This is a genomic window from Mucilaginibacter sp. MD40 (assembly GCF_002288635.1).
Classification (GTDB): Bacteria; Bacteroidota; Bacteroidia; order Sphingobacteriales; family Sphingobacteriaceae; genus Mucilaginibacter.
Genome location: NZ_NRSW01000001.1, coordinates 2907880 through 3138565 on the forward strand (window position 1 = coordinate 2907880; position 230686 = coordinate 3138565).

Sequence of the window (230686 nt, forward strand, 5' to 3'; positions counted from 1 at the left end):
ACCCAGTTGCCATAATGTTCGGCCATTGCTTTATTTACCCTGAACATAGGTACTCCATCATATTTAAACAGTAGGCTTTGAGGGGTCCACTCAACCGAATAAACATGCCAGTGCGTAACATCATTCTCCCGGCTAAAATACATTCGGTTCACAAATGGCGTTTCGCCACTGTAATGCGGTCCGTGAACGGCAGCGCTTGCCCAGTCAGCTTCGCCAACAAACTCCATAATATCTGTTTCGCCGCAATCGGGCCAGTTACCATACCCTAACATCCACCATGCCGGCCATAAGCCATCGCCAGCTGTCATTTTAATACGCGCTGACGCAGTACCATAGGTAAAATCAAACTTATCTTTAGTATTAATACGGCCCGATATGAAATCAAACTGCTGGCCATCGAATGTTTTAAATCCAGGCGAGTACACAGGGCTCAATACCAGGGCTCCGTTGGTAGCCCCCTCTGCATTACCTTTAGTGAAAGATATCACCTTGCCCGAATCTACGTAAGCCTGTAACTCATCGTTAACGTGCATGCCTGTTACAACAGGTGTCCATTTACTACGGTCAAGCTTACCTTTTGCGAAGTCATCAAAGAAAATTGTTCTGCTGGCCAAAACAGGAGTCCTTTTGCTTTTTACCTGCGTATAACCAACGCTTGTATAGACGGTGAAGATTAAAACAAGCAAATATTTACAATACATAATCATATTTTCTTACCAACTAATGTACAACTAATTACGGGGCATGCGCATAATTATTTGTTACAGGTGTAGCATACTGTTTGATAAATTCGTAACTAAAATTAAACCATATCATGAAAAAGACGATAGCACTTCTGGTAGTAATGTTTGTTGTTACTATTGCCTGCAAAAAGATCAACAAACTATGTGGCTGCGAACCACCTATAAGAGTTCCCGATGTTAATTTTGCCGTAATAAATGCCGACGGGACAGACCTGCTTGACGATAAAAAAAATGGTGCTTTTACACCATCGAAAATACAATTTTACACTAAGGACGCTTCTGGTCAGGCCACACCACTCCAGTTTTCACTCAAGCCACCAATGATCTATGGCGAAAAAGCATTTCAGTATTATTCGCTCTATTTACCAGTAAATTTTTTGGTTAACTCGGTTGATAAAGTATTCTATCTGAAGCTTAATAAAGAATACAAATTGAAAGCAGTAATGAATACCAGCAAATATAATATAGATGAGCTGCTGATAGATGATAAGCCGTTAACAAAAGACGATAGTGAACTTAAAAGATACGCTAATATGTATTACATCTCTCTTTAAGCGCCTGCTTCTGCAGCTGTATACTGATGTTCATGAGCAGCCTTTTTATACTCTTTCTGTAAAACCCTTGCAGTTTGTGTGCTTCCATCGTGGCTCCAGCCAGGTGGGTTAAACAAGTATTTAACCTTATTACCAAATCCGGGGGCTTTTCGCACATCGGCAATAAGCGCCTTCCACTCGTGGAAAATCACGTTAACCGGCCCCATATCCTCAGGCTGATGCGTAAGGCCGTACTTTACAGGTTCATCAGCATCTTCGTCATGAAAAGTTCCGAAAAGCCTGTCCCAGATGATGAATACCATCCCCATGTTTTTATCAAGGTAACGAATATTTGAAGCGTGATGAACCCGGTGATGTGCCGGCGTTACAAATATCCACCCATACCATTTAGGCAGAGGCACTTTATATTGGGTATGCACCATGTTACCGTATAATTGAGTAACCAGGTAAGCGTATAAAATATCCACAGCGTTAAAGCCCATCAATGCCAATGGCAAATAGAAAAATGTACGGTACAACGGCTCAAAAACCGTTGAGCGGAAACCCGTGGTAAAATTAAAATGCTCTGATGAATGATGGGTTACGTGCATGGCCCAAAACAGCCTGCAATAATGGCCGGTGTAGTGCAAAACCCAGTATAGAAAATCCTGCGCTATTACCAGTACAAACCAGTACCAAAAGGTGTTATGTATCTCAAACAGGCGAAATTGCCATGCAAAATGCAACAAGAAAAACGTACTGCCATTAACAGCCAGGTTAAGGATAAAGGCAAGGGATGTTAGATAAATATTCGTCAGCGTATCGCGCTTTTCGTAGTATTTGCGGTTTTCGCGATAGCTAAACCACATCTCTGTTAGCGTAAGCAGGATAAGTAAACTTACCAATACGATAACGGCTTCTGAACGTGAATCTATAGACGACATTTATAATGCTGCGTAATACCTTAAGCTGTCGCAAATTTCGGCAGGTGTGCATACATTGTCAATACTATATTGTCCTATACGTGTCAATAAAGTAAAGTTAATATTGCCGTTCTCGTTCTTTTTATCGTTTTGCATGTGCTGCAAAAGGGTATCAAAAGTATCTTCCTGTAGATCATACTTTGGATAAAGCTTCATCAACACGTTGGTGATCTCCGCAAGCTCATCATCCGGTAAACCTATCTTTTTATTAGAAAGCCATGCTTCGCATATCATGCCGATAGCGATCGCTTCGCCATGAGTAAGGTGGCTATCATCATTCATTAACGACCATGTTTCTACCGCGTGGCCAATGGTATGCCCCAAATTTAAAGCCTTTCGGAAGCCTTTTTCATGGGGGTCTTCTATCACCACTTCATTCTTGATCTCAACTGAACGATGCACCAGTTCTACAGATGGCAAGCTAAGGTCGCTTGTTTTCAGAGCGTCCCAGTAAGCTCTGTCAACTATCAAACCATGTTTCAGCATCTCGGCAAGGCCCGATAAGATCTGACGCGGGGGCATAGTCTGTAAAAAATTCACATTGATAAAAACCGCTTTCGGCTGTGTAAATGTGCCAATGATATTTTTTACACCATCCAGGTCTACGCCGGTTTTGCCGCCAACAGATGCATCTACCTGGGCAAGCAGTGATGTAGGTACCTGCACAAAATCTATCCCGCGTTTATAGGTCGATGCAACAAAGCCGCCCATATCGGTAATTACACCGCCGCCAACGTTGATCATCAAAGCCTTACGGTCGGCACCAAAATCAATAAGCATTTTCCAGATACCGGCACAAAAATCAATATTCTTGCTTTCTTCACCGGCGTTAACTTCTATGATGTCCGTTTTATCAAGATGGGCAAGAGCTGTTTGTATGGCAGGTAAACAGTACTCTCCCGTGTTTTCGTCGGTAAGGATAAACAAGCGCGAATAATTGCCGCGCTCCACAAAATTTACAAGTTCCTGTACGGTATTCTCAAAAAATATAGGGTAGCTGTCGCTTTGAATGGTTGGCATGGGCAAATCTTAAATCACTTTTATTTGCTGGCCACGAAATTCAACTACGTCGCCGGCTTTTACTTTAAGGCGTTTGCGATAATCAACCTGACCGTTGTATTTTACTTCACCTTCGGCAACAAATATCTGTGCTTCCCCGCCGGTTTGCACCAGGTTAACCGCTTTAAGCAGCTGTATCATTGAGATATAATCGCCCTCTACCTTAAATTCAATCATGGTTGGCAAAATTAAACTATTCGTACAATAATGAGTTATCATTTTATAATTTTGCAATCGGTTAGGAGTTTATAATAGTAGCCTACACTTAGTGAAAAATTCACCAGGTTTGTTGGGCTAACTTATTCCGCCCCGAACGCCGTACAATACATGAACGAAAAACTGTCCTTCGAAAATACCGAGATCGCTTTCCGCCACTCAACAGATGCTGATCTTAACCGCGCTTACTGGCTATTTAAGGTTATTAACGTTAACTTTTTGGTAAAAATAGGCCCACCAATTACCAACTTCGCCATGAATATTGGGTTGCCTATAAAAGGGCTTATCAAAGCAACCATATTTAAACATTTCTGCGGTGGTGAAACTATCGAAGAATGTTCAAAAACCACGGCTAACCTGGCTGCAGGAGGCGTAGGGACTATTTTAGATTACTCGGTAGAGGGTGAAGATAGCGAACAGGTTTTTGACAGCACGCGTGACGAGATCATCCGTACCATACTTACTGCTGCAAAAAGCAAAAGCATACCGCTTACCGTTTTTAAGGTTACCGGTGTTGCACGTTTTGCGCTTTTGGAAAAACTTGATGCAGGTTTAAAACTAAGCGTAGACGAGCAACTTGAATGGCAAACCGCGCAAGACAGGGTATTGGCCATTTGCGAGATGGCCCATTCTGAGGGCGTGCCGGTAATGATAGATGCGGAAGAGAGCTGGATACAAAAAACAATAGACCACCTGGCTTTAAACATGATGCGTTTCTTTAACAAGGAAACGAACATTGTTTACAACACCTATCAATTATATCGCCATGATAAGCTGGCTTCGCTGATTGCCGACCATGCTGTTGCCGAAACAGAAGGCTTTATACTTGGTGCTAAAATTGTGCGCGGTGCTTATATGGAAAAAGAGCGTAAACGTGCCGAAGAAAAAGGTTATCCCTCACCTATCCAGCCCAACAAAGAAGCTACCGACCGCGATTACAACGACGCCATAATCTATTGCGCAGATAACGTGAACAACATTGCCTTCGTTGCCGGAACCCATAACGAAGAAAGCTGCCGCTTACTAGCCGACTTGCTAAACGAGAAAAAGATAGAGCATAAAAACCCTCACGTGTACTTCTCACAGCTATTAGGCATGAGTGATAACTTAAGCTTTAACCTTGCTAACGCTAACTACAATGTAGCCAAATACGTGCCCTATGGCCCTGTTAAAGCGGTACTGCCTTATTTGTTCCGCCGTGCGCAGGAAAATACTGCTATTGCCGGGCAAATGAGTAGAGAGTTAAGCTTGATAAGTAAAGAGCGCAAGCGCAGAGCAGCAAAAGCTTAATTTACACTTTAATCTAAAAGGTGTTCGCGCCCGGCAAACTGCTGTATGGTATCAGGCGCGGTCATTAAAAAGGTTTGTATACCTAAGGTTTTGGCTGCGTCCAAATGTTGCGGAGAATCGTCAATAAATAATGTTTCTTCTGCTTTGAGGTCATTCTCTTCCAGTACCTGCTTAAAAATGGCTATTTCGGGCTTACGTTTACCGATAAGGTGCGAGTAATAAGTTTTATCGAACAAGTGCTCGTTATCGTTAAAACCAAAGTCGGTTTTAAGATAGTTCATGATGTAATTATAGTGGATATCGTTAATGTTGCTCAACAAAAACGTACGGTACTTTTCTTTTAGCTTTAATAACAAATCGTGGTTGCCAGGGGCTATACCTATGAGCAAACTATTCCAGGCATCAGTGATCTGTTGATCTGTTACATTGGCATTACCTATCTTTTGCTTAACGTAAGAACGAAACTCGCTGGCGCTTACCTCGCCCCTGTCAAACTTATCAAATATCTGATCTTGTTGCCTGTGACCAAAAAACTCTTCGGGATTTGCAATCCCCAACTGCCTGAAAGCTTCCTGACTGCGTTTAAAATCAATTGAAAAAATTACGTTTCCGTAATCAAATATGATGTTTTTGATATTGTGCATACTTGCTTATTTGCTATTGCAATAATATTGCTTTCTAATTGTATGTTTTGCTGCTGTACGATAATTTTTGGCACGATGGTAGTATGTAAGTAGCATTCCACACTTAATTGCGTATATATGGGTTTACATGTCATCTATGTAACCATATTGCAATACTACAAATGTTGATTTTATTTTATGTATAAACTACTTGCCGCTGCGTTTCTATGTTTGCTTACTGCCACCACCTACGGACAAAATGCAACCACAATAGTACCCGGTAACAATACGGTTAGAGATACAGCTAACCAAACAGATGTGATAGACATCTACAGATCGATATTTAAACCCAAAACAAGAAAACCTCGCTTTTCTGAAGATAAAACCGTTTATTTCTCCATATTGCCCTTCGGTGGGCAAGTACCGGGCGGTACCGGTAAGGCACTAATAACCAGCACAACAGCGGGTATTTACCTTGGCCCAAGGCAAACCACTAACATCTCAAGCGCCACATTCACACCCTATCTCAACTTCAGAGGTAGGTTTGGTTTACCACTACGTACCAGCATATGGTTACCCAATAATAAATGGACCGTACAAGGTGATACGCGTTTTTTAGTATACCCGCAATATACATGGGGATTGGGTAATAAAAACGGCTATCTTGATCGCACTCTGGTTGATTACAAATACATCCGTTTTTATCAAAGTGTTTTAAAACGCCTTAAGCCGTATCTATTTGCCGGTATAGGTTATGATCTCGATTACAGGATAGATGTAAGGAGCGATGAGCCCAATATTGACCTGAAAGAGTTTACCGGCTACAATTACGGTGTTAATGGTAACTCATTCTCCTCGGGTGTTACCCTAAACCTTTTGTATGATACCCGCAATAATTCCATTAACCCATTACCGGGTGCGTACGCCAATGTTATCTACCGCGTTAACCCCAAGTTTTTGGGAAGCCAGGAGAACTGGACTTCGCTATATGTAGATGTGCGTAAGTACATTTCTATGAATCCCGGAAAACCGAATCAACAAAACACCCTTGCTTTTTGGTCATATTTATGGAAGGCATTCTCGAACAAAACCCCATATCTGGATTTACCAAGTACAGGTTGGGACCCCTATAATCGCTCCGCACGAGGTATAGATCAAAACCGATATCGCGGTAGAACGCTTTTATATTTTGAGACAGAGTATCGCAGAGATATTACTAATGACGGGCTGCTTGGTTTTGTTGTGTTTACTAACGTTAACACGGTAAGCGGTTCAAAAAGCCTGTTCACGTCATGGCATCCTGCAGCGGGCACAGGTTTACGTATTAAATTTAACAAAGGTGCAAACACCAATATTGGTGTCGATTATGGCTTTAGCCAGGGTTACCGTGCTATTATGCTGAACTTAGGCGAAGCATTTTAAGATTTGATATTGAGTCAGTTACTAATAGCCGAATATATTGCCCTAAAAACTTTAAAAAAAATTAGCCTACACTTTGGCAAAGTGACCCTAATTGCGTAATATTGCGCCTCGAAAATATCGAATATTTTCAGCGCCTATAGCTCAGTCGGTTAGAGTAGAAGACTCATAATCTTTTGGTCCCTGGTTCGAGCCCAGGTGGGCGCACTGAGTAGACAGTAACTACACGTAAACACCCTCTAAATAAATATTTAGAGGGTTTTTTATTATCTACTCTTAGCCAAACAAAGCCAAGTCTTTTTCCCTTGCGATTTATGCTGGGCTTAAAGATAGTTACTTTGCGGTTCTAACGGCGATCACTTATATTCGATCACAAACTCTTCAACCGGGTTGCGTACTTTTTTCATTGACGCAAGCCAATCGTTCTCGTCGCGGTAGCCTAAATATAACAAGGTTACGCTTTTGAGTCCTTTCTGCTTAAGGTTCAGCAATTCATCAACAAGCGCATTGTTGAAACCTTCCGCGGGAGTGCTGTCTACCTTAAGTTCTGCAGCTTGTGCAATAGCCATTGCGAAGGCGATGTATGATTGCCTTGCGGTGTGCACAAAGTTTTCCTCTGCAGTTTCATTCAGGTAAAGGTTTTTAATCTTATCCGTGTAGCTGCTAAATCTTCCGCGTGGCAAATCTCTTTCGTCGGTAATGCGGTCATAAATAGTATCTATCCGTTCTGCGGTATATCTGTCCCAAGCTGCAAATACAAGCACGTGCGAGCAATCAACCATTACTTCGGGATTAAGCGAACTTGGTGCAAGCTTTTCTTTAATATCCTGATTGGATACCACAAGCACCCGAAACTGCTGCAAACCTGAAGAGGTTGGCGCCAACCGGGCGGCTTCTATAATTTTATCAACATCTTTCTGACTCACTTTTTTAGTCGGGTCATATTTTTTAGTGGCATATCGCCACTTTAAATCATCTATTAATGACATTTTTATAAATTTTAGAAACAGCTGACTTGAATAATTTCAAGCCAGCTGTCGAAATTTTATTGATTAGTAACTGCTAATTTAACATCCACGTTACCACGTGTAGCGTTAGAGTATGGGCACACCTGGTGTGCTTTAGCTACCAGTTCGTTAGCCTTATCCAAATCAATTTCTTTGATGTTTACATCAAGCTCTACTGACAGTCCAAAACCACCGGCGTCGTTTTGTCCGATACTTATTTTCGCGGTTACTGTGGTATCACCAGTAGTAACTTTTTCCTGTTTGATCACTAAGTTTAGTGCACTATCAAAACAGGCGGCATAACCTGCCGCGAACAATTGCTCGGGGTTGGTATAGTTGTCATTAGCACCGCCAAGCGCTTTAGGCATCCTGACCTCCAGATTTAACACACCGTTACTACTTTGTACATGGCCATTACGGCCTCCGGTCGCGGTTGCATCCGCCGTATATAATGTTTTCATTTTTCTGTTTTTATATAAAGCAACTATTATTTTAAACGGTTGATCATTTTTTCAGCAACACTTTCTGAAGATGCCGGATTTTGGCCGGTGATCAGTAACCCGTCTTCAACCACATGTACACCCCAGTCATCTACTTTGCTATAGTTTCCACCCAGGTTTTTCAGTTCATTTTCAACTAAGAAAGGCACCACATCGGTAAGTTTAACGGCCGCTTCTTCTGTATTAGAAAAACCGGTAACATTTTTACCTTTTACAAACGGCTCTCCGTTTTCAAACTTCACATTCTTGAAAGCCCCGGGTGCATGGCAAACCGCCCCTACTAATTTGCCGCTGTTATAAAAATCGAGTATCAACTGAGCCGATTTTGTATCATTGGCCAAATCCCAAAGCGGACCATGACCACCCGGATAAAAGATAGCATCAAAATCTGACGCATTCATTTCATTAAGCTTATGGGTATGAGTAATAACATCCTGCACTTTAGCATCATTATAATAGCGTTTGGTAGCCTCAGTTTGTGCAGATGGCGCTTCGCTGTTAGGATCAATAGGTGCCTGCCCACCTTTAGGGGTGGCTACTGTAACCTCGTAACCAGCATCAGTAAATTTGTAATAAGGTGCAGCGAATTCTTCTACCCAAAAACCTGTTTTGTGGCCGGTATCGCCAAGTTTGTCATGTGAAGTAACTACAAATAAAATTTTCATTGGTGGATCTTTTTAATGATATAATTATTGATTTTTCTTGGTGAGCGCATTGGTACTCCATAGCGCCCATAGGATAAGGATCGGCTGAAAAAAGAGTCTTATAAACCTTGCCTTGTCGGTGTTAAGGCCGAAGGTATCAACTTTATTAACGTACTGCGATATATTGCCAGGGAAGATCAATATAAAGAAAACGGCCGCGGTGATGCCTACCCACTTTTTATACCGAACCGCGAAAATGAGTGTTAAACCCAAACTGATCTCTACTATTCCGGATAGGATAACCGTCAAATCCGGATCAACAGGGAGCCACCCGGGCACCTGTGCTAAAAACTCTGACCGGTTAAAGGTAAGGTGACTTACACCGGCGAAAGTCAAAAAGGCACCCAGAATAATGCGGGCAATATTTTGTGTTACTGCACGCATTTATTTTCCTAAAGCTTTATTTAACAGTACCTTAAGTTGACTCAATTCATCTAAGGATATATTAGAACACCTAATCAATTCCATTGGGATGTGCTTTGCGCTTTCTTTCAATTTAATTCCTGAGGCTGTCAAAGAGATCATAACGATCCGCTCATCTTGTTTGCTACGGGTCCTGTTTACAAGGCCTTTTTGTTCTAATCTTTTTAATAACGGCGTAAGCGTGCCGGTGTCCAGATATAGTTTCTCGCCTAATTGATTTACCGTTTGCTCTCTGTGCTCCCAAAGAACCATTAATACCAGATATTGTGGATAGGTAATATCCAGTTGAGCCAGCAACGGCCTGTAAAGATTGGTCAGGTTCCTGGAGAATGCGTATGCCGGGAAACATATCTGATCTTCAAGCTTTAACAAATTTTCCATATACATTTAACGTTGTATATCAAAAAATGTTTTGCACAATATAATTTTTCACAACATTAATTAGGTTAATTGATAGCTGGCAGGATATATTTATTTTTCCTTAGCTATTATTGGTAAAAAGTGTTAAAAATATATTTGCTTTTGAAAACGAATTATCTTTATAGCTTTAAGCACTCACATTAGCTTAAACATCAAGAATATGTCTGCAAATAAGATACAAAAAATAGAAGATCATTTCATATACAGAATTGGCTGGTTACGCGCGGGGGTGTTGGGTGCAAATGATGGAATATTATCAACTACAAGTTTGGTGATTGGTGTTGCGGCGGCCACATCAGACAGAGGCACTATTGCTTTAACCGCATTATCAGGTTTAATTGCAGGTGCTATGTCTATGGCGGCAGGTGAGTATGTTTCTGTAAGCTCACAGGAAGAAACCGAAAAAGCGGACATTGCCCGTGAAAAGGCTGAACTTCGGGATATGCCTGAGCAAGAACTACAGGAAATTATTGAGATTTATAAAGGTAGAGGTTTAAATGCTGCTCTCGCTGAAGAAGTTGCTGTTGCACTTACCAAACATAATGCTTTAGAGACTCACCTGCGCGACGAACTCGGCATGACAGAGATTTCAGCGGCAAATCCATTACAAGCCGCTCTGGCTTCTTTTGTTTCCTTTATTATAGGGGCAATATTGCCTTTGCTTGTAGCCTTTCTGGCGCCATTGAAAGCCATGGTTTTGTGGCAATACGTTTGTTCTATCCTATTTCTAATGGTATTAGGTGGTATTTCTGCAAAGACAGGCGGAGCACCTGTTGCCAGGGGCGTGATTAAGGTATGTCTATGGGGAACTATAGCAATGGCTACAACGGCGCTAATAGGCCATCTTTTTGGAACGCATATCGTTTAGATAAGTAATTGCTTATTGAGTATGCATAGCTTTGACAATGTTTCTTGTAAGCCGTTGCAGCAAGGTAGCATCCTCGGTAACAATGTCAGCATCCGCCACCATTCCCTGTTTAAGCCTGATATTCTTTTTTATGTCAGATCGGCGGGCATCTAAGGTAACCCTTGATGTAAAAATGCTATCCCTGTATGGAACATCGGCAATATAAGTTATGCGGCCTTTCAGCATACCAAATTCCTCAAAACGATAGCCTTTAAGTTTAATCAAAACCTCCTGCCCTTGTTTTACCTTTCCCATGTTATCCTGCGGAATATTCATTTCGCCAAAGAACTTATCATTACCAGCATTAATATAAAATATGTCTGTTGATGGTGATACGAGTTGATTCTCCTGTATATTCCCTGCAAATGTTATCCTCCCGCTTTCCGGAGCAGCCAGCACGTATTTATTTTTCCAATCCTCGGCCTGGCTTATTAAACTATTAAGTGCCTGTGAAAACTTCTCTTTTTCTTCGCTTATTTGGTTATCCAGTTCTAATATTTCCTTTTGTTTGGCAAGTAAATTAGTGCGGGCACTTATTAAGGCGGCCTGGGTTTGTATCAACGGGGCTTTTCGCGCGATATACTTGCTCTCCTGTTGCCTCAATTCCGAAGGCGTTTCTACTTTTTGATCAGCAAGCTTGCGGTGCATTTTAAATTCTTCTTCGGCCAAACCGGCGTCACGCTGTTGCAGGTCGCGTTCGCTGTTTAACTGTGTTATTTGCTGAGCAAGGCTTTGTATGTCTTTGTTTAAATAATCGCGCTTTTTTAATAAAAATCCACTTTGTACAGTTGTGGTATAACTTAATAACGACTGATTAAAGGTTTGAAATGCTGATTGTAATTCGCCAAGTTGATTATAGCTTTCCTGGGTAGAAAAATAGCTTTTAACAACAACTTTACCCATACCAAATAGCTGCTGTAATTGCTTCAAAGCAGACAAAAGCTGTAACACTTGCGGGTGACTGGCCGTGCTCTCGACATATGCCAAAGGTTGCCCGGCAGTTACTTGAGCATTGTTAGCAATAAGTAACTTCTCTAACCTCCCGGTTACTTTAGGAACTATAGGCTTGGCCGCATTGGGCGAAGTTATTTTAAGACTGGCTTTTACAATGTCCGGGTATTTTATTAGAGCTGATAAACTTAATATGAGCAACAAAATACTAAAAAAACACCTATTCCCCATCGTAATATCCATCCGGGTGGCGCGGTTATAATATCTTGCATATCGTCACTGTGCCTGCTTTCTGCAGTAACTTCTTTTATTAGTGGCATAATAAATATCAGGTTCCTAATTCAAGTTGATTTTTTACCAATTCATAGTACTTGCCCCGTAAATCGGTAAGCTGTGTATGTGTACCCTGCTCAATTATTGTCCCTTTTTCTAATAAAACAATATTATCAGCATTGCTTACTGTACTTAACCGATGTGCTACTATGACAACTGTACGGCCACTAAAAAATTGCTGCATGTTGTTCATAATTACACGTTCATTATTGGCATCAAGCGAGTTGGTGGCCTCATCAAAAAATATATACTCAGGGTTTTTATAAACTGCACGGGCTATCAACAGCCGCTGGCGCTGCCCCTGACTGATGCCATTTCCCTCTGCCCCTATTTTGGTTTTTAATCCCAATGGCAACCCATCTATGAGATCTTGTATGTTGGCTACTTCAATAGCATGCCGCAGCTTGTCTTTATCGGGGTGGTCATCTCCTACGGCGATATTCCTTTCTATACTGTCAGAAAAAATAAACCCATCCTGCATAACTACGCCGCATGAACTTCGCCAGCGTTTAAAGCCAATATGACTTAATAGTTGCCCACCTACCTTTATTTCGCCCTTGTTAGGTTCATAAAAACGGAGTAACAGTTTTAAAATGGTTGTTTTACCGCTTCCGCTCATACCAACTATGGCAGTAGTTTTTCCCTGAGGTATCTCCAAGTTGATGTCCTGCAAAACTGATTCATTACCCGCGCCGGGGTACTTAAAAGTAAGGTTATTAAGACTTATAGTAAGGCTTGCAGGCAGTGTGTGGTTAAATTCCTTTTCCGCAGGTTCTTCATCATCCATATCATGTATCTCATTCAAACGTTCCAGACTAATTTTCGCATCCTGGAAATTTTGTATGAAAGCTAAAAACTGCTGTACAGGCGCGTTTAACTGGCCAATGATGTATTGTACGGCCATCATGGCACCAAGTGTTAATTGCCCGTCAATTACCGCTTTAGCGCTTAAAAAAGTAATGAGCAGGTTGGTAGTTTCGTTTATAAGCGTTGAGCCGCCCTGCTGATACTGGCTTAAAGCTAAACTTTTAACGTTAAACTTAAATAAGCGCGCCTGCAGATGTTCCCACTCCCAGCGTTTTTGCTGTTCGCAGTTATTGAGCTTTATCTCCTGCATGCCATTCACGAGCTGAACAATACTGCTTTGGTTTTTTGCGGATATTTCAAAGCTCTTGTAATTAATATCGCGCCGGCGTTTAAGGAAGGCAACTATCCAGCCAGTGTACAATATGCTGCTAACCACATACACAAAGAAAATGGCAATATTGTAATAGGCCAATACCACTGAAAAAATCAGCAAGTTGAACATTGAGAACAGTGTACTCAGTGTCGATCCTGTAAGGAAGCTCTCTATGCGGCGCTGATCGTTCATACGCTGCATGATATCACCTGTCATTTTAGTATCAAAGAAACTAATGGGCAGCTTCATCAGCTTGATCAGGAAATCCGTAAGGATGGAGATATTTACACGGGTACTGATGTGTAGTAGTATCCATGAACGTATAAACTCCACACTAACACGGCCTACAATGAGCATGGCTTGCGCAATGATAACGATGTATACGAAATTTAGGTTACGGGTATTTATGCCAATATCTACAACGGATTGTGTAAGGAAAGGAGTTATTAGCTGAAGTAGGCTGCCTATGCCCAGTCCGAATAACAACTGCATCACCAATCGCCTGTAAGTAACCAGGTAACGCAAAATTATTCCCCAGCTAACGGCACCGCTTTTCTCATTCTCCTGTTCATAAAAGTATGGAGTTGGCGATAATAGCAAAACTATACCTTCTTGTTTTTCTGTATCTGAAGCCCAATTTTTCAAGAATTCTGCTTCGATCAATGTTACCAGGCCACTTCCAGGATCGGCAATATAATAACGCCCTTTTTTGATTTTATAAAGCACCACAAAATGGTTTTGCCGCCAATGCAATATGCAGGGCAACTCTGCTTCGTTAAGGTCCTGTAAATTAATTTTTGCGCCAAGTGATCTGAAACCAATTTTTTCGGCGGCATCACTTATGCCTAAAAGCGACACCCCTTCCCTATTGATCTCACAAAGCTGTCTGAGCGTTTGTATCTTAAAATTACGGCCGTGATATTTTGCCACCATCCTTAAACAGGTGGGACCGCAGTCCATTTGATCAGGTTGTTTGTAGAAGGGGAAAGGCATCGGTTAAGGTAATAAAGCTTAAATACAAGTGAAAGTTTAATTTGAAGTTAATCAAAATAAAGAGCATTTGATGGAGTAATTGCAATTATTTGATAAGAGTGTTACGAGCAACAAATAATTATTAATGGTGGACAATAATTAGCGATGACTTTTAACTAATAATTTCAATTCTCAGTCTTTCATCATCGCTAATATTCTTATCTACAATCTACATCTGTGCAACAATCATTATCAGAACAATAAGTATCTGCAGCAGTTTGACAATCTGTAACGGATCCTCCACAAGATGTAGTTGAAGGAACATTAGCGCAACCTGATGAAGAATCCCAAGCCCATGTGCAAATAACAGGTGCCGCTTTTCCACCTAAAACATTTTTCATCTCGAATCGTGAGAGCTTTAGAAATTTAGACATAATACAAGTATTTAAATTATTCATTTGCCATATCCACGCCTTGGCAATTTCGGCTGTATGCAGGAAAAAGTACATACTCCTTTACTTTCGCGAGAAGTTTCTATAAATTATCAAAGAATCGAAGAGTAACGTATTTCTGTTTTAATTTAAACAAAAACGTTATAATATCTTGTAAAATTTGCCGATAATTAGAAAGCATATCATGGAATATTAGAGTGATGATTAGATTTTTGTAATATGCTTATATTTTGTTCCCCTGTAACGTTAATTATCTCAAACAATAATCCAAAATCATGCTTCTAATTTACTTTCCTCAAAACATCAACAAACCCAGCGTCCGAAGGTCTTAAATCATTAGTTTCAATTCGTTTACCAGTCTTATCGTAAAGGAAATAATTGGGCAATGAGTTAATTTTATAGAACCTCGCAAAATCAGATAAAAAATTACCCGACACTATATAATTATTGTCCTCAAGTTTAAGTGCTGCGGATTTGTTTTTCCATGCCACTTTATCCTTATCAAAGGACAAGTAAATAAAATCAACCTTTCCCTTAAACTCCTGTTGAAGTTTCTTCTCAAAAGGCATTTCCTTAATACAGGGTACACACCAGCTTGCCCAGCAGATGATAAGTACAGGCTTTTTATTAAAAAAATTACTGATATTTTTATACTGATCATTTACATCGGCAACGCCGGATTTCATAGCGTCTTTTAATCCGTATGTTTTTGCCGCCAAGCTTTTCCTTAAATTATAAGCCGAGTCCAGGTAATCACGATAAGGCTTGTTGTGGCAAAAAGATTTGTAATCGGTTAGCAAAGAATCAAATGCCGGGTATATCAATTCAGGATTTCCTAAAAAAGTTGATAAATGATGCGTTAGTAAATGATTTTTAATGGTATCAGCATAATTCTTTTTGATAGCATTATAAATACTGATAAGATCCTCGTTACTAAATGGCTGGTTACCTGTTTGCAAACGGTTAATTGCACATGTATAAGCATAGGCGGCTAAATTATACGCACTGGTGTTAAAATATAATTCTGGATCATTAAAATTAGCATCCAACAATGCAGTGCGGCAGTATTTTGGATATTGGTCGAGATTTAACCCCCTTGCTAATGGCTTAAGAAGGTTAGTTATATATGAGGCATATACTTCTGATTTCGCAAGCTTTCTGTAGTAATTATCTATTTGGTGTTCTTTACCGTATTTAAAAATGAACTGACATTCGGCCGCGTATTTATCGGTTGCCGTGTTACAATAACGGTTTAAAGTATCTGTCTTCCTGAACGGCAGCGCTTCGCTCCAGCCTAAAGCACCAAACCTGTTAGCAAGCGAATCAAAAAGCGCGTAGATAAATTTGTTTTTGCCCTCAATAACAATCGTATTAAACCATGGCCTTGGGTATTTTCCATTGAGTTTAATCTTCGGTTGCGTACCACTATTAATATTAACCACCATCTTATCGCCAGGTATAATAAATGTTTTATAACCAAACCCCGAACCTAAAAAACCACAGCTTATTTGTGATACAGGATACTGACAAGTGCTTTCAATAATACCACCATCCAGGTGTTTTACAGAAATGAGCTTATCCGGGTAGTATGGACTCTCGCCGTAGGCTTGCAGACCCAAAGGCTTTACAAGAAAAAAATAAAAGGAATCTTTTTTCAAACTATCTGCCTTATACCTGTAAGTAATGGTAATTACTTTTTGGGATGATGCCTTTAATACAAAGAACATTAGTACTGAAAAGAATAAGGCTTTTTTCATAAATCTGAGGTAAGAATATTATTACATAATAAATCAGCGATGGTAAGCCAATTAATTATCAAATTACTTACCATCGCTATTAGTGATATTATCTGCAGTCTACATCCTCGCAGCAATCATTGTTGGAACAATTGTTGTCTGCACCAGTTTGGCAATCTGCAGCGCTTCCTGCGCATGATGTTGTTGTCGTACCAGAAGCACAATCAGAGCCAGCAGCCCAAGTCCATGTACAGGTAACACCAGCCGCTTTTCCACCTAACACATTTTTCATCTCTCCTCTTGAGAGCTTCAAAAATTTTGACATAAAATAAAAGATTAATTATTACTTATCTTTGCCGTAACCACGCCCCGGCAATTCTGGCGGCATGCAGGTAAAAGTGCAATGCTCCTTTACTTTCGCGAGAAGTTTCTTTTATTGCTGTACCAGCAGGTATTTAATATCTTGTATACGGTAAGCATCCGGCAAACGGTAGCCGTTTACCAGGATGGTGGGCGTGGCTTTTACCTCAGCTAAATTGCACCAATCATGCTGCTCTTTTAATTTATTAAACTTGCCTTCATCTAAGTTTACAGGATAGGTTTTGGCCCATTCCTGATAGTTTTTCTGTTTCTGTTCGTACCAATCGTGTAAGGCCTTTTTCACAGTGCTTTTATCGCTGTTATCATTAAGGGCCATTAAATGCCTGGTTACGGGTGTTTTTATATCATCCTCATGGTTGGATGCCGTAAAAACCAGCCTCAGTTGTATATCCAGGTTATGTTTAAGCCATTCATCAAATATCTGATGCGTTTTGGCACAGGGCGGGCAGTAAGGATTACTTACCATGGTGATAACGTTTTCAGCTGCTGTATTGCCTAAAACGATGCTCCAGTCGGGGCTTGGGCTGCTGTATTTAGGTTGATCTTGCAGCAACTTATTAAACAGATCGGCGTTGTATTTAAAGCCGCGCAACTGGTGCTGCAGACTTTCGGCTTTTTGCGCTTTTTGTATTACCGGTTTAATCAACAGCCATAATACCGCTGGGGTAACCAAGCAAAGTATAATTCTGGCCAAAGCCTGCACGGATGGCGACTCAAATGGTTGTGTTAATAAAGTAACAAAAGGTATAAACTCCAGCCATAACAGCACTTGTACTGTGCAACACAGCACACACCATTGTTTGGCCACTTTTGCCTGGTAATAAATAGAATATATAGTATAAGGTAAACTTACAATGTTTAATATGGCCAATAATTGTAGTGTGCCCATGTTGCCACCGGCAAACAAAACCGTAATCCAAGTGCCGGCAAAATAAAAGAATCCCATATCGCTCCAGGTTAGCCCTTTTACTACATTAGCGACCTTTGACGTTAATATCGCATTACAGTTGGTTTTTCCCCCACCCCCACATAAGGTTTGTACCAAAGGGTTATTCTTGTCTATGCTCTGTAGCAATAATAACGCTGAAACCGCCAATCCCGCCGTTTTAAAAACAAGTACCAGCAAGCTTTGCCATGTAGTTAAATAGTTGTTGATTAATAAGGCGCCTGCTATCACGATTATTATAGTTAAAACAAGCGTAACGCTGTAGCGGACATCATCAAAATTAAATGGCCTGCTTGCATGGGTGTCTTTTTCAATTTTGGTATTCTCGGGTACAAGTACTACGCCATCAAATAACTGCTTAAAATCATCTAAAGACATTGTAGTAGTGCCGTTACCCGTTCCTGTTACCTGTACAGATGTTAAGGAAATGCTTTTAACCATCATATATTCGGCACCGGGCTTTTTAGTATGCGCAATAAACGGGCAGGGTACATCTGTAAGATCTTCCGGATTGATGCGATAAGCAGCCGCATCCGCGCCATAATAATTCAGCGCATCGTTTACAGCAAGCAAGTTGGGGTAATCGGGGTGTGTATAAAGTTCTTCGGTTACTTCAGTATCTGTAATTTGAGCACCAATAGCTTTCAGTAGTTCTACAGTTACGTACTCGGGGTTGTTGGGTTTGTTATTAAACAACATGTAAGGTTTAGTATTTACAAGCAAGTTAACCAATCTATTTTTAACGTTCAAGAAAAAATAGATTAGAAAAGAATTAGAAGGTTAACCATAACACTAATAGCATGTTGCTTCAAAACCAATTTCCGGGACGCCTGTTCTCTTTTATCACAAAGTGTACATATGAAATATAAGATCCTTTTTGCCGGCATCGCGGGGATAGCCGTTGCAGCTTTTTGTTTGAGTATGTCATCCTGCGTATCTATACCAAAAGGCGCCCGGGCTGTTCGCCCGTTTAAAAAGTACAAGTATTTAGGCACAAGGTATGAGATTGCCCGCATGGATTTTAAGTTTGAGCGCGACCTGGAAAAAGTAACTGCCAATTACTCCTTAAAAGACGATGACGTGATCAAGGTGGTGAACCGTGGATATAATCCTAAAAAAGGCGAGTGGAAAGAAAGTATAGGAAAAGCTAAATTAGTTGGAGATAGCACAGAAGCCCGGCTAAAAGTTTCTTTCTTTGGCCCCTTTTATGCCGGTTATAACGTTATCGCTATTGACCCGGACTATCAATACGCTCTCGTTGCCGGAAACAACCTCAAATACTTATGGCTGTTATCCAGAGATAAAACAATGCCAAAACCGGTTATTGATCAATACCTTAAAAAAGCGGCTGCTTTAGGATATAATGTGCAAGACCTGGTTTGGACCCGCCAGTAAACCAGGTTCAAAGCTGCAATAAAAATATAATACCAATATTTTTGCCTAAAAATACTATGCATGCATAGTATTTTTCCTATCTTTACACCACTCATGGTAACCAATGGAAAACTTACTAAAGGAACTTTCGGAAAGGCTTAGCCAGGTAAAGCTTGGCGGCGGAGCCACAAAAATGGCTGCGCATAAAGCTAAAGGTAAAATGACGGCCAGGGAACGTATTGACTACCTGGTTGATGACGCGTCTGAACAATTGGAGGTCGGTGCTTTTGCAGGCGATAACCTATATACCGAAGATGGCGGATGCCCGGGTGGTGGTGTAGTTACAGTAATGAGCTATGTAAAAGGCCGCCTTTGTATCATAGTATCTAACGACGCAACTGTAAAGGCAGGTGCCTGGTTTCCAATAACCTCTAAGAAAATTCTGCGAGCGCAGGAAATAGCCATGGAAAACCGCCTACCGATCATTTACCTGGTTGATAGCGCCGGCGTTTACCTGCCCATGCAGGATGAGGTTTTTCCTGATAAGGAACACTTCGGGCGCATTTTCAGGAACAATGCCCGCATGTCGTCAACGGGTGTGATACAAGTATCAGCCATTATGGGTAGCTGTGTTGCCGGTGGAGCCTATTTACCCATCATGTCAGACTATGCCTTTATAGTTGAAGGTACCGGCTCTGTTTTCCTGGCCGGCTCCTACCTGGTTAAATCGGCCATTGGCGAAACAGTAGATAACGAAACACTTGGTGGCGCCAGCACCCATTCGGAGATTTCGGGGGTTACAGATAATAAATATCCTGACGACGCATCGTGCCTCGACGCCATCAAAAAGGTGTTCGACAAAATAGGCCATAATGATAAAGCTGGTTTCGACCGCGTTGAACCCATCCTACCAAAAAAGAAACCGACCGAAATATACAGTATTCTTCCGCTTGATCGCACCAAACCATATGATATGCTGGATATCATCGAGCGGCTTGTAGACAATTCTGAGTTTGAACAATACAAAGAACTGTATGGCAAAACCATTATCTGCGGTTTAGGACGCATAAACGGCTGGGCAGTTGGTATAGTAGCCAACCAACGCAAAATGGTTAAATCCAAACAAGGCGAAATGCAAATGGGCGGCGTCATCTATTCCGATTCGGCCGATAAAGCGGCCAGATTTATCATGAACTGTAATCAGCAAAAAATACCTCTGGTTTTTCTGCAGGATGTGAGCGGCTTTATGGTGGGCAGCCGGTCTGAGCATGGGGGCATTATCAAAGATGGCGCTAAAATGGTATCTGCAATGGCTAATTCGGTTGTGCCCAAATTCACCTTTATTATAGGCAATTCATACGGTGCCGGAAATTATGCCATGTGTGGTAAAGCGTATGATCCGCGTTTGATATACTCCTGGGTAACCGGGCAAATGGCTGTAATGAGCGGTGCATCAGCGGCTAAAACGTTATTGCAGATACAGGAAGCAGCCTTAAAAAGCAAAGGCATAGAAGTTGACCCGCAGAAAGAGCAGGAACTCCTGGGCGACATTACCCGTAAATATAATAACGAATTGAGCCCCTACTACGCCGCCGCCCGCTTGTGGACGGATGGTGTGATCGATCCGCTTGAAACCCGCAAGATCATATCCATGGGTATCGAAGCAGCTAACCACGCTCCTATTACCGAACGCTACAATGTAGGTGTGATACAAACCTGATTTTACTGACCAACCAATTATATAACCAATGATGAATTTTGATACAACAGCCGGCGAACAGCTGGCCATGATAAAACAAAGTGCTAAAGAGTTTGCTGAGCAATACATACGCCCGCATATAATGGATTGGGACGAACGCCAGTACTTCCCTGCCGACTTGTTTCACCAGCTTGGAGAATACGGATTTATGGGCATACTGGTACCCGAGCAGTATGGCGGCAGTGGCCTGGACTACCAAACCTACGTTACCGTTATTGACGAGATTTCGCAGGTATGCGGCTCTATCGGTCTTTCTTTAGCCGCGCATAACTCGCTCTGCACAAACCATATCCTAATGTTTGGCAATGAGGAGCAAAAACATAAATACCTGCCTAAACTGGCCAGCGGACAATGGATCGGCGCCTGGGGCTTAACAGAAACAGGCACCGGCTCTGATGCCGGCGGCATGAGCACAACCGCGGTAAAAGAAGGCGACCATTGGGTACTTAACGGTTCTAAAAATTTTATCACTCATGCCATCAGCGGTGATGTTGCCGTAGTAATTGTACGTACCGGCGAAAAGGGCGACTCGCACGGCATGACCGCCTTTGTTGTTGAAAAAGGAACGCCGGGTTTTACCGCAGGGAAAAAAGAAAATAAAATGGGGATGCGCGCTTCTGAAACCGCATGCCTTTTCTTTGATAATTGCCGGGTACCCGCAGCCAATGTTTTAGGTGAAGTGGGCGATGGCTTTATCCAATCCTTAAAAGTGCTGGATGGCGGCCGCATCTCAATCGCCGCGTTATCATTGGGCATTGCCAAAGGCGCCTACAAAGCAGCCATTGCTTATGCTAAGGAACGCGAACAGTTTGGTAAGCCTATTGCCCAATTCCAGGCCATAGCATTTAAACTGGCAGATATGGCTACTAAAATTGAAGCAGCCGAACTATTGATACGCAAGGCCGGAAACCTGAAAGACAGCGGACAAAAATCTACCAAGTTATCGGCTATGGCTAAATATTATGCATCAGAAATTTGTGTAGAGGTAGCTAACGAAGGCGTGCAGATACATGGTGGTTATGGCTATACCAAAGACTACCCCGCCGAAAAATATTACCGCGATGCCAAGCTCTGCACCATAGGCGAAGGCACTTCGGAGATACAAAAAGTGGTTATCTCCAGGTTATTGATGGAAGAATAATTACGCCGTATTATAAGAAGAAAAAAGCCGCATCCCGACGCAAGTTGGGAGCGGCTTTTTTGTATTAAAGCACCTTATAAACCTGCCCGGTTTGCCCTCCAAGGACACTTTTCACGTAAGCCTGTGCCACGCGATGCATAGTTACAGGGATATGGCCCTTAAAGTATGGGAAATAGGCCGGAGATTCTTCTACCACACCCGGCGCTACCGTGTTAATGCGGACACCGTTCTCCAGTTCTATGGCAGCGCCCCTGGCAAATGAATCTAACGCGCCGTTTGCTGTAGCTGCGGCGGCGGCCATTGGCACAGGGTCATCGGCTAAGCTGCCGGAGGTTAGGGTGAATGAGCCTTTTGGGTTAATGTAATGCTGACCGATGAGTACCAGGTTCACCTGCCCCATCAGCTTGCTATCGATACCTACGCGCATGTTGGCTTCGGTCATGTCTTTTAAGGGACCGAAGTAGGCATCGCCGGTGGTGCTCACCAGCGCATCGAACGGACCAACCTGCTCAAACAGGTTTTTGATGGAAGCCGCATCTGCAATGTTTACCTGGTAATCGCCGGATTTAGAGCCTACCCTGATGATCTCGTTACCATCTGCCAGTACGTTTACTACGTATTTACCAATGGTGCCCGATGCACCTATCACTATAATTTTCATATGATTATTTCTTTTGTTTTTTGACAAATGTATCCCAATGCTATACTTTTGTCAAGTAGTTACCTTTTTGTCTACTAATAACCATTTGGTAGTAATTGTTTGTACGTAAAGCTATGGCCGAAAATAATTTACAAAAATATCACGGAGCCGAAGATTGCCCCATTACCGCTACCATAGATGTGATAGGCGGCAAGTGGAAACCGCCCATTTTGTGGCTGCTGATGAAAGGCCCTTTACGTTTTGGCGAACTGCACAAGATAATCCCCGGCATGGCGCTTAAGGTACTCTCGCGCACGCTGAAAGAGCTGGAGGCCGACGACATCATTATCCGCAAGGCCTACCCCGAGGTACCGCCACGGGTGGAGTACTCGCTAAGCCCAAAGGGCGTGACACTGCGCCCTATCCTCACCCAACTATCCAACTGGAGCCGCCAACATATCATGAACCTGCCGGTGGTAGAGGAAAATTGAGGTGTTCGCGTTCACGCGATGAACGCTGACAGGATTTTGGCAGTGGTTACTTGCGCAAGTAAAACTTAGAATAATGTCTCTATAATATAATCTTCTTTTCAAATGATTTTCCTATTTTTATATAATAAATGACTGATAACGAAGTAAAAGAAGCACTTTCTGAAGGATTTATAAGAATTATTTTAGCTCAAAATAAGTTTAAGGTTTATGATCCAAAATATGATCACGGCGTTGATTTAAGCGTCGGACCTGTCGACAAAATCGAGCTTGCTGATGGTAAGATTATGTACGAAGATTCAGATAGAAGGCTTGATATACAACTAAAGTGCACTACGGTACAAAGAGCTGAAGAAAACGGTGATTTTATCGAATATTATTTGAGAAACAAGAACTACTTCACCTTAAAAAGAAAAGTTGATTCCCCTTATATCAAAATGATATTAGTGTTGCTAGTCCTACCTGAAGATTCGGACACTTGGTTATCTGTAATTGAGGACGAGATGCTATTTAAAAAAAAATGTTATTGGTTTATCCCTTCCGACAGCACTATTCCCCCAGATGTATTGGTAAAAGATAAAGATTCTTCAACAAAAATTTATATACCTAAAAACAATCACTTTTTGAAAGATTTTAATGCAATCTTTAATAACATTTATGGCTTATGAGTATCTATAGAAATGTGGAGATTTTACAAAGACATATTAACCGCTACGGTTGGGTTTCTGTCAGCGAAGATGAAGCATTTAAGTATTATCTGAACAATAGTGGTATTAAATTAAGCTTTCCGATTATTCAAAATGATTTAGAGTTTGGAAACATGTTAAAGATCTGTTTGTCTAAGCTTTTGAAACATTGCCCGGAGATAGCTAAATTTAGCACTTTCAAACTATTAATGAGTCAGTGTCAAAATCTTGACAATAAATATAAGCCAGACAAAAAAGATTGGATTCTCTTTGAACCTGATAGCCGATATTCTCTTGGTGAAATTCCTGATATTTATGTTCCTAAAAAGTTTATATTTGAGCTTTAGGAATTTGATTCACATTAGCTCAAGCAGCTTCGGTTGCGGATTAGCGAGTCGTTAATCTGAGGAGAACATTGTTTCGAGCGTTTGATATTGTTGAGTTTCGCGGAGCTCTTAGGTGTATAGCGCCTCGAGCCGGCTGGGCTCACCTCGCCGGTGGGGCGTTTTTTAATCCACTCGCTATCACTCGCTCCTCAAAAAACTTTGCTTTCTTTTTTTTTGCTTTTTTGCTGCCCCCTTTTTTGTTAATTTAGGATGGCTATACTTATCACTTTGTAATGCAAGAATCAATTTTCTCTAAAAATGAATATTTATTCAAATTAGAAAAAAAAGCTCAAGAACTTGGTCTCCCAAATCAATCTGTTCTTGGGCTTTTGTCTTACGCAAAAACTTTGCAGGAAAAAAATTTACCAGTCATTTTTGACATAAAACATTTGTCTTATTTGACGGGCTTTAAAGTTGACTACATTTTAAGAGCAATTAAATCTCCAGATAAATTCTACAGAACATTTTTTATCCGCAAAAAAAATGGACGATCAAGACAAATTAAAGAACCCTTGCCTGGCTTGAAATCTATTCAATACTGGATTTTAAATAATATCATTAAAAAAGTACCGACAAGCCGATTTAATAACGCCTACAGCATTGGCAAATCAACCGTATCAAATGCAAAATTTCATACCAAACAACAATTTGTGTTAAATCTGGATATCGAAGCATTCTTCGATAATATCACAGCATCGATGGTCTCACTTTTTTTTTCAAATCTTGGTTACAACTCTGATGTTGTTTCAGTGCTTAGTTCTCTATGCACACTTAACGGTTCTATACCGCAAGGTAGTCCATCGAGCCCTTATTTATCATCAATCCTCACAATTGATATTGATGAGAACTTATACAAATATTGTAGAGAACGAAATCTACGTTATTCTCGGTACGCCGATGACATCACAATATCCGGAAGTTTTCACGCGGGAGTAGTAATTGCCGGGGTTAGAAAGCTTCTTAATTCATTAAATTTTTCAATCAACGATTCAAAAACTAGAGTTAAAAGCCAACATCAGAGACAATTAGTTACAGGTTTAGTTGTCAATAAGAAAATTGCAGTTAAACGCTCGGACCTTAAAGAATTTAGGCAAGAAATGTATTACATCATGAAATTCGGTATAGAATCGCATGTAATCAAACAGAACGTAACGAAAAATAATTACATCGATCACCTATTGGGAAAAGCCAACTTCTACCTATTTGTGAGAAAAAAAGATTCTGATTTATTTAAATATAAAACATATCTCATTGACGTCCTTAAAGGAAAGAAATGATAATGAGTTACTTGATTAAAGACTTTAATCTTCATTCAATAGTTTCCCGCTGGCGCACGCATACCAACTTTGCCCCACACCTACCCCTTAAACCCCACCTCTCCCTAAACCAAAAAGCTAACTTCACCAGGCCTATTAACGCGGGCACTTCTACCAGCGGACCAACTACGCCTGTAAAGGCCTCGCCGGAATTGATGCCGAATACGCCTATGGCTACGGCTATCGCCAGTTCAAAGTTATTGCCGGTTGCGGTAAAGGCTATCGCTGCCGAGCGCGAGTAATCGGCCCCAAACCATTTGCCGATAAAAAAGCTGCACACAAACATCACCGCAAAGTAGATCACCAGCGGTATGCTTATCCGCAACACATCCAGCGGAATTTTCAAGATCAGTTCGCCCTTCAACGTAAACATCAGCACGATGGTGAACAACAAGGCGATCAATGTAACCGGCGATACCAAAGGCACAAAGCTGTTTACAAACCAGTCTTTACCTTTGGCTTTAATTAAAATGAACCGGCTTGCTACCGCGGCTAAAAACGGTATGCCCAGGTAAATGCCAACGCTTTTGGCTATATCTTTTATGGTAACGTTGATATTGAATCCCTTAAGCCCGAACATGGGCGGCAGCACGGTGATAAACAGGTAAGCCAGTACGCTGTAAAGCAATATCTGGAAGATACTGTTCAAGGTGATGAGTCCGGCGGCGTATTCACGGTTTCCTTCGGCCAATTCGTTCCATACTACCACCATGGCAATGCACCGGGCCAAACCAATTAAAATAAGCCCCACCATATAGTGCGGATGATCGCGCAAAAAAACGATGGCCAGCAAGAACATCAGCACCGGGCCAACTATCCAGTTTAAAACCAGGGATACGCTTAACACCTTCAGGTCTTTGAAAACCTCCCCTATTTTGGTGTAATCAACCTTTACCAGCGGCGGGTACATCATCAGTATCAAACCAATGGCTAAAGGTATGTTGGTTGTTCCGTTTGAGAACGAACCTACAAAACCTGACGAGGACGGTACAAAATATCCTATAGCCAGGCCAATTACCATGGCGCTAAAGATCCAAACGGTTAAATACCTGTCAAGAAAGCTTAATTTTTTGCGCTCTGCAACCGGCGCACAGTGGTTTGGCATTAGCTTAAATATTTATCGGTAAACTCCCTGCAATAATCCTTAATCATCTCCCGCACTCTGCGAAACTCCGCCATTACTTGCTCCTCTGTCCCTTGCGCTTTAGCGGGATCGGGAAAGTTGTGGTGCAGTTTAACGGCATTGGTTGGAAAGTATGGGCAATTCTCTTTGGCGTTATCGCAAACGGTGATCACGTAATCAAAAGGCACATCGGCATACTCATCTACATTATTTGAAGTATGGGCAGAGATATCGATACCTGCCTCTTTCATGGTAGCAATGGCCCGCGGATTTACGCCGTGCGTTTCAATACCCGCGCTGTAAATATTGGCTTTCCCTTCGGAAAAATGGCGCAGATAGCCCTCGGCTATCTGGCTGCGGCAACTGTTGCCGGTGCAAAGCACTAATATATTCTTCATTTAAATAATTTTGATATTAACAGCATCCCGGCGGACAACAGGCAGCCACAGGTTTCTCTGCATAAACGGTAACGCTGAAAATGCCTGTGCTACCGGCTTTAAAGCTTTCCAGTTCGGCAGTGCCCAGGTACTTGTTCAGGATATCATCGGGCACCACAATAACTTTCTCTTTTTGTACGGTGATGTTGGTAAAGCCATTGCTTTTTATCAGGCCCAGGTAAATATCCTTTTGGATAGCGCCGGCCACACAGCCCGCGTACATTTCGGCATCCTTGCGCAAAGCATCAGGCAGGTCGCCAACTAACACCACATCAGATATACTGAAGTGCCCGCCGGGTTTAAGCACCCTGTAAATTTCCTTGATAACGGCATCTTTATCGGACACCAGGTTAAGTACGCAGTTGCTTACAATAACATCGGCAATGTTGGCGGTTACCGGCATGTGCTCAATATCACCCTGCCTGAATTCCACATTGTTAAAGCCCAGCTTTTCGGCGTTAGCCCGCGCCTTATCTATCATAGCCGGAGTAAAATCAATACCGATCACCTTGCCGGTCTCGCCGGTTTCGGCACGGGCTATAAAGCAGTCGTTACCGGCACCGCTGCCCAGGTCTATCACCACATCGCCCTTTTTAATTTTGGCAAATTGGGTAGGCAAGCCGCATCCCAGGCCGAGGTCGGCATCGGCGTTATAGCCTTCCATCTGGGTGTAATCGTCACTCATGATGTTATAGATCTCGGTTGAGCATCCCGTTGCCCCACAGCATGATGATGCGTTAACATCCTTATCCTGCAAGGCTATCTCGCTGTACTTTTGCCTTACAATTTCCTTTAGTTGTTCGTTGGTTTCCATCGTAATATTGCGATTAATTGTTCCAATTTTTTTTAGCAGCAGCTATTAATATCTTTATAAGAAGCGAAAAGCTGGTTCAGTTCGGCTTGCAGGCTTTTCCATGCTTTGGGTTCAATACAATAACAAACACTAACGCCCTCTATGGTGCCTTGTATCAAACCGGCATTCTTAAGTTCTTTTAAGTGCTGGGAGATGGTTGCCTGCGCCAGGCCGAGTTCGGTAACGAGGTCGCCGCAGATGCAGGCATTAGCTTTGATGAGTTCCTGCAGAATGGCAATGCGAGCCGGATGCGCAATAGCCTTTAACTGCATAGCCAGTTTGTTCTGCTCTTCGGTATAGATCTCTGATTTAGTAACGCCCATATCAATCGCAATATTACGATTAACATGAGAATCAAAAAATTTTGATTACATTTTTTTACTTCAATGATATTTAAATAAGAATTGGTGATAATACTACCTTTGTCAATCAACACTATGGAATACCATTACACCATCAAACATTTTAACGAGCTAACCACGCATGAACTTTACGCCCTGCTGCGTTTGCGTTCCGAGGTTTTTGTAGTGGAACAAAACTGCCCCTACCTTGACCCGGACAATAAAGACCAGCAAAGCCATCACCTGCTATACTATGTCGGCGAACAGCTTGCGGCCTACACGCGTTTACTGCCTGCCGGATTATCTTTTGATGAAGTGTCTATCGGCAGGGTGATCACCTCTCCTGCCTACCGCGGAACCGGGCTGGGTAAGAAATTGATAGAAGCTTCTATTGAGGGTTGTTACAAGCTATTTGGCCGCCAGCCTATACGTATTGGAGCACAACTCTATCTATTAAAGTTTTACCAGTCGTTTGGGTTTGTTGAGCAGGGTGATGTTTACGACGAGGACGGCATTCCGCATGTGGAGATGGTGAAGGGGGTCTGAACTCGAGCTTTCTTGCTTTAGATAACAAACCCCTAACCCCTCTCGAGAGGGGAATGAATGCGCCGACTGCAAACTTAAAACTGCAAACTAACACCCTATCGCTTAAAATGCCCGATATGCCACAGCACTCCCGATGGATCGTGCACGAAGCATTCATCGCCCCATGTATCAACACGTACAGGCGATACCCGCGAGCCGGGATATTTTGATGGTAGGTCAAGCGCCTGCAGTTCTTCATAATAACGCTGGGCATTGTCTACCTCCATAAAAACCATGGTATTATCCACCCAGTCTTTATTGTAATACTTTTGCAGATAAAACGCAGTATCGCCCAATTTAAAAACCGACATATCGGGCGAGATCACGAACTCCTCAAAACCCCATTCGCGGTAAAACGCCCGTGACAGATCAAAATCCTTTGCTCCTATAAACGGCCTGATGCCTTTTGCGTTGTGCTGCATAATGTTTATCAATTGGTAATAAGTAAAGCTACATAAATATCATGATTGTTTAATGAGCCTTCCCTTAAAAGCAAAGAGCCTGTTGATAAACAACAGGCTCTTATGCTATAATTAGAATTCGACTTATTTATTGTTATTGCAGCACGGCATTAATACCGTCCACTACGCCGGTGCCCCCTTTAAGGTCGTATAATATTACCTGGGCACTTTTACCCGCCGCGTTGGTGATCTGCAGCTTTTTATCAGCGGTTACAGAAAGGGTTAGCGTTTGTCCGTCCAATGTGGTAACTGTGGCTTTACCTTTACCGGCGCTAAGCGCCTTAATTAAACCGGCCTTATCGTACGTACCATTCACCACGTGGCCTTTTAACACTGTAGCCAGTTTTGCAGGATCGCTTTTTAAAGCATCAAGTGTTCCTGCTGGCAGAGCGCTAAACGCGTTGTTGCTTGGTGCAAAAATAGTATAAGGGCCACCTATTGTTAAAGCCGAATCAAGCTTGGCCGCTTTCACCAGCTCAAAAGCGGTTGAATAATCTGAGTTGCTTTGCAAGGCCTGTACAACATTTGCTGCGTCAGCAGGTGCGGGTGTTGTGGTGGAAGTTGTAGTTTTTTTGGCGGTATCGGGGGTAGTTTGTGCAGATGCTGAATTAGCAGCAACACCTATAAATAAAACCGCACCCAAAGCTAAAATTGATCTTTTCGCGTAATTCATAAACTAATCTAATGTTTGGTTAATGCGTATTTTTTTTCTTCTATAGGCTTCGATTATTACTGAATAAACAACTGTTTAAACGTAAAAAATGTTTGTAAGATTGCCCTGCAGCAGACCTTCAAATCAAAAGAAAAGGTTTATAGACTGGTTTACAGCTATTTAAAAATGGATATTTTTAGTCTTTTAAGTGTTTTTTATAACTTTCAAAAATGAAAAACCACTCTATCCTTATTATATTATTTATTATTGGCCTGGTTGTATCAGCCGTTTATCCGCACGACTACTTTACCTGGTTGCTTGAGGTTTTTCCGGCGATAATCGGGTTTATTATATTGGTGGCCACCTACCAGAAATTCAGGTTTACCAACCTTACTTACTGGTTTATCCTTTTGCATTGCTACATCCTGTTTATTGGCGGGCATTATACTTACGCTGAAGTACCTGCTTTTAACTGGCTGCGCGATGTTTTGCATCAATCGCGCAATAACTATGATAAGGTTGGGCATTTTGCGCAAGGTTTTGTACCTGCAATGATCGTTCGGGAATTGTTTATGCGCAAACAGGTTATCAATAAAAAAGGATGGCTGGCATTTTTAACGGTATGCGTTTGTATGAGTATCAGCGTAACTTATGAATTTATAGAATGGTTAGTGTCGGTACTTTCAGGTTCGTCGGGAGATTCCTTTTTGGGTACACAGGGCTATGTTTGGGATACACAGTCAGACATGCTTTTTGCAACAATTGGCGCTATTTGCATGGTTATTTTGATGAGTGGCATACAAGATAAAGCCATCAAAGGGCTTCAAACTAAATAAAAAAATTGCATATCCTCACTTCGCCTCGCGCGGAGCTTTGTGGATATGCAATTTCAAACAATAAACTAAGCACTCACTACACCTATCCTTTTTAACAATTTGCGGTTTTCGCGACGGTGTATCAAGCGATATACCATTGCGTATATCACCGGCAATATTAATAGGGTAAGTATAGTAGAAGTCACCAAACCACCTATCACCACAATGGCAAGGGGTTTTTGGGTTTCGCTGCCAATACCGGTTGATATTGCAGCAGGCATTAAACCAATGGCGGCCATCAGGGCGGTCATTACCACCGGGCGCACGCGTGATATCACACCTTCAAGAATGGCCTCATTCAGTGGCATACGTTCCTCCAGATTCTTTTTAAATACAGATATCAGGATCACACCATTTTGGATACATACGCCAAACAGCGCTATAAAACCAATACCTGCCGATATACTAAAATTGATCTGTGTGATGTGCAGGGCCAAAATACCACCAATTAGCGCAAATGGTACATTCAGAATAACCAGTATAGCATCTTTAGCATTACCAAATGTTATATACAGGATAAGGAATATCACCAGTAAACATATAGGCACCACCCGGGCCAGCGTATTAGATGCACGTATCTGATTCTCAAACTCACCATTCCAGGTAAAGGTATAACCTTTGTCAAGCTTAACCGCTTTACCTACTTTTTGCTGTGCTTCGGCAATGGTACTACCCAAATCACGACCACGAACCGAGAACTTAACGGCTATATAACGGGTGTTATTATCCCTGTAAATAAAAGCCGGGCCGGTAAGCTGCTTTATGGTAGATATTTCTTTAATGGATATTTTTGAGCCGTTCAAAGTAGGAACCATCAAGTTCTCTATTTTCTCCTGAGTATCACGATATTGCTTTTGGTAACGAATCCGGATATCAAATTTACGCTCACCCTCATAAAGCTGTGTGGCAGCCTTACCGCCGATAGCCATTTCTATCACAGAGTTTGCATCAGCCGTAGCTACGCCGTAACGCGCCATTTTTTGCTGGTCAAGCTCAATCCTGAACTCTGGCTGGCCAAGGTTACGCAACACGCCAAGGTCCTCAACACCTTTTATTTGTTTAAGGGTAGCCATTACTTCATTTGCTTTTTTATCAAGCGTTGTAAAGTCGGGGCCAAATATTTTTACAGCCATTGATGCAGGTACACCCGCCACGGCTTCGGCAACGTTGTCAATTATTGGCTGTGAGTAATTAAACACAATGCCGGGGAATTGGCTTAACTTCTTATCCATTTCGGATATAAGCTCCTCCTGCGTTATGTGGCGTTTCCATTCTTTTTTCGGCAACAGGTCAACCTGTATTTGCACATTAAAGAAACCTTTTGGATCGGTACCGTCATTGGTACGGCCCACTTGCGACATAGTTTGCCTTACCTCGGGAAACGAACCCAGGATCTGCCTCATTTTATTGGTTACATTAACAGATGCATCAAGTGATGTACTCATCGGTAATTGTGCGGTTACCCAAAGGGCACCCTCATTAAGTTGAGGGAGGAACTCTGTACCCAAAAACTTGGCCGATACAAATGTTAAGGCCATAAAGGCAGTTGCGCAAATGAGGCTTAACTTTTGGTTTTTATACGTAAAATTGAACATTTTACGTATACCATTCTCAAAGAACAATACCACAACATTATGCTTCTCCTTAACGTTCTTTTTTAGCAGGATGCTTGAAAGCGCAGGTACTAATGTTAGCGTAAATATCAATGCGCCCAATAATGCGAAGGCCAGCGTGTAAGCTAAAGGCGAAAACATCTTACCCTCAACCTTTTGGAAAGCGAAGATCGGGATCAAACAGGTGATAATAATGAGTTTGGAAAAGAAGATCGCCTTACCCATCTCTGCTCCCACGTTTTTAAACAGTCCCAGCTTGGCTATCTTATTAAATTTCTCCATGCCCAGCTCTTTGGCACGATGGTCCAAGGCAACAAATATCCCCTCCACCATTACCACAGCACCATCTATGATGATACCAAAGTCTACCGCGCCCATTGATAGCAGGTTGGCTGTCATGCCTTTGATACGCATACACATAAAAGCAAACAACAGCGCCAACGGTATAATGATAGCTACAGTAAGCGTAGTACGCCAGTCGGCCATAAACAGGAAAACGATAACGGTAACTAATACAATACCTTCCAACAGGTTGTGGATAACTGTTTCCGTACAGAAGTCCATCAAGGTGGTACGGTCATAGAAGGTATCTATCTTAACACCTTTTGGCAAAATGTTATCATTAAGCTCGGTAACTTTTGCGCGAATGCGGGTTAGCACATCGGCAGGGTTCTCTCCTTTACGCATTACCACAATACCTTCAAGTACATCGTTATCCTTATCGCGACCAACCTGACCAAGGCGAGGCAAGCCACTTTCTTTTATATCCGCAACGTTCTTAACCAGTATAGGTACATTATTAACGTTTTTAACGATAATGTTCTCTATCTCGCCAATATTATTGATCAAACCTATACCACGCACCACAAATGCCTGGTTATTCTTTTCTATCACATCACCACCCACATTGATGTTACTGCGGTTAACCGCGTTATAAACATCAAGCGATGTAAGCTCATATTTGCGCAGCAAAGCAGGGTTTACGCTAACCTCATATGTTTTTTCCTCGCCACCAAAGCTGTTTACATCTGCAACACCCGGGATGGCTTTAAACTGGCGGTCCAGTATCCAATCCTGTATGGCGGTAAGTTCGTGCAGGGAGGCTGTTTTACTTTTCAGCGTATAGCGATAGATCTCTCCGGTTGGGCCATAAGGTGGTTCAATTTCTGGTTTTACACCATCAGGAAGCTCCACGTTCATGATACGGCTCATTACCTGCTGGCGCGCGAAGGCATCGTCTACATCATCATCAAAAATGATACGCACGTATGATAAACCGAATGATGAGGTTGTACGCAGATTGGCCTTTTTTTGCACAGAGTTTAGAACGGTCTCCATGGGTATGGTTACCATTTTTTCTATTTCCTCGGCACTGCGGCCCGGCCATTGCGCTATAATAATGATCTGCGTATTGGTAACATCCGGAAACGTTTCAATTGGGGTATTCATGTAACTCCATACGCCTATAACGGCCAGTACAGCGGTCATGAAAAATACCATCGCCCGGTGCCGTAGCGAAAAGTATATGATATTTTTAATTAGCTTGTTCATTGTTGAGAGAGTCAGGAATCAGGAAGTCAAGAGTCAGGACATCGGCCCTTTTCTATCTTGTCTTTCCAATCCTCATTTCTAATATTCTTTTAATTCGTTCTTTCCTGGATCTTGATTCTTAGCATCTTGCTTCTATTATTCCTGTGTTAAAGCATTGTACAGCAATAGCTGACTTTTAGAAACCACCTTATCGCCAGGCTTTAAGCCAGATGCTATATAGGTTACATTATCAACCGTCTTGATCACATTAACCTCTCTCACCTGCAAATCGCATTTGCTGTTATACAGCACCACAAAATTTTTGCTATTGTCAAATATCACCGCCGATGCGGGAACCGATACAGATGTGGCAGCTTCTTTATTGGTTACTATCACATTGGTGAACATTTCAGGTTTCAATAACATTTCGCTATTATTGAGCGCGATACGCACTTTCATCACCTTGTTATCAGGATCCAGCACAGAGCTTACCTCATCTATTTTGCCATTAAATACCTTATCGGGGTACGCAAGGGTAGTAATCTTGGCATCATATCCTTTTTTAACCTTGGCAATATCTGTTTCAAAAACGTTGGCCCATATCCACACATCTTTCATATCTGATATGGTGAAAAGGCTGTTATTATTATCGGGGCGTATAAAGTTGCCTGCCGAAACATTTTTTTCTACGATAAACCCATTACCCGGCGATTTAATTACAAGGGTTCCGCTGGCGCTGGTATTACCACCGCCGTTAATAGCTATCTGCTGCTTAATTTTCCTGTTGGCAGCAGTGGCTTTATTATAATTCTCCTTAGCCTCAGTATAATCGCGCTCGCTTGATATACCATTCTTAAACAGGTATTCGGCCTGGTCTAATTGCCTTTTGGCTATACTGAGGTCTGAGCGGGTAGCATCCAGGTCGGTATAATTACCGGCTACATCGGCGCTGCGCAGTACAGCAAGCGTTTGGCCCTTTACAACTTTATCACCCAATGATACCTTTACCTCCAATACCTGGCCACTGGTTGTAGGAAATATTTTCACCACTTTATTTTCATCAAATGAAACTTCTCCCGAAAGAGTAAGTTCATCCTGCATTGGGGTACTTTTAGCCGTATCTATCTCCACCATCTTGGCCAGTGAATCACTTATACAAACCTGTTTGGTTTCCATTGTACCGGTTTTCTTTTCGTGGCAGGCGGTTAGGCCTAACATAACCAGGCCCATATATATGATTTGCTTTTTCATTTATCTTTAGAAAGTGTATTTGTGTGTTTGGTACTTTATTGGTTGATTATAGTGGAGTTATTACTGTTGCGCCTACAGCCAGGTTAAGATCGGCTATAGCCTTTTGCAGGTTTAGCTGTTGCTGTAAGATTTTAAGCTTGGTTTCGCGATAAGAGTCAAAAAAATCGATAAACTCCTGGAGGCTTATCTGTTTTATCTGGTAAGCTTTGGCCATCCCGCGATAAATCTGGTCGTATTTATCATAGAAATCCGTTTCCTGCCTGCCTAACATTTGCTGGCTCAGTTTATATTGCTGCACGGCGGTATACACGTCGTTATTGAGCTGTATCTCGCTATTTTTAAGAATATATTCCTGACTTTGAGCCGCCAAACGTGCATTCTTTATATTTCCTTGGTTGCGGTTTAATAAGGGAAGCGGCAGGCTTATCTCTAAACCAACATAGTTACGCGCGTAGCTGCTGTTTTGGTCATACGTGCTTCCTATGGTAATATCCGGCACGGCCATGGCTTTTTGCAGTGCAAGGTTATGATTGCTCTGATCTAACAGGTAACGGTTGGCCAGATAATCGCCACGGTTAGCTTTAGCCTGTGCAATAAGGTCTGTAGTATTTATAACCGTGTCTCTCACACTAAAGGTGATCTGCGGGGACAGGAACTTTGATTGGTCGGTTACCAAAAGGGTTTTCAGCTCGCTTTGCAGATCGTTTATTTGCCTGTCAATCTCAACCAGGTCGTTTTGCAGGCCAAATAACAGAGCCTTTAAACGCACCAGATCCTTTAATGAATTATTACCGTTCTGGTATGATTTATCAATGGCCTTAACCATGTTAGTGGCTGATGCTATCTCCACCTCATAAACCTTACGCTGATCAACCAGATTAGCTATCTGAGAAAGATCAAGTAGCAGGTTGTAACGAAGGTTGCGCATCAGGTCATTAAACTGGGCCTGCTGTATCTGCACACCATCCTGCGCTACCTGCACCTCTTTCCCACGTTTGCCGGCAATTTTAAAAACCTGGCTCAATTGCACCATTATCTGCCCTGTGCCATTGCTATGGTTAAAAAACTTTTTATTAGCATCAGTAATATTCTGATCGGTACTTAGTGTGGGGTTATCCCAGAGTTTTGCCTGCTTCACTAAGGCTTGGGCAGCATCAACATTATACTTTTGAGCAATAAGTTGTAAGTTATTGGTGAGGAATAGCTTTTCGGCTTCCTGTGTACTGATTTTTAATGTATCTGTTTGGGCTGATGCGGCATGACCTGTAATAAGGCCCAACACCAGCAAAGCGGATACCTTGTAGTATTTAGTTAACATTAGTGCTTTTGTTTGATACTACCAAAACTATCGCACATATATTAGAGCCACATTAAAGTGGCATTAAAAAAGGATTAGAATTATTAACATACTTTTAATGTTGCGAATTATGGCTGAATTCCACTAAAAATGTGCTGCCTGATACACCGTCAGATAAGACGTTGATTGTCCCTTTAAAAAGTTCTATTATTTTGCTGGTGATGTACAGGCCTATTCCACTGCCACACACTGAGCTATCTTTATTTACCCTTACGAAAGGTTCAAATATACGCTCAATATTTTCTGCGCTGATGCCGGGGCCACTATCAGAAACAGCTATACGAATGGATTTTTCAGTGGCTTCAAAAGCCATACTTACTGGCTGAGAGTTGGAATATTTGAACGCGTTATCAATAATATTATTAAGCGCTATATAAAGCATTTGTTTATTAGCCGGTATGGTTAGCCATTCTTCATTTTCGGGCAGGTCTGCTAAGCGTATTCGTAGGTTACCCTGCCCTTTGCGCATTGCCCATTGCTCCTCCAACTCCCATATAAGCTCATCTACCCTAACCGGCGATAATTTAGCACGGGTGTAATTGAGGTCGACCTGGGCAAGCTCCATTAAGCTACTAATGGTTTCCTGTAACCTTGCCCCATCACTCGCTATGGATGATAATATGCGTTGATACTCCTGTGGATCGCGCGCTTTTTCAAGCGCAACGTCTACTTCGCCCATTATACTCGTTAATGGCGTTCTTAATTCATGCGAAGCATTGGCAACAAAGGTTTGTTGCAGTTCAAAGGCATTCTGCAAATGCTCTAATAACCTGTTAAAATTATCAATGAGTTCGGCAATTTCATCTTTATTTTTTACTTGTTTAACACGCAAGTGCAGGTTGCTTGATCGTATACGCCGTATTTGCGTAATAATATTATCTACCGGGGAAAGGGCCCTTTGCGCAAACCAACGCCCGGCAAAGAATAAAATAATCCCCGAAACTACAAACAACACGCCAGCAATTTTCCCTAATACCGCCATGCGCCTGGGAGTATTCTCATCAATGGCTGCTGCAAGTATTACAAAATCGCCCTGGTTATCGTGGTAAAACTTACCTACTACCTGCCGCTTGCCTTCCTGGTACTGGATAAATCCATCGCGCCGAACCTGCTCTATAATATTTTTGGTCCAGTAAATATTGTGGTTTACTTTAAATGCCGACAGGTTATTTTTATCATAAACCCTTATGGCCTCATCGGGTAATTTTTCCAGATATTGCTCCTGCACCTGCACCATTGAGTCGGCATCAAGCTCATCTGCTTTTAAATATAATTGAGAAGCCAGATTAGTACGGTCGGTAAGCCTGCTATAGAAATCGGCCACGAAGAAAGAATACACCGCAATATATAAAGCCACCAACACCAGCAGCAAAGCGCCCGAACTGATGAGTGTAAAAATTAGTGATAAGCGGGTCTTTATTTTCAATTTCAAATAAATTAAGAAGTTCTCTCCCCGGTGTTTAATCCTTCAGGATATACCCCATCCCTATTACCGTATGTATCAGCTTTTTATCAAAGCCTTTTTGTATCTTATTACGAAGATAGTTTACATAAACATCTACCATGTTGGTGCCGGTATCGAAGTTAATTCCCCACACCCTTTCCATGATATACTCGCGTGAAAGCAACTTGTTCGGATTTTTAATAAACAACTCCAGCAGACTATACTCTTTGGCGGTAAGGTTAATTTGTTTACCATCCCGCTCAGCTGTTTTATCCCATGTATTCAGCCTCAGGTCGGCGAAACTTAATACATGGTTATCAGCATCAGCCATTTTACGGCGGCGAAGTAAGGCTTCAATACGCGCTAAAAGTTCGCTGAAATGAAAAGGTTTCACCAGGTAATCGTCGGCACCGGAATGCAAGCCACCCACTTTATCATCAATAGTACCTAAGGCACTAAGCATTAATACAGGGATCTGAGGTTCATCCATACGCAACTGCCGGCACAATTCAATACCTGTCATATCAGGCAGCATCACGTCCAGTATCAGCAAGTCGTACTCGTTATTATCAAATAAATGAAATGCGGCCTCACCTGTAGCGGCAATGTCTACTTCATAATTATGCTCGGCGAGCCCCTTTTTTATAAAGGCAGATACCTTTTCCTCGTCTTCAACAACGCAGATCCTGGCCATGTAAATGTGCTTTTGTCAGTTTATTTTAACAAATATACGTGTTGACAACATATAAGTAGACCTTGTTTTGATGGCATTATACATTTGTTTAGGTTTGCCGCCATAATGGTAAACACAAACACCACTGAAAATCAAAAAATAAACTCCCTTGTAATTGCTGTTATGGCTGTGGCTGCCGGTGTTACAGTCGCCAATATTTACTATAACCAGCCTATTTTAAAAGAAATAGGAAGTTCTGTACACGCTTCCGGGGCAGAGATAGGTAAAGTTTCCATGTTTGCACAGCTTGGTTACGGCTTAGGAATGTTTTTTCTTATACCACTTGGTGATAAAGTTAACCGCAAAAAACTCATCCTGCTGCTAAGCACTATGCTGATGATAGCGCTGGCAGGTTTTAGTTTTGCCACTAAAATATACCAGGTATATGCCTTAAGCCTGCTGGTAGGTTTGTTAGCCACCTCGGCCCAGATACTGATGCCTATGGCCGCTACTTTAGATAGTGTTAACCGCGGAAAAACGGTAGGCAAGGTATTCAGCGGCATACTGGTTGGCATACTCGGCGCACGTGTTATTAGCGGGTTAATTGCCGGGTGGCTGGGATGGCGCTGGGTGTATGGAATATCTGCAATAATGATTTTGGTGATCATTATCCTGTTAAAAATATTTTTGCCTGATGTTCCGCCAAAATTTAAGGGCAACTATGCAGGTTTACTTAAATCGGCCCTTTCACTCATCCCTGAGTTTAAAGTTTTAAGGCAGGCGGCCCTGTTGGGCTTTTTCACCTTTGGCATATTTTGTTCTTTCTGGACCACACTTACTTTTCATCTCAGCAATGCACCGCTTAATTACTCACCGGGCACTATTGGCCTTTTTGGTTTAATCGCTATAGGCGGGGCTCTTGTTGCTCCATGGTTTGGTAAGCTGGCTGATAAAGGCAATAGTTATCGATCACTGATATTCACAGTGGGTATGATCATTGCAAGTATTATATTGATCAAAGTACTCCCTTATTCCATCGTAGCACTTGTGGTGGCTATCTTTTTCCTGGACATAGGTGTGCAGGCTACACAAATTACCAATTTTGCCCGCATATACAGCCTTGATGAGCATGCGCACAGCCGTTTAAATACCATATACATGACCACCTATTTTATTGGCGGATCCATCGGTACTTATTTTGGACTACTATCATGGAAAATGGGCGGCTGGGAAATGAGTACCTGGCAAATGCTACTTTGGGGTATGCTGGCACTCATTATCGTACTGCTTAGTAAAGCCGAAACCTCATCAAAGTAAATAAGTGATTATCCTGCTGATTAAACCTTTAAAAACGCTTTTTTCCTGTATAGGAAATAAAGCATAGCCCACTTGACCATTACAAAACAAATAGCCATTACTACTATATTCCAAGGGTCGCCCACTAACTGGCCCAGCCAGCCAAAAAAGCCCGCTGTAGCATAATTCCAGTTAATAAACTTACTGGAGATGTAAATTAGGATGGAATTCATGCCAATTACCTTGAAATAAAAGGCCCAGCTCTTGTATCCTAAAACGTCAATGATATAATAAAATAGTGCAAGCAAAAGCAGGCTTAAGCCACCTACCTGCATCACAAATGAACTTGTCCACAAGTTTTTATTAACAGGGAAATCAAGGTTCCATATTTGCGCTATTACAATAAATATTACACCTGCAGCCGCTAAGATAAACGCTTTGCGTCCTTTATGCTGATGCCCCGTTTTCAGCAAACTGCCCGCAAGTATACCGAGCAAGCCCGTGCTTATAGCGGGTATAGTAGAAAAAAGCCCTTCCGGATCATGAATTTTCAGATAAAGCCGACCGGGCAGTAATAACCTATCTACATAGGAGGCGAAATTACCCTGCATAGTTAAATCGCCAGGAGCAAAACCGGGAGCTGCCGCAAATTTCAAAATAAGCCAATAACCAATTATAAAGATCCAAAACCAGGCAAATTGCCATTTACGGTTGGCAAACAAGTAAATAAAGTTAGCAAACATATAAGCCAACCCTATCCGGCCTAATACTGACGCAAAACGTATTTCGGAAATTGGTTTTAATTCTTTCAGGCTGTTATTTACCAGTAACCCCAGCAATATAAGTATAATGGCACGTTTAACTACCCGCCAAACCAGTTGACCCTTAGTTGCGCCCTTTTCTAACTCGCGACCTACGGAGTATGGCGTTGCCACACCGGCAAGAAAAAGAAAAAGAGGAAATATGAGATCATAAGCGTGAAACCCGTTCCAATCCGGATGAGTGAACTGTACAGAAAGCGCTTTCCAGAACGGCGAGCCTGTTACCTTTGCAAGTGTGTGGAATATTTCTTCGCCGCCAATTATCCAGAACATATCAAACCCACGCAGCGCATCTAAAGAATACAACCTTTCATAGGTAAATGGTGAGGTATTGACATCTGAAGATGCAGGTATATCTGTATGGTTGGCCATAGCTGTATATTGGGTTTGTTAACGTTATCGCTATGAAGATAATCAGATCATATCTTAAATTCAAAATATCGCCTGGCATTATGGTAACAAATATCGGCGATGATCTTACCTGTCCATTCAATGTCATTAGGTAATTCTCCCTTCTCTATATCATCGCCAAACAGATTGCAAAGTAATCGGCGGAAATACTCATGGCGGGGGAACGACAGGAAACTACGCGAATCTGTAAGCATGCCTACAAACCGGCTCAGTAAGCCCATGTTCGAAAGCGCATTGATTTGCTTGATCATACCATCTTTCTGATCCAGGAACCACCAAGCAGAACCAAACTGCACCTTACCGGCAACAGAACCATCGTTAAAATTACCTGTCATGGCAGCCATCACCTCATTATCGGCTGGGTTTAGGTTATAAATAATAGTTTTAGCCAAACGATCGTCCTTATCCAAACGGTTAAGAAAACGCGACAACGCCCTTGCCTGGCTAAAATCACCTATCGAATCAAATCCCGTATCAGGCCCGAGTTTAGATAGCAATCGTGAATTGTTGTTTCGTAAAGCGCCGAGGTGGTATTGTTGTACCCAACCCTTTTCATGGTGCCATAAAGCCAGGTTATACAACATAGCCGACTTAAACTTTACCTTTTCGGCATTAGTTACCGGCTTTTCGCTTCGCACCTTCTCAAAAATTAAACGTATTTCCTCATCTGCATAATCCTCCGCGTAAATGTGCTCCAGGCCATGGTCGGCCAATACACACCCGTTTGCGGCAAAATAATGATGGCGGTTTTTAAGCGCGTACAGGTAATCGTCAAAGTTTACTATGGGCGTATTAGCTACTTCTTCCAGCCGTGTAATATAGGCGTTAAGCGCGGGTACATCTTCAATATACATGGCTTTATCCGGCCTGAAGGTTGGGAACATTTTTACTGTTCCCCCTTCTTTTTTTAACTGCTCATGATGTAAAAGATCATCCAGCGGATCATCAGTAGTACATACCACTTCTACATTCATCTTCTCGAGCAATTGCTGTACAGCATAATCGGGCTGCTTTAATTTCTCAGACGCGTCGTCATAAATAAAGTCGGCCGTACCGGGCAATAACCGGGAGTCAATATTAAAATAACGCCTCAGTTCAAGATGCGTCCAATGGTATAATGGATTGCGGAGGGTGTATGGTACGGTTTCCGCCCACTTTTCAAACTTCTCAAAATCAGCCTTCCCACCTGTGATGTATTCTTCACTTATGCCATTAGCGCGCATGGCACGCCACTTATAATGGTCGCCATAAAGCCATGCCTGGGTAAGGTTATTAAAATTGATATTACCGGCAATTTGCTCCGGCGATAAATGGCAGTGATAATCTATGATAGGTAGATCTCTGGCATAATCATGATACAACCTGCGGGCGGTATCAGAGTGCAGCAGAAAGTCATCATCTAAAAAATTTCTCATACAAGCTCAATGTAAAGGCAATGTATTAAAATTTTTAACAAGCCGTTACTCCGGTTGATAATGAATGAGAATATCCTGTGAATTTAACTTGCGCTTTACACACCGAGGTTAGCAAATATTTCCCTTATAGAGAAATTTGCACCGCAAACATGCTCATCAGCCGCACCATAATAAACGGTAAGTGTATCACCATCTTCCTGCAAGACATGCCCATTGGTAAATACCACATGCCCGAAGAAGCCCGTCATTTCGTAAGAGGCGATAGGCTCCATAATGGGCTCGGTAGAACGCGCTAACACAACAGATGGATCATTAAGATCAAGCAATGCGGCACCCAGGCAATAACGATGTTCGCGAGTAGCACCGTGGTATATCTCCAGCCATCCCTTTTCTGTTTTTATTGGCGAGGCACCTGCACCCACCCTTCCGCTATCCCACATCCCTTCACGTGTTTTTAATATGCACTTGTGGTTTCCCCAGTGTACAGCGTCGGGTGATTCGGCCAGCCAGATATAATTTCCGCCAATGTCAACACTGCTGGGGCGATGCAGGGCGTAATATTTCCCGTTTATTTTTTCCTCAAATATGGCTACATCCTTGTTGTGTGGCGGCAATATCATGCCGTAGCTGGTGAAAGATTTCCAATCGGTAGTTGTGCGCATACCTACTCCAACACCACTATCGCTAACAGCTGTAAATGTTAAATAAAACTTCTCTTCAAGTGCAGTAACCCTGCAATCTTCAATACCAAATGTTTGTAAAGGTCCTGTTCCGAAAAGTTTGGGATATCCTTCGGGTTCATAGAAACGCTTACCGTCATTACTGCATAATAAACGTAAATGCGAGAGAGTGGTAAGATAATCGACACCCTTATAACGCACCACCCTGGCATCAGTCGCAATCAGATCAGCATCATCAAGGGCTATTTCCATTATCTTTGTTTCTCCTGTTTCAGTAAGTACAGGGAATGAGATGTGTACTTCGTTTTGCTTGGGTCTTTCGGCAACCCTTACTAATAGCCAGGTTTTTCCCTCGTATTTAAACACACCTGGATTTAACAAACAGGCTATTAACAGCCCCTCCGCGCTTGGTGCAAGATCATCAGGTGAAAGCAGAGGATTTTCGGGGAAACGTTTAGCGATATCAGCCATAAATGTTTTAGTTGTAGCTTTATAACATTTACGCTTTGCAATGGTTCATACAGATACTATATTTGTTGCATACTCGCCGTTACTTCTCTTAAATTTTGCCGACATTGTTTATCATGCTGGGAAATCATGAGCATTCAAATAGTAAGTTACTAAGTCTAAAAAATGCCATCAACTATCAGTAACATATCACTAACTTACCAGGTACCGGAACATTTACCGATAGCGATATATCAGTGCGATACGGCAGGAAACATTACCTCTTATAACCAGGCGGCTACCAAATTATGGGGGCGAGTACCTGATAAAAGTAACCGGTATACCGGCGCATATGCTATTTACAATGCCGCCGGACAAGCGCTTGCTTTAGAAGAGCACCCTGTAGCCCGTACCCTGCGCAGCGGTGTGAATGTTGACGGAGAAGAATTGATCATTGAACGGCCCGATGGAAGTACAGCTAATGTGATGGCCTATTGTGTACCTGTTTTAAATGATGTACAGATCATTACCGGCGCGGTAAACACATTGATTGATATTACCGAGCAACGTACCGGGGAACGTAAACATAATATACTTGCTGCTATTATTGAAAATTCTGATGATGCTATTGTCAGTAAAACGCTTGACGGCATTATTACCAGCTGGAATAATGGCGCACAAGAGCTGTTTGGCTACGCGGCAGACGAAATAGTAGGCAAATCCATCACTACAATTATACCGGTTAATAGACTGAACGAGGAAACAGATATTATCAGCAAAATAAAACTTGGCCAAAAGGTTGATCATTTTTCTACCTACAGATTACATAAAAACGGCCATGAAATACCTGTTTCGTTAGCGATATCTCCCATAAAAGATGTTCAGGGCAATATCATTGGCGCATCCAAAATAGCAAGAAATATTACCCGGCAACTTGAGGCCGAGAACAAACTGCAGCGTTATGCGGAAAACTTGGAAATTTTCAATTATGTAGGTAAAGTTGTTTCAGAAAACCTGGATGTGCAGGAGATATTGCAGAAGGTAACCGATGCTACTACCCTTTTAACCGGGGCCGCTTATGGGGCATTCTTTTATAATAACATTGATGAAAACGGAGAATTTTATACACTTTATACCTTATCAGGCGCACCGAGGGAAGCTTTTGAGCATTTAGGCGTTCCGCGTAAAACCAAGTTATTTAGCCCAACTTTTAGCGGAATAGGTATTGTGCGTGTTGATGATATCACTAAAGACCCACGATATGGCCAAAACAGCCCGCATTACGGTATGCCATTAGGTCATTTATCTGTAGTGAGCTATTTGGCTGCACCTGTGCTATCTAAAAACGGCGACGTAATAGGGGCACTTTTCCTGGGCCATCCGGAGTCTGCTATGTTCAATGAAGAACATGAGAACCTTGTAGCAGGTGTGGCCTCACAGGCCAGCATAGCGCTTGACAATGCCAAACTATACGAAGAAGTACAAAGGCTAAATTCCAAAAAAGATGAGTTTATTGGCTTAGCAAGCCACGAACTAAAAACGCCGGTAACCAGTCTTAACGGTTATCTGCAAATTATTGACCGCAATTTATTTGATGGCGACAGAAATAAAACCTTTGTTAAAAAAGCGATAGCGCAGATCGGTAAACTTTCTGACCTGATTTCTGACTTACTGGATGTATCAAAGATCGAATCGGGCCAGTTGCCTTTGAATTATACCCAATTTGACATCGCCCAGTTAGTTGATGATATTACTGAAATAATGCAGTATTCAACCAAATCACACAGGATAATTATCTGTTCAGAGGCCGGAGATATCAATGTAAACGCTGATAAGCAACGCATTGAGCAGGTGATCATTAATCTGTTATCAAACGCTATTAAATATTCGCCAGAATCAGGCCATGTTAATATCACCGTTTCAAAAAATGAGAATGCGGTAAGCGTTGAGGTGCAAGACTTTGGTATAGGTATTAGTAAAGAACAACAGCAACGTATTTTTTCGCGATTCTACAGGGTAGATGATATAGCTTCGCATATCTCCGGCCTGGGTATAGGCCTATACATCAGTAATGAAATTATTAAACGCCATAAAGGCAGCCTTTCAGTTACAAGCAACGCCGGCAAAGGATCTGTATTCAAATTTGAAATACCGGCCATTCAGGCCTAACCGCATTATTTTTTGTGTAAAACAAAGGCCCGGTTTCCCGGGCCATTTGCTATATAATAGAATTAATGATTTACATACCGGTGCGCGGTACTGTTGGTGCGCCAACAGGTGTAGTTGAAGGCGCTGTAGGTGATGTTGACGGCATTGGTGTTGGAGTAGCCGGTGTAGTTCCTGGTGTTGTGCTTGGTACGCCCGGGCTGGTTGGTGCCGGCATAGTTGGCGTGGCGGGCACAGGAGCCGGTGTAGTTGGACTTCCGGGATTTGTTGGCGTTGTTGGATACGAGGAGTTAGTAGGGTTTGTTGGTGTGTTAGGAGTAGTAGGTGTACCAGGCATTGTTGGGTTACCCGGAGTGTTTGGCACTATTGGCCTGGTTGGTGTACCCGGTGTTGTGGTACGGCCCTTAGTTCTTTTAGGAACTGTATCCTGATTCGTGGTCAGCTCATTTCCAAAGGCGGCCTTGTTAATATTATTGTTGGTGTGGTTATGGGCCACAGCATAATTTAATCCAAACGCGGCTACTGCCGTCGCTATTATCACACTCATCTTTTTCATAGCGTATGTTATTAATGGTTTATATAATTAACTATAGAATAACATACACCATGCCAAAAGAGAAAAAATTTCAATTTTTATTATTTAAAAATTACTTCATAAATACCTTGGTAGCACCATAACCAAACTTTTCCTTCTGCGCATCCATAAAAGTTTTCACCTTTTGATTTTTGGCTAATAACTTATGCAACTCATGCCGTAATATGCCATTACCGGTACCATGTATAAAGGTGATCTCATGCACTTGGTGTACTATTGCCGCCTCAAGCGTTTTATTGAAGTGGCCAATTTGTATAGCGAGTATTTCGCTACTACCCAGGAAATGGTAATCCTCTCGTAATTGCTCTATATGCAGGTCTATTTCGGTGGCCGGTTTTTGTATTTCCTGCTTTTCCTGCGCCGGCTTAAAAAAGCTTTCCTTTAATTGCACAGGGTCTATAATTACTTCCGGTTCATCCAGTTGTATCATCCAACCCTGCTGTTTTATATAGGGTACTGTCTTTTTTGCGCCCGCAAAATCTTTTGCTTTAAACTGCTCACTATATTGCAGCGGTTCTTTAACAGGTTGGGCCTGTTTAGTATAAAACACTATTTGAAAAACAAATGAAGGCCACAACTGCAGGTCAGATAATTTGGCTGAGTATATTTTAGCAACGGCTTGTGGTTCAATAATTCCCGCATATTCTCCTTTTTGCTGCTTTTGCTGTTTAGTTTGTAAAGCAGTGAGTAACTGGTATGATGTTTCGTTCACCAGGTAAAAATGTACCAGGCTGTTAGCATTAACATCTGGTATTACGGCAATGTGTACACCCGTTGTCTTAAATTCGCCTTCAGGTATTTTTATCTGCGGTGCTTCCTCGTCATGGCTCTCCTCTCCTCTGCCATGCACAAAGGTTACTTTATTAGCCAGCACAGGTATTTCAAAATCATCGTCGCCGGTAACACCAATCATCTGGTCGTCTATAATTCGTGTTACGTAACCTTCCATCTTTTCGTCAACAAACCGTACAAAATCGCCTAACTTATATTTCATAATGCAAGTATAAGCAGCAATTGTGCCTGTTTAATGTTATTATTTTAAAGATGCATTTGGGTTGACCAGTTATGCTACTATTTAATAAATTTGTTGTACATAATTTCAGATACCTATTCAATGACTTTTACCCCTGATAAAGATGTTAATTTCCTTAAAAGGATATTTATGCATCATCTTAACCGCATCTATAATGGTAAATGCTTTTTACGCGACCATGCGCAACACCTTGAAGAATCAGCCTCGTTCAAAGGGCTGCAATTAGCGCTTGATGAATTTACAACTGATGTAAAAAAGCAAATACAGCGCATGGAAGAAATTTACGCTCTTGTTAAAGAAAAGCCTGCCCCGGAAAGCTGTAACCCTATACGCAATATTGTTAAAGACGAGTTTTGCATTGATACAAACCAGGACCTGCCAGTATTAAACGATCTGGATATTATGCTTTACGTACAAATACTCGAGCATATTAACCTTACCTCCTACCGTATGCTAATTATGCTGTCTAAACTTTTACAGTATAACGATGTAACCCAATTGCTGACTGAAAACCTTGACGAATCTACAGATAATGACCAGTTATTTGTACTGATTGCTAAAGAATATATAACAAAAGATCAGGAGATATTAAAAAAACAAAGCCGGACATAAAGTACCGGCTTTGTATAGTTATTTAATACCCCTACTAAAATAACTTATCACAAAGGAAAAGAATTGCAACGCAACTTACAAGTAAGTTATGTAACAATTTGTTTACTTAAACTATAAAGCAATCATTCTGTATATTTTTAATTTATCTCAGTTGTACTTATCAAATCACCCATAAAATGTTTAAAAAATTAATTGTTGCTGCAATTTTAAGCGCAACGCTCTCACAGTTGCAGGCGCAAACCCTGTATATGCCACGCGATATAAAAAGGGCTTATGCCAACGGCACACGGAGTATGGATGGTAAGCCCGGCCCTAAATACTGGCAAAACCATTCAAGGTATGATATCTCTATCACAACAGCCCCTCCGGAGTCACTGGTAAAAGGGGTTGAAACCATTACCTATTACAATAACAGCCCTGATACCTTAAAAAGGCTGAATATGAAACTTATCCTTAATGTGCACCGCCCAGGTGCTGCAAGGATGGGTGCAACCAGCCCTGACTACCTTACAAAGGGTGTGCAGATTGATGATTTTAAAATTTCCGGGCAAACTCGTCAGTGGAATAATGCCACCATGGGCTCAACCAACCAAATGGTATCACTACCCAAGCCCTTAATGCCGCATGATTCTGTGCAGCTTAACATCACCTGGCATTTTGATGTTTCTAAACAAAGCGGCCGCGAAGGTATGATTGATTCTACCAGTTTCTACCTGGCTTATTTTTACCCTCGTGTTTCGGTGTATGATGATTACAATGGCTGGGACAGGATTGAATTTATAGACGCGCAAGAGTTTTACAACGATTTTAATGATTACACTCTGAATGTGACTGTCCCTAAAAACTATGTGGTTTGGGCTACCGGTACTTTACAAAACGCTCCAAAGGTATTACAGAAAGAGATTAACGATCGATTACAGAAATCATTCTCAAGTGACAGTACCATCCATGTGGCTACTGCCGATGAAATGGCAGCGGGAAAAGTGACCGCACAAAATGCCACCAACACCTGGAAGTGGACAGCCAGTAACATCAGCGATGTAGCTGTTGGCATCAGCAACCATTACATTTGGGATGCAGGCAGTGTGGTGGTTGATAGAAATACAGGCAGAAGGGCAAGCATGCAGGCAGCATACTCTGTACAGGGTACAGATTTTAAGCAATCGGTACAATTTGGCCGCAACGCCTTAAGTTGGTTTAGTACCAACTGGCCGGGAGTGCCTTACCCCTTCCCCAAAATGACCGCATTCCAGGGGTTTGCAGACATGGAATATCCTATGATGGTAAATGATAGCCAAATGGGCGACCCTGGTTTTGCACAACTGGTACAAGACCATGAAATAGCACATACCTGGTTCCCGTTTTACATGGGTATAAATGAAACCCGTTATGCCTTTATGGACGAAGGTTGGGCAACCACGCTTGAATATTTGATAGGTACTGCCGAAAAGGGTAAAGAAAAAGCCGATGCTTTTTATAAACAATTCCGTATTAACGGCTGGATCAATAACCGGTCAAGCAATCAGGATATTCCTACCATTACGCAAACCAGCGAACTTACCACCGGCTATGGTAACAACGCTTATGGAAAGCCATCATTAAGCTACTTAGCGCTTAAAGATATGTTGGGTGACGAACTATTTAAAAAAGCTTTACATGGTTACATGGACCGCTGGCACGGCAAACATCCTATCCCGTGGGATTATTTTAACTCCATGAGCAATGTATCAGGCAAAAACCTTACGTGGTTCTTTAATAACTGGTTCTTTACTAATGGTTATGATGATCTGGCTATAAAAAATGTAGTGACAGGTAAAGATGGCTATACCCTAACTATTGCCAATATGGGTGGTTTTGCCATTCCGTTTGATGTGGTTGCTGAATATACCGACGGTACTAAAAAAACTATACATCAAACACCATCCATCTGGGAAAAAAATCAGAAAGAAGCCTTAGTAACATTTGTAAACGTCAGAGGCAAAAGCCTTAAGTCCATCACCTTAGATAATGGTATATTTATGGATGCTACACCTGGAGACAACACCTGGCTGGTAAAAAAATAAATATTTACTAAACAAAAAAAACCAGCCTGCAGGCTGGTTTTTTTGTTTTAATCAATTATATTTTCAACTGTTCTGGATAGAATTATTCCAGTCATTAGCTGTGCTTTTCACTCGTGATTTAGCTTCATTTGCGCCATTTTCAGCATAATCTTTAGCTTTATCTTTTGCATCATCGTAAGCATCACGTGCGTGGTCTACAGCGCCATTGATTTTTGATTTTACAGAATCAACAACATTGCTGCTGTAATCTTTTACGTTCTCAACTGTGTTTTGAGCTTTGTCCTTAGCTTTATTTACAAGGTCATTTACATAATCAGCAATATCGCCGCGTAAATCCTCGCCTTTTTCAGGGGCCAATAATAAACCTAAAGCGGCACCCGCTGCAGCACCTATTAAAAGCGCTGCTATAACTTTTGCTTGATCTTTCATATTTGTTACTTTTTGTAGATGAATATGTCCTTGTCTTACAAATACCATACCGTACTATTTATCTTTTTGTTAATTAGCAGGCGTATCACAACTCTTGCTTGTAAATGTGCCCACACAAAAAAATAGCCGCCTTGTTAACTAAACAATGACGTGGACCAATGTATTAAATTTGATGCAGGACATACATTTCAGGAAGATGTTTTTCCTGATGGTGTTTATAACAGCAGCTTTTTTAATTTTTTTAAAATATAAACTGCTTCCTTATTTTAACAGATGGGAAAGCCCGGGTTACCGCTTATTGAGATGGGTGCTCGACGCGCTGATCCTGATCACTTTCGCTATTATAGCCATAGCGGCGGTAGCGTTTTGGATGAGCGGTAACAGATAGGTATAAAAACAGAACATCCACCTTTTGGGGTGGATGTCCATACAATTTGTAATCTTAGTTATATAGATATATTAAACTACTTTTACGTTTACTGCATTTAAGCCTTTTCTTCCGTTCTCAACTTCGTATTCAACTTTGTCGTTCTCACGGATTTCGTCAATAAGGCCTGTTGAATGAACAAATATGTCCTGGCTACCATCAGCTGGTACGATGAAACCAAAACCTTTTGTTTCATTGAAAAATTTAACTGTTCCTTGTTTTTGCATTATAATATTTATTAAAGTGCGCAAGGTATGTATAATAATCGGCATTGCTGTCATATTAATATAAAAACAGCGCAGGCAGCTTAAGCAACAACTGCCAAATGCCTATTATCAAGCGTATCTTCAGAATCTTTTACTATACTCCGTATCTTTTCATCAAGTTCGTTAACAGTGGTTTCCATGATATCGAAATAATTAAAATGTACATTTTCCATTTTAATAAGATCCATGATACCTAAAAGAGAAGCCACCGGGCGGCGCAGCTCATGTGATTGTATCAAGGCTATGCGGCGCAGGGCCTCATTCTGGGCATTAATGTATGCTTCCTGGCGTTTATGCCTGGTAATATCTGTTGAGCTTAAAGCTACACCCATAATATCACCACCGCTATTCTTCACCGGTATAAAAGTGGTTAGTTTCCAGCAAGCATTAGGTGTGCCACTCATCAACATCCACTCCCGTTTTATACTCCTTCCAGCAAGGGCCAATTTAAAACACTTTTTAAATTGACTGAGTATTCCAGGGTCTGTGTATAGTAATATATCATCCTGACAGGTAAGCTCATGCTTGTAATTGTCTTTGATAAACACCGCCGCAGATCTGTTAAAAGCAATTACATTATAACTGCTGTTCACCAGGAAATGCATATCGGTTGAACTATCAAAGATGGCCTTTAATTTAAGTTCCGACTCAATAATGGCAAGGCTTTGCTCCTGCTCAATATGATGTTTTTCCTCCAAAGTTTTCAAGCTCCAGTTCAATTCCATTATATGAACTACTTGTTTGGCCATTATGAGTAAACTTTTTTTCTGATGCTCGGAGAGTTCGCGCGGCCTTTTATCAATCACGCAAAGGCTGCCTATGGCGTACCCTTCCTTACTGATGAGCGTAGCCCCGGCGTAAAAGCGCACATGTGGGTCGTCCGTAACTAAAGCATTATTTTTATAAACCTCATCCTGTAGCGTATCGGGTACAATATAAAGGCTATCCTGGAGAATGGTTTTTTTACAAAAGGAGACTTCTTTAGTCGTACAGTTAAGTTCGGTTCCAACTGATGCTTTAAACCATTGCATCTTGTCGTCAACCAGGGTAACCAATGCTATCGGAGTATCACAAATTTCGGCTACAAGTGCAGTAAGATCGTTAAGATCGGCGGTTGTACCTGCGTCAAGCTGTTTAAACCTGTTCACTATTGTGAGCCGTTGCTGCTCATTTTGATTCATTTGGCGTAGGTACTGGGGATTATTGCAAATATTTTTTCAATAATACACCACAATTCACCTTTTGTTTCAAAATGATGTTTAAACATTCTTAAAGGTTTTCAGAATGTAAATAAATTGTTGCTGGCAGGCTAAATACTGCTATCAGCGTAAACGCTCTGAACTTTATCGCGAAGGTTATAGTTTGAAGCCATTACCTCACCGTATGCCCCTGCAGTACGTATAGCAATTAAATCGCCTCGGAAAGATTGAGGCAGTTCAACATCTTTGCGGAAACAGTCGGTACTTTCACATATAGGGCCCACTACATCATATTTTACCAGTGAATGGTTAGGGTTGGGTTGTGAATGCTTTTCAGACCTTTGACTTAAATTTTCAATAGCATGATAAGCCTGGTACAACATGGGCCGCATTAGTTCCGTCATACCCGCGTCCAGTATCAAGAAGTTTTTCTTTTGGCCATTCTTCACATACAGCACTCTCGCGATAAGCGAAGCCGATTGTGCAACCAATGCCCTTCCAAGCTCAAAATGTACTTCCTGTCCTGGTTTTACGTTTAAAAACTGGCTAAATACTTTGAAATAGCTTTCAAAATCAGGCACATTGGTATCAGGGTGATAATAATCGACACCTAAGCCTCCGCCCGCATTTAAAATTTTAACATTAAAGCCCCTGCCTTCGAACCAGTCCTGTATTTCATTAATGCGGTTGCAAAGGTTCCGGAAAACTTCCATATCGGTTATTTGAGAACCTACATGGAAATGAATACCTAAAAAATTAATATGGCTTAACTTGCGTAAGGTATCCGCTACATCATTAAGCTGCCAGGTATTTATGCCAAATTTATTTTCATCAAGCCCGGTAGTAATAAAGTGATGAGTATGCGCATCAACATTAGGATTGATGCGGATGGCTACCCCTGCTACCTTACCCTTAGCGGCGGCCAGTTCATTAATAATTTCCAGTTCCTGTACCGATTCTACGTTAAAGCAAAAAATATCAGCGTCCAGTGCTTCATTTATTTCCTTGTCAGACTTACCTACACCTGCAAATACCACCTTGTTTTTACTAAAGCCATGGTTAATAGCGGCCTTCACCTCATTGCCACTTACACAATCGGCACCAAAACCGTAGGATTGCACCATATCAATAACCTTGGGGTTAAAGTTGGCCTTCATAGCGTAATGCACATGAAACCCGTATTTTGATGAGGCATCGCGACAGGCATCAAGCGTATTTTTCAATACGCTAAGGTCATAGTAGTAAAAAGGGGTTTCAACGTTGGCGAAACCTTGTATGGTATTGTTAGTGAACATGTTTGTAAGTCAAAATTAAAAAGTCAAAGTTAAAAACCGACCTTTTCTATCACGTCAATGCTTCGTCCCTCGCAATAACGCCCTAATATTATGTGCTATAATAAAGTTTAAAACAACCTGCTATGCAAGCTTCTCAGAACTTCCGTTTTTTCCTCGGTTTTTACAAGCAGGGAAAGGTTATGATCGCTGCCTCCGTAAGATATCATGCGTACAGGTACATGTTTTATAGCATCCAGCACCCTGGCTGCATAACCATTTTTCTCAGCGGCAAAGTCACCTACAACACATATAATGGTATGGTTAACATCTACCTCAACTGTACCAAACGCCGCAAGCTCTTTAGTGATCTCGCCCAGATAAGTAGTATCATCAATGGTAAGCGATACAGCTACCTCCGAAGTGGTGATCATATCTATAGACGTGCGGTATCTTTCAAACACCTCAAATACCCTGCGTAAAAACCCGTGTGCAAGCAACATACGGCTGCTATGTATTTTAATAGCGGTAATATCGTCTTTAGCAGCAATAGATTTAATTTTATCCTTTTCGCTGGTATTGGTAATTAATGTACCGGCTGCCTGCGGATCCATGGTATTCAGTAACCGAACCGGGATCTTATATTTCTGTGCCGGGAACACACTTTGTGGGTGTAATATTTTTGCGCCGAAATAAGCCAGTTCTGCCGCCTCATCGAAAGAAAGCTGGGCAATTGGTTTGGTATTGCTAACAATACGCGGGTCGTTATTGTGCATACCGTCTATATCGGTCCATATCTGCACTTCTTCGCTGCGGATGCCTGCGCCTATCAGTGAGGCTGTGTAGTCGCTGCCGCCACGGCGCAGGTTATCAATCTCGCCAAAGGAGTTACGGCAGATAAAGCCTTGTGTAATAAACAGGTTAACCTCCGGATGCTTATCAAGCCTTGGCGTTAAGTGCGAGGTGATATAATCTACAACAGGCTCGCTATCCTCATCAGTCTTCATAAAATCAAGTGCCGGTAATAAAACCGAAGGCACTCCGATTTCTTTCAGATATATATGATATAAAGTGGTTGATAGCAATTCGCCCTGCGCCAGGATGATTTTATCTTCAATGGTTGTAAAAAGATCATTCGCCAGGCTGCTTAAAAGCCCGAAATGATGATCTATTACCCCTTTGGCCTGCTCATAAAATTCATCTTTACTGTAAAGTTCCTTTATAATCCCTTCGTACTTTTCTTTAAGAATCTGAATTAGGTTGGCGGCTTTTGCTTTATCGCCGGCAAGGTATGCCTGTCCAATTTCAACCAAATTATTGGTAGTGCCTGACATTGCCGAAAGCACTACGATCTGCCGCTCCTGAGGGTTAATGATATCCAGCAGCTTTTTCATACGGGCGGGACTGCCGACCGATGTTCCGCCAAATTTTAAAACTTTCATTCTTTATTTCCGTTTACCACAAATGATTGATATTCTTGTATCAATATTTTAGGCGCTAAAAATAGGATTTTAAACCACTTATCTTCTTAAAATGATTAAAATAAAATTCGGAACGGATGGCTGGAGAGCTATCATTGCTGATGACTTGACCCTTGAAAACGTTAAACGTGTAGCTTACGCTACCGCACTGTGGCTTAAAGACAATTTTGAAAACCCATCCGCGCTGGTAGGCTGCGACCCACGTTTTGCCGGGCCGATGTTTGCTGATGCTACTACCTGCGTGCTGGCATCACAAGGCATAAAAGTTCACCGTGCCGAGAACTTATTTGTTTCTACACCCATGATCTCATTGGGAACTGTGCGTACCCAATCATCAGCAGGTATTATTATTACGGCAAGCCATAACCCGCCTGCTTACAATGGCTACAAAATTAAGGCTTATTATGGCGGCCCTGCTACTCCTGATGATATTGAAAAGGTTGAAAAACAAATACCCGATACCTTAGACCTGCAGTTGAAAACTGTAGCTGATTATGTTACTGAGGGTTTGGTTGAGTACATCAACCTGGAAGATATGTATGTAGAACATGCTGAAAAAAGCTTTGACATACCTGCCATACGCGATAGTGGTTTACAATGGGCTTACGATGCCATGTATGGCGCGGGCCAGAACGTAATGCGCCGACTGTTCCCGGATATTACTTTCCTGCATGCCGATTATAACCCCGGTTTTGACGGACAGGCTCCTGAGCCTATCCAGCGTAACCTGCAGGAGTTTGAGCAACTGATCAAACTTTCTGAAGGCGAGATCGCATCGGGCTTGGTTACCGATGGTGATGCCGATCGTATTGGTTTGTATGATGCTGACGGCAACTTTGTTGATTCGCACCATATTCTTTTACTGCTTATCCATTACATGTATAAGGTAAAAGGCGAGCGTGGCGAAGTTTATTCAACTTTCTCCTGCACCAGCAAAATACAGAAACTTTGCGATGCTTATGGCTTAAACAATACCGTTACCAAAATTGGCTTTAAATATATTTGCGACCTTATTGTTAACTCCGGCAAACCATTTATGGTAGGCGGCGAAGAATCAGGCGGTATAGCGGTTAACGGGCATATACCTGAGCGCGACGGTGTTTGGATAGGTTTGATGATTTGGGAGTTTATGGCAAAAAGCGGCCGCACCCTTAAAGAACTGGTACAGGAGATATATGATGTGGTTGGCCAGTTCGCGGTTGAGCGTTATGACCTGCATGTTACCGAAGAAAAGAAACAAGCCATTATCAGCGCTTGTAAAGGCGGCCAATATACTTCGTTTGGCAATCTTAAAGTGGAGCGTACAGAAGACCTTGATGGATTTAAATTCTTCTTTGGCGATGATAGCTGGGTAATGGTACGCCCATCAGGTACAGAGCCTGTATTGCGCGTTTACGCAGAAGCACCTACAACAGCCGAGTCGTTTAAAATATTAGATACCGTAAAAGCTGAATTACTTAAGTAATACTTTATTTAGATACGAATATCTTATATCAAAAGGCTTGCTTCGGCAGGTCTTTTGGCATTTAAGCGGGGCACATTTAAAAAAAATAATTATTTTGGGAGCTTATCATCGCTCCCACTCATGAAAAAACCGTTAGCTACTATATTACTTTTTATTGCGGCATTTACCATGGCGCAGGCACAGAATAACACTCATCTCGCGGAATTACAACAAAAATTTGTAGACCTAAAGTTCGGTATGTTTATCCATTTTAACATGCCTACTTACATGAATGCCGACTGGCCCGACCCTAACGCACCGGCAATCGCCTTTAACCCTAAAAAACTTAACGCAGACCAATGGGCGAAAGCAGCTAAAAGCGCCAATATGGTATATGGTTGCCTCACTACCAAACACCATAGCGGCTTTTGCATATGGGATACCAAAACTACCGATTACAACGTAATGAATAGCCCGCTTAAGCGCGATGTGGTAAAGGAGTATGTAGAAGCTTTCAGGAAAAACGGACTCAAAGTGATGTTATATTACTCCATATTGGACACGCATCATCAGCTTAGGCCCAACAGCATTACGCCCAAACATTTTGAAATGGTAAAGGCCCAGCTAACGGAACTTCTTACGCATTATGGTAAAATTGAGGCTTTAATTATTGATGGCTGGGATGCGCCATGGTCGCGCATTAGCTATGACGATATCCCTTTTGAAGATGTTTACCGCCTGGTAAAATCATTACAGCCTGATTGTGTTCTGATGGATCTCAACGGTGCCAAATACCCGGCTGAGGGATTGTTTTATACCGATATTAAAACTTATGAAATGGGAGCCGGGCAGCGCCTTGCCAAAGAAACCAACGTAATGCCGTCTCTTGCGTGCCTGCCCCTACAACAAAGCTGGTTCTGGAAAACAGATTTTCCAACAACGCCGGTAAAAGACGCGGCCAAAATGGTTAACGAACTAACTACCCTTAACAAAGCCGGCTGTAATTTTATTTTAAATGTTGCCCCTAACCGCGATGGTTTGTTTGACGACAATGCGCTTGCCGCGCTCAAAGAAATCGGCAAACAATGGAAAAATGATTACCCGGCCGTAAATTTTGCGCCTACCGGCAAACCCATCATATCAACTAACCTGGCTAAACGCAAACCAACAAACAGCAGTTGGAGCGACGATATGAATATCATGGATTTTGCTAATGATGATGATTTTACTACGTCATGGACATCAAACGCCGAGGTAAAAACACCCTGGTGGGAAGTAGATTTTGGACGCGATACTGAATTTAATACCATTGCCATCACTGAGCCTAAAGCCAATATTACCGCCTATCATGTAGAATATTTACAGAACGGAACCTGGAAAACACTGTTAAAAGGCAATACTGCTAAACGCGTAAAAATTCACCGTTTTGCAACAACCTTGGGCAATAAGGTGCGCGTGGTTATTGACGAGGCTAACGCCCCGGCATCCCTTACGGAAGTAGGTATTTATAATGAGAAGGGTAAATGATAGTACTTTAAAGCATTTTAATATACCCGTTTGCCTCAACCTCTTTTAAGGTGTACGGCTTTAAGAAAAGATTTGGTAACTGGCTGCTAAAACCTGCAGTTGGAACACCGTTGATGGAATTATTTAAATTGTAATAAACGCTATTTGCGTAAGCAGGAGCATCGGCACTGGTTTGTGCGAATGATAAACGCACTTTACCCAGGTCAACACCATCCATTTTATGCAACTCAGAGAATAAGAAACTACCTGAAACAGAAGGTGAGAATATACCGGGACCTACCGATTTAGCAATGCTACTGTAATAATCATAACGACCAGTTGTACTAATTACTAAATAGTCTTTAATAGAAAAGTCTGCGGAATAGTAAGCTGAATTAACTTGCTTACTAGTAATTATATCAGTATTTGGGCCTGAGTTACGTGAACCGAAGTTTGTAAGGCTATAGAAGTAAGGTATGATGAAACCACCCTGCCCTTCAATAAATGTTCCGTCAGCGTTTGATTTACGGATGTTACCACCAAGGCTGAAATCAACATTTAACAGGTCTTTAACCAGGCTATGTTTGGCATTTAACAAAACGTCAGTGTTAAACTCTGTTATTTGTGCATTGGCCTGTCTCATGGTTCCATTATCCCCGCGGTAACCTGTACCTGTAGGTTCAATATCTACCCTTTTGTCATTGCTAACGTCGTAACCTACACGGCCTTGTAAATAAAGCCAATTTGTGAAGTCATATTTAGCTGACAATGCAGATATTAACCTATTTCTTTGCGTATTTTTTTGAAAATTATATGCAGCAAAGTATGGGTTGGTTACATAGCTGTCATCGGTAAAGGTTAATTCTTTACCATCCGGAGTTACGCCTGGAGCCAAAGTAGCCTGATCCTGGTTAGGCGCTAAAAACTGAACGTTATTAGGGTTGCCCGGACCATCACTTAAGCCAGCTCTGTTTTTAGAATTTTCTAAAACGTAGTTGGCTACAACGTTAACATTTAATTTTGGAGTTACCTGTTGGCTTCCGTTAAAGTTAAACGTTTTCCTGTCCAGATAGCTGTTAGGTACCATAGAATTGGCACGAAGATCTGACAAAGATAACCTGAATGCACTTTCTTTACCGCCACCTGAGAAAATAGCAGTGTTTGTAAAAGAAGGAGCTGTACGGTAAAAATCGATATAATTGCTAACGGGAGAATAAGGGTGGTCTTTACCGTCTATTTGCGGTACCATACTACCATCCATTTTTGTACCCCATGCTAAGCTGCCTGAATTACGTGCTTCATTAAGTGAAGTTGGCTTTGCAGCTACACCGGCGGCATTTAATATACCCTGGCCATATACTTGTTGAAAATCGGTATTATCTACAGGTTTGTCAAATTGAATATTGGTGTTGAATTCCACACCAAAAGCCGAATTCTTTTTACCGGATTTTGTGGTAATCAAAATTACACCGTTCGCAGCACGGGTACCGTACAACGCAGATGCAGATTGCCCCTTCAATACAGTCATTGATTCGATATCATCAGGGTTGATGTTTGAGATACCATCACCGTAATCAGCACCACCCCACTCACCTGAAGCACCTCTTTGCGTATTATCCATAGGTACTCCATTTATTACGTATAAAGGGCCACCGGCTGTAAAGCTGGTTAAACCGCGTAACAAAACGCGTGCAGAAGAACCAGGGCCACCATTTGATGCACCAACACTTAAACCCGCTACACGGCCTTGTAATGATAATACAACATTAGTTTCTTTTGCTTTATTAAGTGCATCACCATTTACGGTTGATACTGAGTAACCCAATTTTTTCTGCTCCTTAGTAATACCAAGCGCTGTTACTACAACCTCATTTAAACCTTTTGCTGCTGGCAGCATTTTGATGTTAATAGTTGTCCTGCCGGCAACAGCTACTTCCTGAGTTTGGTAGCCTATAAATGAAAATACAAGTGTTGCATTATCAGGAGCATTTACTGAGAAGTTACCACTTGCATCGGTAACCGTACCGCCAGAGGTACCTTTAACGCTTACAGAAACGCCTGGCAGCGGTGCACCATTCTCGTCTAATACTTTACCTTTAATTGCGGCAAAGTTTACCAGTTTGTTAATATCAACGGTTGCTTTTGTAAGCGGGAATGCACTCGCTACTGATTGCAGCGTTACAGGCACGGTTAAAGCAAGTGTCAAATTCATTACCAATACCGACTTTCTGGTTGAAAGCCCGTATTTGTTTACTACACCCTTTGGGTGTTTAATAAATTTCATACTGTGAGTTATTTTAATTGATTAATTTATTGCAATACATGTTCACCAATAGCAGTATCTGCTAAAATAAATTGGTGTAAACTAATTGTTATTGGCTATTAGCGATTCGAGATTGATCGCAACCGGGATATTGTAAGGGTATATTACATAGGCAATTAATTTAGGTTACGAAATGTTATTATTGGTTAAGCTCTTTAAACAATATATAAATATAAGGTATAACTAATATTAAAAATAGAATTATCTAAATTATACATTGCGCTATCCTTATTATTACGTGTAATTTGCAATAGATTAATTTTTTTTTGCAAAACCGGCTATACCTCTTATTCAGCTTAAAAAACACTTTAAACTTTATAAAAATTCAGTTTTAAGGATATATGAAATTCGCATGGACAATTATACCATAGTGTAACGAGACTACCAAAAGCCGGCCCGTATTTAACATTTGAGCCCCATCCCGGATATGATATTTGCGTTTGAGTAAATTAAGTTAACGATGCACTACAAAATCAGTTGTTTCATATGTTTAATAGCAAATTACCCCCCGATATCTATCGGTAGCGTTAATGAACAGATGCGCCGATCTTTATTGTGCCTGCTCTATATGTATTATTACGCTGCTTCGCCTTGCATCAACATTGGGGTTAATGCCTATTTTCATTAAGAAATCTCCTGTGTATACAGTTTCAGCATTTACGTTGCTTTTAGCGCCCGGGTAAAGGTTGATCTCTTTTATCGTATACTTCCTGGTAGCATCAAGCCCTTTTAGCAATATGGGCCCCTTACTTCCGGAATCAAAACGATTATTAACTAAATAATTAAACATCACGGCGCTTTTTTTCAAGGTGTCAACATACATCACTGAGGCCACGTTATCTGTTTGTGGGTCCGAAAGCCGGTACTGATCTCCATGCCATATGATTGATTTAATGGCATTATATGTATTTACCGCGTCTTTGCAAAACCGCAAATCATGTGGGTTAAGTTTACTGGTAACAATATCAAAGCCTAATTTTCCCATCATGGCTACATCAACCCTATACTTCAATGGCTGCCGCCCCCAATCTGTAACGTGGTTTGAACTGGTAATAGCCGGATAGAAATAAGAATACTCCCATTGGATAAATATCCGTTCTAAAGGATCTGTGTTATCGCTCGGCCAAAACTCTGTAAAATATTGCAGCGCGGCATAGTCAACACGGCCACCTCCCCCAGAGCATAGCATCATGGGGATGTTGGGGTATTTTTGGCGTACACGTTGCAATACTTTATACAAACCACGTACGTAATCAACATAAAGCTGCGACTGATCGTGCTTTAAATGTGCCGAGTAGGCGTTGAATATTACTGAATTACAATCCCATTTTATGTAAGCTAACTTGGGGTCTTTAATAAAAAGCGAATCAACTACTCCAAACACAAAGTCCTGTACAGCAGGGTTACTCAGATCGAGCACTAACTGATTTCTGAAGTAATACTCGTCTCGTTTAGGTTGCTTAATAACCCAATCGGGATGCTTGTTGTATAGTATGCTCTTAGGATTAACCATTTCCGGCTCTATCCAGATACCAAATTTAACCCCATCTTTATCTGCCTCACGAGCAATAGAAGCTATACCATTCGGTAGCTTGTTATGGTTCTCCTGCCAATCGCCTAGGCCTGCCCTATCATCATTACGGGGGTATTTATTGCCAAACCAACCATCATCGAGCAAAAACAGATCAACACCAAGTTCTTTAGTATCTTTTAAAATATTAAAAAGCTTTTGCTCATTAAAATCAAAATAGGTTGATTCCCAGTTATTCAACAACGTTAACCTATCCCTTTTCCCATCCATTATCTTGTAATCGCGCGCCCAGCTATGTAAATGCCTGCTGGCATCACCTTTACCATGAGTTGAGTAGGTGTAAACAAAAGCAGGCGTTACAAAATCAATACCGGGCTTTAAGCGATAAGCAGAAGCGTAATTATTGATACCTGAAATAATACGCAAATGATCCTGAGGGTCTAATTCAAGATCGGTACGGAAATTACCGCTCCATTCCAAAGCCCCCATTAACACTTTACCATCATCTTCTGTTGAGGACCTATCTAACGATACCATAAAAACTGATGGCATAAAAAGATTTGCCCTGGTACCGAGCTTACTGTCCAAAGTTTTTATACCATGGGTTATTTGCGTTTCTTCCGGCCGCATTTCTTTAGCCCACTCTCCATGATATTGGCGCAACCAGTATGATTTTGCGCTAAGATTAAGATTGGCTGATGCGTACTTCTGTAAGATGATATCGCCTTTTTCGCGTTGGTTTATCACACTCCATTGTTCTATCACATCATCTTTAATATAGGCTTTATAAAAGAGTGTAACTTCTATGCTGTATACAGGATCTTTAAGCTTTACAGAAGTGAGGGAAATGTCTGTCGAAAGTTTTTCTTGCTTGTAACTAACATATCGCAGATCAAGCGACTGGTTACCATCCGCATGCTGAATGCTTATGGCTGGCTCTAATAAGTTCCGTGACCCGGACGATGTATATGCAGACCGGTAAACGCCACTGTAATCATTATTGTCTCCCGGACTAATAGCTTTATATTCTGAAGGATTATTTAATTTTTCTCCGAAATAAACCTGGGTAAGATCATTATTATTGCTTACTTGTAAAACTAACGCATTGTGTGCAGTTTCTACCGGCAAGGTTAGTTTTTGGGCAAAAGCACAATTTGTAAGCAAGCCCCCTATCAATAACAGCCGTAAATTTTTAATCAAGGTAAATATTATAATGGTTTACAAATCGCGCTACTGGATTAATTAAGACTTTAATTATCCATAGTGTAATCGCCACCCTAACACGTAGCAATATACGTCTATGTGACATAAATCCATTATTTTTTTGAAGGTATTACGGAAAATAAGCGAGAAATCTTGTCAGAAGAAATACTACTTTTTAAAATCAACTATTTGTTCATCTATAGGTAATTCCCTCGTGCGCATTTCAGTCGTCTCGCCGTTCGGTTTATGTAACCAGAATTGTTCAATTAAATAGGGCAGCCCCTCACCTAACAGTAAATTTGATGAAGTGGTGATTTCAAAATGAAGATGGGGTTCCCTTGCGTCTCCTGAAGCGCCTATTTTTGCCAACAAATCACCCTTATGCACTATATCTCCTTTTTTCACAAGCAAACTTCCGGGTTGCAAATGCATGTAGTGCGCATAATGGCCATTTCCCAAATCAATAACTATGGTATTACCTGCCAGCCGCTCAAATGTTAACGGAATAGCAGGATGAAACTGAGCACCATGACCGGGTATATTATTCGGCAAACCATCAACCTCTTTTACAACCCTGCCATTATCAACTGCATAAACCGGCTCCCCGTAACATAAATAAGCTTGCACATCTCTGGAGTTGCCAGAAAACGAAACGCCATCCCTTACCTTTTTCCAGTCAATAGCAAAGCGTCTCGAATTTGTAGCCCTGCCGTTGAGTATAACAACGCCCCGCCTGTGATGGTTATCGGCATCATTACTGGGGGCATCTGCCGCTAACCAATTAGTACCTTTTACGGGTGGAACAAGTACTTGCAAAGTTGTGTGATGTGTATTTATTACAGCACCATCTAATGAATCGTTCTGTGTTATTAATCTGTGAAGTAGTTTATCAGGTAATGCATTTTTCCTGTCTGTAGCAACTTGCATAAACATAATAACGCACTGCCCGCCCTTTATAATCAGCTTGTTTGCAGAAGCAGAGGATTCTCCAAACGTTTGCACCATGTTTACCAATTGCGCGCTGTCAAATAAAGACACCTCTTTTGCTGTAACCATTTTCTCATTCAACAACTTGATAGCTTGTAAATGAATGTCTGAATTGCTAAAATTAGTTAGATACAATTCATACAAAAGATATGATTTAGAGCCGTTTTGAAAAGCAGTTGGCGTAAACGGTACACGCATTTCCATTTGTACTGGAAAAGAAAAAGGCTTTTCCGCACCCTTTTTGTTACTATTTAGCTTGCTTTGGGCAAGTGATGGTGATATGTGAATAACAATACAGTATATAATTGTTAGCGCCGATGCAGTAATTTTTGGAATTCGCATGTACATATGATGTTTTTATTGGTTAGACGCATACTAAAAAAATGGGTTACATATTTACTGGCAATTGATGTATTGGTATTGAGTTTGTTATATCATAAAGATGAACCAATTAAATAAATCATTATTATCGGGTTTAACAGGCACCGCAACCATGACTATGGGAAGCACTCTGATGTCTAAAATATTTTCAGAGAACTTTTCAGAACCTGATCACTTAGAAACCATGATAGCCAGGCTGGCACCACAGCTATCCTCAAGGGCAAAAACAATTGCCGGCTGGGGGGCTCACTGTGCAATGGGGATTGTTTTTGCAACGGTATTTGTTGAAATATGGCAAACTAAAAAAATAAAAGCCAATTGGCGTAATGCCATATACTTAGGCACTGTAAGCGGTGTAATAGGTTTACTTATATGGAAAACCACATTTAAACTACATCCTCTGCCCCCATGGATCAACTACAAAAAATATTATTTACAACGTATCCCAGCACATATCATATTTGCTGTAGGTGCAACACTTGCTTACCGGCTGGCACAACCACAGGCTGATGATGATGATCATAAATAGTTACCATATCCGTACCCGTTCGTTTTCAGGTTTGAAATTTTTGTCACCGGGCTGTATATTAAATGCACGATAAAACGGTGCAAAATTCATTAATGGGCCATTTACGCGCCACATAGCCGGTGAATGCGGATTAGTATTTACGTATGTGCGAAGAAATGCGTCTCTTGTTTTTACCCGCCAAATACGTGCTATAGACAGGAAAAAACGCTGGTCTGGAGTAAACCCATCAATTTTTTCATTACCCTTACCCTGCTGGGTCATTTTAAAGGCATCATAGGCTACGGCAACACCGCCGTTGTCGGCTGTATTTTCGCCAAGCGTAAGTAAACCCTTAACATGTACTGTATCTAAAACCGTGAATGTGCTGTATAATTTGGCCAACTGCGCTGTCTTCTCTTTAAACTTTTTATAGTCGTCTTTTGTCCACCAGTTCTTTACGTTGCCATCTTTATCATATTGCGCCCCCTGGTCATCAAAAGCATGTGTCATTTCATGGCCTATTACCATACCAATGCCGCCATAGTTAATGGCATCATCTGCTGCAAAATCAAAATACGGGTATTGTAAAATACCGGCAGGAAACACAATTTCGTTCACAGGCGGGTTATAATAGGCTGTAACCGTCGCGGGAGTGGTTTGCCATTCCGTTTTATCAACCGGCTTATTCAGCTTAGCCAGTTCGTACTGAAAATCATTCCTGCTTAGCGACAATATGTTTTCGAAGTATTCTTCCCTGCTAATATTTACCTTATCATAATTGCGCCATTTATCCGGGTAACCAATCTTTTTAGTAATGCTATACAGCTTTTCTATCGCTTTTTTCTTTGTGCTATCACTCATCCAGTCTAATCGATTAATTCGGTTCTCAAAAGACTTTTGAAGATTGTTTACCAGTTCCAGCACACGTTTCTTGGCGTCTTCGTTAAAATATCGCTTAACATACAACTGCCCTAAGGCCATACCCAGGTAATTATCCACGTTAGCGGTCATGATCTGTTTACGTGGCTTTTGCTCGTCTTCGCCTGATAACACTTTATTAAAATTAAAAGCGGCATTAACAAACGGCTGACTAAGCTTGTCAGCATAGTTTTGAAGTGTAGTTGATTTAAAATAAACCTTCCAATCATGAATACTTACCGATGTTAACATAGTATTTAATGCCTGGTAATAAGCGGGCTGCGCCATATCTATAGAATCAGCTTTGGCACCTAGGTTAGTCAGGAATATTTTCCATTCGATCGCAGGTTGCGTTTTGGTGATCTCAGCAACAGGGAGCTTGTGAAAATTGGCATCAACATCCCTCAGTTCTATATTGCTTTTACTTGCATTAGCCAGTTGCTTTTCTATAGCGTAAGCAGTTTGAGCATCTTTTAAAGCGGTAACATTATTACTACCTGTTAAACGAAATAATTCCGCCAGGTACTTCTTATAGGCCTGTTGCACATGTAAAGTGGCAGAATCGGTTTTAAAATAATAGCCTTTCTCTGGTAAACCTATGCCAGCCTGGTAAACATGAGCGATATTAATAGCACTATTTTTATTATCAGGGGAGATACCAAAGCTTATAATGGAACGGTTCCCCGCTTTCATTTCATCTGTAATAAATTGAAGAAGAGACGCCTTGCTGTTGATTGCATTGATCCTTGCAAGTATTGGTTTAACCGGCGTATATCCACGGCGATTGATCGTGACCATATCCATGCCTGAAACATAAAAATCACCAACTTTTTGCTCAAGACTGCCGGCTACGTTTCGCGATTGAGAAACACTATCCAGGATGCGTTGCAACAGGCGTTTTTGCGGTATGTTCAAAAAAGAGTAGGAACCTACACCAGCCTGGTCGTTAGCTATCTTTACGGTATCATACCACCGCCCGTTCACGTATCTAAAAAAATTATCACCCGGCTTTACAGCAGGATCAAGACCTGCTACATCAACAAATTTTCTTGTTTGGGCATCAGCAATATGGCCTAAACTGAACAATACAGAAGTAAAACAGAGGGTAATGATTTTTTTCATGATATAAGTCTCGGTTTAAAGATAGTGATTCTGGCTTAACTTAAAGATGTGGTTTGCTTTCCGAGGTTATCAAAAAAAGAAATCCCTGAACGCTCGCCGTCAGGGATTCCAACCTAAACCTTATCACAATTTACCGGTAAGAGTACCGGTATTGAGCTGCAAATATATGCAGCTTTGTGTGTTATTTAAACACTAACTTTAATTTCTAATGAATATTTAATATTCTTTAAATTAGAGAAGATGTCAAAAATCACTTGCTTTTGTTTCGCGTTTATAAGTTCGCGGACTTATCCCGGTAACCTTTTTGAATACCTTAGAAAAATAGAACAAACTTTTAAAACCGGTTTCAACAGCTATTTGCGCCAAGGTCATTTGGGTAGTTACTATGAGGTATTGTGCACGTTCAATTCTTCTGGCAACGATATAGGCTACAGGTCGTTCTCCGGTATGCTTATGAAATAACCTTGAAAAATAATCGATATTATGGTTTGCTCTTTTTGCAAGAATACTCGCATTGAGTTCTTCCTGCAAATTAATCTGTATGTAATTCATGGCATCCTGTATCTTAGCTGAAATGTTGCCTGATTCTTTGTTTATAAAAAATTCCTTATTCAGGAAACGGGAAACCAGTTGAAGGATGATACCCTGTGTTTCGAAAAATGTGGAAATATTCTGCTGGTTGTTTAGCTCCTTGTATTCCTTGTAAAAAATATCTTTTTCATAAAAGCTTGGATTATCTGACCGGTTTATACCCCTGCCTGGGTTGATCTCCAGTAATCTTGCAATGTTTAAAACATCCATTTCATTTGCCTTAACTTTTATTATTGAGCGTTTAGCCGCAAATAAGGACACCCCATCGCATGATTCTTCAAAGAATTGAATAAAATACTGGCTTAAATAGCTGGTACAGCTTAGGTTGCAAAGTGTAAAACTGGGTATAAGAAAAAGATAACCTGGTTCTAATATGAATGTATTTCCCAGATCTGATATCTCCCCCTCTCCGGCGTCAATATAATACAACCTGTAATAAGGGCTTATCACATTCCTGTAATTCCATCTATTGTCCAATTCAACATGGTCAATATTTAGCAAAGAAAAATTATGTTTTAATATTCTTTTCAATGTGTAAGCGACTTTTATCTAAAACCATGAAGAATTTATCGAATATACATCGGTTTTATATAAAAAAAAGTCTTAAAAAGCCAAATATTTAGCAGTTGAGTAAATTAATTTTGAAGGTAACAACTATCTTGGTTGTTCACCAATTATTGCATCTGTACTGATAAATATTTAATAAAGGTTGCAGACAAACCATTCAAATGACGATTTCAATACGAAAAATCACATCCGCAATTACGCTTACAGCATTAGCAGTAATCTTTGCAATTTACAATGCCCAAGCTCAAAATGGCCTTACCTTGTGGTACAACAAACCGGCTAAAACATGGACAGAAGCCCTGCCTGTTGGAAACGGTAGAATAGGCGCTATGATTTTTGGCGACCCTACAAAAGAGCTGATACAGCTTAATGAAGCCACCTTTTGGAGCGGCGGGCCGGTTAAACGAAATGTTAACCCAAATGCGGCAAATGCGCTGGCAAAAACCCGTGAAGCCCTGCTTAAGGAAGATTATGAAAATGCCAATAAAATGGTTACCGGTATGCAAGGCGTGTATACACAGTCATACCTACCGCTGGCAGACCTTAACCTGAAGCAGGATGTAGGTACAACAAATGTTGAAGCATATAAGCGTACACTATCTGTTGAAAATAGTGTAGCTACGATAACATTTAGGGCGGCTGGTATTATTTACACCAGGGAGATCATTGCTACATTTCCGGATAAGGCCATTATTATTCATCTAACTGCTGATAAGCCCGGAAAAATTAACATTAACGCTGGCTTGAGCAGTTTAGTGAAATACACTGTTGAACCTATAAACCAGGATGAACTTTTATTAAAAGCGAAGGCCCCTGCCCAGGTTGACCCCAATTATGTTAATTACAACGCAGAGCCGGTTAAATATGCTGATAGCACTAATTGCCGTGGTATGCGTGCCGCATTACAGATAAAAGCCATAGCCCTGCACGGAACGGTAAGTAACGGCAAAGAGGGATTAGCAGTAAAAAATGCTGATGAAGTTACGCTTTACATATGCGCTGCAACAAGTTTTAACGGATTTGATAAATGCCCCGATAGCGACGGTAAAAATGAATTAGCAATCTGCGACCAGTTTACGCAAGCCGCAGCAAAAAAAAATTGGCAGCAGTTATATAAAGCCCATTTGGCTGATTACCAATCTTTATTTAACAGGGTAAAAATCAATTTAGGTAAAACGGGGACATCGCAGGAACTATTACCTACAGACAAAAGGCTTTTAGCCTTCAGTAAAGGGGCTGTCGATCCACAGTTTGAAGCCTTATTTTATCAATATGGTCGTTATCTGCTTATCAGCTCATCAAGGCCGGGTGGGCCACCGGCCAATTTGCAGGGTATTTGGAATAATTTATTAAGGGCTCCCTGGAGTTCCAACTATACTATTAATATCAACACTCAAATGAACTACTGGCCTGCAGCTACCACCAATTTGCAGGAGTTGGAATATCCTCTTTTTGATTTTATAAAGAATTTATCTGTTACAGGGTATAACACAGCGCATGATTTTTACCACATGCAGGGTTGGGTAGCACACCACAATACGGATATATGGGCCATTAGTAATCCCGTTGGCGACTTAGGTAAAGGCGACCCAAAATGGGCCAATTGGTATATGGGCGCCCCCTGGTTATGTCGCCATTTATTTGAGCGTTACTTATTCAGCAAAGATGAGTCATTTCTAAAGCAAGCTTACCCTGTAATGAAAGGTGCGGCGGAGTTTTTAGTTGACTTCCTTGTAGAAGATAAGAATGGGTACCTGGTAACATCGCCGTCATTTTCGCCTGAGAATGATTTTATTGACGATCATGGTAAAGAAGGCAACACATCTATAGCTACCACCATGGATATGTCCATCATTCGCGATCATTTCCGCAATTGTATTGAAGCCTCGGAGGCATTACATACCGATGTTGCTTTTCGCAACCTGTTAAAAACTAAACTGGCTAAACTTTATCCATTACATGTGGGCCACAAAGGCAATTTGCAGGAATGGTATAAGGACTGGGAAGATGTTGATCCGCACCACAGGCATGTAAGCCAACTGTTCGGGCTGCACCCCGGCAGGGAAATATCGCCGCTTACCACGCCCGAATATGCGGCTGCAAGCCGTAAAACACTTGAACTGCGTGGAGATGCCGGTACCGGATGGAGTTTAGCATGGAAAATTAACTTTTGGGCGCGCTTGCTCGACGGCGACCATGCCTATAAACTCCTGCGCGATTTAATGCGCGATCTCAGTATTTCTAATGGAGGTGGTCTCTACCCTAACCTGTTTGACGCGCATCCTCCTTTTCAGATAGATGGCAATTTCGGCGCTACATCTGGCATAACAGAGATGCTGCTCCAAAGCCAGTTAGGTGAATTGCAACTGTTACCAGCTTTACCAAAGGCATGGCAAAATGGATCGGTATCAGGTTTAAAAGCCAGAGGTGCCTACACCGTGGCGATAAACTGGGAAAAAGGGCGGCTAAAAACGGGAAACATATATGCTGAAAAAGGCGGCAAATGCATTATCCGTACACAGAACCCAATACTGGTTAAGGGAATATCAGCATCATCAGTGGCATCTAAAGGTGGTTATCTCACAAGCTTTACAGCCAGGCAGGGAAGCACATATCAAATAAATGTATTATAACTTTCGAATTACAGGGCTTTAGCCATAAAATATTAAATAATGGAAAGAAGAACATTACTCAAAGGTATGGCATTGGGCTTATCCTCAATATACCTGTCTAAAAGCTACGCTGGCACTTTATTGAATGTCCCTTACGCAGCCGGCCCCTTTAAGCCAAACTGGAACTCGTTGGCAAATTATCAGGTTCCGGAGTGGTTCCGTGATGCAAAATTTGGTATGTGGGCGCATTGGGGCCCACAATGCCAGCCTGAATATGGCGATTGGTATGCACGTGAAATGTACATGGAAGGTGGCCATAAATACAAATACCATGTTCAAAAATATGGGCACCCCTCTAAATTCGGTTTTAAAGATGTAATTAACGAATGGAAAGCTGAAAAATGGGATCCTGAAGAATTAGTAGGTTTATACAAAAAAGCCGGCGCTAAATATTTTATGGCACTGGCCAACCATCATGATAACTTTGACCTGTATGATAGCACCCATCAAAAGTGGAACTCTACTCGGATAGGCCCCAAGAAAGACATTATAGGCAGCTGGGCTAAGGCAGCCAAAAACAACAATCTTCGTTTTGGCGTAAGCGTACATGCCGCACATGCATGGAGCTGGATGGAAACCGCGCAACGGGCAGATAAGACCGGGCCTTACGCTGATATTCCTTATGATGGCAAGTTAACTAAGGCCGATGGTGCCGGTAAATGGTGGAATGGTGAAGACCCGCAGGAATTATACGCCCAAAACCATCCATTGAGTAAAAATAGCCAGGACAATGGTATGATCCACAGGCAATGGGCTTGGGGAAACGAGGTTTCTGTACCTTCAAAAGCATATTGCGATAAATTCTATAAAAGGACTATCGAACTTTTAGATAAGTACGAACCAGACGCTATTTATTTTGATGATACAATTTTACCATTATGGCCAATAAGTGATGCGGGTTTACGCATAGCGGCGCACATGTATAATTCAAGTATAAAAAGGCACGGCAAACTGGAAGCTGTGTTATTTGGTAAAGTTTTGGACGAAAACCAACGCAAGTGCCTGGTATGGGATATTGAAAGAGGGCAAAGCAATACAATAGAACCCATACCTTTTCAAACAGACACCTGCATAGGCGACTGGCACTATGACCGACAGATTTACGACCGAAACGGCTATAAAGATGCTAAAACGGTTATTCATATGCTGGTAGATATTGTTAGCAAGAACGGAAACTTGATGCTTAATATACCGGTAAGAGGTAATGGTACAATTGATGAAAAAGAACGCGCGGTAGTTGAAGACATTGCTTCATGGATGCAGGTAAACAGCGAAAGCATTTATGGTACCCGCCCATGGACAGTTCACGGCGAAGGCCCTGCCCTGGAATCTGCCGCTCCTTTAAATACCCAGGGATTTAACGAAGGAACGGGAAAACCTTTCGGCCCGGCTGATATACGTTTCAATAAAAAAGGTAACATCCTGTATGCCACCATGCTGGCATGGCCGGATAATAATACCGCGCTTATTAAAAAACTCGCCATGAATCAGGGCAGCAGGGTTGAAAAAGTAAGCCTGCTTGGATATCCAAGCGAAGTGAAGTTCGACCAGACAACCGATGGGTTGAAGATACAACTGCCCGGTACTCCTCCCGGCAGGTTTGCATATGTATTTAAAATTCATGGAGCTATTGCATAGCTTATGATGGCTTGAGTGATCAGGGTTAAAAGCTTTGATCACTCAAGCATTTTGAATACAATAAACAATAACAGATATCGCACATTATTACAAAAATGATTAGAATTAGCGTTTTGACTATGCTGATTGTCGCGTTGCTCTGCGGCGATATTTTTAGTCAGTCTACCAAAACTCCAGTCGTTTGGGGCAACTGGACAAAATGGGGCGACCAGGGTAACGGCACCTATCGCAACCCCGTTTTGCCCGGCGATTATAGCGACGTGGACTGTATACGCGTAGGCAGCGATTATTACGCCGTTTCATCTACTTTTCAATACGCTCCGGGTTTTGTTGTTCTGAAATCAAAGGATTTGGTCAACTGGAAAATCTTAGGACACGCGGTTAACGACATCGCATCCATATCCCCGGCCATGACTTATAAACAAATGGATCGTTACAGCAAGGGTATTTGGGCGGGCGCCATACGCTATCACAACAACCGTTTCTGGGTATATTTTGGCGATCCCGATGAGGGTTATTTTATGACATCCGCCAAAAAAGCCGAAGGTCCGTGGGCTCCTTTAACACGTGTGTTAGCCGAAAAAGGATGGGACGATTGCTGCCCCTTCTGGGACGAAGACGGCCAGGCTTACCTCATCGGGACGCATTTTGCAGATGGCTACAAGATACACCTGTTTAAAATGAGTGCTGATGGCAAATCGCTTATCAAGGGTTCTGATAAGGTTATTTACCAATCAAATGGCAGCGAGGCCAACAAGCTTTATAAGATTAAAGGCTACTACTATCACCTGTTTAGCGAGGTTAAAAATAATGTGCGCGTGCTAATGATGGAACGCACTAAAAATATATGGGGACCTTATGAAGGCCCAAGGCAGCTGAGTGAAGGCCAACCACGATACAATGAGCCTAACCAGGGCGGTTTGGTAGAAACCCAATCGGGCGGCTGGTATTTTTTAACGCACCATGGGTCCGGAGATTGGTCTGGCCGTATATTAAGTTTATTGCCGGTCACATGGCTTGATGGCTGGCCCGTAATAGGCCAACCTAACCAGGCTGGCATTGGCGAAATGATTTGGGAAGCAAAAAAACCGGTAGCTGGCCAACCAAGGGTAATTCCGCAAAGCAGTGATGAATTTACTGGTACTTCTATTAAACCGCAATGGGAATGGAATTACCAACCAAAACAGGATATGTGGTCATTAACACAACGAAAAGGCTGGTTAAGGCTACATGCCTTTACGCCGCTAAAAAACGATCTGCTTTATGCAGGTAACACGCTAACTCAGCGCACCTATCGCACAACCAACAACGAAGTAACCGTAAAAATAGATATCAGCGGAATGGCTGATGGTCAAAAGGCTGGGTTATCTCATTTTGGCGCACCGTATTATTCAACCCTGGGTGTAGTGTGCATCGGCAACGAAAAGAAGCTGGCTTTTGGCACAAAAGATAAAATTACTGAAGGCCCTGTAATCAGCGGCAAATACCTTTGGCTGCGTTCTGTTTGGGGGTTAGACGGCTTAAGCACTTACAGCTACAGTACCGACGGAAAGAGTTTTAAAACCTTCGGCGAAAGCTACCAATTAAAATGGGCCTCATACCGCGGCGACCGCTTAGCCATTTATAGCTACAACACCAAAGCTGATAGCGGTTATATAGACGTTGATTTTTTCCACTATAAATATACCAACTAAGAAATAGCCCCCTACTCTGATGATGAAAACATTGTTTATAACGGTAATGAGTTGCTTGTTAGCCATCACGGCGCTGCATGCACAATCATGGACTGCCGATAATGGTAACGGCACCTACACTAACCCTCTTTTTTATGATGAGTTTTCTGACCCGGATATTATCCGTGTAGGTAACGACTTTTATATGACCGGTACCACCATGCATAGCGTTCCCGGTTTGCCTGTTCTGCACTCAAAAGATCTGGTCAACTGGCAAATGGTTAGCTACGCAATGCCTCGGTTTAACCTCGGGAAAGAGTTTGATCTGGCTGATGGTAAAGAAGCTTACGGGCAAGGTATATGGGCACCTTGCATCCGTTACCACAACGGTACTTTTTACATTTTTTCTAACGTAAACAAACACGGGCTACAGATTTTTACAGCAACAAATGCAGCAGGCCCGTGGAAGCAGCATGATCTTAGGCGCCATATTTATGACCTTTCTGTTTTATTTGAGAACAGCAAGGTTTACATCGTTTTTGGTGTTGGCGAGATAAAAATGATAGAACTAAAACCCGACCTGAGTGGTTTTGTACCTAATAGTGAAAGGGTGATCATTCCTGAAGGTAAAGCTTTGGGCGAGGGTAATCATTTTTACAAAATAAATGGCAAATATTATATTACTAACGCCGATGCCGGCCGCTTGCAATGCGCACGTGCAACCAATATTTACGGCCCTTATGAAACTACTGTGATAAGTGCTAAAGAAACCATGGGGACTGCGTTAGGCTGGTTTACAAAAGATGTTTGGCTTGATACTCCCCTGCCAGCTGCGACAGATAAACTGACCATTTTTAAACAGAACGACAGGGTATTTGGCTCGGTACCCATGCACCAGGGCGGTATAGTAGACTTGCCAAACGGCGATTGGTGGGGATTCTCTATGATGGATTTCCGGTCTGTAGGGCGAACAACATTTCTGTCGCCGGTTACCTGGAAAGATGGCTGGCCTTTCTTTGGCATTGAGGGTAATCTGGGCCGGTCGCCACGCACATGGTTTAAGCCCAGAGTTAGCGCGCCGAATAAGCCGCACGCGCCCTACCAGCGCAACGATGATTTTAAATCAGGCAAACTGGCATCGGCATGGCAATGGAACCACAACCCCATTGATAGCAAATGGCAGCTAAAAGCAGGTTCGCTGCAATTACATACCATGCCGGCAAAAGATTTTCTTTGGGCCCGCAATATGCTAACACAAAGAGGCATTGGCCCTGAGTCATACGCGACGGTGCAACTAAATGCTAAAAGCCTTAAAGACGGCGATATTGCCGGCCTCGGTTTAATGAATATACCATACGCCTGGGTAGCCGTGCTGCGTAATGGCAGCCGCTATATACTGCGCATGTTTGATCAGTATAAACAACAAACAATCGATAAGCCTTTAACATCCCCTCTTATACACCTCCGCGCCTTCGGGAATTTTGATAATGATATAGCCCAACTAAGTTACAGTACAAATGGTAGCCACTTTGAGAACATTGGCGATAGCATACGTTTACCGTACCAGCTAAAAACCTTCCAGGGAACCCGGTTTGCGCTTTTTGCATATAATACCAAAGGGCATGAAGGTGGTTACGCAGCTTTTAGCCGCTTTATGGTTACCGAACCTATGGCAAACAGAACTAATAATTTGCCTGTAGGTAAAACCATTATGCTTACCAACCTGGCTAATAACCGCATGGTTTGGGCAAACCCGCATGGGATGCTTTGCCCGGGGAAAATCTACAAACCCGGAGAAACAGATGAAGCCTGCTTATTTAAAGTGCTTGACCGCGGCAATGGGAAAGTTGCTTTGCAGGCCGTTAACGGGAACGGCTTTGTTACTATCACCGGCCAAGGTTTAGCTGCCGATGTACGCTTACTGCCGGAAGAATCTGAGGCAAGTTTATTTGTATGGCAGGATATGTTAAGAGGCCAAGGCATGCTGCTATCGTTAAAAACAAACCGCTTTGTTGGCCTCGACCCAAACACGGGCGAAGTATACTCTGCCGGTTGGGCAGGCACACTACCCGGCCGTAAAGACGGTACTGTTTTTATGTGGCAACAAGTGAAATAGCTTATAATAATTACCCCTCATATGAAAATCCTAACTAAAACACATGCGTTTATCCTGTTTCAAGTATTATTTGTATTTGTCCACAAAGTAGCATTATCTCAAAATAAGGCCTCTCATTCGCTTATCTCCCCTAACGGAACCATCAAATTGGTTTTAGAAAACCACTACCGGGCCGGTAACGATGCGGAAGCATCGACACGCTTTGATGTTTACTATAAAACAGCCGGAAAGTTTACGCCTGTTATTACGGGTAATGAGTTGGGTATAGCAACAGATGCAGGCGAATTTAAAAACCTTAACCTTAAGCAAGTTGGCTCAATCAATCGCATAAACGAAAAATACGAAATGATCACTGGCAAACGCAAGCTTTGCACAAACGCAGCTACCGAACGCTCATTTACTTTTGTTAATTCTGAAGGGAAAATATTGAACGTTATCTTTAGAGTTTACAATGATGGTGTTGCTTTCAGATATCAAATTCCTAAATGGGAGAATAAAACCATAAACGTAAAAGACGAGTTTACCGCTTACCATATACCGGCCAATACAGAACGTTGGGTACAAACCTACGATCCGGGTTATGAAAACTTTTACCCTTACAGTACCACTGGTGAAAAAAATAAAGCTTGGGCCTATCCTGCATTATTTAAAACAAACAATTTACCTGTGTGGTATCTGATATCTGAAGCAGCCAACACAGAAATGAATTGTGCAGCGAGGCTAACCAATGATAAAGACGTTAACACCTACAAAGTTACCTACCCTGAGCCGAGAAAAAACTTTCGGCAACAGGGAGCTATTTCAGCTTTGCCTTGGGTATCGCAGTGGCATACGCTTCTCATAGGTTCACTTCCTACTGTAGTGCAATCTACTTTAATTACTGACGTTAGTGTGCCAAACGTATTTCAAAACACGGATTGGATAAAGCCGGGAAGCGTTTCGTGGATATATTGGGCTTACAACCACGGCTCAAAAGATTACAAAAGAGTTACTGAGTATATAGACCTTGCCAAAACTATGAACTGGCCATACGTATTGATAGACTGGGAATGGGAAAGTATGGGTAATGGCGGCAATTTGGAAGATGCTATAAAGTACGCACAGTCAAAAGGTATCGAACCAATGCTTTGGTATAACTCCGGAACCACAGACTGGACTGGTGATTCTGAAAAGATAAAGGTAAAAGCTAACCGCATTAAAGAGTTTCAGTGGTTAAATAGAATTGGCGTGTACGGCGTTAAGATAGATTTCTTTGCCGGAGACCAGCAGGACATGATGAGGCTTTATCTTGACATTTTAAGGGATGCGGCTCAATATCATCTGATGGTTGATTTCCACGGGGCGACCATACCACGAGGCTGGGCCAGAACCTATCCTAATTTAATGACCACTGAGGCCGTTTACGGCGCCGAGTGGTACAACAATAACGAAGTACTTACCAACAAAGCTGCCGTACATAATACAACACTACCTTTTACGCGTAATGTTGTAGGATCTATGGATTACACCCCGGTTGCGTTTACTAACAGCCAGCATCCGCATATTACTTCATACGGGCACGAGTTAGCACTGTCTGTTGTATTTGAATCTGCCTTACAAAACTTTGCAGATAGACCGCAAGGCTTTTATGACCTGCCCGATGCTCCCCGCAATTTTTTAAAAGCTGTGCCAACTGCCTGGGATGAAACTAAGTTGCTAAGCGGTTTCCCCGGCGACCATATTGTTATGGCACGGCGCCGCGGAACCAAGTGGTACATTGGCGGCTTAAACGGACTTGACCAGGCTAAGACATTAAAGTTTAATATTGATTTCATCAAATCAAAAAATGCAAAGATCAGCATTATAAAAGATGGTGATAATGATAAATCATTCGGAATCAGCTCAAGACAGGTTACCAAAGGGCAAAACATAGAAGTAGAATGTTTACCTCGCGGAGGATTCGTGGCGGTGGTTGAATAGTAAACCGTCCAAAACTAAAAAGCCCTTGGTAATGTACACCAAGGGCTTTTTTTTGTATAAGGCTGTTGCCTGATATAAATAATTTACTGTATAAGCGTTATGTTAAAGGTAAAAGTAGCTTTTACAGTTGTATTGTTTGATGTGGTATAAACTAAAGCTTGTTTTACTGTGTACTTGTCCCCTACCTTGTTATGGCCGGGGTACTGACCAAGCGTGAACGTATAGTTTTTCTCGTTGTACTCGCTGTAAACCACCGCAGTTGGCCCCCATGTAACCACATTTCCGGCGGCGCTAAACCAATGTCCGTAGCCGTTAGCGGTTGTAGTAGCATTTAGTGTTCCGTTGCTTTCAATAGCATAAAACTTAATAGCTGTACCCATTTTTGCAGTTAATTCATCAGGCTGCAGTACAAACGCGTTGGTGAGTTTAGACAGTTCTATAGATACAGGCGTACTGGTGTAATTGGCGTTATCCTGCTTAACAGATACATCATAGCTAAAATCAACATTGGTAGGTTGAGCACCGGGGTTGTTATTCAGATAACCATATACATTGGTATTCTGGAATGTTACATTGTAAGGCCATTGCTCATCATTGGTGTTATCTTCATCCCATGCATGCTGGTTATACACTTTTGGTGCGCCTGTTACCACCATCCATAACTTATCGCAATTTGCAGGAACGGTAAAACTAGCTACATCATTAGCGTTCTTATACACATTACTGTAAACCCTTTTGCCATCTTTTAAAAGTGCTACATAACCGTATCTCCAACCAGCTATAGAAGCGTCTACCTTGTTATACCCGCTGGCATTGGCCATACCTTTGAAAGTGGCAGAAACTACCGTTCCAGCTGCGGGTACATTTAACGGAATAACATTGTAACCGGTAGTTTGCGGGCAAAAATTATAATCAGGCTGGAATGATCCATCTGACTGGCGATTCATTTTTGAAATGTGCTTTCCTATATAGTTAGCGCCCATATCACGCAAAGCATCTAAATCCCAGGTCACTAATTTGGCTGAGGCATCGTATATTTCATCGTTGAATTGGTCCTGCGAAATATTGGTAATTCTTTGATAGGCCTGAATGGCATCTTCCGGTTGTTGCGATTGCCGCCACAGCTTTCCAATAAAGTCAATACCATGCTTTTGAGTCCAGTAGTAATGAATAAAGTAACTGCTATAGCGATAATCTTCGTGAAGGATATGTTTATAATAGTTATCAGTATAGCCGTTTAACCATCCGCCAAAAACTTCAGAAGGATAGCTTTGGTAGGCTTGCCATTGCGCGCATTGCTCCCAGAAAGTATTACCTCCTTTGCCACCGTAACCATATCTGAAACCATGGGTAAGGCCAAGGTCAACAGATACCATGTACTGAAACGTATGGCCAACCTCGTGTGCAATAGTGGCGCCAACCGGCTGGCAAGCCGCCGGACTTACCCAAAGAGAACCTATAATATCATCATAGCCTGAACCTGTTGCCAGCCAATCATCCTGGTGATACAGGAAGATCATCATTTTATATTTATGAAGATTAGACGTACTTAAATTTAAATCGGCAAACTTTAGCTGGTTTACGTTCAGCTGGTAAAAGCCTTCCGCCTTGCTCAGCATGGCATCAATATCCACCCTGTATTTATCAGGCACGCTGGCGTCAGATGGGTTAACTTTTCCGTACTCTTTAGACCAAAAAATAATGTAATGATCGGACTGTTTTGAACGGGCATAACAGAACTGGCTTTCTTCAGAATTCCAGTCCATGTTCGCCATATCTTTTGGCTTGTAAATTTTCAACCCTGTTTCGGTGGTTACCGGTTTAGGGTCTTCCTTCGGGATGTCTTTATTCTTTTTACAACTGGTTAATGAAGCCGAGCCAAGCGCCAGACAAAAGAGCAGACATTTGTAAACGGACAGGTAGTGGTTTTTATTTATCATTAAATTAAGGTTTGATTTCACTGAAATGCCGGCTATTACCTGGCGGCTTATTCCAGCCTACACAAAATATCCGGCTGTTATATAAGTATCGTTCAACACAACTTTACATAGCTCCTAAAAAGCTAATTGCCAGTTACTTATTCAACATATTCAAACTTAAAGAAAACCTTAACTTATATTTTTTAATAAATTAACTTATAGTACACACATATTAACAAAGTATTTGATTGTCAAATACTTTAATTTTAACCCACAAAAAATAAAGCTTATTTAAGCTTTACATCTAAGTAAACAGAATGCCGGCCGTAAGAATCATAAAATGGTTTAAATGGTACACCATCAATAGTAAATTTAAGTTCACGGGGATCACCTTTAATTCCTTTGCCAATATCATCAGCATCAAGTGTTACTTTACGCCAATCTTTTCTCGCTTGTGGTTCTTGTGCAGCAAGCAGTATAGGACCATAAAACAAACTGGCAATATTCTGCTGATCCATCACCGGATCCAGATGAAACTGGAAAGGCATTTTAAGATCTATCGTATCGCCGCTTTTCCAGTTACGGCTTATTTTTAAATAGCTGCCGGGTGTTGCCTGCAGCTTTTGCTCACGGCCATTGATTTTTACATAAAAACCTTTGGTTGCCCATCCCGGCACACGCACATACAAATCAAACTGGCCATCTCCTTTAATGGTAAGACGGGTATGGTCTTCATTAGGAAAGGCTGTTGTTTGCTGTATAACCATGTTTCTTTCTGTCCATTGCAAAGTAGATGGGATATACAGGTTTACATACAGGGACTGGTTATCTGTACTTTTAAAATAAATGGTGTTTTGCAGTTTAGTGCTACTTTCTAAAGCAGTACCATTACAGCAGGTAAAGCCTGTCATATCAGCATTGCTGAACTGCTTTACAGAGCCGGGCCTTAAAGGTACGTGATAAGTGTTACCCGCGTTGTCCTCAGCTACTGATGCCAGAATATGGTTATACAATGCTCTTTCATAGTAATCCATCAGTTCTGCCTTCGGGGTGTACATAAACAGGTCATCGGTAAGTTTTAACATGTTGTAGGTTGCACAGGTTTCGTTTTGTCCGCCGGCCGAAAAGCCGTTTTGGTACAACGTTGCAGGCTGGCTTACAAAGCATTCTGCGTTAGCAGGATTACGAGCCCCGGCAACGCCGCCTATGCTGTACATGTAATCACTCACGGCTTTGTGCCAAAAATTATCGGCCACCTCAAAGTATTCGGGGTTATTTGATGCCTTATAGGTTTCTATGCTGCCTATTATTTGTGGTATATGTTGGTTTGCATGCAGGCCCCTGAAATTATCCACGTTTTTAACTAAGCCGCTTGAGTGTTCCTTATCACCAAAAAACACCCGGATATTATCAAAACGCTGAGCTGTTTTTAAGTACTTATCGTTATTAGTGATGAGGTACATGCGAGACATTACCTCGTTCATGCCGCCATACTCCCCTGCTATATAAGTATTCCACATTTTAATAAGCGTATCCTGCGGAAGCTTGCTTAGTCGGGCGTACACCCAGTCGCCCATTCCGGTAGCAATAGCGAGTGCTTTTTTATTACCGGTTACTTCATATACATCCAGCAAACCGGCTAATATTTTATGTAAGGTATAATAAGGCGCCCATATCTGAGTATTTTGTCCGCCATATTTGGCACCGTGCTCCAGCATAATAAACTGGTCGGGCGGATAAGCGCTAATATACCCTTCGCCCCAGTTCCAATAATCTGTACGCAATCCCTGATCGGTCAGGTCAGAATCATAGGTAGATTTTCCCGGGCCGAAAGGAACAGCAACAGGGTCTGATACATGCGATCCTCCTGGATTTTTTGCTTTACCTGATAGTTGCGAAAGATCATACAGAGTATTAACCATGTATTTCATTTTAGCCTCGAAGTTGGCCTGAAGTGCCTTATCATATCCGGTACTTGCATATGCCTGTGCAATTGCTGTTAAGTAATGCCCTGTGGCGTGCCCGCGCAGTTTAGTGTCCTGGCTATCCCATACGCCAAGAGGCTGAGTACCGGAGGGTTGCTTTTGACCAAAGGTTTCGCGAAACATGTACAAAAACGAATTCGGGTCGGTTTTTGCCAAAGTCCTCAGGAATTTATCCCGGTTTTCAATAAACTTTGTTTGATGACCTTTTATATCAGTATTGAGCGAAACCTGATCGAGCCTGAATGGCTCAAGCTTTGCCTTTAATACTATTGGTTTAGCAGGCGCTTTTACTGTTACAATAGCCTTGGGCTGTAAAGAAGTGCCAGGGATGCTTCCCTTCAATACGTAGCTTCCTGTTTGTTGAACGGAATCTGTGTTAGTAGGATTAGGCCACAATACCCGAACTTTAGGGCCTTTAAACCCATTTTTGTAGGTTCCCCGCAAGTAATCAGGCAACCGGGGTAAGCTGCCTTGTTCAGTTTCCACAGTAACATCTGCAACCTTTAGCAGACGTGCATTATATAACTGAGGGTTTGCCGATGAAAAACGAGGAAGATCGTCTTCTGATTTAGCTGTTACATTTACTACCGGCTGGCTGCCGTTTAAGGCATGACCATATATATTTTTAACCTGGTTGCTGTTAAGTGCTACCCGGTATATCCGGAAATCATGTATCAGTGCATTTAAATAACCAGCTCCCGCCGCTAACGATCTGCCAATATATAACTGCTTTTTCTCAGTTTGGCGACCAAAAATTTCAGTTAATTCTTTTGGGGTACTTTTAACCTCACCTATAACCTTGCCATTAATATAAGTAATAATTCTTCCGGACGGGATATCGGCTACCAAAACAAGATGGGCCCATTTATTGGGTGCTAAGGCAGGAGCCGATACAATCGATTTGACACCTGGTTTGTTGCTAAGCATTCCGGCTTTAAAAAGTTTTGTCTCTTTTGTGCCTTCAGGAGAGGCAAAAAAATGATGATTACTATCCTTGCCAAAATCAAACAGATATTGTCCTGGCTCATTTGAACCTAAGTTGATCCATGCTGTTATACTGATGGATTCCAAATCGGTTAAAGCTTCAGCGGGGAGAGCAATAAAAGTGTTGGTGCCGCTTAAGGATAATACATTACCAAAACGGCCGTCGCGAACAAATTTAACATCACCCTGTGGTGTACCATGCAAAGTATTGCGCGACCAGTCTTTAGCGTTGCCATCAAACACATAACGCGCAACCATATCAGTCTCACCAATTCCGTCCAATATCTGGTCTCCACTTTGTGCTTTCACACCATATGCGGAGGTAATTAATATAATTAAAGAAAAAAGAAACTTCAAAAAAGTAGTATTTGCTTTCATATTGTTGTTGTACACAAAAAACATTTTTGTTCCGGTAAGGATAAGACCTATTAATACTATATAGGTAACAGACTGCACCTTTTCAAATAAATGACTAATTCTTTAATTAAAAGTCATAAAATTTATCAGCAACTAACCTTATTTTAACAAATTGGCTTTACTGCAACTATACTTATAACTTATAAAAAACTCTATGTATTGTGTACATGGCTTTTAGTTGTGGATTATATAACCATAATTGGGTGCTTGGGTGAGTTTGGCTTTCACCAAGTACCCAAAATAGCTTGTCGTTGACAAGCTATTTTGGGTATAATTATTATTTAATTAGTATGCAGATAAACAGCTTGCTTAGCTTTACATATTAACACGTTCCAGATGTATGTTAGTTAATGGATTTACGATCAGCGGGATCTTTTCAATCCTTGTTTCGCTCGTATCTAATCCAAAAGCTTTGGCATCACTCAGGGCCAGATCACTTATAGTAAAATAGCTGCTGAGAATAAAACTCTCCACTTTGCTGAGAATGTTATTGTATGATAAGAAACGTTCGATCAATACAAATTGAAAGTCTGCAGGCAAATTAAAGTTACCCAAAGATTCATATTTACTGGTAATATCAATTTCTTTTCGCTCTATCATTTCCTCTACAGCCTTACGGAATAACACATTCACCTTCGGCGGTATCCTAAAGCCGATCCGGAATTCCAAACGTATCACCTTACCATCTTCTAATTTCTCCACAGCATATTCCATTGTATAAGGAGCATCAGTACGCTCAATATGCACAAACCAATATACATCGGCACGTTTAGGCTTACGGCTCAAAATAGAATGAATTATCCGTTCTTCTATTTGCTTGCTGTTGTTTGCTTTGGTAAGGTATATGAGGTGAGTTGAATACTTAGGTATGCCCTGGTCAGAACTTACGGCCTTGAACATAGGCATATAGTCCTGGATATTCACAAAATTAAGGTAACGGTTAGTGATCTTACGTGCGCGGTACCAGATGTACATGGTAAAAATCAACCCAACCTCAAATACCAAAAAGAATAAACGTTTTAACAGTTTTACAGCATTGGTGACAAAGAAAGATCCCTCAACGGTAACAAAAACGCAAATGATAATTACTACGATCCATAATGGCCAGTGCTTTTTATACCGCATAAAATAATACATGAGGTAAGTAGTCATGAGCATAGCTACCGTAATAGAAAACCCGTAAGCGGCGGTCATGGCTTCTGATGTTTTGAAATACAATGTTACTGCAATACACCCGAAACACAACAGCCAGTTAATACTTGGTATATAGATCTGACCACGAATGTTTGATGGGAACTTAACTGTTACCCTGGGCCAAAAATTCATACTGATAGCCTCGCTGATCAATGTAAATGACCCACTGATCAAAGCCTGACTGGCAATGATTGTTGCCATGGTGGCTATGCCTATAGCCGGTAGTAACATCGCGTGCGGCACAATGGCGAAAAACGGATTTATGGCATTAAAATCATATCCGTGCGGCCTTGTAAGTACCCACGCACCCTGACCGAGGTAGTTTAAAATGAGGGCTGTTTTAACTAAAATCCAACTGGCTTGAATATTCTTACGGCCGCAATGGCCAAGGTCACTGTATAAAGCCTCGGCACCTGTGGTACATAAAAACACCGCCCCTAACAACCAAAAACCTTTAGGATGCTCGCTCAACAAATGCCATGCGTACGCCGGATTAAGCGCTTTAATGATCATAGGATAATGCGCAACCTGAACAAAACCTAAAATGCCCAGCATTAGAAACCAGATAAGCATAACCGGCCCGAATGCAGCACCTACTACATTGGTGCCAAATTGCTGAAAGAAGAACAGAAGCAATATGATGCCGATGACGATACCAATGATCAGGTCGTGGCCCGGTACAAAGTCTTTAGAAAGTGCAGGTACCAAACCCAAGCCTTCAATAGCAGATGTAACAGAAATCGGCGGCGTAATGATACCATCGGCTAATAGCGTACCGGCTCCAATAATTGCTGGTATGGCAAGGCGCTTGCCGTATCTGCGTACCAGCGCGTACAAGGAAAAAATACCGCCCTCGCCCCTGTTATCAGCTTGTAATGTGATCAGGATATACTTGAATGTGGTTTGCAAGGTGAGGGTCCAGAAAACGCATGATATGGCACCAAGTACAAGAAAAGCGTCGGCCCGCCCTCCTTCTTTAATGATAGTTTGAAAAGTATAAAGCGGTGATGTACCTATATCGCCGAATACGATGCCTAACGTGATTAATACACCCGCGGCGGATAGTTTGGTAAAATGTGGGGTTTGCATTGAGTATCGGAACGTAAATTTTGTGCGAATTTATCTAAAATGGCGTGTTTGCAAACGTTTCCATCATTTTAATTTTATTGTAATAAATAATGATACTGAGTCATACTGTTTCACATTGCTATTATTACATGAATCGTGTATTAAAAAAATGCCTCTACCCACATTCAATTAAAAGTCGAGTCGTCTGTAAATTTTATCTCCATCACTTTTTGCTCAAAAATTTCGGGGGCAACTAAAGCTTTCGCCTTGATGCGGGCTTTGTAGGTGTATACCGTGCTGACAGTATAATCCAGAATCTTGGCTATGGTTTCAACATCTGTAACACCAAGGCGCATTAATGCAAAAATGCGTAATGTTGGGGTCAGCATTTCTCCTTTCTTAAGCCATATCTGGTCTTCCTTTCTCAATAGTGAATTAAAAGAGGCAACGAAATTTGGGAACAAGGTTAGTAGTACACTATCAAGTGTGGCGTATAACTGCGTTTTTTCCTGTTGTATCTGCACATTGCCTAATACGGTTGTAGCATCCTGGTATTTACCTAACTTAATATTGTGCTGGGTTTTACGCTTCACTTTTTCCAGTGTTTCAATGTATGATGAACAGGTTTTAAAAAACAATCCTATCAATTCTTCCTTAATTTTTGATGACTCCCACAACATGCCGTTCACATCCTGCAATTCTGCGTTTTTTTCTTTGATCACTTCCTCATTGGTCTTAATGCGGATAACCTGTTTGCGGAATAAGACTAGTTGAAAAAATAGTACCACAGCAACCAGCAAAAATATCACAAGCCCTATCCAAACCATGTCCTTTTCGTGCTGCTTCTCTTCCAATAACCTGCTGGCTATCAGTGGCAGTACAGATTCTATTTGAGCAGCCCTGTTACGCGTTCCGTAAAATGCAGCATTGCCCAATGCCTCCCTGATGCAAATATAAGCGTCACTATTGCGGTCAAGTTTAAAAAACTCCTGGCCTAACAGGAATATGGCGAACGTTTCTTTAGTGGCCGAGCGCACATCGCTTATGGCGGCAAGCATTAAAAGCAAAAGCTTATCATCTCCCTCGTAGGCATGGCTAACCAAGGTAGCAGCCATTGCTATCTGATGGGCAGAGAGGCCATTAGTTAAAAAGTATCGATAATAAAATGCGGCTGTTGGCTTACGCTGTTTATCCGTTTCCGGAGCGAAAGCCATGCTAATGGTTCGTTCCAGTTTATCTGGGGTGGTGATATTGGCAGCACTTGCATAATCCCGTCGCGAGGCCTGTTTATAACGACTTGCAAAATACGCGTCGTTTTCGTAAGCCGATACCTCTGCATACAGCATAGCCCTTAAGTTCAAAAACTCATGCATGGTTGGTTTGGGCAGGGCTGCTGTATCTATTAAAGCAACAGCCTCAAATGCCTCTTTGTAAAAACCGGATTTAAGCAACACCGTAACCATTGCCATGCGGCTCTTTATCAGCTCTTCTTTTTTATTGAACTTTAGGCACAAGTTTATCATCCGGTTAACGCTTGTAACGGCCGAATCAAATTTAAATGAACTATATTCTTCAAATAATTGCGATAGAAGCACAAACTGTGGCTCAAAGCCTTTACCCGTTATAGCGGCTAAGCGCCGACTTAAAAACTGAATCCTTTGCTGTTTTTGGTGTATATATTCCGGTTCTTTACTTAACTCCGCTTTTAACACCTTCCAAAGACTATCCGTTTTGGTGCTAAACGAATAAGCTGAAAATGTAGCAAGCAAAAAGGTGACTAATAAAAGGACTCTTTTCATTGGTTATTAAGGAGTGACAGTCAACGTCCGTAAAACGATTGCTTAAAAATAAAATAATAATGTCAATTGGGTTTCTTACGAGTTGTTGATAGCCCTTAAACAATTATATATACCAATGCGATATAAGATTGAAAGCTTGATTTTGATAGGATTTGCAGTATTTAAATACCTGATTATTAATTAATTTTAAATTAAACAGTTTTGATTTTTAGTTTGACTGACATCTCGCAGCATCACAGGCAATTTTTCGTCACTACATTTGGTCTAACCGATTATAAGTGTTAAACAGACATCTTTTGGCTTCCTTTTATGCCGGTTGTTTAGCACATCAATTTTTCTGAAACTATTTACAAACCTATGAGAAGAAGATTACTCGTACTATTAGCTGCCTGCATACCTGTGTTTGCTCAGGCATGTCAAAAAAATAAATCCGGTACTGATTCTATTAAAACAAATCCTACCGGCATTAAAGTAAAATACTTTAAAAATCCGGTTATCGACGGCGACCATGCAGACCCGTTTGTGGCACAAAAAGATGGTAATTATTATTTCCTGTCAACCAAAGGCAACCGAATTACTATCGCAAAAACGCGTGCCATGTCGCAGTTGGTCGCAGCCACTGAAGCTACAGTATGGACACCACCTCAAAACACTGATCACTCAGCTGACCTTTGGGCACCGGAACTGCATTTCCTTGGCGGTAAATGGTATATCTATTTCGCGGCAGCGCAAAGCGGTGTTAACGACAGCAACCGCATGTTTGTATTGGAGAATGATAATCCAGACCCCACCCAAGGTACCTGGAACTTTAAAGGTAAGATATTTGACCAGGCAAATGATCAATGGGCTATTGATGGTTCTGTAGTTACCATAGGAGATAAAAACTATTTCACTTGGTCCGGATGGGAAAATGATAATGAAAAGTACAAGCAATATATTTTCATTGCCCCCATGGCAAACCCGTGGACATTGAGCGGGCCGCGGGTTAAAATATCATCGCCAACAAATGATTGGGAAAGATGGGAACCTACTTTTTTAGGTGCAGGTGTAAACGAGGGCCCTATCGCCCTGCAAAGAGATACTAAAAGCCCTTTGTTTATCATCTTCTCGGCCAGCCGTTACAGCAGTGATAACTATTGCCTTGCCCAAATACAGTTAAAACCCGGCAGCGATCCTTTGATGGCTGATAACTGGATAAACAAAAAGCAAGTTTTTGAAAAAAACGACAAAGCCATGGTGTACGGGACTGGTCATAATGGCTTCTTTACCAGCAGCCGTACAAATGACAAGGGCATTACCGAAACCGAGAACTGGTTTATTTATCATGCACGCCCCACACCCAACAAACCAGACCAGCCACGAACGGCACGTATGCAAAAACTGACCTGGAATAGTGATGGTTCACCAAACTTTGGTATCCCGATCAGTACCTCGGTTGATATTGCATGCCCTATAGGCGACTAACTTATCACGATCTCATAGCTGGCCAATACCCCTCGGCTTAACAAGATCAATTTATTTTAAAATAACTACTGTGCTCTGAAAAGAGTGAGACGGCTATTTCCATACATTTTTTTAAGCATTTGTAGTGGAAAAAGGCATATATGACTGATACAATTCATAAATATTCTTACAGTATGATATAAAGCATTACAACCATCGGTCGGATAACAGATAGTCTGCTGCTGTACCGCACAATACTCAGAAAAGTATTTCCATCCAAAAAACCTTAAAAACCAATTATGAGAAAACTTTTATTCAAAAACAGAGCAGGCACATTTTATCCTGCAGCCGGTTTACTTGCCTTGCTCATCAGCATCATTACTGCTGTTTGTTCGCCGGCACAGGCGGCAAAAAACAATAGCAACCCAACCGCATCAAATAACAGCGTGTTTAAAGACATTGAAGTACGCGGAACCGTTACCGATACCAGCGGCGTAGGTTTACCTGGCGTTGCTGTAAGCGTAAAGGGCCGTAGTGGCTATGGCGCTATAACCGATGTTAACGGTGGTTACATGATCAAAGTACCTGAAGACGCCACACTTGTTTACAGCATGATGGGCTTTCTCAAACAGGAGATACCTGTGCGCTCGCGCGAGTTCATAGCTGTACGGCTTAAGCAAAACGTAGCAATGTTAGAAGATGTGGTTGTAGTGGGCTACGGCACACAGCAAAAAACAACGTTACAGGCGCGCTAACATCAGTAACCTCTAAAGACCTCTTAAGAACCCCAACAGCCAGTTTAACCAACAGCCTTGCCGGCCGTTTGCCCGGATTAGTAACCATACAAAACAGCGGCGAACCGGGCGCCGATGGATCTGCTATCTACATCCGTGGTTTTGGCACTTACCAGGGCAAGAGCCCGCTGATATTGGTAGATGGTATTGAGAACAGCATTGACGGCATCGATGCCAACGATGTAGAAACGGTGAGCGTACTTAAAGATGCAGCAGCTACTGCCGTTTATGGTATGAAGGGCGCCAACGGCGTTGTGCTGGTTACCACTAAAAGAGGTAAAACAGGTAAGCCGGTGATATCACTTACTACACAAACTGCCGCACAGCAGCCGTTTAACATGCCCAAGTATCTTGACTCTTACGACGCGCTAAGTTTATTCCGCGAAGCATTGAATAATGACGGACTGAATGCCAACTTGTACACGGATGAGTATCTGAACAAATTCCGTGACCGAAGTAACCCTACCTACCAGTACCTATATCCAAATGTTGACTGGACAAAGGAACTGATTAAGCCCTATTCTATGATGACTCAGGGTAACCTGAACGTGAGCGGAGGTTCATCAACAGCAAGGTACTTTGTCTCTTTGGGTTATCTTAATCAGGGTGGTCTGTATAAATATGACGACCTGAATGCCTACAATATTAACGCGGCGATGAACAAATACAATTTCCGCAGTAACATTGATGTGGACATTACGCCCTTGCTTAAACTGGAGTTGAACCTGTCTGACATCGTACGTGACCGAAACTATCCTAACGAAACAGCCGGCGGCATATGGAACCAGTTACGCACCACCCCTTCTTATTTATATCCATTAACTAACCCCAACGGGTCAGTGCCGGGCCAAAAAGACTCGCCGCCCAGCCCCTACGGCAGATTAACGCAATATGGTTACGGTCGTTTCTTTGAAAACACTTTAAGCTCTATTGTAGGCTTCACGCTTAAATTGCCTTTTGTTACCGAAGGATTAAGCTTTAGAACACGATTTGCTTATGATGCGCAGAATTACCGTAACATATTCCGCCAGCGCAATTACTCTACTTACCGTTTTATTATTGATGAGAACGAAACCGACCTAAGCAAAGGCCAGTACCAGGAGTTAACTACAGGCGATGGCCTTCTTGGTTTCAGGGTAGATGCTAACGGCAGCCGTAAATCAACGCTGGAGGCTTATTTGAACTACGACAGGACTTTTGCCCAGAAACATGCCATATCAGCTGTGGTGCGCTATAACCAGTCTGAAAGCTTCCAGGCAACCAATACAGATGATGGTGCCATTGCCGCATTGCCATACAAACAACTGGGGTTGGTTGGCCGTGCCAACTACGCTTATGACAGACGATATGTAGCTGAGTTCGACGCCGGTTACAACGGTTCTGAAAACTTTATGAAAGGCCGCAGAATGGGTTTCTTCCCGGCAGCATCATTAGGCTGGATAGCATCTAACGAGCAGTTCCTGAAAAATTCTAAGATTATCACTCTGCTAAAGTTCAGGGGCTCTTACGGTATAGTAGGTGTTGATAACAGCGTAGGCCGCTTTGCTTATTTAAGTACATGGCAAACCGGTAACGGTAGCGGCTACCAGTTTGGGTCTGCAGCCGACGGAAATGGCTATCCGGGCGCGCAGGAAAGCGCTACCGGTAACTCTTTCCTTACCTGGGAGAAATCAAAAAAAGCCAATATTGGTGCCGATCTGGAACTATTTCAGGGAGAGATCGCTTTCACAGGTGATATTTTTAAGGAAAGGCGCTCTCAGATCTTAACTACCGCTACCATCATACCGGATGTAAGCGGCGTGCAAAACCTGCCGGCCATTAACGCAGGTATTGTAGATAATAAAGGTTTTGAAGGTGAGATCACCTGGCGCAAACGCTTTGGCAACCATAATCTGATGGTAAGAGGTTCTTATTCTTATGCCACCAACCGTATACAATACGCGGCCGAACCTGTTTATGCTTTGGCATACCGCGGTTTAAAAGGAACCCAGATAAACGAAGCTTACGGCCTTACCGCACTTGGCCTGTTTAAAGATGATGCCGATATAGCCGCCAGCCCAACTCAGCAGTTTGGTACAGTGCGCCCGGGCGATATTAAATATCTTGACCGTAATGGCGATGGTGTGATCAACAGCCAGGACGAAGGCTACCTTGGCCAGGTTACTACCCCAAAATCTATTATGGGTTTAACCCTGTCCTACACGTACAAAAACTTTGATATAAATGTCTTGTTCCAGGGCGCAACCGGTGGCAAGCTATGGTTAACAGGCACGTCGGCTTGGGCTTTCTCAAGCAACAGCTCGGTGCTGGCCGATTATCTTACCGGCCGCTGGACAACAGACAATCCCGATCCTAACGCAAAATGGCCAAGGCTATCATCATCAAATAACGTTAACAACAACCAGAACTCAACCTTTTGGCTAAGGTCATCAAACTACCTGCGCTTAAAGAATGCGGAGTTAGGCTACACCTTCCCTAAAGCATGGGTTAAACGCATAGGCTTGTCAAACATCCGCATGTTTGCAAGCGGTACCAATATTTACACCTGGTCTAAGATGAACATCTTTGATCCGGAACGGACAAACGGTTTTGGCGACTACCCGCAAATGCGTGTGATAAATTTAGGATTAAACGCTTCAATGTAACAACCATGAAAAAGATATGCACGCTGCTGCTGGCAGCATTAATAATAAGTAGCACATCCTGCAGAAAATACCTGGATGTAGTACCTGCTGAATACTCGAGCGAAAATGATGTTTACAGCAACATAAATCTGGCAGAGCAGGCACTTGCCCGCCTTTATAACGCTTTGCCCAATGAACTAACGGCCTACTATACCGCCGCCACCGATGAAACCTACCACCACTGGTTTGATAACGGCGAGGCCGTAAATGCCTATAAATATAACCTTGGTAGCTGGAGCACCAATGATAACCCCTTAGGTAATTGGTCTGGCAAATATCAGGATATAAGACGGGCCAACATTTTTATAGAACGCATTGACGGTGTACCCGTTCCGCTTGACCGTGAAAGCTATTATGCCACCTGGAAACCCCGCTACAAAGCGGAAGCCCGTTTCCTGCGTGCACAATTTTATTTTGAACTATTTAAACGATACGGGGCGGTGCCTTTGCTAACCAGTGCCAAAGATGTAGATCCTGGTAATCTGGGAGATACCCAGGTGGCGCGTAACTCTGTAGATGAAGTGGTAAGCTTTATAAGCAACGAATGTGATGCCATTGCAGCCGTGCTTCCACCCAGCCAGGATGCGGCACAAACCGGCCGTATAACAAAAGGTGCCGCTTTGGCTTTAAAAGCGCGCACCCTTTTATATGCGGCAAGCCCTTTATTTAATGGCAACCAATTGTATGCAGGTATCAAAAACAAAGATGGAAAGGCGCTTTTTAATACCTCTTATGACAGAGAAAAATGGAAAAAGGCTGCCGATGCGGCAAAGGCTGTGATAGATCTTAATCTCTACAGCTTGTATAGCCCTTTCCCGGGCAACCCGGTACAAAATTATGCTGCGCAGTTTTACACACGCGATTATAATGAGACGATCCTGCCAAGAATAATGGGTAATTCAATAGACATAGATGGTAATTACCTCCCTAACGGATCGCCGTTTAAAGGTAATGGTAAACTAACACCATTGCAGCAGCTGATAGATGCCTATGAAATGAAGAATGGCTACCCTATTACTGCAGCAGGATCTGGCTATACCACAGATGGGTTTTGGAGCGGGCAGCTTTGGGATGGTTTGAAATTTCAGAATGTAAGCAATATTTCAAATATGTACAAAGACCGTGATCCGCGCTTTTACGCCAGCATATTCTTCCAGTATGATGTTTGGCGGTTTGATGCCACACAACGCCCTGTAAGGCTGGCCTGGTTTGGCTCGGGCAATGGCGTAACTGACGGCTGGGCTACCGGGAAACCCGGTACTAACCCATGGGGGTACAACGTAAGGAAGTTCTTATCGCCTACTTATGACCGCAATGCAAACAGCGGTACAGGAACACGCAATTTCCCTATATTTCGCCTGGCAGAGATCTATCTGAATTACGCCGAAGCCATGAATGAATATTTGGATGCACCAGACCAGTCGGTTTATCAATACATTAACATGGTACGTGCCCGTGTGTCTATGCCGGGGCTGCCTATCCTGCCCGATGACAATACAAAGGCAGGCATGCGTAAACGTATCCAGAACGAGCGCCGGGTAGAACTTGCTTTTGAAAGTCATCGTTTTTGGGATGTAAGGCGCTGGCTGATAGCTAAAACAGTAGACAATGCGCCTGCATTGGGTTTAAATGCCCGTCCGTCGGCAGCAGAATTACAGGCTACCGGCTTAAACGTAGGCAGTGAAGCTGCCGGAGTAGCCGTATTTTATAAGACCGTAACCTTGCAGAACCGGGTATTTACTGATAAACACTACCTGATGCCAATACCACAAACAGAAATAGATAAGGATCCGAACTTAATCCAGAATTATGGATGGTAGGAGCTTGTAAACTTTTTAATTCCTAACCTAATCACAAAAATCGGGACGCCATTTCAAGGGCGTTCCGATTTTGTTGATTTATGTAAGTGTGTAATCGCAGCGATTACCCGTGTAATAGGCTTACATCATGTCAAATACAAACCGCTATAAGCTAATCATAATCACTTGATATCGTGTCTGGGATCATTTTTAAGTTCAGCTTTCTCAGGTAACTTCGGCTATCAAACGGTATAATATGGTTGCGTTGCGTTTCAATTTCCGGCATCCTTTTGAGGGCAAAGTATTCCTGCGAAAGGTAAACTGCACGGCACCCTGGTGCCGTACTATGGTTTATAACAGCAAAGGTGAACATGACTTTGACATACCCTTGCAGGTTACCGGCGATGGCACATATCAGGTTACTTTAAATTGGGAATTCGAAGGCCGTGCGTTTTCGCATGAATCCACTATCACCGTAAAAGACGGGCATATGCTCGCAGAAACAACCGATTGATATTTAAACTTAAAAAAAATATGGTTTTACCATTAACTAACAGCGAGCTGGAAACAGAACTCCAGGAGGTATATATCCAGGCCACTCACTGGCTTCAGGACATCGGTTTCCTCGAAACAGAAACACATTTTTTCCGGGATATCATTGACCGTTATAAAATAGCTGATGACCCTAACGGCAACGAAACAGAATTAAAGGCCAAAATCGAGGCGCAGTACCAAAGACTGGAGTCGCTAAAAGCAAAGGTCCCCGGTTTCCTGGCTTTTGTTGAGCCTTTTATCTGCGATCTCAACAAAACACCGGATCTGGATTTTCTTGGCCGATATAACGTACTTTATCTGGAATTAACCAGTCTTTTTGACAACTACCGGCTAACCAGGAACCAACTGTTTCAGAATAGGGAAGCTCATGCCCGACAAAAGGCGCCCAACGCCTGATCCCCATGTCGCTAACCAAATGACCTGCCTATCCGGGTAGGAGTGCATGATTTGCATCAATACTGAAGCTGCGGATGGTCACTTTTTACTGCGTGGCAAACCATTACACTTGCGGTATGAAAAAGACAAGCATCAAACATCTGACGTTCGCACACCAGGCCTGTCTGCGCGGACTGGATTTCTATCTATTGGAGATACGTTTCCTCCAGGAAAGGCTCGAGGAGATCGCCGGTGACAATACAGGACGTGAAGTGTCCGGGCAGGTGGAACATTTTCAGAATCAACTGATCATCCATCGTGAACAGATCGATCAGCTTAAACACCGTATCAATATCAATTTAGACCAGGTTACGGCAGAATTGAAGCGTTCCAGTAATTTCATCCAGGAGGCAACTGTAGACGCGGCTAATCAAATTGGTGCCGACTACGAACAGGAGGAACAATTGTTTAAGACGCTGCGGCAGGAATTTAACCGCTTTGCCGCAAAATGGATGTAAACATGCAAAAACCAACCTACATATCGGCGGCAGAAGCCGTAAAACTGGTACGATCCGGAAACCGGGTATTCATTCATGGTAGTGCCGCCACGCCTATTTTTCTGGTGTCGGCCTTACAGGACCGGTGGAAGGATCTACAAGACGTTGAACTGGTCAGCATCACTACACTGGGGCAAGTTAATTTCGACCGGCCGGAACACCGGGGCAGCTTCTTTTTCAATTCGTTGTTCGTATCTGCCACCACCCGTAACGTTGCCAACAGCGAACATGGGGATTATGTGCCCATCTTCCTGAGTCAGATTCCGGCGCTGTTTCGTAAAAGAGTGTTACCGATCGATATAGCGCTGATCCAGGTTTCCCCGCCGGATAGTCATGGTTACTGCTCACTGGGCACATCGGTTGATATAGCACTGGCGGCGGTAGAAACCGCTACATACGTGATCGCGCAAGTCAATCCTTTGATGCCGAGAACACATGGTGAAGGATTTGTGCATACCAGCCGGCTCAACGCCATGGTTTGGCAGCAGGCGGAACTACCGGAGATGGATTATGCCAGCGGTGCTGACCCCATCACGGAAAAGATTGGCAAAAATATCGCCGGACTCATTGAGGATGGCGCTACCCTGCAACTCGGTATCGGCGGTATACCTGACCAGGTGCTTAAAAACCTCATCGGGCACAAGAACCTTGGATTACATACAGAAATGTTCTCTGACGGCGTTATTCCACTGATCGAAAAAGGAGTGATCAACAACCGATTGAAAAAAATACACGCCGGCTTATCAGTTACCGCTTTCCTGGTGGGTACGCGCAGGCTTTATGATTTTGTTCACGACAATCCTTCCATCGGCGTAATGGATATCAGCTACGTAAATGATACCAGTATCATCCGGCAAAACCCCAAAGTTACCGCGATCAACAGTGCCATTGAGATAGACCTGACAGGTCAGGTCTGTGCTGATTCCATTGGTTCGTTTCAATATTCCGGTATCGGCGGGCAAATGGATTTTATCCAGGGGGCAGCCTTGTCACACGGCGGTAAGCCGATCATCGCCTTGCCATCGCAAACCAATAAGGGCATCAGTCGCATTGTTCCTTATTTAAAGCAGGGCGCGGGTGTGGTAACTACGCGGGGGCATATTCATTGGGTTGTAACGGAATACGGCGCGGTAGATCTTTTTGGGAAAAGCCTGAAGCAGCGGGCAAAAGCCCTGATAGAACTGGCGCACCCTAATCAACGCGAGGCCTTGGACCGTGCTTACTTCGACCGCTTCGCTAAAGCCTGACCCCTATTTTAAAAAACGGTTCTCAATTAAGGAAAATTAACCGTGCATTAGGGGATTAAGCGTCGATTTGCATCTTCAATATATATGAAGAACAAATTTATACGCTACCATGCGTTGCCGGCACTTGTTGCCCTGTTGTGTTCTGCCCATGCTATAGCTCAGCAAAAGGAAGGCAAAACACAATACGTGAACACATTTATCGGCACTGCACCTCTTAATGACCCAAAAATACTTGGTTATCAATTACCTGATGGCTGGCGTTCGTGGGCCGGCCTTACCTTTCCCGGAAGCTCGCTGCCAAATGCCATGGTACAACTTAGCCCTATGACCGCGTACGGATCAGGTGCAGGCTATCAGTACGAAGATTCGGTGATCTTGGGGTTTACGCATACCAACAAAGGCCACTGGAATCTTTGTAATGTCCCCATCCTGCCTATGTCAAACCCGGGCTCAAAATTGGGGTCAAGGTTTAGCCATAAACGAGAGGACGCGACTCCCGGTTATTACCATGTTTTCCTGGATGACTATGGCATTGATGTACGCCTTACCTCTACCCTACGGTGCGGTTATCATCAATACGCTTTCAAAAATAATACCGCAAGGCAGATCCTGTTTGACATGGGTAAAGCTAATAGCCGTGTAACCACCTGGAACCTAGAGCAAGTGGGTGGTAATGCGATAAAGGGCTTTCAGGGCGGTGAGAACATCTATTTCTACGCCGTGTTGAACACCCCGATAAAAAGCATCGACAAAAAGGATGAAGGCAAGCGTACGGGCAACGCGATAGTGCACCTTACTGATGGTGGCACAGGGCCTGTAGAGCTAAAGATAGGCCTGTCATTTGTAAGCACCGAGAACGCCCGGCAAAACCTGGAGACCGAGATCGGCAACAAGGACTTTGAAACCATCCGCGCGGAAGCTAACCGTACTTGGGAAAAACTTTTATCCACCATTGACATAAGTGGCGGCACGCCAAAGCAAAGGCAGATGTTTTACTCCTGCCTGTACCGCTCCTTCCTGTGGCCTGCTTTGCGCAGCGATGTTAACGGTGAGTACCGCGATGCCAAAATGGAAGTTGCAAAGGGCGACCTTACTTATTATACTGAGCCATCCTTGTGGGACACCTACCGCAACAAAGATGTACTGCTTGGGTTGATTACGCCGAAAGTGACCTTGAATGTGATCAAGTCGCTGAAGGACGTTGGCGACAAGACCGGTTTTATTCCCACGTTTTTCCATGGCGACCACGGTGCATCGTCTATTGCTGGAGCCTATCTCAGGGGAATAACCGACTTTGATATAAAGGGTACCTATAAATTATTACTACACAACGCGAACGTTGAAGGAAGGGCCAGGCCTTACCTTAACGAATATATCAGCAAAGGATTTATTTCCGACCCTAAAATAGAACACCCCGAAGTAGAAACCAAGGCTAAAGCAGGCGTTTCTAAAACGCTGGAGTATGCGTATGACGATTACTCGGTAGCACAGATCGCTAAAAAGTTAGGCGATACAGCTAACTACCGTATCCTGATGAAGCGGTCGCAAAACTACCGCAATATGTTTGATCCCTCTACCCGGTTCATGCGCGGCCGCCTGGAGAATGGTGACTGGATAAGCCCTTTTGATCCGCAGCAGCCCTATTACGAATATATGTACCGCGAGGCCAATGCCTGGCAGGTATCTTTTTATGCTCCGCATAACATGCCCGGCCTGATCAGCCTGTATGGAGGGCCGAAAAATTTTGAGGCCAAACTTGATTCGCTTTTCACCTTACCGTGGAACCCTAATCACATCGCGCGCAACGTGGAGACCATGATAGGCCAGTATTGCCAGGGTAATCAACCCGACCACGAGGCTCCTTTCGCTTACATCTTTATCAACAAACCAGAGAAGTCACAAAAGATCATCGACCGTATCCTGAACACCCTTTACGGTATTGGTGACGAAGGGCTTGAATTGAGCGGTATGGACGACGCTGGCGAAATGTCGTCATGGTACGTATTCAGCTCTTTGGGGCTTTATCCCTTCTCGGCAACCGATCCAAAATATATTGTTACCGTACCGTTGTTTGATAAAGTTACCTGGAAAACCAGTACTGGTAAAACGCTTACCATCCTGAAACCCGGTAAGGGCAGGAATCTGACCGCCATAAAGGTGAATGGAAAAAAGATCCGTGGATATTTCGTTCCGCATGATGTGTTTACAAACGGCGGAACTGTAGAGATGTTGACCAGATAAATAGCACAAAAAAGCCTTCCGGAAAATTGATCCGGAAGGCTATCTCATGTTAAAACTTGCCGGCTGCTTTTAACGTGGCTGCGGCCTCCACTGTAGTAACCCCGCTTATTTGCGTGGTAAGATCTGTACTTCCGGATGGAGCGCTCTTCCAATCCGGGCTAACCATAAAGTCAGGTCTGCTGATACCTTTAGCGAATAATGTCTCAGCATTAAATTTCAGAAAATTAACGTAAGCATCACGTTTGGCCTGTGGTACATCATTCTTAAGGGTAAGCAGTGTAAGGTATCTCACCAGGATGCCTTTGAACAAACCACCATCGCCCTGGCCTTCGTTCCTGAGCAAACCGCCCGGTGCAAGGTCAAGGTCTTTTATAGTGGCATCAGCCGTTTTGATGGCATCATTCAGATAGTTTGCGTCTCCTGTAGCGTTATACAATTCCAGGCCTGCCCCTATAAACACGCCCTGGTTATAGGTAAACTTATTCTTATCCAACTGGCCGTCGCCTTTAGAGTTGATGCCGTCCCAAATAATACCACTGGCATCCAGCAGTGTCCCCTTTAACCAGGTATAAAGTTCTTTAGCAAGGTCAAGGTCTGCAGCGTTTTTCTCTAACTGATACAACCTTGCCGCGAAAATGATGGCCGGTGCATTTGCAGGCGTATTTTTATACGTTGGTTGCGATTTTCGCCAGGCTATTCCCCCACCCTGATTATTGTTCTTACCTGTTTTAATATCAGTCCACAAAGTTTTAGCGGCTGCCAGGTAGTCTGCATCCTTTGTTGCATCATAAGCACGCAGGCTTGCCAGGGCCAGCCATTCCATGTCATCATAATACTCATTCTCATACTTGTTGCCGTTGGTCTTGTAAGTACCATTAAGCAACGATTTCATGCGCTGTTTATATATCTCGTTCTTAGTACGCAGGTATCCGTCAGTGAATACGTCAAGCGTATGCGCCTGCGGCCAATAGTTGTAATTGGTGTTACCGCTATTGTTCTGCACAAAGTAATTGCCGTTGGCAGATAAAAAAGTGGTATATGTTTTTTCCTGCAAGGTATCTGCAGTAGCGGCGAAGGTGTAGTTTACCTTGGCGCTCGCCTGGTTAGGAAACAGCGGGAAGGGTTTATCCTTTAAGCAGGATGTAAGCGCTACAGCTGTTGCACACGCCAGCGCGAACCTTTTTATATGATGGATCTGTATAGTCATAAACTGGTTTATAAAGTAAGGCAGGCAGTACCTGCCTTAAAGTGATCAACTTATTGTTTTAGCGTAACTGTATGAGTGTAGGCAGCTACATCCGCGTTCATCATCACTTTAATGTCTGCCGATTTGTTATCCAGGTCGTGATTGAACTTGAAGGTATAATCATAAACCGAGTTATCTACCGGTACCATGTAGTAATAGCTTGGAGCAGTAGCAGCGGTGGCGGCGCTGTTGTCGCGATTGGTGCTGCCAAAATATTGCTCGGTAGTGCTGCCATCAGCGTTCTTGAACGTGAAGCGGAACTTGTAACGTTCGTCGCGCCCCCATGACTCCTGGTGGAAAACAATTGGTTTGTTGTCGGCTGTCCAGGTGCCGTTGCCTGCGTAGTTAAGGTCGAACCATATCTTGCTGTCGGCAGAGAACCACAGGCCAAGCTTAACTACTTCAGTAGACTTGAAGAGCGCATCGTTGAAACTTACCTCCAATTTAACTACTTTGGTATCGCCGGTCACGTTCGTTTCACCGTCTTCCACCAGCCTTGTGCCATTGAATGAGTACTTTTTGATGATACCTGTCTTGGCATCTACAAACTGGTAGGTACCGGCTTTTAACGAAGTGTATACTTCAAACTTGCCATCACCTACTTTTTTCATTTTTACAGCTTTTGAGATGTCGGCACCGCCCTCTGTAGCCGATCCGGTAACAAATACCGCGTCAGGGCTTTCAAAACCCACAGGGCGTTGAACAGAGATGACGCGTTTAGCTGCCGACGCTGAAAGTTTCACACCTCTTGATGAGCGCACGGTCCATATCAGCTTGGCGATCTCTTCGGGCTTTGCACCTGCAATGGTGGCTACCTTGTTAAGATCGCTGTATGATAAGGTTAGTTTATTGTACAAACCATTACCATCTGATGGAACGGAGTATAACGGCTTAGAGAAGTCGCCGCCTTCTTTATCAAACGCTACTTCGTATAGCACCAGCCCATTATCTGAGGCGTGTGCCTGTTCCCATTCAAAGGATACCGAGCCAGATGCGCCTGAAGGTATCTTTACCGCTTTTGCATCTTCCGGCGCGTATAAGTTGGTGACCGGGGTCACATCTGCATTGCTTAGTGTTTTGTCCTTTTTGCAGCTTGTGATAAAAAGTAGTGCTGCTAAACCTGCAACCAGGCTATATAGTGTCTTTTTCATGATCTTGAGTGATTTTAAAATTCCTGTTGAACAATGTTGTTAATTACCATCCCGGGTTTTGAGTAAGGTTTGGATCAACCGCTCTTTCATCTCTCGGTATAGGCCACAAATAGGCCTTATTAGCATCAAACGTGCGCTGATTAGCCCGGATGTAGCCATTATCTACACCGGCAGGCCCAAATTTTGCGCCATGTGCCCAGCCGTTCAGCACAACCTCGGCTATCTTCCAACGGCGGATGTCAAATATGCGCAGGCCTTCCATGGCAAATTCAACACGGCGTTCGTCACGTACGATCTGGCGCATCTCATCCTGGCTAACAGCGGGGAAAGTAAGCGCGGCCGCATCGGTGAAGCCGGCACGAGCCCGTATGGCGCGTACGGTTTGGTCCCAAACAGTAGAGTTCATTTGGCCAAGCTCTGTTTTAGCTTCCGCGTACATTAAAAGCACATCAGCGTAACGTATCAAAATCAGGTTAAGGCCCGATCCAAAATCGGCGGGTGTAGATGTAGGGTCGTAATACTTGCGGGTATAATAGCCAGTAGGTGAAGCTATAGAGCCTGGTGAATACTCATCCGGATGGCTCGGATCAGGATCAGACCCCGGCTTGGTATAAATGGTCTTAACGGTATTGTCGGCTTTTTTCCACTGGTAGCCATTGTAAACAACAGTGTAGGTAAGGCGCGGGTCACGGCCAACGTACGGGTTGTTCTCGTTGTAACCTGAGCCTGCATCGCTGATCCTTTTGCCGTTCAGCATCAGGTAGCTATCCACAAGTTCCTGGGTAGGCGCAATGGCGTTTAGCCTGCCGTTCACAGATAGCGGGGCCATGTCCCTAAAGTCGGTATAGTACCTGGTGCCCACGGATGGCGGCAGATACTCCAGGTCAAACATCACCTCTGAGTTATACTCGTTTTGCGGAAGGAACAAGCCCTCATAAGAGTTGAATAACGCGTAGGTACCATTGGCGTTGCTGTTCATTAGTTTCTCACATTCGGTAACTACCTCTGCCCAGCGGTTCTCATAAAGTAAAACTCTTGCCTTAAGGCCTATAGCCGCGCCTTTGGTCACACGGCCACGGTCGGCAGCAGCCAAAGCGGTGTTCACCGGCAAGTCGGCAGCAGCAAGGTCAAGCTCTTTCAAAATAAAGTCTACCACCTGCGCTTTAGGCGTGCGGGCTATAGTCTTTGACTCCTCAATGGTGAGGTCTTTATCTATTAGCGGAACATCGCCCCACCAGGTTTCAAGCATATAATAATGCCAGGCACGTATAAATCTGGCCTCGGCCTTCATGCGTGCTTTTAGTGTAGCATCCATAGCGGTTACCTTGTCCACATTCTCTAAAAAAATGTTGCAGGTTTTAATGCCGCGGTAATGATCGCCCCACTCGCCCTTCAAGCGGCCTAACGAGGCATCATATGTACCCGCTGCAAGCGATGCAACGCCGTTGTTATCGCCACGCCCATTGTACGCGTTGTCAGACATGGCTTCGTTAGTGAAAAAGTAACCGCTGTTTGATATCTGCTCGTATGCCGTGTTCAGCACAACACTTGCCTTATCGGTTGTTGTCCAATAGTTGGCGTCGGTAAATTTATTTTCCGGTGCGAGATCAAGCTTCTTGCACCCCGTTGTTGCCGCTGTAAGCAGCACCAAAAAACTGATTTTGTAAATGATATTTTTTTTCATGTTGATGTAGATCAAAGGGTGATATCAAGACCGAAACCATAGTAAACCGGCAATGGATATGACCTGGCGCTGTTAGCTCCTCCGGCGGTCACATTGCCCCCTAATTCGGTCGATTCCGGATCGATGAACTTCATTGGCGAAAATGTCAGGATGTTTTGACCGGTAAGGTAAGCCCTTACTTTACGCATACCCACTTTTTTTGCCATGCTTGCCGGTAGCGTGTAACCGATCTGGACGTTCTTTACCCGCAGGTACTTACCATCGAAGAGGTACATATCCGATCCACGACGAAAGTTATTGGTGTTAGACTGGCTGCCGCTCGCGGCAAGGCGCGGGAATCGGGCATTTGGGTTATCAGGTGTCCAATAATCCAGCTGATGCTCATACATCACCTGCGAGTAGTTGACGTGGAAAGGCTCAACCTGCTCACCGCGGACAAACATGCTGCGTTTGCCTACGCCTTGTAAAAACAGGTTCAGATCAAACTGTCTTACTGACAGGCTATAGTTGAACCCGAAGGTTAAGCGCGGGAAACCGTTACCCAGAACAAAGCGGTCGTTATCATCAATAATGCCATCGCCGTTCACATCCACATAGCGGTTATCGCCCGGGAGTACGGTGATGCCTGCCGGTTTTGCGCCTTTCTGTATATCGTCAAGATTTTGGAAATAGCCGTCGCGTTTAAGGCCAACGTATGAACCAATGGGCAAGCCAACCTTATTGATGATCTGCATCTCGTCATAAGTGCGGATCTGGTCGCCGCCTTCCAGTTTTAACACCTTGTTTTTGGTATCTGCCACGTTAAATGCAAAGGTGTGGTTAAAAGCTCCTGTCTTTAAGCGATAGTTTACGGTAACTTCCCAGCCGCGGTTTTGTACCTCGCCTGCATTATAATCAGGTAAGCCTGCACCGAAGGTGCCGGGTACTACAGGCGGCAAAAGAATGTCACGGGTGATCTTGTTAAAGTAGTCTGCCGTTAAGGTAAGCGAGTTCCTGAAGAACGTTGCATCAAAGCCAATGTTGAAGGTAGCTGCGCGTTCCCAACGGATATCCGGGTTGGCGAAGTTGATAATAGATGTACTTACCGGCTGGTTGTTGAATGAATAAAAGGTACCAGGCGATACGCTAAAGGTGTTCAGATACTGGTAATCTCCCACATTTTGGTTACCCAGAATACCATATGAACCACGGATCTTCAGATCACCGAACTTGTCGCGATAGCTCTCCATGAAATCTTCTGAGCTAAGGCGATAGCCAAGTGTACCTGACGGGAAGAACGCGTTCCGGTTTTGTTTAGCAAATTTTGAAGAAGCGTCGATCCTGAAATCAAACTCACCATAGTACTTATTCTTGAAGTTGTAAGATGCACGGCCAAAGAGCGAGTTGAGGCTGGTCTCTACCTTGTTGTTATTGGTAGCGGTAGATGAAGTTTCGATAACGGTACCGGTAACAGGCGTACCCAACTCAGGGTCGGTATATTTAAGCCTCAGATAGTTGGACTCGTTATTGGTCGACTCGTTGGCCACACCGATCAGGACATCGATGTTGTGGTCTTTATTGATGGTTTTAGTGTATTGCGCCAGGAATTGTGAGTTGATAAACAGGTTCTTGTTGTTATCATCGGTGGTGTTCCTGTCAGACCCATAACTGCCTTTTGGCAAAAAGTTCACCTGCATCACACGGCCAAACATGTGGTTTGACAGCAAGGTTCCGCCGATAACACCCTTCAGTTTCAGATCTTTGGTAACAGATAATTCCGCTGTAAGGTTACCGAATATGTTATCATTATCGCGCTTGCGGTAGCCACCTTTTTCGAGGATACCAAGCGGGTTAAACTCGGCCAGTACATCATTGGTAAGATAGTTACCCTGGGCGTCCTGAATAGGATAGTAAGTAGGTGTACGACCCGCGTCGACAATAAGCGTACCTGTGTTAAAGGAGTGCTCCTTGATCTCGGTACGGGTGTAAGCAAGTATGCTGGTAACTTTTAGTTTACCAAATTCAGTGCTCAAATTCATGCGGTAATTGTAGCGCCTAAGGCCATAATCGGGGCCTACCAGGTTGCTGCGCTGATCCAGCACGCCGGCCGATACCAGGTATGACGACGTAGCGTTACCGCCCGTAAGGCTAAGGTTGTGGCTTTGCTGAGGAGCATTTTTGAGGATAGCATCCAGGAACCATTGTTCATCGCCGTGCTCCTGTATCTGGCGAATCTGTGCAGGCGAGTAGATGGGGGTCAAACCGGCGTTCACTACCGCTTCGTTACGCAGAATGGCATTTTGATAAGCAGGTACCGGTTTATAACCTACACGCGGCTCCTGTATACCATACTGCCCGCTGTATGAAAGCGCTGCACCGGAATTTTTACTTCCCTTTTTGGTGGTCACCAATATTACACCGTTTGCCGAACGCGAACCGTAGATAGCTGCGCTGCCTGCATCTTTTAAGACCGATATAGTTTCGATATCATTTGGGTTGAGCAGGTTAAGATCTCCGCCTGTTATACCGTCTATAACAACCAGTGGGCTATTATTGCCGAATGTGCTCACTCCGCGAATATTTACGGTTTGATATGCGCCCGGTTCATTATTGGTTTGTTGAATGATGAGGTTAGGAAGCGTACCCTGCAATGCCTGTGTAAGGTTCACAGCGGGCTTGCCTTCAATGGCCTTTGATGTTACCTGATCAACAGCACCTATAACGTTTCCCCTGCGCTGTGTGCCGTAGCCTACCACCACCACCTCGTTGAGCGAGGTTGCGGCGGGTAAAAGCTGCAGGTTGATCACCGTTTGGCTACCAATAGCAACCTCCTTTGAGGTGAAACCTACAAAGCTGAAAACAAGTGTGCCTCTACTATCGGGCACGGTGAGGGTATAATTACCTCCTACATCTGTAACCGTAGCCACATTACTATCCTTAAGCCTTACGCTTACGCCGGGCAGGGGCTGGTTGGTATCGTCAGTCACCTTACCCTGTATCCGGATGGCCTGTTTACTATCGTCGCTTAGGCCGGCTGTGGTGATTGCAGCGGGTTGCTCACTGATAACGATCACATCATCAATGATCTTGTACGAAAGGTGGAACTGTCCGAGCAGATCGTCCAGTACTAACCTGATAGGGCGTTGCTTAACGTCAATGTTCACCTTGAACGACGGTTTAACAACGTTGTTGGCATAAGCAAACTTCACCTGGTTATCTTCAGATAATTTTTCGATAACGTCTGTAAGCCTTTTGTTCTTAAGCTTAAGCGTTACCGTTTGCTCCAGGAACTTCTGTCCGTAAGAGTTGTTCGCGATAGCCGAAAAGCACATCAGGCAAACCAGGAATACGGCAAGTGAGGTATATTTCATTAATATCAGTGCATAACGAACTACTCCATTAGAAAATAGAGATATATTCATAGATTTGAATGAGTTAAAGTGTTTGCATTAAAGTGCGCCGCTCTGAATTGGACCTCTGAAACGGTACACTAATTAATAACCCGGCATTTTAATTTACCCTGGTCAAACCCGTTTGAGCAGGGTTTTTTGTTTCTTATGTGATCATGTCTTCTCTGTTGTTAGGTTCTGTTAAATTGGTTAGGTCGGAATCAATCGGTTTTATCAGCAGCCTTTTCCCCGTAGCCGGTAGCCCTTACCCTCGGGCGTAGCTTTTCCCTTAACTAACCGGGATATGATATCCAGGATATGCGGGAAGGTAACGTTGGTAAAGTTTGCTGATATAGCGCAGCCGGCGAGGTTGGCGTCGGCGTTGATCTCGATATTGAACCGGCGGCGTAATGATGTAAGCACATCCTTTAACGCGGTTTCCTTAAACACCAGTTCACCGTCTTTCCAGCCGGCCGCTACCCTGATGTCCACATTCGTACTTTTTAGTGAAGCAAGGGTGCGTGTGTTAACGCTCAATTCCTCGCGCGGTGTTAACATAACGGCAGGGTTTGTCGGCGCAGTTGTTCTTGTGGTTAACACCCCTACTTTACCCGTCACCACACTTACCTTTACAAAAGCATCTTCGGGGTAGGCCTTCACGTTAAAGCTTGTTCCCAATACCTGCGTGTTTACATTGCCGGTATGCACTATAAATGGCTGGCCGGTGCGGTGCGCAACATCCAGGAAAGCCTCGCCTATTAAAGTTATCTCTCTCGTAGTACCTCTGAAACGTTCAGGATACATAAGCTTACTGCCGCTGTTAAGCCAAAGCCTGGTACCGTCGGCAAGGGTGTAATTGATCACCTGACCGTTTTGCGCGGTGAGCGTTTTTGTGGCTATAGGGTCAACCACGTCTAAAATCCGGTTACGGTATGGATAAGTGAGGCCGGCTAAACCCACCAAGATAAATAGCGAGGAAGCGATAGCCCATTTTTTTCGGCTGCCCCGTTTTTTTTGCTCAATCTCCCCTATAGCTAAGGTGATGCGTGACAGCACCTTTTCACTGTCGAACGGTTGGGCACCATCAACGGGCTGCTGCTTATTAAGCTCCAGATCGTCAAAATAACGCGCGGCGTATTCTTGTTGTTGCAGGCTATTGCCAGCAGCTTTACGTTTTTTCAGGAAATTGAATTTGCTCATCGGTTTATAGCTGTAAGATGCAGCACAGCAGCGTACCCCCTAAAAGCGATAATATTTTTTTTGAAGTGCAGATTATTTCAGCAACTGTACCAGCAGTGCAACAGCTATGGAGGGTAAGTGATCGCTCAGGCCGGCACGCAGGTGGCGCAGGGCGATAGTGATCTGGTTCTCGACCGTTTTAACGGAGATCTTAAGCAACGCGGCGATCTCTTTATTACTCAGATATTCGGTCCTGCTCAAACGGAATATCTGGCGGCATTTTTCTGGCAGGGATGCCACGTTCTCGTCGAGCGCACGATGAATATCCTTGCGTAGTAACTGGCTATCGGCGCCGTATTTGTCTGCCAGCATCTCAATAGCCGAGATGTCCAGCTGGGCCCGCTGCGTGCGCAGGTACATCAGTACCCTGTTCTTGATGGCCACTTTAAGGTACCATTGCAGTGAGTTGATCTTTAACTGATGCCGTTTCACCCAAAGATCTATGAATAGCTCCTGCACCAAATCTTCACAAACCGTTTGGTCTTTAAAAAGATGGTAAGCAGCGTAATAAAGTTTTGAGGAGTATTTATGGTACAGTATGTTGAATGCCTTCTGGTCATCGGCACGCAGCATTTCCAACAGCGTCGCGTCGGGCCACATTTGATAGTCCTGTCCTGAGAGCATAAAACGGATTGTAGGTAATAAATTGGTAGCACATAGTTACAATTTTTTAACAAAAAATGAAAATTGTAATTTCAAGATAAGGCAACCAGAGGGAGATAAAGTTAATCATGCTGCCGTTATACTGGATGTCATTGATAGCGCTTACTGGGACGGGAGCTTTACCCTATCGGCCTCAAGTTATAGCTTGCTTTATTTTAGGACGCAGTTACAAACTACGATAAGTGACGGAACTTCATTAAAGTAATGACCTACTGACTCGGGCTTTTCAGTGTAAATAATAATTTAGCCCAGGTTGCAGCATTGAATATTTTACATAAAACAGAAACTTATGCTAATTTTGGTTGGTTAAATCACAGTATGGCGAAACTAACAGCTTCCAGGCAGAAGGCGTTGCTGCGTAAATACGCGCTCAATGTTAAATTTTTGATGATGCTGGCAAGTATCATACTCATCGTATATACGTTACCTAAACAGGCAAAATTTGGTTATGAGTTTGAAAAAGGCCGTATCTGGAACCAGCGTGATCTTGTTTCGCCCTATAGTTTCGCTATTTTAAAAACACCTGCAGAGATAGAGGCGGATACCAAAGCCGCCCTGGCTACCGTAACACCCATATATCAAAAAGATAATGAAATGGGCTTGCGCCAATTAGAAGGTTTCCGTAATGATCTGGAAATAAAATGGCATAATGCGGGCCTACCCGAGCGGCTCAAAAACACCTATCTGCAAACAGGCATTAATATCCTTACTAACGCCTACGAAAAGGGGATTATCAAGCTAAATGCTAAATATCAGCAGGCAGGTAAAAATTACCCGGTTACTATTCTTAATAATAACATAGCAACCGATAAAAATACGGCAGACCTGTTTACACGCGAAACAGCAACTACTTATGCCGATGCAGAAATCACTAAGATACCTGCGCTTGATAAGGCATTTATTTTAAATCTGGTACAGGACCGGCTGCAAAATAATTTGAATTATGATGCCAAGCTTACTGCCCGTTTAGAAAAAGAAGTAACGGATAACCTTTCCATAACAAGGGGAATGGTGCAAAAAGGCGAAAACATCATTGCAAAGGGCTCAGTAATTAATGATGAAGCATACCAGAAACTTTCTTCATACAAAAAGGCTTTTGAAGACAATGCCCGGAATAATGGAAACCGCGGCTTAGTATTGTTAGGTCAGTTTTTACTGGCTGGCATCACCATCTCGTTACTAATGATATTTCTTTATCTTTTCCGTAAAGATATTTATGACGATAACAGGCTGGTAAGCCTTATATTATTGGTAATTACCGCTATGCTGGCCACATTATCACTGGCCATTAAGTTGCAGCTTCCCAACTTTTACTATATACCATACTGTATCGTACCTATTATTATCCGCATACTGTTTGATACCCGCTTAGCGCTTAACATTCACTTGCTGGTAGTGCTTATAGCAGGCTTTTTTGTCCCTAATAGTTTTGAATTTGCGTTTTATGAGATCACAGCAGGTATGGTTTCTATTTATAGTATTAAAAACCTTATTCGCCGCGAACAATTCCTGATCTCCGCTTTGCTTATTACGTTCACCTATTTTGTTTCGTTCATAGGTATATCGTTAATAAGAGAAGGTTCGTTTACTACCATAGATTGGACAGAGTTTATACCTTTTGCTGTGAGCGTGTTACTAACGCTGCTTGCATATCCGCTAATTTACTTGTTTGAGCGGGTATTTGCCATCACATCAGAACTTACACTGATAGAATTGACCAATACCAATGCGCCGCTTCTGCGCGAAATGGCCTTCAGTGCGCCTGGAACGTTCCAACACTCCCTACAGGTTGCCAACCTTGCAGAGAACGCTATATACGCCATTGGAGGTAATGCGCTGTTGGTTAGAGCGGGGGCTTTATATCATGACATAGGCAAAATGGAAAACCCTCTTTTTTTTATAGAGAACCAGATCTCAGCTTTTAACCCTCATGATAAGTTGCCGTATGAAGAGAGTGCGCAAATAATTATTCGCCATGTGAGTAAAGGAATTGAAATGGCAAGGAAGGCCAACCTGCCTGAGATAGTGATCGACTTTATACGCACCCATCATGGTAATACACGTGTCGACTATTTTTACCAGTCGTTCCTGAAAAACTTTCCTGAAAAATTCATTAACGAGAACATTTTTCGCTATCCGGGGCCTATTCCCTTCACCAAAGAAACCGGTGTTTTAATGCTTGCCGACTCTATTGAGGCTGCTTCGCGGTCATTAAAAGAGCCTGATGAAGAATCCATCAGTATACTGGTTGATCGTATTGTAAAGTACAAGTTGGATCAGAATCAATTGAACGACAGTAACATAACTTTAAAAGATCTGGAAACCATTAAACAGATATTTAAGCGAATGCTGATGAGCATTTATCACGTACGAATTGATTATTAAAAATCTTATTTATTTTTTTGACAGCATTACTGAATTACTATATTTGCAGTCCCTGAAAAAAGGGATGTTTCTTTAAAAAACACGGTGAGGTGCCTGAGAGGCCGAAAGGATCAGTTTGCTAAACTGACGTACGGGAAACTGTACCGAGGGTTCGAATCCCTCCCTCACCGCTGAGAAACATGCTAACGCACAAAAAGCCGCTAAATCTTACGAATTAGCGGCTTTTTTTCTGACAGGAGTATTGGCCTGTTATCGTATGTGCCAATCGCAAAACGGTACCAATCAATCTACCCTGCTGCTTGCTATGCCTGATCCATGAGGAAGCCGACGGTTAACTGGTGCTAATAGTATTCTGTAAATCCCTCTATCTTTAATGGCAGTAAATATAAATGCATAAGGTTAGAATTTATGGAATAGCCGGCCCCCTACCGATGCATATATGTACCTCGGAACATTATCAAATCAAATGATTGACAACAGATAACAACTGATACCACAAGAGAAAACTATGTAATTATTCTTGTTTTTATCAAATCAATATTGATATCTTTATGATATCAATTTAAATATAAAAATCATGAATACCGAACGAGTTATCACAGCCCCATCAGGTTATCTGGCCTTTGTTTTAGTATTAGTTTTAACCGGCGTCGCGGCATTTTGCTTCTGGGCGGAGCAGCATGTTATTGGCACAATTATTTGTGTTGTTAACTACTTTTTGATACTGCCCGGCCTAACCATTGTAAACCCCAACGAATCTAAAGTGCTTACCCTGTTTGGTAAATATACCGGCACCGTAAAGCAGGATGGCTTTTTTTGGGTAAACCCTTTTACGGTTAAAAAGAAGGTCTCTTTAAAAGCATTCAACCTAAACGGACAGCAGTTAAAAGTAAATGATAGCGCAGGTAACCCTATAGAGATAGCGGCTGTAATTGTATGGCAGATAAGAGATACGGCCAAAGCGGTTTTCTCTGTTGAGAATTATATTCAATACGTAAATATACAAAGCGAGGCTGCTGTACGCCATTTGGCCAACACCTTCCCTTATGACCATCTTAATGAAGATGATACTACCAGCATCACCCTGCGTGGCGGCGCTGAACAGGTTAGCGTAATGTTGGAAACTGAACTGAACGAGCGGCTGGAACGTGCCGGTATTGAGGTTTTAGAAGCGCGAATATCTCACTTAGCCTACGCGCCTGAAATTGCACATGCCATGTTGCAGCGCCAGCAAGCAGCGGCCATTATATCAGCGCGTAAGTTAATTGTTGAGGGTGCCGTGGGTATGGTTGAGATGGCCCTGAACAAAATGGAAGAAAAGAACCTGGTAGAGCTGGATGAAGAACGTAAAGCAGCCATGGTAAGTAACCTGTTAGTAGTGCTTTGTGGCGATAAAAGCGTTAATCCTATTGTAAACACAGGCACCTTGTATCATTAAGATAATGGAGCAAATACCCAACTTTAGGAGCATAGATCAATTGCGTACTAATGAGCTTTTCATTAATCGCGTTGGTTGGTGGCGGCCTTATTATGAGTTAAGCGACGGACAATTTACCTATGCCCGCTTAAGCTACAAAAGCATCTTTAACCGGTATGCCATTCTTGAATTTGCCGCGGGCTTGTTTACCATCAAACGCAAATCACTGATAGGACGAACCATGCTACTCAACCATGGCGAGGATGAAGTGATTGGCGAAATAGAACCTGCAATATGGAAACGGGATGTGAAATTGAATATGAATAATGGCTTTGAGGCTATTTACAAATTTAAAAAGCTGTTTGGCAGATCTTTCACGCTGCTCAACGAAAGCCAAGGCGATATATTGGAGATAAAACAGCTCATATGGAGTTTCAAACAACCGTTTTCGGTTACCCTCGCTCCCAACCATCAGCAACAGAGCAAACCCGATGTAGTGCTTTTTGGCCATGATAGGTGTACATTTTATTTTAGTTAGAGAAGCACAGGCAGCGGCGGCAGGTTAATTATTATGGCAGAGAAAAAAGCATTTGTTTTGCGCATTAATCCGGATATGCTTAAGGAAGTTGAGCTATGGGCCGCTGATGAATTCAGGAGTACTAACGGACAAATAGAGTTTCTGCTACAGGAAGCTTTAAAAGCCCGCAAAAGATCGGGAAAGAGAAAAGGGAATAAAGAATAATTATTATGCATGCATAGTAATTTTAAAATCCTAAATTTGCTTTTCATCAATTATAAAACGCAAATTCTATTATGAAAGAAGTATATATTGTTTCGGCTACACGCACCCCTATTGGCAGTTTCGGTGGCTCACTTGCATCTTTATCGGCAACACAACTGGGCGCCGTTGTGATTAAATCGGCTATTGAAAAAGCCGGCTTACAGCCAGCTGATGTGCAAGAGGTGTTTATGGGGAATGTGTTGTCGGCTAATTTGGGCCAGGCCCCGGCTACACAGGCAGCTATTTTTGCAGGCTTACCCTATATGCCTGCTACAACAATTAATAAAGTATGTGCTTCTGGCATGAAAGCGATAATGCTGGGTGCTCAAAGTATTGCCAATGGCGATAATGACATTATTGTTGCCGGAGGTTTCGAGAGTATGAGCAATGTGCCTTACTACCTGGATAAGGCGCGCAATGGGTATCGCTTAGGCAATGGGCAAATAATTGACGGTTTGGTAAAGGACGGCCTATGGGATGTGTATAACGATTTCCACATGGGCTCTGCCGCCGAATTGTGCGCCGTTGATTGCAATGTAACACGCGAAGATCAGGATGCTTTTGCCATAGAATCATATAAACGTGCACAACAGGCACAGGCTGATGGAAAATTTAAAAATGAGATCACTCCGGTTGAGCTGAAAGATAAAAAAGGCGAGGTAACCTTATTTAGCGAAGACGAAGAACCAAATACTGTAAAGTTCGACAAGATACCATCGCTTAAACCGGTATTTAAAAAAGATGGTACCGTTACGGCAGCTAATGCCTCTACTTTGAATGATGGTGCAGCGGCTGTGGTGTTAATGAGTAAAGAAAAAGCCGAAGCGATGGGCATAAAGCCAATTGCCAGGATAGTTTCTTTTGCCGATGTACAACAAGCACCAGAACAGTTTACTACAGCGCCCTCAAAAGCCATCCCTCTGGCATTGCATAAAGCAGGTTTATCAAGCGAAAAGATAGATTTTTACGAAATTAACGAGGCTTTTTCGGTAGTGTCAGTAGCCAATAATAAAATATTAGGGCTTGATGCTGCAAATGTGAACGTAAATGGCGGCGCGGTAGCTATTGGCCACCCGCTGGGCGCATCGGGTGCACGTATAGTGGTAACCTTGCTAAATGTTCTGCAACAAAATAAAGGCAAGTATGGTGCGGCGGGTATTTGTAACGGTGGCGGTGGCGCCAGTGCAATAGTGGTTGAAAACCTGGCATAATACATTTTTGATTTTTTACTATTTTGCCACACGTATTTAATTTAACTACCCGGTAAAAATTGATGAGATATTTTTGTGTATTCATCCTGTTGGTTTGTGTTGGTAGCCGCGCGTTTGCGCAACATTCGGACGAATTAGCCAATCTCAAAAAGCTGCGCATATACCAGGATAGCCTTATTATACTGGGCAAAAAGTTTGTTAACGACACCAATGATTTGGAGCGTAAAACGGCCAACTACCGCTTTATACGCACTTTAGTATCAGCATTAAAAGTTCCACATTCTTATAATTACCCATTCGATTCGCTTAAAACAGTAAGCATTCTCAACTCGCCCGATAGTCGGTTCAGGATATTTACCTGGCATGTGACGAACCAGGATGGCAGTTACCGGTATTTTGGCACCATACAAATGAATACCGGCGATAAATTATTGATGTATCCGCTGGAGGATTATACACCATTCTTTAAAAACCCGCGTGATACAGTTACCGATAATCGCCATTGGTATGGTGCGCAGTATTACAAGATCATACGGGTTGCGGCATCCAGGCCCTATTACACCCTACTGGGCTGGAAAGGCAACAATATCCGTTCAACAAAAAAAGTGATCGAGGTGCTTTCTTTTGATAGAGATGACCATCCTGTACTCGGCATGCCTGTATTCAGTAATAAGAAAGATGCTAAAAGGGTTATTTTTGAATATACCCGGCAGGCATCTATGTTATTACGGTATGTGCCTGAGCAAAGTCTCATTGTTTTTGATCACTTATCACCTCCGGACGATAAAATGAAAGACAGGCCCGAGACTTATGGGCCTGATCTTACTTACGACGGTTACCGTTTACAAAACGGAAGTTGGTTTTTTGTTGAAAATATGGATATGCGCAATATACCGCAGCAGGCCGACGATGGCTTTGTTGACCCCAAAATACAATCGCGCAGCGACAGAAAATTACTTCCTCAACGAAAAAGAAATTAAACCTTTTAAACAATAATATTTCCAAACTATAGTGTAATCAGCTGTAATAATTTCGGTATAAAATTTTGGTTAAAATATTTTATGCTATTTTAGCCCACTATCATTTAATAAGTAATGCAAGAAACTTCACCTTCCCTAACGTCAGAAAAGCCTAAATCCCGATTTCCTAAAAGCGTCCCTTATATTATTGGTAACGAAGCTGCAGAACGTTTTAGCTTTTATGGCATGCGCTCGGTACTCACCTTATTTCTGGTAAATCAGTTTTTTAACCCAACAAATAATCCAGCTTTAACAGACCAGGCTAATGCACATGCCAATAAACTGCACCATTTGTTTGTAATGGTGGCCTATGCCCTGCCCTTTGTAGGCGGCATGATAGCCGATTGGTTTACCGGTAAGTATAAGCTTATTTTATACGTATCTATCATTTATTGCATAGGGCACTTAATGCTGGCAACATTTGATGGCGGCCTTACCGGTTTTGAATTAGGTTTATTGGTAGTAGCCATAGGTGCGGGTGGTATAAAATCCTGCGTATCCGCCAACGTAGGCGACCAGTTTGATGCTACCAATCAGGACCTGCTTTCAAAAGTTTACGGATGGTTTTATTTCAGCATAAATGCCGGTTCCATGTTGTCAACCGTTGCTATTCCATGGACATATGAGCACTTCGGCCCAAAATGGGCTTTCGGTATTCCCGGTATATTGATGGCTTTGGCAACTATTATATTCTTTGCGGGTCGCAAAAAATACGTTAAAGTACCACCGCAGGGCGTAAACCGCAACAATCTTGTTTTTATCACCTGGTACGCAATTACGCATCAGAGCCAAAGAAAAAATGGCGAATCGTTCCTGGATGTTGCTAAAAATAACTTCGACCCTGAACGTGTTGAAGGTATCAAAGCTGTATACAGGGTAATGATGGTATTCTTCTTTGCGCTGGCATTTTGGGCTGTTTGGGATCAGTGCTTATCAGAATGGACACTTTACGCCGAAAAAATGGACCGGGTTATTAACCTCGGCTTTACTAAGTTTACGATATATCCCGGCCAGCTATCAACCTTTAACACCGTATTCCTGCTTATGTTTATCCCATTGTTCAACTATGTGATATATCCATGGTTTGATAAGCATGGCATCAAAACCACCCCTTTACGCCGCTTGGGCACAGGTTTGGTAATAACCATTTTATCATTTGTGGTTATTGGTGTTATCCATACCAGCATAGATAAAGGCGGTTCACCATCTATATGGTGGCAGGTTTTCGCCTTCTTACTGCTATCCGCGGCTGAGGTTTTGGTTTCTATCACAGGTTTAGAATATGCTTACACCCATTCGCCAAAATCAATGAAAAGCACCATGACTGGTATCTGGTTCCTGGTGGTATCATTCGGTAATCTGATCACAGCTGTAGTGAATGGCTTGATCGAAGACGGAGGCTGGTGGGCAAAAAACCTCAAAGGAGCTAATTACGAATGGTTCTTTGTGGGCTTTATCGCTATATTCCTCGTTATCTTCCTTATTGTATCGCCGCGGATGAGAGAGCGTAATTATATTACAGATCCGGTGGTTGACGATAAATAACAGCTACGTAAATAATTTGTAAACATAATATTACTAACTAAAAGCAGGAAATTAGTCGATTTCCTGCTTTTATGTTTTAAAGCCGTCGCAAAATCAACTAATTTAGCGCACAATTTATTCATAAAGCAACCTCTGAGCTGTGCCCGATAGTATCGTTATAATCCCTACCTATAACGAGAAGGAAAATATTGAACGGATGATCCGTAAAGTATTCAGCCTTCCGCATGATTTTCACCTGCTTATAATTGACGATGGATCGCCTGATGGTACAGCGAATATTGTAAAAAGCTTACAAACTGAATTTTCCGAACGTTTACACATGGAGCAACGTAGCGGGAAACAAGGCTTAGGAACTGCCTATATTCATGGTTTTAAATGGGCTATAAAGCGCCATTACGATTATATTTTTGAGATGGATGCCGACTTTTCGCACAACCCGGACGATCTGCTGCGCTTGCGCGACGCCTGTATCGAAGGTGCTGACGCGGCAATCGGTTCAAGGTATATCAAAGGGGTAAACGTAGTGAATTGGCCCATGAGCCGTGTATTGATGAGTTTTTTTGCATCAGTATATGTAAGATTTATTACCGGCATCGATATACAAGATGCCACAGCCGGTTTTATGTGTTATAAACGCCGCGTACTGGAAACCCTTAACCTCGACAAGATAAAGTTTGTAGGATATGCTTTCCAGATAGAAATGAAATACACGGCCATAAAGCATAATTTTAAAGTAGTAGAAATTCCAATAATCTTTACTGATCGTACAGCCGGTGCCTCAAAAATGTCAAAAGGAATATTTAAAGAGGCTTTCTTCGGCGTTATACAAATGAAGATCAACAGCATTTTCAGGAAGTATCCGGAGGGATGATTTAAGTCGAAAGTTTAAAGTCAAAAGTCAAAATTTTATTGGGTAATTAACGTTATGTGTTAATTAGAGATTGATACTAAAATTTATAGTATTTTATATAGCTTTGGTGAAGAGTGGAGCTAATCACTGATCTCTGATTAGCCGATTTCTAATTAACTAATTATCAATCTCTGCGACAGCAAATGAACGAGCATCTTGATCCTGACCGCGAACGCCTCTCTCCTGCCGAACGTGATATTGAAAAGGTATTGCGCCCTGCGGCGTTTGAAGATTTTACCGGTCAGCATAATATATTAGCCAACCTCAGGATATTTGTACAGGCAGCACGTTTACGCGGCGAATCGCTTGATCATGTTTTACTGCATGGGCCTCCAGGTCTGGGTAAAACTACCCTGTCCCATATCATCGCCAATGAAATGGGCGTGGGCATTAAGATCACATCCGGCCCTGTGCTGGATAAGCCTGGCGATCTGGCCGGCTTGCTTACCAATTTGGAAACGGGTGATATTTTATTTATTGATGAAATTCATCGACTAAGCCCCCTGGTTGAAGAATATCTTTATTCGGCCATGGAAGATTTTAAGATAGACATTATGCTGGAGAGCGGCCCTAATGCCCGTTCAGTACAGATATCGCTTAATCCGTTTACGCTGGTTGGCGCCACTACCCGATCCGGCTTACTTACCGCACCACTGCGTGCAAGGTTTGGTATTAACAGCCGCTTGGAATATTACGATGCCAAACTACTAACTACCATCGTTTTACGTTCGGCATCTATCCTGCGTACGCCCATAAGCGACGAAGGTGCTTATGAAATAGCCCGGCGGAGCCGTGGCACCCCGCGTATCGCTAACGCATTACTACGCCGTACTCGCGATTTTGCGCAGATAAAGGGCAATGGTAAAATTGATACGGAGATTGCCAAATATGCACTCAATGCACTCAATGTAGATGAGCATGGGCTGGATGAAATGGACAACAAGATACTTTCTACAATTATTAACAAGTTTAAAGGCGGCCCTGTAGGTTTAAAAACCATTGCTACTGCTGTTGGCGAAGACGAAGGCACTATTGAAGAGGTATATGAACCATTTCTTATCCAGGAAGGCTTTTTAATGCGTACTACCCGTGGCCGCGAGGTTACCGAAAGCGCCTACAGGCATCTTGGTAAAATAAAACCCGGTGGCACATCATCCCTGTTTTAGATTCTCCTAAAACACACTTGAATAACCGTAAAAAGCCATTGTGTAATATTTACGCAATGCGATATATTTTTTACAATTAAGCATAATTAAGTTGCTTTTTTGATTTTTATTTAATTATTTGCCTTACCAATAATTAAGTCTACCTCTTTTAAATGATGCTATCTAACGAAAAGGAACTTCTTTTTGAAGTATCTCGTGGCAACGAGCATGCTTTTAAAGAGCTTTTTAGCGCCTACTACCAGTTGTTAGGTACTCATATCTATCGTATAACGGAAAGCATTGAACTAACGGAAGAAGTTGTACAGGACAGCTTTTTAAAAATATGGCTCCACAGAGAGGCACTCGCCGGTGTTAACAATTTCAAAGCATATCTTTTAATTATCGCCAAAAACCACGCTTTAAATTGCCTGCGTAAACTGGCACGCGAACACCAGCAACACAAACCTGTAAGTATTGAGCTTGTAGAAAATGCTTTAGCTGATACCGATAATTCAAATAACGAATATTACAACTTGTTGGATATGGCCATTGATCATCTCCCGCCGCAACAGCAAAGAGTATATTTACTTAGCCGCCATAAACGGCTTAAATATGATGAGATCGCCACGCAAATGGGGTTATCGCGCGAAACGGTAAAAAAATATTTGCAGGGCGCAACCAACTCTATCACCAGCTTTTTACAGTCAAACATGGATGTTTCCATTGTTATCATCCTGTCCTGGATAATTTTTTAAAAATTTCAGGAAATCATACCCCCTTTTTTACGCATCCCGGTGTCTTGTTAATTGAGTACCCCCTCTTTTATAACCGATAATAAACATTTAATGAGCACTTCAAAATTAAGGTTACAATACCTTTTTCATCGTTATTACCATAAAACTGCTACTGAACAGGAGCGCGATGAATTGTTTGCCTTAATTAGCGAGGGTGAACATGACCCTGATCTGCAGGTGCTTATTGAGCAAACATGGAATGATCTTCATATTGAACAAAAAGTTTTTAATGAACAGCAAAAGCATCAAATGCTTTTCCATATACTAACAGCTACTCCTGTAAAACAACGAAAAATTGGCTTAATCAGGTGGATCAGCATTGTTACCGTGGCCGCCATGTTAACTGTTGTTGCGGTAACTGTTTGGACAAATAATATCAGGCTAAAGCCATATAAGCACCTTGCTATTCATAAAAAACAACAGGCGCCACAAAACGACGCGCTTCCGGGCAGTAATAAAGCCATACTTAAACTGGCTGATGGAAACACCATTACATTGGATGATGCAAACGTAGGAACGTTAGCAACAGAAGGCAAAACACTGATAAAAAAGACGGCAGATGGACAAGTTATCTATAATACCGCTGCTCTTACATCATCAACAGATACGTCACCAGTGTTAAATACCATATCTACCCCAAAAGGCGGTCAGTACCAGGTTGCCCTGCCTGATGGCACGCACGTGTGGCTAAACTCAGCTTCTTCATTAACCTTTCCAACTCGTTTTACAGGCCATATAAGGCAGGTTTCTATTACCGGCGAAGCTTATTTCGAGGTAGCCAAAATGCCGGATATGCCATTCAAAGTAAAAGCGCCGCGTGCAGAGATTCAAGTTTTGGGCACTCATTTTAATGTGATGGCTTATGATGATGAACAGGTAATGAAGACCACCCTTTTGGAAGGTTCGGTAAATATACATAGCGGTGGTTTTAGCGCTAAGCTCGTACCGGGGCAGCAGGCACAGATCAACTCTGATGGCAAAAACAAAGTGTTGAATAATGTTGATGTGGATGATGAGCTGGCATGGAAAAACGGCCTTTTCCAGTTCAGGGATGCCAAAATAGACGCTATACTGCGCCAGGCCTCAAGATGGTATAATGTGAATGTGGTTTATAAAGGCCGTGTACCCAACCAGGAATTTAATGGGCGCATTTCAAAAAATGTTAAAGCATCCGAATTACTTAATATGCTTAAGTATGCAGGGGTAAACGTTGAAATTGAAGGCAATAATATTGTAGTTAATTAACAGAATAAACCAACACTTAATATAAACAAAAACAATTATGATGACAGAAATACCACTAACCAGCTAAACACTTAAGGGAACTTTCAACCGGTAAGGTTGAGCGTGGTGCATAAAAAAACCGGAAAGTGTTTCGACCCACTTCCCGGCATAAATGCCTGGGTTCCCACTCCATTGCAATCGACGAATTGAACTTTATGTTTAACCCAAACACACAAACTTATGAATTTTAATTCTAAGGCTATGCCTTTGGCATGGTCTAAACTCTCCAAAGTTTTATTGGTCATGAAACTTACTGCCATTTTAATAATTGCAGCATTAATGAATGTTAGCGCCAAAACGTTTAGCCAAACGGTTTCCATTCACCAAAAAAATGCCTCTGTTGAAAGGGTACTCCGTTTAATTGAAAAACAAACCGGGTATCATTTCATGTATAACAAACAAGATGTGGCCGCATCCGGTAACATTAGTGTTAATGTAGAACAGGCTACCGTAAGCCAGGCGCTCGATCAGGCCTTCAAAGATCAGCCCCTCACCTACAAAATATTTCAGGAAACCATAGTGGTTAAAAGAAAAGATGCTGAAGCCACTAACCACGTAAATGCAATTGACGTTACGGGTACCGTTAGTGACGCCAAGGGGCCTATACCCGGCGTAAACGTAAAATTGAAAGGTACAACCATTGGTACCACAACTGATGCTACAGGAAAATACCGGTTAAATGTACCGGATGCCAACGGCACGCTGATATTCAGTTTTTTAGGCTATACCACCCAGGAAATAGCGATAGCAAACCGAACAGTTATCAATGTAACCTTGGCCGAAGAGCAAAAATCACTTAATGAGGTAGTGGTTGTAGGTTATGGTACACAAAGGCGTGTAGATGTGACCGGATCTGTAGGAAGCGTTAATGCTAAAACCTTGCAGGAGCGCCCTCAAACCAATTTGGAGCAGGAATTAGCAGGCCGTATCGCGGGTGTAAACGTTTCAACCAACTCGGGCGAACCTGGCGGTAATACTCGTGTACGTATACGTGGTTACAGCTCTATTAACACCAGTACCGATCCTTTGTATGTTGTTGACGGTATCATCTGGACAGAAGGTGGTAACGCCATTAACCCTAATGATGTGGCTACGATCGACGTGCTGAAAGACGCTTCATCAACCGCTATCTATGGTACACGTGGTGCCAACGGTGTTATCCTCATTACTACTAAACGCGGCGCTAAGAACCGCCCGAGTACGGTAAGTTATGATGGTTATGTAAGCATTAGCAACATGGCTAAAAAACTGGATGTGTTAAATGCTAAAGAATTTTTGGCTATAGAGGACAAAGGTTATGCAAACATACAGAAATACGATCCGCAGGGTTGGGCTAAAGGTAACTATGCCGACAAAGACCCTAAAAAAATACGTACGGCTTTAATAGGTAAATTGTTTGATGCTAATTTAAACCCGCTGTATGATGTAGACTGGCAGGATGCTACTACCCGCACGGCCGTAAGTCAAAACCACAATGTATCGGTAACCGGCGGCTCAGAAAACATCAATTATGGTTTATTTTTAAATTATGCCGATGACCAAGGTATAATTCTTAACAGCTATTTAAAACGCTACAATGCCCGCTTAACGGTTGATAACCAGGTAAAACCGTGGTTAAAAATTGGGGCTACTTTAAACTACAATGCTCAAGACCAGCGCTCTGCCAGCTATGGGCAAGGTGGTAACAACATTCCGCGTATGCTGGTGGAGATGATACCAATTATCCCTATCCGTTACCCTGATGGCAGCTACGGTAAACGTACCGACTACCCTAATATGGAAGGTGGCGACAACCCTGTAGCACAGGCGAATGAGATACAGGAATTGGCACGTATTCGCGTATTTAGCGGAAACGGGTATGCTAATATCAACCTGTTTAAAGGGCTTGAGTTCCGTTCTGTTTTAGGTGTTACCACTGCGGGTAATTATATTCCGCGCTTTGCAAGCGGCCTTGTAGGTGGTGCTACTGCCGATCAGAAATACAGCTCTGCTTCTATTGACGAGTACAACCGTACCTTTTGGCAATGGCAAAACTATTTTACTTACAATACCACCATTAACAAAATACATACTATTAGCGCGGTGTTAGGTACCGAGCGCCAAAACTTTTCGCAGTTACAGTCATACGGTTCAACCCGTGGCCTTGCCGATAATTATTACCAGTATTATAATCTGGGAAGTGGTGCTACACCTGGTCTTCCTTCATCCAACTTCACCGCATGGCAAATGCAATCATATTATGGCAGGTTAAATTACACGCTTTCAGATAAATATCTGTTCACAGTAACCGGTCGTGTGGATGGTTCATCACGTTTTGGAGCAAACTCAAAATATGGTTTCTTCCCGTCTGCAGCTTTTGCCTGGAGAATGTCGCAGGAAGATTTCCTGAAAGATAACAAAACCATTTCAGATCTTAAGTTGCGTTTAAGCTACGGCTTAACAGGTAACTCAGAGATCGGACAATATCGTTCGTTAGCTAACATCAATACCACCAATTATGTATTTGGCGGTACGCAAGCCATTGGTACAACACTTACCAGTATTGGTAACCCAAGCCTGCAATGGGAAAAAACAGCTGAATACAACCTTGGTGTTTCATTTGGTTTGTTCAACAACCGTGTAACTATTGATGCCGATGCCTACCTGAAAAAAACTCAGGCTTTGTTGCTTAATGCACCTCTGCCAGAAACCAGTGGCTTTACCAGTGTATTTAAAAACATAGGTAAGTTACAGAATAAGGGTATCGAGCTATCGATCAATACACAAAACATTAAATCCAACGATTTTACCTGGAACACCACCTTCAATATTTCTTTCCTGAAAAACAAGGTGCTTGCACTGGGCGAATCTAATGACGACATCTTCCTCGATCCTGTATTTCTGTCGCAATTTAACCTGATGCGTGTTGGTTTACCTGCCGGTAGTTTCTATGGTTATAAGGTATTAGGTACCTGGGGAACCAGCGAAGCTGCTAAAGCGGCCTCATACGGTTTGCTTCCCGGCGACCTGAAGATACAGGATACCAATAACGACGGCAAAGTGACCTCTGCGGATAAGGTAGTGTTAGGAAAATCAATACCTGATGGCTATGGCTCATTGATCAATAATTTCAGCTATAAAAACATTGATCTGGGTATTGATCTGCAGTTTAACTACGGCAACCAGATCATGAACCTCACTAAACACTCCGGTGAAGACCGTACCGGACAGGCCAACAGCTATGCTACGGTTTTAAATGCGTGGACGCCTGAGAACCAGAATACCAACATTGCCGAAACACGCCCGGCTTATGTACGATATCAAACCGAGATCTATTCGACCAAGGTAGAGAGCGGTAACTTTATTCGCGGCCGTGCGGTAACATTGGGCTACACATTTGGCAAATCGGTTTTAGATAAAATTAAACTAACCCGTTTAAGGGTATACGCTCAGGCACAAAACCTGTTTGTTATTACCAAATACAGCGGTTACGATCCTGAAGTATCTACCTATAACGGTAATGCCAACTTTAACCAGGGGCCATCAAGCAACTTCACTCAAAACATCCAGTTTTATGATTATCCGAAACCAAGGACATTCTTATTGGGTGTAAACGCAAGCTTTTAATTAATTCAAATCTATATCAATCATGAAATTCAACATCAAAAAATATAGTATAGGTTTGTTAGTTATACTAACGATATCCGCCACCAGCTGTAAAAAATATCTCGACGAGAAGAATTACAGTAATTTCGATAAATCAAATTATTTCCAGAATGCGGGGCAAGCACAATCCTTTGTTAATGGTATATACACTTCATTATACATGTTTCAGAATGGTGATGCTTATGGTGAAAGCCCGTTTATCACTATCGAGCTTTTCGCGGGTCATGCTACATCATTAGGTCAGAGTGTAAACAATGGCAACGTCATAAACCAACGTACAGATGCTGTAAATCCGGGTTTTGAAACGGTATGGAGAAGTAGCTACAATGCCATTGCCAATGCTAACCTGGCATTAGACCGTATACCCAAAATGGCTATCGACCAAAGTACAAAGGATAACTTACTGGGTCAGGTTTATTTCCTGCGGGCTTTCTTTTATTATCACCTGGTAAGGCTATACGGCGATGTACCGTTGGTAACCACTCCTGTGGAGGTAAACAGCCCGGATCTGTACGCTTCGCGCGCACCGCAACAGGATGTCTACAATCTGATCATCAGCGATCTTGAAGCCGCTAAAAAAACAAACTTGCCTAACACCGACCAAACCGGTAAAGTATCGCTTGGCGCTGTTAAAACATTGCTTGGCAGTGTATACTTAACTACGGCCGGTTATCCGCTAAAGAAAACCGAAAACTATGCGAAAGCCGCAGCCGAGGTTAAAGATGTGTTGGGTTGGTATACCCTGTTTACCGATTATGCTTATTTGCATGATAACGCTCACAAAAACCAGGGCGAGCTCATTTTCCAAAGCAATTACCTTGTTGGGGTACGTGATAATGCCATACCGCAATTAACACTGCCATTTAACCTGCAGGTAGGCTCATACGGCGACCACCTGGGTGCTATGATACCTACTGATGATTTCGTTGCAAGTTATGAACAGGGCGACTTACGCGCGCAGGAGCGCCAGTTTTATTTCTCAAGCTATCCAAAGGATAAAGAGCCGCAAACTATTATACAGTTTGGTGTACATGCGTTATACAAGTACTTCCATGTGGAAAGTGCCTTGGGCAATGGTATAAGTGATGAGAACTGGACATTTTTACGCCTGCCGGAAGCACAATTGATCTATGCCGAAGCCAGCAACGAAGTGAACGGCCCTACGCAGGATGCCTATGACGCTGTTAACGCTATTCGCAGACGTGCAAAATTATCGGATCTGAGCGGCTTATCTAAAGATCAATTCCGCATAGCTATTTGGAAAGAGCGTTATCATGAGCTTGCTTACGAGAACAAAGCTTACTTTGATGTGCAGCGCACCCATCAAACCTACAACCCTACAACAAACATATTTGGTGATGCTACTACAACACCAACAGAGCAGGGTGTTAAATTTAAAGAACAGTATTATTTGTGGCCGATACCACAAAGAGAGATCAATACCAACAAAAATTTGAAACAAAATCCTGGTTGGTAAGTAAAATTTATAGGATAAAAGACCGGCCTTAGCTGCCGGTCTTTTATATTTACAGTCGCTTATATAAAACAACTAACTAAACATTGATGAAAAAAGGACTACTCTTTTTAAGTTCGTTATTTTTTGTTGCTCAATCTTTTGCACAACAGGTAAGTAAGGTTACCGAACCTGCTGAATGGATAAACCCGCTGATGGGGACGCAATCAAAATATGACCTGAGTAATGGCAACACCTACCCTGCCGTTGCTGTGCCATGGGGCATGAATTTCTGGACCCCTCAAACCGGTAAAATGGGCGACGGATGGCAATACACTTACGATGCTTACAAAATAAATGGGTTTAAGCAAACCCACCAGCCATCACCCTGGATGAATGATTATGGGCAGTTTGCCATAATGCCGGTAACAGGCGCGCTGAATGTTTCTCAAAATGGCCGTGCAAGTTGGTTTTCACATAAAACTGAAATAGCCAAACCATATTATTACAGCGTGTACCTGGCCGACCACGATGTAACTACCGAGATTACAACAACCGAGCGCGCCGCGCAATTCAGGTTTACCTACCCTCAAAACGATAATTCTTTTATAGTTATTGACGCTTTTGACAGAGGCTCATACGTAAAGGTTATACCCGGCGAGAGAAAGATAGTTGGTTATTCAACCAAATATGCCCGCGGCCCGCTTAAAAACTTCAAGAACTATTTTGTGATCTATGTTGATAAACCGATCACTACCGCGCAGGTATATAGCGATACTACTTTATCAGCAGGCGAAACATCTATCAAAGACAAACACGCAATGGCTGTTGTAGGCTTTAAAACGGCCAAAGGAGAAAAGGTAAACCTGCGTGTAGCATCATCGTTCATTAGCGAAGAACAGGCAGAACTGAACTTAAAACGCGAAATAGGGAATGATGGCTTTGATGCTACTAAACAAAAGGCCCGTGATATATGGAATAAAACCTTAAGCCGTGTGGCTGTTGAAGGCGGTTCTGTTGACCAGGTACGTACCTTTTACTCGTGTTTGTATCGTATGTTATTCTTCCCGAATAAAATGTATGAATTAGACGCAAACGGAGCGCCAATACACTACAGCGCGCAAAACGGAAAAGTACTGCCGGGTTACAAATTCGCTGGTACAGGTTTTTGGGATACGTTCCGCGCGCTGTATCCATTTCTTAACCTGATGTATCCGTCTATCAATAAGGAAATGCAGCAGGGCCTGATAAATGACTATAAAGAAGGCGGCTGGCTGCCAGAGTGGAGCAGCCCGGGATATGCTAACGTGATGATCGGTAACAACTCGGCATCTGTTGTTGCTGATGCTTATTTAAAAGGTGGCCGTGGTTATGATATTAACACACTGTACGAGGCTTTGGTACACGGCGCTAATAATGATGGCCCGGAAGCTACCGGCCGCGATGGTATTGACTATTATAAATCATTAGGCTACGTACCCTATGATGTAAAAATAAATGAGAATGCGGCTCGCACCCTCGAGTATGCTTATGATGATTTTACCATTTACAAATTAGGTAAGGCATTGGGTAAGCCGGTAACTGAAACAGAAACATACCGTAAACGTGCCATGAACTACCGTAACCTGTTTGATAAGCAAACCGGTTTAATGCGTGGTAAAAACAAGGACGGCAGCTTCCAAACGCCATTTAACCCTTTTAAATGGGGCGATGCCTTTACCGAAGGCAATAGCTGGCACTACACTTGGAGCGTTTTCCATGATATACAGGGCCTGATCGACTTGATGGGCGGCAAACAAAAATTCACCGCAAAGCTGGATTCGGTGTTTAGCCTGCCACCTGTATTTGACGATAGCTACTATGGTGAGGTGATACATGAGATACGCGAAATGCAGATTGCCGGTATGGGCCAGTACGCACATGGCAACCAGCCTATTCAACACATGATCTACCTGTACAATTATTCCGGCGAGCCATGGAAAACTCAATTGCACGTGCGCGACGTGATGAACAAGTTATATAAAGCAACGCCCGATGGTTACTGCGGAGATGAGGATAACGGCCAAACATCAGCCTGGTATGTATTTTCTGCTATGGGCTTCTACCCGGTTTGCCCGGCAACAGACCAGTATGTATTGGGTGCACCGCTCTTTAAGAAAATTACCTTAAAGCTTGAAAATGGCAAAACGGTTAATATTAACGCGGCAAATAACAGCGCTACCAACAGATATGTTAGTTCATTGACTGTAAATGGTAAACCATACAGCAATAACTGGTTAAGCCATGAGGCCTTATTAATGGGTGAAACACTTAACTTTAACATGTCGGCTACACCAAATAAAGCCCGTGGTGCCAAAGCTGCAGACGTGCCTTATTCTTTATCAACTGCCAAAAACTAAAGCTATTGTAATGAAGATTGCAAAAACACTGTTATGCTTTGCCACTGTAATAAGTGCGTTTGTAAATATTGCTAAAGCGCAGGTATTAAAACCCGCACCCGTTGCAGGTAATAAACCCATATTACTGGCAACGGCTAATGCTGTTACAACGCCTAAGCCACCGGTACTGCTGAGTACCATGAAGTTTGGTATTGCCGGCCTATCGCACGATCATGTTAACCTGATCTTAAGCGATTACAGGGATGGAAAGGTGAATATTGTAGGTATTGCCGAAACTAACAAAGACCTGCGTACACGTATGCAGCAAACCTACAATCTGCCAGACTCCATTCTGTTTGACGATCTGAAAAAGATGGTAACCACCAAAAAGCCAGATGTGGTTTTGGGTTATAACCCGGTTGCTAAACATATTGATATAGTTGAGGTTTGCGCGCCATTGGGCATATCTGTAATGGTAGAAAAACCATTGGCGGCAACGCTGGCACAAGCCAGCCGCATGGAATTCTTGGCACTGAAAAACTATATTAAGTTACTTACCAATTACGAAACCACCTGGTATCCTTCTTTTCAGCAGGTTTACAAAATTGCCGATAAAGACAGCTTGGGCCAGATACGTAAAATGATCGTACATGACGGGCATCAGGGGCCTAAGGAAATTGGATGCAGTAAGGATTTTACCGCCTGGCTTACCGATCCGGATATGAATGGCGGCGGCGCGCTTACAGATTTTGGCTGCTACGGAGCCAACATCATGACATGGTTGATGCGTGGTCAAAAACCTATTGCCGTAACAGCCATCGCCCGCCATTACAAACCTAAAACGTACCCGAAAGTGGAAGATGACGCGACGATAATTGTTGAATATCCATCGGCCACAGGTATTATCGAGGCATCATGGAATTGGCCTTTTTCTATAAAAGACCTGGAAGTTTTTGGGGATGAAGGTTACATACATGCTATTGATAAGGATAATTTATTTACCCATATCGACAAAATGCCACCGGTAACTTCTGTAGCGCCTCCTTTGTCACCTACTTATGATAACCCGATAGCCTATCTGCAGATGGTGGTTCAGGACCGCCTAAAGGGTATCACAGACCGCTCATCGTTAAAGAATAACATGATAGTAATGCAGATATTAGATGCTGCCAAACGCTCCATAGCCGAAGGTAAACGGATAGTACTGTAAAGCTTCATTGCAAAAAAAGAAAGCCTCGCCATAAATGCGGGGCTTTCCTTTTGATACCGTTTGCGATGATAATTTATTTGCAAATGGTTAACATTGCCATATAAAATATCATAATTTAGCAGGTGTTAATTTACACTTGTACGCTATGATGAAACAACTTTCCGCACTATTACCACTATGTGTTTTCGGCATGGTGGCTTGCCAGTCGAAACCGGCAAATTCTGATAAAAAAACCCTTTCAGACAGCAGTTCAAAAGCTTCCACAACTACCGAAGCCCCAGCGGCTAATGTAGCAAAGGGGCCTATTGACAAGGCCGCTATCATGGCGCGTAAACAAGTACCAGTGTTATGCTACCACCAGATACGTGATTGGAAAGCAACAGATTCAAAAGGTGCCAAAGATTATATTGTACAAATAGCCGCGTTTAAAGAGCACATGAAAATGCTGGCAGATAGCGGTTACCACACCATACTGCCCGATCAGTTATATAATTACCTGGTGAATGGCGCTTCATTGCCATCTAAACCTATCATGCTTACTTTTGACGATACCGACCTTGACCAGTTCACCATAGCCGCGCCTGAAATGAAAAAGTATGGTTTTAAAGGTGTATTTTTTGTAATGACAGTATCTATTGGTCGCCCACATTATATGACCAAGGAAATGATCAAACAATTGAGTGATGCCGGCCATGTGATAGGTTCACATACCTGGGATCATCACAACTTTAAAAAATTCCAGGGTAAGGATTGGGAAACCCAGATAGACAAACCCACTAAAAAACTGGAAGAAATTACCGGCAAAAAAATCACCTGGTTTGCTTATCCTTTTGGGTTATGGAATGAGCAAGGTATACCTGAGTTAAAAAAACGCGGCTTTATCGGCGCTTTTCAGCTTGCTGAAAAACGTGACCCGAATGAACCCCTGTTTACTATACGCCGAATATTAGATAGCGGCTACTGGAGCACAAAAACGTTAAGTAATAGCATTAAACATAGTTTCTAAATCATCCAAGCCTTCCTACATAAGGAAGGCTTTTTCTTTATTTATCAACCATGAGCCGTATCAGCTTATTTTTATTATTAACAGTACTTATTGTTGGCTGCAACCATCAAGCCGAAAAACCAGCTGTAATACCTGGGGAGCAGTTCAGGCAATTGATTGATGAGCATTTCAGGTATTTAAATGACCACGACCTCAAAGCTATTGTATCACAGTATGCCGATAAATCAAAAATCACCACTACAGACTGGGATGGAGAAAGTTATGGCCCCCAGGGTGCCGACCAGATGTTTCATCAATTATTTTACACCTCTCCGGACGCTAAATACCTTGTTGATAATATCATTAATAATGACAGTACTGTAGTGGTAGAATATGATATTGTAGGCTTAAGAGATAAACCGGGCAGCCAGTTACGTCATGATCAACGAAATTGCAGTATATTCAGGATAAAGAATAACAAAATTATAAGCGAAGCAACTTATTCAAATCAAAGGCTTTATCATACCAAATAAAAAACGCCCTTATCCTAAGGGCGTTTTTACTATAAATTTTCTCCTGAAGGGCCTTGTCCTTTGTTTGATGAATTTTCATCAGTTGGAGCCCCCGGTTCTCCATTATCATTACCCGGAACAACTGTTTTTACCCTTGTATCATCAGGCTTATCTTGCACAGATGTAACCTCGCTTTTATCCAGCTCGTTGTCATCAGTGTTTGTTGCAACCTGTTCGTTGTTTAAATTTTCGATGTTGCCTTTTGTATCATGGTTTTGCCCTTGTTCATTTGCTCGGTCAAAACCTCCATTTGTATTTTCCATAGTTTTATTATTTATTATATTAATCATTTGCCGACACCCATTTTACGGCTTCATCCAAATTATTTAAAGAAAAGCCCTTTGATTTGCCCGGAACAAAAAAATGAAACACTTCTGTAAACCATTGCACACCCTTTTGATCGCTTACTACAGCTATTTTATTCCATTTGGTAAAATTCCTTATACCCATTTTAATATCATAGAGCCAGGCGCCAGTACTCCAGTTTTGTACATCGGTTTCCAATATCAGTAGATAATTAATTTCGTCCTGGCGTTTAACCAGTTCATCAATTTTTGGTATTAACACCTTATCTACATCATCCTTTGTCACTTCGCCTATAGCATGTATACCAACTACATGTTTTGGTAGATCTTTAATAAATTGCAGCATACCAATGTTTTATTAATAGAATACCAAAAGCATTAAATTTGTTTAAAAAGAAATTTATTTACCCTTAATTTAAAGCCCTGAAGATTTGTGAATACACGCGTTTAGTTATCTTTGTATGGTGCAACAAAGGTTACAGGGATATTCGCAACTCATAAAAAAAGCAGCTGCTGAGCTGGGCTTTTTATTTTGTGGTATATCGCCCGCAGGCTTTTTGGAAGATGAAGCGCCCAGGCTGGAAAACTGGCTAAAAAAAGGGATGCATGGCGAAATGAAGTACATGGAAAATTACTTTGATAAACGCCTTGACCCACGGTTACTGGTTGATGGCGCGAAGTCGGTTATTTCGCTTGGTTTAAATTATTATACCAACCAAAAGGCTGAAGATCCGCTGGCACCAAAAATATCCAAGTATGCCTATGGCGCTGACTACCATGGTGTTATTAAAGATAAGCTAAAGCTTTTATTGCAAACAATAAATGAACAGATAGGCGAAGTTGGTGGTCGCGCTTTTGTTGATTCGGCACCGGTGCTGGATAAAGCATGGGCAAAAAAAGCGGGCTTAGGGTGGATAGGAAAGAATGCTAACCTCATCAGTAAGAAAAGGGGGTCGTTCTTTTTTTTAGCAGAACTTATAGTTGATATAGAACTTGCCTACGACGTTGCCCCTACCGCCGACCATTGCGGTGATTGTACCCGCTGTATTGATGCCTGCCCCACACAGGCCATAGTTGGCCCTTATATAGTTGATGGCAGCCGCTGTATCTCCTACCTCACTATTGAATTAAAAAACGAAATACCACAGGAGTTTAAAGGTAAAATGGACAACTGGATGTTCGGCTGCGACGTTTGCCAGGATGTATGCCCATGGAACAGGTTTTCGGTATTACATCAGGAGCCTGCCTTTAAACCAAATGCCGATTTATTGGGTTTAAAACAGCAGGAATGGGAAGAACTAACTACCGATGTTTTTCAGAAAGTTTTTAAAAACTCGGCCGTAAAACGAACCAAGTATTATGGTCTTAAAAGAAACATCAACTTTCTGAAAAACAATAGTTAAAGGCTGCTCACCTAAATGCAGCCTAATGCAGTCATAGAATATTGACTACCCTTTCCTGAACTTGTTAGCTAATTGTGCCAACATATCCTCATCTACCGGTTTAGCAGGCTCTTCCTTCTTTTTAAATGGTTTTGGGTACTGTTGTTGCCCCTGATGAATTGATGGGCTACTTTTAGGGCCGTTATTTTGAAAAACATTATTGGATGATGGCGCACCCCCACCCTGATTAGGTGGCTGCACCCGGTTTTGCTGCCGCGAAGCCGCTTTTTTAGCATTCCAGCGCTTATATATCTCTTCCAGTTTACGTTTAGTATACAGCGGGAAATCACCCTGCATCATCCATGAGTAATAGCTTGGCTCTACGTCAAAAACATCCTCAACACGTTTGCCTTTGTGTTTACCGAAATTGATCAGTTCTTCGCCTTGCTCATTATAAACCATTCGGCCTGCAAAGTCAACAGGCCGGCTTAAATTGGTAAATTTATGCAAGGCCTCAACATCTCCTACCACAGGCTTGCTCCTGTTTCCTTTTTTGTCTTCCCATTCGGTATCGGCGTAGCGCTCAATTTGCGCCAGCAGTACTTCCATGGTCGCTCTTGTATCAGCCTCTGCCGAATGCGCGTTAAGGATCTCCTTGTTACAGTAAAACTGGTAAGCAGCTTTCAGGGTACGCTGCTCCATTTGGTGAAAAATGTTTTGTACATCAACAAAATGGCGGCTTTCCAAATCAAAGTTTACACCGGCGCGTAAAAACTCCTCCATCAGCATAGGGATATCGAATTTATTGGAATTATAGCCCGCCAAATCGCTTTCGTGGATAAAATCAGCTATTTCCTGCCCCAATTCCTTAAACTGCTTTTCGTTTTGGATGTGTTCATCATAAATACCATGCACCAATGATGACTCAAGCGGGATAGGTATACCCGGATGCACGCGCCAGGTCTTAACCTCGTCTGTACCATCGGGATGGAGTTTTATTACGGATATTTCAACGATACGGTCGGCACCGATATTTGTACCTGTGGTTTCAAGATCAAAAAATGCCAGCGGCCGTTTTAATTGTAGTTTCATTTACTGTATATGATTGTTACAAAGGTGGCAAAAACAGCCTTATTTTTCACATCAAATATTCGCCAAAAAAGTGATATTTTTCGGAGACTTAATTAATACCAAACTAATGCGCAAATTTTTACCTAACCTGCTGGCAATAATGCTGTTTGCCTGCGTATCACAAGCACAGGACTTTCAATTCGGCAAATTCACCCTTGATGAACTACAACAAAAGACATATAAAAATGATACTTCGGCACATGCTTATGTGATTGACGAATTTGGCTCCACAAAAATAGATGTGAGCGCAAGTGACCATATTTCAATGACCTATAAATACCATGTTAAAATAAAAATACTGGATAGTAAGGCCTTTAACAAAGGTACTGTAGAAATACCCTTATATGATAACGACAATACAACAGATGAAATAGACGATATAAAAGCGGTGACTAACTATATTGATGATAACGGTGGTGCGCAAACAGCTGAGCTTTCACCATCAAAAATTTACAGGGTAACTGAAAATAAATATTGGAAACAGGTAAAATTTGCCTTGCCTAACCTTCGCAACGGCTGTATCATAGAATATAGTTATACCAAGACTATTCCAGGATTTTATCGCTTCCCTTCCTGGGAATTTCAAAGCGATATACCGAAAATACATTCGCAGTATGAAGTACACATACCGGCATACTGGAATTACAGCGCCAGCATACGCGGCATACTTAAATTAACTACAAATACCGCCGAAGTAGAACGCGAATGCTTTAGCAGCCATGGCGCAAAATGCGATTGCTCTTACCTTAGATATGGTATAAATGATATCCCCGCGTTTATTGAAGAGGACTATATGACTGCTTCCAAGAACTTTATTTCGGCTGTATATTTTGATTTGCAGGAATGGATAAACCCATATACCAATGTAAAGCAAAGAGAAACCAAGGAGTGGAAAGACATTGACTATAACCTTAAACATTCGGATTATTTTGGCTCGCAAATAAAAAAGAACCTGCTTAGCCCTTACATCGCACCGGTAATTGCCGGCAAAACCACAGAAATGGAAAAGGCCGAAGCGGTTTACAGCTACATTAAAAAGAACATTAAGTGGAACGAAATTTACGCTAAATACAGTGATAACGTCCGCAAGGCACTCGATACGCATACCGGCGATGTAGCAGATATTAACCTGGCTTTAGTTGCGGCGTTAAACTCAGCAGGGATAAAGACAGAAGCGGTGCTATTGTCAACCCGGTCAAACGGATTAGTTAATCGCTTATATCCTGTAGAGCGCGAATTTAATTATGTTATTGCCAAAGCAAATATTGGCAATGATTATTACCTGCTTGACGCTACCGACCCGCTGCTGCCTTTCGGTATGTTACCACTTAAATGCATAAACGACCAGGGAAGAGTAATGAGCTTTGATGAGCCTTCCTACTGGATAGACCTGGTAAACCGGCAGAAAAAAGTCAGTACAAATTCTCTCAGTGTTACGCTTGAACCCAATGGAAAATTAAAAGGCACGATGGTGGTTTACTCTATGGGATACGAGGGGTACCAAAAACGTAAGGCTATTAAAAAGTTCAACACCATTGATGAGTATGTAGAAAACCTGGACGAAAAGCTGGGAAAGGTGAAAATTTTAAAATATAGCTTTGACAACCTCGACAGCCTCGAAAAACCATTAGGTGAAACATACGAAGTAGAGATTGACGCTTACGACAACCTCAACCATGATCGTTTAAGTTTTAACCCTATTTTGTTTGATCGTATAGTAAACAATCCTTTCAAATTACAGGAACGTAATTATCCAGTTGACTGGGGTATGCCATCTATTGAGCGCTACACAATCACCATGCGTTTACCAGATAATTATACAGTAGAAAGCGCGCCCGAATCAGCTTCAATAGGCTTACCAAATAACGGCGGTAAATTTTTAACACAGTTTAGTAATACTGATAATGTATTTACCTATTCGAACATTATACAATTTGATAAATCTGTTTACGAGCCGGAAGAATATCCTTACGTAAAAGAACTATTCAACAAGATCATCGCCTCAGAAAAAGCCAAGATCGTATTTAAAAAGAAATCATGAGGAGTTTGTTTTGTTGTCTGTTATTAGCTTTTTGTAGCCTGCTTGCTAAAGCGCAGGATAATTACGCTGTTGATTTAATCCCAAAGGAACTATTACCTTATGCCAGTGCTGTGATACGTAACCAAACCACTACGGTTGAGGTGAAGGATGCCGGCAACACGTTTTATCATATACAGAAAGCCATTACAGTATTAAACAGCAATGGTGATGATATGGCACGCATTGTTTTGTTTTACGATAAAGCTAACGCCATCAAAAATATAAAAGGTACAATTTATAACGAATTTGGAAAGCCAACAGGTAAGTTCTCTGAAAGGGAATTTAGTGACGAAAGCGCGATAAATGGTTTCTCGCTGTATGAGGATTCAAGAGTAAAGGTATACAGTCCGGCTAATGGGTCTTATCCATATACGATAGCTTATGAATATGATATAAAATCAAAGCAAACACTTATCGTTAATGATTGGGAGCCAAACAGCCAACCGGGCATGGCTGTAGAAAAAAGTAGTTACACCTTTATATGCAAACCCGATTTTACGATTAGGTATAAAGAGATCAACATGCCTACGAAAATGGTAACTGGCATAACAAAAGAAGGATTAAAAACTTACACATGGCAGGCAAATAATATTAAAGCATTAAGAAACGAACCGTTTAGCCCTCCTGCTGAAACCTCTTTAAGCAGAGTTAAGATTGCCCCAAAAGATTTCACCTATGCCGGTATAAAGGGCTCTTATAGCAACTGGAACGATCTTGGGCGCTGGATATACGACAATTTATTAAACGGCAGGCAGCAGTTATTGCCTGAAACTGTAGAGCAGGTTAAACAGCTTACCAAAGGCATTACCGACGATAAAGAGAAGGCCCGTATCCTATATGAATATATGCAAAAGAAAACACGGTACATAAGTGTTCAGGTGGGCATTGGTGGATTTCAACCCTATTCGGCTACCGAGGTTGACCGCCTTAACTACGGAGATTGCAAGGGTTTGGTTAACTACACACAAGCGCTTTTTAACACGGCCGGTATAACATCTTGGTATTGTGTGGTTGAGGCCGGGTCAAATAAAAAGATAAGCATGCTTAATGATTTCGCTTCTATGGATCAGGGAAATCATATAATACTTTGCCTTCCGTTCAAAAATGACACTACGTTTTTAGAGTGTACCAGCCAAAAAATCCCTTTCGGTTTTTTAAGCGGTTTTACCGACGATCGTACCGTTTTGGCTTGTACTCCACAAGGTGGAAAGTTGATGCATACGCCCAAATATACTGCAACACAAAATACACAATCACGCAAAGCCGAATTTACTTTGGATGCCACAGGTAACCTAACCGGCGATATGCAAACCGTTTACTCCGGTACCCAGTATGACAATGTTGAGGAACTTGTTGATGAGCCATTTACCGAAGAGGTAAAAACGCTTCAAAAAATGTATAGCAACATCAGCAATATGGAGATCAATAAAATTGATTTGAAACAGAGCAAGAAACCGATGCCGGTTAGTATTGAAAATATAAAATTTAAAGCAGCAGAATTTGCATCTGCAGACAACGGTAAATTATATTTCTCGCTTAATCCACTTAATCGTTTACGTCCGGTTAAAGATGTTCGTAATCGCATTAATCCCGTTTACATCAACCGGGGTTTTACTGATGAGGATGAGATCACCTACACCTTGCCTGCTGGTTACCGCTTAGATACTGAACCTGTAAGAAGAAACCTGAGCACACCATTTGGCAAATTTAAAGCCTCGATGACGTTTGCCGACGGCAAGATCACATACAAACGCCAGATTGAGATTAAAGACGGCACTTACACTAAAGATAGTTATGCCGAACTGGTTGATTTTTACCAGAAAGTAGCCGACAGTGATAATTATACCGTATCGCTAATAAAAAATTAAATGTAGCTGAATATAATGATACCCAATATGATTCCTATGATCATAACAAGGTAAAGCAGTATCTCGTTACCTGCAAAACGTTTGTATTTAGTCCAGAAAGAGTATTCGTTCTTGTTCTTTGCCACGCCCCGGGAATATTATAAAGGTCAAAATTAATAAAATTACGCCTATCATCGCAATAACTACTTGTATTGTAAAATTGCTTTACAACATGGCAATCTATACCCTACGAGTTTGATAGTATGCGTAATTTTGTGTTAACTAAATATTAATTAAAATGACCCATACATATGATATAACCGGCATGACCTGCAACGGATGCCTTTCTAAAGTTCATCAATTACTCTCACAGGTACCCGGAGTTACCAATGTGGATATCAACCTGGAAAAGGGTACCGGCGATATTACCATGTCGCACCATGTAGATACTGCAAAGCTGAAAGATGCCCTTTCGGCTTACCCCAAATATACCATTGATGAACAACATTTAACTCAACAGCCCATAGTAACGCCAATTACCGCTGATGAAACTGAAACCAGGTCTTTTGTGGAGACCTATAAGCCGGTATTACTGATCTTCGCTTACGTTACAGGCCTTTCTGTGCTTATTAGTTTAACCTACAACGGAGGCTGGATAATGGGCATGCGCGTTTTTATGAGCGGCTTTTTCCTCATCTTCTCACTCTTTAAAATGCTGAATTTATCAGCCTTTGCAGACAGTTACGCTATGTATGACATTATCGCTAAAAAGATACGTGCATGGGGTTATATATACGCGTTTATAGAGCTGGCTTTAGGTATAGCTTTCGCAATTAATTTTCAACCGGTATTAACCAACGCAATTACCCTGGTAGTAATGCTTGTAAGCATCATTGGCGTTCTGCAAAGTGTGTTAAACAAAAGAGCTATACAATGTGCATGTTTGGGAACTGTTTTTAACTTACCCATGAGCACCATCACCATTATTGAAGACGGCCTCATGATTGCCATGAGCGCTGTTATGCTGTTGGTGATGTAAGCTTAATTAATCCCAGTCAAACGTTACTACCTGCCCGTTAAGTTTCCACTTAGCGGGCGTTTTATTGTCCAGCCAGTCGAGCGGCTCAGCGGTTGGCTGTACTTTTGCCGCATGCGTAAACGCTGCTTTAACAGCATTTTTCTGCTCCTGGCCAAGCGCGGCAGGGTCGGCAGATATAAATAATGGTGAGCCGCTTTGAGCAAGCAGGGTTAACCATTTTTGGGTATTTTCCCATTTTACATATTTGGTAATGCCTACACAATCTCCGTCGGCGGCATAAAAAGTATTGTTTTGCACCAATCGGAAGCCCAGCGTATTTACACCCATTTTCTTAGTCCGATCCCATTCCTTTCCGCTGGTATCATCTCCAATACGATTAAGCTCAAACAGACCTGCCGAAAGGTGACTTAAGGTGTTGCAACCAATAAGATACATATTATCTGCCGCCTGCCTTATGGCTGTATACATGTTTAGGATAATTTCGGCATTAGTTTTTGTCTTGTCGTTAAAATGCCATCCGGGCGGTGTAAGCTCGGCCGTCATTTGCGATCCCCAACGGCCAAATATATCCCAGCTGCTAAAATCATGCTTAACCATCTCATAACCCCAGCTCCGGTACAACACGATATTATGTTTGATCTGTTCAATATTTTCAGGTATAGATGGGTCGAGTATACGTTCATTGGAGTTATCCCTGTTTTTAATAGATGGGGCTAACCTGCTTTTAGCCGTATCCGCCCTGGCAATTAATGGCCTGGTCCATAAACCTGGCCGCATGCCCAAAGCCTTTACTTCATCAGCCATTTTAGCCATGTCGGCAAATTTTTCATTATGCTTTGAAAAATCATCAGCCTGTTCCCAGCCGTCATCAATAACAGAGAATGGCTTGTTACCGCTTACCGCGTACTCGGCCATTATTTTGGTAGTATCGTGTATGAGTTGCTGCGAATTGTTCCCATAAGCAAAGTACCAATCATTAATACCGTAAACCGGCTGTTTAGGCAAACGCGGCTTTTCGCACATCATCTTACAAAAGCGCGTGGTGGTTGCATAAGCATTTTCATTTACTCCGCTTGTAGTAGTTACTATATCAGCGGCATGTAAAACACGTGTACCCAGCTTAACCCCATCTCCGCCAGATTTGGTATCGAGCGTTAATTCCATGCTGCCGGGTTTTACCGCCCACCAGCAAATGGTACTACAACCGGTTTTTACGCCAAAACCAGCAGTTTGCTTACCATCATGTAACATCACATACCACGGATTAGGCCTGTGTTCATCAGGACCTTTCCAGCCCAGATCGCCGTATGAACGTTCCCAATGGTCGCCCAGTATTTTGCTATATTTTTGTGCATTATATTTCCACGATAACCTTACGCCTTTAAGATCGGTTTCAGGTGATTGTATATATACCTCCTGAGCATTACCTTTATTTTTGAGTTCAACTGTTATACCCTTGCCCTTAAAAAGTGTTCCGTTACCGGTAAGCTTTATCCAACCTTCCGCTGTATGCGCCCAAGCCTCGTCCGGATGGTTGATCAATTGACCGCCTAATGCGTTCGCAAAAGTTATGCGGCTGCAAACAGCAGTAAGAAAAGCAGCGGAGGTAGTTTTAATAAAGGTGCGACGTAACATTATTTTAGTTAATAATTAATGTTTCAATGTAGAAAAATTTATCTTAATGCTGTAACATTACTTTATTAAACTTGTCTAAAAACGTAATAACGGCTGCTGCTAAACCCTATAATTTATGAATTGGAAGTTTTTTTCTCGCAACAAAGGCCCCAAAAAGCGTAAAAGTGTATTCCGCGAATGGGTGGACGCGATAGTTTTCGCGGTAATTGCATCAACTATTATCAGAGGGCTCTTATTTTCGGCCTATGCAATACCATCAGCTTCAATGGAAGGCAGTTTGCTCACTGGCGATTACCTTTTTGTAAGTAAAATGTCTTACGGGGCACGGATGCCTATGACCCCTATTTCGATCCCTTTTTTAGAGTCTACCATATTTAATGGCACCGTAAAAACTTACTGGGAAGGCTGGCAACTGCCCTATTATCGCCTGCCAGGCTTTGGAAAAGTACAAAAGGGTGACCCCGTGGTATTTAATTATCCCGCAGAAACAGTTGAACGACCTGTAGATATGCGGACGCACTTTATAAAAAGATGTGTTGGCACTCCCGGTGATATCATAGAAATAAAAGACGCAAGGGTATATGCCAACGGGAAATATTACCCCAACTCGCCTGAGGGGCAAACATCATATATGGTTACTACAGATGGCACCGATCTGAACCCGGATATGATACGCGACCTGAAAATAGACGTAAGGTTGCAATACAGCCCTACTGTATATGAAATGATCATTCCGCCGGCAAGCCTTAACCAGTTTAAAAGTTACTCCAACATAAAATCTATTAAGGAAGTGATTGATCCTGCCGGCGAATACAATGCGCAGATTTTCCCACATAATGAGAAATTTAAATGGAGCGAAGATAATTTTGGCCCATTATTGATACCCGCACGCGGTACTCATATTCAACTTAATGATTCTACCGTGGCCCTTTACGGACGCGCGATAACCGCTTACGAGCACAATACCCTTGAGCACAAGTCTGACGGTTACTATGTTAACGGGAAGCATGTTAATGATTACACTTTTAAAATGGATTACTATTGGATGATGGGCGACAATCGCCATAATTCAGAAGATTCACGTTACTGGGGATTGGTGCCCGAAGACCACATAGTGGGTAAAGCCGTAATTACCTGGATGAGTGTAGATAGCACGCAAAGCGGCTTAAAGCACATCCGTTGGGACCGGATTCTGAAGATGATTCATTAATTCCTGATTCTGGCATTGTACTGTTCGTATATGAACATAGCTGTATCATAAACGCCCCGAATTAATACATTAGTATCATTTAAACCATTGTTTTACAAATAATTAAAGCAATGGCATTGAGTTTGTTGCCTGTATGATATTAGTTATAATGAAAGACAATAAATATATCATCAGGCGCACGCTTTCACAGGAAAGATTTGAGGTTTTGTGGACTAAAAATAAGAATGGCCATGCAACGCTTAAAGACCTTGCTGAAATGGACGAGATAATTAACCGAGACGAAGGTGTAAGGCGATTTGTATTGGAAGAGATGGCAGGTAGTTCAACTGACCATACTACTCCTGATAAAACTTCTACAAGCAGGCAAGAGAATGCCGCTAAAACTTTCTTTGAAAAACTAAAAGCATTTTTCAGGGCAATGAATCCAGCTAAAGAAGAACAAACGACTATAAATTTTCCTTTGTCTTATTGATCTATTGGTAAGGTAAACCAGAACTTACTTCCCTCGCCCCATTTGCTTTCTACGCCAATATCACCATCATGCCTTTTTATAATATCGGAGCTGATGTATAATCCAAGTCCCAAACCCGAAAACTGATGCCCAAGCGCGTCTACACGGTAATACCTATCAAATAAATGAGGTAATTTATCAGGGTTTATACCAATGCCGTAGTCGCTCACTGATACTTTGGCATTTTCCCCATCCTGTTCAACCAGTATATCTATCTTTTTAGATTGGGGCGAATACTTAATAGCGTTACTGATAAAATTAACCAACACCTGGTCAATACGCCTGTAATCGGCATATACCATTAATTCCTTTTCGCCGGTAATGGTAATTTCATGATCGTTCCCCTGGCTGATATGTTCGCAGCTATCCTTAACCAGTTCGGCAAGGTTAAAACGATTTTTGCTTAAAGCCAGTTGTCCCTGTTGTATTTTAGTAACGTTGAGCAAGTCATCGAGCAAATGCACCAACTTATTGATGTTATTTGCCGCTTTATTGGTAAATAATTTAAACTTATCACTAACCGGTTCTACTTTCACCAATTTCTCCAGTATTTGTAATGACGCGCTCAACGAGGTGATAGGCGTTTTAAGCTCATGACTGGCAACGCTTATAAATTCATCTTTACGTTTTTCTACCTCTACATCATCTGTAACATCAAGTAAAATACCACTAAAGCGGGTAGCGATTTTTTCATTATTGAAAACCACCTTACCCTTGGCACGTACAATTCGCTTTTGTCCGCTCAATTTGTTCTGTATACCATAAACAATATCATAGTTATTATCACTGCCATATTGCATGGTTGCTTTGATGGCGTTAGCTACCCTATTCCTGTCTTCGGGCAATATTGCTTCAATGGCATCCGCCAGGGCAATATCGCTATCCTCAGTCAGCCCGAACCATTCTTTTATCCGGTTATTTCCTATGAAACGGTTGGTTGCGGGGTCAAGATCCCAAGTGCCTAACTCAGCAGATTCTATTGCAAATTGTAACTGATTTTTACTTTCTTCAGCGGTATTAAAGGCCTGTACCGCTTTAGTAGTTTCATAACAAATTACCAACGCGCCGCCCGGGGTACCGCACTCCTTAATAATAGGAGAATAACTATACGTCCAGTAAACATTCTCTATGCTGCCATTTCTATACATTGGCACCAGCTCATTCTCACTGTAAGTAGATTCGCCAAGGTTCATGGCCCGTTCTATTTGGGGCAGTATGAGCGGCCATATCTCCTGCCAGCTATCAGCGCCTTTACGGCCCAGTGCATACGGGTGCTTACCTGTTGTACCTAAACTTGGCCTGTAAGCGTCGTTATAAAATTGTATACAATCAGGCCCCCAAAATAGAAACATCGGAAATCTTGACCGCAACATGGTACTTATCGTAATTAACAGGCTTTGGGGCCAGGTATCGGGTGTACCCAAAACAGTTTCAGCCCAGTTGAACGAACGTATAAGCGATCCCATTTCGCCCCCACCTTCCAGATATTTTTGATGATGGTTGAGCGATACAGTATTTTCAGACATGTAAAATCGGGGTTAATTAGAGTTTAAGTATCAGATTGGATTATTGTTTTATTTACAATGATTAAAAATGAAAATGTAACTTTTTCATTTCATTATACAGGCCTGTAAATTTAAATATTGATATTTAAACAGCAATACAGCCTGCATGAATAAATTTTTACCCGCTCTATTTATATTAATTACCAGCACCGCATTTGCGCAGAAAAAACCTTTAGATCATCAGGTTTTTGATGGATGGCAAAGTATCTCCGGCCAGCGTATCAGTAATAACGGCAAATGGGTAGCCTATGTGGTTAAACCGCAAGAGGGTGATGCCGCTTTATATATCACTAATACCAATGGAAAAAGCAAAATAAGCATCCCAAGAGCCGATACCATTCGTTTTACTGCCGACTCAAAATACGCGGTATGCATGATAAGGCCTTTCTATAAGGATCTGAGACAGGCAAAGATCAAAAAGAAAAAACCCGCTGATTTCCCCAAAGATACCCTCGGAATAATTAACCTGGATAACCTGCATTTGGATAAAGAGCCGGCTATCCGAACTTTTAAAATCGCCGAAAAAGCACCGGTAATTGCCTATGTAAGTATTACAGACAGTACCAAAAAGCCTGTAGCCGATACATCAAAAAAAGCAATTGCCAACACCATTGCCCCGCCGGTAAAAGAAGGCGCGGAACTGACCATATATCACCCATCGGCCGGTAAAAAGCGTGTATTTAGCTATACAAACGAATTTCAATTGAGTAAAAACGGCAAATGGCTGGCATTTGCGGTTACAGCGCCTAAGAAAAACACCAGGATAGTTTCAGGGATGTTTTTGTATGACATTGCTAATGATACGCTAAAAAAAATAAGCACAGGCAAGGGTAGCTACAAAAACATCGCTTTTGATGAAAGCGGTAAACAACTGGCTTTTACCTCGGAGAAAAACCCTGAAAAAGCATTGGTTAAGCCCTTTAAGCTTTACTACTACAACGCTTCGAAAGATAGCGCGGTGGTAATGGCCCAGGAAAATTCAAACGGAATGCCTGCTAACTGGTCAGCAAGCGGCGACGGGCGCGTATACTTCAGTAAAAGCGGCGAAAAGCTCTTTTTTGGAACCGCTCCCATCCCTAAACCAATTGACACAACACTCGTTGATTTTGAACATGCACGGCTGGATATATGGAATTATAAGGACGATTATTTGCAGCCGCAGCAGCTAAAAAACCTGCAACGCGAACTGAAACGAAGTTACCTCGCTGTGATAAGGCCGGCGGATGGCGCTAAAAAACTTATACAATTAGGCGATGAAAACATCAGAGAAATATTAGTTGCCGATGAAAATACCGATGCGCAATATGTTTTAGGATTAGCTGACACAGGCGCCCGGATAGCATCACAGTGGGAAGGTGGCAGCCTGCAACAGGCTTATCTCATTAATACCCTCAATGGGGAGCGTATGCTTATAAACAACAGGTTAAAGGCGCGTTACAGTATTTCCCCAGGCGGCAACTTTATTATTTGGTTTAACGCTAAAAACCAGAACTGGTACAGTTACCATATTGCTACCGGCAAAAAAAGGTTACTCACTCAATCATTGGGTGTAAAAATGGGTGATGAAGAAAACGACGTACCTGATGATGCCCAGCCATACGGTATTGCCGGCTGGGAAGAGAGTGACAAGCATGTACTTATTTATGACAGGTACGACATCTGGAAAATAGATCCGGTTACCGGTCGTGCAACCAACTTTACGGGCGCCATAGGCCGCCGTAATAAATTACGTTTCAGATACGAGCCTGTTGCTGTTGATGAAAAATTTATACCTACTAAAAGTCTGCTATGGCTAATTACTCAAAATGAGGAAAACAAACAATGGGGTTATTATAAAAAGCCGCTGAATAGCGATGATGACCCTGATGAGGTAGTTACAGCATCATTTAAATACAGCGCCTTACAAAAAGCAAAAAACGCGGGCGTATTCATCTATACTAAAGAAAGTTACACACAATCGCCGGATCTGTATTGTTCTATTGACCTTGTTAAAGAGGTAAAACTAAGCGCTATTAATCCCCAGCAAGAACAGTATAACTGGGGCACTGCATCTTTAGTTTCGTGGTTTACACCCAAGGGGCACAAATCAAAAGGGATTTTATATAAACCTGAAGACTTTAACCCGGCAAAAAAATACCCGATGATCGTTTATTTTTACGAAAAGCTATCTGACGGATTGTATAATTATATACCACCGGCACCTACCCCTTCCCGCCTGCCTATATCCTGGTTTGTAAGCAATGGATACCTTGTTTTTACACCCGATATTAGTTACGTAACCGGGTACCCTGGCGCATCAGCTGTAGAATACATCAATTCGGGAGTTGAAGAGTTGAAGAAAAACCCTTGGGTTGATGGTGAGCATATTGGTATACAGGGGCAAAGTTGGGGCGGCTATCAGGTAGCTTACCTCATCACACAAACCAATATGTACGCTGCTGCCTGGGCGGGCGCGCCGGTAGCCAACATGACATCCGCCTATGGTGGTATACGCTGGGAAAGTGGCGTAAACAGGCAGTTTCAATATGAAAAAACGCAAAGCCGCATTGGCGCCACGCTGTGGGAAAAGCCCGACTTATATATTAGTAACTCACCATTATTTCAATTACCCAAGGTACAAACACCTGTAGTAATTATGAGTAACGACGCTGATGGAGCTGTACCATGGTACCAGGGGATTGAAATGTTCACTGGTTTGCGCAGGTTGGGCAAGCCTGTTTGGTTGTTACAGTATAATGATGAAGCCCATAATTTGGTTAAACGGCAGAACCGGAAAGATATCACCATAAGGGAGGCACAATTTTTTGACCATTACCTAAAAGGCGCTCCTATGCCGGTATGGATGGATAAAGGCGTACCTGCTATTAACAAAGGCCGCGACTGGGGATTAGAAACAAGCAACAAATAGCTGTAGATAAATTACAGATAGTAATGTCTGATGCAGTTTAAATGATCGTCCAGTTCATATACCCAGGGTGTTGCTGTTGGAATATCGAGTTTGGTTACCTCTTCGTCGCTTAAATTTTCAATATATTGGATGAGCGCACGCAGGCTGTTTCCATGCGCGCAGATAATTACCTTTTTGTTTGATCTTATTGCGGGTACTATACACTCATGCCAAAAAGGTAAAGCGCGCACCATCGTTTCGCTCAGGTTTTCTGTAACAGGCAATTCGCGATATGTGAGGTCATCATAACGCAGGTAATGGCCGGGAAAACGCTCATCATCTTTTGTAATAGCTGGTGGGTGCTCGTGGGGGTCGCGGCGCCATTTATATACCTGTTCTTCGCCGTATTTTTTGATGGTTTCTTCTTTATTCAGTCCTTGTAAGGCCCCATAAAAGCGCTCATTAAGCCTCCAGGATTTATGTACCGGTATCCATAAATGATCGAGTTGCTCCAACACATGGTGCATGGTTTTGATACTACGTTTTAACACAGATGTAAAACCTACATCAAAAGTATAGCCTTTAGCAGCAAGTAGCTTACCTGCATCTACAGCCTGTTGTAAACCGTTTTCAGACAGATCTACGTCAGTCCATCCGGTAAAACGATTTTCTTTGTTCCAGACACTCTCACCATGCCTTAATAAAACCAGTTTTTGCATATTCTTAAGCAATAATACACGTTTTAAACATCATTAGGTAACGATGGTTTTGAGCCGACAATTATTAGCCGCTTGTAAAAATAAACTCTGATACCCGCCTTAAACTTTTCTTGCTAAATTGCGGAGTGAAAGATTACAAAAAATATTACCTCATACCGGCTACGACCGAAGAAATATACATGGCTTTAACTAACCCGGTAACTATCCAGTTATGGACGGGTGAGCCCTCGGAAATGTCGACGGAACCGGGCTCGGAGTTTTCCATGTGGGAAGGTGCAATTGTAGGCCGTAACATAGATTTTGAGCCAAATAAAAAAATTATACAACAATGGTACTTTGACGGGCAACCGGAAGAATCTATTGTGACCATAAAACTACACCCCGACAAACACGGAACATCTGTAGAGCTAAGGCATACTAACATACCCGACGAGGATTATGATGAAATAACCGAAGGATGGAATGACACCTATTTTGGTAACCTGGAAGATTTTTTCTCACTGTGATTGCCATAAAAACAAAAAGCCGCTCCCATTGCAGGAGCGGCTTTTGCTATATATAGTATCGGCTATTAATAAAGCGTAAACTCTACGCGACGGTTTTTCTGACGACCTGCAGCTGTTTTATTAGATGCGATCGGCTGAGTTTTACCGTAACCCACAGCTTCTATACGTGATGGGTTTGCGCCTTGGCTAACCAGGTATGATTTAATTGATTCGGCGCGGTCTTTAGATAATCTAAGGTTTGCAGCGTCAGAACCAACGTTATCAGTGTGACCGGCAAGTTTCAAGCTGAAGTTTTTATCAACCAACAGTTTGGCTACACGCTGTAAGCTTGGGTATGATTTTTCGCGGATAGTAGCTTTACCAAAGTCAAACTCAAGGTTGGCAATAGCATCGTTAACCACACGGCGGTCTTCTTCAGTTACCACGATTACCGGTTTAGCTAACGGACAGCCAGAACCATCTACCTTAGTACCTGCAGGTGTGTTAGGACATTTGTCGTTTACATCAAGCACACCGTCACCATCGCTATCGATAGTTAATTTAGCAAGATTTGCGTTTGTTGCGTCAAGGTCGCTTCTTAACTGAGCGTTTTTAGCTTTCTCAGCGTCGATTTGAGCCTGCAGCATTTGTTGAGTTTGCTGGTTTTTCCACAGGTACTCGGTACGCATTGAGTTAACCGGGTTGTAAGTGGCTAACTGTGGTTTTTTGCTGCTGCCTAAAGCAAACTCTAAACCGATGTGTGCATAAGAAAACCTGTCGTTAGTTGAACCAACGTTCACGCCATCAAAGTTATCAGCCTGTACAAAGTTCACCTGGTAACCTAAATCAAGGTTAACACCTGAACCCATGTTAATTTTAAAGCCTAAACCTACTGGCACAAACCATTCTTTAATGGTTCCATTGCTGGTGGTAGTTGTTGTACCGGTAGCGTCAACTACTGATGTTTTATAGCCCATGTAACCGGCACCCGCGCTGATGTATGGTTGTATAGCGCTTTTTTTGTTGAACCAGTTAATGTTAGCCAAAGTGAAATTAGCTTTCAATGCAGCGCTCCAGTCTAATTTAGTATTGAAGCTGCTTGCACCTGCAACGCCGTTAACAGGTTGGCCATTTTGGCCGCTTACCTGGCCTCTTAGGAAGTCGGCCTGCATACCAAAGCTTGGTAAAAATTGTTTTGCGATATAACCGCCGTAGCCTATCTCTGATTTAGGCGTTACAAAATCTTGTCTTCCGCTTGTACCAAAAATTGTGTAGGGGGTTAATAATCCACCATGTACACCGATAGACCAGGTACGGAAGGAACCGCCGCCTGAAAAAGGTTGTACATAATTGTTTGTGCTTAAGGTTGTGTCAGGGGTTTGAGCAAACAGTTTACCGCCAACCAGTAAACCGGTCATTAGTAATGATGCTTTTTTTAAATGTGTTTTCATATTGTTTCTATTATATGCCCCGGATGGTTGTTCAGCCGGATTGAACTGTGATTGGCAACAACAATGCCATCAGAGCAAATAATTGTATATACAATATTCCTTTCTCATCTCTAACCTCATATATTAAAAATGGCCAAAACGCATTAATTTAAGTGTTTATAGCTTAAATATGCATCCATAAACCGTCACTGTAACTCCTTACAACCAAAATGTTTGATGATTATTTATGTACAGTAAAATATACAACTCGTGATTTTTAATGCTGAAATGTGTATTTAAGCCATAACGGCTACCGTGGAAAAAAATGCTTTGGCTAAGCGGGTGTTACCTGTGATTTCGGCACTTAAATAGGCTTGAGCGGGTGGTATAGCTTTGGTAAAAATACGCCAGGCAATATCGGGTGAAATGGTGATCTCAGTAGTAGCTTCCTCTTCTGAAAAAGCTAAAAATCGCCATCCCGAAGCCACCTTCCCTAATGCCCATTTCGACTTGGAAAGATTGGTAATAGTAATCGATATGATGCTGCCTTCAGGCGCATCTACATGAGCATAATGGTACGGTAATGCCTGCATAAAGGTATGAGCACAGGGATAAAAGAGTTCTTGTTTAAGCAAACAATCATCTCCCATGGCATCACGTATTTGTTGGTTGTGGTGCCATTTCTCAGTATATTCTCTTGCAATGTGGAACCAATTTAGCGAAGTGGTTTCTCCTGCCCAGGCCACAGGATATTTGGCTACAGCAAAAGGGTCAAGCGTGTGTAAGTAATCAATATATAATTTCCCGGTACTTTCAAGCAGGTCAGTAATTAATCGAGGGCTAACTCTTTTCATGGCGTTAACCCAGGTTGCATTTAACTCGTTAAGATAATTTACAAGATCGGTGTAGTTGTTTATACGACTATCAGAAGATGGCTCATAATTGTGCAACACAGAAATAGCACGCATATTACCATCAAGCAAATGCGCGGCAACATCCTTTACCGTCCACAATTTTGCGGTGGTTGGGCGCTGCCAATCTTCGGGCGAGAGTGAACGGAGCAGCGATACCAGCATTTGATCCAATACCGGAAACAAATGAATTGTTTGAATGGGTATTTGCTGCTCCGCCATAAGTTATTCAGCAGGATGTATCATTACTTCCCATTGTATATTTGCATTTGCTTTATAAAGCGTAGCTGCAACTGAGCAATATTTGTTAAGTGATAGTTCTACAGCTTTCCTGGCTTTTTCTTCATCCACGTTTCCGTATAGGTGAAACTCTATGTTGATGGTTTCCCAAAGGGATGGTTCTTTACCCGCTTCGCGGTCGCCGCTTATTACCATCTTATAATCAACCACATCCTGGCGTTGTTTCTTTAAAATACTGATAACATCTATAGCGCTACAACCACCTAAACCCATCAATAACATTTGCATAGGGCGCACACCAAAGTTCTGACCGCCGCTTTCCTCGCTGGTATCCATTTTTACGATGTGACCATATTCGTCCGCGGCTTCAAAACCGAAGTCACCGCTTACTCTTGAAAGTTTTATAGTAGGCATAATATAATTTATTTTTGCTAAAATACTGTTTTAAACACAACGGATAGTAATCAACCTGTCAAACAACACAGTCATGAAATCCCGGTATCTCTAACAACAATTTTTGTTTCGGCAGGTGCATAACCGTAATTTATTTTACAAAATGAACTATCTTCACAGTCGAAATTCTAAACATGGCTTTAAATTACATCTGGATAGCCTTTTTTATCATAGCGTTTGTTATCGCATCCGTTAAAATGGTGTTTCTTGGCGATACCAATGCCTTTAAGGTATTGGTTGACGGGATGTTCGATAGTTCAAAAGCCTCGGTAATGGACATTGCCCTTCCCCTGGCCGGTAATATGGTATTATGGCTGGGTATCCTTAACATTGGCGATCGGGCCGGTGCCATGAATTTCCTTTCGCGCATAGTTGGGCCATTTCTAAGCCGCCTATTTCCTGAAGTCCCCCGGAATCACCCCGCCACAGGGCAAATGATGATGAATTTTTCGGCCAACCTGCTTGGGCTTGATAATGCCGCCACCCCTTTGGGTTTAAAAGCTATGGGCAGTTTGCAGGAACTCAACCCCAACAAGGAAACAGCCTCCAATGCGCAGATCATGTTCCTGGTGCTGCACACCTCCGGGTTGCAGCTGTTACCGGTAACTATTATAGCGCAGCGTTTTATATTACATGCAAAAGACCCGGCAGATGTGTTATTACCTTGTATAATAGCTACTTATGTAGCCACCGTTACCGGTATGATAGCCGTAGCCATTAAACAAAAAATCAACCTGTTTGACAGGGTGATATTGAGCTGGTTAGGTGGCCTCACCCTGTTTATCGCGGGGTTAGTGTGGTATTTCACCACCCAGTTGGATAAAGAGCAGATCGCTACTGTATCAAAAGTAGCGAGCAACTTTTTATTGTTTGCTATTCCGGTAATATTTATCCTGGGAGCATTACGTAAAAGAGTAAACGTTTTTGAAAGTTTTATCGATGGTGCTAAAAGCGGGTTTGAGGTGTCCGTAAAAATTATACCCTATCTGGTGGCCATGCTGGTAGCTATTAGTGTATTGCGCAACAGCGGCGCGCTTGACTATCTTAATAGCGGCGTAAAATGGGCGGCTACGAAAGCTCACTTAGACACCCGCTTTGTTGACGCCCTACCCGTAGCCTACATGAAACCGTTAAGCGGTTCGGGTTCAAAGGCCATGATGATCAGCACTATGCAAACTTACGGGCCCGATAGTTTCGCGGGCAGGCTGGGATCGGTTTTTAACGGATCAGCCGATACCACTTTTTATATCGTTGCATTGTATTTTGGTTCTGTAGGTATTAAACGTTCGCGATATGCCATACCGGCGGGTCTTTTGGCCGATTTTGCCGGTGTTATCGCGGCCATTTTTATTTCGTACCTGTTTTTTGGTTGATCGCCCCCGATCAATAATTAATTATTAAAAGCGTGCATATCACGCAACCGGTTGTGTTTATTTACGTATAAAGCCATATACTGTAACGTAAATGTTATATACCCGGTTTAAATTTGATTTTTGATTGGCGCATTGATGGGCAAAACTTTTACAAAGGGTTTATTACTAATAATTTCCTTCCTGCTATTTAAGCAGGTTGCTTTCTCGCAAACTATTAATATCGGCACGGTTGACCCGGGGCCGTACGGACAAGGCTCAACCATTGCTGTACCAATAACGGTTACAGGCTGCATTAACGACCCCGCAAATGTTTTTAACTTATATCTTTCTGACGCGAACGGTAACTTTGGCTCACCAACATTAATTGGCAGTGCCAAAGGCTTTTATGTACCTTTTATTAACGGCATTATTCCTAACAACGCGGCAGCGGGCACCAATTACCGGGTGAGAGTTGCGTCAAGCATTCCTTCAACTCCCGGCACCTCTGCTGTTTTTAGTATAAATGCCGTTGCTGGTATCAAAGCCGGTGCGGCATCCTTTCCTATAAAACCCAGTGTGGACCCGGAAGTGTACGGCTCATGTAATGGCGGCGCTAATAATTTTCCGTTTACCAACACATCAGAAGGAGGCAACCCGGCAACGGCTAACTTCTATAACGAGCTTACCAAAACCGATGAGGGTACATTTCCCTTAAACACTACTTTTGCGGCTAATGCGGCCAACTATACTGTTACCGTTAAAACTCAGCGAAATGGTGTTTGGGGTATAAAAGCTTACCAATTAATTAATAACATAGTAAATAACAGTTTTACCATTACCGGTAACGGTACCGTGTGTCAGGGTAGCGGAAATACACTACAATATAATGTTGATATCACTACCGATAATGGGATACAAAAGAATTATCCGGGTCTCACCTACAAAGTAACCTGGGGCGATGGTACCTCAAGCACATATACCTTTTGCGACATTGTTGCAGCAAATGGAAAGGTGAGCCATCCATATATCGCATCATCATGCGGAAGCAACCCGAACGGTAAGAAAAACGTATTCCAAATTGATATACAGCCCCTTAGTATATATTGCGACAACATTACACAACCCGTAACCACCTACGCCAAAGTAATTGCGCCTCCGCAAAATAAATTTGATTTCCCCGAATATGCTTGTACAAATACTGCCGTTACATTTGTAAACCGATCCGCCCCGGGTGATGATCCCAGCAGCCCCTCGGCGAATTGCCAAAACGTAAATGCCAGGTGGTCATGGTATGTGGATGGTGTATTGGTTAAAAGTGGCTATACCCTGTCGCAACCATTTGTTTACACCTTTACCACCAACGGTGAGCATGACGTGCTACTCCATTATGAAAACACTAATGGATTATGCGATGCTGCTGATCTTGTGCACAAAGTTTGCGTGCAGAACACGCCAACAATAGACTTTACCTTGCCTGCACAGGCTTGTCTTGCTTCCGGCCCTGTCCCTGTAGTAAACACTTCTGTTATAGATAATGCCTGCAATACCACCACCACTTACAAATGGGTACAAACCGCTGGCCCAACCAATGGTGTTACTTTTAATGCCGGGTTAAAAGACCCCATATTAAACTTCACCCAAATAGGTGTTTATTCTTTCAGGCAGGATATTATTACACCCGGCTGCGGCACTATAAACGGTCCTGTTAAAACCATTGTTGTTAACACCCAGCCGATAGCTAAACTACCGTCAAATACCATTTGCAGTGTAAACACTCCGGTGAGTTTTGACCCTAACTCGGCTGATACACCAACTAACTTAGATGGCACCGCCCAACCAGAAGCAGATACTTATACCTGGGTTCTCGGCAATGGTGCTACTTTTGCACCAGGCAGCGATTTGCATACCCAATACCCCAAGATCATCTTCCCTACAACCGGTACTTACACTATCACCGTAACGCATAAAAATAACTGCGGTGTAGCTACAGATAGTCAGCAGATAACCGTTGCCGACGGCCCGGTAGTAGACCCCAAAGCCAACCCAAATATAGTTTGCGAAGGTAACGATGTTAACTTATCAGCAACACCAGGGCCGGGTGGCATAGTAACTTCTGTAAAATGGTCAACAACCACAGGAGGTGCTTTTGCTGATGCAAATAATCCGGTTACCACCTACACACCTTCGGCCGCTGATATCTCTGCCGGAAGTGTAGTGCTCACCTATACCGTTACTACCACGCTTGCCGGCGCTTGTAAAACCGTAGCCAAAACCCTTACCGTAACTATTATACCCAAAGCCAATGTGAACAGCTCGCCTATAAGCTCTGTTTGCAGCGGTAAAAACTTCAATTATACTATTACCTCACCAACCGCTACTAACTTCAATTGGACGGCTACTTTAACAAGTGGTACAGCAACGGGTTTTGGCGCTACCGGAAGCGGTAACACTATTAATGACCTTATTACCAATACCGGCACCACAAACGCTGTTATTACCTATACCATTACCCCTTCTGTAAACGGCTGCCCGGGTAACCCGTTTACGTTAACCTTAACGGTATTGCCCCAGGCTGTAGCAGGAACGGCCACTCCAGACCAAACAACGGTTTGTGCCAATAGCAACCAAGGCATAATTACATTATCGGGATACGTAGGTAATATCACGTGGCAGGTATTAAACTCAGGAGGCACATGGACTGATATGAGCGGCGAAAATAACGCTACTTATACTTTTAAAAATCTTTCTCAAACCACCCAGTTCAGGGCTATGGTTAGCACAGGCACATGCGAGGCGGTGTACAGTAACCCGGTTACCATTAACGTTAACCCCCAAACACCTGTGGCAAATGCAGGCGGTGGTGCAACTCCTGTATCTATTTGTAACCAGACGACGTTTACGCTTCATGGAAACGACCCGGGAACATTTAGTGGAAAATGGACTGTTGTACTTGCAGACCCGCAGGTGAATTTTGCAAACCCTAATGACCCCAATACCTTAGTTACCGGCCTTGTTCCCGGTAAAACCTATACGTTTAGATGGACCATATCCGGTATACCACCTTGCGCTGATAGCCAGAGCGATATTGTGGTGATAGATAAACCTGACGTGCGCGCTTCTTTTACGAGTGATACTCAAATTTGCGGCCCGGGCCCAGTAACTTTTACCAATACATCAACACCTGACATCTCAACAACACAATACCTGTGGGATTTTGGCGATGGCTCTCTCCCATCAACTGAAAAAAATCCGCCGCCGCATTATTTCCCTGTAGCTGCTGATAAAAGTGATGTGAAATATACGGTTAAACTAACCATTGTAAATAATTGCAGTCCAAGCGAGTACCTTCAAGATATTATTGTAAGCCCGGAATTACCGGCTCCAAGTTTCAGTATAGTAGATGGCTTTGGCGGCTGCGGAAAATTAACATTATCTGTTAAAAATACTTCACCCGGTAATAACCGGTCATATACGTTTGTTCTCAAAGACGAAAAAGGAAACATTGTAGAAAGCATCAACAAAACCGATGTTTCAGACGCCATATTCCAACCTCACGCTATTGACCATCAGGCCACATGGACGCTGTCTTTAAAAGCTGTCAACAATTGCGGTAAAGAAGTTACTACCGCGCCAAGAAATATCCAGGTTTCGCCTTCAGGCATCACTTCAGGTTTACAGGCTAAAGATGGTAAAACTTCTTTTTGCATAGGTGACCCGGTAACATTTGAGAATACCTCTACCGGAGGTACGTTCTATTATTACAATATTTACAACTCATCAAGCCCCACACCTAAGGTAGTTCCTGCAAGTACTACGGCTGATTTTACTACATCATTTGATACACCAGGCACCTATTTTGTATCGGTAAAAGCGTCAAACCCCGGCTGCGGCACGCAACAGGAATCGGCCAAGGTAGCTATAACCGTTTACCCCAAACCTAAACCATCGTTCACTTACGTGGTCAACCCCGATAATACGGTAACTTTTACCAATACTACGCAAAGTGTGGATGGCACTCCGCCAGAATCATTCATCTACACATGGGATTTTGGTGACGGCAGCGCAAAATCGCCATTTCTAACACCGCCCGTGCATCAGTATGATTATGTAAACTCGCCATATACGGTTACTTTAACAGCCAAATCACCAACCGGGTGCCTTGATGTTTCACAACAAAAAATAGAGATCAAATTTTTGGGTGAGCTGTTTTTACCAAATGCTTTTCAGCCATCATCAAGCGTGAGAGAATTACAAACATTTAAAGCCAAAGGCCAAAAACTAAAAGAATGGCGCCTACAGGTATTTAATAATTGGGGGCAACTGATGTGGCAAACCACCGCGCTTGATAGTAATGGTTCCCCTACGGAGGGCTGGGACGGCACTTACAATGGTGTAGCTGTACCCCAGGGAACTTATATATGGCAAGCTACCGCCCGTTTCACAAATGGGTCGGAATGGAAAGGCAACTCCCTGAAAGGCGAATTACCAAAACGTACGGGTGTGATACATTTAATAAGATAAGTGAGATGAAGGAAACAGTAAAATTTCGCCTGCTGATGATATTTGCCCTGCAATTAATAGCCGGAGCTGTTATTGCGCAGGATCATATGTACTCGCAATTCTTTAACTCACCGGTTTACCTTAACCCGGCACTTAACGGTCAGTTTGAGGGCGACCTGCGGATGAACCTCATTTACCGCAACCAATACACTTCCATACCTGGTAACCTCACTTATTTAACCGCCTCAATTGATTACAATGTACCGAAATTTGGCGGTGGCCTGGGTTTATTATTTACCCGCAGCAGCGAGGGCTCTGCTTATTTAAATAAGAATAACATAGCCGGTATATACTCTTATAGTGTTGGCTCGCAGGATTATGTGTTGTCCTTTGGTTTACAGGCCGGGGTAACCAACCGATCGGTAGATTACAGTAAACTGGTTTTTGGTGACCAGATAGACCCCAGCACGGGTTTTATTCCGGGTTCAACAACAGGTGCCGATAACCCCCAGTTTAATAACAAGTTCTTTTTTGACGCCGGAGCCGGTGTTAACCTCACCCTTAAAAATTTTAACATTGGTGGCGCGGCCCAGCATATTAACCGGCCCAATCAATCATTTACCGGTACGCCATCAAAACTACCCATACGCAGTACTTTACACGCTTCCTACAGGTACAACCTAACGCAGGATGATAATCTGGATGATGAAGATAAATCTTACATTATCCCCTCAGTAATATTTTACAAGCAGGGTAACATGCAATCGCTTAATGCGGGCATGCAATACAAACGTAAGAGCATAAACGTAGGTGCCTGGTATCGCACCGGTGGCGCGGGAGGCCCGAGCGCTGTGGTGATTTCTCTTATATTTGATCTGTTTATTAACCGCGACGGAGGCGAAAAGCTACGTTTTGGTGTAAGCCATGACGTGCCTGCCGGCGGTATTAACTACGGCAATACCAGCGGTACCACTGAGGGTAGCATCGGCTACGAAACCACCCTACCCTCTCGTGACCGCGGCGAACAGAAGTTTTATGGCGCCAGCAGATGTTACCATTTCTATTAATTTAAACTATTATATTGTGTGATGAGAAGAGAAGCGCCGCCTTCAAGAGATTATTTAAAAGACAAATCCGTTAAAAACAAAACCGCTAAACGAGCCGGTCTGGCTATTGTAGCGCTGCTTATTTTATTCGGACTTTTTATGGGTAAGTGGGCTTTGTCCAATTCCGGGGGAAGCTTGCTGGACGGATTGCCCGACAGCGATACTGCTTACGGAGTTGCAAAACAATTTATAATACCTACGGTAAGAGGATCAAACCCGGTTTTTAATGACGATAATTATAAGTTCGCGAAAAAGTCTGATTCGGTTTATGTGATCAAATCCTCATACAACACCAAGTTTGATGATGGCGAAAAACAGGAAACCCGTTTTACCATCAGCTTAAAATATAATGGCGGTATGAGCAGTAAAACATCCAACTGGACGTTAATCAACTTAGACCAGGATAATTAAAGATTTAATGCAGCAGCAACCCGAACCTGACGTAACCGCGAAGGCGCATATAGCACATATAAAATATCAGGCCGTTGTAACCAGCGGTGGCCATAGTATATTGGTTGATGAACCTGTTGATCTGGGTGGAGGTGATACCGCTATGGCGCCCTACAGCCTGCTATTGGCAAGCCTCGCCAGTTGTACTATTATTACTTTGCGCATGTACATTGATCGCAAAATGTGGATTGTTGATGAAATAGCCATAGCCCTTGAGTTGTTTAAAACAGATGATGGTACAGACATTAAAACCTATCTTAGTTTTAAAGGTGAATTAACAGACGAACAAAAGAAACGATTGTTAAATATTGCCGAGGCCTGCCCTGTTCATAAAATGTTAACCGGCAATATCGCTATCAGCACAAGCTGCGCTTAAAAAGTGCCGTACTTATAAACCAACAAAATTAAAATACATGAGAGCAATTAACCCGTGGATCAACTTTAATGGTAACGCCGAGGAGGCATTTAACTTTTACCGGTCTGTTCTTGGCGGAGAGTTCACCAAAATTATCCGTTTCAAAGATTTGGCTAATGAGCAATTTCAAGTTTCTTACGAAGATGCGCATAAAATAATGCGCATAGGTTTACCTATCGGTAAAAGCAACGTGCTATTGGCTAATGATGTGCCATCATTTATGGGTACGGTGAACGAAAACGAAAACCGGTCAAAAATAGTAGTGAACGCTGAAAGCCGCGAAGAAGCAGAACAATTGTTTAACGGTTTATCGGCAGGCGGCGAGGTTGAAGGGCCGATAGATGATAGCCCTTGGGGGACTTATGCGGGAATGTTCAGGGACAAGTATGGCATTGAGTGGATCATTGAATTTGATCCTAATATTTAATTTAGGCCGTTTACCTTCATTGCTTAAAATATCGAGCAATGTAATCCAGCATTTCGGTGGTGATGAGGTGATTGGTGGCTAACAATTCACGTTTGTGAAACACTTCGGCGCCTCCATCAAAATTAACTACCTCACCACCGGCTTGCTGCACTATAACTATGCCTGCTGCAATATCCCAGGGGTTAAGGTTATATTCATAGAACGCTTCAAAACGACCGCAAGCGGTATAGGCCAGATCAACAGCAGCCGATCCGATTCTGCGCAGACCATGGCAATTGCGCATCAGTTCGGTAAACAGTTTAATATATCTTTCCTGGTAGGTAAAATCGTAATAAGGGAAACCGGTGGCAATTAAACTGTCAGCAATTTTCGGCTTACTACTTACCTTGATCTCTGTACCATTGAGGTAAGCCGGCGATTCTTTGTGCGCGTAAAAACATTCGTCCTGATTTACTTCATATACCACGCCCAATACTGTTGTGTCAAACTCTTGCAAAGCAATACTTACGGAGAAAGTAGGAAGCCCGTGGATAAAGTTGGTGGTGCCATCAAGCGGATCTATTACCCAGTTGTAGCGCTCCCCTACTTTAGTTGTTGTTTTTTCTTCGGTGATAAAACCGGCTTCAGGTAAAATAAGCTCGAGGCCTTTTACAATCTTCTGCTCGGCATTTTTATCAACATAAGATACCAGGTCGTTCAACCCCTTATACTCAACCCTATCGGCATCAAAGTTTTTTCGTTCATGGCGTATAAACTGTCCGGCTTCTTTAGAAACATCTATAACCCTATCAATAATTTGATTGAAGTTCATGATCGTTAACACTAAAAGTGATGAATATAATTAAGCGTTAGCAGCACCTGTTTTGGCGAAGCGTTTATTACCAAAGTAAATAAGCGATAACCCACCCAATACCATAATTACCGAGATCATTTCCGCCTGGGTAAAAGATATACCGGCCACAACGTATTTGGTATTTACGCGTATGAGTTCTATAAAGAAGCGCTCAACACCGGCCATGATCATGTAGATACCAAAAAACACTCCGGGTGCCTTTATTTTATGTCTTATGCTCCAAAGGATGAAGAAAAGTATTAAACAAACTACCGTTTCGTAAAATGGAGTGGGATAAACAGGCAGCCTTAATTCATAGCAATATTTACCAATGCAACCGGGTATGCGGTTACCATAGTCAGACATATCCACATTGTGCGGATACTTAAAACTCCACATCCAATCTGGCGCCCAACTTAACCAGTTAGGTTTGGCTTTCAGATTAGGAATACCCCAGTCACCGTCGCCCGCCATTTGGCAACCAATACGGCCTAAGGCGTATGAAAGCATCATACCGGCAGCGCCGATATCCAGCATAGTAAAAGGCTTTATTCCATGCTTGTTGGCTATATATAGAACCGCAGCACCTCCGCATATTAAACCACCATAGAAAGTTAGCCCGCTAAAGCCTACAAGCATATCAACCGGGTCTTTCATAAACGCGTCCCAGTTCTCGAGCGCGTTAAATAATTTGGCACCTGCAAAACCGAATATAGCTGCCCAAAGCAATATGCTGCCCATCAACTCATGCGGATGCACTTTAACAACACGCCTTTCCGGCTGTGGAAGTACCTGCTTTTTATTTTCATAATACGCCCAGTAAGCAAACACCAACGCGCCTAATATACCACCCGGCCAGTTGCCTCTTAATGATAATAAAAACGCCTGTGGGTTATCAGTAACGGCTGCAAAATTTAGCGCTACATCAAATATCTTGTAAAAGATTACGAAACCGAATAGCGCGTTACTCACCAGTTCCAAACTGCTGATCCTGGCGCCTACGGTAACCGTTTTTTCAAAAGGGTGTATGTATCCCAGTTTTTCTTTACGTTTAAACTCCTCTGTAAAGGCCCAATACGCAGCCATAAAAGCGATGGCCACAAAAAAGCCAAACGTTTGGATGATCTGCAAAAAATTGACATGTGCACCGGTTAAGTATTCAACCAGGTAGTAAAGATTTGGAAACATAGGAGTATGACTTTGGGAGCTAATATAACAGTTAATGCGATAATATCTCTTCGCTTTCCATTATTTCAACATCACCATCCGGTGAAATTGCTGTTAACTGAACGGTTTTTATCTCATTTACCAGTACAGGGTCGTACTTGGCGCAAACCTTAACATAATTGCGTGTAAAGCCATGCATCAGGCCGTCTTTGATATCGCCCTCAAATAAAACTTTATCTGTTTTCCCTAACTGGCTTTCATAAAAAGCGCGGCGTTTTTTATCAGACAGGTTATGCAGCATTTTGCTCCTGTCCGCGCGGGTTGAACCCGGTACCGTGCCGGCCATCTCAGCAGCAGGTGTATTCTCACGTTCCGAGTAAGTAAAAACGTGCAGGTAAGAGATATCGAGATCGTTAAGGAACTGGTAAGTATCTAAGAAGTCCTCTCTTGTTTCACCAGGGAACCCAACAATAACATCCACTCCTATACAGCAGTCGGGCATCAGTTCCTTGATTTTAGCAACCCTCTCCGCATATAACTCACGGCGATAACGGCGGCGCATTAAGCCCAAAATCTTGTTATTGCCTGATTGTAGCGGTATATGAAAATGCGGCACAAACCTTTTGGATGTGGCCACAAACTCAATAATGTCATCGCTAAGCAGGTTAGGTTCGATAGATGATATACGGATGCGCTCGATACCCTCAACTTCATCCAAAGCTTTAACCAAATCAAAGAACCTGTCTTCGCGGTTACCGTTGCGGATACCAAAATCGCCAAGATTAACACCTGTCAGCACGATCTCTTTAACGCCTGACGCGGCTATTTCCCGCGCCTGTTGAACAGCGCTTTCAATAGTATCACTGCGACTGGCGCCACGCGCCAAAGGAATGGTACAAAAGGTACAGGAGTAATCGCATCCGTCCTGAACTTTTAAAAAAGTGCGGGTACGGTCCCCGATTGAAAACGAGGGCACAAAAGTATTAGCCTCAGTAACCGGCTGGTTATAAACCACTGCTTTAGGCTTTTTAGTAAGATCGGTAATATGGTCAACCAGTTGAAACTTTTCGGCAGCGCCTAAAACCATATCAACACCGGGTATTTCGGCAATTTCCTGAGGTTTTAATTGCGCGTAGCAGCCCACAATGGTCACAAAAGCCGAAGGCGATATTTTGAGCGCCTCTTTTACTATTTTTTTACACTTTTTATCGGCATTCTCGGTTACAGAACAGGTATTGATCACGAACACGTCGGGCGTGTCGGTAAAGTCCACGGTATCATAACCGGCATTGGTAAACATCCTGCCGATTGACGAAGTCTCAGAGTAATTGAGCTTGCAGCCAAGTGTATAAAAAGCGACTTTCTTATTCATTTACAAGCCGCAAAGATAAGGTTTTTACAAATTAGTTAACTGGTGATTAGTAATTGGTTATTAACGAGAGTGTAAAAATGGCGGGCAGGATTTGATTTTTCTCTGTGGTTGGAGGTTATCAACTACGTACCCGGTCTGCTGTAGAGGGCAAAAAAAAGCCATTATGTAAACTAATGGCTTTCCTTTGTTGTAATTGATATATCAGAAACTTACTGACGGCGCAATGAAAGAACCTTCAATTGCATTATTGATTTGTCTTTTAAATTCAAATGGTTTGGCTATCGGTGAAAATACTTCAATAACACCACCTGACGAAACCCGCATTTTACCATAACCAAACATCCTGCCCAACACTCCCTCTTCGATTTGCAGGCCCTCTGACTTGTTTAACTGTATCTCGCAAAACTTTCGACTTAACAATCCAGTTTTCAAGATCACGCGTTTATTTGTAACGGCAAACTCAGAAGACTTGTCGACAATAAAGGCGGTTATCAAACTAAGTACCCCTATAAAAACTAAAAATCCGCAAGCAGCATACGAAGCGCTACCCACGAGCAGGCCTAAAACAGCAAGGAATAGTCCTCTTAAATAAATGATCCAGTGTAATTTTGATTTGTACAAAATTCTTTCGTTTGTGCTAAGGTTTTTTTCAATGAAACTCATGTTAAGATTTATTAAGGTTACTAATATATTTAGTTTTTTTAATTACATCAAATTTAATGTTTAAATTTTTACTTATTATTGGCTGTGTTAGATATAGCCAAAGGAGAGTGTTTTATCAACTTCAAAATAGGCGAAATTCTGGCTCGCCTCCGACCAGAATTTACTCAACCCGTAAAGTTTATCCTTCATAGGAATATTATTCACGGTATCTATCTGCGCAAAGAGGCTGTTACAGCAAGTGGTAACAATAACAAGGAGGGTAAGGAGATAACGTTTCACTGTGATGTATTGGGTTACATCAAATCTAACTAATGCAAATTAAAAACGCTACTCCTTAAAAAGTAAAATCGGTATTACATTCCTTCCCAGCGATAGCTTTGATTTTCCAACCCTATCAGGTCAATTATCCTGTCAACTACCGTCAGGGCTACTTCCTCTATGGTTTTAGGCTTACTGTAGTACGATGGTGTAGCCGGGCATATAATGCCACCTGCCTCGGTTACTGTAGCCATGTTACGGATGTGGATAAGATTTAAAGGCGTATCACGGGCTATCAATATCAGTTTCCGGCGCTCTTTTAATATCACGTCTGCCGCGCGGGTAATGAGGTCATCAGACACACCTGCGGCTATACGTCCGAGCGTACCCATTGAACAGGGTACTACCACCATGGTATCAAACTTAGCCGACCCGGATGCAAAGGGAGCCATAAAATCATTCTTGGCATAGTACTTAAAAGGGTAATTTCCATGGCCGGTATCATCCAATTCAAACTGCCACACTTGTTTGGCATTATCGCTCATTACAATGGCAACTTCTTGTAACTGGGTTTGCAATTGCTGCAATTTATCAAGTAATAATTTGGCATAAATAGAGCCGCTTGCACCGGTAATAGCTACTACGATTTTATTTTTCATGATGTATATAGCTACAAATAAACGGAAGAAAAGTTACAGGCACAAAAAAGGGTCGAATAACTCGTACTCGACCCTACATCTACCTATGAAAAACATGCCCTTTGAGCGGGCAATACAAATGTAAGAACTGTTTTAATTATTTAAAAATAATTTGTTAAAAATTTTTTAACTGTGCGTAGAAAAATTTTTCTCTATGAGCGTTTGTATGATTCCGTCAACCATACCTACCGTTGGCACATAGATAGTTTTGATGTTAGCGCACTTAAGAACAGTAAGATAGATCTCGCAGGCTGGTATAATTACATCGGCCCTGTCCTGGTTTAAACCAAGCACATTTATGCGATCTTTAAGCGAGAATGAGTTTAAATAATTGTAAAGCGCGCGGAGTTTTACATAGCTCATAGGTACACCGTCTTTCTCTTGCGAAAGGCGGTAAAGTTTATTGATATTGCCACCGGTACCTATGCCATATACGTTTTTGTAGTGGCGTGTATGCTCCCTGATAAATTCTTTCATTTCGTTCCAGGTCTCTTCTTTATCCTGGTTGTCCAGAATGCGGATGGTACCCAGGTTAAACGATTGTGAAGCAATAAGTTCTCCGTTACTGAATAACGACAACTCTGTGCTACCACCACCCACATCAATATACAGGTAGTTTTTAGCCTTGTCTATAGTTACTTCGGCATGGCTTGCATAAATAATTTTAGCCTCTGTTTCGCCATGGATGATCTGCAGGTCAATGTTAGCGTCTTCTTTTATCTTCGCTACTACCTCGCTGCCATTTTGTGCTTCGCGTAAAGCGGATGTGGCACAGGCCATATAATCGGTCACCCGGTAAACATCCATCAGGTTACGGAAGGCCTGCATAGATTTTACCAGGTCAGTAATCTTTTTTTCCGACAATTCCTGGTTCAGGAACGCGTCATCACCTAAACGTACAGGCACACGGATCAGGGTATTTTTCTTAAAGGATATGGATCCGTTGTTCTCAATAATCTCGGCTATCAGTAACCTTACTGCGTTAGAGCCTACGTCTATAGCTGCGTACCTCACTTTTATAAATTTTTATTTTTCAGATATGTATAAGTATCTATTTGCGCACGCGTGAGCAATTCAGCCTGCGTTTTATGATAACGGTTCACATTTTTTCCGGTAATATCCCGCGCTTTTGTATTATCACTTAACTGTATATCAATAATATCACGTATCTCCCTTTGCACATCCTTATCCAGTATCGGGAAACCTACCTCCACGCGGTTATCAATATTACGTGTCATGAAATCGGCGCTGGTGAGATACATTAATTCTTTACCGCCGTTACCGTAAATATGTACCCGGGCATGCTCCAAATATTTATCAACTATACTTATCACTTCAATATTTTCACTGAAGTTTTTTACCCCGGGCACCAAACAGCACATCCCCCTAACGATCAGCCGTATATGCACGCCTGCATTACTGGCCTGGTAAAGCTTATTAATGATCTGCTCATCGGCAAGGCTGTTCATTTTAAATATCATGTAAGCCCGTTTACCACTTTTAGCGATCTTGATCTCGTTATCAATAAGCTTATAGATGGCAGGCCGGGAGTCAATCGGTGATACAATGAGGCTTTTCAAACCCTTAGGCAGCACACCTCTTGTGAGGGCTTTAAATACAGCCACCAGATCGGTTGTGATCTTTTTGTCAGCGGTAAGTATGCTATGATCGGCGTATATACTGGCCGTTTTTTCGTTGAAATTACCGGTTGAAAGGCAGGCATAATGCATCGGCTTTCCTTTTTCCATGCGGGTTACCAGGCATATTTTTGAGTGCACCTTGTAACCATCAATACCGTAAAGTACGGTTACTCCCTCCTCTTCCAGGCGGTTGCTCCAGTAAATATTGTTTTGCTCATCAAAACGGGCACGCAGCTCAACCAGGCAAGTTACTTTTTTACCATTTTTTGCGGCGTTTATGAGCGCGTGGATGATCTTAGAATTTTCAGCAAGGCGATATACCGTAATACTGATCTCACGCACTTTTGGATCAATAGCCGCCTCGCGCAAAAAGTGAATGATATAATCAAACGACTGATACGGGGTACTGATGAGATAATCTTTTTTAGCAATAAGATCCATCAGGCTTTTTCCGAATGACAGCCCGTTTACCGGCAAAGCCGGGTTTTTATTATACTCCAGATCGGGGCGTCCCACGTTAGGGAACGATATGAAGTTTTTGAAATTATGATAGCGATTGCCAGGTATTAAACTGGATTTATCCAGCTTCATTTTTTTCACCAGGTAGCCAACCATATCCGGCGGCATTTCGCTATCATACAGTAAACGCATAGGCTTACCCTTTTTGCGTTTTTGAAGGCTTTTAGAAAGTGCGTCAACAAACTTTACGCTCACCGCTTTATCCAGGTCAAGCTCGGCATCACGTGTGAGCTGTAACGAATAAGCTTCAATAGAATCATGCTCGAAAATAAAAAAGATGTCTTCGAGGCTGTAACGGATAATGTCGTCAAGCAGAATGATAAATTTGAGCTTATTGGTTTCGGGCAGCACCAAAAACCTCGATAGGTTATCAGGAAACTCAATGAGCGCAAACCTTGATTTTTTGTTTTTGGTAAGCCTTACGAAAAAGTAGATAGCCCTGTCGCGCAATTCAGGCATGGGCAGGTCATCATCCAGCATGATGGGCACCAGGGTTGATAAAAGTTTATCCCTGAAAAAGTTTTTTACGAATTCACCCCTTGTTACGTTAAGCTGCTTATCATTCAGGATAAATATTTTTTCCTCGGCCAGCTGCTTAACAATAATGTTCTCATACAGGTTATTGAATTTCTTCTCCTGTTTTACTACGATACTTTTTATCTGGCCGAGAATCTTTTTAGGGTTATAACCTAAAATTTCTTTAGCGCGCTCGTTTAAATTAGCAAGTCGCGTTAAGGTAGCTACGCGTACACGATAAAATTCATCAAGGTTAGATGAGAATATGGCCAGAAACTTAATACGCTCAATAAGGGGAACCGTTGGGTCTGCAGCTTCCTGCAATACCCTGTCGTTGAAGTATAACCAACTTATTTCCCGGTTTATTAGGGGGCCGTTCTTAGTATCCATAAGGCTGTAGCTGCAAATCTGTATATTTATTTGTTAAGTTAATATTAACTAATTAGCATGTGTTGTGTTTATAAACAAGCTATGGCACAAAATAGTGATACAGTTTGTAAAAAATGTACCTTAGCTTTGTAATTAAAAAACTACCTGTATATGCCTTCATTTGATATTGTAAGCAAGATAGATGGCCAAACATTGGACAATGCCATCAATACCGCTAAAAAAGAGATACTTAACCGTTATGATTTTAACGACTCAAAAAGCACGGTTGAACTGGACAAAAAAACAAACGTAGTTACCATAGTTACCGAGAATGATATGCGCCTTAAAGCCATTCAGGATAGTATTATTAGCCGTATGGTAAAACAAAACCTGGACCCCAAGGCATTAGACTTTGGCGACGAACAGGCTGCTTCGGGCAATATGATCCGTAAGGAAATTAAAATTAAGGAAGGCGTTGATAAAGAAGCCGCCAAAAAAATTGTAAAGAAAATTAAAGACAGCGGCCTTAAAGTGCAGGCTTCCATTATGGACGACCAGGTACGTGTGCAAGGTAAAAAAATTGATGATCTGCAGGCCGTTATCAGTCTTTGCCGCGGGGAAGATTTTGGTCAGCCCCTGCAATATATTAACATGAGGAACTAAGCGTTCCTCATGTTAATATGTTAGTGTAAAGCTATCGGCTGTCCATTCTCGTCCATTGCCTTAAAAACTACCTTATTATTGTTATCCACATAAAGATAGATACGTGGTTTTCCGTTTTTATCTTTGATAAACAAGCCCACTTCGTTATCAGGGTTTTTGCCAACAAACATTCTATCCTGCCCTACCAGGCCTTGTTCGCGTAACTTGGTAATGCCGGCTTTCAACGCGTTCTCGTCATTCAGCTTCTCCAGAGAATCGTATTTAGCCATTAGCTGCCCGGCTGTGAAATTCTCCGGCCTGTCCCAAAACTTAAGGCCGTAGCTCCTTATGGATTTTCCGTTTTCAGTGTTATCGTTGTACTGCAGTTGCATGATCTGGTCATTGTGATACTTATCAACCGATAATACAAAGCCAGCTTCCTTCTTTGTACCATCGTATATTAAACCACCGCACTCGTCTCCATCCGTATTGAAAAATATCATCCCAGGCTCACGCTGGCGTTTGGGAAGTACGTTCCCATCAATGATACCTGGGTGCTGGCGCTCCTGGTTACTGATTACCATGCGCAGTTTTCCTGTTTTCTCAACAATATTAATGCGCTCCACATCAATCTCTTTGAATTTAGCATTACCTGCTACATATGTAAATCCGAAAAACACACCGGCCAACACCACCAGCGTAAGCACCGCAGAATATACTTTTAGTATTCTTACCTGTTTCAATAACTCTCTTTCCATAAAATCAGATTCTTTGAACTAAGCGATAATAGCGAATAGCGTTGTAAATAACAAAGGCCACCTCATTTAAGAGGCGGCCTTTTATTAAACCAACTTCTATGAAAACAAATTCTTTAAAACTTTGCCTGTGATATTATTTCACAGCAATTTCTCTCGACTGATATTTAGCGTCTTCTCTTTTAGCAACGGTAAGTTTTAATATACCGTCAGTGTAATCAGCCTCAATTTTTGAATAGTCAACAGTTTCAGGCAAGGTGAATGACCTTACAAATGAGTTATAGCTATACTCACGCTTGCTGTATTTTTTATTGTCTTCAGCACTTTCTGATTTTTTCTCTGCTGATATGGAAAGCACGTTTTTATCAAGGTTAATCTTGAAATCTTCCTTCTTCAAACCGGGAACAGCCAATTCGATATGGAATTCAGCATCATTTTCTGCGATGTTTACAGCAGGTACCCTACTTACTAATCTGTCAGCAATAAACGAATCATTAAATAATGTTTCAAAAGCGTCGCTGAAATTGTTTTTTAATCCGTTGTTGAATTTTACTAAAGTCATGGCTATATATCTCCTTTAAAATTTTGTTTTATTAACTTCGTTTACCAATTAATCAACTGTTATACCAACAGGTATTTCGGAAATTTTAAAAGACAAAAAGTCCGAAATGATATTTTATTACAGACAAAATGTCTTTTTATGGCTGAAAAACTAACAGATTACAGGTATAAAACCCCGATTACGATCCGCTTCTCAGATATTGACGCGGTAGGGCATGTAAACAATGCCGTCTATCTCACCTTCTTTGAGCTTGCCCGGATCAATTACTGGAAAGACGTAGCCGGATGGAATATCCGCAATCATGGTATTATTATAGGGCGCTCGGAGATCAACTACTTAAAACCGGTAACTATTGACGACAAAATAGCTTGTTATGTGCGCGTGGTACGTATTGGCAACAGCAGTTTTGATGTAATGCATGTATTGGTAAAAGAAACAGATAAGGGGGAAGAGATATGCACCACCTGCAAAACAGTATGTATTAGCTATGACTATTCCGAGGGTAAATCCATACCGATACCTGCCGAGGGCCGGCAACGCATGATAGATTATGACGAACCCAGGCTGATCTTGAACACAAACTAATTGGGCATAAAAAAATCCCCTCGAAAGGGGATTTTTACAGCAGCAAATCTGTAAGCCGGGTTCTGTATCTCCTAACGGAGATTTCTATCATTAATCTCGTCATACTGTTGCCAGCATGCTTTATCAACCTACCCATTCTGACGGCCCTCACAGGCACGGGAGCGAGCAACTCCGCTTTCAGAACCTATTTGGTTTTTCAACTCCTGAGGTTTACCGCGATCCCGGTCGCCCGGAAAAGCCGTGAGCTCTTACCTCACGTTTTCACCCTTACCCTTGCGGGCGGTATATTCTCTGTGGCACTTGCTGTCGCCGGCTGCCGGCGCCTTCCCGTTAGGAAGCAGGATGCTCTGTGTTGCCCGGACTTTCCTCCCCGGTACAAGCCCGGAGCGATAGAACGTTTTGCAGTTACAAATATAAATTAAATGTTAACAGGAAAATGGAATATCTGCTAACGGCATGCCGCCAAGTCTTTTTCTACTACATCCACCGTGATAGTACCCTGCCTGTTTCCGAAGGAATTGGTCACAAAAGTAAGTACCTTGGCTATATCCATAGGTGCCAGATCCCCGTTGGGCGGCATCGAGCCTTCGTATGCCTTACTGTTTATAGTCAGCACTGTTTCTTTTACGCCATTACGCACCAAACAAGGCAAATAATCCCTGTTCTTTTTAAGAAACACACTATCGGTTAATGGAGGAATGAGGCTACTCAGTCCCTCGCCGTTATTACCATGGCAGTTCTGGCATTTTTGCTTGTATATGGCAGCGCCACCGGTGTAATATCTTTTAAATTCCAGCTCACCATCGTTCTGGCAAGCGGTAATTAAAGCAACAACCAACAGTAATATACCCGCAATCAGCTTAAATTTCATTGAGCTATTTCTGTGTTAACCTCGGCACGCAGTGTTTTTATATCACCTATCAGTTTGTTTACCTCATCTTCCCTGGTGCCATCATAATAACCCCTTATCCGGTGTTGCTTGTCTATCAGCACAAACCAACCCTGGTGTACATAACCACCCGGAGTACCATCGTCCTGCGACATAGCTACCAGGTAATGCTTTTGGCCAAGTGTGTAAGTAGCTTCTTTATTACCCTGCAGTAACCACCAGCTATTGCCTGTAATACCTAATTTATCCGCATATTTTTTCAGTACAGCAACACTATCATGTTTAGGATCAATGGTATGTGATATGATCTTAAAATCAGGTACGTTTTTAAACTCTTTATACACCTTTAGCATGTTGCGATGCATAATAGGGCAGATAGACGGGCAGCTGGTAAAAAAGAAATCGGCTACGTAAATATTGCCCTTCAAGCTATTTTGAGTAATACTATCGCCATACTGGTTAACAAACTTAAAGTCGGGAATGGTTTGGTAAACAGTATCTGTTACCTGCTTACCATTTACCGTTTTAGTCACAGGTTCCCGGGTACCCAATATGGGTAGTTTGCTTTTATTTTCTTTAAGATTACACGCCGCTACAGCAAGTAATAAAAAAATGGCGCCTGCTATTTTTTTCATTTGGTTTTGTTTTGCTTTACAAACGTATCAGCCGCTTTTACTACGATATTAAAATTGCTATCAATGGCGTTTATCTGCTTTTTTTGCTCAGTAAGATAGCTAATGATCTCTTCATGGCTTTTCCCTTTGTTTTCAGCATCAAAGTTGTGCATCCAGGTTTCCATTCGGCTGTCAACGGTATCCAGGCCAGCCCTTAAAGTAGTGGCTTTCGCGGTAACATCCGGCGATTTATTATCCTTGATGATGGTATCCAACTTCATTTTATTGATCATGATCAACTCGTCTTTAGCCATTACACGGTCATGAACCTTTATAACCTCATTCAAGAGGTCTTTCTCTTGTTTTTGCTTATCGGCGCAGCCAAAAAGCGCGGTACTTAAAATTACAGCGGCAAATATTTTTTTCATTGTGTATTAGTTATAAATGCTTTTATTGTACGTATGTAATGCACATAATCGGTTGCGGGTAACTCTGCCCCGGCTGCTTTAAGTAACTGACCTACCTGGGCACGATGATGCGTACCATGGTTGATGACATGTGATATAATATCAATTAGCTGGTCGTTGAACGATGCTCCCGAAAAATTTTGATAACTGATAACACCGTCAAGATCCGCCGGTTGCAGGCTGTTTACGTAGTCACACCATTGGCTGAAATTTTTATCGTTTGTGTCTGTTAACTCGTCAGCTTTAATCGCATCCCATGGTTTAAGACCATTCATTGCTCGTTGAGTGCATCGGTTTAACCATATTTGCTGGGCGTTAAATATATGAGCCATCAGGTCCAACGCTTTGCCTTGTATATCCGTGCCGAGCAAAATATCTATTATTTGCTTATTGCAATAATGGTCATAATTAAACAAACAGATAAAGTGATCTTTCATCAGCAGCAAATGTAATCAACGTTGATAACAATAGTAAAAGGTGCTTGTCATATTGTAGTATTATTTACCGAAAAGCAATTGATAGTACTAAGGCTATTTACAATTAGATAATGTAAACTATATAATAACTCAATATGAGCGTGTTACATTTGAGTAGTATCAAATAATTGTACCATGAAATTAATTAACAGAATAACTGCTATGATAAGCGATTTGCGCCAATGGTTATTTATGCGCAGCATCCGGTCATCTTTTATGCATTAATTTGCTTTATTGCTTCATTAATTAATTTATAATGCACATTTTGGGCTTTATTGGCTCAATAGATGGATACCGACAAAAGCTTCACCTCTCTCGATAAAAATCTTTTCGGCGATAACTTTGCCTGGGGAGTTTCTACAGCAGCACTACAAACCGAGGGCTCATGCGACGCTGATGGTAAAGGCCCATCCGTATGGGATACCTTTAGTAACAAGCGTGGTAAGATATTAAATGGACATAAACCAACTCACGCGTGTGAATTTTATAACGAATACCGCAGGGACATTGACCTCGTTAAACAATTAAACATTCCTAATTTCAGGTTCTCTATCGCATGGACGAGGATATTGCCTTCAGGAGAAGGAGAAGTAAACCAGGCAGGGATTGAACACTACAATAAAGTAATTGATTATTGCCTGCAACAAGGGATAACCCCTTGGGTAACTTTATACCATTGGGACCTGCCACAAGCGCTTGAGGACAAAGGCGGTTGGACAAACAGGCAAATTGTTGAGTGGTTCAGTAATTTTACTACTATATGCGCCAAAAGTTTTGGCGACCGAGTTAAGCACTGGATGGTGATGAATGAGCCAGCTGTTTTTACAGGAGCGGGTTATTTTTTAGGTATACACGCTCCCGGGCGTACCGGGTTGAGAAATTTTCTTCCTGCTATACATCATGTAGTATTAAGCATTGTTGCAGGTGCGCGGATACTTCGCCATATTTGTCCCGATGCACAGATAGGCAACACCTTTTCATGCTCCTACATTGAGCCCTATGCCGATAAACCCCGCCACATTGCAGCCGCTAAACGTGCCGACGCACTTATCAACCGCCTTTATATTGAGCCTTTATTAGGCCTTGGCTACCCTACCCAGGAGGTAAAAGCGCTCAAAGGCATATATAAATATGTACAACCCGGCGACGAGGCCAATATGAGTTTTGATTTTGACTTTATTGGCATCCAGAATTACACCAGGGAAATTGTAAAGTATTCGTTTTTTACGCCCTACATTGGCGCCAGCCTGGTAAAAGCCCAGGACAGGGGTGTTGAAATCACCGAAATGAAGTGGGAAGTACACCCGCCGTCTATTTATGAGATGGTAAAGAAATACAATAGCTATCCCCAAATAAAGAAACTCATCATTACAGAAAACGGCGCAGCATTCCCCGACGTGGTTTTTGATGGCAAAGTAGATGACCAACGGCGTTTAAGCTATTTACAAACGCACCTGCAACAGGTTTTAAGAGCCAAACAGGAAGGTTATAATGTAGAAGGATATTTTGTGTGGACGCTGACGGATAATTTTGAATGGGCAGAAGGCTATCATCCAAGATTTGGGTTGGTTTACGTTGATTTTGAAAATCAGCAACGCATTATTAAAGCATCAGGCCATTGGTTCGCTCAAATGTTGGGCTGAATTTCGCATTGACTCTGCTGTTATCAATGGCAAACTGATAAAGAACGTGGTACCTTTATCCACATCACTTTCAAACCATATTTTACCGTGGTGCTTTTCCATTATTTGGCGGCAGATAGACAGGCCTAAGCCAAATGACTTTTCACCTGCGGTACCCGGCCGCTGAGCACTGGTAAACATATTAAATATCTTGTCTTTCAAATGATCAGGGATGCCTATACCATGGTCTTTTACAGCAATAACTATCTTGTGTTCAAACTCAGCTACCTTAACATGAATTTTGCCTGCTGTCGGGCTAAATTTAATGGCGTTACTGATGAGGTTACTAATAACCCGCCATATTTTTTCGCGGCTAACAAAAAGTTCCTTTTGATAATCAAGCGTTTCCAGGATAATTTCCTGCTGCTTTTCCGCGGCTTTAAAACGCAATAATTCTACGCTATTATTTACCAGGGAATTGATCTCAACCGGCTCAATATTCAATTCGACAGAATTAATATTGGCCGCCTCTAATATCTCATTGATCAACTCAAGCGAATTTAGAGAAGTTTCCTTCACCAGATTAATCATCTCCTTTTGCTCATCAGAATAGTTATCTTCTGCCATTAAGCTGGTAAGCGAAGCAATGCCCCCAATAGGGTTGCGCAGGTCATGGGCAACGGCACGTAATATGCGATCCTTCTCCTGGCTATTGGTATTTAACTCCTGAAGCGCTTTTTCGAGATGGTAATTTTGCTCGTTAATTTGTTTATTAAGAGCACTAACCGTGTTAACTTCTTTACGGCTCTGCTTAAAGTTACGATACACCAGCAAAATAATAACAAGCGCCATTAGCCCAATAAATACACTAACATAAAGGTATATTTTTTGAATTTTCCCTTTAGTGTTCAGTTTATCTATTTCGTGTTGTTTCTCGTAGTTGGCCAATTGCTGGTTTACATCGCTCTCCATTAACAAACTTGAGCGCTTGGCGATAGAATCCTTCATCAGGTTATATCGTTGTATATGGTCAATCGCTTGTCGCAGATCGTTCTTTTGCAGGTAATAATTACCCAATAAACGGTGGTAATCAGCTTCTACATCGGCATTTGCCACAGTATCCAGTTGTGAGTGAATATCCTGCAGCAGAGCGATAAGCGAATCTGGCTGCTGCATATCCAGGTAGATCTGTCCCAGTTTAATTTCAGAAAGCTCGGCATCGCGGTTATCAAAACCCGGTTGCAGGTTGATGGCAATGCTTTTCTTTAGTAATTCAACAGCGTTATTGTACTGCCTGGTTTGCATATAAAGCTCGGCCTTATTACCATACACAACGCCACGCGCCCTGTCAAGATCACGCCTTCTATCGGGGAAGTTTTTAACATTGGCGTCAATTAAAGCCAAAGTAGCATTAAAATAATTCAAGGCACTATCCGGCTCATTATTATGCTTATAGCTTAAAGCAATATTATCAAGTAATTCCTGGCGACGGTAAAAGCCCGGAAAGCCCCTGTTTATTGTATGGCTCTCTGTTACGGAGTGGTGGTAGCTATCCTTAAAATAATTAGCAGCTAATTTATAACGCCCCTTTTTATACATGATCATACCCATACGATAGGTATAGTCGGCAAGCGCGGCAATATTGAGATAATTTTTTCCTGTTAAATAGCCCTGATAGTAAGACTGATAAGCTTCGCTAAATTGTTTTAATTCAAAAAATGAATCGCCACGGGCAAAATTAGCCTCGGCATAATTCATAGAATACTGCCGGGGGGTAACGCTTTTATTTGCCATAGCCAGCATACTATCAGCATAAAGCAAAGCCTTGTCATAGTCCTTTATTACCTGCTGGTAATAAACGTACTTAAAAGAGTAGTACCTGAAACGATCATTAACAGTAGGGTATTTTAGCGTAGCGAAGGCCGAATCGATGTATTGATACCCCTGCTTTATTTGGTTGTGGCCAAGCTTATATTCGGTTTGCTTTTGTATGCTTAAAAATTCCCTTGAGTAATCACCAGTATCCTTCTTCTTAGAGTTTTCACGGCACGAAGCAAACAGGATTGCCAATAAAGGCATCCAATAGAATACAATAGTTTTTTTTACTGGGTTGACGAATATCGGCGTCAAATTTTAAACAGTTAGAGGTACCAAACAAATATAAAACTATAATGGCGCATTTACCACTTGCAGCTATATTTATTTTGATACATAGCTACTTAAAGGCGTTTTCGCCAGTAATATCCATCCCGGTGATCAGGAGATGAATATCATGTGTACCTTCATACGTAATTACCGATTCAAGGTTAGCCATATGGCGCATTATTGGATATTCGCCGGTGATACCCATGCCTCCCAGCATTTGCCGGGCCTCTCGGGCAATAGTAATGGCTACTTCAACGCTATTACGCTTGGCCATTGATATCTGCGCGGCGGTAGCCCGGTTCTCATTCTTGAGTGTTGCCAGGCGCCAAACCAGTAATTGCCCTTTGGTTATCTCTGTGATCATTTCAGCCAGTTTCTTTTGCTGCAACTGGAAGCCCGCTATAGGCCTGTCAAACTGAACACGTTCCTTTGAATAACGCAAGGCAGTATCATAACAATCCATGGCAGCGCCCAAAGCACCCCATGCAATACCATAGCGTGCCTGATTTAAACATCCCAGCGGACCTTTAAGCCCTGACACATTGGGTAGCAGGTTTTCTTTTGGAACTTTAACATTATCAAACACCAACTCACCTGTTGCAGATGCCCGTAACGACCATTTATTATGCGTTTCCGGCGTACTGAAACCTTCCATGCCACGCTCCACTATCAATCCTCGTATTTTACCTTCCTCGTCTTTAGCCCAAACCACGGCAATATCAGCAAAAGGTGCGTTTGATATCCACATTTTGGCGCCATTCAAAATATAGTGGTCGCCTGCATCTTTAATATTGGTAACCATGCCGCCCGGGTTTGATCCATGGTCAGGTTCTGTCAATCCGAAGCAGCCCATTAATTCGCCGGTAGCCAGTTTAGGCAGATACTTGTGTTTTTGCTCCTCGCTGCCGTAGGCATAAATAGGATACATCACCAACGAACCTTGTACCGACGCGGTAGAACGTATGCCTGAGTCACCCCGTTCAATTTCCTGCATAATAATGCCATAAGCCATATAATCTAACCCGGCACCGCCATATTCAACCGGTATGGTTGGGCCAAAGGCACCAATTTCAGCAAGGCCTGTCAGCAGGTGTTTAGGAAATTCTGCACGTTGGGCGTAATCTTCAATAACCGGGCTTACTTCTTTTTTCACCCATTCGCGTACGCTGGCGCGGATCAGTTTATGCTCATCGCTAAGCAGTTCATCTAATAAATAATAATCGGGTGCTTCGTATAAATCGGTCTTGGCCATAGCAGTAGATAATTGGTTATCCAAATATAGGAAATTTGGACTCACCCCGCGGCTCTTCGTGCGCGACCTTAGCCGCGCGAAAAGAAGGTATAACAAAATAGTCTTCACTCTCTTTTCAAAGCAGAGCGGCGTGAGTAAACTTCAACATAATCCATTATTTTTGAAGCCATGATTAAAGTAGCTTTAGAGGGCGTTGAGATTTTTGCTTACCACGGTTTTTATCCGGAGGAACAAAAAACGGGCACCAAATTTTTGATAGATGTTCATGTAAGTTTTGAGCAAAACGGCTCTTTTAAAGACGATACTTTAAACCATACCGTTAATTACGAAGAGCTTTATACCATTATAAAAGAAGAAATGGCCAATACCCGCAAAGTAATTGAGACTGTTGCAGAGGCTATCTTAGACAGGGTGAAGGCAACGTTCAGTTTTATAGATGCGGCTGAGGTGGTTATTAAAAAACAAAATCCGCCGTTTAGCGGGCCGATAAAGCAGTCGGTTATTAGCTTGAGTTACCAAAAATAAACACCAATGGATTTTAATAAGATCACCGAAAATATACTTACCCGCATTAAAGCTGTTGCGGGCGATAGCGCTGTTGTAACAGCCAAAGAGGAAATTGCAGACTATAGCCATGATGAAACGGAGGACCTTATTTATTACCCCGAAGTGGTAGTAAAGCCGCAAACCGTTGAACATATTTCAGCATTGCTAAAAATTTGTATTGAGGCTTTGATACCGGTAACCGTTCGTGGTGCCGGTACCGGTTTGGCGGGTGGCGCTTTGCCTGTTAAAGGAGGCTTATTAATTTCAATGGAACGCTTTAATAACATCATTGAGATTGATGAACAAAACCTGCAGGCGACCGTTGAGCCCGGTGTTATCACTGAATTGTTTATGAATGCGGTTGCCGAAAAAGGGTTGCTTTACCCTGTTGACCCTGCAAGTAAGGGCAGTTGTTTTATTGGTGGCAATGTGGCTAATTGCAGCGGTGGTCCACGCGTAGTAAAATACGGCACCATACGCGAGTATGTACTTAATCTTGAGGTGGTTTTACCCAATGGCGATGTGATATGGACGGGTGCGAATACACTTAAATACGCATCGGGCTATAATCTTACACAGCTCATGATCGGCTCGGAAGGGACTTTGGGCGTGGTCACCAAAATAGTTACCAAACTAATACCCCGCCCAACACAGGATGTGTTGATGTTAGCTTCATTCCCAACAAACGAGGATGCTTGTGCGGCTGTCTCTGCCATATTTAGGGCCGGCGTTATTCCGTCTGCATTGGAGTTTATGGAACGCCGCGGTATGGAATGGGTAATTGAGCACGATGGCATTGCCTTCGATTTAAAGGATGGCATTGGTGCTTTCCTACTGATTGAAGTTGATGGCAGTAACCAGGATGTGATATTTGGTGATTGCGAAGTGATAAACAGCGTACTGGAAGCCCATAATTGTGCTGATGTGTTATTCGCTGATTCCGCAGCACAAAAAGAGGAACTGTGGCGCATCCGCAGAACCATGGCGGTTTCTGTTAAATCAAATTCGGTTTATAAAGAAGAAGATACCGTTGTGCCTCGCGCGGCCTTACCACAACTCATAAAAGGCATTAAAGAGATAGGCGCTAAGTATGGCTTCGAGTCTGTTTGCTATGGCCATGCCGGCGATGGCAACCTGCACGTAAATATTGTAAAAGCAGGCATGAGCGATGCCGACTGGAACAATAAACTGAAAGACGGCATCACCGAAATATTCAAGCTTACCATTTCATTAGGCGGCACGCTCTCCGGCGAGCACGGTATTGGCCTTGTGCAAAAGGCTTATATGCCGTTAAAATATACCGATACCCATTTCCTTATCTGGAAAGGTATTAAACAAGTATTTGACCCTAATGGTATATTAAACCCCGGTAAGATATTTAATTAATAAACTTCCTGTCTTGCCCTCTCCTTTCGTGATTAAAAATCCGAAATAAAAAATTTTCAATTAATTTCTACTAATTCCATATACTATATATATATTTGGCAACATAAGATGACAACAATATTCGTTACAAATCACAACAACCTTATTTTCTGCTGTATGCGGATAAATACATCGCGGCTGTAAATGTGTAAATAAAGAATATTCGCCTCTTCAGCCACCGCAGAAGGGGCTTTTTTATACGAGAAAACTAAATACGTACCGATATGCAGAGCTTCAGGACAGAACTGGAGAACCCTATAGTTGAGCAGGATATTATTGACCTGGAGCGTAAGATCCGCGCCTTTCGCGAAGGCAAAATACATGATGAGAAATTTCGCAGCCTGCGTTTGGCTCGTGGTGTTTATGGCCAGCGCCAGCCCGGCGTACAAATGGTACGTATTAAGCTGCCGTTTGGTAAGGTAACCTTTAAACAATTACTAAAGATTGCCGACATAGCCGACGAGTATGGCAGCGGTAACTTGCACCTGACCACCCGCCAGGATATCCAGATCCATTACGTAAGCCTCGACCGTACCCCGCAACTATGGGCCGAACTGGAAAAGGACGATATCACCCTGCGCGAAGCCTGCGGCAACACCGTGCGTAACGTTACTTCATCGCCTAATGCGGGTATTGATCCGCAGGAGCCGTTTGATGTATCGCCTTATGCACAGGCTACGTTTGAATATTTTTTGCGTAACCCTATCTGCCAGGAAATGGGCCGCAAGTTCAAGATATCATTCTCATCAAGCGATGCCGATACTGCTTTCTCTTACATACATGACCTGGGCTTTATACCCAAACTGAACGAAAAAGGTGAGCGCGGATTTAAGGTAAACCTTGGCGGCGGCCTTGGCGCGCAGCCTCTGTTGGCCAGCATTGTTGAGGAGTTTTTACCTGAAGATCAGCTGATACCTTATATAGAATCCATCATACGCGTATTTGATCGTTACGGCGAGCGCAACAACCGCAACAAAGCGCGTTTAAAATATCTTGTTCAAAAATTGGGCCTTGATGAAGTGCTTCGCCTGGCTAAAGAAGAGCACCTGGCTTTAAAGGTTAAAAGCTATCCTATCAACCGTGATGCGGTTCCACAGCCTGCCATTCCCGAGTCCATCGCCGCTCAGCCGGTTCATATCGACAATCCCTTGCGTTACGAACAATGGCTGGCAACCAACGTATTCGAGCAAAAGCAAAAAGGCTTTTACGGCGTGTATGTAAAAGTACCTGTGGGCGATATTCATACACCCGAAGCACGCAAGTTTATCGAAGCAGTAAAACCTTATGTAGCGGATGAGATCCGTATCACCCAAAATCAGGGATTGCTGTTGAAGTTCGTCCGCAAGGAAAATTTGGAAGCTTTATATGCAGGCTTGCATGCATTAGATATGGCAGCGCCTGGCTTTGATAGCGTTGCTGACGTAACCACCTGCCCTGGTACCGATACCTGCAATTTGGGCATTAGCAATAGCATGACCATGGCCAAAGTGCTGGAGGATGTGATTTTTAATGAGTACGAAGATTTTATTTACAACCGCGAGATCAAGATAAAAATAAGCGGGTGTATGAACAGCTGCGGCCAGCACGGTTTGGCGCACATTGGCTTCCATGGCAGCTCCTTAAAAGCTGGCGCGCGCGTATTACCATCAGTACAGGTAATGCTGGGAGGCGGAACGGTTGGCGACGGTTTGGGTCGTGCTGCCGAGCGTGTAATAAAAGTACCATCAAAACGTGCAACGGATGTTTTACGGACTTTGTTAAATGACTACAAAGAACAATCAATAGAAGGCGAAACATATCACGCTTATTACGACAGACAGGGTAAAGATTACTTCTACCGCTTACTGAAACCACTGGCCGATCTCACCACCCTTACCGACGACGAATTTGTTGACTGGGGACACCAGGAAACTTTTGCAACAGCCATAGGCGTAGGCGAATGTGCCGGGGTGATCATTGACCTGGTAGCTACGCTGCTATATGAGGCTGATGAAAAATTAGGCTGGGCAAACGGTGCTTACGCAAAAGGTTTATGGGCCGATGCCATTTATCATTCTTACAACACCTTCATCAGCTCGGCGAAAGCGTTGTTGCTCGATAAAGGCATCAACACCAGCACACAAGCAGGTATCATTAAAGAGTTTGATGCCAACTATGTAGAAACCGGCGAATTGCCATTGGCTACAAATTTTAATGAGTTGGTGCTACAGATCAACAAACATGAACCTTCTGAAGCGTTTGCCACTGCGTACAAAGCACAGGCGACACAATTTTTAGAGGCGGTTAAAACTAAAAGAGAGGCAGTATTGCAATCATGATATTAAATAACAACAATATAAAAGAACCGCGTATTACGCTTGTTGGTGCAGGTCCCGGCGATGCCGAACTAATAACGCTAAAAGGCATTAAAGCGCTGCAGACAGCGGATGTGGTTTTGTACGATGCATTGGTGAATGAAGAGCTCCTGGAGTTTGCCCCTGAAGGTTCCGTAAAGGTCTATGTGGGTAAACGCTCAGGCGATCATACTTTTTCTCAGGACAACATCAACCGGTTAATGGTTGATTATGCCATAAACTACGGCCATGTGGTACGCCTTAAAGGCGGCGATCCTTTTGTATTTGGCCGCGGCCATGAGGAATTAGAATTTGCCGCTGAGCATAATATAACAACGCAGGTAGTGCCTGGCATTTCAAGTTCTATTGGCGTACCGGGCATGCAAGGCATACCTGTTACTCATCGCGGCTTAAGCGAAAGTTTCTGGGTGATAACAGGCACTACAACCGCAGGACAAGTTTCTGCTGATCTGTACCAGGCGGCAAAAAGCAATGCAACGGTAGTTGTACTGATGGGTTTGCATAAATTAAGAGAGATAGCAGAATTATTTAAAGCGGAAGGTAAAGCCAACCTGCCTGCGGCCGTCATACAAAGCGGCACGACAGCTGATGAAAAGGTTGCTGTAGGAACAGTTGATACAATCGCCGCTTTGGTAGCCGAAAAAGGTATTGCCTCGCCTGCGCTTATCGTATTTGGCGAAGTAGTGGCTTTGCATCCTCAATATAAATTGGTTAAAGAAGTTCATGACATTGTTACCGCAGGATAATCAATTAGCAGCGCGCCCACATCAAAGGCCGCAGGGAAACCAGTTGTTCCCGGTGTTTTTGAAATTGGAGCACTTGCATACCGTGCTGGTTGGCGCCGGAAAGGTGGGCCTTGAAAAGCTTACCGCCCTGCTGCTTAACTGCCCGGTTGCTGCTGTTACTATTGTTGCTAAAGAAGTGCTGCCGCAGGTGACAAACCTTGCTGCGCAGCACCCCAATGTCAAAATGATTAAAAAAGCTTTTGAGGAAGCCGACCTGGACACTGCGGATATAGTGATAGCCGCTACAGACGATAGTGACCTGAACAGGTACGTTCGCCAATCGGCACATGATCGTAAATTGCTTATCAACGTTGCCGATAAGCCCGAACTGTGCGATTTCTATTTAGGCTCCATCGTTCAAAAAGGTGATCTGAAACTGGCCATATCAACCAACGGAAAATCGCCAACTATTGCCAAGCGCCTGCGTGAAGTTTTAACCGAGGCCTTGCCTGATGAACTGGATACCACCTTGCAGCAAATGCAGGATATTCGAAATAACCTTAGCGGCGATTTTACCCACAAGGTTAAAGAGCTTAACCGAGTTACTGCGGTGCTACTCGGCCCCCGAAAAGCCCCCAGTAATGCGAGGCTAAAATTGATCGTATGGGCCACGTTTGTATTATTCCTCCTGATCACCATAGCAGCGGTTTGGTTTAAAGACCCGGAATTTAAGGCCTATGTAGAGAATATCTCTCCCATGTTTTACTACTTTTTGGGTGCCGGTTTCGTTTTCGCGCTGATAGATGGCGCCATTGGCATGTCGTACGGTGTTACCTCAACCACATTTTCATTATCAATGGGTGTCCCTCCCGCTTCTGCAAGTATGGGTGTTCATTTGTCCGAGATCATGAGCAATGGTATTGCCGGCTGGATGCATTACCGCATGGGCAATGTGAACTGGAAGTTGTTTAAACTTTTATTGCTCCCCGGTATTATTGGTGCGGTTACAGGGGCTTACCTGCTATCCTCATTAGAGCACTATGCCAGGTATACCAAACCTGCTGTATCCGTATATACACTCATATTAGGTATCGTGATATTCAAAAAGGCACTGAGCCTTAGAAAGAAGCGTACTGAGGGAAAGATCAAACGTATATCGCTTTTAGGCTTGGGTGGGGGCTTTATTGATGCCGTTGGCGGCGGCGGCTGGGGCTCCATCGTATTATCGACGTTGATAGCCGGCGGGCGTCATCCGCGTTTTTCTTTAGGTACGGTGAAGTTGTCACGCTTTTTTATAGCGCTGATGGGCTCTTTAACGTTTATCACCATGCTTAAAAGCACGCATTGGGATGCCGTAGCAGGTTTAGTTATTGGCAGCGCGTTAGCCTCGCCAGTAGCGGCCAAGATCTCAAACAAAATATCGGCAAAAGCGATCATGATGGCCGTTGCTGTTATAGTAGTTGCAATCAGCATTCGCAGTATTGTTAATTTTTTATTGAAGACATTTTAAAGTGGCAGATACTTCTTACATATCGCAACTGGTAAAAGATAAAGACCCTATGGCGGCGTTGCAGGCTTTGGCCGCGCTGTTTCCGGGAGAGATCGTTTTCTCAACCAGTTTTGGCTGGGAAGACCAGGTGATATCGCACATGATATTCACCAATGATGTCCCCATTAAGGTTTTTACTCTGGAAACCGGCCGTTTGTTTCCAGAAACCTACTATGTGTGGAACCGTACCATGGAAATATATAACCAGCCCATATACGCTTACTACCCTGATAATAACAAGTTGGAAGCGATGGTAAATGCTAAAGGCCCAAGCAGCTTTTATGAATCTGTAGCTAACCGTAAGGAATGCTGTGGTATCAGGAAGATAGAGCCGCTTCATCGCGCCTTAAAAGGGAATCAGTGCTGGATAACCGGCATACGTGCAGAGCAATCGCCCAACCGTGAAGAAATGAGCGATGTGGAATGGGACGAGGTTAACCAGCTAATCAAGTTCCACCCTATTTTCTCATGGACATTAGATGATGTGAAAGCTTACATCAAACAATACAATATACCATACAATACATTGCATGACAGGGGTTTCCCAAGCATAGGCTGCCAGCCCTGCACCCGTGCGGTACAACCTGGAGAGGATTTCAGGGCCGGCCGCTGGTGGTGGGAAGACCAAAGTAAGAAAGAATGTGGCCTGCATGCAGCTACTTTAAATGATTTAAAAGAATGAGCAGAAACCGTTTAGATTACCTGGACGAATTAGAGGCCGAGGCTATATATATTTTGCGCGAAGTTGCCGGGCAGTTTGAAAAACCTGCACTGCTGTTTTCCGGTGGGAAAGACTCCATTACACTGGTGCACCTGGCAATTAAGGCCTTTAGGCCGGGTAAGTTCCCTTTTCCGCTGGTACATATTGATACCGGCCACAACTTTGAAGAAACCATCCAGTACCGTGATGAAATGATCGCGCGTATCGGCGAAAAACTGATCATCGGTCATGTGCAGGATAGTATTGATGAAGGTAAGGTGATAGAGCAAAAGGGTAAAAATGCCAGTCGGAATGCATTACAAACCGTAACGCTGCTGGACACTATTGCCAAGCATGGCTTTGACGCCTGTATAGGTGGTGCCCGCCGCGATGAGGAGAAAGCCCGTGCCAAGGAACGCATTTTTTCGGTACGTGATGAGTTTGGCCAGTGGGATCCAAAACGCCAGCGCCCCGAGCTTTGGAATATCTACAACGGTAAGATCCACAAAGGCGAGAACGTACGCGTGTTCCCCATAAGTAACTGGACGGAACTGGATGTGTGGAATTACATCCGCAGGGAAAACATTCCCTTGCCTACCATTTACTTTGCGCATCAGCGCGATTGTATCACCCGTAACGGCCAGCTAATGGCGGCATCGCCATTCCTGAATATGGATGAAGAAGATGTAGTCACACGTAAAAACGTCCGCTTCCGCACCGTAGGTGATATGACCTGTACCGCAGCGGTTGAATCATATGCTTTTGAGATAGATGATATCATCAACGAGATAGCCGAATCAAAAATAAGCGAGCGCGGCGCCCGCATGGACGATAAAGTAAGCGAGGCGGCTATGGAAGAGAGAAAAAAAGGGGGATATTTTTGATTTTAGATATGCGGTTTAAGATTTCGGATTTAGTCTTTTCGTAAAACCTGAATTCAAAAATTTAATCAAGCAAAAAAATCTAAAATCGTAAATCTAAAGTCCAATAATGTAGACTGATAAAGTTTTCATCAATCTAAAATCGTAAATCTAAAATCTGAAATCCAATAATGGATATACTAAAATTTATAACGGCAGGTAGTGTTGATGACGGTAAGAGTACGCTTATAGGCAGGTTGCTATATGATAGCGACGCCATACTGGCCGACCAGTTGGAAGCCCTGCATGCATCTAACCGTAAAAATGATGATGGTACCATCGACCTGGCTATTTTAACCGACGGCCTCAAAGCCGAGCGTGAGCAGGGCATCACCATTGATGTGGCCTATAAATACTTCGAGACCGATAAGCGGAAATTTATTATTGCCGATGCTCCAGGTCATATCCAGTATACCCGTAACATGGTTACAGGTGCCAGCAATGCCGATCTGGCTATTATCCTGATTGACGCGCGTAAGGGCGTGGTTGAGCAAACTACGCGTCACTCCTTTTTGGTATCGCTGCTGCAGATCCAGAAAGTGGTTATCGCCATCAATAAAATGGATATGGTAGATTATAGCGAAGATACATTCAACAGTATCGTTGCTGATTATCAAAAGATAGCTGCGAAGTTAGGTATAACAGATGTTACCTTTATCCCGGTGAGCGCGCTCAAGGGCGACAATATTGTTTATCCATCTACTACAATGAGTTGGTATACAGGTGATAATCTATTACAACATTTGGAAACCGTTGAGGTAAACCGCGATAACACAGCTGCTCATGCTCGCCTGCCGGTACAATGGGTGGTGCGCCCGCAAACTGATGAGCTGCATGATTATCGCGGCTATGCCGGCCGTGTAGCCAGCGGTGCTTTTAAGGTGAACGATAAGGTAACTATACTGCCATCGGGCTTTACTTCTACCATATCTAAAATAGAGATGTATGATAAAGAGCCGGCAGAGGCCTTAGCGGGCATGTCGGTAACGGTTCATTTAAAGGATAACATCGATATCAGTCGTGGCGACCTGATCGTGAACAGCGCCGGAGAGCCGCAATTGAGCAGCGCCATTGAAGCCGACCTGTGCTGGATGGATACCCGAGGCTTAGACACTTCGCTAACTTACCTGGTACAACATAACACCAAAACGGTGCGTTGCAAAATACGCGAGATACTTTACAAGGTGAATATCAACACCCTTGAAAAGGATTTTGATGAAGATTTTAAACTGAATGATATAGGCCGTGTGGTCATCAAAACTGCTGAACCCTTGGCTTTTGACCCTTACCAGGAAAACAAAGCGAATGGTGGCGCCATCATCATCGATAGCCGTACCAACGTTACGGTAGGCGCATTAATGCTCAGGCAATCAGCAGAGTAAAAACAATGTTTAAGTTAAACAGGTAAGACGTTTCGCCTGGTGATATTTTCCACCAGTTCGGTTACCCGTTTAATAACATCCGGCGGAGAGATAATTTCTGCCTGGTCGCCGAACATTAAAAACCAGCGGGCAATATAACCGGGCGATGTGGTTAAAAATGTCATCTCTACCTGGTCGCCCGCGTCAACTTCAGATACAAAGCCGTTATAGTATTTCTGCTCGTTAATGTAGGGCAGCATCTTTTTGTCAACCCGTATGATGATGGTTTCCAGATGATGCTCGGAAGCAGTTTGCGCAATATAATCCTTCAATAAAGGGTGCTTGCCTTCAAATTTACTATCAGTAATATTTAATTCTCTGATCCTGTCGAGCCGGAAATCACGGTAATCGCTGCGCAAACGGCAATAAGCGATAAGGTGCCAGTAACTATCCAGGTAAAAAATGCCAACGGGTTCTATTTCACGCCTGCTGTAGGTTTGCATATACCCGGCCAGGTATTCAATACAAAGCACACTTTTGTTAATGATGCCGTTAAGAATGGTTTGGATATGATCCTGATTGTCTATTTGCCGCTGCGATCTACTTTTTAATACCTCGATGCTACCTTCCATGGTATCCAGCAGGTCTTTTTCAGCGGTTTTCAATATCGCCCTTATTTTATACATGGCCGACCGGTGGTGGGCCGTAGTGGAAACATCCGTTAATTTTTCTACAAATTTTTCGGCCGTTAAAAAGGCTGTTGCTTCTTCACGCGTAAACATAATGGGCGGCAAACGGTACCCATCAACCAGTGAGTAGCCAATACCGGCTTCGCCAATTACCGGCACACCAGCTTCTTCCAGTGTGCGTATGTCACGGTATACGGTTCTAAGGCTTATTCCAAAGCGCGAGGCAATATCCCCGGCCTTTACCACTCTGCGCGATTGCAATTGTATAAGTATAGCCGAAATACGATCAATACGGTTCATGCCTCAAATTAAGCAAAAAACTAACTACCTTAGTAAAAATCTTAAATACCTATGGCAAGCGATACCGACGATAAGATAATCACCTTTGAGCGTTATTATGACCCAATGCTGGCGCATATTGTGCGTACCCGCCTGGAAGATAACGGTATACCCTGTTTTATTGCTGATGATAACGTGATTGCCGCCAACCCGCTTTTAAATACTGCCGTTGGGGGCATTAAGCTCAAAATATTTGAACGCGACCTGGAACGTTGCCGCGAAATACTTGCAGGTGAGCCTGACCTGCATGAACAAGACCATGTGGAAACAGATGAACACGACCAGGCCGTAGTTTGCCCCTATTGCGCCTCTACCAATGTAACTCATCTGCAACAGGACGGAGGCGGCTCTGGCTTGCTGTCTGCATTAACCAGTATGTTCACATTTAAAGGTCCGGAACAGTGGCATTGCAACAATTGCCAGCAGAATTTTGATTAAGCGTTTTAAACCCAATTATTCGTGTAGAGGAATTAGCTATAAACAATAATTGTATAAAAACTGATACATTAGCGCTACTCTATTGGCTATTGTTATATTTAACGTCATGTTTAACCGCCGTAAATTTTTAAAACTTTCTGCCGCAACCGCTTCTGTAGCTGCTATTTCAAGATCTGTTAAAGCAAAAAGCATAGATGCACCAGTACCCACTAATTACCCCATAGTCATTTCTACCTGGGATTTTGGCGTAGCTGCCAATAAGGAAGCATGGAAAGTTTTACAAAAAGGCGGCCGGGCGGTTGATGCCGTTGAGGCGGGTGTGCGCGTACCTGAAGCCGACATGCATAACCATACGGTTGGCCGTGCAGGTTACCCCGACAGGGATGGCCACGTGACGCTTGATGCGTGCATTATGGATGAGTATGGTAACTGCGGTTCTGTAGCAGCTATAGAAAACATCGCGCACCCTATTTCTGTAGCCCGTTTAGTGATGGATAAAACACCTCACGTAATGTTGGTTGGCGATGGCGCCCGACAGTTTGCCATTGAACAGGGTTTTAAAGCCGAAGAACTATTAACGGATGAATCACGCAAAGCCTGGAAAGAATGGCTTAAAACAGCCAAGTATTCGCCGGTAATGAATATCGAAAACAAGCAACGTACGCAGGGCAGCAAGTACAACCACGATACCATAGGTATGCTGGCGCTTGATGCCAAAGGAAATATCAGCGGTGCCTGTACTACCAGCGGCATGGCGTTTAAAATGCATGGCCGTGTAGGCGACAGCCCTATTATTGGTGCCGGCTTATATGTTGATAACGAAGTTGGTGGCGCTACCTCTACCGGCGTTGGTGAGGAGGTGATACGTAATGTGGGTAGTTTCCTGGTGGTTGAACTAATGCGCCAGGGCTATTCGCCTGAGAATGCCTGCAAAGAAGCCGTACAACGTATTATTAAAAAGAAGCCCGAAATAGCCAAACAGATACAGGTAGGTTTCCTGGCCATCAATAAAAAAGGCGAATATGGTGCTTATGCATTACAAGATGGCTTTTCATATGCCGTGTGCGACCAAAACAAACAGGACCTGCTTGTTCCCGGTAAGTTTTTTTACAAAGACGCTAACCATAAATAAACAACAGCTACAAATAGCTCACTAAAACTTATTTGATACTAATGAGTTTTAAATGCTTGTTGCCTTATTTTCTCTATGATTTCTGAACAATCTCAACATATCAAACTCGAAGTATGCGCCAACTCGGCAACGTCAGCCATAGCGGCTCAGGAAGGCGGCGCCATTCGTGTTGAACTTTGTGAAAATCTTGCTGAAGGAGGCACTACTCCATCCATTGGGCAGATATTACTGGCCCGCAAGCATTTGAACATCCAGCTTTATGTGCTTATACGTCCCCGTCGAGGAGATTTTTTGTATAGCGACCTGGAGTTTGAGATCATGAAGGCGGATATTATCAGTTGCGCTGATGTAGGTTGCGATGGTGTGGTAATTGGCATGCTTAAACCTGACGGTAGTATTGATAAAGAACGCTGTAAGCAACTGGTTGATTTGGCCACCCAGCGTGGCTTAGGCGTAACCTTCCACCGTGCGTTTGACATGTGTAATGATCAGTTGCGGGCTTTAGAGGATATTATTGACATAGGCTGCGAGCGTATACTCACTTCGGGTGGAAAAACAACGGCTATGGAAGGTGCTACGCACCTGGCCAGCCTAGTTGATAACGCCGCCGGCCGTATCACTATTATGGCGGGTAGCGGTATTACTGAAAGTAACGTGGCCCACCTGGTTCATTTCACCAAAGTTACCGAAGTACACTCATCAGCCAGAAGCAGCAAAAAAAGCGGCATGCAATATAAAAATGATCATATTTTAATGAGCGTTGGTATGGCAGATGAATTTAGCCTCGATTTTACAGACGCCGATAAGGTGAGACGTATATTGGCTGAAGCTAATAAATAGCCTTACACCAATAGTTTAAAATATCGTTACCGGCAAAACAACCTCAACCCTGTTACGCCCGGTGCCTCCAAAAATATCAGCATCAAGTAATCGGCTGTAACGTATGCCGAAAGATACCGCGCCCTGGTTGAACCAGCGGGTATCAAAGAAAATAGCGCCACCAGCCGACCTGAAATCGCCTTTGAACTTAACACCGCTTACAAATAAGTTATCAGCCGTGGCGTGTGTATAGTCGAAAAACAAATTGCCGCGTAAACGCAAAAAGTATATAATGTTACCCAACCCGGCATCCGGGTAAGCCAAAGGAAAATGATAGTTGGCAGCTATGCGCTGCATGCGGTCGAGGCTTTCCGCCGTATAACCGTATGAGAACGGAAAATCATTAGAGAAGCCTATCGTGTTATTTTTACCTTTTTGTTGATAGGCGCCGCTGATCACGAGGCTATGGTTTATAGACATCCCGGGCAGATAAAGTGAGCCAACCGCCAATAACTGCGATGCCTCCTTACCCCGCAGAGCTGTTTTGTAGTTAACCGTTAAACTTTGTGCAAAGCGGGGATTAATTTGCTGACGTGCCTGCTGTATCTGGTGGCTAAAGTTAAACGTATTGCTCACGTAGGTATAATCGCCATCTTTAAACATGCTACGATAGGCTTGCTGAAAGGTGTTACGGCTATAATTGATACTGCTTCCTACAGAAAAACGTGTATAATCTTTCCCTGCACTTAAATTAAATGGCAATTGCAGGCCCGCCTGTAATGTGGTTTCATTATAGTAAATACTATTGCCTTTATAAAATCCACGACGGTCTATGATATAACTTCCCCCTGCAGAAATATAGGGAAATAAGCCTCCGTAAGTAGCCTCGTACCCTATTTGCTTGTAGCCCTCATCGCGGTTGTAGTTAAACAGCAGGCTGGATTGCAGCGTGTTCAATATATTCTGCCCGGCAAGTTCAAGTGAATAGTTGGGGTCGTTAATGGTTGGGAATATGCTATGAAAGTTGAACAAGCCATGCGCTTTGCTGTATTTTGTCTCTGCAAACTGCTGCGGTTTCGCATCATTAAGAAAATGGCTTGCGCTATCCCTTTCAAGTGCCGCAATGCCCATATCAGAGGGCTTAACGCTCAATGGTGTTGCAATTAGCTTAATACTATCTAAGGCTGTTTGCTTTACCTGGTACCCGTTTGCTGTGAATGTGGTAAAAGCCATCCTGGCATTAGATAAGTTCGGTTGGTAGTATCCTATCAAACCTTTTGGAGCTCCCGCTATGCTAAACACTTGCCGGGTTTTAATATTTATAGCAAAAAGCTCATCGTTTTTGCCATTGGTTTTACTGAAATATACGGTATCACCTTTAACCTGCGGAAACGCAACCGGCTCGTAACTGAATGGCAATAGATAGGTGTTGCTGCCGGTTTTTGTATCTATCATAGCAAGGCTCATCTCACCCTTGTTGTTTCGTACAGCGGCTATGATCTGGCCTGCACCGTAAAATTTAGGGTAGGTATAAAACAGGTGGTCAGGGTTTGGAATGCCGGTGAGCAGTTTGCCACTTTGTGCATCAAGCAAATATAACTTGCTTAGTCCCGTTGCAGGTACATCTACAGCAACTATGGTTTTGTTATCACCGCTGAATGACGGTGCAAAGTATTTGGTTTTCCGTGTAAGTAAACGTTCTTTACCGGTTGCGACATTTAAAACGCGCAATTCCCCATAGTTTCGATACCCCCAACGCAGATCGGGCCGGTAAGAACTGTATACTATTTCACCATTTCCGTAATTAAAATAGTTGTCATTGGTTACGCTTTCTACAGCGATCGACCTTTCTTTCCTACCCTCCCGGATCACAAACATTGGTATATGGTTGTATGCAGTACGCAGGTAGACCAAAGTGCTATCATTCACATAAGCCGGATACTCTTCATCAGCCACAAAGTGTTTGCTTTTTAATTTTACCCGTGCGTCATCTTTATATTCTTCCTTAAAATAATCAAGGGCACTATTGCGATACCCGGTATAGTTTTGTCCCGAATACTTTTTGATTGCTCCTTGCAATGGATAAAAAACTCCTTTGAAAGCCGCTGCATCATGTGTAACATTTTTCCAGAACACATCACCATATTTTTCGCGCCCGTAAGCTACCATCATGTAACCCAACGGATAATGATTGGGCGTAAAATCGAGGTATGAGCCGTTGCGAAGCTTCATCCAGCTATAATCCTTCCCGGCCGCCCAAAGTGAACGATAGCCATTAAAGAAATATGGCAGCCTGCCCCTGCCCTGGTTGCTTACCAGCGTTTCATTAAACACGGCATCGCCTTCAAAGAACCAGTCAGGCACCGTCATGGCGTTGCCCAGGGCTTGCCCGCCTTCGCCAAATACCACCCGAAGCACCCGCGAGAAGCCTACATTAAAATTATTGTATTGCTGCACGTGTCTAAACTCATGTATGGCCAGTTGCTGCCACCAGGGCAGGCTGCCAACATCAAAACTATTTTGCGATGGTGTTAAGTAAAATTCGCTCCGGAAAGGCGCTAATCCCACGTACGCGTTTGATACCGTGGTTTGGTTCTGCAGCACAATGTTTACCTGCCTTTGCTTAAAACCAATGGTCGGCTTTATCAGGTTGTTCATCTGCATAATGGTAGCCGCCACATGCTGTGCCACACTATCCATCCCTTGTGAAAATATCACCCGCGTTTCAGGAGTTTTTATTTGCTTCCATTTGATGGATGGCGGGTTACCGCCAAATTGTTGCGCTTTGGCAAACGTGACAGTTAACAATAACAGGGGCAGCAATAATCGCTTCATCAAATGGTGAAAGTAATAATTTGCTATTTATTTTTAGTTGAGTCGATCTTTAAGGATTGATAATTTATATAAATACACTATCAGTAGTCTATACATGGATACAAAAAATATAAAAGAACCTATAATGAATAGTACAAAAGCTGGCACCAATAATGTTAACTCGTTTTCAATTGAATCTGGTGAAAGTTTGACTTCCTTTTGAAAAATAGTCATATAATATAAAAATGCAGACAATAGTAAAGTCACGCCGGCCATAACACAATTACCAGCTATGCTAACAAGGGTTTCTGAATTTTCTTTGTCATTGTTTCTGTCTAAAGCGGTGCTCCAACTGAATATAACGCTGGCTAAAGAAAATTGTGCAACTACACCATAAGTTATTAATTTTTGCACATCTATGACAGTTTTCGTAAAAAAGTAAGTTGTAAACTTCGCAAAATTTCCGCCTACTATGGATATCAAGACAACACCTATTATCGAAAAGAAAATTTTGAAATATCGGATTCTAAAAATTATCGAAAATGTCAATTTTAATATAGACCAAACTCCTTTTAATCCCTTTTTTATTTGAATCATGATTTTAAATATAAATAGAAATTTCAATATCGTCTAAAATCGTAAATCCGAAATCCAAATGACACTCCTTGCCCTAAAACTAAGTACATTTGCCCTGTAAAATTTTACCATGGCTAAAGTTTCTATTAACCTGGCAACGGGTTCTATACAAAAAGAAGATATTATTGTAGGCATTGATTTGGGTACTACCAATTCGCTGGTCGCATTTATCGACCCGGATAAAAACCCTCGTGTGATAAACGACGCGGGTAAGGGCGTGTTGGTACCATCGGTGGTGCATTTTAGCCCTACGGGCGATATTACGGTTGGTAACGAAGCCAAAGAATTCCTGATCAACGATCCGCAGAACACCATATTTTCTGTTAAACGTTTACTGGGCCGTTCTTATGCCGATGTAAAAGATTATCAAAGTTTTTTCAGCTATAAAGTGATAGATGATGATACCGAAAGCCTGGTAAAAATCAAGGTAGGTGATAAGTTTTATACCCCTATCGAGCTATCCGGCCTGATATTAAAAGAACTAAAAGAGCGTGCCGAGCACGCGCTAAAAACAAACGTTACCCGTGCGGTGATAACCGTCCCGGCATATTTTAACGATTCGCAACGCCAGGCAACCCGCGATGCAGGTAAACTGGCCGGGCTGGATGTATTACGCATTGTTAACGAACCTACCGCTGCAAGTTTAGCTTACGGACTGGGCTTAAACCCCGAAGAAACTAAAACCATTGCCGTGTATGACCTGGGCGGTGGTACTTTTGACGTTTCCATCTTACAGATACAGAATGGCATCTTCGAGGTGCTGTCTACCAATGGTGATACCTTCCTGGGTGGCGATGATTTTGACCGCGCTATTGCCGATTACTGGATCGAGAAAAACAACCTCGATAAAACTGAACTGGCTAATAACCGTGAACTAACTCAGGCCCTCCGCTTAAAGGCTGAAGAAGCTAAAAAAGCGTTCTCTCACCAAAGTGTATTTAATGAGCAGTTGGGCGATATCTGGTGTACGATTGACCGCAATACTTTTGAAGAACTCATCCTTCTGAAAGTAAAACAAACCATTACCAGTTGCCAAAACGCGCTTAAAGATGCTAAACTTACTGTTGCTGATATTGACGAAGTGGTTATGGTAGGTGGCAGCACGCGTACAGCTTTGGTAAAGAAAATGGTATCGGAGTTTTTTGATCGTAATGTGCACGATGACTTAAACCCAGATGAAGTAGTTGCGCTTGGTGCAGCCATACAAGCCGATGTTTTAGCAGGTAACCGCAGCGATATTTTGCTGTTGGATGTTACGCCGCTCTCGTTAGGTATTGAAACCATGGGTGGTTTGATGGATACCATTATTCCGCGCAACTCAAAAATCCCTACCAAAGCGGGCCGTCAATACACCACCTCTAAAGATGGCCAGGTTAATATGAAAATTGCTGTTTACCAGGGCGAGCGCGACCTGATCAAAGAAAACCGAAAACTGGCAGAATTTGAGTTGAAGGGTATACCTGCAATGCCTGCAGGTTTCCCGAAGGTTGATATTAACTTTATCCTAAATGCCGATGGTATACTTAAAGTACAGGCCATTGAGCTTAGGAGTGGCGTTAAACAGGAAGTGGAAGTTAAACCGGCTTACGGCATTACCGATGACCTGGTTGAGCAAATGCTAATGGACAGCATTACCAACGCCAAAGATGATGTTAACGCCCGCATGCTGATCGAAGCCAAGACCGAAGCGGAGCAGATGATCTACACCGTTGAGCGTTTCCTCGAAAAGAACGGCCAGCTATTATCTGAACAGGAAACTAACGACACCAAACAATACACTGAAGCCCTGAAGGCTGCCCTATCATCAGGCGACAAAGACCTTATCCACGCTAAAATTGATGAGCTGAATAACCTTACCCGCCCATTTGCAGAACGGGTTATGGATGTGGCTATCGCGACGGCTATGAAAGGTAAGAGTATTGATGGTGCGGAAGAATAACCTTTAGTATATCCCAGAAGCTTTTTTGCTGACAGAAAAAAACAACCTGTCATTCTGAGCGATAGCGAAGAATTTAATGTACGTTATACAAGTCGTAGATCAGATGCTTCGCTATCGCTCAGCATGACAGGAGTATATCATGTAGCAACGAAGCACCTTTCTTTTCAAATTCCTTCAAAACTCATCCAATTAAAATGCGTTATTTGTAGCAATCTATAAACTAAAGCACTTGAAAAACATCTTAAAATTTGCCGCAACCATATGCTGTGCGGCTCTATCATTTACCGCATCAGCACAAACAACCCAGCCGGATAGCACGCTTAAGGCGGCTAAACTCGATACCGCACGATACGACTCTTTAATGGTTCATTTGGCAAACGGCGATAAAACAGGTAAATGGCCCGTGAAAAACGCGCCTTACCCCAAGCCCGGCGCTATTTTACCATTTTACAGGGTAGTAGCTTATTATGGCAACATGTATTCTAAAAATATGGGCGTGCTTGGCCAGTATGAACCATCTGTGATGAGGGATAAACTAAAAGCCGAACTCAAAAACTGGGAAGCCGCGGATCCCAAGATTCCGGCTAAACCGGCCCTGCACTACATATGTGTGACCGCCCAGGCTGATGCCGGAAGTAACGGCTTGCATAACCTGCGCATGCCCTTTAGCCAGATAGACAAAGTGATTGAGATGGCTAAGCCACTTAATGCCCTGGTTTTTCTGGATATACAGGTTGGCTACAGCACCGTACAGAAAGAACTGCCTTTGTTAGAGAAATATCTAAAAATGCCCAATGTACATTTCGGCATCGACCCCGAATTTTCTATGAAGGAAGGCAGTGTACCAGGTAAACGTATAGGCACTTTTGACGCGGATGATATTAACTATGTAACCAAATACCTAAGCAAACTTTGCGACAAGTACAACCTTCCGCCTAAAATATTTGTGGTGCACCGCTTTACTAAGCGTATGGTAACCAACTACAAAAACATTAAGTTAGACAGCAATATCCAATTTGTAATGGATATGGATGGCTGGGGTGGCCCTGATTTGAAGAAAGGTACATACAAGTATTTTGTTGCCGCTGAACCCGTACAGTTTACGGGCTTTAAGCTTTTTTATAAAAACGACATTAAAAAGGCGCCAAACAGAATGCTGACACCTAAAGAAGTATTGAGCCTGCAACCCGCTCCCATTTATATCCAGTACCAATAGCTAAATAATAAAAAATCCCCTTTCGGGGATTTTTTATTATTACTTAGTTACTTCATTAATAGCTTCCTGTTCCTTTAGGGCAGCGATGTTGTTTTTGTCGCTAAACTCTTCTGTTTGACTGGCAAAATCATCTAATATGCTGCTAATGGTATCCAGGTTGTCTGATACACGCTGGTGCATATCAGGCAGGTCTTTTTCTAATCGTTTGTTACCAAGGTCAAGGTTATCTACCTCTATCTTGGTGATCTTTTGTATCAACGCCTGATTACTGTTCTTAAGATCTTCCAACTCGTGAACGATCTTTTCCATCAATTCAAACTTTTTTAACTTATCCATACGTATCTGTCTTTAAATATGGTTAGTATAGCCAATACAATGCCAATTGCGTGTAAGTGGTAAATAAAAATGAAAAAGCAGACAGCTCGCCCGTCCGCTTTTTCTGAGAAAAACTAAATTATACCTAAAGAAAATAGAGTCATGTATTGTAATTGATCAATAATCGGTGTATCTGCTTATTTGCCGCTTAGCAGTCCATCCAGCGTAACTGAGGCGTAGTAAATGCCGCCTATAGTAGGCCCTCCGGCATACTGTATGTATCGTTTATTAAATACATTGCTTGCACCTAATTTAAACGTAGCATAGTAAACGGGTACCCGCAGTGTTACCTGTGCATCAACCGTGTGTATTGCCGGTACAGTGCCTGTTACCAGAGGGCTTTCCCATAAATATGCCCGCTGCCATTTGTACACCACGTTGAAACCGAAATTTTTAACTACTTCACGGTTACCGAAAGAGAAATTACCACTCCACTCAGGTGTATTGAAACCGGTAACAAAAATATCTGATGCCTGCTGCGCTTTCAGCTTATTGAAACTTACGTTGCCCGATACAGTATAGCGTTTATAGAAATTATAGGTTAACCCGGCCGATGAACCGTAATTGTGATATACGTTTTTGGCATTCGTATACACACGGTACCGGCTTTGCCCCTGGCTGGCCGCGTTATTAGCGGTAGCGGTTGTTGGGTCGCGGTTAATGTCGAGCATGGCTAAAACCGCTGCATCAGTACCTACTGTGGTGCCGTTAGGTACAAAAACCTGCACCTGGCCTAAAAAGCCATCATAACGGTTGGCGTAGGCATCTATATCAAAAAACACCTTGTTATCTAAGAAAATACCTTTATAACCTACTTCATAGGATGTTATTTGTTCAGGCCGGGCTTTTGGCAAGTCGGCCACCTGCAAAAGACTTCTGTTCTTTAAAGCTGTAGCATCGTCGCCTGTCGCAGATTGCGCCTTAACCGCGGCATTAAAAGCCGTAACAGATTGTTGCGTGTAGCTGTTGTTTAGATAGCCTAAACCATCGTTAATAAATTCGAGGCTGCCAACGCGCTTAACGCGCCCATTATTTACATATGATAAAGCCTCAAATAACGACGGGAAGCGATATCCGTTCTGGAACGTAAATCTGAAATTGTGATTGGTATTTGGCGAGTAAACCGCGGCCAGCCTCGGTGTAAACTTCGGATCGAAGTAGGGGTTGTAATCCCATCGTACTGAACCGAATAACTTGAGCTTTTCCTCAAAAAAGGTCTTGGTTACTTGTGTAAATGCTCCGTATTTCTTATAGATCACATTATTACCAAAGCTGCCATCGGCAAGCGGCTTGTTACGGTCGGCAATAGAGCGAGTGAAATCTACAAAGTTGTTTCCATCGGGAATAATGGAGTACACGCGTACATCTCCGCCCACAAGGAGATCCACAAACTTCACTTTTTTACTAAGATCCCATTGTGCGTCGGCATTATACATGTGGCTTTTTTGCAATAAAGCCGCGCCGCCTGTTACCGGTGCATCAGGAATAAGGCTTGATTTAATATCCCAGTTATTAATGCCGATAATGGTTTTGCGCAGGGCATCAAAAGCCGGGGTGCCGGGCTCCACCCTCCCGGCATCAGCGGCGGTGCGCGCTGCCTGTGTGGCAGCGGCAAGGTTAGCAGAGGTCAGTCCACCATTGGCATTAGCATAAGCCGTTAACGCGTTTTTGTAAGTTGTAGCCCATACGCTGTTGCTGGCATGGTTCAAATCAAGATTATCTGCAAGCGGCTTTACGTTAAAAGAATTACCTGTATTTTCAATCGACTCATACGCCCTCGCCAAAAAATCAGTCCCTTTTAACTCCAGTTTATGGTTTTGTACCGTAGCGCCATTTAACGATATTTTATTACCCCGCTGAAAAACGCCGTCCATACGGCCATAACGGTAGGTATAAGATAACTGCAGGTCAGGCGTAAATTTATAGGCCAGCGTTCCGTCGAGTTTAAGGTTGGTTACCTTAGGGTCAACCAGGTCCACCTCGTTATACCCGGTACGGGCCACGGTAAGGTTAGGCCTTGCAACCCCATTTACAGTAATACCTTTAATAGATACGGTGTTGCTGCCGGCAAGCGCGTCGTCGCCGTATTTGTTCCAGCCATCATATGCCGCGTTGTTTGCACCTGTTAATTCCGGATAAGCAGGGTTTGCTGTTTTAAGGTTACCTGGGTTTTGGTCTATACGGGTATTCGATTGCCAGTCGGTACCGGTTAGGTAACTGGCATTAACCTTAAATGCAAACTTGTTGTTCCAGGCCTTTGCGTAACGTATAGCTGTTTCGTTGATGGTGCTGGGGTCCAAACCAATACCGTCTACATGATTCACTCCCGTGCGGTGATAAAAGCTCAATCCCTGTGTTTTAAAAGGATCTTTGGTAAATAAGTTAGATAACCCGTTGATAGCGTTGGTACCATATAGCGCGGCAGCGGCGCCCGGCGTTATCTCCAGGCTGGCGATATCCAACTCAGTTGGGCCTATGGCATTACCCAGCGGCACGCCCAGGGTTGCCGATTGCATATCCACACCATCAACCAGTTGCATAAACCTGAAATTATTGGGGCTGTTAAACCCGCGTGTGTTAGGCACTTTAAGCGTGATGCTGGTGGTGGTCATTTGTACGCCCTTCACATTCTCCAGCGCATCATAAAAGCTGGGGCCCGGCGATTGCTTTAAAGCGGTTATGCTCAGTTTTTCAATAGCTACGGGTGACCTCAATAGCTTTTCCTCCCGGCGCGAAGCGGTTACTACCACCTCGTTAATTAATAATGATTGCGTAGTTAGCTGAATGTTTACCGCGCTGCCTGCATTACGGATAACAAACTCCTGCGCCTGATAGCCAACAGCGCTAAATTTTAATGTAAAAGGGAATTTGGCGTTAGTGGTTAAGGAAAAACGGCCGGCACTATCTGTTGAAGTACTGTATTGAGTACCTTTAACCGTTACTGTTGCAGCTACAAGAGGCTGGCCATGATCGTCTTTTACGGCACCGCTCAATACATAACTGCCATTGAGTTGTGCCACGGCAGCCATCGGTGCAAATGATATAATAAGTATAGTAAGTTTGAGTAAACTTTTAAAAGATTTCATGAATTGGGTTGGGGTATATGTGTATGAAAGTGATATGGTTAATTGCCGTGTGTAAAATCAACGACAGCAACAACAGGCAACCGGGAGCTGCATGGTTCTTTTAAAGTTCAATGAAAAGGAGTAAAATTTATACATTGTCTATAGAATTACTCGACAAAAATATAATTTGTTTTAATCCTGACAAAAAAATTATGAAAAATCAGGTTTTTAAAGTTTAAGACACAAGGTTTTACGTGTTTAACAGCATAATTTGCTATAATTGTCTACTAAAATTATATACATTAATGTCCTTCCCCTACCGCCGTATCATTGTAAAAATTGGATCGAATGTAATTACACAGGCTGATGGCCTGCCTGATCATGCACGTTTGGCACACCTGGTTGACCAGATCGCCGAGATAAAAAAGCAAGGGATTGAAGTGATCCTCGTATCATCAGGCGCGGTGGCTTCGGGGCGAAGCATGATCAAAATAACTGAAAAGGCCGACGCGGTAGCAGCCAGACAATTGCTGGCATCTGTTGGCCAGGTAAAGCTTATTAATACCTACTCTGCCTTATTTGAACGCCACCAGATAATATGTTCGCAGGTACTGGTAACTAAAGAAGATTTCAGGGACAGGACGCATTATTTGAATATGCGCAACTGCATGGAGATCTTACTCCAACACCAGGTAATACCAATAATTAATGAGAACGATGTAGTATCGGTAACGGAGCTGATGTTCACAGATAATGACGAGTTGGCGGGCCTTATCGCTTCTATGCTGAACGCGCAGGCATTAATTGTGCTCACCAACGTAAATGGTATTTACAACGGCGACCCTAAATTACCGGGTGTATCTGTTATTACAGAAGTAAAGAATGGCAACCTCAATTTCGCCTCATTTGTAAGTGCCGGCAAATCGCAGTTTGGCCGTGGAGGCATGATCACTAAATCAACCATTGCACAAAAAGTAGCTAAGCTGGGTATCGCCGTTCACATAGCCAATGGTACTCACAATAACATCCTTACAGATGTGCTGGAGAACAAGGTGGAACATACGCGCTTTGTGCCCGCGAAACTCGCGTCGGGTAAAAAGAAATGGATAGCACATTCCGGAACGATGGCTAAGGGTATAGTGCAGATCAACGATGGCGCTAAACAAGCGCTTACAGGAACCAGGGCAACAAGTTTACTGCCCGTTGGTATTACCAGCGTTCTGGAAGAATTTAAGAAAGGCGAGATCATCAAAATAATTGACCAGGATATGCAACCGATAGGTTGGGGACTGGCAGAATATGGTGCTGAAAAAGCCCGTGAAACCGCGGGCCAAAAGAACCAGCGCCCTTTGGTACATTACAACTATTTATACTTACAGGTTTAACCATGAGCTATCAACTGTATTTTGAAAAAGCGCTGGCAGCATCGCACGAGCCAACTTTAGCTGAACAGCTCATTGCCAGTGTTTTAAATGATATTGCTGATGCCGTTGTTGAACATACTGATTTTCTCTTGCAGGAGAACCAGCGTGACCTGGAACGGATGGATCAGAATGACCCGCGGTACGACCGGCTTAAGCTCACCGCAGACCGTATCAGCGGCATCGCTGCCGATGTACGTAATGTGGCTTCGTTACCACACCCCCTAGGTAAGATTTTACTTGAAAAAAAGCTTCCCAACCAACTGGATATAAAAAAGATAAGCGTTCCACTTGGAGTAGTTGGTGTTATATACGAAGCCAGGCCAAACGTTACTTTAGATGTATTTGCCCTTTGCTTTAAAACCGGGAATGTATGCATATTGAAAGGCGGTAGCGATGCCGATTATTCTAACCGGGCAATCATAAGCATTATACACGCTGTTTTAAATAAACATCATATAAATACCGATAAGGCTATCCTGCTCCCTGCTGACCGCCAGGCTACCGACGCGTTACTGAATGCGGTTGGTTATGTGGACGTATTGATACCCCGTGGCAGTCAATCGCTTATAGATCATGTACGAAGCAACAGTAAAGTACCGGTCATTGAAACCGGCGCAGGTATCGTACACACCTACCTGGATGAAACCGGCGACCTTCAAAAGGCCATACCCATCATTGACAATGCCAAAACCCGCCGGGTAAGCGTTTGTAACGCGCTGGATTGCCTGCTCATCAACAGCAAACGCCTGGGCGATCTGATACACGTCGCCGAACCCTTAGCAAAAAAAGGTGTGGAATTATTTGCTGATAAACGGGCCTTTGAAACGCTTAATGGCCACTACCCTGCTGAGCTGCTTAACGAAGCGCAGTCTTCACACTTTGGTACAGAGTTTTTATCCATGAAAATGGCAATAAAAACTGTCGATACACTTGAGGAGGCTTTGCAACACATTGCTCAGTATAGTTCAAAACACAGCGAGGCCATTATATCAGAAGATGAGTTGAATATCGAGACTTTTCTTACCCGTGTAGACGCGGCCGCCGTTTATGTAAATACTTCAACAGCCTTTACCGATGGCGCGCAGTTTGGCTTAGGGGCCGAAATTGGCATCAGTACCCAAAAGCTACATGCCCGCGGACCTATGGGTTTAGATGAACTCACCAGTTATAAGTGGATAGTAAAGGGTAAGGGACAGATAAGGCAAGGGTAAAAGAGCGGGACTTGTATCCCGCTCCCTTTAATTACACTTCAACAGAGGCGATGCCTTTCTCAAGCGCGGTTTCCTGTATGCCGGGAATTTTCAATCCTTCCGCACGATGGAAACTGATGTTCGTCATCCCCAAAAAGCCAAATACCGTTTTGATGTAAGGCTCGATAAAATCTATGGCTTTAAGGTTGCCTTCCGAGTAAACACCGCCTGATGAGATTGCCACGTACACACGTTTACCCTCAACCAATCCAATCGGTCCGTTTTCCCCATACCTGAAAGTTTTCTGTGCGCGTACGATATGATCTATCCATGCTTTTAAACTTGAGGGGATACTAAAGTTATACATAGGCGCGCCAATCACAATCACATCGGCATCGAATAACTCTTTTAAAGCCTCATCAGAATGCTTTATCGCCTCGGCAAGCTCCGGTGTGTGTTGTTCTGCCGGTGTAAAGAAAGATGCAAGGTGTGCCTCCTCCAGGTGTGGAAAGGGGTATTTCACAAGATCGTGGGTTTTAACTGTGCTACCGGGGTTGGCCGCCAAAAGTTTTTCAACAATCGCGTTGCCCAGTTTAATGCTAACGGATTCGTTGCCACGCGGGCTTGATATCAGATGTAATATTTTCATTTTTCTGCGTTTTTGATACCATGCAAACCTACAGCGCTCTACTATTAAAAAGGTATCACTATCCCAAAGGATAGCACTATCCTTCGGGATAGTTGTTAGTTTTGTAAGTATGTCAACCGGGGTAAAACACATCAGCAACGAATGTAACGGCGCCCTTAGCGCCATAAGAGATACGCTCTACGTGCTGAGCGGCAAGTGGAAAATACAGGTGATCGTTCTGTTGCGCGATGGGCCTATGCGGTTCAATGAATTACAGCGCTCATTAGTGGATATCACACCTAAAGTTTTATCCAAAGAATTGCGCGAACTGGAATTAAATGAGTTTGTTGAACGCAAGGTGTTTAATACTGTACCTGTCACGGTAACCTACGAGATAACGCCCTACGCCGCAACGCTCGACCCTATCATCAACAGTTTACGCGAATGGGGCACCCAACACCGCGCAAGGATAGTGGAGCACATGAAACAGGATAGTAAAGCGTCTGTAAGCAACTAACCATCTATCCAACTATTCACAACTCACCATTTTACCCTATACTGACCTTACCCACAGCCATTATCAATAAGTAAAGCTTATCTTTGCAGCTATTATGAGTAAGCACGGTAGAATCCTGGTGGCCATGAGTGGCGGTGTTGATAGTTCTGTAGCGGCGGTTATGCTGCATGAACAGGGATATGAGGTAATAGGCCTTACCATGAAAACCTGGGACTACGCCTCTGCTGGCGGCAGCTCAAAAGAAACCGGTTGCTGTAGCCTGGATAGTATTAACGACGCCCGTGCATTAGCCGTTGGTTATGGCTTCCCGCATTATATATTGGACATCCGTAACGAGTTTGGCGACTTTGTGATCGATAACTTTGTTGACGAATACCTGGCAGGCCGTACACCGAACCCATGCGTGCTTTGCAATACCCACATTAAATGGGAAGCGCTTCTAAAACGTGCGGATAAACTCGACTGCGAGTTTATCGCGACGGGGCATTATGCCAACATCCGCCAGCAGGATAACGGCCGCTACGTGATATCAAAGGGTATGGACGAAAATAAGGACCAATCCTATGTACTTTGGGGCGTATCGCAGGAGAACCTGGCGCGTACCAAATTCCCTCTGGGTAGTTTCTCTAAGCCCGAGATACGCCAGATGGCGGTTGATATGGGCCAGTTGGAACTTGCCGGCAAAAGCGAAAGTTACGAGATATGTTTTGTGCCTGATAATGATTACCGCGCCTTTCTGCGCCATAAGGTACAAGACTTAGATGAACGTATTGGTCAGGGTAATTTCGTATTGACCGATGGTACAGTTGTGGGTAAACATCAGGGATATCCATACTATACCATAGGGCAGCGTAAGGGTTTAGGTATCGCTTTAGGTCAGCCGATGTTTGTAACTCAGATACAGGCTGATACCAATACGGTGGTGTTGGGCACTGCAGAAGAGCTACAACGTAAGGAAGCCTGGGTGCGTAACCTTAATCTCATTAAATACGAAAGTATTACGGAACCGCTTGCCGCAGTTACCAAGATCCGTTATAAAGATGCAGGTGCCGAAAGTAAAATTGTGCAGATAGGTGACCATATGAAGGTATCGTTTGATCACATGGTATCAGGCATAGCTCCGGGTCAGTCGGCCGTGTTCTATGAAGGAAACGATCTGCTTGGCGGAGGATTTTTGTTGTAGATTGTTGTAAGGTTGAAAAGTTATAAGGTTGTAATGTTAATTCAATCTTAAAGTTGCCGGAAACACATTTTACTTTCAAACTGCAAAAAACAATCAAAACATTTCCCACAAAAAAACCTTTCAACAGTACAGCGTTGCAACTTTTCAACGTTAAAACTTTGCAACCTTACAACTTCCAAACGCGATAAACAATTTGCGTTTCTATTACTTTATGTTTTCTTTGCAAAAAATAAGCGCTTAAATGGCTAAAAACTTACTCATAGTTGAATCACCGGCGAAAGCCAAAACCATAGAAGGATATCTGGGGAAAGACTTTACCGTAAAGTCGAGTTACGGCCATATCCGTGACCTTGTAAAGTCTGAGGACGCCATAGATATCAATAATAACTTTCAACAAAAATATGAGGTACCTGCCGATAAAAAGCAGGTAGTTAGCGAGTTAAAGAAATTAGCTAAAGAGGCAGACATGGTATGGCTCGCATCCGATGAGGACCGCGAGGGAGAAGCCATATCATGGCACTTGTATGAAACACTGGGGCTTAAAGAGCCCGCCACACGCCGTATTGTTTTCCACGAGATAACCAAACCGGCTATTATGCGCGCCATTGAAAACCCGCGCAAAATTGATTACAACCTGGTAAACGCGCAGCAGGCACGCCGTGTGTTAGACAGGTTGGTGGGTTTTGAGTTATCGCCGGTATTATGGAAAAAGGTTAAACCCTCCCTATCTGCCGGCCGAGTACAATCAGTTGCCGTACGTTTGATAGTAGAGCGCGAACGCGAGATAAACAAGTTTAAAAGCGAAGCCGCGTATAAGATAGTTGCCATTTTTGATAAGGGCCGCAACGCTTTTAAAGCCGAGCTTCCCGAAAGGTTTGCTAAGCAGGAAGATGCCGAAAAATTTCTGCAGGATTGCGCTAATGCCGCCTTTAACGTAAACTCTTTAGATACAAGGCCAACCAAACGTTCGCCGGCTGCGCCATTCACTACCTCCACCTTGCAGCAGGAAGCCAGCCGTAAATTGGGTTTTTCGGTAGCGCGCACCATGCAGGTTGCGCAGCGCCTGTACGAATCGGGTTATATCACTTACATGCGTACCGATTCGGTAAACCTGAGTGATACCGCTTTGAACGCCGCTGAAAAAGAGATCACGTCAGCTTATGGAGATAAATACCACCAGCTAAGAAAATATAAAACCAAAAATGCCAGCGCGCAGGAAGCCCACGAGGCCATCCGCCCTACTTATTTTAATAACCATACTATTGATGGTGAAAGTAGCGAGAAACGCTTATATGAACTGATCTGGAAACGTGCCATAGCATCGCAAATGAGTGAGGCACAGTTTGAAAAAACGGTTGCACGCATTGGCATTTCAACCCGTAAGGAGGAACTGGTTGCCAACGGCGAAGTGATGAAGTTTGACGGCTTCCTGAAAGTTTACCTGGAAAGTAACGACGACGACGACGATAACCAAAACGCCGAAGGCGATAACGCCATATTGCCTCCTTTGGCAAAAGGCCAGTCGCTGGAGTTGCAGGAATTAAGCGCTACGGAAAGGTTCTCGCGCCCGCCTGCACGTTACACGGAGGCCAGCCTGGTGAAGAAGCTGGAAGAACTGGGCATTGGTCGTCCATCAACGTATGCACCCACCATTTCTACCATCCAAAACCGTGGTTATGTAGTAAAGGAAGAACGCGAAGGCCGCCAGCGCAACTACCAGGTGTTAACGCTGAGGAATGGCAACATTAACAAGGAAACTAAAACCGAGAACACCGGCGCGGAAAAAGGGAAGCTCTTCCCTACCGATATCGGTGCGGTGGTGAACGATTTCCTGGTACAGCATTTCAATGGCATTGTTGATTTTAACTTTACCGCCAGCGTTGAAAAACAATTTGACGAAATAGCACAGGGCCTTAAGGACTGGACCAAAATGATACGTACTTTCTATGATCCTTTTCATAAGGATGTAGAAAGCACCATAAAAACCGCCGATAAAGCTACCGGTGAGCGCGAATTGGGTGTACATCCCGAGAACGGCAAAAAAGTATCGGTACGTATCGGGCGTTTCGGTCCGTTTGTACAAGTTGGCGAAAACGCCACTGATGAGAAAGACGAAAAGCCGCTTTATGCCAGTTTGCGTACAGGTCAGAGTATTGAAACCATTACGCTCGAAGACGCGCTTGAATTATTTAAGCTCCCTAAAGCCGTTGGTGAATTTGAAGGCAAAGTGATGAAGGTAGCCATCGGCAGGTTTGGGCCTTATATAAGCCATAACGGAGCTTTTGTTTCATTGCCCAAAGAGATCGATCCGCTGGATGTTACCGAAGAACAGGCTATACAACTCATTGAAGACAAGCGTAAAAAAGACGCCGAAAAACTCATTAAAACTTTTGATGAGGACCCCGATGTTAAAGTATTGAACGGCCGCTGGGGCCCATACATTGAGTTTGGTAAACTTAATGTTAAGATCCCGAAGGACAAAGACCCAAAATCGCTCACTTACGAGGAGTGTAAGGCCCTTGCAGATGCCACACCGGCAACGCCGAAAAAAGGACGTTTCGGCAAGGCTGCTCCTGCGAAAGCAACGGCGAAGGCACCTGCGAAGAAAAAGAAGTAATATGTTGGAATGTTGTAAAGTTGGAACGTTGAAAGGTTAACATTCCAACTTTATAACCTTTTAACCTTGCAACCAAAAAAAATGATTAAAGACCTCCCTCCCAATATTGTTAAAGATATTGCCGTGGCGGTAGCCCTTGAAGGCGAAACCGCTGAGAGCAAAACCTGGTACGTATATATTATTAATCTTAAAAACGAGCCGATTGAAAACGTGCTGATTACGTCAAAAGGTTACGGAGAAAAAAATGGTGAACAGGTTAAAACATCAGTGCTTCGTCACTCTATACCGCATATTGGCCCCAACCAATATAAATTGATTGAACCCATTGATGAGCAAACGTTCGGCTTAAACAATGAGTACTGGATAAGCTATTATATTGGCCGCGATATATTCGATAAAAAATTCATATTCCTGCCCGAAAGTATTGTAGACAACAACTTTATCAAATTACCTGTAGTAAACAAACCGGGAGTAATGATCTTATAGTTGGTTAATGTAATATAACTGATGCACTGAAGCTTTAATGTTTTCATAAAGTTTCCTGTAAACATCAAACAGCCTATCATAAAACCTGTGCAATTCCATGTCAGGTTCTGTAACAACATTCTCGGTATTATTGGGTAACACAGGCGTATCAAGGCCTAAAGCATCCATAGCAAGGTAAACGGCGCCAATAGCCGAAGCGTCATCAGTTTGGGATATCACCAATCTTTTTCCCGTTATATCGGCAAGCATTTTTACCCATGTGGCAGAGGTGATAAAGCCGCCACTAATAACAATATGCTGTATCGGCTCTTCTGGTTGCTCAACCGCTTTAAGTACATCATACAGCGCGAAACATATGCCTTCAAGCGCAGCACGTAAAAAATGCTCCTTACGGTGCATAGCGCTTATATTGATAAACGATGCAGAACTTTTGGCATCCCAAACAGGGGCCCGCTCGGCAAACAGGTATGGGAGAAATATTAAACCATCACTTCCTGGTTTTATATTCTCAATGCTGTTAAACAGTCGCTTATATGCCTCCTCATTAGTTTCTGGCAGTCCTAAAAAGTTTTTAATCAGCCAGTCAACCGCGGCACCACCATTGTTTACTGCGCCTCCGCAAATAAAAACTTTTGAGTTGAGCAGGTAATTAAAGGTCATGGCCTTATAATTATATACCGGCCTGCTGCTGCTTACCCTTACTGCGCCGCTGGTACCTATGGTAAGGGCCGCTACTCCCGGTTTAATAGCATCTCCGCCTAAATTGGCGCAACACCCATCGCTTGCGCCAATCACAAAGGTTGTATGAGTAAAAAGACTTTTAACATCTTCATTTGTAACACCTGTACGGTAATGCGTCGTGTCAACCGGTGCAGATAAGAATGAAGCGTTTATACCTGCTTTTTCAAGCGATTTAGCATACCACTGCAACTCCAGGATATCAAACATCCCCGTTGCCGAAGCAATAGAATAATCTATCTCATAAACCTTAAATAATTTAAACCACACGTACTCTTTAATAGAGATGAATTTGTGAGCCGTGTTAAAAATTTGAGGCTGGTTGTCGCGTAACCAAATAAGCTTACATAAAGGCGACATCGCGTAAATGGCAGTACCGGTATGCCTGTATATCTCTTCTCCTTCATCGCTTTGGCGTAATTTAGCCGCAATATCGCCGCTGCGCCCATCAGCCCATAATATGGCATTCATTAATGCTTCTCCATTTTGGTTAACCGGCACTAAACTGTGCATGGCGCTGCTAAAGCTGATGGCGCTTGGCGGGTAACCTACATCAGCAGTTATTTTTTTTAAACAATAAACAAAAGCTTGCCATATCAGTTCTGGGTCCTGCTCACTATAGCCCTGTTGTGGGCTAATGACTGAGTAGTGCTTATTCACTGATGCCAACGTATTACCCGTTTCATCTATAGCAATAGCCTTGGTGCTGCCGGTTCCTAAATCAATACCTACAAAATACATTCGCATACCATGTAACCTAATAAATAAAATGCCGTAAACTTAAAACAGTAAGGCCTGAAATAATTCACAATGGCACTATTTTTTAACAATTGATTTCCCGAATTGCGGAAATTAATTCACTATGAAAAATTTAATTTAATTTTAATTAGCTAATCAAAGGTTGAATTTTTATGTTGTTACCTGAAATATAGGCAATTGAAAGATGCTATTAAGTATTAAAGCTTTTTGGCACAATATTTTTAGATAAGTTTTAACGTAAAAATCTTCATATTTATAGCAGCAAACACCTATTTGAGTTGGCATGAAAAAAACCTTACTGATTGTTGATGATGACCTCAGCATACTAAAACTGCTAAATTTCATCCTCTCTAAGGACTATGAAATAGTTGTTAAAAACAACGGTATCGAGGCTTTTAGCTGGCTTGAGGATGGTAATTTACCTAAACTTATCATATCTGACCTGCAAATGCCCTATTTTGACGGACAATCATTCCTGAAGAATGTGAAGATAAGCGGTTTTTACCGCGATATACCGGTTATTATGCTTTCGGCCGCGCATGACTTGGACGAACAGGTGGCCAACATGCCTTTTAAGGTTGATGCGTACATGCACAAGCCCTTTAATCCCACCGAACTAAAAAACGCTATTAATCAAGCTTTAAAAGTTTATGACGCCGAGCACAGCAACTGATTGGAACCAGAGTTCAAATGGGCAGGTAAGGGTGGCGTATGCGGGTACGGAATTAAAAGACCTGATTGCCGCGGACCTAAGCAACTCCTTTAGCATTACCTTTAATGATACCGTACAGGAGCTGGAAACTTTTTTAGGCGAACAGTCTATTATTACCGTACCTGATATTATCCTGGTAGAAGTAGATAAAGACGAAGAGTGCTTCGCGCTGGTGGAGCGCCTAAGAAAAAACATGCTGATGAACGGTTTGATCATCGTAATGTTATCAACCAAAAAAAATAAGGAACAAGTTATTAGAGCCATGCATATGAAACTGCATGACTTTTATACCTACCCTTTCTCTACATCAGACCTTAGAGAACGGCTCAACTTCCTGGTACGTTTTAAATTAATAAAGCCCCGCCTGCTCGAACTATCAAAAGAAGTTGACACTACTTACAAGATGCCTTGGGGCAAACGCGCACTTGATTTGTTGATTTCGGGTACCATGCTTATTTGCCTGATGCCCGTAATGCTCATCGTAGCCATACTGATAAAGCTGGATTCAAAGGGGCCTGTGTTTTATAAAAGTAAGCGTGTCGGAACCGGTTATAAAGTATTTGATTTTTACAAATTCCGTAGCATGCGGACCGATGCCGACCAATTACTGGCCAAGATGGCCGAGGAGCATAACCAGTATGCAGCAGAAGAGGCAGGTGCAAACAAGGCGGCATTTGTTAAGTTTAAGAACGACCCCCGCATTACCAAACTGGGCAGCTTTTTACGCAGCAGCAGTCTTGACGAGCTTCCACAATTGTTTAACATTTTAAGGGGCGATATGTCTGTTGTCGGCAACAGGCCGCTCCCGGTGTATGAAGCCGAAATGCTGACGTCTAATGAATGGTCTATGCGTTTTTTAGGGCCTGCAGGCTTAACCGGCTTGTGGCAGATAAGTAAACGCGGAAAAGAAGATATGAGTGAGCGTGAACGCAAAAAACTGGATAATTTTTACGCACAGAAATATTCATTGTGGCTCGATCTGAAAATTATAATCGGTACCGTGCCCGCCTTGTTCCAGAAAGAGAAAGTATAAATTTATGAAAGCAAAATTTACTCTACTAAGTATACTCCTGATCATATCACTATCAGTAACAAGGGTAAGCGCTCAGCAGGAATCTTTTTTAACCGAAGTTAACTATGCGTATCTGGACAAGTTGATAGCCACAGCTAAAAAGAACTACCCGGAAGTAAAAGCCAGGCAAGCCGCCATAAATGCGGCAAAAGCTACCTTAAATCAATCAAAAGTAGCATGGCTGGACGCTTTTACCGCATCGTATATTTATAGCCCTCGCAACGCCCTTAACCTGGTAAACCCTACCATATTTAATGGCTACCAGTTAAGCATATCTATCAACTTAGGTACATTTTTGGCTAAACCCTTCGCTACCAGGGCGGCGAGGGAAAATGTAAATATTGCCATGTATCAGCAACAACAATACAACCTGAATATTGAAGCCGTTGTAAAACGCCTTTACTATGCATACCTTGAGGCACAAGCCGATCTGCGCAACCGTTCGCGCGCGGTTACTGATGGCGAAATAGCCGTAAAGCAATTAAAATACACTTTTCAAAAAGGCGAAACATCCTTTCATGATTACAATGAGGCTTTAACAAGCTTATACAATCAAAACTCTTTTAAGGTGGTAACAGAACTTAATGTATTAACCGCTAAGGCAAATTTGGAAGAATACCTGGGCGTTAAATTAGAAGATATTAAATAATGGAGTTAGGTAATTTTTTTAAACTGCTGTGGAAACGCCGCCTGCTGCTCATCATTATACCATTGGTTACCATTGTTGTAGCCTTTTTTGCTGTTAAGAACCTTCCGGACAAGTACATTTCAAGCTCGCAGATCGCTACGGGTATTGTTGACCAATCCCGCCAGCTGCTGGATACAGACCCTACCCGCTCTTCCAGAGAGCAGTCTATAGCTCATGAGTTTAGTAATCTCATTGAGATTATGAAACTAAAAACGCTCCTTAACCAGGTTTCATACCAGTTAATGCTGCATGATCTTACCAATTCCTATCCTTTTAAACCGGAAAGCAAGCTGTTTAAAACCATGAACCCGGCGGCCAGAAAACACGCTATAATGGTTTTTAAAGACAAAATAAGTAAAAGACAGCCCCTATCCTACTACAATAAAGACGAAAACGGCCTTAACGGTTTGCTCCGCTCCATGGGCTATGATGACCGTTCGCTTACAAAAAGCCTGTACGTTATCAGGGACGAGGATAGCGATTTTATTACGGTGGGTTATGAGTCTGAAAACCCACAGCTTTCGGCTTTTGTGGTAAACACCCTTTGCAGTGAGTTTATTGACTACTACACCAATACCGTTCATAAAAATGAAACAGACGCGGTAAACTATCTGGCCAAGTTACTTGACGAAAAACGCAGGATATTAAACACTAAAACAGCACAGCTGCAAAATTATAAGATCCAGAACGGCATCCTGAACCTGGATGAGCAATCCAAATCGATCTTCGACCAGATCATGGTTTTTAATGATCGTAAGCAACAGGCAGAGAAGGATGTGGTCTCATACACCGGCGCTATACGTGGCTTAAATAACAAATTTACCCCAAAAGAACGCGGTTACCTGGAATCGGCTGTTGCCAAGTACAACCAGGCTATTACCAACACTCAGGATCAGTTACACATCCTGAATGACCGTTATGTACGCAGCGGTTTCGACCCTAAATTAAAAATCGCGCTTGACTCACTATCAAACAGGTTGACTACGCAGATCAACCAAACATCTGATAAATACATCAGCAGCCCGTTGACCGGTAAAGATGAATTAGTAAGGCAAAAAATAGGACTGGAAGTTAACCGCGACATGGCCCAGAACAGTATACGCGCCATTAACCGCAGCTTGGATGAATTAAATGCCAAATTCAAAAGCCTTGTGCCTTTTGATGCACGGGTAAAGACTTATAATTATGATATTGATATAGCCAGTAAAGAATATCTGGATGTTTTAAACAAGTACAACCAAACCAACCTGCAGTCAACCTTTTCAATTAAACTGCGCCAGGTTGAACCCGCCATGCCTGAAACAGCCGAGCCTTCTAAAAAGATGCTGCTAACCGTTGTAGCCGGTGTGGTAGCTTTTGTGCTATGCGTGGTGGTGCTGTTTATAGGCTGGTTTTTTGATGATACCATTAAAGAGCCTAATGACTTGGTTAAACGTACCCACCTTCCGCTGCTTAGCCACCTTAATGCAATAGAAGGAACATTAGACCTGCGTAAACTATGGGATGTTGAAAACCGCGACAGGATGCGTTTATTTAAAGAGCTTACAAGAGCGTTGCGTTTTGAGATAGACCAGGAACTGCGCGGCGAAAAGGTACTGGCTATTACCAGTTTAGTTAATAATGAAGGTAAATCTGTTATTGGGATAAGCCTGGCCTACTCCTATGCCATGATCAACAAAAAAGTATTATTGATTGACGGCAATTTTGACCACCCTACCATAACGGAAGTAGCGCAGCCCAAGACCTATATCGAAGATTATTTTAAGAACAATCCTGATAATTATGCTTCTTTAAATACTACCACCAACGTAATAGGTAACCATGGCGGTGATGTAACCCTGCTTGAACTAAGCGACGAAAACTATATCCGTTCGCGCTTTAACGAGCTGAAGATGAATTATGATATGATCATTATTGAAACGCCCCCGCTTTCAACACTTAACAAATCAAAGGAATGGATATTGTTCGCGAACAAAGTGATAGCCATTTTTGAAAGCAATAAGGGCATAGCTAAATCGCAGAAAGATAATATTGATTATTTACGCAACCTGAATAACAAATTCGCGGGGTGGGTTTTAAACAAGACCGATCCGGCTGCCGAGAAGTTTTAATAAGGCTATATTTGTTACCACCTGTATTGTATATGCCAATAAAGCCTCAACATATTGCCGAAAGCAGCAACGATGAGTTTGCACACCTTACGCCGTTGCAGCAACGCACACGCAAAGCAGCTATTGTTCTGGCTTTTATCGGGGTGTTTGTTTGGGCGGTTAAAATCCTGTTCTTGTAAAGCGCAATGATGTTGAATAGGCAGGTACAAATAAGCAATGTTATAAGCGGCTTTTACAGAAAGCTAATTACTGGAAAACTCTCCACACTCACCTTAATACTGCTTTTTTTGCCCATAGCCATAATCATCGCTATGGCTATTGCATTTGGCGGCTTTATCGCGGCAGGTGCTATACTGGCAATTGCCATAGGCATACCTTTGGTATTGGCCATAATAGCCTACCCTATCTTTGGTATAGCGGTTTTCATGTTCTTATCTTTCTTTCTCAATTACCTGTCAGAACCGCTGCCGCCTGCAACACCAACCGGTATTATACTGGATGTAATGACCTATCTGCTTATTTTTGGCTTCCTGCTGAAATTTAAGTTCGATAAAGATTGGAGTTACTTTAAAACGCCTATCAGTTACTGGATACTGGTATGGCTGGCATACAACTTTTTTGAGGCCATTAACCCCGCCTCGCCTTCTATACTGGCATGGGTGTATACCGTGCGTACAGTAGCTTTTATTATGCTCATGTACTTTATTTTTGTTTTCCAGATACGTACCCGGGCTACTATAAAGTTTCTGTTTAAACTTTGGCTGCTTTTGGCTTTACTATCAGCTATTTCCGGCTTTCAGCAGGAAAATTTTGGACTGCTTCCAATGGAGAAGACCTGGTACTACCAAGATCCGGTACGTTTGAGTTTCCTGTACATTAACGGGCACCTGCGCAAGGTGGCTATCTATCCCGATCCGGTTACTTTTGCCTACAATATGGTAGTGGCTGCTTTACTGTGCCTGTGCCTCATCTTTACCAGGATCAAAACTTATAAAAAGGTATTACTCGGTATAGCCATACTGTTTTTCTTTTTGGTGATGCTTTACTCGGGTACCAGGGGCGCGTATGTGTTACCTCCTGCTGCCCTGGCGTTGCTCGCGGTAATGAATTATAACAAAAAGGTACTCATCACCGTTGGTGCAGCCGGGCTGGTACTGGCCGGGCTGATATTTATGCCTACATCAAACCAGTTTATTAAACGTTTCCAGACAGCGTTTCGCCCTTCGGATGACGCGTCCTTTAACGTTAGGGCCGAAAACCAGCGGCGTATAAAACCATATATCCTATCGCACCCTATCGGGGGCGGTTTGGGCTCGGTGGGTATATGGGGAAGGCGTTTCGCGCCCAATTCCTTTCTGGCTAAATTCCCGCCGGACAGCGGTTATGTACGTGTAGCCGTTGAGATGGGGTACATAGGGCTTATCCTCTTTTGTACGCTGATGTTTGTTATCCTTAAAACGGGTATCAACAACTATTTTTTAATACAGGACCCCGAACTCAAAATGTATTGTTTGGCCATGGTGCTCATTATATTTGTGTTTAATATTGGTAATTATCCACAACAGGCCCTGGTGCAGTACCCGTCAAATATTTTGTTTTATCTTGCCTGCGCGTTATTAAATGTAACCTTAAGGCTTGACAAACAGGAAAGGGAAAAAAACAACGCGCAAACAATTATTCCGGCAAACGCAGGTTAATACAAACAGTATGTCGTTACTATCCATTGTAAAATCAAACCCTCGTTTAAAAAAGCTCGTTCACTGGATGATCGTTACGCCCGGACGTGCTACCCCCCGTTTGTGGGTACGCTGGTTTGTAACGCCTTTTTACCATCACAGGGGCAGGCATTCAACCGTAAGTTTCAGCGCCCGGCTTGACGTTTTTCCGTTTAATAAGTTCTCATTAGGCGAACATAGCGCTGTTGAAAGCTTTTCGGTGATCAACAACGGTGTAGGCGATATTATTATAGGTCACCACACCGGCATAGGTTTACGAAATACGCTTATAGGCCCGGTTACATTGGGCAATTATGTTACCTTAGCGCAAAACATAACACTCTCCGGCCTTAACCATGGCTTTGAGGATATACACACCCCTATACGCCTGCAAAAAGTAATTACCAAACAAATTACCGTTTGCGATGATGTGTGGATAGGATCAAATTGTGTAATAACAGCCGGTGTTACCATTGGTAAACACTCGGTTATAGGTGCGGGCAGCGTAGTTACAAAAGATATCCCCGAATACTGCGTGGCGTTGGGTAACCCGGCCAGGGTAATTAAAAAATATAATTTTGAAACAGGTAACTGGGACAGAGTTTAAACGTATACATACTAATGCCCATTGTAAACAAGCTGATTAACAAGCATACCATATCGCTGGCTACCAATGCCGCAATGCCGGTTATTGGTATGCTTGTGCTGTCGTTAATGGCGCATAACTTATCTACTGCAGAATTCGGCAATTATATTTTCCTGTTAATTAGCATTTTACTTGCCGATACCTTCAGGAATGGGTTTGTGCAAACCTCGCTTATTAAGTTTTACGCCGGTACCAATAAACAAACAGCTGCAGAGGTGGCCGGTTCAGCTTGGTACATAGGCATTATACAAACATTGGTATTTGTTGGTATTGATACCATTGTTTACTTTGTATACCGTAGTAAAACTCCTGATGTTGAAACAACCATACAATGGTTTGGTATTATTTACATTACCACGCTGCCCGGAGCAATAGCATCATATATTTTGCAGGCCGAAGAAAAATTTGGCCGCATGCTTATTCTCCAGCTCATTAACCAGGGCTTATTCCTCATTTTTATACTTGGCCTCATATTTACCCGGCAAATAAGCTTTCAAACAGCTGTATACGCTTATTTTGCGGGCAGCGCCATTACGTCACTATTTTCCATCTTTAATGGCTGGTCAAAAATAAAAGCCATTAGGTTCAGGACAAACAAAACTGCACGTAAACTCGCTCACTTTGGTAAATATAGTGTGGGCACATCCATCAGTTCCTATTTGCTGAGGAGTTCGGACACCTTTATCATTAAGCTGATGTTTAACCCTGCCCTGCTGGCGGTGTATTACATTCCACAGCGTTTAATGGAAGTTTTTGAGATCCCGATGCGCGCGGGTGTGGCCACCGCCCTGCCCGAACTTTCGGCGGCGGTACACAAAGGCGACGAAGAAAACGTTGCCCGCATAATGAAAAGATACGCAGGCATGCTTACAGTAGCACTTATCCCCATAGCAATAGTGGCGTTTTTACTGGCTCAGTTTGTTATTGTGTTGTTGTTTGGTAAACAGTATCACGAAACCGAAGCGGTAAATATTTTCAGGTTGTTTATGTGTTATGTAATGCTGATGCCGATAGATCGTTTTTTTGGCATAACGCTGGATATCATTAATAAGCCTCACCTTAACATGCTTAAGGTAATTATTATGCTGGTGGTAAACGTAGCCGGTGATTTTATAGGTATATGGCTTTTTCATAGCCTTTATGCTGTTGCAATTGCTTCGCTTTTCACATTCTTTTCAGGAGTGATATTTGGCTATATCGCTTTAAAAAAACATCTTAAATTTACTATCAGAGATATTTTTAGCCTGGGCTGGCAAGAAATTAAAACCGTGGTGAATAACCTGCTTGAAAAATCGAACACCGAAAAACACGAGGTATAAATTATGGCTGTTATTACGCTTATTCTATCCATCATCTTCACGCTGATATTTATATACCTGGGTATATACAGCCTTTACCTGTTCGTTTTTTCGGTATTGGGTAAGTTAATTAAACTACGTGTCCCCCCTGCTGCTACCAGCTACAGCAAATTTGTTATTTACATCTGTGCGTATAAAGAGGATGAGATCATCCTGCACTCGGCCGCGGAGGCTTTAAAGATCGATTATCCAAAAGATAAGTTTCATGTGTGCGTTATTGCCGATTCCATGCAGCCCGAAACTATTGTAAAGCTAAAAGCGATGCCTTTGCAGGTGGTTGAGGTAGTATTCGAAAGCAGTACAAAATCAAAAGCGTTACATGCCGCCATCGCAGCTACGCATGATGATTTTGATGCCGCGGTAGTTTTTGATATTGATAATATAGCCGCGCCCGATTACCTGCACCAGATAAACAACTACCTGCATGATGGTAACCGTGTAATACAGGGTCACCGCGTGGCTAAAAACACCGAAACACCGGTAGCTATACTTGACGCGATCAGCGAAGAGATCAACAATCATATTTTCCGCAAGGCGCAGCAGGTTTTTAAACTATCTGCTGCCATCATTGGCTCAGGCATGGTGTTGGAATACAAGCTGTTTAAAGAAACCATGGCCCAGATAGATGCTGTTGGAGGCTTTGATAAGGAAATGGGCCTGGTACTTACCCGGCAGAAGATTCATGTAAACTATGCGGATAAGGCTTATGTATTTGACGAAAAGGTAAGTAATCCCGAAGTTTTTAAAAAGCAGCGCAGGCGCTGGTTATCGGCACAGTTTAACCTGCTTAAAACTTATGGGTTAACGGGTTTTAAAGAACTGTTTGTGCATGGCAATTTCGACTACTTCAACGAAATATATCAAACTGCCATACTTCCCCGCATACTCATGCTGGGCCTTATGCCCTTTATGTTGTTTGTATCAATTTTGCTACCTGGTATAGGGCCAGGTTGGCAATTATGGCTTGGTGCCACGCTTTGCTGTTATATTGGTATATTAGTTGCAATACCTTCGTCGTTCTTTAACAGCAAACTGCTTGGGGCTGTCATGCGTATCCCGCTGATATTCTTTACCATGTTTGCATTGTTGTTTAAATTAAAGGGCGCAAACAAAAAATTTATCCATACTCCGCACAGTACAGGCACCAAATAATCCTATTTATTGTTGCGTTTCGCGGTTGGGACAAATGTGAACGGGGAATTTAGTACCCAATAAGTTATTATACGGCATCAATACACAATGGAATACGTAGTGAATAATACTAACCTACTATACCCTAAGGAAAAAACGTTATTTGAGCTTTTTACTGAAAGCGTAACAAAATATCCTGATAACACCGCGTTAACATTTCACCATGTTAGCTATACTTATACTGAGCTTAACCAAACCGTTAACCGCTTAACCCGCGAACTGCTTAAACAGGGTGCCGGCAAAGGTGTGGTAATTGGCCTTGCGCTTGACAGGTGCGCAGAGATGGTAATATCGTTGCTGGCTATTTTAAAATCCGGTAGTATTTACGTACCGCTTGATCCGGAATATCCAAAAGATCGAATAGAGTTTATGCTGGATGATTCAAATGCCCGCATATTGCTAACCTCACAAAAATACAAAGGCCACTTTGCCTCCAATACCAGGGAAATTTTAATAGAGGATGCGCTGGTTGCTTCGAAAGATCATCCGGCAGATGAACCGGAGAAAACCGTCACAGGAGCTCATCTTGCTTACATTCTGTATACTTCGGGCTCAACAGGCAAGCCAAAAGGCGTGCAGATAGCGCATCATAGTTTGGTAAACGTAATGCTGAGCCTGCAAAAGCAGCCGGGTATCAAGCCGGGCGACAGGATGCTGGCCGTAGCAACCATTTCTTTTGATATAGCAGGGGTTGATCTGTACCTGCCGCTCAGCAGCGGAGCCGAAATTGTGCTTGCGGATTCAATAACCGCGAAAGATGGCCGGGCCCTGTTGGACATTGTACGCACACAAAACATCAATATTTTACAGGCTACTCCCTACACCTGGCGCATGATGCTGGAAGTGGGTTGGGACGAATACCTGCCACTTACCGTATTCACCGGTGGCGAGGCGCTCGCCAAAGATCTGGCCGAACGGTTGATACCACGCAGTAAAGAGGTTTGGAACATGTATGGGCCTACCGAAACTACTATCTATTCTATTATTAAGCATATTACCGATGCCAATGATATTACCATTGGCTGGCCTGTTGCCAACACCCAGGTGTATATTCTTGATGAAGAAAAGAACAACCTTACCAACGGAGAGATAGGTGAAATATACATTGGCGGCGACGGCGTTGCACGTGGTTATCTCAACCGGCCCGAACTTAATGCCGAACGCTTTATTGATAACCCGTTTACACCAGGTGAGAAAATATACCGCACCGGCGACCTGGCCAAAATAAAACCCGATGGGGATATTGTTTACCTGGGGCGTATTGATCACCAGGTAAAAGTACGCGGCTACCGTATTGAACTGGGCGAGATTGAACATAACCTGGGTAAGCAGGAAGGCATTAAACAAGCCGTAGTGATAGCCCGTGAAGATACGCCTGGCATTCCCCGCCTGGTTGCCTATTTAGTACTGGAATCTGGCCAAACTGGTATACCAGACAAAACCGACTTAGATAAATGGGACAAAGCACTATTGGATGTTTTGCCTGAATACATGGTACCTGATGATTATGTGTTACTGGATGCCATACCATCGACTCCCAACGGAAAAACTGACCGCAAGGCCTTACCTAAGCCCGATTACAGTCACATTAACCGTGATGGTGAATATGTTGCGCCCCGTACCAGTAACGAGCAACTGGTTGCCGACATTTGGGAAGAGATGATGGGCCTGGAAAAAGTGAGCATTTTCGATAACTTTTTCCAGTTAGGGGGCCGCTCTTTGGTAGCCGTGAAAATTATGGCGCGCCTGGAGCAGGAAACAGGTAAACGCCTACCGTTGGCCACTTTATTTGAATACTCAACCGTTGAGAAACTGGCTTCGCGACTGGAAATTGACGCCGAGGCTATCACCTGGGAATCATTAGTACCCATTAAACCCAGGGGCAGTAAAATGCCGCTGTATATTGTGCATGGCGCAGGCTTAAACGTATTGCTTTTTAACGCACTGGCCATGAATATGGACGACGAACAGCCTGTTTATGGTTTACAGGCAAAAGGCCTTAATGGTATTGATGAACCGCTTGATGTGATGGAAGAAATTGCCGCCAACTATGTGGATGAAATTATTAACCACGACCCGGTAGGCCCTTACGCCGTAGCAGGTTATTCGCTCGGGGGCTTAATTGCGTACGAAATGGCCAAGCAAATGCTGGCAATGGGAAAAGATGTAAAGATGCTGGCCATGTTTGATACCTATGCCGACCAAACCCAAAAGTTTGATTCGCCCGTTAAGCGGTTTATTGATAACACCTGGTTGCTGGTTAAACAAATAGCTTATACGCCGGTACTGTTTGCTCAGGACCCTGCACGTACCATTGAGTACAAAAGCCGTGAAATAGGCCGCAGACTAAAAAAACTATTTAAAAACGTGTTGCCTGCTGATAAAAAAGAAGGCTTCTCGGCTTATACGGATGATATACATGAACGTAGCCTGGCCGCGCAGAAAAACTATTTGCTTACACCGGTAAATATTGCCATTGAGCTTTTTCGTGCCAAAAAGAAAACGTTTTACATGGACGATTTTAAATTCCTGGGCTGGAAGCCTTTCGCATTAAAAGGCGTGCGTGTGCACGATATACCCGGTGAGCATAATACCATTTTCGCGCCGCCTAACGATAAGGAATTTGCCCAGGTATTGCAGAAATGTTTAGATGAGGCTGCCGCCGGTAAAAGCTAAAAAAGCGGCTTGCCTATTTCCCAATGATGGCCAAACGGATTAATAAAATGTCCAAGGCGGTAGCCATAATCCTGATCGGCAACCGGGTAAATAGTGATAATGCCGGCATCAATAGCTTGATTAGCAATAGCATCGGGATCGGATACCATTAAACCGATCCTTACACTTACGCCGTTTTGTTTATCCGGCCCAACAGTGCCATTCTCCGGCGATTCATCTGCTACAATAAATTGTGCTTCCTCTACAGCTAATACGCCAACCGTATGTCCGTCGGCTGTATTACTGGTTAGCAACTGAGCGCCAAACGCTTGCTGATAAAAGGCTATTGCGGCTAAGGCATTGTTCACGGTGATTGTGGGTAATATATGTGCTTTAAATCCGGCATCCATAATTATAAATTTATTTGATCGTTCAAAAAGATAAGGACTAAAATTGCTTTAAACTTCTAAAAGTTTTAAATTCATGGCAATTTACCTTACTCTATGAAAAACCTTATTAAACTTGTCAGCTATCGCAGAGGACAAGTTATTGTAGCTGTTTCCCTTATTTTAATCGCGCTGGTCATCTTCTTTGCCCGTCGCCACAAACACCAAAATCAAAAGGTTGATGTTGCTTTTAGTAAATATATAGAATCATACACCACGGGTGTAATTTCTAAAAAAAGTCCTATCCGCATAAAACTTGCCGGCGAGTTGCAGGTGGCTCATGCCCAAAATGAAGAACTCAAAGACGATATCTTTGATTTTTCGCCATCGGTTAAAGGAAAGGCGTATTGGATTGATGATCGCACAATAGAATTCAGGCCCGCGGAGGCCATGGATGCTAATGAAGATTACGCCGTTGATTTCGCTTTGGGAAAGGTAGTAAAGGTTGAAAGTGGCTTTGAGCATTTCAAATTCAATTTCCAAACAGTAAAGCCCGATTTCACCATTTCTTTCGCAGGTCTTCGTTCTGCTACTTCAACCTCTACAGACAGGATGAAGCTGATAGGTACCATACAGACCGCTGATGTGGAAGACCCGGCCAAAGTGGAGAAATTGATAAAAATAAACTATCCAACAGCGACCAAAATTAGCTGGCAGCACAATGGGTTGGCAAAATCACACCAGTTTACAGTTGACAATATTACACGTACAGAAAGCGCCACTCCCCTCGCTGTAGATTGGGACGGAGATGCTTTAGATATTGATAAGAAGGGCAAGCAGGATTATGAGGTACCTGCAAAAGGCGATTTTAAAGTACTGGAAGTACGCACCGTGCAGGATAACGACCAGTATGTATCCGTGCAGTTTTCAGACCCTATATTGGTTGGCCAGGAATTGAACGGCCTTATAGGTATCACCAATGTTGCCGATGCTGCCTATACTATTGATGGCAGCATTGTTAAAGTTTATGCGCCGGAGCGTTTACAAGGTAATTATAATGTATTTATTAATGAGGGCATTTACAGCATCAGTCATCAAAAAATAAAAAAGGCTTACACGGCTAACGTTTTCTTTGAGAACCGCTTACCGCAGGTGATCATCCCGGGCAAGGGTGTTATCCTGCCCGATTCCGGTAAATTAATGATGCCTTTTGAAGCCGTTAACCTGAACGCGGTTGATGTAAGCATTATTAAAATTTACGAGAACAATGTTCCGCAATACTTCCAGAGCAATGGCTTTGATGGCGGCGTGGAGTTAAGGCAAGTGGGTAAACCTGTTGTACAGAAAACCATCAGGCTTGATGTGGACAAAGGACTCAACCTCACCAAAAAGAACCGCTTTATGCTGGATGTTGATCAGCTAATGCGCGCCGAACCCGGTGCTATTTATCGCGTTATTATCGGTTTCCGTAAAGAATACTCGCTTTACAACTGCAGCGCTGGCAAACTGGTTGCCAAAAGCAACGATGATGATGGCGAGGACTACGAAGGTGGTGAATACGGGGGCAACAACACCGGCAGCGTTAATGATGAGGATGACGACTTTTGGCAGCGTTATGATAATTATTATCCGGAAGGCTATAGCTGGCAGGACCGTAACGACCCCTGCACAGAATCGTACTTTACTAAAAATCGTTGGGCTACGCGCAACATCATCGCATCAAACATCGGCTTAATTGCTAAACGCGGCAACGATAACACCATGACGGTTGCGGTAACCAACATCCTGAGTGCCGAGCCAATGGGCGGCGTTGAGCTCGAATTGCTGGATTACCAGAAGCAGCTTATCCTTAAGTCAAAGTCTGACGGCGATGGTATGGCCACCTTTAGCCTGAAGCGTAAACCGTACCTGCTGGTGGCCAAAAAAGGTAACGAGCGTGGTTATCTAAAGCTTGACGATGGCGGTTCGCTTCCACTCTCCCGCTTTAATGTTGGCGGCGAACAAGTACAGAACGGCCTTAAAGGTTTTCTGTATGGCGAACGTGGTGTATGGCGCCCCGGCGATTCTATATTCGTAACTTTTATTCTGGAAGACAAACTTAAAACCCTGCCTGCAGATCACCCGGTGGAGTTTGAATTGTACAATCCAAGCGGGCAACTCTATAAAAAGATAACCCGTACCAGTTCTGTCGATGGTTTTTATAGTTTCCATACCGCTACTGAAACCAGTTCTCCTACCGGCAACTGGAGCGCGGTGGTAAAAGTGGGCGGCGCATCTTTCCAAAAGAACATCAAGGTGGAAACCATTATGCCAAACAGGCTTAAGATCAAGCTCGACTTTGGCAACGTTAAAGAACTTACCAAAAACGATGGCATCAACGGTACCCTAAGCGCACAATGGCTTTTTGGTGGCGCGGCGCAAAATTTAAAGGCAAAGGTTGATGCATTCCTGTCATCACAAAAAACAAACTTTAAAGGTTTTGAGGATTATAACTTTGATGACCCTACCCTGGCATTTAACACGCAAACCCAAACCGTTTTTGATGGCAAACTAAACGAGAACGGCGTAGCACAGGTAAACCCGGATATCAACGTTGAGAAACAGGCTCCCGGACAGTTGCGTGCAAACTTCGTAGTTAAAGTGTTTGAGGCAGGCGGTAACTTCAGCATACAACAAGCCAGTATGCCTTATAACGTTTACAGTGGTTATGTAGGCATAAAAACGCCTAAAGGCAGCGACCTGAGCGGGATGCTGGTAACGGATAAAGACCACCAGATTGACATAGCCGACGTGGATGTAAATGGTTCGCCGTTAGCAGGCAGCCACAATGTTGAGGTTGAACTTTACAAGATACAATGGCGCTGGTGGTGGGACGAAACCGGTAACGAACTAAGCAACTTTACGCAGGACCGTTACAACAAGCTTGTAAAAACAGACAATGTACAGTTAAGCAACGGCCGGGGAAAGTGGAACTTAAGGATAAACAAAGCCGACTGGGGCCGTTACCTTATCCGGATAAAAGACCCGCAAACCGGCCACTCTACCGGTAAGATCATCTATGTGGATTGGCCAAATTGGTCTGAGCGCTTGCAAAACACCGACCCTACAGAGGCGGCCATGCTGTCGTTTACCTCTGATAAGCCGAATTATAAAGTAGGCGAAGAAGCTACCCTTACCATACCAACCGGTGGCGATGGCAGGGCTTTGATCAGTTTTGAGAATGGCAGCAAAGTGCTTAAAACCACCTGGATAGATACCAAAAAAGGTGAAACACGCTACAGCTTCAAGATTGACGAAACGATGGCGCCAAACGTTTTTGTGAACGTTACCCTGCTGCAACGGCATGCGCAAACCGTAAACGACCTGCCTATCCGTATGTACGGCGCTATCCCGCTGGTAGTAGATGACCCTGCTACCGTGCTGAAACCTGTGATCAGCATGCCGGATAAGATACGGCCGGAAACGCAATCTGCTATTACGGTTTCAGAAGCCTCCGGCAAGGAAATGACCTACACCATAGCTATTGTAGATGAAGGTTTATTGGACATAACTAATTATAAAACACCTGATCCGCACGAGGCATTTTACGCTCGGGAAGCATTAGGCGTTAAAACCTGGGATCTGTTTGACTACGTAATAGGTGCCTTTGGCGGCGGTTTAGAGCGTATTTTAAGCATTGGCGGTGATGGTACTAATGGCGTTAAAAAGGATGTTACCGTAAACCGGTTTAAACCTGTAGTAAAATTCCTGGGGCCTTTCCACCTTGATGCGGGCGATAAACAAACTACTAAATTTACTTTACCGCAATATGTGGGTTCGGTTAAGGCGATGGTTATTGCCGGCCATGGCGGCGCTTATGGCGCTGCTGAAAAAGCAGTAGCTGTTAAAAAACCACTGATGATATTGGCAACGCTCCCGCGTGTATTGGGTCCGTCAGAAAAAATTCAATTGCCGGTTACCGTCTTCGCGATGGAAAACAACGTCAAAGCGGTGACTGTACAGGTACAATCAAACGTGTTCAGCAATTTAGCCGGTAACAACACCAAGGTGATCAAATTTGCAAAACCGGGTGACCAACTGGTAACCTTTGACCTTGATGTGAAAGATTTTGTGGGCGTTGGCAAAGTGAAGATCATAGCTAAAGCGGGTAGCGAAACTGCCGCTTACGATGTTGAGCTGAACGTACGAAACCCCAATCCACCGGTAACCCGTATTTTTGAGAAGGAGCTTACACCGGGTGCTGCTTACGGTGCTATTTACAATGCCATCGGCATTAGCGGTACCAATAAGGCCGTGCTGGAGGTATCAAGCATACCTTCGCTAAATCTGGCCAAACGCCTCAACTATCTTATCACCTACCCGCATGGTTGTGTTGAGCAAACTACATCATCAGGTTTCCCGCAACTGTACCTGAATGACCTGCTTGATCTTACTCCGCGCCAGAAAGCGGAAACGGAGCGCAATATTAAGTCTACCATTGCACGCCTAAACGGCTTCCGCGTGGCGGGTGGCGGTTTAAGTTACTGGCCCGATGGTGGCAATGCCGACGAGTGGGGAACCAATTATGCCGGCCACTTCCTGATATTGGCGCAAACCAAAGGCTACAGCCTGCCATCTGGCATGCTGGACGACTGGAAACGCTATCAAAAACAAAAAGCGGTTGACTGGTCGCCTAACCCTAACAGCAACATACACGATGGTTATTATTATACCGATCTGGTGCAGGCTTACCGTTTATACCTGCTGGCACTGGCTGGCTCTCCTGAATTAGGCGCCATGAACCGTTTAAGGGAGTATAATTACCTGAGCAACGAAGGCCGCTGGAGATTAGCCGCTGCTTACAAATTGGCCGGCCAACCCGAGGTTGCCCTACGCCTGATAGCCAGGCTGCCAACAACTGTTAAACCTTACAACAGCATGTATGGCACTTACGGCAGCGACCTGCGCGATGAGGCTATGATATTGGAAACCCTAACCCTCCTTGGACAACAGCAACGCGCAGCAGGTTTGGTTAGGACGGTAGCAGCCAAACTATCGCAGGATAGCTGGTACAGTACCCAAACCACCGCATACTCGCTAATAGCCATAGCGCAGTATTGTGGCATTAATAAAAATGGCGGAAAAGTGCAATTCACTTATAATGCCGGTAATAGTAAAGGTAATATCAACGCTAAATCATACGTATGGCAGCAGGAACTCGCGCCTAATGGCGGTAAATTCTCCTTAAAGAATACCGGCAATAACCGGCTTTACGTAAGGCTGATACAGCAAGGACAGCCTTCATCCGGACAGGATGTAAAAACTTATGTAAACCCCGATGTACTGCAGATGAAGGTGGCTTACTTCTCTTTAGGCGGGAATCTTATCGACCCAACATCGCTAAAACAGGGTACTGACTTTGTTGCGCAGGTAACCATTAAAAATCCGGGTAAACGCGGTCGTTACGATAACCTGGCGCTTACGCAGATATTCCCGTCAGGCTGGGAAATATTGAACAGCCGTATGCTGAATAACGACGAAGCCTTTAAATCATCGCCATCAGACTACCGCGACATCCGTGATGACAGGGTGAATACCTATTTCAGCCTGCCGGACGGTAAGGAAGTGGTTTACTATGTTATGCTAAACGCGGCCTACGCGGGTAAGTATTACCTGCCCGCAGCCTACACCGAAGCCATGTATGACCACAACATCAACGCGCTGATACAGGGTAAATGGGTTGAAGTGGTGAAATAGGTGGTAGAGATTGGAGGTCGGTTGATTAGAGATCAGGTTGTCGAAATAAATTGTGTCATTGCGAACGATAGCGTGGCAATCTTACAGGACAAATACATAACAATGCATATTCAACAGTGTACCACCAATGCTGATGGGTTGGATCCGAGTGCTGACTGGTATGATTAGCTTGTTATTTCCTTTTCTATGAGATTGCCACGCTATCGCTCGCAACGACATCGTTTAATAAAAAACAAAGGCCTTGCTAAAAGCAAGGCCTTTGTTTTTTGGTTACGACTACTACTTAGCCGGTGTTATTACAATATTCCTGTAGTCGATAGGGCCATGGTCGCCTTGCAGCATTAGCGGGCCTGGTTCGCCTTCGTTGCTATCAAGGGCACCACCTGTGATACCCGGAATTACCTGCTGACAGATCACCTCTTTCCCGTTGGCTACAATGGTCACTACCCGTCCAACTAAAATAATGTCGTAAGACTGCCATTCGCCGGCGTTTTTAGCCATCATGAGGTTAGGCTGCATAAAACCATAGATAGAGCTAAACTGGTTCATCAGCGGTTCAGGATCGCCTGTTTTGGTATCAATGATCTGCGTTTCGTAACGGCCACGCAGATAAACGCCGCTATTGCTGCCTTTCTGGTACCTGAATTCGATGTGCAGCTTAAAGTTTTTAAACTTTTGGTCGGTAATGAGGTTAGCGCCTGATTGTTTGCTGCGCAATATACCATTCTCTACCACCCACTGGTTCTTGCCATCTGCATGCCATCCCTTGGTATCTTTACCGTTGAACAATCTGATCGGGGTACCCCAAACCGGTGCTTTTGTAGGTAACAATTCCGGAGCGCGCACGCCGGTAAAGCTGTATGTTTTACCATCGGTATAAACCATGCTGCCTTTTATAGCATCGCCGTTCGCTTCAAATTCAAAATCCATATTGCGGGTACCCGGCTCCCATTGTGGTGGTATAGAAAAACTGTATTTGCCATTCTCCGCTTTTACTTCCGCTATAGGGCGTGCGCTGCCAAATGCATACGTAAAACGGCCAATCATGGTATGAAATCCTGATTTTTGCACTTCCAGCCATGAAGGTTGCATCTTACCATCTTTCTCCATGGTAATATCCCAGCGGCCTATTACATCCGGGGCTTTTTTTACTTCCTGCGCATGTGCGGTATTCCCTACTAATGCAGCAAATACCATCGTAAGTGTACCTTTAAAAAATTTGTTAATGAGTGATTGTTTATTCATAATTGGTTATTGAGTAGTTAAAGCTACAAAACATTTGCAATTACGAAGTATAACTAATAAATTAGTTATATGAAATATTCCCTCCTATCCCTCTCACTTTTATTTATTTCTATAGGTGTTAGCGCACAACAGGCACCTAAAATCAATGATGAATTATTGCTCGAATACTATCAAACCCAACGCTTTGCCGAAGCAGCGGATTATTTGAAACAGAGTTATGCCGAGCCGATACAAAACGTAAAAGCTTTGGGACAATTGGCTTACACTACCAGCATGGCAGGTAAACTTAGCGAAGCCGAAAAATATTACCAGCGCATTTATGATATCGATTCAACTAATAAAAGTGTATTGTTTAGCCTTGCAGGTATTAACATGAGGCGTGGAAATAACGCGAAAGCGGAGATATACTATAAACGGATAGTTGCACGGGATACCAGTAATTTTTTGGTATATAAACAATTAGCTAAGATAAGTACCGATAAGAATGATCTTCCGGCAGAAATCAATTATCTGCAAAAGGCTAATGCCCTTAACCCTACCGAACCTGATGTAGCATCAGACCTGAGCAATCTCTATATCAATCTGAAGTTCACGCCAAAGGCAGAGGATATCTTAAACAAAGCCATTGAGGCCGACCAGGAAAACATTATCCTGCTGAATAGCCTCATGCGATTGCAATACACACAAAAAAAGTGGAACGAAACCATTAATACTTGCACTAAGCTAATAGCCAATGGTGATAACTCGGGCCTGGTATTAAATAAAATGGGCGTTGCTTATTACAATATTAAAAGTTACGAGTGC

General features: G+C 42.9%; 185 protein-coding genes, 2 tRNA genes, 1 other RNA gene and 1 pseudogene (2 of these 189 running past the window's edge). 103 read left to right on the top strand and 86 right to left on the bottom strand.

Annotation, left to right across the window (positions count from 1 at the left end; translation table 11 throughout):
• A protein-coding gene (locus tag CKK33_RS13190; RefSeq protein WP_198952469.1) for a family 16 glycosylhydrolase crosses the window boundary here: on the bottom strand, positions 1 to 614 show its 5' portion. 178 nt of this gene lie to the left of the window's left edge; the window shows 614 of its 792 coding nt (coding positions 1–614); the start codon lies at positions 612 to 614; the stop codon falls past the left edge of the window.
• Positions 615 to 814: 200 nt separating this feature from the next.
• Between CKK33_RS13190 and CKK33_RS13195 the strand changes: the two genes are divergently transcribed.
• On the top strand, positions 815 to 1297 hold the full coding sequence (locus CKK33_RS13195; protein ID WP_095704553.1) for a hypothetical protein: 483 nt from the start codon (positions 815 to 817) through the stop codon (positions 1295 to 1297).
• Here the strand turns inward: CKK33_RS13195 and CKK33_RS13200 are convergent.
• Genes CKK33_RS13200 through CKK33_RS13210 form a run of 3 tightly spaced genes read right to left on the bottom strand, consistent with a single transcriptional unit; the run spans position 1294 to position 3495 of the window.
• The gene (locus CKK33_RS13200) at positions 1294 to 2220 is read right to left on the bottom strand and encodes a sterol desaturase family protein (RefSeq protein ID WP_095704554.1); all 927 of its coding nucleotides are present in this window, start codon (positions 2218 to 2220) and stop codon (positions 1294 to 1296) included. The two genes, CKK33_RS13195 and CKK33_RS13200, sit on opposite strands and share 4 nt — an antisense overlap.
• Positions 2221 to 3279 (bottom strand): 3-dehydroquinate synthase, encoded by a 1059-nt coding sequence (gene aroB / locus CKK33_RS13205; protein WP_095704555.1) that lies wholly within the window; start codon positions 3277 to 3279, stop codon positions 2221 to 2223. It lies immediately after the preceding gene.
• 9 nt (positions 3280 to 3288) lie between these two features.
• A complete protein-coding gene (locus CKK33_RS13210; RefSeq protein WP_095704556.1) occupies positions 3289 to 3495 on the bottom strand; it encodes an RNA-binding S4 domain-containing protein in 207 nt (68 codons plus the stop codon).
• 150 nt (positions 3496 to 3645) lie between these two features.
• Here CKK33_RS13210 and CKK33_RS13215 point away from each other — a divergent pair, with 150 nt between their 5' ends.
• The gene (locus CKK33_RS13215; protein WP_095704557.1) at positions 3646 to 4824 is read left to right on the top strand and encodes a proline dehydrogenase family protein; all 1179 of its coding nucleotides are present in this window, start codon (positions 3646 to 3648) and stop codon (positions 4822 to 4824) included.
• Between the two features lie 8 nt (positions 4825 to 4832).
• Here the strand turns inward: CKK33_RS13215 and CKK33_RS13220 are convergent, their stop codons facing one another.
• Positions 4833 to 5468: an HAD family phosphatase gene (locus CKK33_RS13220; RefSeq protein WP_095704558.1), complete on the bottom strand. Its 636-nt coding sequence runs from the start codon at positions 5466 to 5468 to the stop codon at positions 4833 to 4835.
• 177 nt (positions 5469 to 5645) lie between these two features.
• Between CKK33_RS13220 and CKK33_RS13225 the strand changes: the two genes are divergently transcribed.
• Together CKK33_RS13225 and CKK33_RS13230 are read left to right on the top strand one after the other, a co-directional pair.
• A complete protein-coding gene (locus CKK33_RS13225) occupies positions 5646 to 6869 on the top strand; it encodes a BamA/TamA family outer membrane protein (protein ID WP_095704559.1) in 1224 nt (407 codons plus the stop codon).
• A gap of 130 nt (positions 6870 to 6999) precedes the next feature.
• Positions 7000 to 7073 (top strand) — tRNA-Ile (locus CKK33_RS13230).
• A gap of 149 nt (positions 7074 to 7222) precedes the next feature.
• Here the strand turns inward: CKK33_RS13230 and CKK33_RS13235 are convergent.
• The 5 genes from CKK33_RS13235 to CKK33_RS13255 are packed head-to-tail and all read right to left on the bottom strand — an operon-like array spanning position 7223 to position 9881.
• Complete coding sequence (locus CKK33_RS13235) at positions 7223 to 7855, bottom strand: nitroreductase family protein (RefSeq protein ID WP_095704560.1); 633 nt, start codon at positions 7853 to 7855, stop codon at positions 7223 to 7225.
• 56 nt (positions 7856 to 7911) lie between these two features.
• Entirely contained in the window at positions 7912 to 8334 is a 423-nt protein-coding gene (locus CKK33_RS13240) for an organic hydroperoxide resistance protein (RefSeq protein WP_095704561.1), read from the bottom strand.
• A 26-nt stretch (positions 8335 to 8360) separates the two neighbouring features.
• Positions 8361 to 9038: a type 1 glutamine amidotransferase domain-containing protein gene (locus CKK33_RS13245; protein ID WP_095704562.1), complete on the bottom strand. Its 678-nt coding sequence runs from the start codon at positions 9036 to 9038 to the stop codon at positions 8361 to 8363.
• A 24-nt stretch (positions 9039 to 9062) separates the two neighbouring features.
• Positions 9063 to 9461 (bottom strand): DoxX family membrane protein, encoded by a 399-nt coding sequence (locus CKK33_RS13250; RefSeq protein WP_095704563.1) that lies wholly within the window; start codon positions 9459 to 9461, stop codon positions 9063 to 9065.
• On the bottom strand, positions 9462 to 9881 hold the full coding sequence (locus tag CKK33_RS13255) for a MarR family winged helix-turn-helix transcriptional regulator (RefSeq protein WP_095705852.1): 420 nt from the start codon (positions 9879 to 9881) through the stop codon (positions 9462 to 9464).
• 199 nt (positions 9882 to 10080) lie between these two features.
• Between CKK33_RS13255 and CKK33_RS13260 the strand changes: the two genes are divergently transcribed.
• Positions 10081 to 10788 (top strand): VIT family protein, encoded by a 708-nt coding sequence (locus CKK33_RS13260; protein WP_095704564.1) that lies wholly within the window; start codon positions 10081 to 10083, stop codon positions 10786 to 10788.
• 12 nt (positions 10789 to 10800) lie between these two features.
• Here the strand turns inward: CKK33_RS13260 and CKK33_RS13265 are convergent, their stop codons facing one another.
• From CKK33_RS13265 to CKK33_RS13280, 4 genes are all read right to left on the bottom strand, one after another.
• Positions 10801 to 12009, bottom strand: coding sequence for an HlyD family secretion protein (locus CKK33_RS13265; protein WP_158223438.1), 1209 nt, complete (start codon positions 12007 to 12009; stop codon positions 10801 to 10803).
• Positions 12010 to 12106: 97 nt separating this feature from the next.
• Positions 12107 to 14284, bottom strand: coding sequence for a peptidase domain-containing ABC transporter (locus CKK33_RS13270; RefSeq protein WP_095704566.1), 2178 nt, complete (start codon positions 14282 to 14284; stop codon positions 12107 to 12109).
• A 712-nt stretch (positions 14285 to 14996) separates the two neighbouring features.
• The gene (locus tag CKK33_RS13275) at positions 14997 to 16472 is read right to left on the bottom strand and encodes a TlpA disulfide reductase family protein (protein ID WP_095704567.1); all 1476 of its coding nucleotides are present in this window, start codon (positions 16470 to 16472) and stop codon (positions 14997 to 14999) included.
• Between the two features lie 412 nt (positions 16473 to 16884).
• Positions 16885 to 18477 (bottom strand): vitamin K epoxide reductase family protein, encoded by a 1593-nt coding sequence (locus tag CKK33_RS13280; protein WP_143822957.1) that lies wholly within the window; start codon positions 18475 to 18477, stop codon positions 16885 to 16887.
• Positions 18478 to 18636: 159 nt separating this feature from the next.
• On the opposite strand from CKK33_RS13280, the gene CKK33_RS13285 reads away from it, so the two are divergent.
• From CKK33_RS13285 to CKK33_RS13295, 3 genes are all read left to right on the top strand, one after another.
• Positions 18637 to 19173 carry a lipocalin family protein gene (locus tag CKK33_RS13285; protein ID WP_095704569.1) on the top strand — a complete coding sequence of 179 codons (537 nt, stop codon included), beginning with the start codon at positions 18637 to 18639 and terminating at the stop codon, positions 19171 to 19173.
• 103 nt (positions 19174 to 19276) lie between these two features.
• Positions 19277 to 20872: an acyl-CoA carboxylase subunit beta gene (locus CKK33_RS13290; RefSeq protein WP_095704570.1), complete on the top strand. Its 1596-nt coding sequence runs from the start codon at positions 19277 to 19279 to the stop codon at positions 20870 to 20872.
• A gap of 31 nt (positions 20873 to 20903) precedes the next feature.
• Complete coding sequence (locus CKK33_RS13295) at positions 20904 to 22052, top strand: acyl-CoA dehydrogenase family protein (protein ID WP_095704571.1); 1149 nt, start codon at positions 20904 to 20906, stop codon at positions 22050 to 22052.
• A 64-nt stretch (positions 22053 to 22116) separates the two neighbouring features.
• On the opposite strand, the gene CKK33_RS13300 is transcribed toward CKK33_RS13295, so the two are convergent.
• Positions 22117 to 22752 (bottom strand): short chain dehydrogenase, encoded by a 636-nt coding sequence (locus CKK33_RS13300; protein ID WP_369803592.1) that lies wholly within the window; start codon positions 22750 to 22752, stop codon positions 22117 to 22119.
• Between the two features lie 74 nt (positions 22753 to 22826).
• On the opposite strand from CKK33_RS13300, the gene CKK33_RS13305 reads away from it, so the two are divergent.
• From CKK33_RS13305 to CKK33_RS13320, 4 genes are all read left to right on the top strand, one after another.
• Positions 22827 to 23183, top strand: coding sequence for a helix-turn-helix domain-containing protein (locus tag CKK33_RS13305; protein ID WP_095705853.1), 357 nt, complete (start codon positions 22827 to 22829; stop codon positions 23181 to 23183).
• 128 nt (positions 23184 to 23311) lie between these two features.
• Positions 23312 to 23848 (top strand): DUF4365 domain-containing protein, encoded by a 537-nt coding sequence (locus CKK33_RS13310; RefSeq protein ID WP_095704573.1) that lies wholly within the window; start codon positions 23312 to 23314, stop codon positions 23846 to 23848.
• Positions 23845 to 24213 carry a hypothetical protein gene (locus CKK33_RS13315; protein ID WP_095704574.1) on the top strand — a complete coding sequence of 123 codons (369 nt, stop codon included), beginning with the start codon at positions 23845 to 23847 and terminating at the stop codon, positions 24211 to 24213. The genes CKK33_RS13310 and CKK33_RS13315 overlap by 4 nt, the downstream gene beginning before the upstream one ends.
• Positions 24214 to 24485: 272 nt before the next feature.
• Positions 24486 to 25529 carry a reverse transcriptase family protein gene (locus CKK33_RS13320; RefSeq protein WP_095704575.1) on the top strand — a complete coding sequence of 348 codons (1044 nt, stop codon included), beginning with the start codon at positions 24486 to 24488 and terminating at the stop codon, positions 25527 to 25529.
• 31 nt (positions 25530 to 25560) lie between these two features.
• Here CKK33_RS13320 and arsB read toward each other — a convergent pair whose 3' ends face one another.
• From arsB to CKK33_RS13340, 4 genes are read right to left on the bottom strand one after another with little or no spacing between them, the layout of a single operon-like run.
• A complete protein-coding gene (arsB, locus tag CKK33_RS13325; RefSeq protein ID WP_095704576.1) occupies positions 25561 to 26673 on the bottom strand; it encodes an ACR3 family arsenite efflux transporter in 1113 nt (370 codons plus the stop codon).
• Positions 26673 to 27089, bottom strand: coding sequence for an arsenate reductase ArsC (locus tag CKK33_RS13330; protein WP_095704577.1), 417 nt, complete (start codon positions 27087 to 27089; stop codon positions 26673 to 26675). Before CKK33_RS13330 ends, arsB begins: the two co-directional genes overlap by 1 nt.
• Before the next feature lie 16 nt (positions 27090 to 27105).
• Entirely contained in the window at positions 27106 to 27942 is an 837-nt protein-coding gene (locus tag CKK33_RS13335) for an arsenite methyltransferase (RefSeq protein ID WP_095704578.1), read from the bottom strand.
• Between the two features lie 32 nt (positions 27943 to 27974).
• On the bottom strand, positions 27975 to 28304 hold the full coding sequence (locus CKK33_RS13340; RefSeq protein WP_095704579.1) for a helix-turn-helix transcriptional regulator: 330 nt from the start codon (positions 28302 to 28304) through the stop codon (positions 27975 to 27977).
• Positions 28305 to 28418: 114 nt separating this feature from the next.
• Here CKK33_RS13340 and CKK33_RS13345 point away from each other — a divergent pair, with 114 nt between their 5' ends.
• The gene (locus tag CKK33_RS13345) at positions 28419 to 28868 is read left to right on the top strand and encodes a GNAT family N-acetyltransferase (RefSeq protein WP_095704580.1); all 450 of its coding nucleotides are present in this window, start codon (positions 28419 to 28421) and stop codon (positions 28866 to 28868) included.
• 95 nt (positions 28869 to 28963) lie between these two features.
• Here CKK33_RS13345 and CKK33_RS13350 read toward each other — a convergent pair whose 3' ends face one another.
• A complete protein-coding gene (locus CKK33_RS13350; RefSeq protein ID WP_095704581.1) occupies positions 28964 to 29329 on the bottom strand; it encodes a glyoxalase in 366 nt (121 codons plus the stop codon).
• 133 nt (positions 29330 to 29462) lie between these two features.
• Positions 29463 to 30041: a fasciclin domain-containing protein gene (locus tag CKK33_RS13355; RefSeq protein ID WP_095704582.1), complete on the bottom strand. Its 579-nt coding sequence runs from the start codon at positions 30039 to 30041 to the stop codon at positions 29463 to 29465.
• A 209-nt stretch (positions 30042 to 30250) separates the two neighbouring features.
• On the opposite strand from CKK33_RS13355, the gene CKK33_RS13360 reads away from it, so the two are divergent.
• Positions 30251 to 30856 carry a DUF2238 domain-containing protein gene (locus CKK33_RS13360; protein ID WP_095704583.1) on the top strand — a complete coding sequence of 202 codons (606 nt, stop codon included), beginning with the start codon at positions 30251 to 30253 and terminating at the stop codon, positions 30854 to 30856.
• Between the two features lie 65 nt (positions 30857 to 30921).
• On the opposite strand, the gene CKK33_RS13365 is transcribed toward CKK33_RS13360, so the two are convergent.
• From CKK33_RS13365 to CKK33_RS13385, 5 genes are all read right to left on the bottom strand, one after another.
• Positions 30922 to 34059, bottom strand: a complete 3138-nt coding sequence (locus CKK33_RS13365; RefSeq protein ID WP_095704584.1) for an efflux RND transporter permease subunit — start codon at positions 34057 to 34059, stop codon at positions 30922 to 30924.
• Positions 34060 to 34194: 135 nt separating this feature from the next.
• Positions 34195 to 35289: an efflux RND transporter periplasmic adaptor subunit gene (locus tag CKK33_RS13370; protein ID WP_095704585.1), complete on the bottom strand. Its 1095-nt coding sequence runs from the start codon at positions 35287 to 35289 to the stop codon at positions 34195 to 34197.
• A gap of 46 nt (positions 35290 to 35335) precedes the next feature.
• On the bottom strand, positions 35336 to 36607 hold the full coding sequence (locus tag CKK33_RS13375) for a TolC family protein (protein ID WP_095704586.1): 1272 nt from the start codon (positions 36605 to 36607) through the stop codon (positions 35336 to 35338).
• Between the two features lie 94 nt (positions 36608 to 36701).
• Positions 36702 to 38072, bottom strand: a complete 1371-nt coding sequence (locus CKK33_RS13380) for a HAMP domain-containing sensor histidine kinase (RefSeq protein ID WP_095704587.1) — start codon at positions 38070 to 38072, stop codon at positions 36702 to 36704.
• A 34-nt stretch (positions 38073 to 38106) separates the two neighbouring features.
• Entirely contained in the window at positions 38107 to 38784 is a 678-nt protein-coding gene (locus CKK33_RS13385; protein ID WP_095704588.1) for a response regulator transcription factor, read from the bottom strand.
• 105 nt (positions 38785 to 38889) lie between these two features.
• Here CKK33_RS13385 and CKK33_RS13390 point away from each other — a divergent pair, with 105 nt between their 5' ends.
• Positions 38890 to 40080 (top strand): MFS transporter, encoded by a 1191-nt coding sequence (locus tag CKK33_RS13390; protein ID WP_095704589.1) that lies wholly within the window; start codon positions 38890 to 38892, stop codon positions 40078 to 40080.
• A gap of 20 nt (positions 40081 to 40100) precedes the next feature.
• Here the strand turns inward: CKK33_RS13390 and CKK33_RS13395 are convergent, their stop codons facing one another.
• From CKK33_RS13395 to CKK33_RS13405, 3 genes are all read right to left on the bottom strand, one after another.
• Entirely contained in the window at positions 40101 to 41252 is a 1152-nt protein-coding gene (locus tag CKK33_RS13395; protein WP_095704590.1) for an acyltransferase family protein, read from the bottom strand.
• A gap of 47 nt (positions 41253 to 41299) precedes the next feature.
• Positions 41300 to 42706 carry a glucuronate isomerase gene (gene uxaC, locus CKK33_RS13400; protein ID WP_095704591.1) on the bottom strand — a complete coding sequence of 469 codons (1407 nt, stop codon included), beginning with the start codon at positions 42704 to 42706 and terminating at the stop codon, positions 41300 to 41302.
• 95 nt (positions 42707 to 42801) lie between these two features.
• Positions 42802 to 43857, bottom strand: coding sequence for a glycoside hydrolase family 130 protein (locus CKK33_RS13405; RefSeq protein ID WP_095704592.1), 1056 nt, complete (start codon positions 43855 to 43857; stop codon positions 42802 to 42804).
• A 162-nt stretch (positions 43858 to 44019) separates the two neighbouring features.
• Between CKK33_RS13405 and CKK33_RS13410 the strand changes: the two genes are divergently transcribed.
• A complete protein-coding gene (locus CKK33_RS13410; RefSeq protein ID WP_095704593.1) occupies positions 44020 to 46002 on the top strand; it encodes a PAS domain S-box protein in 1983 nt (660 codons plus the stop codon).
• 65 nt (positions 46003 to 46067) lie between these two features.
• Positions 46068 to 46430 carry a hypothetical protein gene (locus CKK33_RS13415; RefSeq protein WP_198952470.1) on the top strand — a complete coding sequence of 121 codons (363 nt, stop codon included), beginning with the start codon at positions 46068 to 46070 and terminating at the stop codon, positions 46428 to 46430.
• Between the two features lie 216 nt (positions 46431 to 46646).
• Here the strand turns inward: CKK33_RS13415 and CKK33_RS13420 are convergent, their stop codons facing one another.
• Positions 46647 to 47588 (bottom strand): Smr/MutS family protein, encoded by a 942-nt coding sequence (locus CKK33_RS13420; protein ID WP_095704594.1) that lies wholly within the window; start codon positions 47586 to 47588, stop codon positions 46647 to 46649.
• Positions 47589 to 47708: 120 nt separating this feature from the next.
• On the opposite strand from CKK33_RS13420, the gene CKK33_RS13425 reads away from it, so the two are divergent.
• Together CKK33_RS13425 and CKK33_RS13430 are read left to right on the top strand one after the other, a co-directional pair.
• Positions 47709 to 48239, top strand: a complete 531-nt coding sequence (locus CKK33_RS13425; RefSeq protein ID WP_095704595.1) for a DUF892 family protein — start codon at positions 47709 to 47711, stop codon at positions 48237 to 48239.
• A gap of 176 nt (positions 48240 to 48415) precedes the next feature.
• Positions 48416 to 50302 (top strand): M1 family metallopeptidase, encoded by a 1887-nt coding sequence (locus CKK33_RS13430; RefSeq protein ID WP_095704596.1) that lies wholly within the window; start codon positions 48416 to 48418, stop codon positions 50300 to 50302.
• A gap of 63 nt (positions 50303 to 50365) precedes the next feature.
• On the opposite strand, the gene CKK33_RS13435 is transcribed toward CKK33_RS13430, so the two are convergent.
• The gene (locus CKK33_RS13435; protein ID WP_233138217.1) at positions 50366 to 50731 is read right to left on the bottom strand and encodes a YtxH domain-containing protein; all 366 of its coding nucleotides are present in this window, start codon (positions 50729 to 50731) and stop codon (positions 50366 to 50368) included.
• Between the two features lie 145 nt (positions 50732 to 50876).
• Between CKK33_RS13435 and CKK33_RS13440 the strand changes: the two genes are divergently transcribed.
• Positions 50877 to 51119, top strand: coding sequence for a hypothetical protein (locus CKK33_RS13440; protein ID WP_143822958.1), 243 nt, complete (start codon positions 50877 to 50879; stop codon positions 51117 to 51119).
• Between the two features lie 71 nt (positions 51120 to 51190).
• Here CKK33_RS13440 and CKK33_RS13445 read toward each other — a convergent pair whose 3' ends face one another.
• The 4 genes from CKK33_RS13445 to CKK33_RS13460 form a co-directional block, all read right to left on the bottom strand.
• Complete coding sequence (locus CKK33_RS13445; RefSeq protein WP_095705855.1) at positions 51191 to 51385, bottom strand: cold-shock protein; 195 nt, start codon at positions 51383 to 51385, stop codon at positions 51191 to 51193.
• An 80-nt stretch (positions 51386 to 51465) separates the two neighbouring features.
• Entirely contained in the window at positions 51466 to 52605 is a 1140-nt protein-coding gene (locus tag CKK33_RS13450) for a GAF domain-containing protein (RefSeq protein ID WP_095704599.1), read from the bottom strand.
• Positions 52606 to 52733: 128 nt separating this feature from the next.
• On the bottom strand, positions 52734 to 53918 hold the full coding sequence (gene lysA / locus CKK33_RS13455; RefSeq protein ID WP_095704600.1) for a diaminopimelate decarboxylase: 1185 nt from the start codon (positions 53916 to 53918) through the stop codon (positions 52734 to 52736).
• 107 nt (positions 53919 to 54025) lie between these two features.
• On the bottom strand, positions 54026 to 55336 hold the full coding sequence (locus CKK33_RS13460; protein ID WP_095704601.1) for an aspartate kinase: 1311 nt from the start codon (positions 55334 to 55336) through the stop codon (positions 54026 to 54028).
• A 91-nt stretch (positions 55337 to 55427) separates the two neighbouring features.
• Between CKK33_RS13460 and CKK33_RS13465 the strand changes: the two genes are divergently transcribed.
• Together CKK33_RS13465 and CKK33_RS13470 are read left to right on the top strand one after the other, a co-directional pair.
• Positions 55428 to 56840 carry a phosphoglucosamine mutase gene (locus CKK33_RS13465; RefSeq protein ID WP_095704602.1) on the top strand — a complete coding sequence of 471 codons (1413 nt, stop codon included), beginning with the start codon at positions 55428 to 55430 and terminating at the stop codon, positions 56838 to 56840.
• Between the two features lie 120 nt (positions 56841 to 56960).
• Entirely contained in the window at positions 56961 to 58346 is a 1386-nt protein-coding gene (locus CKK33_RS13470) for an alpha-L-fucosidase (protein ID WP_095704603.1), read from the top strand.
• Positions 58347 to 58353: 7 nt separating this feature from the next.
• On the opposite strand, the gene CKK33_RS13475 is transcribed toward CKK33_RS13470, so the two are convergent.
• From CKK33_RS13475 to CKK33_RS13485, 3 genes are all read right to left on the bottom strand, one after another.
• Positions 58354 to 60609 carry a SusC/RagA family TonB-linked outer membrane protein gene (locus CKK33_RS13475; protein WP_095704604.1) on the bottom strand — a complete coding sequence of 752 codons (2256 nt, stop codon included), beginning with the start codon at positions 60607 to 60609 and terminating at the stop codon, positions 58354 to 58356.
• A 589-nt stretch (positions 60610 to 61198) separates the two neighbouring features.
• The gene (locus tag CKK33_RS13480) at positions 61199 to 63379 is read right to left on the bottom strand and encodes an alpha-galactosidase (protein WP_095704605.1); all 2181 of its coding nucleotides are present in this window, start codon (positions 63377 to 63379) and stop codon (positions 61199 to 61201) included.
• A gap of 171 nt (positions 63380 to 63550) precedes the next feature.
• The gene (locus CKK33_RS13485) at positions 63551 to 64711 is read right to left on the bottom strand and encodes a M23 family metallopeptidase (protein WP_158223439.1); all 1161 of its coding nucleotides are present in this window, start codon (positions 64709 to 64711) and stop codon (positions 63551 to 63553) included.
• Between the two features lie 100 nt (positions 64712 to 64811).
• Here CKK33_RS13485 and CKK33_RS13490 point away from each other — a divergent pair, with 100 nt between their 5' ends.
• On the top strand, positions 64812 to 65279 hold the full coding sequence (locus CKK33_RS13490) for a hypothetical protein (RefSeq protein ID WP_095704607.1): 468 nt from the start codon (positions 64812 to 64814) through the stop codon (positions 65277 to 65279).
• Here the strand turns inward: CKK33_RS13490 and CKK33_RS13495 are convergent, their stop codons facing one another.
• The gene (locus tag CKK33_RS13495; RefSeq protein WP_095704608.1) at positions 65280 to 67298 is read right to left on the bottom strand and encodes a M13 family metallopeptidase; all 2019 of its coding nucleotides are present in this window, start codon (positions 67296 to 67298) and stop codon (positions 65280 to 65282) included.
• 243 nt (positions 67299 to 67541) lie between these two features.
• Entirely contained in the window at positions 67542 to 68420 is an 879-nt protein-coding gene (locus CKK33_RS13500) for an AraC family transcriptional regulator (protein WP_095704609.1), read from the bottom strand.
• 197 nt (positions 68421 to 68617) lie between these two features.
• Here CKK33_RS13500 and CKK33_RS13505 point away from each other — a divergent pair, with 197 nt between their 5' ends.
• The 5 genes from CKK33_RS13505 to CKK33_RS13525 all read left to right on the top strand — a co-directional run bounded on the left by CKK33_RS13505 (position 68618) and on the right by CKK33_RS13525 (position 78514).
• Positions 68618 to 71089, top strand: a complete 2472-nt coding sequence (locus tag CKK33_RS13505) for a glycoside hydrolase N-terminal domain-containing protein (RefSeq protein ID WP_095704610.1) — start codon at positions 68618 to 68620, stop codon at positions 71087 to 71089.
• A gap of 39 nt (positions 71090 to 71128) precedes the next feature.
• On the top strand, positions 71129 to 72766 hold the full coding sequence (locus CKK33_RS13510; protein WP_095704611.1) for an alpha-L-fucosidase: 1638 nt from the start codon (positions 71129 to 71131) through the stop codon (positions 72764 to 72766).
• 119 nt (positions 72767 to 72885) lie between these two features.
• Positions 72886 to 74460, top strand: coding sequence for a glycoside hydrolase 43 family protein (locus CKK33_RS13515; RefSeq protein WP_095704612.1), 1575 nt, complete (start codon positions 72886 to 72888; stop codon positions 74458 to 74460).
• A gap of 46 nt (positions 74461 to 74506) precedes the next feature.
• Positions 74507 to 76555, top strand: a complete 2049-nt coding sequence (locus tag CKK33_RS13520) for a glycoside hydrolase 43 family protein (RefSeq protein WP_198952471.1) — start codon at positions 74507 to 74509, stop codon at positions 76553 to 76555.
• Between the two features lie 21 nt (positions 76556 to 76576).
• Positions 76577 to 78514 (top strand): glycoside hydrolase family 97 protein, encoded by a 1938-nt coding sequence (locus CKK33_RS13525; protein ID WP_095704614.1) that lies wholly within the window; start codon positions 76577 to 76579, stop codon positions 78512 to 78514.
• An 83-nt stretch (positions 78515 to 78597) separates the two neighbouring features.
• Here CKK33_RS13525 and CKK33_RS13530 read toward each other — a convergent pair whose 3' ends face one another.
• The 4 genes from CKK33_RS13530 to CKK33_RS13550 all read right to left on the bottom strand — a co-directional run bounded on the left by CKK33_RS13530 (position 78598) and on the right by CKK33_RS13550 (position 87880).
• Complete coding sequence (locus CKK33_RS13530) at positions 78598 to 80454, bottom strand: DUF4859 domain-containing protein (RefSeq protein ID WP_095704615.1); 1857 nt, start codon at positions 80452 to 80454, stop codon at positions 78598 to 78600.
• 266 nt (positions 80455 to 80720) lie between these two features.
• On the bottom strand, positions 80721 to 83780 hold the full coding sequence (locus tag CKK33_RS13540) for a beta-L-arabinofuranosidase domain-containing protein (RefSeq protein WP_095705856.1): 3060 nt from the start codon (positions 83778 to 83780) through the stop codon (positions 80721 to 80723).
• A gap of 354 nt (positions 83781 to 84134) precedes the next feature.
• Entirely contained in the window at positions 84135 to 86102 is a 1968-nt protein-coding gene (locus CKK33_RS13545) for a KUP/HAK/KT family potassium transporter (RefSeq protein WP_095704617.1), read from the bottom strand.
• 164 nt (positions 86103 to 86266) lie between these two features.
• Entirely contained in the window at positions 86267 to 87880 is a 1614-nt protein-coding gene (locus CKK33_RS13550) for a DUF6377 domain-containing protein (protein ID WP_095704618.1), read from the bottom strand.
• 357 nt (positions 87881 to 88237) lie between these two features.
• On the opposite strand from CKK33_RS13550, the gene CKK33_RS13555 reads away from it, so the two are divergent.
• The 9 genes and pseudogenes from CKK33_RS13555 to CKK33_RS13595 all read left to right on the top strand — a co-directional run bounded on the left by CKK33_RS13555 (position 88238) and on the right by CKK33_RS13595 (position 99575).
• On the top strand, positions 88238 to 89344 hold the full coding sequence (locus tag CKK33_RS13555; RefSeq protein ID WP_095704619.1) for a family 43 glycosylhydrolase: 1107 nt from the start codon (positions 88238 to 88240) through the stop codon (positions 89342 to 89344).
• Between the two features lie 278 nt (positions 89345 to 89622).
• Complete coding sequence (locus tag CKK33_RS13560; protein WP_095704620.1) at positions 89623 to 90078, top strand: carboxypeptidase-like regulatory domain-containing protein; 456 nt, start codon at positions 89623 to 89625, stop codon at positions 90076 to 90078.
• A gap of 17 nt (positions 90079 to 90095) precedes the next feature.
• A pseudogene (locus CKK33_RS13565) lies at positions 90096 to 92762 on the top strand (SusC/RagA family TonB-linked outer membrane protein); the annotation flags it as partial.
• 5 nt (positions 92763 to 92767) lie between these two features.
• Entirely contained in the window at positions 92768 to 94621 is a 1854-nt protein-coding gene (locus tag CKK33_RS13570) for a RagB/SusD family nutrient uptake outer membrane protein (RefSeq protein WP_095704622.1), read from the top strand.
• Between the two features lie 235 nt (positions 94622 to 94856).
• The gene (locus CKK33_RS13575) at positions 94857 to 95114 is read left to right on the top strand and encodes a hypothetical protein (protein WP_095704623.1); all 258 of its coding nucleotides are present in this window, start codon (positions 94857 to 94859) and stop codon (positions 95112 to 95114) included.
• Positions 95115 to 95134: 20 nt separating this feature from the next.
• Entirely contained in the window at positions 95135 to 95551 is a 417-nt protein-coding gene (locus CKK33_RS13580) for a hypothetical protein (protein ID WP_095704624.1), read from the top strand.
• Positions 95552 to 95739: 188 nt separating this feature from the next.
• On the top strand, positions 95740 to 96048 hold the full coding sequence (locus tag CKK33_RS13585) for a hypothetical protein (protein WP_143822959.1): 309 nt from the start codon (positions 95740 to 95742) through the stop codon (positions 96046 to 96048).
• A 2-nt stretch (positions 96049 to 96050) separates the two neighbouring features.
• Entirely contained in the window at positions 96051 to 97334 is a 1284-nt protein-coding gene (locus tag CKK33_RS13590) for an acetyl-CoA hydrolase/transferase family protein (protein ID WP_095705857.1), read from the top strand.
• An 84-nt stretch (positions 97335 to 97418) separates the two neighbouring features.
• On the top strand, positions 97419 to 99575 hold the full coding sequence (locus tag CKK33_RS13595) for a GH92 family glycosyl hydrolase (protein ID WP_095704626.1): 2157 nt from the start codon (positions 97419 to 97421) through the stop codon (positions 99573 to 99575).
• A 49-nt stretch (positions 99576 to 99624) separates the two neighbouring features.
• Here the strand turns inward: CKK33_RS13595 and CKK33_RS13600 are convergent, their stop codons facing one another.
• From CKK33_RS13600 to CKK33_RS13625, 6 genes are all read right to left on the bottom strand, one after another.
• Positions 99625 to 100782, bottom strand: coding sequence for a glycoside hydrolase family 76 protein (locus tag CKK33_RS13600; protein WP_095704627.1), 1158 nt, complete (start codon positions 100780 to 100782; stop codon positions 99625 to 99627).
• Between the two features lie 50 nt (positions 100783 to 100832).
• A complete protein-coding gene (locus CKK33_RS13605; RefSeq protein ID WP_095704628.1) occupies positions 100833 to 101972 on the bottom strand; it encodes a SusE domain-containing protein in 1140 nt (379 codons plus the stop codon).
• Between the two features lie 43 nt (positions 101973 to 102015).
• Entirely contained in the window at positions 102016 to 103656 is a 1641-nt protein-coding gene (locus CKK33_RS13610; RefSeq protein ID WP_095705858.1) for a RagB/SusD family nutrient uptake outer membrane protein, read from the bottom strand.
• Between the two features lie 11 nt (positions 103657 to 103667).
• Positions 103668 to 107057 (bottom strand): TonB-dependent receptor, encoded by a 3390-nt coding sequence (locus CKK33_RS13615; protein ID WP_095704629.1) that lies wholly within the window; start codon positions 107055 to 107057, stop codon positions 103668 to 103670.
• A 201-nt stretch (positions 107058 to 107258) separates the two neighbouring features.
• Entirely contained in the window at positions 107259 to 108224 is a 966-nt protein-coding gene (locus CKK33_RS13620) for a FecR family protein (protein WP_095704630.1), read from the bottom strand.
• Between the two features lie 72 nt (positions 108225 to 108296).
• The gene (locus CKK33_RS13625; protein WP_095704631.1) at positions 108297 to 108887 is read right to left on the bottom strand and encodes an RNA polymerase sigma-70 factor; all 591 of its coding nucleotides are present in this window, start codon (positions 108885 to 108887) and stop codon (positions 108297 to 108299) included.
• A 357-nt stretch (positions 108888 to 109244) separates the two neighbouring features.
• Between CKK33_RS13625 and CKK33_RS13630 the strand changes: the two genes are divergently transcribed.
• The 18 genes from CKK33_RS13630 (at position 109245) to CKK33_RS13715 (ending at position 131621) form a co-directional block, all read left to right on the top strand.
• Positions 109245 to 111311: an HD family phosphohydrolase gene (locus tag CKK33_RS13630; protein ID WP_095705859.1), complete on the top strand. Its 2067-nt coding sequence runs from the start codon at positions 109245 to 109247 to the stop codon at positions 111309 to 111311.
• Between the two features lie 83 nt (positions 111312 to 111394).
• Positions 111395 to 111481, top strand: a tRNA-Ser gene (locus CKK33_RS13635).
• A gap of 407 nt (positions 111482 to 111888) precedes the next feature.
• A complete protein-coding gene (locus CKK33_RS13640; RefSeq protein WP_095704632.1) occupies positions 111889 to 112749 on the top strand; it encodes an SPFH domain-containing protein in 861 nt (286 codons plus the stop codon).
• Between the two features lie 4 nt (positions 112750 to 112753).
• Entirely contained in the window at positions 112754 to 113266 is a 513-nt protein-coding gene (locus CKK33_RS13645; RefSeq protein WP_095704633.1) for a hypothetical protein, read from the top strand.
• A gap of 33 nt (positions 113267 to 113299) precedes the next feature.
• Positions 113300 to 113470, top strand: a complete 171-nt coding sequence (locus CKK33_RS13650; protein WP_095704634.1) for an Arc family DNA binding domain-containing protein — start codon at positions 113300 to 113302, stop codon at positions 113468 to 113470.
• Between the two features lie 71 nt (positions 113471 to 113541).
• Positions 113542 to 114720, top strand: a complete 1179-nt coding sequence (locus tag CKK33_RS13655; protein WP_095704635.1) for an acetyl-CoA C-acyltransferase — start codon at positions 113542 to 113544, stop codon at positions 114718 to 114720.
• Between the two features lie 62 nt (positions 114721 to 114782).
• Positions 114783 to 115700, top strand: coding sequence for a hypothetical protein (locus CKK33_RS13660; RefSeq protein ID WP_095704636.1), 918 nt, complete (start codon positions 114783 to 114785; stop codon positions 115698 to 115700).
• A 114-nt stretch (positions 115701 to 115814) separates the two neighbouring features.
• Positions 115815 to 117284 carry an MFS transporter gene (locus CKK33_RS13665; protein WP_095704637.1) on the top strand — a complete coding sequence of 490 codons (1470 nt, stop codon included), beginning with the start codon at positions 115815 to 115817 and terminating at the stop codon, positions 117282 to 117284.
• Between the two features lie 139 nt (positions 117285 to 117423).
• Positions 117424 to 118155 (top strand): polyprenol monophosphomannose synthase, encoded by a 732-nt coding sequence (locus CKK33_RS13670; RefSeq protein WP_095704638.1) that lies wholly within the window; start codon positions 117424 to 117426, stop codon positions 118153 to 118155.
• A 182-nt stretch (positions 118156 to 118337) separates the two neighbouring features.
• On the top strand, positions 118338 to 119360 hold the full coding sequence (gene ruvB / locus CKK33_RS13675) for a Holliday junction branch migration DNA helicase RuvB (RefSeq protein ID WP_095704639.1): 1023 nt from the start codon (positions 118338 to 118340) through the stop codon (positions 119358 to 119360).
• Between the two features lie 152 nt (positions 119361 to 119512).
• Positions 119513 to 120094: an RNA polymerase sigma factor gene (locus tag CKK33_RS13680; RefSeq protein WP_095704640.1), complete on the top strand. Its 582-nt coding sequence runs from the start codon at positions 119513 to 119515 to the stop codon at positions 120092 to 120094.
• Between the two features lie 90 nt (positions 120095 to 120184).
• Positions 120185 to 121378 carry a FecR family protein gene (locus CKK33_RS13685; protein ID WP_095704641.1) on the top strand — a complete coding sequence of 398 codons (1194 nt, stop codon included), beginning with the start codon at positions 120185 to 120187 and terminating at the stop codon, positions 121376 to 121378.
• A 219-nt stretch (positions 121379 to 121597) separates the two neighbouring features.
• Complete coding sequence (locus CKK33_RS13690) at positions 121598 to 125023, top strand: TonB-dependent receptor (RefSeq protein ID WP_095704642.1); 3426 nt, start codon at positions 121598 to 121600, stop codon at positions 125021 to 125023.
• Between the two features lie 22 nt (positions 125024 to 125045).
• Positions 125046 to 126539, top strand: a complete 1494-nt coding sequence (locus tag CKK33_RS13695) for a RagB/SusD family nutrient uptake outer membrane protein (RefSeq protein ID WP_095704643.1) — start codon at positions 125046 to 125048, stop codon at positions 126537 to 126539.
• 86 nt (positions 126540 to 126625) lie between these two features.
• Positions 126626 to 128914, top strand: coding sequence for a GH92 family glycosyl hydrolase (locus tag CKK33_RS13700; RefSeq protein WP_095704644.1), 2289 nt, complete (start codon positions 126626 to 126628; stop codon positions 128912 to 128914).
• A gap of 10 nt (positions 128915 to 128924) precedes the next feature.
• Complete coding sequence (locus CKK33_RS13705; RefSeq protein ID WP_095704645.1) at positions 128925 to 130103, top strand: Gfo/Idh/MocA family protein; 1179 nt, start codon at positions 128925 to 128927, stop codon at positions 130101 to 130103.
• A gap of 145 nt (positions 130104 to 130248) precedes the next feature.
• Positions 130249 to 131109, top strand: coding sequence for a polysaccharide deacetylase family protein (locus tag CKK33_RS13710; protein ID WP_095704646.1), 861 nt, complete (start codon positions 130249 to 130251; stop codon positions 131107 to 131109).
• A 50-nt stretch (positions 131110 to 131159) separates the two neighbouring features.
• Positions 131160 to 131621: a nuclear transport factor 2 family protein gene (locus CKK33_RS13715; RefSeq protein WP_095704647.1), complete on the top strand. Its 462-nt coding sequence runs from the start codon at positions 131160 to 131162 to the stop codon at positions 131619 to 131621.
• 29 nt (positions 131622 to 131650) lie between these two features.
• On the opposite strand, the gene CKK33_RS13720 is transcribed toward CKK33_RS13715, so the two are convergent.
• Entirely contained in the window at positions 131651 to 131923 is a 273-nt protein-coding gene (locus CKK33_RS13720) for a hypothetical protein (protein WP_143822960.1), read from the bottom strand.
• Positions 131924 to 131942: 19 nt separating this feature from the next.
• Positions 131943 to 132311 (bottom strand): STAS/SEC14 domain-containing protein, encoded by a 369-nt coding sequence (locus CKK33_RS13725; protein WP_095704649.1) that lies wholly within the window; start codon positions 132309 to 132311, stop codon positions 131943 to 131945.
• A 115-nt stretch (positions 132312 to 132426) separates the two neighbouring features.
• On the opposite strand from CKK33_RS13725, the gene queG reads away from it, so the two are divergent.
• Entirely contained in the window at positions 132427 to 133368 is a 942-nt protein-coding gene (gene queG, locus CKK33_RS13730; protein WP_095704650.1) for a tRNA epoxyqueuosine(34) reductase QueG, read from the top strand.
• 45 nt (positions 133369 to 133413) lie between these two features.
• Here the strand turns inward: queG and CKK33_RS13735 are convergent, their stop codons facing one another.
• Positions 133414 to 134439 carry a 3'-5' exonuclease gene (locus tag CKK33_RS13735; protein ID WP_095704651.1) on the bottom strand — a complete coding sequence of 342 codons (1026 nt, stop codon included), beginning with the start codon at positions 134437 to 134439 and terminating at the stop codon, positions 133414 to 133416.
• 106 nt (positions 134440 to 134545) lie between these two features.
• Between CKK33_RS13735 and CKK33_RS13740 the strand changes: the two genes are divergently transcribed.
• Complete coding sequence (locus CKK33_RS13740) at positions 134546 to 136519, top strand: transglutaminase domain-containing protein (protein WP_095705860.1); 1974 nt, start codon at positions 134546 to 134548, stop codon at positions 136517 to 136519.
• The gene (locus CKK33_RS13745; protein ID WP_095704652.1) at positions 136516 to 138426 is read left to right on the top strand and encodes a DUF3857 domain-containing protein; all 1911 of its coding nucleotides are present in this window, start codon (positions 136516 to 136518) and stop codon (positions 138424 to 138426) included. Before CKK33_RS13740 ends, CKK33_RS13745 begins: the two co-directional genes overlap by 4 nt.
• On the opposite strand, the gene CKK33_RS19820 is transcribed toward CKK33_RS13745, so the two are convergent.
• Positions 138423 to 138551 carry a hypothetical protein gene (locus CKK33_RS19820; RefSeq protein ID WP_255404600.1) on the bottom strand — a complete coding sequence of 43 codons (129 nt, stop codon included), beginning with the start codon at positions 138549 to 138551 and terminating at the stop codon, positions 138423 to 138425. The genes CKK33_RS13745 and CKK33_RS19820 overlap by 4 nt on opposite strands.
• Before the next feature lie 152 nt (positions 138552 to 138703).
• Here CKK33_RS19820 and CKK33_RS13750 point away from each other — a divergent pair, with 152 nt between their 5' ends.
• Complete coding sequence (locus CKK33_RS13750) at positions 138704 to 139444, top strand: heavy-metal-associated domain-containing protein (RefSeq protein ID WP_095704653.1); 741 nt, start codon at positions 138704 to 138706, stop codon at positions 139442 to 139444.
• A gap of 6 nt (positions 139445 to 139450) precedes the next feature.
• Here the strand turns inward: CKK33_RS13750 and CKK33_RS13755 are convergent, their stop codons facing one another.
• Complete coding sequence (locus tag CKK33_RS13755) at positions 139451 to 141079, bottom strand: hypothetical protein (RefSeq protein WP_095704654.1); 1629 nt, start codon at positions 141077 to 141079, stop codon at positions 139451 to 139453.
• Between the two features lie 115 nt (positions 141080 to 141194).
• Here CKK33_RS13755 and lepB point away from each other — a divergent pair, with 115 nt between their 5' ends.
• Positions 141195 to 142289, top strand: a complete 1095-nt coding sequence (lepB, locus tag CKK33_RS13760) for a signal peptidase I (RefSeq protein ID WP_095704655.1) — start codon at positions 141195 to 141197, stop codon at positions 142287 to 142289.
• Positions 142290 to 142437: 148 nt separating this feature from the next.
• On the top strand, positions 142438 to 142761 hold the full coding sequence (locus tag CKK33_RS13765) for a hypothetical protein (RefSeq protein WP_143822961.1): 324 nt from the start codon (positions 142438 to 142440) through the stop codon (positions 142759 to 142761).
• Here CKK33_RS13765 and CKK33_RS13770 read toward each other — a convergent pair.
• Positions 142755 to 144326, bottom strand: a complete 1572-nt coding sequence (locus tag CKK33_RS13770; protein ID WP_095704657.1) for a PAS domain-containing sensor histidine kinase — start codon at positions 144324 to 144326, stop codon at positions 142755 to 142757. The genes CKK33_RS13765 and CKK33_RS13770 overlap by 7 nt on opposite strands.
• Positions 144327 to 144471: 145 nt before the next feature.
• On the opposite strand from CKK33_RS13770, the gene CKK33_RS13775 reads away from it, so the two are divergent.
• A complete protein-coding gene (locus CKK33_RS13775; protein WP_095704658.1) occupies positions 144472 to 147273 on the top strand; it encodes a S9 family peptidase in 2802 nt (933 codons plus the stop codon).
• Positions 147274 to 147284: 11 nt separating this feature from the next.
• Here CKK33_RS13775 and gpmA read toward each other — a convergent pair whose 3' ends face one another.
• Complete coding sequence (gpmA, locus tag CKK33_RS13780; protein WP_095704659.1) at positions 147285 to 147971, bottom strand: 2,3-diphosphoglycerate-dependent phosphoglycerate mutase; 687 nt, start codon at positions 147969 to 147971, stop codon at positions 147285 to 147287.
• A gap of 125 nt (positions 147972 to 148096) precedes the next feature.
• On the opposite strand from gpmA, the gene CKK33_RS13785 reads away from it, so the two are divergent.
• Positions 148097 to 148477, top strand: a complete 381-nt coding sequence (locus CKK33_RS13785; protein WP_095704660.1) for an SRPBCC domain-containing protein — start codon at positions 148097 to 148099, stop codon at positions 148475 to 148477.
• 65 nt (positions 148478 to 148542) lie between these two features.
• Here CKK33_RS13785 and CKK33_RS13790 read toward each other — a convergent pair whose 3' ends face one another.
• From CKK33_RS13790 to CKK33_RS13800, 3 genes are all read right to left on the bottom strand, one after another.
• The gene (locus tag CKK33_RS13790) at positions 148543 to 149907 is read right to left on the bottom strand and encodes an OmpA family protein (RefSeq protein WP_095704661.1); all 1365 of its coding nucleotides are present in this window, start codon (positions 149905 to 149907) and stop codon (positions 148543 to 148545) included.
• A 275-nt stretch (positions 149908 to 150182) separates the two neighbouring features.
• Complete coding sequence (locus tag CKK33_RS13795; RefSeq protein ID WP_095704662.1) at positions 150183 to 151019, bottom strand: maleylpyruvate isomerase N-terminal domain-containing protein; 837 nt, start codon at positions 151017 to 151019, stop codon at positions 150183 to 150185.
• A 3-nt stretch (positions 151020 to 151022) separates the two neighbouring features.
• Entirely contained in the window at positions 151023 to 151451 is a 429-nt protein-coding gene (locus CKK33_RS13800; protein ID WP_095704663.1) for an OsmC family protein, read from the bottom strand.
• 173 nt (positions 151452 to 151624) lie between these two features.
• On the opposite strand from CKK33_RS13800, the gene CKK33_RS13805 reads away from it, so the two are divergent.
• The 6 genes from CKK33_RS13805 to CKK33_RS13830 all read left to right on the top strand — a co-directional run bounded on the left by CKK33_RS13805 (position 151625) and on the right by CKK33_RS13830 (position 159740).
• Positions 151625 to 152863, top strand: a complete 1239-nt coding sequence (locus tag CKK33_RS13805; RefSeq protein ID WP_095704664.1) for a nucleoside recognition domain-containing protein — start codon at positions 151625 to 151627, stop codon at positions 152861 to 152863.
• A gap of 135 nt (positions 152864 to 152998) precedes the next feature.
• Positions 152999 to 157363, top strand: a complete 4365-nt coding sequence (locus CKK33_RS13810) for a PKD domain-containing protein (protein WP_095704665.1) — start codon at positions 152999 to 153001, stop codon at positions 157361 to 157363.
• A gap of 5 nt (positions 157364 to 157368) precedes the next feature.
• Positions 157369 to 158409, top strand: coding sequence for a PorP/SprF family type IX secretion system membrane protein (locus tag CKK33_RS13815; protein ID WP_233138218.1), 1041 nt, complete (start codon positions 157369 to 157371; stop codon positions 158407 to 158409).
• 21 nt (positions 158410 to 158430) lie between these two features.
• Positions 158431 to 158859 carry a hypothetical protein gene (locus tag CKK33_RS13820; protein WP_095704666.1) on the top strand — a complete coding sequence of 143 codons (429 nt, stop codon included), beginning with the start codon at positions 158431 to 158433 and terminating at the stop codon, positions 158857 to 158859.
• Between the two features lie 7 nt (positions 158860 to 158866).
• Positions 158867 to 159274, top strand: a complete 408-nt coding sequence (locus CKK33_RS13825) for an OsmC family protein (RefSeq protein ID WP_095704667.1) — start codon at positions 158867 to 158869, stop codon at positions 159272 to 159274.
• A 37-nt stretch (positions 159275 to 159311) separates the two neighbouring features.
• Positions 159312 to 159740 (top strand): VOC family protein, encoded by a 429-nt coding sequence (locus tag CKK33_RS13830; RefSeq protein ID WP_095704668.1) that lies wholly within the window; start codon positions 159312 to 159314, stop codon positions 159738 to 159740.
• Positions 159741 to 159756: 16 nt separating this feature from the next.
• Here CKK33_RS13830 and CKK33_RS13835 read toward each other — a convergent pair whose 3' ends face one another.
• The 8 genes from CKK33_RS13835 to ppk1 all read right to left on the bottom strand — a co-directional run bounded on the left by CKK33_RS13835 (position 159757) and on the right by ppk1 (position 167795).
• Positions 159757 to 160551: an inositol monophosphatase family protein gene (locus tag CKK33_RS13835; protein WP_095704669.1), complete on the bottom strand. Its 795-nt coding sequence runs from the start codon at positions 160549 to 160551 to the stop codon at positions 159757 to 159759.
• A gap of 30 nt (positions 160552 to 160581) precedes the next feature.
• Positions 160582 to 161760: a prolipoprotein diacylglyceryl transferase gene (locus tag CKK33_RS13840; protein ID WP_095704670.1), complete on the bottom strand. Its 1179-nt coding sequence runs from the start codon at positions 161758 to 161760 to the stop codon at positions 160582 to 160584.
• Between the two features lie 31 nt (positions 161761 to 161791).
• Positions 161792 to 163111: a tRNA (N(6)-L-threonylcarbamoyladenosine(37)-C(2))-methylthiotransferase MtaB gene (gene mtaB / locus CKK33_RS13845; RefSeq protein WP_095704671.1), complete on the bottom strand. Its 1320-nt coding sequence runs from the start codon at positions 163109 to 163111 to the stop codon at positions 161792 to 161794.
• 201 nt (positions 163112 to 163312) lie between these two features.
• The gene (locus tag CKK33_RS13850; RefSeq protein WP_095704672.1) at positions 163313 to 163774 is read right to left on the bottom strand and encodes a PH domain-containing protein; all 462 of its coding nucleotides are present in this window, start codon (positions 163772 to 163774) and stop codon (positions 163313 to 163315) included.
• A gap of 87 nt (positions 163775 to 163861) precedes the next feature.
• On the bottom strand, positions 163862 to 164053 hold the full coding sequence (locus tag CKK33_RS19430) for a hypothetical protein (RefSeq protein ID WP_143822962.1): 192 nt from the start codon (positions 164051 to 164053) through the stop codon (positions 163862 to 163864).
• A 74-nt stretch (positions 164054 to 164127) separates the two neighbouring features.
• Positions 164128 to 164691 (bottom strand): UbiX family flavin prenyltransferase, encoded by a 564-nt coding sequence (locus CKK33_RS13860; RefSeq protein ID WP_095704674.1) that lies wholly within the window; start codon positions 164689 to 164691, stop codon positions 164128 to 164130.
• 165 nt (positions 164692 to 164856) lie between these two features.
• Positions 164857 to 165744, bottom strand: coding sequence for a Ppx/GppA phosphatase family protein (locus tag CKK33_RS13865; RefSeq protein WP_095704675.1), 888 nt, complete (start codon positions 165742 to 165744; stop codon positions 164857 to 164859).
• Between the two features lie 2 nt (positions 165745 to 165746).
• Positions 165747 to 167795 (bottom strand): polyphosphate kinase 1, encoded by a 2049-nt coding sequence (gene ppk1, locus CKK33_RS13870; protein ID WP_095704676.1) that lies wholly within the window; start codon positions 167793 to 167795, stop codon positions 165747 to 165749.
• Positions 167796 to 167945: 150 nt separating this feature from the next.
• On the opposite strand from ppk1, the gene CKK33_RS13875 reads away from it, so the two are divergent.
• Entirely contained in the window at positions 167946 to 168437 is a 492-nt protein-coding gene (locus CKK33_RS13875) for a YajQ family cyclic di-GMP-binding protein (protein ID WP_095704677.1), read from the top strand.
• A gap of 20 nt (positions 168438 to 168457) precedes the next feature.
• On the opposite strand, the gene CKK33_RS13880 is transcribed toward CKK33_RS13875, so the two are convergent.
• A complete protein-coding gene (locus CKK33_RS13880; protein ID WP_095704678.1) occupies positions 168458 to 169174 on the bottom strand; it encodes a hypothetical protein in 717 nt (238 codons plus the stop codon).
• Positions 169175 to 169307: 133 nt separating this feature from the next.
• A complete protein-coding gene (locus tag CKK33_RS13885; RefSeq protein WP_095704679.1) occupies positions 169308 to 169733 on the bottom strand; it encodes an Hsp20/alpha crystallin family protein in 426 nt (141 codons plus the stop codon).
• Positions 169734 to 169871: 138 nt separating this feature from the next.
• On the opposite strand from CKK33_RS13885, the gene CKK33_RS13890 reads away from it, so the two are divergent.
• Positions 169872 to 170318 carry a thioesterase family protein gene (locus CKK33_RS13890; RefSeq protein ID WP_095704680.1) on the top strand — a complete coding sequence of 149 codons (447 nt, stop codon included), beginning with the start codon at positions 169872 to 169874 and terminating at the stop codon, positions 170316 to 170318.
• Between the two features lie 35 nt (positions 170319 to 170353).
• On the opposite strand, the gene rnpB is transcribed toward CKK33_RS13890, so the two are convergent.
• From rnpB to CKK33_RS13915, 5 genes are all read right to left on the bottom strand, one after another.
• Positions 170354 to 170724, bottom strand: an RNA gene (rnpB, locus tag CKK33_RS13895) — RNase P RNA component class A.
• A 42-nt stretch (positions 170725 to 170766) separates the two neighbouring features.
• On the bottom strand, positions 170767 to 171189 hold the full coding sequence (locus CKK33_RS13900; protein WP_095704681.1) for a cytochrome c: 423 nt from the start codon (positions 171187 to 171189) through the stop codon (positions 170767 to 170769).
• Positions 171186 to 171842 carry an SCO family protein gene (locus CKK33_RS13905; protein WP_095704682.1) on the bottom strand — a complete coding sequence of 219 codons (657 nt, stop codon included), beginning with the start codon at positions 171840 to 171842 and terminating at the stop codon, positions 171186 to 171188. The genes CKK33_RS13900 and CKK33_RS13905 overlap by 4 nt, the downstream gene beginning before the upstream one ends.
• A complete protein-coding gene (locus CKK33_RS13910) occupies positions 171839 to 172249 on the bottom strand; it encodes a hypothetical protein (RefSeq protein ID WP_095704683.1) in 411 nt (136 codons plus the stop codon). Before CKK33_RS13910 ends, CKK33_RS13905 begins: the two co-directional genes overlap by 4 nt.
• On the bottom strand, positions 172246 to 172725 hold the full coding sequence (locus tag CKK33_RS13915) for a DinB family protein (protein ID WP_095704684.1): 480 nt from the start codon (positions 172723 to 172725) through the stop codon (positions 172246 to 172248). The genes CKK33_RS13910 and CKK33_RS13915 overlap by 4 nt, the downstream gene beginning before the upstream one ends.
• A 326-nt stretch (positions 172726 to 173051) precedes the next feature.
• Here CKK33_RS13915 and CKK33_RS13920 point away from each other — a divergent pair, with 326 nt between their 5' ends.
• Positions 173052 to 174407 carry a GH1 family beta-glucosidase gene (locus CKK33_RS13920; protein ID WP_095704685.1) on the top strand — a complete coding sequence of 452 codons (1356 nt, stop codon included), beginning with the start codon at positions 173052 to 173054 and terminating at the stop codon, positions 174405 to 174407.
• Here the strand turns inward: CKK33_RS13920 and CKK33_RS13925 are convergent.
• Both CKK33_RS13925 and CKK33_RS13930 read right to left on the bottom strand, forming a co-directional pair.
• Positions 174375 to 176465: a HAMP domain-containing sensor histidine kinase gene (locus CKK33_RS13925; protein WP_095704686.1), complete on the bottom strand. Its 2091-nt coding sequence runs from the start codon at positions 176463 to 176465 to the stop codon at positions 174375 to 174377. The genes CKK33_RS13920 and CKK33_RS13925 overlap by 33 nt on opposite strands.
• 136 nt (positions 176466 to 176601) lie before the next feature.
• Entirely contained in the window at positions 176602 to 177783 is a 1182-nt protein-coding gene (locus tag CKK33_RS13930) for an acyl-CoA dehydrogenase family protein (protein WP_095704687.1), read from the bottom strand.
• A gap of 168 nt (positions 177784 to 177951) precedes the next feature.
• On the opposite strand from CKK33_RS13930, the gene folB reads away from it, so the two are divergent.
• From folB to CKK33_RS13970, 8 genes are all read left to right on the top strand, one after another.
• Complete coding sequence (gene folB / locus CKK33_RS13935; protein ID WP_095704688.1) at positions 177952 to 178308, top strand: dihydroneopterin aldolase; 357 nt, start codon at positions 177952 to 177954, stop codon at positions 178306 to 178308.
• 6 nt (positions 178309 to 178314) lie between these two features.
• A complete protein-coding gene (locus CKK33_RS13940) occupies positions 178315 to 179715 on the top strand; it encodes an FAD-binding oxidoreductase (RefSeq protein WP_095704689.1) in 1401 nt (466 codons plus the stop codon).
• A gap of 263 nt (positions 179716 to 179978) precedes the next feature.
• Positions 179979 to 182072 (top strand): HEPN domain-containing protein, encoded by a 2094-nt coding sequence (locus CKK33_RS13945; protein ID WP_095704690.1) that lies wholly within the window; start codon positions 179979 to 179981, stop codon positions 182070 to 182072.
• Entirely contained in the window at positions 182069 to 182854 is a 786-nt protein-coding gene (gene cobA / locus CKK33_RS13950; RefSeq protein ID WP_095704691.1) for a uroporphyrinogen-III C-methyltransferase, read from the top strand. The genes CKK33_RS13945 and cobA overlap by 4 nt, the downstream gene beginning before the upstream one ends.
• Positions 182832 to 184343, top strand: coding sequence for a TSUP family transporter (locus CKK33_RS13955; RefSeq protein ID WP_095704692.1), 1512 nt, complete (start codon positions 182832 to 182834; stop codon positions 184341 to 184343). The genes cobA and CKK33_RS13955 overlap by 23 nt, the downstream gene beginning before the upstream one ends.
• A 1-nt stretch (position 184344) precedes the next feature.
• The gene (locus tag CKK33_RS13960; protein WP_255404601.1) at positions 184345 to 185064 is read left to right on the top strand and encodes a phosphoadenylyl-sulfate reductase; all 720 of its coding nucleotides are present in this window, start codon (positions 184345 to 184347) and stop codon (positions 185062 to 185064) included.
• Entirely contained in the window at positions 185061 to 185966 is a 906-nt protein-coding gene (gene cysD / locus CKK33_RS13965) for a sulfate adenylyltransferase subunit CysD (protein ID WP_095704693.1), read from the top strand. The genes CKK33_RS13960 and cysD overlap by 4 nt, the downstream gene beginning before the upstream one ends.
• Positions 185967 to 186133: 167 nt before the next feature.
• Entirely contained in the window at positions 186134 to 187384 is a 1251-nt protein-coding gene (locus tag CKK33_RS13970) for a sulfate adenylyltransferase subunit 1 (protein WP_095704694.1), read from the top strand.
• A 14-nt stretch (positions 187385 to 187398) separates the two neighbouring features.
• On the opposite strand, the gene CKK33_RS13975 is transcribed toward CKK33_RS13970, so the two are convergent.
• Positions 187399 to 188352, bottom strand: coding sequence for a YafY family protein (locus CKK33_RS13975; protein ID WP_095704695.1), 954 nt, complete (start codon positions 188350 to 188352; stop codon positions 187399 to 187401).
• Positions 188353 to 188403: 51 nt separating this feature from the next.
• Between CKK33_RS13975 and CKK33_RS13980 the strand changes: the two genes are divergently transcribed.
• The 3 genes from CKK33_RS13980 to CKK33_RS13990 all read left to right on the top strand — a co-directional run bounded on the left by CKK33_RS13980 (position 188404) and on the right by CKK33_RS13990 (position 190801).
• Complete coding sequence (locus CKK33_RS13980) at positions 188404 to 188829, top strand: DUF2007 domain-containing protein (protein WP_095704696.1); 426 nt, start codon at positions 188404 to 188406, stop codon at positions 188827 to 188829.
• Positions 188830 to 188935: 106 nt separating this feature from the next.
• Positions 188936 to 189961, top strand: coding sequence for a N(4)-(beta-N-acetylglucosaminyl)-L-asparaginase (locus CKK33_RS13985; protein WP_095704697.1), 1026 nt, complete (start codon positions 188936 to 188938; stop codon positions 189959 to 189961).
• Positions 189962 to 190036: 75 nt separating this feature from the next.
• The gene (locus tag CKK33_RS13990; RefSeq protein ID WP_095704698.1) at positions 190037 to 190801 is read left to right on the top strand and encodes a copper homeostasis protein CutC; all 765 of its coding nucleotides are present in this window, start codon (positions 190037 to 190039) and stop codon (positions 190799 to 190801) included.
• A gap of 15 nt (positions 190802 to 190816) precedes the next feature.
• On the opposite strand, the gene CKK33_RS13995 is transcribed toward CKK33_RS13990, so the two are convergent.
• Together CKK33_RS13995 and CKK33_RS14000 are read right to left on the bottom strand one after the other, a co-directional pair.
• The gene (locus CKK33_RS13995) at positions 190817 to 193615 is read right to left on the bottom strand and encodes a hypothetical protein (RefSeq protein ID WP_095704699.1); all 2799 of its coding nucleotides are present in this window, start codon (positions 193613 to 193615) and stop codon (positions 190817 to 190819) included.
• A gap of 33 nt (positions 193616 to 193648) precedes the next feature.
• Positions 193649 to 194191: a hypothetical protein gene (locus CKK33_RS14000; RefSeq protein ID WP_095704700.1), complete on the bottom strand. Its 543-nt coding sequence runs from the start codon at positions 194189 to 194191 to the stop codon at positions 193649 to 193651.
• 109 nt (positions 194192 to 194300) lie between these two features.
• Here CKK33_RS14000 and hscA point away from each other — a divergent pair, with 109 nt between their 5' ends.
• Together hscA and CKK33_RS14010 are read left to right on the top strand one after the other, a co-directional pair.
• Positions 194301 to 196169: a Fe-S protein assembly chaperone HscA gene (gene hscA / locus CKK33_RS14005; RefSeq protein ID WP_095704701.1), complete on the top strand. Its 1869-nt coding sequence runs from the start codon at positions 194301 to 194303 to the stop codon at positions 196167 to 196169.
• Between the two features lie 229 nt (positions 196170 to 196398).
• The gene (locus CKK33_RS14010) at positions 196399 to 197385 is read left to right on the top strand and encodes a hypothetical protein (protein ID WP_233138219.1); all 987 of its coding nucleotides are present in this window, start codon (positions 196399 to 196401) and stop codon (positions 197383 to 197385) included.
• 39 nt (positions 197386 to 197424) lie between these two features.
• On the opposite strand, the gene CKK33_RS14015 is transcribed toward CKK33_RS14010, so the two are convergent.
• Positions 197425 to 197721, bottom strand: coding sequence for a hypothetical protein (locus CKK33_RS14015; RefSeq protein ID WP_095704703.1), 297 nt, complete (start codon positions 197719 to 197721; stop codon positions 197425 to 197427).
• A gap of 176 nt (positions 197722 to 197897) precedes the next feature.
• A complete protein-coding gene (locus tag CKK33_RS14020) occupies positions 197898 to 200846 on the bottom strand; it encodes a TonB-dependent receptor domain-containing protein (RefSeq protein ID WP_233138220.1) in 2949 nt (982 codons plus the stop codon).
• Positions 200847 to 201130: 284 nt separating this feature from the next.
• On the opposite strand from CKK33_RS14020, the gene proB reads away from it, so the two are divergent.
• Both proB and CKK33_RS14030 read left to right on the top strand, forming a co-directional pair.
• Entirely contained in the window at positions 201131 to 202210 is a 1080-nt protein-coding gene (gene proB, locus CKK33_RS14025; RefSeq protein WP_095704705.1) for a glutamate 5-kinase, read from the top strand.
• 2 nt (positions 202211 to 202212) lie between these two features.
• Positions 202213 to 203460: a glutamate-5-semialdehyde dehydrogenase gene (locus CKK33_RS14030; protein WP_095704706.1), complete on the top strand. Its 1248-nt coding sequence runs from the start codon at positions 202213 to 202215 to the stop codon at positions 203458 to 203460.
• Between the two features lie 31 nt (positions 203461 to 203491).
• On the opposite strand, the gene CKK33_RS14035 is transcribed toward CKK33_RS14030, so the two are convergent.
• Positions 203492 to 204088, bottom strand: coding sequence for an FMN-dependent NADH-azoreductase (locus tag CKK33_RS14035; RefSeq protein ID WP_095704707.1), 597 nt, complete (start codon positions 204086 to 204088; stop codon positions 203492 to 203494).
• Positions 204089 to 204197: 109 nt separating this feature from the next.
• Here CKK33_RS14035 and CKK33_RS14040 point away from each other — a divergent pair, with 109 nt between their 5' ends.
• The 4 genes from CKK33_RS14040 (at position 204198) to CKK33_RS14055 (ending at position 208870) form a co-directional block, all read left to right on the top strand.
• The gene (locus CKK33_RS14040; protein WP_095704708.1) at positions 204198 to 204584 is read left to right on the top strand and encodes a helix-turn-helix domain-containing protein; all 387 of its coding nucleotides are present in this window, start codon (positions 204198 to 204200) and stop codon (positions 204582 to 204584) included.
• Positions 204585 to 204678: 94 nt separating this feature from the next.
• Positions 204679 to 205767, top strand: coding sequence for a tRNA 2-thiouridine(34) synthase MnmA (gene mnmA / locus CKK33_RS14045; protein WP_095704709.1), 1089 nt, complete (start codon positions 204679 to 204681; stop codon positions 205765 to 205767).
• A gap of 241 nt (positions 205768 to 206008) precedes the next feature.
• Entirely contained in the window at positions 206009 to 208384 is a 2376-nt protein-coding gene (gene topA / locus CKK33_RS14050) for a type I DNA topoisomerase (protein ID WP_095704710.1), read from the top strand.
• An 81-nt stretch (positions 208385 to 208465) separates the two neighbouring features.
• The gene (locus CKK33_RS14055; protein WP_095704711.1) at positions 208466 to 208870 is read left to right on the top strand and encodes a hypothetical protein; all 405 of its coding nucleotides are present in this window, start codon (positions 208466 to 208468) and stop codon (positions 208868 to 208870) included.
• On the opposite strand, the gene CKK33_RS14060 is transcribed toward CKK33_RS14055, so the two are convergent.
• A complete protein-coding gene (locus tag CKK33_RS14060) occupies positions 208865 to 210355 on the bottom strand; it encodes a gluconokinase (RefSeq protein ID WP_095704712.1) in 1491 nt (496 codons plus the stop codon). The two genes, CKK33_RS14055 and CKK33_RS14060, sit on opposite strands and share 6 nt — an antisense overlap.
• A 295-nt stretch (positions 210356 to 210650) precedes the next feature.
• Between CKK33_RS14060 and CKK33_RS14065 the strand changes: the two genes are divergently transcribed.
• The 10 genes from CKK33_RS14065 (at position 210651) to CKK33_RS14105 (ending at position 222536) form a co-directional block, all read left to right on the top strand.
• Entirely contained in the window at positions 210651 to 211040 is a 390-nt protein-coding gene (locus CKK33_RS14065) for a two-component system response regulator (RefSeq protein ID WP_095704713.1), read from the top strand.
• The gene (locus CKK33_RS14070) at positions 211018 to 212112 is read left to right on the top strand and encodes a sugar transferase (protein ID WP_095704714.1); all 1095 of its coding nucleotides are present in this window, start codon (positions 211018 to 211020) and stop codon (positions 212110 to 212112) included. Before CKK33_RS14065 ends, CKK33_RS14070 begins: the two co-directional genes overlap by 23 nt.
• Before the next feature lie 4 nt (positions 212113 to 212116).
• Positions 212117 to 212800, top strand: a complete 684-nt coding sequence (locus tag CKK33_RS14075) for a TolC family protein (protein ID WP_095704715.1) — start codon at positions 212117 to 212119, stop codon at positions 212798 to 212800.
• The gene (locus CKK33_RS14080) at positions 212800 to 214950 is read left to right on the top strand and encodes an exopolysaccharide transport family protein (RefSeq protein WP_095704716.1); all 2151 of its coding nucleotides are present in this window, start codon (positions 212800 to 212802) and stop codon (positions 214948 to 214950) included. Before CKK33_RS14075 ends, CKK33_RS14080 begins: the two co-directional genes overlap by 1 nt.
• Positions 214951 to 214982: 32 nt before the next feature.
• Entirely contained in the window at positions 214983 to 215129 is a 147-nt protein-coding gene (locus tag CKK33_RS19625; protein ID WP_198952472.1) for a hypothetical protein, read from the top strand.
• Positions 215130 to 215237: 108 nt separating this feature from the next.
• Positions 215238 to 216647: an O-antigen ligase gene (locus tag CKK33_RS14085; protein WP_158223440.1), complete on the top strand. Its 1410-nt coding sequence runs from the start codon at positions 215238 to 215240 to the stop codon at positions 216645 to 216647.
• Positions 216648 to 216657: 10 nt separating this feature from the next.
• The gene (locus tag CKK33_RS19850; protein WP_095704718.1) at positions 216658 to 217272 is read left to right on the top strand and encodes a DapH/DapD/GlmU-related protein; all 615 of its coding nucleotides are present in this window, start codon (positions 216658 to 216660) and stop codon (positions 217270 to 217272) included.
• A gap of 14 nt (positions 217273 to 217286) precedes the next feature.
• Positions 217287 to 218630, top strand: coding sequence for a lipopolysaccharide biosynthesis protein (locus CKK33_RS14095; RefSeq protein WP_095704719.1), 1344 nt, complete (start codon positions 217287 to 217289; stop codon positions 218628 to 218630).
• A 3-nt stretch (positions 218631 to 218633) separates the two neighbouring features.
• Positions 218634 to 219821: a glycosyltransferase family 2 protein gene (locus CKK33_RS14100; protein WP_095704720.1), complete on the top strand. Its 1188-nt coding sequence runs from the start codon at positions 218634 to 218636 to the stop codon at positions 219819 to 219821.
• An 87-nt stretch (positions 219822 to 219908) separates the two neighbouring features.
• Positions 219909 to 222536, top strand: a complete 2628-nt coding sequence (locus CKK33_RS14105) for an amino acid adenylation domain-containing protein (RefSeq protein ID WP_095704721.1) — start codon at positions 219909 to 219911, stop codon at positions 222534 to 222536.
• Here CKK33_RS14105 and CKK33_RS14110 read toward each other — a convergent pair.
• Positions 222533 to 222925, bottom strand: a complete 393-nt coding sequence (locus tag CKK33_RS14110) for a VOC family protein (RefSeq protein WP_095704722.1) — start codon at positions 222923 to 222925, stop codon at positions 222533 to 222535. The genes CKK33_RS14105 and CKK33_RS14110 overlap by 4 nt on opposite strands.
• Before the next feature lie 93 nt (positions 222926 to 223018).
• Here CKK33_RS14110 and CKK33_RS14115 point away from each other — a divergent pair, with 93 nt between their 5' ends.
• Positions 223019 to 228637 (top strand): alpha-2-macroglobulin, encoded by a 5619-nt coding sequence (locus CKK33_RS14115; RefSeq protein ID WP_095704723.1) that lies wholly within the window; start codon positions 223019 to 223021, stop codon positions 228635 to 228637.
• A 279-nt stretch (positions 228638 to 228916) separates the two neighbouring features.
• Here CKK33_RS14115 and CKK33_RS14120 read toward each other — a convergent pair whose 3' ends face one another.
• Positions 228917 to 229882, bottom strand: coding sequence for a DUF1080 domain-containing protein (locus CKK33_RS14120; protein ID WP_095704724.1), 966 nt, complete (start codon positions 229880 to 229882; stop codon positions 228917 to 228919).
• Positions 229883 to 229951: 69 nt separating this feature from the next.
• Between CKK33_RS14120 and CKK33_RS14125 the strand changes: the two genes are divergently transcribed.
• Positions 229952 to 230686 carry the 5' portion of a tetratricopeptide repeat protein gene (locus CKK33_RS14125; RefSeq protein ID WP_095704725.1) on the top strand. 423 nt of this gene lie beyond the right edge of the window, so the window shows 735 of its 1158 coding nt (coding positions 1–735); it begins with the start codon at positions 229952 to 229954; its stop codon lies off the right edge, out of view.

Excerpts from the sequence above, each read along its gene's own strand:
- CKK33_RS13835 (WP_095704669.1), bottom strand. The coding sequence starts at position 160,551 with ATGAACTTCAATCAAATTATTGATAGGGTTATAGATGTTTCTAAAGAA.
- CKK33_RS13770 (WP_095704657.1), bottom strand. The coding sequence starts at position 144,326 with ATGTCTGAAAATACTGTATCGCTCAACCATCATCAAAAATATCTGGAA.
- CKK33_RS13415 (WP_198952470.1), top strand. The coding sequence starts at position 46,068 with ATGATTTACATACCGGTGCGCGGTACTGTTGGTGCGCCAACAGGTGTA.
- aroB (WP_095704555.1), bottom strand. The coding sequence starts at position 3,279 with ATGCCAACCATTCAAAGCGACAGCTACCCTATATTTTTTGAGAATACC.
- CKK33_RS13890 (WP_095704680.1), top strand. The coding sequence starts at position 169,872 with ATGGCTGAAAAACTAACAGATTACAGGTATAAAACCCCGATTACGATC.
- CKK33_RS14035 (WP_095704707.1), bottom strand. The coding sequence starts at position 204,088 with ATGAAAATATTACATCTGATATCAAGCCCGCGTGGCAACGAATCCGTT.
- ppk1 (WP_095704676.1), bottom strand. The coding sequence starts at position 167,795 with ATGGATACTAAGAACGGCCCCCTAATAAACCGGGAAATAAGTTGGTTA.
- CKK33_RS13285 (WP_095704569.1), top strand. The coding sequence starts at position 18,637 with ATGAAATATAAGATCCTTTTTGCCGGCATCGCGGGGATAGCCGTTGCA.
- CKK33_RS13320 (WP_095704575.1), top strand. The coding sequence starts at position 24,486 with ATGCAAGAATCAATTTTCTCTAAAAATGAATATTTATTCAAATTAGAA.
- CKK33_RS13605 (WP_095704628.1), bottom strand. The coding sequence starts at position 101,972 with ATGAAAAAGACACTATATAGCCTGGTTGCAGGTTTAGCAGCACTACTT.
- CKK33_RS13430 (WP_095704596.1), top strand. The coding sequence starts at position 48,416 with ATGTTTAAAAAATTAATTGTTGCTGCAATTTTAAGCGCAACGCTCTCA.
- CKK33_RS14080 (WP_095704716.1), top strand. The coding sequence starts at position 212,800 with ATGGAGTTAGGTAATTTTTTTAAACTGCTGTGGAAACGCCGCCTGCTG.
- ruvB (WP_095704639.1), top strand. The coding sequence starts at position 118,338 with ATGAACGAGCATCTTGATCCTGACCGCGAACGCCTCTCTCCTGCCGAA.
- CKK33_RS13595 (WP_095704626.1), top strand. The coding sequence starts at position 97,419 with ATGAAGAACAAATTTATACGCTACCATGCGTTGCCGGCACTTGTTGCC.
- CKK33_RS13775 (WP_095704658.1), top strand. The coding sequence starts at position 144,472 with ATGAATAAATTTTTACCCGCTCTATTTATATTAATTACCAGCACCGCA.
- CKK33_RS13425 (WP_095704595.1), top strand. The coding sequence starts at position 47,709 with ATGACTTTTACCCCTGATAAAGATGTTAATTTCCTTAAAAGGATATTT.
- CKK33_RS13440 (WP_143822958.1), top strand. The coding sequence starts at position 50,877 with ATGACGTGGACCAATGTATTAAATTTGATGCAGGACATACATTTCAGG.
- CKK33_RS13740 (WP_095705860.1), top strand. The coding sequence starts at position 134,546 with ATGCGCAAATTTTTACCTAACCTGCTGGCAATAATGCTGTTTGCCTGC.
- CKK33_RS13510 (WP_095704611.1), top strand. The coding sequence starts at position 71,129 with ATGGAAAGAAGAACATTACTCAAAGGTATGGCATTGGGCTTATCCTCA.
- CKK33_RS13330 (WP_095704577.1), bottom strand. The coding sequence starts at position 27,089 with ATGAAGAATATATTAGTGCTTTGCACCGGCAACAGTTGCCGCAGCCAG.
- CKK33_RS13360 (WP_095704583.1), top strand. The coding sequence starts at position 30,251 with ATGAAAAACCACTCTATCCTTATTATATTATTTATTATTGGCCTGGTT.
- lepB (WP_095704655.1), top strand. The coding sequence starts at position 141,195 with ATGAATTGGAAGTTTTTTTCTCGCAACAAAGGCCCCAAAAAGCGTAAA.
- CKK33_RS13660 (WP_095704636.1), top strand. The coding sequence starts at position 114,783 with ATGAGATATTTTTGTGTATTCATCCTGTTGGTTTGTGTTGGTAGCCGC.
- CKK33_RS14030 (WP_095704706.1), top strand. The coding sequence starts at position 202,213 with ATGAGCTATCAACTGTATTTTGAAAAAGCGCTGGCAGCATCGCACGAG.
- CKK33_RS13695 (WP_095704643.1), top strand. The coding sequence starts at position 125,046 with ATGAAATTCAACATCAAAAAATATAGTATAGGTTTGTTAGTTATACTA.
- CKK33_RS13745 (WP_095704652.1), top strand. The coding sequence starts at position 136,516 with ATGAGGAGTTTGTTTTGTTGTCTGTTATTAGCTTTTTGTAGCCTGCTT.
- arsB (WP_095704576.1), bottom strand. The coding sequence starts at position 26,673 with ATGCCAAACCACTGTGCGCCGGTTGCAGAGCGCAAAAAATTAAGCTTT.
- CKK33_RS13495 (WP_095704608.1), bottom strand. The coding sequence starts at position 67,298 with ATGAAAAAAATCATTACCCTCTGTTTTACTTCTGTATTGTTCAGTTTA.
- CKK33_RS13465 (WP_095704602.1), top strand. The coding sequence starts at position 55,428 with ATGATTAAAATAAAATTCGGAACGGATGGCTGGAGAGCTATCATTGCT.
- CKK33_RS13825 (WP_095704667.1), top strand. The coding sequence starts at position 158,867 with ATGCAGCAGCAACCCGAACCTGACGTAACCGCGAAGGCGCATATAGCA.
- CKK33_RS13655 (WP_095704635.1), top strand. The coding sequence starts at position 113,542 with ATGAAAGAAGTATATATTGTTTCGGCTACACGCACCCCTATTGGCAGT.
- CKK33_RS14015 (WP_095704703.1), bottom strand. The coding sequence starts at position 197,721 with ATGGATAAGTTAAAAAAGTTTGAATTGATGGAAAAGATCGTTCACGAG.
- CKK33_RS13700 (WP_095704644.1), top strand. The coding sequence starts at position 126,626 with ATGAAAAAAGGACTACTCTTTTTAAGTTCGTTATTTTTTGTTGCTCAA.
- lysA (WP_095704600.1), bottom strand. The coding sequence starts at position 53,918 with ATGTTCACTAACAATACCATACAAGGTTTCGCCAACGTTGAAACCCCT.
- CKK33_RS13610 (WP_095705858.1), bottom strand. The coding sequence starts at position 103,656 with ATGAAAAAAAATATCATTTACAAAATCAGTTTTTTGGTGCTGCTTACA.
- CKK33_RS13800 (WP_095704663.1), bottom strand. The coding sequence starts at position 151,451 with ATGCCTACTATAAAACTTTCAAGAGTAAGCGGTGACTTCGGTTTTGAA.
- CKK33_RS14070 (WP_095704714.1), top strand. The coding sequence starts at position 211,018 with ATGACGCCGAGCACAGCAACTGATTGGAACCAGAGTTCAAATGGGCAG.
- CKK33_RS13905 (WP_095704682.1), bottom strand. The coding sequence starts at position 171,842 with ATGAAAAAAATAGCAGGCGCCATTTTTTTATTACTTGCTGTAGCGGCG.
- CKK33_RS13395 (WP_095704590.1), bottom strand. The coding sequence starts at position 41,252 with ATGGCCAACCATACAGATATACCTGCATCTTCAGATGTCAATACCTCA.
- CKK33_RS13195 (WP_095704553.1), top strand. The coding sequence starts at position 815 with ATGAAAAAGACGATAGCACTTCTGGTAGTAATGTTTGTTGTTACTATT.
- CKK33_RS13575 (WP_095704623.1), top strand. The coding sequence starts at position 94,857 with ATGGTTGCGTTGCGTTTCAATTTCCGGCATCCTTTTGAGGGCAAAGTA.
- gpmA (WP_095704659.1), bottom strand. The coding sequence starts at position 147,971 with ATGCAAAAACTGGTTTTATTAAGGCATGGTGAGAGTGTCTGGAACAAA.
- CKK33_RS13220 (WP_095704558.1), bottom strand. The coding sequence starts at position 5,468 with ATGCACAATATCAAAAACATCATATTTGATTACGGAAACGTAATTTTT.
- CKK33_RS13815 (WP_233138218.1), top strand. The coding sequence starts at position 157,369 with ATGAAGGAAACAGTAAAATTTCGCCTGCTGATGATATTTGCCCTGCAA.
- CKK33_RS13925 (WP_095704686.1), bottom strand. The coding sequence starts at position 176,465 with ATGCCTTTATTGGCAATCCTGTTTGCTTCGTGCCGTGAAAACTCTAAG.
- CKK33_RS13505 (WP_095704610.1), top strand. The coding sequence starts at position 68,618 with ATGACGATTTCAATACGAAAAATCACATCCGCAATTACGCTTACAGCA.
- CKK33_RS13680 (WP_095704640.1), top strand. The coding sequence starts at position 119,513 with ATGATGCTATCTAACGAAAAGGAACTTCTTTTTGAAGTATCTCGTGGC.
- CKK33_RS13945 (WP_095704690.1), top strand. The coding sequence starts at position 179,979 with ATGCAGAGCTTCAGGACAGAACTGGAGAACCCTATAGTTGAGCAGGAT.
- CKK33_RS13570 (WP_095704622.1), top strand. The coding sequence starts at position 92,768 with ATGAAAAAGATATGCACGCTGCTGCTGGCAGCATTAATAATAAGTAGC.
- CKK33_RS13290 (WP_095704570.1), top strand. The coding sequence starts at position 19,277 with ATGGAAAACTTACTAAAGGAACTTTCGGAAAGGCTTAGCCAGGTAAAG.
- CKK33_RS13940 (WP_095704689.1), top strand. The coding sequence starts at position 178,315 with ATGGATTTTAATAAGATCACCGAAAATATACTTACCCGCATTAAAGCT.
- CKK33_RS13545 (WP_095704617.1), bottom strand. The coding sequence starts at position 86,102 with ATGCAAACCCCACATTTTACCAAACTATCCGCCGCGGGTGTATTAATC.
- proB (WP_095704705.1), top strand. The coding sequence starts at position 201,131 with ATGTCCTTCCCCTACCGCCGTATCATTGTAAAAATTGGATCGAATGTA.
- CKK33_RS14055 (WP_095704711.1), top strand. The coding sequence starts at position 208,466 with ATGATTAAAGACCTCCCTCCCAATATTGTTAAAGATATTGCCGTGGCG.
- CKK33_RS14120 (WP_095704724.1), bottom strand. The coding sequence starts at position 229,882 with ATGAATAAACAATCACTCATTAACAAATTTTTTAAAGGTACACTTACG.
- CKK33_RS13840 (WP_095704670.1), bottom strand. The coding sequence starts at position 161,760 with ATGTTTCCAAATCTTTACTACCTGGTTGAATACTTAACCGGTGCACAT.
- CKK33_RS13860 (WP_095704674.1), bottom strand. The coding sequence starts at position 164,691 with ATGAAAAATAAAATCGTAGTAGCTATTACCGGTGCAAGCGGCTCTATT.
- CKK33_RS13280 (WP_143822957.1), bottom strand. The coding sequence starts at position 18,477 with ATGTTGTTTAATAACAAACCCAACAACCCCGAGTACGTAACTGTAGAA.
- CKK33_RS13240 (WP_095704561.1), bottom strand. The coding sequence starts at position 8,334 with ATGAAAACATTATATACGGCGGATGCAACCGCGACCGGAGGCCGTAAT.
- CKK33_RS13485 (WP_158223439.1), bottom strand. The coding sequence starts at position 64,711 with ATGCGAATTCCAAAAATTACTGCATCGGCGCTAACAATTATATACTGT.
- cysD (WP_095704693.1), top strand. The coding sequence starts at position 185,061 with ATGAGCAGAAACCGTTTAGATTACCTGGACGAATTAGAGGCCGAGGCT.
- CKK33_RS13790 (WP_095704661.1), bottom strand. The coding sequence starts at position 149,907 with ATGAAAACACATTTAAAAAAAGCATCATTACTAATGACCGGTTTACTG.
- CKK33_RS14065 (WP_095704713.1), top strand. The coding sequence starts at position 210,651 with ATGAAAAAAACCTTACTGATTGTTGATGATGACCTCAGCATACTAAAA.
- CKK33_RS13540 (WP_095705856.1), bottom strand. The coding sequence starts at position 83,780 with ATGAAAGCAAATACTACTTTTTTGAAGTTTCTTTTTTCTTTAATTATA.
- CKK33_RS13520 (WP_198952471.1), top strand. The coding sequence starts at position 74,507 with ATGAGTTGCTTGTTAGCCATCACGGCGCTGCATGCACAATCATGGACT.
- CKK33_RS13995 (WP_095704699.1), bottom strand. The coding sequence starts at position 193,615 with ATGAAGCGATTATTGCTGCCCCTGTTATTGTTAACTGTCACGTTTGCC.
- CKK33_RS13690 (WP_095704642.1), top strand. The coding sequence starts at position 121,598 with ATGAATTTTAATTCTAAGGCTATGCCTTTGGCATGGTCTAAACTCTCC.
- CKK33_RS14000 (WP_095704700.1), bottom strand. The coding sequence starts at position 194,191 with ATGATTCAAATAAAAAAGGGATTAAAAGGAGTTTGGTCTATATTAAAA.
- CKK33_RS13985 (WP_095704697.1), top strand. The coding sequence starts at position 188,936 with ATGTTTAACCGCCGTAAATTTTTAAAACTTTCTGCCGCAACCGCTTCT.
- CKK33_RS13250 (WP_095704563.1), bottom strand. The coding sequence starts at position 9,461 with ATGCGTGCAGTAACACAAAATATTGCCCGCATTATTCTGGGTGCCTTT.
- queG (WP_095704650.1), top strand. The coding sequence starts at position 132,427 with ATGGTGCAACAAAGGTTACAGGGATATTCGCAACTCATAAAAAAAGCA.
- CKK33_RS13710 (WP_095704646.1), top strand. The coding sequence starts at position 130,249 with ATGATGAAACAACTTTCCGCACTATTACCACTATGTGTTTTCGGCATG.
- CKK33_RS14105 (WP_095704721.1), top strand. The coding sequence starts at position 219,909 with ATGGAATACGTAGTGAATAATACTAACCTACTATACCCTAAGGAAAAA.
- CKK33_RS13750 (WP_095704653.1), top strand. The coding sequence starts at position 138,704 with ATGACCCATACATATGATATAACCGGCATGACCTGCAACGGATGCCTT.
- CKK33_RS13650 (WP_095704634.1), top strand. The coding sequence starts at position 113,300 with ATGGCAGAGAAAAAAGCATTTGTTTTGCGCATTAATCCGGATATGCTT.
- CKK33_RS13365 (WP_095704584.1), bottom strand. The coding sequence starts at position 34,059 with ATGAACAAGCTAATTAAAAATATCATATACTTTTCGCTACGGCACCGG.
- CKK33_RS13370 (WP_095704585.1), bottom strand. The coding sequence starts at position 35,289 with ATGAAAAAGCAAATCATATATATGGGCCTGGTTATGTTAGGCCTAACC.
- CKK33_RS13475 (WP_095704604.1), bottom strand. The coding sequence starts at position 60,609 with ATGAAATTTATTAAACACCCAAAGGGTGTAGTAAACAAATACGGGCTT.
- CKK33_RS13385 (WP_095704588.1), bottom strand. The coding sequence starts at position 38,784 with ATGGCCAGGATCTGCGTTGTTGAAGACGAGGAAAAGGTATCTGCCTTT.
- CKK33_RS13915 (WP_095704684.1), bottom strand. The coding sequence starts at position 172,725 with ATGAAAGATCACTTTATCTGTTTGTTTAATTATGACCATTATTGCAAT.
- CKK33_RS13260 (WP_095704564.1), top strand. The coding sequence starts at position 10,081 with ATGTCTGCAAATAAGATACAAAAAATAGAAGATCATTTCATATACAGA.
- CKK33_RS13470 (WP_095704603.1), top strand. The coding sequence starts at position 56,961 with ATGAAAAAACCGTTAGCTACTATATTACTTTTTATTGCGGCATTTACC.
- CKK33_RS13580 (WP_095704624.1), top strand. The coding sequence starts at position 95,135 with ATGGTTTTACCATTAACTAACAGCGAGCTGGAAACAGAACTCCAGGAG.
- CKK33_RS13530 (WP_095704615.1), bottom strand. The coding sequence starts at position 80,454 with ATGATAAATAAAAACCACTACCTGTCCGTTTACAAATGTCTGCTCTTT.
- CKK33_RS13665 (WP_095704637.1), top strand. The coding sequence starts at position 115,815 with ATGCAAGAAACTTCACCTTCCCTAACGTCAGAAAAGCCTAAATCCCGA.
- CKK33_RS13265 (WP_158223438.1), bottom strand. The coding sequence starts at position 12,009 with ATGGGGAATAGGTGTTTTTTTAGTATTTTGTTGCTCATATTAAGTTTA.
- CKK33_RS13405 (WP_095704592.1), bottom strand. The coding sequence starts at position 43,857 with ATGGCTGATATCGCTAAACGTTTCCCCGAAAATCCTCTGCTTTCACCT.
- CKK33_RS13590 (WP_095705857.1), top strand. The coding sequence starts at position 96,051 with ATGCAAAAACCAACCTACATATCGGCGGCAGAAGCCGTAAAACTGGTA.
- CKK33_RS13620 (WP_095704630.1), bottom strand. The coding sequence starts at position 108,224 with ATGAGCAAATTCAATTTCCTGAAAAAACGTAAAGCTGCTGGCAATAGC.
- CKK33_RS13295 (WP_095704571.1), top strand. The coding sequence starts at position 20,904 with ATGAATTTTGATACAACAGCCGGCGAACAGCTGGCCATGATAAAACAA.
- CKK33_RS13625 (WP_095704631.1), bottom strand. The coding sequence starts at position 108,887 with ATGCTCTCAGGACAGGACTATCAAATGTGGCCCGACGCGACGCTGTTG.
- CKK33_RS13390 (WP_095704589.1), top strand. The coding sequence starts at position 38,890 with ATGGTAAACACAAACACCACTGAAAATCAAAAAATAAACTCCCTTGTA.
- CKK33_RS13245 (WP_095704562.1), bottom strand. The coding sequence starts at position 9,038 with ATGAAAATTTTATTTGTAGTTACTTCACATGACAAACTTGGCGATACC.
- CKK33_RS13225 (WP_095704559.1), top strand. The coding sequence starts at position 5,646 with ATGTATAAACTACTTGCCGCTGCGTTTCTATGTTTGCTTACTGCCACC.
- CKK33_RS14075 (WP_095704715.1), top strand. The coding sequence starts at position 212,117 with ATGAAAGCAAAATTTACTCTACTAAGTATACTCCTGATCATATCACTA.
- CKK33_RS13715 (WP_095704647.1), top strand. The coding sequence starts at position 131,160 with ATGAGCCGTATCAGCTTATTTTTATTATTAACAGTACTTATTGTTGGC.
- CKK33_RS14110 (WP_095704722.1), bottom strand. The coding sequence starts at position 222,925 with ATGGATGCCGGATTTAAAGCACATATATTACCCACAATCACCGTGAAC.
- CKK33_RS13200 (WP_095704554.1), bottom strand. The coding sequence starts at position 2,220 with ATGTCGTCTATAGATTCACGTTCAGAAGCCGTTATCGTATTGGTAAGT.
- CKK33_RS13830 (WP_095704668.1), top strand. The coding sequence starts at position 159,312 with ATGAGAGCAATTAACCCGTGGATCAACTTTAATGGTAACGCCGAGGAG.
- CKK33_RS13345 (WP_095704580.1), top strand. The coding sequence starts at position 28,419 with ATGGAATACCATTACACCATCAAACATTTTAACGAGCTAACCACGCAT.
- CKK33_RS13885 (WP_095704679.1), bottom strand. The coding sequence starts at position 169,733 with ATGACTTTAGTAAAATTCAACAACGGATTAAAAAACAATTTCAGCGAC.
- CKK33_RS13340 (WP_095704579.1), bottom strand. The coding sequence starts at position 28,304 with ATGGGCGTTACTAAATCAGAGATCTATACCGAAGAGCAGAACAAACTG.
- CKK33_RS13210 (WP_095704556.1), bottom strand. The coding sequence starts at position 3,495 with ATGATTGAATTTAAGGTAGAGGGCGATTATATCTCAATGATACAGCTG.
- CKK33_RS13820 (WP_095704666.1), top strand. The coding sequence starts at position 158,431 with ATGAGAAGAGAAGCGCCGCCTTCAAGAGATTATTTAAAAGACAAATCC.
- CKK33_RS13850 (WP_095704672.1), bottom strand. The coding sequence starts at position 163,774 with ATGAGTTTCATTGAAAAAAACCTTAGCACAAACGAAAGAATTTTGTAC.
- CKK33_RS13450 (WP_095704599.1), bottom strand. The coding sequence starts at position 52,605 with ATGAATCAAAATGAGCAGCAACGGCTCACAATAGTGAACAGGTTTAAA.
- CKK33_RS13310 (WP_095704573.1), top strand. The coding sequence starts at position 23,312 with ATGACTGATAACGAAGTAAAAGAAGCACTTTCTGAAGGATTTATAAGA.
- CKK33_RS14040 (WP_095704708.1), top strand. The coding sequence starts at position 204,198 with ATGTCAACCGGGGTAAAACACATCAGCAACGAATGTAACGGCGCCCTT.
- CKK33_RS13685 (WP_095704641.1), top strand. The coding sequence starts at position 120,185 with ATGAGCACTTCAAAATTAAGGTTACAATACCTTTTTCATCGTTATTAC.
- CKK33_RS13315 (WP_095704574.1), top strand. The coding sequence starts at position 23,845 with ATGAGTATCTATAGAAATGTGGAGATTTTACAAAGACATATTAACCGC.
- CKK33_RS13970 (WP_095704694.1), top strand. The coding sequence starts at position 186,134 with ATGGATATACTAAAATTTATAACGGCAGGTAGTGTTGATGACGGTAAG.
- CKK33_RS13920 (WP_095704685.1), top strand. The coding sequence starts at position 173,052 with ATGGATACCGACAAAAGCTTCACCTCTCTCGATAAAAATCTTTTCGGC.
- CKK33_RS13805 (WP_095704664.1), top strand. The coding sequence starts at position 151,625 with ATGGCTTTAAATTACATCTGGATAGCCTTTTTTATCATAGCGTTTGTT.
- CKK33_RS13420 (WP_095704594.1), bottom strand. The coding sequence starts at position 47,588 with ATGAAATATAAGTTAGGCGATTTTGTACGGTTTGTTGACGAAAAGATG.
- CKK33_RS19625 (WP_198952472.1), top strand. The coding sequence starts at position 214,983 with ATGCCAATAAAGCCTCAACATATTGCCGAAAGCAGCAACGATGAGTTT.
- CKK33_RS13875 (WP_095704677.1), top strand. The coding sequence starts at position 167,946 with ATGCCTTCATTTGATATTGTAAGCAAGATAGATGGCCAAACATTGGAC.
- CKK33_RS13600 (WP_095704627.1), bottom strand. The coding sequence starts at position 100,782 with ATGACTATACAGATCCATCATATAAAAAGGTTCGCGCTGGCGTGTGCA.
- CKK33_RS13355 (WP_095704582.1), bottom strand. The coding sequence starts at position 30,041 with ATGAATTACGCGAAAAGATCAATTTTAGCTTTGGGTGCGGTTTTATTT.
- CKK33_RS13980 (WP_095704696.1), top strand. The coding sequence starts at position 188,404 with ATGGCAAGCGATACCGACGATAAGATAATCACCTTTGAGCGTTATTAT.
- CKK33_RS13515 (WP_095704612.1), top strand. The coding sequence starts at position 72,886 with ATGCTGATTGTCGCGTTGCTCTGCGGCGATATTTTTAGTCAGTCTACC.
- CKK33_RS13235 (WP_095704560.1), bottom strand. The coding sequence starts at position 7,855 with ATGTCATTAATAGATGATTTAAAGTGGCGATATGCCACTAAAAAATAT.
- mtaB (WP_095704671.1), bottom strand. The coding sequence starts at position 163,111 with ATGAATAAGAAAGTCGCTTTTTATACACTTGGCTGCAAGCTCAATTAC.
- CKK33_RS13910 (WP_095704683.1), bottom strand. The coding sequence starts at position 172,249 with ATGAAAAAAATATTTGCCGCTGTAATTTTAAGTACCGCGCTTTTTGGC.
- CKK33_RS14100 (WP_095704720.1), top strand. The coding sequence starts at position 218,634 with ATGGCTGTTATTACGCTTATTCTATCCATCATCTTCACGCTGATATTT.
- CKK33_RS13305 (WP_095705853.1), top strand. The coding sequence starts at position 22,827 with ATGGCCGAAAATAATTTACAAAAATATCACGGAGCCGAAGATTGCCCC.
- CKK33_RS13990 (WP_095704698.1), top strand. The coding sequence starts at position 190,037 with ATGATTTCTGAACAATCTCAACATATCAAACTCGAAGTATGCGCCAAC.
- CKK33_RS13410 (WP_095704593.1), top strand. The coding sequence starts at position 44,020 with ATGCCATCAACTATCAGTAACATATCACTAACTTACCAGGTACCGGAA.
- topA (WP_095704710.1), top strand. The coding sequence starts at position 206,009 with ATGGCTAAAAACTTACTCATAGTTGAATCACCGGCGAAAGCCAAAACC.
- CKK33_RS13555 (WP_095704619.1), top strand. The coding sequence starts at position 88,238 with ATGAGAAGAAGATTACTCGTACTATTAGCTGCCTGCATACCTGTGTTT.
- CKK33_RS13615 (WP_095704629.1), bottom strand. The coding sequence starts at position 107,057 with ATGAATATATCTCTATTTTCTAATGGAGTAGTTCGTTATGCACTGATA.
- CKK33_RS13755 (WP_095704654.1), bottom strand. The coding sequence starts at position 141,079 with ATGTTACGTCGCACCTTTATTAAAACTACCTCCGCTGCTTTTCTTACT.
- CKK33_RS13550 (WP_095704618.1), bottom strand. The coding sequence starts at position 87,880 with ATGAAAAGAGTCCTTTTATTAGTCACCTTTTTGCTTGCTACATTTTCA.
- CKK33_RS13930 (WP_095704687.1), bottom strand. The coding sequence starts at position 177,783 with ATGGCCAAGACCGATTTATACGAAGCACCCGATTATTATTTATTAGAT.
- CKK33_RS13560 (WP_095704620.1), top strand. The coding sequence starts at position 89,623 with ATGAGAAAACTTTTATTCAAAAACAGAGCAGGCACATTTTATCCTGCA.
- CKK33_RS13645 (WP_095704633.1), top strand. The coding sequence starts at position 112,754 with ATGGAGCAAATACCCAACTTTAGGAGCATAGATCAATTGCGTACTAAT.
- CKK33_RS13255 (WP_095705852.1), bottom strand. The coding sequence starts at position 9,881 with ATGGAAAATTTGTTAAAGCTTGAAGATCAGATATGTTTCCCGGCATAC.
- CKK33_RS14095 (WP_095704719.1), top strand. The coding sequence starts at position 217,287 with ATGCCCATTGTAAACAAGCTGATTAACAAGCATACCATATCGCTGGCT.
- CKK33_RS13435 (WP_233138217.1), bottom strand. The coding sequence starts at position 50,731 with ATGAAAGATCAAGCAAAAGTTATAGCAGCGCTTTTAATAGGTGCTGCA.
- CKK33_RS13810 (WP_095704665.1), top strand. The coding sequence starts at position 152,999 with ATGGGCAAAACTTTTACAAAGGGTTTATTACTAATAATTTCCTTCCTG.
- cobA (WP_095704691.1), top strand. The coding sequence starts at position 182,069 with ATGATATTAAATAACAACAATATAAAAGAACCGCGTATTACGCTTGTT.
- CKK33_RS13375 (WP_095704586.1), bottom strand. The coding sequence starts at position 36,607 with ATGTTAACTAAATACTACAAGGTATCCGCTTTGCTGGTGTTGGGCCTT.
- folB (WP_095704688.1), top strand. The coding sequence starts at position 177,952 with ATGATTAAAGTAGCTTTAGAGGGCGTTGAGATTTTTGCTTACCACGGT.
- CKK33_RS13725 (WP_095704649.1), bottom strand. The coding sequence starts at position 132,311 with ATGCTGCAATTTATTAAAGATCTACCAAAACATGTAGTTGGTATACAT.
- CKK33_RS13490 (WP_095704607.1), top strand. The coding sequence starts at position 64,812 with ATGAACCAATTAAATAAATCATTATTATCGGGTTTAACAGGCACCGCA.
- CKK33_RS14060 (WP_095704712.1), bottom strand. The coding sequence starts at position 210,355 with ATGCGAATGTATTTTGTAGGTATTGATTTAGGAACCGGCAGCACCAAG.
- CKK33_RS13350 (WP_095704581.1), bottom strand. The coding sequence starts at position 29,329 with ATGCAGCACAACGCAAAAGGCATCAGGCCGTTTATAGGAGCAAAGGAT.
- CKK33_RS14115 (WP_095704723.1), top strand. The coding sequence starts at position 223,019 with ATGAAAAACCTTATTAAACTTGTCAGCTATCGCAGAGGACAAGTTATT.
- CKK33_RS13270 (WP_095704566.1), bottom strand. The coding sequence starts at position 14,284 with ATGCCTTTCCCCTTCTACAAACAACCTGATCAAATGGACTGCGGTCCC.
- CKK33_RS13275 (WP_095704567.1), bottom strand. The coding sequence starts at position 16,472 with ATGAAAAAAGCCTTATTCTTTTCAGTACTAATGTTCTTTGTATTAAAG.
- CKK33_RS13795 (WP_095704662.1), bottom strand. The coding sequence starts at position 151,019 with ATGGCGGAGCAGCAAATACCCATTCAAACAATTCATTTGTTTCCGGTA.
- CKK33_RS13460 (WP_095704601.1), bottom strand. The coding sequence starts at position 55,336 with ATGAAAGTTTTAAAATTTGGCGGAACATCGGTCGGCAGTCCCGCCCGT.
- CKK33_RS13765 (WP_143822961.1), top strand. The coding sequence starts at position 142,438 with ATGAAAGACAATAAATATATCATCAGGCGCACGCTTTCACAGGAAAGA.
- CKK33_RS13335 (WP_095704578.1), bottom strand. The coding sequence starts at position 27,942 with ATGGAAACCAACGAACAACTAAAGGAAATTGTAAGGCAAAAGTACAGC.
- CKK33_RS13640 (WP_095704632.1), top strand. The coding sequence starts at position 111,889 with ATGAATACCGAACGAGTTATCACAGCCCCATCAGGTTATCTGGCCTTT.
- CKK33_RS13900 (WP_095704681.1), bottom strand. The coding sequence starts at position 171,189 with ATGAAATTTAAGCTGATTGCGGGTATATTACTGTTGGTTGTTGCTTTA.
- CKK33_RS14020 (WP_233138220.1), bottom strand. The coding sequence starts at position 200,846 with ATGAAATCTTTTAAAAGTTTACTCAAACTTACTATACTTATTATATCA.
- CKK33_RS13975 (WP_095704695.1), bottom strand. The coding sequence starts at position 188,352 with ATGAACCGTATTGATCGTATTTCGGCTATACTTATACAATTGCAATCG.
- uxaC (WP_095704591.1), bottom strand. The coding sequence starts at position 42,706 with ATGAGAAATTTTTTAGATGATGACTTTCTGCTGCACTCTGATACCGCC.
- CKK33_RS13955 (WP_095704692.1), top strand. The coding sequence starts at position 182,832 with ATGACATTGTTACCGCAGGATAATCAATTAGCAGCGCGCCCACATCAA.
- CKK33_RS19850 (WP_095704718.1), top strand. The coding sequence starts at position 216,658 with ATGTCGTTACTATCCATTGTAAAATCAAACCCTCGTTTAAAAAAGCTC.
- CKK33_RS13705 (WP_095704645.1), top strand. The coding sequence starts at position 128,925 with ATGAAGATTGCAAAAACACTGTTATGCTTTGCCACTGTAATAAGTGCG.
- hscA (WP_095704701.1), top strand. The coding sequence starts at position 194,301 with ATGGCTAAAGTTTCTATTAACCTGGCAACGGGTTCTATACAAAAAGAA.
- CKK33_RS13525 (WP_095704614.1), top strand. The coding sequence starts at position 76,577 with ATGAAAATCCTAACTAAAACACATGCGTTTATCCTGTTTCAAGTATTA.
- CKK33_RS13630 (WP_095705859.1), top strand. The coding sequence starts at position 109,245 with ATGGCGAAACTAACAGCTTCCAGGCAGAAGGCGTTGCTGCGTAAATAC.
- CKK33_RS13880 (WP_095704678.1), bottom strand. The coding sequence starts at position 169,174 with ATGGAAAGAGAGTTATTGAAACAGGTAAGAATACTAAAAGTATATTCT.
- CKK33_RS13735 (WP_095704651.1), bottom strand. The coding sequence starts at position 134,439 with ATGAAACTACAATTAAAACGGCCGCTGGCATTTTTTGATCTTGAAACC.
- CKK33_RS13215 (WP_095704557.1), top strand. The coding sequence starts at position 3,646 with ATGAACGAAAAACTGTCCTTCGAAAATACCGAGATCGCTTTCCGCCAC.
- CKK33_RS13720 (WP_143822960.1), bottom strand. The coding sequence starts at position 131,923 with ATGGAAAATACAAATGGAGGTTTTGACCGAGCAAATGAACAAGGGCAA.
- CKK33_RS13445 (WP_095705855.1), bottom strand. The coding sequence starts at position 51,385 with ATGCAAAAACAAGGAACAGTTAAATTTTTCAATGAAACAAAAGGTTTT.
- mnmA (WP_095704709.1), top strand. The coding sequence starts at position 204,679 with ATGAGTAAGCACGGTAGAATCCTGGTGGCCATGAGTGGCGGTGTTGAT.